168 protein-coding genes, 3 pseudogenes and 1 other annotated feature are annotated in these 199803 nt (G+C 30.7%); of the genes and pseudogenes, 25 read left to right on the top strand and 146 right to left on the bottom strand.

All coding sequences use genetic code 11. From position 1 onward, the window contains the following. Positions 1 to 283: 283 nt before the first annotated feature. The 3 genes from EG57_RS0201930 to EG57_RS0201920 all read right to left on the bottom strand — a co-directional run bounded on the left by EG57_RS0201930 (position 284) and on the right by EG57_RS0201920 (position 3705). Positions 284 to 1216 carry a metal ABC transporter substrate-binding protein gene (locus EG57_RS0201930; protein WP_242859789.1) on the bottom strand — a complete coding sequence of 311 codons (933 nt, stop codon included), beginning with the start codon at positions 1214 to 1216 and terminating at the stop codon, positions 284 to 286. Positions 1217 to 1334: 118 nt separating this feature from the next. Continuing rightward, positions 1335 to 2732 carry a sigma-54-dependent Fis family transcriptional regulator gene (locus EG57_RS0201925; protein ID WP_052037714.1) on the bottom strand — a complete coding sequence of 466 codons (1398 nt, stop codon included), beginning with the start codon at positions 2730 to 2732 and terminating at the stop codon, positions 1335 to 1337. Between the two features lie 148 nt (positions 2733 to 2880). Beyond that, on the bottom strand, positions 2881 to 3705 hold the full coding sequence (locus EG57_RS0201920; RefSeq protein WP_032075609.1) for a class I SAM-dependent methyltransferase: 825 nt from the start codon (positions 3703 to 3705) through the stop codon (positions 2881 to 2883). A 164-nt stretch (positions 3706 to 3869) separates the two neighbouring features. On the opposite strand from EG57_RS0201920, the gene EG57_RS0201915 reads away from it, so the two are divergent. From EG57_RS0201915 to EG57_RS0201895, 5 genes are read left to right on the top strand one after another with little or no spacing between them, the layout of a single operon-like run. Then, a complete protein-coding gene (locus tag EG57_RS0201915; RefSeq protein WP_032075608.1) occupies positions 3870 to 5120 on the top strand; it encodes an HD-GYP domain-containing protein in 1251 nt (416 codons plus the stop codon). Between the two features lie 59 nt (positions 5121 to 5179). Beyond that, positions 5180 to 5635, top strand: a complete 456-nt coding sequence (gene tsaE, locus EG57_RS0201910) for a tRNA (adenosine(37)-N6)-threonylcarbamoyltransferase complex ATPase subunit type 1 TsaE (protein WP_032075607.1) — start codon at positions 5180 to 5182, stop codon at positions 5633 to 5635. A gap of 3 nt (positions 5636 to 5638) precedes the next feature. Further along, a complete protein-coding gene (gene tsaB, locus EG57_RS0201905) occupies positions 5639 to 6352 on the top strand; it encodes a tRNA (adenosine(37)-N6)-threonylcarbamoyltransferase complex dimerization subunit type 1 TsaB (protein ID WP_032075606.1) in 714 nt (237 codons plus the stop codon). Then, the gene (gene rimI / locus EG57_RS0201900) at positions 6345 to 6794 is read left to right on the top strand and encodes a ribosomal protein S18-alanine N-acetyltransferase (protein ID WP_032075605.1); all 450 of its coding nucleotides are present in this window, start codon (positions 6345 to 6347) and stop codon (positions 6792 to 6794) included. Before tsaB ends, rimI begins: the two co-directional genes overlap by 8 nt. Before the next feature lie 41 nt (positions 6795 to 6835). After that, positions 6836 to 7102 carry a metal-sensing transcriptional repressor gene (locus EG57_RS0201895; RefSeq protein ID WP_032075604.1) on the top strand — a complete coding sequence of 89 codons (267 nt, stop codon included), beginning with the start codon at positions 6836 to 6838 and terminating at the stop codon, positions 7100 to 7102. 82 nt (positions 7103 to 7184) lie between these two features. On the opposite strand, the gene tyrS is transcribed toward EG57_RS0201895, so the two are convergent. The 3 genes from tyrS to EG57_RS0201880 form a co-directional block, all read right to left on the bottom strand. Then, the gene (gene tyrS / locus EG57_RS0201890) at positions 7185 to 8405 is read right to left on the bottom strand and encodes a tyrosine--tRNA ligase (RefSeq protein ID WP_032075603.1); all 1221 of its coding nucleotides are present in this window, start codon (positions 8403 to 8405) and stop codon (positions 7185 to 7187) included. A 182-nt stretch (positions 8406 to 8587) separates the two neighbouring features. Next, positions 8588 to 8995 (bottom strand): hypothetical protein, encoded by a 408-nt coding sequence (locus tag EG57_RS0201885; RefSeq protein ID WP_029159496.1) that lies wholly within the window; start codon positions 8993 to 8995, stop codon positions 8588 to 8590. 156 nt (positions 8996 to 9151) lie between these two features. Further along, positions 9152 to 10297, bottom strand: coding sequence for an AlbA family DNA-binding domain-containing protein (locus tag EG57_RS0201880; RefSeq protein ID WP_032075602.1), 1146 nt, complete (start codon positions 10295 to 10297; stop codon positions 9152 to 9154). A gap of 465 nt (positions 10298 to 10762) precedes the next feature. Here EG57_RS0201880 and EG57_RS0201875 point away from each other — a divergent pair, with 465 nt between their 5' ends. Further along, entirely contained in the window at positions 10763 to 10927 is a 165-nt protein-coding gene (locus EG57_RS0201875) for a zinc-ribbon domain-containing protein (RefSeq protein WP_029159494.1), read from the top strand. Between the two features lie 45 nt (positions 10928 to 10972). Here EG57_RS0201875 and EG57_RS0201870 read toward each other — a convergent pair whose 3' ends face one another. After that, the gene (locus EG57_RS0201870) at positions 10973 to 11536 is read right to left on the bottom strand and encodes an ECF transporter S component (protein ID WP_032075601.1); all 564 of its coding nucleotides are present in this window, start codon (positions 11534 to 11536) and stop codon (positions 10973 to 10975) included. A gap of 237 nt (positions 11537 to 11773) precedes the next feature. Between EG57_RS0201870 and EG57_RS26690 the strand changes: the two genes are divergently transcribed. Both EG57_RS26690 and EG57_RS0201865 read left to right on the top strand, forming a co-directional pair. Beyond that, positions 11774 to 11929, top strand: coding sequence for a DUF5670 family protein (locus EG57_RS26690; protein WP_200880520.1), 156 nt, complete (start codon positions 11774 to 11776; stop codon positions 11927 to 11929). Positions 11930 to 12053: 124 nt separating this feature from the next. Continuing rightward, a complete protein-coding gene (locus EG57_RS0201865; protein WP_032075600.1) occupies positions 12054 to 13034 on the top strand; it encodes a phosphatase PAP2 family protein in 981 nt (326 codons plus the stop codon). A gap of 77 nt (positions 13035 to 13111) precedes the next feature. On the opposite strand, the gene EG57_RS0201860 is transcribed toward EG57_RS0201865, so the two are convergent. Next, positions 13112 to 14704, bottom strand: a complete 1593-nt coding sequence (locus tag EG57_RS0201860; protein WP_032075599.1) for a peptide chain release factor 3 — start codon at positions 14702 to 14704, stop codon at positions 13112 to 13114. A gap of 268 nt (positions 14705 to 14972) precedes the next feature. On the opposite strand from EG57_RS0201860, the gene yidA reads away from it, so the two are divergent. Then, entirely contained in the window at positions 14973 to 15788 is an 816-nt protein-coding gene (gene yidA, locus EG57_RS0201855; RefSeq protein ID WP_032075598.1) for a sugar-phosphatase, read from the top strand. Positions 15789 to 15857: 69 nt separating this feature from the next. Here the strand turns inward: yidA and clcA are convergent, their stop codons facing one another. The 13 genes from clcA to EG57_RS0201790 form a co-directional block, all read right to left on the bottom strand. Further along, on the bottom strand, positions 15858 to 17420 hold the full coding sequence (gene clcA, locus EG57_RS0201850; RefSeq protein WP_032075597.1) for a H(+)/Cl(-) exchange transporter ClcA: 1563 nt from the start codon (positions 17418 to 17420) through the stop codon (positions 15858 to 15860). Positions 17421 to 17506: 86 nt separating this feature from the next. Further along, positions 17507 to 18514: a tryptophan--tRNA ligase gene (trpS, locus tag EG57_RS0201845; RefSeq protein WP_032075596.1), complete on the bottom strand. Its 1008-nt coding sequence runs from the start codon at positions 18512 to 18514 to the stop codon at positions 17507 to 17509. A 356-nt stretch (positions 18515 to 18870) separates the two neighbouring features. Continuing rightward, the gene (locus EG57_RS0201840; RefSeq protein ID WP_007059319.1) at positions 18871 to 19245 is read right to left on the bottom strand and encodes a desulfoferrodoxin; all 375 of its coding nucleotides are present in this window, start codon (positions 19243 to 19245) and stop codon (positions 18871 to 18873) included. Between the two features lie 244 nt (positions 19246 to 19489). Next, positions 19490 to 28135, bottom strand: a complete 8646-nt coding sequence (locus EG57_RS0201835; protein WP_032075595.1) for a GH36-type glycosyl hydrolase domain-containing protein — start codon at positions 28133 to 28135, stop codon at positions 19490 to 19492. A 184-nt stretch (positions 28136 to 28319) separates the two neighbouring features. After that, a complete protein-coding gene (locus EG57_RS0201830; RefSeq protein ID WP_032075594.1) occupies positions 28320 to 29495 on the bottom strand; it encodes an acetyl-CoA C-acetyltransferase in 1176 nt (391 codons plus the stop codon). An 89-nt stretch (positions 29496 to 29584) separates the two neighbouring features. Further along, positions 29585 to 30244: a 3-oxoacid CoA-transferase subunit B gene (locus EG57_RS0201825; protein WP_032075593.1), complete on the bottom strand. Its 660-nt coding sequence runs from the start codon at positions 30242 to 30244 to the stop codon at positions 29585 to 29587. Continuing rightward, complete coding sequence (atoD, locus tag EG57_RS0201820) at positions 30244 to 30900, bottom strand: acetate CoA-transferase subunit alpha (protein WP_029159484.1); 657 nt, start codon at positions 30898 to 30900, stop codon at positions 30244 to 30246. The genes EG57_RS0201825 and atoD overlap by 1 nt, the downstream gene beginning before the upstream one ends. A 138-nt stretch (positions 30901 to 31038) precedes the next feature. Beyond that, positions 31039 to 31338, bottom strand: coding sequence for an AtuA-related protein (locus tag EG57_RS0201815; protein ID WP_029159483.1), 300 nt, complete (start codon positions 31336 to 31338; stop codon positions 31039 to 31041). 3 nt (positions 31339 to 31341) lie between these two features. Continuing rightward, positions 31342 to 32697 (bottom strand): acyclic terpene utilization AtuA family protein, encoded by a 1356-nt coding sequence (locus EG57_RS0201810; protein WP_032075592.1) that lies wholly within the window; start codon positions 32695 to 32697, stop codon positions 31342 to 31344. A gap of 399 nt (positions 32698 to 33096) precedes the next feature. Then, a complete protein-coding gene (locus EG57_RS0201805) occupies positions 33097 to 34395 on the bottom strand; it encodes a CitMHS family transporter (RefSeq protein WP_029159481.1) in 1299 nt (432 codons plus the stop codon). A gap of 544 nt (positions 34396 to 34939) precedes the next feature. Next, positions 34940 to 36943, bottom strand: a complete 2004-nt coding sequence (locus tag EG57_RS25320) for a methyl-accepting chemotaxis protein (RefSeq protein ID WP_052037713.1) — start codon at positions 36941 to 36943, stop codon at positions 34940 to 34942. A 162-nt stretch (positions 36944 to 37105) separates the two neighbouring features. Continuing rightward, the gene (locus EG57_RS0201795) at positions 37106 to 38830 is read right to left on the bottom strand and encodes a sigma 54-interacting transcriptional regulator (RefSeq protein WP_242859788.1); all 1725 of its coding nucleotides are present in this window, start codon (positions 38828 to 38830) and stop codon (positions 37106 to 37108) included. 73 nt (positions 38831 to 38903) lie between these two features. Next, positions 38904 to 40205, bottom strand: a complete 1302-nt coding sequence (locus EG57_RS0201790) for a M18 family aminopeptidase (protein WP_032075591.1) — start codon at positions 40203 to 40205, stop codon at positions 38904 to 38906. A gap of 207 nt (positions 40206 to 40412) precedes the next feature. On the opposite strand from EG57_RS0201790, the gene EG57_RS0201785 reads away from it, so the two are divergent. Next, positions 40413 to 41486, top strand: coding sequence for a PRK06851 family protein (locus EG57_RS0201785; RefSeq protein WP_032075590.1), 1074 nt, complete (start codon positions 40413 to 40415; stop codon positions 41484 to 41486). An 82-nt stretch (positions 41487 to 41568) separates the two neighbouring features. On the opposite strand, the gene eutM is transcribed toward EG57_RS0201785, so the two are convergent. The 31 genes from eutM to EG57_RS0201630 all read right to left on the bottom strand — a co-directional run bounded on the left by eutM (position 41569) and on the right by EG57_RS0201630 (position 76314). Continuing rightward, complete coding sequence (gene eutM / locus EG57_RS0201780; protein WP_029159476.1) at positions 41569 to 41862, bottom strand: ethanolamine utilization microcompartment protein EutM; 294 nt, start codon at positions 41860 to 41862, stop codon at positions 41569 to 41571. A gap of 70 nt (positions 41863 to 41932) precedes the next feature. After that, a complete protein-coding gene (locus tag EG57_RS0201775) occupies positions 41933 to 42583 on the bottom strand; it encodes a phosphate propanoyltransferase (protein ID WP_032075589.1) in 651 nt (216 codons plus the stop codon). After that, complete coding sequence (locus tag EG57_RS0201770; protein ID WP_032075588.1) at positions 42583 to 44187, bottom strand: acetaldehyde dehydrogenase (acetylating); 1605 nt, start codon at positions 44185 to 44187, stop codon at positions 42583 to 42585. Before EG57_RS0201770 ends, EG57_RS0201775 begins: the two co-directional genes overlap by 1 nt. A gap of 34 nt (positions 44188 to 44221) precedes the next feature. Next, positions 44222 to 44878, bottom strand: coding sequence for a BMC domain-containing protein (locus EG57_RS0201765; protein WP_032075587.1), 657 nt, complete (start codon positions 44876 to 44878; stop codon positions 44222 to 44224). 20 nt (positions 44879 to 44898) lie between these two features. After that, positions 44899 to 45582 carry a cupin domain-containing protein gene (locus EG57_RS0201760; protein ID WP_032075586.1) on the bottom strand — a complete coding sequence of 228 codons (684 nt, stop codon included), beginning with the start codon at positions 45580 to 45582 and terminating at the stop codon, positions 44899 to 44901. A 70-nt stretch (positions 45583 to 45652) separates the two neighbouring features. Beyond that, positions 45653 to 46201 (bottom strand): BMC domain-containing protein, encoded by a 549-nt coding sequence (locus EG57_RS0201755; RefSeq protein WP_032075585.1) that lies wholly within the window; start codon positions 46199 to 46201, stop codon positions 45653 to 45655. Between the two features lies 1 nt (position 46202). Continuing rightward, complete coding sequence (locus EG57_RS0201750) at positions 46203 to 47531, bottom strand: 4Fe-4S dicluster domain-containing protein (RefSeq protein ID WP_032075584.1); 1329 nt, start codon at positions 47529 to 47531, stop codon at positions 46203 to 46205. A 62-nt stretch (positions 47532 to 47593) separates the two neighbouring features. Beyond that, positions 47594 to 47857 carry a EutN/CcmL family microcompartment protein gene (locus EG57_RS0201745; RefSeq protein ID WP_029159469.1) on the bottom strand — a complete coding sequence of 88 codons (264 nt, stop codon included), beginning with the start codon at positions 47855 to 47857 and terminating at the stop codon, positions 47594 to 47596. Continuing rightward, a complete protein-coding gene (locus tag EG57_RS0201740) occupies positions 47854 to 48156 on the bottom strand; it encodes a BMC domain-containing protein (RefSeq protein ID WP_029159468.1) in 303 nt (100 codons plus the stop codon). Before EG57_RS0201740 ends, EG57_RS0201745 begins: the two co-directional genes overlap by 4 nt. 18 nt (positions 48157 to 48174) lie before the next feature. Beyond that, entirely contained in the window at positions 48175 to 49020 is an 846-nt protein-coding gene (gene eutJ, locus EG57_RS0201735; protein WP_032075583.1) for an ethanolamine utilization protein EutJ, read from the bottom strand. Beyond that, positions 49002 to 49703 (bottom strand): ATP--cob(I)alamin adenosyltransferase, encoded by a 702-nt coding sequence (locus EG57_RS0201730; RefSeq protein WP_032075582.1) that lies wholly within the window; start codon positions 49701 to 49703, stop codon positions 49002 to 49004. Before EG57_RS0201730 ends, eutJ begins: the two co-directional genes overlap by 19 nt. A 6-nt stretch (positions 49704 to 49709) precedes the next feature. Continuing rightward, entirely contained in the window at positions 49710 to 50156 is a 447-nt protein-coding gene (locus EG57_RS0201725) for a EutP/PduV family microcompartment system protein (protein WP_032075581.1), read from the bottom strand. Then, a complete protein-coding gene (locus EG57_RS0201720; protein WP_029159464.1) occupies positions 50153 to 50506 on the bottom strand; it encodes a BMC domain-containing protein in 354 nt (117 codons plus the stop codon). The genes EG57_RS0201725 and EG57_RS0201720 overlap by 4 nt, the downstream gene beginning before the upstream one ends. A gap of 40 nt (positions 50507 to 50546) precedes the next feature. Next, positions 50547 to 51500 carry a choline TMA-lyase-activating enzyme gene (gene cutD, locus EG57_RS0201715; RefSeq protein ID WP_032075580.1) on the bottom strand — a complete coding sequence of 318 codons (954 nt, stop codon included), beginning with the start codon at positions 51498 to 51500 and terminating at the stop codon, positions 50547 to 50549. A gap of 179 nt (positions 51501 to 51679) precedes the next feature. Then, positions 51680 to 54220: a choline trimethylamine-lyase gene (gene cutC / locus EG57_RS0201710; protein WP_032075579.1), complete on the bottom strand. Its 2541-nt coding sequence runs from the start codon at positions 54218 to 54220 to the stop codon at positions 51680 to 51682. A gap of 49 nt (positions 54221 to 54269) precedes the next feature. Next, positions 54270 to 55739, bottom strand: coding sequence for an aldehyde dehydrogenase family protein (locus EG57_RS0201705; RefSeq protein WP_032075578.1), 1470 nt, complete (start codon positions 55737 to 55739; stop codon positions 54270 to 54272). A gap of 27 nt (positions 55740 to 55766) precedes the next feature. Next, positions 55767 to 56069, bottom strand: a complete 303-nt coding sequence (locus tag EG57_RS0201700; RefSeq protein ID WP_007059297.1) for a BMC domain-containing protein — start codon at positions 56067 to 56069, stop codon at positions 55767 to 55769. A 27-nt stretch (positions 56070 to 56096) separates the two neighbouring features. Then, positions 56097 to 56393, bottom strand: coding sequence for a BMC domain-containing protein (locus EG57_RS0201695; RefSeq protein ID WP_029159460.1), 297 nt, complete (start codon positions 56391 to 56393; stop codon positions 56097 to 56099). 68 nt (positions 56394 to 56461) lie between these two features. Continuing rightward, a complete protein-coding gene (locus EG57_RS0201690; protein WP_032075577.1) occupies positions 56462 to 56728 on the bottom strand; it encodes a hypothetical protein in 267 nt (88 codons plus the stop codon). Continuing rightward, positions 56715 to 57821 carry a membrane protein gene (locus tag EG57_RS0201685; RefSeq protein WP_032075576.1) on the bottom strand — a complete coding sequence of 369 codons (1107 nt, stop codon included), beginning with the start codon at positions 57819 to 57821 and terminating at the stop codon, positions 56715 to 56717. Before EG57_RS0201685 ends, EG57_RS0201690 begins: the two co-directional genes overlap by 14 nt. A 96-nt stretch (positions 57822 to 57917) precedes the next feature. Next, complete coding sequence (locus tag EG57_RS0201680; protein WP_032075575.1) at positions 57918 to 59012, bottom strand: membrane protein; 1095 nt, start codon at positions 59010 to 59012, stop codon at positions 57918 to 57920. 469 nt (positions 59013 to 59481) lie between these two features. Next, complete coding sequence (locus EG57_RS0201675; protein WP_032075574.1) at positions 59482 to 60306, bottom strand: MerR family transcriptional regulator; 825 nt, start codon at positions 60304 to 60306, stop codon at positions 59482 to 59484. Positions 60307 to 60432: 126 nt separating this feature from the next. Next, complete coding sequence (locus EG57_RS0201670; RefSeq protein ID WP_032075573.1) at positions 60433 to 61575, bottom strand: 1-propanol dehydrogenase PduQ; 1143 nt, start codon at positions 61573 to 61575, stop codon at positions 60433 to 60435. Between the two features lie 184 nt (positions 61576 to 61759). Next, positions 61760 to 63238, bottom strand: a complete 1479-nt coding sequence (gene malQ / locus EG57_RS0201665) for a 4-alpha-glucanotransferase (RefSeq protein WP_032075572.1) — start codon at positions 63236 to 63238, stop codon at positions 61760 to 61762. Between the two features lie 88 nt (positions 63239 to 63326). Continuing rightward, positions 63327 to 64367: a [FeFe] hydrogenase H-cluster radical SAM maturase HydE gene (gene hydE, locus EG57_RS0201660; RefSeq protein WP_032075571.1), complete on the bottom strand. Its 1041-nt coding sequence runs from the start codon at positions 64365 to 64367 to the stop codon at positions 63327 to 63329. Positions 64368 to 64483: 116 nt separating this feature from the next. Beyond that, positions 64484 to 66616, bottom strand: a complete 2133-nt coding sequence (locus EG57_RS0201655; protein ID WP_032075570.1) for a HelD family protein — start codon at positions 66614 to 66616, stop codon at positions 64484 to 64486. A gap of 17 nt (positions 66617 to 66633) precedes the next feature. Next, positions 66634 to 68475, bottom strand: a complete 1842-nt coding sequence (ftsH, locus tag EG57_RS0201650) for an ATP-dependent zinc metalloprotease FtsH (RefSeq protein WP_032075569.1) — start codon at positions 68473 to 68475, stop codon at positions 66634 to 66636. A gap of 95 nt (positions 68476 to 68570) precedes the next feature. Further along, a complete protein-coding gene (locus EG57_RS0201645) occupies positions 68571 to 69755 on the bottom strand; it encodes a M20 metallopeptidase family protein (RefSeq protein WP_032075568.1) in 1185 nt (394 codons plus the stop codon). Positions 69756 to 70034: 279 nt separating this feature from the next. After that, entirely contained in the window at positions 70035 to 71471 is a 1437-nt protein-coding gene (gene proS / locus EG57_RS0201640; protein WP_032075567.1) for a proline--tRNA ligase, read from the bottom strand. Positions 71472 to 71639: 168 nt separating this feature from the next. After that, positions 71640 to 71860: a binding site (T-box leader), on the bottom strand. 83 nt (positions 71861 to 71943) lie between these two features. Beyond that, positions 71944 to 73950 carry a sensor histidine kinase gene (locus EG57_RS0201635; RefSeq protein ID WP_032075566.1) on the bottom strand — a complete coding sequence of 669 codons (2007 nt, stop codon included), beginning with the start codon at positions 73948 to 73950 and terminating at the stop codon, positions 71944 to 71946. 369 nt (positions 73951 to 74319) lie between these two features. Next, positions 74320 to 76314 (bottom strand): oxidoreductase, encoded by a 1995-nt coding sequence (locus EG57_RS0201630; protein WP_032075565.1) that lies wholly within the window; start codon positions 76312 to 76314, stop codon positions 74320 to 74322. A gap of 216 nt (positions 76315 to 76530) precedes the next feature. Between EG57_RS0201630 and EG57_RS0201625 the strand changes: the two genes are divergently transcribed. Continuing rightward, positions 76531 to 77091 carry a PadR family transcriptional regulator gene (locus tag EG57_RS0201625; protein WP_032075564.1) on the top strand — a complete coding sequence of 187 codons (561 nt, stop codon included), beginning with the start codon at positions 76531 to 76533 and terminating at the stop codon, positions 77089 to 77091. 162 nt (positions 77092 to 77253) lie between these two features. Here EG57_RS0201625 and EG57_RS0201620 read toward each other — a convergent pair whose 3' ends face one another. Next, positions 77254 to 78003, bottom strand: a complete 750-nt coding sequence (locus EG57_RS0201620) for an IclR family transcriptional regulator (protein WP_032075563.1) — start codon at positions 78001 to 78003, stop codon at positions 77254 to 77256. Positions 78004 to 78410: 407 nt separating this feature from the next. Here EG57_RS0201620 and EG57_RS0201615 point away from each other — a divergent pair, with 407 nt between their 5' ends. From EG57_RS0201615 to EG57_RS0201605, 3 genes are all read left to right on the top strand, one after another. Further along, positions 78411 to 79316: a dihydrodipicolinate synthase family protein gene (locus tag EG57_RS0201615; RefSeq protein ID WP_032075562.1), complete on the top strand. Its 906-nt coding sequence runs from the start codon at positions 78411 to 78413 to the stop codon at positions 79314 to 79316. 64 nt (positions 79317 to 79380) lie between these two features. Continuing rightward, positions 79381 to 81354, top strand: a complete 1974-nt coding sequence (locus EG57_RS0201610) for a YjhG/YagF family D-xylonate dehydratase (RefSeq protein ID WP_032075561.1) — start codon at positions 79381 to 79383, stop codon at positions 81352 to 81354. Between the two features lie 45 nt (positions 81355 to 81399). After that, positions 81400 to 82749 (top strand): gluconate:H+ symporter, encoded by a 1350-nt coding sequence (locus EG57_RS0201605; RefSeq protein WP_032075560.1) that lies wholly within the window; start codon positions 81400 to 81402, stop codon positions 82747 to 82749. A 173-nt stretch (positions 82750 to 82922) separates the two neighbouring features. Here EG57_RS0201605 and EG57_RS0201600 read toward each other — a convergent pair whose 3' ends face one another. From EG57_RS0201600 to EG57_RS0201535, 14 genes are all read right to left on the bottom strand, one after another. Next, positions 82923 to 83366 carry a CGGC domain-containing protein gene (locus EG57_RS0201600; RefSeq protein ID WP_052037712.1) on the bottom strand — a complete coding sequence of 148 codons (444 nt, stop codon included), beginning with the start codon at positions 83364 to 83366 and terminating at the stop codon, positions 82923 to 82925. Positions 83367 to 83511: 145 nt separating this feature from the next. After that, a complete protein-coding gene (locus EG57_RS25120; RefSeq protein WP_052037711.1) occupies positions 83512 to 84372 on the bottom strand; it encodes an MBL fold metallo-hydrolase in 861 nt (286 codons plus the stop codon). A gap of 90 nt (positions 84373 to 84462) precedes the next feature. After that, positions 84463 to 84813, bottom strand: a complete 351-nt coding sequence (locus EG57_RS0201590) for an ArsR/SmtB family transcription factor (protein WP_052037710.1) — start codon at positions 84811 to 84813, stop codon at positions 84463 to 84465. Positions 84814 to 84965: 152 nt separating this feature from the next. Continuing rightward, complete coding sequence (locus EG57_RS0201585; RefSeq protein WP_032075559.1) at positions 84966 to 86366, bottom strand: amidohydrolase; 1401 nt, start codon at positions 86364 to 86366, stop codon at positions 84966 to 84968. 133 nt (positions 86367 to 86499) lie between these two features. Further along, entirely contained in the window at positions 86500 to 87483 is a 984-nt protein-coding gene (locus EG57_RS0201580; protein WP_242859787.1) for an amidohydrolase family protein, read from the bottom strand. Between the two features lie 100 nt (positions 87484 to 87583). Beyond that, the gene (locus EG57_RS0201575; RefSeq protein ID WP_032075557.1) at positions 87584 to 88516 is read right to left on the bottom strand and encodes an alpha/beta hydrolase; all 933 of its coding nucleotides are present in this window, start codon (positions 88514 to 88516) and stop codon (positions 87584 to 87586) included. A gap of 2 nt (positions 88517 to 88518) precedes the next feature. Next, complete coding sequence (locus tag EG57_RS0201570) at positions 88519 to 88977, bottom strand: MarR family winged helix-turn-helix transcriptional regulator (protein WP_032075556.1); 459 nt, start codon at positions 88975 to 88977, stop codon at positions 88519 to 88521. 76 nt (positions 88978 to 89053) lie between these two features. Beyond that, positions 89054 to 90049, bottom strand: coding sequence for an AraC family transcriptional regulator (locus EG57_RS0201565; RefSeq protein ID WP_032075555.1), 996 nt, complete (start codon positions 90047 to 90049; stop codon positions 89054 to 89056). 353 nt (positions 90050 to 90402) lie between these two features. Then, a complete protein-coding gene (locus EG57_RS0201560) occupies positions 90403 to 91665 on the bottom strand; it encodes an MFS transporter (RefSeq protein ID WP_032075554.1) in 1263 nt (420 codons plus the stop codon). 17 nt (positions 91666 to 91682) lie between these two features. After that, complete coding sequence (rhaM, locus tag EG57_RS0201555) at positions 91683 to 91997, bottom strand: L-rhamnose mutarotase (RefSeq protein WP_032075553.1); 315 nt, start codon at positions 91995 to 91997, stop codon at positions 91683 to 91685. 78 nt (positions 91998 to 92075) lie between these two features. Next, positions 92076 to 92897 carry a rhamnulose-1-phosphate aldolase gene (gene rhaD, locus EG57_RS0201550; protein WP_032075552.1) on the bottom strand — a complete coding sequence of 274 codons (822 nt, stop codon included), beginning with the start codon at positions 92895 to 92897 and terminating at the stop codon, positions 92076 to 92078. Between the two features lie 8 nt (positions 92898 to 92905). Continuing rightward, complete coding sequence (rhaA, locus tag EG57_RS0201545; protein ID WP_032075551.1) at positions 92906 to 94162, bottom strand: L-rhamnose isomerase; 1257 nt, start codon at positions 94160 to 94162, stop codon at positions 92906 to 92908. Continuing rightward, a complete protein-coding gene (gene rhaB / locus EG57_RS0201540; RefSeq protein ID WP_032075550.1) occupies positions 94163 to 95578 on the bottom strand; it encodes a rhamnulokinase in 1416 nt (471 codons plus the stop codon). A gap of 315 nt (positions 95579 to 95893) precedes the next feature. After that, complete coding sequence (locus tag EG57_RS0201535; RefSeq protein WP_341350097.1) at positions 95894 to 96376, bottom strand: LysR substrate-binding domain-containing protein; 483 nt, start codon at positions 96374 to 96376, stop codon at positions 95894 to 95896. Positions 96377 to 96674: 298 nt separating this feature from the next. Here EG57_RS0201535 and EG57_RS0201530 point away from each other — a divergent pair, with 298 nt between their 5' ends. Next, the gene (locus EG57_RS0201530) at positions 96675 to 97622 is read left to right on the top strand and encodes an NAD(P)-dependent oxidoreductase (protein WP_032075549.1); all 948 of its coding nucleotides are present in this window, start codon (positions 96675 to 96677) and stop codon (positions 97620 to 97622) included. A 190-nt stretch (positions 97623 to 97812) separates the two neighbouring features. Here EG57_RS0201530 and EG57_RS0201525 read toward each other — a convergent pair whose 3' ends face one another. From EG57_RS0201525 to EG57_RS0201495, 7 genes are all read right to left on the bottom strand, one after another. Next, positions 97813 to 99783 carry a methyl-accepting chemotaxis protein gene (locus EG57_RS0201525; RefSeq protein WP_032075548.1) on the bottom strand — a complete coding sequence of 657 codons (1971 nt, stop codon included), beginning with the start codon at positions 99781 to 99783 and terminating at the stop codon, positions 97813 to 97815. Positions 99784 to 99995: 212 nt separating this feature from the next. Continuing rightward, a complete protein-coding gene (locus EG57_RS0201520) occupies positions 99996 to 101294 on the bottom strand; it encodes an MFS transporter (RefSeq protein WP_032075547.1) in 1299 nt (432 codons plus the stop codon). Positions 101295 to 101509: 215 nt separating this feature from the next. Next, a complete protein-coding gene (locus EG57_RS0201515; RefSeq protein WP_032075546.1) occupies positions 101510 to 102460 on the bottom strand; it encodes a phosphoglycerate dehydrogenase in 951 nt (316 codons plus the stop codon). Between the two features lie 78 nt (positions 102461 to 102538). Further along, positions 102539 to 103546 carry a 4-hydroxythreonine-4-phosphate dehydrogenase PdxA gene (pdxA, locus tag EG57_RS0201510; RefSeq protein ID WP_032075545.1) on the bottom strand — a complete coding sequence of 336 codons (1008 nt, stop codon included), beginning with the start codon at positions 103544 to 103546 and terminating at the stop codon, positions 102539 to 102541. 23 nt (positions 103547 to 103569) lie between these two features. Continuing rightward, positions 103570 to 104469, bottom strand: coding sequence for a 4-hydroxy-tetrahydrodipicolinate synthase (gene dapA, locus EG57_RS0201505; RefSeq protein ID WP_032075544.1), 900 nt, complete (start codon positions 104467 to 104469; stop codon positions 103570 to 103572). Positions 104470 to 104518: 49 nt separating this feature from the next. Beyond that, entirely contained in the window at positions 104519 to 105679 is a 1161-nt protein-coding gene (locus tag EG57_RS0201500) for an iron-containing alcohol dehydrogenase (RefSeq protein WP_032075543.1), read from the bottom strand. Further along, positions 105673 to 106953: a four-carbon acid sugar kinase family protein gene (locus EG57_RS0201495; RefSeq protein ID WP_032075542.1), complete on the bottom strand. Its 1281-nt coding sequence runs from the start codon at positions 106951 to 106953 to the stop codon at positions 105673 to 105675. The genes EG57_RS0201500 and EG57_RS0201495 overlap by 7 nt, the downstream gene beginning before the upstream one ends. A gap of 261 nt (positions 106954 to 107214) precedes the next feature. On the opposite strand from EG57_RS0201495, the gene EG57_RS0201490 reads away from it, so the two are divergent. Beyond that, a complete protein-coding gene (locus tag EG57_RS0201490; RefSeq protein ID WP_032075541.1) occupies positions 107215 to 109002 on the top strand; it encodes a sigma-54-dependent transcriptional regulator in 1788 nt (595 codons plus the stop codon). A 510-nt stretch (positions 109003 to 109512) separates the two neighbouring features. Beyond that, the gene (locus tag EG57_RS0201485) at positions 109513 to 110388 is read left to right on the top strand and encodes a LysR family transcriptional regulator (protein WP_032075540.1); all 876 of its coding nucleotides are present in this window, start codon (positions 109513 to 109515) and stop codon (positions 110386 to 110388) included. A gap of 90 nt (positions 110389 to 110478) precedes the next feature. Here EG57_RS0201485 and EG57_RS0201480 read toward each other — a convergent pair whose 3' ends face one another. The 18 genes and pseudogenes from EG57_RS0201480 to EG57_RS26960 form a co-directional block, all read right to left on the bottom strand. After that, a complete protein-coding gene (locus tag EG57_RS0201480) occupies positions 110479 to 111573 on the bottom strand; it encodes an NAD(P)-dependent alcohol dehydrogenase (RefSeq protein ID WP_032075539.1) in 1095 nt (364 codons plus the stop codon). A gap of 80 nt (positions 111574 to 111653) precedes the next feature. Next, positions 111654 to 112019, bottom strand: a complete 366-nt coding sequence (locus EG57_RS0201475) for a SpoVA/SpoVAEb family sporulation membrane protein (RefSeq protein ID WP_052037708.1) — start codon at positions 112017 to 112019, stop codon at positions 111654 to 111656. Positions 112020 to 112053: 34 nt separating this feature from the next. Continuing rightward, positions 112054 to 112509 carry a SpoVA/SpoVAEb family sporulation membrane protein gene (locus EG57_RS0201470; protein WP_032075538.1) on the bottom strand — a complete coding sequence of 152 codons (456 nt, stop codon included), beginning with the start codon at positions 112507 to 112509 and terminating at the stop codon, positions 112054 to 112056. 33 nt (positions 112510 to 112542) lie between these two features. After that, positions 112543 to 114531 (bottom strand): oxidoreductase, encoded by a 1989-nt coding sequence (locus tag EG57_RS0201465; protein ID WP_242859785.1) that lies wholly within the window; start codon positions 114529 to 114531, stop codon positions 112543 to 112545. Positions 114532 to 114936: 405 nt separating this feature from the next. Further along, positions 114937 to 115095 (bottom strand): annotated as a pseudogene (locus EG57_RS0201460) (DMT family transporter); the annotation flags it as partial. Between the two features lie 101 nt (positions 115096 to 115196). Next, positions 115197 to 116405 carry an alpha/beta hydrolase family protein gene (locus tag EG57_RS0201455; protein ID WP_032075536.1) on the bottom strand — a complete coding sequence of 403 codons (1209 nt, stop codon included), beginning with the start codon at positions 116403 to 116405 and terminating at the stop codon, positions 115197 to 115199. Between the two features lie 120 nt (positions 116406 to 116525). Further along, positions 116526 to 117161, bottom strand: a complete 636-nt coding sequence (locus EG57_RS0201450) for a TetR/AcrR family transcriptional regulator (protein WP_032075535.1) — start codon at positions 117159 to 117161, stop codon at positions 116526 to 116528. Positions 117162 to 117308: 147 nt separating this feature from the next. Then, complete coding sequence (locus tag EG57_RS0201445; RefSeq protein WP_052037707.1) at positions 117309 to 117737, bottom strand: hypothetical protein; 429 nt, start codon at positions 117735 to 117737, stop codon at positions 117309 to 117311. Beyond that, entirely contained in the window at positions 117722 to 117946 is a 225-nt protein-coding gene (locus EG57_RS27425) for a hypothetical protein (RefSeq protein ID WP_414629337.1), read from the bottom strand. The genes EG57_RS0201445 and EG57_RS27425 overlap by 16 nt, the downstream gene beginning before the upstream one ends. 32 nt (positions 117947 to 117978) lie before the next feature. Beyond that, the gene (locus EG57_RS0201440) at positions 117979 to 118200 is read right to left on the bottom strand and encodes a YdbC family protein (RefSeq protein WP_032075534.1); all 222 of its coding nucleotides are present in this window, start codon (positions 118198 to 118200) and stop codon (positions 117979 to 117981) included. 152 nt (positions 118201 to 118352) lie between these two features. Then, a complete protein-coding gene (locus EG57_RS27420) occupies positions 118353 to 118562 on the bottom strand; it encodes a helix-turn-helix domain-containing protein (protein WP_161782693.1) in 210 nt (69 codons plus the stop codon). A 148-nt stretch (positions 118563 to 118710) separates the two neighbouring features. Beyond that, positions 118711 to 119583 carry a hypothetical protein gene (locus tag EG57_RS0201435; RefSeq protein WP_032075533.1) on the bottom strand — a complete coding sequence of 291 codons (873 nt, stop codon included), beginning with the start codon at positions 119581 to 119583 and terminating at the stop codon, positions 118711 to 118713. Further along, entirely contained in the window at positions 119552 to 120370 is an 819-nt protein-coding gene (locus EG57_RS0201430; RefSeq protein WP_032075532.1) for an ImmA/IrrE family metallo-endopeptidase, read from the bottom strand. The genes EG57_RS0201435 and EG57_RS0201430 overlap by 32 nt, the downstream gene beginning before the upstream one ends. A gap of 10 nt (positions 120371 to 120380) precedes the next feature. Then, complete coding sequence (locus tag EG57_RS0201425) at positions 120381 to 120785, bottom strand: helix-turn-helix domain-containing protein (protein ID WP_052037706.1); 405 nt, start codon at positions 120783 to 120785, stop codon at positions 120381 to 120383. 141 nt (positions 120786 to 120926) lie between these two features. Next, positions 120927 to 121148 carry a YdbC family protein gene (locus EG57_RS0201420; protein ID WP_032075531.1) on the bottom strand — a complete coding sequence of 74 codons (222 nt, stop codon included), beginning with the start codon at positions 121146 to 121148 and terminating at the stop codon, positions 120927 to 120929. Positions 121149 to 121281: 133 nt separating this feature from the next. Further along, positions 121282 to 122832 carry a type I restriction enzyme subunit R domain-containing protein gene (locus EG57_RS26970; protein ID WP_242859791.1) on the bottom strand — a complete coding sequence of 517 codons (1551 nt, stop codon included), beginning with the start codon at positions 122830 to 122832 and terminating at the stop codon, positions 121282 to 121284. Between the two features lie 225 nt (positions 122833 to 123057). Further along, a pseudogene (locus EG57_RS26965) lies at positions 123058 to 123723 on the bottom strand (DEAD/DEAH box helicase family protein); the annotation flags it as partial. A 126-nt stretch (positions 123724 to 123849) separates the two neighbouring features. Beyond that, the gene (locus EG57_RS26960; protein ID WP_242859784.1) at positions 123850 to 124014 is read right to left on the bottom strand and encodes a hypothetical protein; all 165 of its coding nucleotides are present in this window, start codon (positions 124012 to 124014) and stop codon (positions 123850 to 123852) included. A 145-nt stretch (positions 124015 to 124159) separates the two neighbouring features. On the opposite strand from EG57_RS26960, the gene EG57_RS0201410 reads away from it, so the two are divergent. The 4 genes from EG57_RS0201410 (at position 124160) to EG57_RS0201390 (ending at position 127497) form a co-directional block, all read left to right on the top strand. Beyond that, positions 124160 to 125062: a helix-turn-helix transcriptional regulator gene (locus tag EG57_RS0201410; RefSeq protein ID WP_032075530.1), complete on the top strand. Its 903-nt coding sequence runs from the start codon at positions 124160 to 124162 to the stop codon at positions 125060 to 125062. Between the two features lie 84 nt (positions 125063 to 125146). Further along, positions 125147 to 125950 (top strand): SDR family oxidoreductase, encoded by an 804-nt coding sequence (locus tag EG57_RS0201405; RefSeq protein WP_032075529.1) that lies wholly within the window; start codon positions 125147 to 125149, stop codon positions 125948 to 125950. A 15-nt stretch (positions 125951 to 125965) separates the two neighbouring features. After that, positions 125966 to 126664 (top strand): nuclear transport factor 2 family protein, encoded by a 699-nt coding sequence (locus EG57_RS26465; RefSeq protein WP_108849529.1) that lies wholly within the window; start codon positions 125966 to 125968, stop codon positions 126662 to 126664. Positions 126665 to 126666: 2 nt separating this feature from the next. Beyond that, positions 126667 to 127497, top strand: a complete 831-nt coding sequence (locus tag EG57_RS0201390; RefSeq protein WP_032075528.1) for a nitroreductase family protein — start codon at positions 126667 to 126669, stop codon at positions 127495 to 127497. Positions 127498 to 127833: 336 nt separating this feature from the next. On the opposite strand, the gene rlmD is transcribed toward EG57_RS0201390, so the two are convergent. Beyond that, positions 127834 to 129216 carry a 23S rRNA (uracil(1939)-C(5))-methyltransferase RlmD gene (rlmD, locus tag EG57_RS0201385; protein WP_032075614.1) on the bottom strand — a complete coding sequence of 461 codons (1383 nt, stop codon included), beginning with the start codon at positions 129214 to 129216 and terminating at the stop codon, positions 127834 to 127836. Between the two features lie 229 nt (positions 129217 to 129445). On the opposite strand from rlmD, the gene EG57_RS0201380 reads away from it, so the two are divergent. Then, complete coding sequence (locus EG57_RS0201380; RefSeq protein WP_032075527.1) at positions 129446 to 130912, top strand: aminotransferase-like domain-containing protein; 1467 nt, start codon at positions 129446 to 129448, stop codon at positions 130910 to 130912. Positions 130913 to 131106: 194 nt separating this feature from the next. Further along, complete coding sequence (locus tag EG57_RS0201375) at positions 131107 to 131724, top strand: LysE/ArgO family amino acid transporter (protein ID WP_032075526.1); 618 nt, start codon at positions 131107 to 131109, stop codon at positions 131722 to 131724. Between the two features lie 28 nt (positions 131725 to 131752). Here EG57_RS0201375 and EG57_RS0201370 read toward each other — a convergent pair whose 3' ends face one another. The 50 genes from EG57_RS0201370 to EG57_RS0201125 form a co-directional block, all read right to left on the bottom strand. Further along, on the bottom strand, positions 131753 to 132115 hold the full coding sequence (locus EG57_RS0201370; RefSeq protein WP_032075525.1) for a DUF1540 domain-containing protein: 363 nt from the start codon (positions 132113 to 132115) through the stop codon (positions 131753 to 131755). A gap of 210 nt (positions 132116 to 132325) precedes the next feature. Further along, a complete protein-coding gene (locus EG57_RS0201365; RefSeq protein ID WP_032075524.1) occupies positions 132326 to 133336 on the bottom strand; it encodes an aldo/keto reductase in 1011 nt (336 codons plus the stop codon). A 200-nt stretch (positions 133337 to 133536) separates the two neighbouring features. Next, on the bottom strand, positions 133537 to 133905 hold the full coding sequence (locus tag EG57_RS0201360; protein ID WP_242859783.1) for a hypothetical protein: 369 nt from the start codon (positions 133903 to 133905) through the stop codon (positions 133537 to 133539). After that, on the bottom strand, positions 133892 to 134110 hold the full coding sequence (locus EG57_RS25110; protein WP_242859782.1) for a DUF4176 domain-containing protein: 219 nt from the start codon (positions 134108 to 134110) through the stop codon (positions 133892 to 133894). The genes EG57_RS0201360 and EG57_RS25110 overlap by 14 nt, the downstream gene beginning before the upstream one ends. 522 nt (positions 134111 to 134632) lie before the next feature. After that, complete coding sequence (locus EG57_RS0201350; protein ID WP_032075522.1) at positions 134633 to 135016, bottom strand: hypothetical protein; 384 nt, start codon at positions 135014 to 135016, stop codon at positions 134633 to 134635. A gap of 15 nt (positions 135017 to 135031) precedes the next feature. Then, positions 135032 to 136822 carry a hypothetical protein gene (locus EG57_RS0201345; protein WP_032075521.1) on the bottom strand — a complete coding sequence of 597 codons (1791 nt, stop codon included), beginning with the start codon at positions 136820 to 136822 and terminating at the stop codon, positions 135032 to 135034. 26 nt (positions 136823 to 136848) lie between these two features. After that, on the bottom strand, positions 136849 to 137169 hold the full coding sequence (locus tag EG57_RS0201340; RefSeq protein ID WP_032075520.1) for a hypothetical protein: 321 nt from the start codon (positions 137167 to 137169) through the stop codon (positions 136849 to 136851). 89 nt (positions 137170 to 137258) lie between these two features. Then, complete coding sequence (locus EG57_RS0201335) at positions 137259 to 137624, bottom strand: hypothetical protein (protein WP_032075519.1); 366 nt, start codon at positions 137622 to 137624, stop codon at positions 137259 to 137261. A gap of 219 nt (positions 137625 to 137843) precedes the next feature. Then, positions 137844 to 140207 (bottom strand): YhgE/Pip domain-containing protein, encoded by a 2364-nt coding sequence (locus EG57_RS0201330; RefSeq protein WP_032075518.1) that lies wholly within the window; start codon positions 140205 to 140207, stop codon positions 137844 to 137846. Between the two features lie 39 nt (positions 140208 to 140246). Further along, positions 140247 to 144674, bottom strand: a complete 4428-nt coding sequence (gene essC / locus EG57_RS0201325; protein WP_032075517.1) for a type VII secretion protein EssC — start codon at positions 144672 to 144674, stop codon at positions 140247 to 140249. Positions 144675 to 144682: 8 nt separating this feature from the next. After that, on the bottom strand, positions 144683 to 145903 hold the full coding sequence (locus EG57_RS0201320; RefSeq protein ID WP_032075516.1) for a type VII secretion protein EssB/YukC: 1221 nt from the start codon (positions 145901 to 145903) through the stop codon (positions 144683 to 144685). Between the two features lie 13 nt (positions 145904 to 145916). Further along, entirely contained in the window at positions 145917 to 146147 is a 231-nt protein-coding gene (locus tag EG57_RS0201315; RefSeq protein WP_242859790.1) for a hypothetical protein, read from the bottom strand. Then, positions 146128 to 146631 (bottom strand): type VII secretion EssA family protein, encoded by a 504-nt coding sequence (locus tag EG57_RS0201310; protein ID WP_032075514.1) that lies wholly within the window; start codon positions 146629 to 146631, stop codon positions 146128 to 146130. The genes EG57_RS0201315 and EG57_RS0201310 overlap by 20 nt, the downstream gene beginning before the upstream one ends. Positions 146632 to 146767: 136 nt before the next feature. Continuing rightward, positions 146768 to 147064 (bottom strand): WXG100 family type VII secretion target, encoded by a 297-nt coding sequence (locus EG57_RS0201305; protein ID WP_029159405.1) that lies wholly within the window; start codon positions 147062 to 147064, stop codon positions 146768 to 146770. A gap of 206 nt (positions 147065 to 147270) precedes the next feature. Continuing rightward, positions 147271 to 149025 carry a pyruvate kinase gene (pyk, locus tag EG57_RS0201300; RefSeq protein WP_032075513.1) on the bottom strand — a complete coding sequence of 585 codons (1755 nt, stop codon included), beginning with the start codon at positions 149023 to 149025 and terminating at the stop codon, positions 147271 to 147273. A gap of 42 nt (positions 149026 to 149067) precedes the next feature. Next, entirely contained in the window at positions 149068 to 150027 is a 960-nt protein-coding gene (gene pfkA, locus EG57_RS0201295; protein ID WP_029159403.1) for a 6-phosphofructokinase, read from the bottom strand. 247 nt (positions 150028 to 150274) lie between these two features. Beyond that, complete coding sequence (locus EG57_RS0201290) at positions 150275 to 153820, bottom strand: DNA polymerase III subunit alpha (protein ID WP_032075512.1); 3546 nt, start codon at positions 153818 to 153820, stop codon at positions 150275 to 150277. A 146-nt stretch (positions 153821 to 153966) separates the two neighbouring features. Continuing rightward, a complete protein-coding gene (locus EG57_RS0201285; RefSeq protein WP_032075511.1) occupies positions 153967 to 154257 on the bottom strand; it encodes a Dabb family protein in 291 nt (96 codons plus the stop codon). Between the two features lie 40 nt (positions 154258 to 154297). Further along, positions 154298 to 155599, bottom strand: coding sequence for a DRTGG domain-containing protein (locus tag EG57_RS0201280; protein ID WP_032075510.1), 1302 nt, complete (start codon positions 155597 to 155599; stop codon positions 154298 to 154300). Positions 155600 to 155608: 9 nt separating this feature from the next. Then, positions 155609 to 156562, bottom strand: coding sequence for a DNA-binding protein WhiA (gene whiA / locus EG57_RS0201275; RefSeq protein ID WP_032075509.1), 954 nt, complete (start codon positions 156560 to 156562; stop codon positions 155609 to 155611). A 10-nt stretch (positions 156563 to 156572) separates the two neighbouring features. Continuing rightward, a complete protein-coding gene (locus EG57_RS0201270) occupies positions 156573 to 157907 on the bottom strand; it encodes a gluconeogenesis factor YvcK family protein (RefSeq protein ID WP_032075508.1) in 1335 nt (444 codons plus the stop codon). Continuing rightward, entirely contained in the window at positions 157904 to 158788 is an 885-nt protein-coding gene (gene rapZ / locus EG57_RS0201265) for an RNase adapter RapZ (RefSeq protein ID WP_029159397.1), read from the bottom strand. The genes EG57_RS0201270 and rapZ overlap by 4 nt, the downstream gene beginning before the upstream one ends. Positions 158789 to 158979: 191 nt before the next feature. Then, on the bottom strand, positions 158980 to 159894 hold the full coding sequence (gene murB / locus EG57_RS0201260) for a UDP-N-acetylmuramate dehydrogenase (protein ID WP_032075507.1): 915 nt from the start codon (positions 159892 to 159894) through the stop codon (positions 158980 to 158982). Between the two features lie 107 nt (positions 159895 to 160001). Further along, positions 160002 to 161870 (bottom strand): excinuclease ABC subunit UvrC, encoded by a 1869-nt coding sequence (gene uvrC / locus EG57_RS0201255; protein WP_032075506.1) that lies wholly within the window; start codon positions 161868 to 161870, stop codon positions 160002 to 160004. A 46-nt stretch (positions 161871 to 161916) separates the two neighbouring features. Next, the gene (locus EG57_RS0201250; protein WP_032075505.1) at positions 161917 to 162525 is read right to left on the bottom strand and encodes a metal-dependent hydrolase; all 609 of its coding nucleotides are present in this window, start codon (positions 162523 to 162525) and stop codon (positions 161917 to 161919) included. A 486-nt stretch (positions 162526 to 163011) separates the two neighbouring features. Beyond that, the gene (locus EG57_RS0201245; RefSeq protein WP_032075613.1) at positions 163012 to 163908 is read right to left on the bottom strand and encodes an HD domain-containing protein; all 897 of its coding nucleotides are present in this window, start codon (positions 163906 to 163908) and stop codon (positions 163012 to 163014) included. 22 nt (positions 163909 to 163930) lie between these two features. Next, entirely contained in the window at positions 163931 to 165358 is a 1428-nt protein-coding gene (locus EG57_RS0201240; protein WP_032075504.1) for a peptidoglycan D,D-transpeptidase FtsI family protein, read from the bottom strand. Between the two features lie 3 nt (positions 165359 to 165361). After that, a complete protein-coding gene (locus tag EG57_RS0201235; protein WP_032075503.1) occupies positions 165362 to 166564 on the bottom strand; it encodes an FtsW/RodA/SpoVE family cell cycle protein in 1203 nt (400 codons plus the stop codon). 38 nt (positions 166565 to 166602) lie between these two features. Continuing rightward, positions 166603 to 167040, bottom strand: coding sequence for an FHA domain-containing protein (locus tag EG57_RS0201230; protein WP_032075502.1), 438 nt, complete (start codon positions 167038 to 167040; stop codon positions 166603 to 166605). A gap of 105 nt (positions 167041 to 167145) precedes the next feature. Beyond that, entirely contained in the window at positions 167146 to 169968 is a 2823-nt protein-coding gene (gene uvrA, locus EG57_RS0201225; protein WP_032075501.1) for an excinuclease ABC subunit UvrA, read from the bottom strand. A gap of 69 nt (positions 169969 to 170037) precedes the next feature. Beyond that, on the bottom strand, positions 170038 to 172023 hold the full coding sequence (gene uvrB / locus EG57_RS0201220) for an excinuclease ABC subunit UvrB (protein ID WP_032075500.1): 1986 nt from the start codon (positions 172021 to 172023) through the stop codon (positions 170038 to 170040). 3 nt (positions 172024 to 172026) lie between these two features. Continuing rightward, positions 172027 to 173319, bottom strand: coding sequence for a PDZ domain-containing protein (locus tag EG57_RS0201215; protein WP_032075499.1), 1293 nt, complete (start codon positions 173317 to 173319; stop codon positions 172027 to 172029). 114 nt (positions 173320 to 173433) lie between these two features. After that, entirely contained in the window at positions 173434 to 174600 is a 1167-nt protein-coding gene (locus EG57_RS0201210; protein ID WP_032075498.1) for a S41 family peptidase, read from the bottom strand. A gap of 135 nt (positions 174601 to 174735) precedes the next feature. Then, a complete protein-coding gene (gene ftsX, locus EG57_RS0201205) occupies positions 174736 to 175626 on the bottom strand; it encodes a permease-like cell division protein FtsX (RefSeq protein ID WP_032075497.1) in 891 nt (296 codons plus the stop codon). Further along, complete coding sequence (gene ftsE, locus EG57_RS0201200; protein ID WP_032075496.1) at positions 175616 to 176302, bottom strand: cell division ATP-binding protein FtsE; 687 nt, start codon at positions 176300 to 176302, stop codon at positions 175616 to 175618. Before ftsE ends, ftsX begins: the two co-directional genes overlap by 11 nt. Positions 176303 to 176512: 210 nt before the next feature. Next, positions 176513 to 177454 (bottom strand): transketolase family protein, encoded by a 942-nt coding sequence (locus tag EG57_RS0201195; RefSeq protein ID WP_032075495.1) that lies wholly within the window; start codon positions 177452 to 177454, stop codon positions 176513 to 176515. Continuing rightward, positions 177454 to 178278, bottom strand: coding sequence for a transketolase (locus EG57_RS0201190; protein WP_032075494.1), 825 nt, complete (start codon positions 178276 to 178278; stop codon positions 177454 to 177456). Before EG57_RS0201190 ends, EG57_RS0201195 begins: the two co-directional genes overlap by 1 nt. A gap of 112 nt (positions 178279 to 178390) precedes the next feature. After that, positions 178391 to 178738 carry a type II toxin-antitoxin system PemK/MazF family toxin gene (locus tag EG57_RS0201185; RefSeq protein WP_007059241.1) on the bottom strand — a complete coding sequence of 116 codons (348 nt, stop codon included), beginning with the start codon at positions 178736 to 178738 and terminating at the stop codon, positions 178391 to 178393. Next, positions 178698 to 179015 (bottom strand): CopG family ribbon-helix-helix protein, encoded by a 318-nt coding sequence (locus tag EG57_RS0201180; protein ID WP_007059240.1) that lies wholly within the window; start codon positions 179013 to 179015, stop codon positions 178698 to 178700. Before EG57_RS0201180 ends, EG57_RS0201185 begins: the two co-directional genes overlap by 41 nt. Before the next feature lie 475 nt (positions 179016 to 179490). Continuing rightward, the gene (alr, locus tag EG57_RS0201175) at positions 179491 to 180651 is read right to left on the bottom strand and encodes an alanine racemase (RefSeq protein WP_032075493.1); all 1161 of its coding nucleotides are present in this window, start codon (positions 180649 to 180651) and stop codon (positions 179491 to 179493) included. Between the two features lie 160 nt (positions 180652 to 180811). Then, positions 180812 to 181420 (bottom strand): germination lipoprotein GerS-related protein, encoded by a 609-nt coding sequence (locus EG57_RS0201170; protein WP_242859780.1) that lies wholly within the window; start codon positions 181418 to 181420, stop codon positions 180812 to 180814. A gap of 96 nt (positions 181421 to 181516) precedes the next feature. After that, positions 181517 to 183016 carry a bifunctional ADP-dependent NAD(P)H-hydrate dehydratase/NAD(P)H-hydrate epimerase gene (locus EG57_RS0201165; RefSeq protein WP_032075492.1) on the bottom strand — a complete coding sequence of 500 codons (1500 nt, stop codon included), beginning with the start codon at positions 183014 to 183016 and terminating at the stop codon, positions 181517 to 181519. Continuing rightward, positions 182976 to 183392 carry a holo-ACP synthase gene (acpS, locus tag EG57_RS0201160; RefSeq protein ID WP_032075491.1) on the bottom strand — a complete coding sequence of 139 codons (417 nt, stop codon included), beginning with the start codon at positions 183390 to 183392 and terminating at the stop codon, positions 182976 to 182978. The genes EG57_RS0201165 and acpS overlap by 41 nt, the downstream gene beginning before the upstream one ends. A gap of 146 nt (positions 183393 to 183538) precedes the next feature. After that, on the bottom strand, positions 183539 to 183886 hold the full coding sequence (locus EG57_RS0201155; RefSeq protein WP_032075490.1) for a DUF6514 family protein: 348 nt from the start codon (positions 183884 to 183886) through the stop codon (positions 183539 to 183541). A gap of 209 nt (positions 183887 to 184095) precedes the next feature. Continuing rightward, complete coding sequence (locus EG57_RS0201150; RefSeq protein WP_032075489.1) at positions 184096 to 184683, bottom strand: hypothetical protein; 588 nt, start codon at positions 184681 to 184683, stop codon at positions 184096 to 184098. Between the two features lie 161 nt (positions 184684 to 184844). Continuing rightward, a complete protein-coding gene (locus EG57_RS0201145) occupies positions 184845 to 185693 on the bottom strand; it encodes a YihY/virulence factor BrkB family protein (RefSeq protein ID WP_032075488.1) in 849 nt (282 codons plus the stop codon). 568 nt (positions 185694 to 186261) lie between these two features. After that, positions 186262 to 187185, bottom strand: coding sequence for a ribonuclease Z (locus EG57_RS0201140; protein ID WP_032075487.1), 924 nt, complete (start codon positions 187183 to 187185; stop codon positions 186262 to 186264). A 277-nt stretch (positions 187186 to 187462) separates the two neighbouring features. Further along, complete coding sequence (locus EG57_RS0201135; protein WP_032075486.1) at positions 187463 to 188890, bottom strand: APC family permease; 1428 nt, start codon at positions 188888 to 188890, stop codon at positions 187463 to 187465. A gap of 274 nt (positions 188891 to 189164) precedes the next feature. Then, the gene (locus EG57_RS0201130) at positions 189165 to 189995 is read right to left on the bottom strand and encodes a DNA-binding domain-containing protein (RefSeq protein WP_032075485.1); all 831 of its coding nucleotides are present in this window, start codon (positions 189993 to 189995) and stop codon (positions 189165 to 189167) included. A gap of 5 nt (positions 189996 to 190000) precedes the next feature. After that, positions 190001 to 191257: an ATP-binding protein gene (locus EG57_RS0201125; protein WP_032075484.1), complete on the bottom strand. Its 1257-nt coding sequence runs from the start codon at positions 191255 to 191257 to the stop codon at positions 190001 to 190003. Positions 191258 to 191715: 458 nt separating this feature from the next. Between EG57_RS0201125 and EG57_RS0201120 the strand changes: the two genes are divergently transcribed. Continuing rightward, positions 191716 to 193068, top strand: coding sequence for an APC family permease (locus tag EG57_RS0201120; protein ID WP_032075483.1), 1353 nt, complete (start codon positions 191716 to 191718; stop codon positions 193066 to 193068). A gap of 122 nt (positions 193069 to 193190) precedes the next feature. Here the strand turns inward: EG57_RS0201120 and EG57_RS0201115 are convergent, their stop codons facing one another. From EG57_RS0201115 to EG57_RS0201105, 3 genes and pseudogenes are all read right to left on the bottom strand, one after another. Beyond that, positions 193191 to 194942 (bottom strand): GGDEF domain-containing protein, encoded by a 1752-nt coding sequence (locus tag EG57_RS0201115; protein ID WP_032075482.1) that lies wholly within the window; start codon positions 194940 to 194942, stop codon positions 193191 to 193193. Between the two features lie 202 nt (positions 194943 to 195144). Next, a pseudogene (locus tag EG57_RS25105) lies at positions 195145 to 197279 on the bottom strand (RNA degradosome polyphosphate kinase). 20 nt (positions 197280 to 197299) lie between these two features. Further along, positions 197300 to 198838, bottom strand: coding sequence for a Ppx/GppA phosphatase family protein (locus EG57_RS0201105; protein ID WP_032075481.1), 1539 nt, complete (start codon positions 198836 to 198838; stop codon positions 197300 to 197302). Between the two features lie 324 nt (positions 198839 to 199162). On the opposite strand from EG57_RS0201105, the gene EG57_RS0201100 reads away from it, so the two are divergent. Then, complete coding sequence (locus EG57_RS0201100) at positions 199163 to 199759, top strand: Ppx/GppA phosphatase family protein (protein WP_052037704.1); 597 nt, start codon at positions 199163 to 199165, stop codon at positions 199757 to 199759. Positions 199760 to 199803: the final 44 nt, after the last annotated feature.

Raw genomic sequence — 199803 nt, 5'->3', positions numbered from 1 at the left:
AAGATTTACAATAGAAGATGATTGGAATAATCCACTATTCATAAAAACATAAATTTAAAATAAAAACTGGAAACTTTGCATTAAGATTTTTGGGGGTAGGGGTATGTTTAACAATTTTTACGACCTACCGGTCTAAGGGCTTACCATCCCTTTAAATAAGTGTAAAAAAATACAATTCCAGTAAAAATAAAATTTTTACTGGAATTTATGTGCTAAATCTCTGTAATTATTAGTTTATTATATATTTTGATATTAAATTCTAATTAAAATTTAATGATTAATATTACTTTCTTATATTTTCACTTTCATAAAGCTTTTTCAAAGCCTCTATATTATACTTTAAAATATCCTCATAATTAATTTCGCCATTATATATTTTTATATTTACAGTCTTAATATTATACTTTTTTAGCATATCTGCATTTTCCTGTAAAATAACTGGATCATTATATAAAAATACAAGATTTTTTGAATCCTTAACTTTAGATTCTAAATCCCACTTTCCATTAGAATCTTTTACAGTATATATTGACTTAAAGCCATTATATTTTATAAAATAATTCATTTCATCTTCCGCAAATACAAAATTACAATCCGTTAATTTACTTACAACAGCTTTTAAATCTTTTTCATGTATTTCAATATTTTTTACTGCCTCTGAAAAATTTTTTTGGTATAAATCTCTGTTTTTAGGATCTTTATCTTGTATTGAATTTTTAATATTTAACAAAGCTATCTTATAATTATCAATATTCATTAAGTAGTAGCAATTGTCTTTTAATACAGTGTTTTTGTATTTTACTTCTTTATTATACGATAAAAGCTTTACACCTCTAGAAACATTTATTACTCCAACCTTACTTTTATTTAATTTATCTATAAAATCATCAATCCAAGGTTCAAATCCTGCCCCCATATAAATAAACAAATCTTTTTTGGCTATATTGTTTAAACTATCAGAAGTAAATTGAAAATTTTCTTCATCTACTCTACTTTTAAAAATATAGTCTACAGAATGCATGTCTTTAGATATACTTTTAATCATATTACATAATAATTTATCTGTAGTAATAATATTTAATTCTATATCTTTTCTCATTTCCATTTTAACTTCAGTATTATCCGATTCTACTGATTGATTTTGCATTTTATAGCCACAACTACTTAATAATATTGCACACAAAAACAATAATATTGCGTTTCTCAAATTATTCACCTCGTATTAAGTACATGAAGAAATATTGTTAAATACACTTCATATGAATCTTAAAGTAACCCTATAAATTTAGAAATACATTTATATTTTACATAATGCCTTTTAACAATGCAAATAATTATATTTTTTTTATTTTGTATTCATCAATTTTATGATATAGAGTTCCTCTAGGTATATTGAGTAGCTTAGCTGCTTTTGATTTATTATTTTTAGTGATTTTTAAAGCTTTTTTTATATTCTCTATTTCTAATTCCCTGATAGCTCTTGTTAAGTCCAATGGGTACTCTTTAAAAAATTCATTTTCTTTCATATGTAAAAGTATATACTCTGGAATGGAATTCTTTTGTATTATTCCATTTTTGTTTGTAACAACAATATGTTCTATTACATTCATTAACTCTCTAATATTACCAGGCCATTTATATTGATTTAATATATTCATTACTTCTCCATGTATTTTTATTATATTTTTTGAATTCTTTGCTGAAAATTCTTTTATAAAATGATCTATAAATAACGGAATATCTTCTTTTCTATCTCTCAATGGTGGCAGATTAATTTCAACTACATTTAGTCTATAATATAAATCTTCTCTAAATTTATTTATTTTAACCATTTCTTGCAAGGATTTATTTGTTGCTGATATTACTCTCAAATTTAACTTAATACTTTTTTCGCCACCTACTCTTACAATTTCTCTTTCTTGCAAAACTCTAAGTAGCTTTGCTTGCATACTTAAAGGCATGTCCCCTATTTCATCAAGAAATACAGTTCCTTCATTTGCTAATTCAAATATACCAATTTTTCCCTTTCTATTAGCTCCAGTAAAGGCTCCTGAACAATATCCAAAAAATTCACTTTCAAAAAGTTCTGAAGGAATTGCACTACAATTTACTGGAACAAAAAGGCCTTTTCTTCCACTTAATTCATGGATTCCTTTTGCAAAAACTTCTTTTCCTGTTCCACTTTCTCCAGTAATCATAACACTAGAATTTGTTGGTGCTATCTGTCTTGCCATATCAATCTTTTTTACAATACTAGAACTTTTCCCAATTATATTCCCAAATATACCCAAATTTTTCTTTACTTGATTTTCCAGAAAAATTAGCTTTGAATTTGCATTTTCTAATTCACTATAGAGTCTACTCAATTCTTCAAAATCTCTGTCTGTGGAAACTGCTCCCCTAAAAACATTTTCTATATATAAAGGCATTGAATTGGCTAAAACAGGATGGTTTTTTAAGGGACAATGATATTTATTTTCAATAGGCACTCCTGTTTTTCTAACATTATTCACCATTGCATCATCAAAAAAATTTTCTATATTTCGTCCTATAATTTTTTCATAAGCTATATTATATAATTTTTCTGCACTTTTATTCCAAACTATTACAATTCCATGCTCATCTATAACACAAACTGCCTCATAAATACAATCAGTAATAGATTTTAACATCATATAACCTATGTTGTTAAATTTTTCTTTAATATATAATTCTTTATGTCCATCCTCCATACTTTTCCTCCATATTTTATAAATATTATTAAAAAAGTAAATATTTATATCTTTTCATATTACAGTAAATTCAGAAAGATTTCAATATATAGCTAATTAGACTACTGGGAAATTCATCAATGACTTTATAAACAACATTATTTTATATTTACTTATCTATTCTCCAAATCATCCATGCAACTTTTGCATTAACGCTATCCTTAACCTTTCCATTATCACTTATACTCTCTAAATAGCTCTTTATAATATCTCTAGAATTTTCAATTTCTAAATCTTCAAACTGTAATGTATAAACCTCTATGGCCTTACTTAAATCCCATTCTTTATTCCACTGTACACTTTTATATTGAATTTCCGCATGTATTCCCATGTTCCATAAAATATTAAAGGCATAATAAATATTATTTTCAAATTTCTTGTTATAAATTTCATTTTTTCCTAGTATTTTTTCTCTAAGTTGATTCTTAATATTATCATTTCTATATACAAATCCACTCATAAAACAATATCTTTTTGACGCTTCAATCATTTTTAATAGAGTATCTTTACTATTTATCGCTGGAGTCATAGATGCAAATACAAGATCAAACTTTTTTGTCCAATTATAGTCATCCAATTTCAAGCTTTGCCACGCTGCAACCTTATATTCAATGTTATCGATACTCATATTCTTCATATTTTGTGTGGCATATTCAATCATTTTAGATGATATGTCAATACCAATAATATTCTTTACATGTTTAGAAAATTGTAAAGAATACTTACCAGCACCACAGCCAATATCTAATATAGAACATTCATTATTAAGAATATGTTTTGAATGAAGAAACTTTACTAAATCTATGTTTTCTTCTTTACTATCATTTATAATTTTATTAAATTCCTCAGCTCTTAGATCCCAAAATTTTTTAGATATTGACAAATCTTTTCTTTCACATTCATTCCACATTTTCTCAAACATTAAACTATCCATATTAAACCAACTCCATACATTTTTTATGATAACCTGAAATATTTTTTACTATTATTGAATTATTCTATATTTGCAATAAATTTTCCTTTATATAAAACATGTTTTATATATAAAATATCTGTGTTAAAATTAAATAAGATTATTATTATTTAGTGAGGTTCTATATGAAAATAAGCATGGATAGGGTAATAAGAGCTATGTCCATAGCTCTAGATTTATCCCAAATTAGTTCAGAATATGATGCACCAGTTATAGAAAATATTTCAAATGTTGATTATACAAATCATAAATTTAAACACCATTCTATTAGAACTACATATTTAGCTTTAGAAATAGCAAATTTTATAAAACTAAATGAGGAACAAAAAAAGCAATTATATATTGCTTCTCTTTTACATGATATTGGTGCTGCTAACTATTTAACAAAAAGTCATTCATCAAATTCTTTTATAAAAAAACATTGTGAAATTGGTGCAGAAATAACTAAATCTTTTCCTATTTTCAACAAAATTTCTAGCATAATATTAAATCATCATGAAAACTTTAATGGTAGTGGTGCTATGGGGTTAATTGGAAATAGTATTCAAATAGAAAGTCAAATTATAAGAATCTGTGATTTAATAGAGATTTTATATAATGAAACTATACCAGCTTTTAAACAAAGAAATAGTATTATATCATGGATCAAAAAAAATGAGAATGTAATTTTTTCTAAGAATTTAGTAGATGCATTCTTACAAGTTTCATCTAAGGACTTTTTTTGGTTCAATATAGAAAACATATCATTTATGGAGTTTATATTAAATACTGTATCTCCAAATATAGATGAATGTTTAAATTTAGAACAATTTCAAGATATCGCATACATATTTTCAAATATAATAGATAATAAAAGTAAATTTACTGCGACTCATTCCAGAGGAATTTCAGAACTTGCTTATACAGTTTCAAAATTCATCGGCTACCCTGAAGATAAGTGTATAAAGATGAAAATTTCAGGTTTACTCCACGATATAGGGAAACTTGCCATTCCATCAAGTATACTTGATAAAAATGATTCATTATCTGCAGAAGAATTTGCTATTATTAAATCTCATGTATATTATACAAAGGTAATATTGGATAGAATTGTTGATATAAGCGATATAAGCGATTGGGCTTCTAACCATCACGAAAAACTTAATGGAAATGGTTACCCTCGATCATTAGTTGGTGAGCAATTATCAGAGGAATGTCGTATTATAGGTGTTTGTGATATTTATCAAGCTCTAACAGAAAACAGACCTTACAGAAAGGGATTTGATAAAGAAAGAGCTTTTTCCATAATGAATAATATGGTTAATGAAAATTTTATTTGTGGAAAAGCACTCCAATACCTAAAGGAAGCATTAACTTGTGCTAATGTTGCTAAATAAGCAGCATAGCTTTTCTTTTTGCACTGTTTTGGTTAAAATATCTTATGAGGTGAATTTTAATGAATTTTATTGTAGATAATGTAGAGTCAACTATAAATTTAGGAACTAAATTAGGAAGTATGCTAAAACCTGGCGATATAATATGTCTTAATGGAGAAATGGGAACTGGTAAAACCCATTTTACTAAAGGTATAGCAAAAGCTCTTGAGATAACGGACCCTATAACTAGCCCAACCTTTACTATTGTTAACGAATATAAAGGATGTTTAAAATTATATCATTTTGATGTTTATAGAGTTAATGACCCTGATGAAATTGAAGCTATTGGCTTCGATGAATATATCTTTAGTGACGCTGTTAGCATTGTAGAATGGTCAAATTACATAGAAGACTTAATCCCCAAAGAACATATATCTGTAAAAATTGAAAAAATACCTGAAAAGGGTATAGATTTTAGAAAAATTACAATAGAATATTACGGAAAAAGATACGATTATATAAAGGAGTTAAAATAGACTATGAAAATTTTAAGTTTAGATTCAGCTACAGAAGCTGCTACATGTGCTGTTATAGAAGATAATAGATTGCTTGGTGAAATAACCTTTAATTATAAAAAACAACATTCCATTTTAATGATGCCGATGATAGATAAGCTATTAAAAAATTTAAAAATTGATATAAATTCTTTAGACGGATTTGTAGTTTCAAAAGGACCTGGTTCTTTTACAGGACTCAGGATAGGTGTTTCAACAATAAAAGGATTAAGCCAAGGTACTGACAAACCTTTTGTGAGTGTTTCTTCATTAGATGCACTTGCTTATAATTTAGCTTATACAGGTGGAACTATATGTCCTATTATAGACGCATTGCGCAATAATGTTTACACTGCATTATATAACTTTGTTGACAACAAGCTACAACGAGTTAGTGATTACATGATTATTTCCATTGATGATTTAATTAGTACTATGAATGAACAAAACGTTAAAGTTTGTTTTATAGGAGATGCTATTTATAAATTTAAGGAAAAGCTAACAAATAACATAAAAAATGTTAATTTTGCTCCTGCACACCTTAATGTGGTAAAAGCCTCTTCATTAGGTGAAATAGGTTTAAACCTTTTGAATTCAGGAATCAAAGATGACTTATATACATTTTCACCCTTGTATATTAGGAAATCTCAAGCCGAAAGAGAATATGAGAAAAAAATGGAGTCCTTGGCAAGTGAATAACATTGAAATACTATCTTTAAAGCATGAACATATTGATAGTGTACTTGCAATAGACGTTCTAAGTTTTCCAACGCCTTGGAGCAGAACTTCTTTTGAGAATGAAATCTCAAATAATAAATTCGCAAGATATGTAGTTGCTAAAAAAGATAATGTTATAATAGGATATGCTGGTATGTGGTTAATTCTCGATGAAGGACATATAACTAATGTAGCAGTTCATCCTGAATATAGAGGTATAGGTGCAGGAAACCTTTTACTAGAGGCTCTAATGGAAATATGTAAAATTGAATTTGCACATAATATGACTTTAGAAGTAAGAAAATCCAACATAGTAGCTCAGAGCCTTTATAAAAAGTATGGCTTTGTAGAAGAAGGGTTAAGAAAAGGATATTATGCTGACAATAAAGAAGATGCCTTAATAATGTGGAATCATAATGTATAAATGTATGATGTAACTCAAAATAGAGAGGGGTTATAAAGTAAGTGAATGAAGAGAAGAAAAAAGCTATACAATGTTTAAAAACCTCAAAAGGACAAATAGAAGGAATAATTAAAATGATTGAGGAAGGAAGATATTGCATTGATGTATCTAACCAAATAGTTGCTGCTCAATCACTTCTAAAGAAATCCAATTTATTAATTCTAAAACAACACCTTAATCATTGCGTAAAAGATGCTTTTCTAAATAATACTGGAGATAAAAAGGTAGATGAAATAATAGACTTACTTTCCAAATTATTGAAAGATTAATATGTTATTTTCCATAAATAATAGAAAAACACTGTTTTTAAAGCCATTTAATTTACTAGACTTTAAAAACAGTGTTTTATTTTTATTTAATTACTATTCTGTTATAATTTTTCTTTCCTCTTCTAATAAGCATAGACTTATCATTAAAGCTTGCTTTTGTTATTACCAAATTAGTATCTGTCACCTTTTCATCATTTATTGTCAGGCCACCTTGCTGTATAAGTCTTCTTGCTTCACTTTTAGATGGAAGTATTTTTGTGTTTACAATTAAGTCTATTATAGTACATCCAAGTTCATCTTCTGTTATTTCTACTGTTGGAACATTTTCCATGCTAGCTCCCCCAGCAAATAATGCTTCTGCTGCAGTTTTTGCTTTTTCTGCCTCTTCTTTACCATGAACAATCTTAGTAACCTCATAGGCAAGAACCTTCTTAGCTTCGTTTATTTCAGCACCTTGAAGTGCTCCTAATCTTTTAACTTCATCCATAGGTAAGAAAGTTAAAAGCGCTAAGCATTTTTCTACATCTGAATCTGCTACATTTCTCCAGTACTGATAAAACTCATATGGTGAAGTTTTTTCTTTATTTAACCATAATGCACCATTCTCTGTTTTACCCATTTTTTTACCTTCACTATTAGTTAAAAGCGCAAAGGTCATTCCATACGCAGGTTTACTTTCTTTTCTTCTTATCAAATCTGCTCCTGCTATTATATTTGACCATTGATCATCTCCACCTAATTGCAATGTACAACCATATCTTCTGTTAAGTTCAAGAAAGTCATATCCCTGCATTAACATATAATTGAATTCAAGGAAAGACAATCCTTTCTCTAATCTTTGTTTAAAACATTCTGCTGTAAGCATTCTATTTACAGAAAAGTGTACTCCTACTTCTCTCAAAAAATCCACATAATTAAGATTTAATAACCAATCAGCATTATTAGCCATTATGGCCTTATCATCATCAAAATCCACAAGAACTGAAAATTGATTTTTAAAACATTCTGCATTATGTTGTATTTGTTCTTTTGTTAACATTTTTCTCATATCTGTCTTACCTGAAGGATCACCAACCATAGCTGTACCCCCTCCAAGCAATGCTATAGGTCTATGTCCTGCTCTTTGCATGTGAGCCATAACCATCATTTGTAAAAAATGACCAACATGAAGACTATCTGCAGTTGGATCAAATCCTATGTAAAATGTAACTTTCTCCTTACCTAATAAATCTCTTACTTCTTCTTCATGAGTAACTTGTTTTATGTATCCACGCTCCATTAATGTATCATAAACATTAGCCACTTCAATCACTACCTTTCTACATATTCTTATATTTGCCTTTTTCTATAGTTTCTAGTATATATTTAAAATATTTTTTTATCAACATTTTAATACTTATTACTTTTTTAGTATAAAATTTAAGACTGGATTTTACATCCAGTCTCTTATTTTAATATTAATTTATTTTCTATTTTAAATTCTAGTTAAGCCACATATTTTTTTATAAAATCTGGCATCTCCTTATCCCCATTTATATTAATATAAATGTCAACATCATTACTCTCCATTAATTTTTCTAATAAATAAAATAAATGTGCTGCATCATGAAGATTTCCTTCTACAATATTAAACAATCCATCAATAAAAATTGTATCAATATCATAATCTTCTGAAAGTATGCCGCACAAAAAACCGTAAAAACTTTCCTGATTTTTTAAGTAAAATTCGTTAGTAGCAATAAATCTTATTCGTCTATCCAACTCTAGTAGTGGTCTTCTATCATCATCGATATACACAATGTGTCCCTTGTTTGTTAAAACCTTTTCATTAGCAAGATTAATTAATGCCTTTGTTTTGCCTGAACCTCTCTTGTTGCAGAATACATGAATCATGGTTACCACCCCTTACTTTAATATTTTATGCCACTCTCTTAAGTAAATTATATAATATTCAGAATTTTTTTTCAACGTTATTTAGAATAACTTTGAAAATATTCTAAAATACTTAAACTTCTTATAGAATATATTAAATGTATTTTTTAATATATTCTATTTAAACTTTTTTATACCAGGATATATAACTTTAAATTCACCATCTTTAATAACATTGATAAGACTTATTCTCCCCTTATTTTTAAAAGCTTTCTGCATTCTATTAAACCCTGTTCCATTTTTTACAAATCTTCCTTTTTTATCTAATGCAATTATTTTTTCATATATCCACATATTTTTTCTCATGTAATTAATAGAATTTTTATTTGTTCTCTTTACTAATATTCCAGGACTAGTTATAACAATACTATTAAAATCTACTATCACTTCTATTTCTTTATAATACATTGTATAATCCCTATATAAAACAGCATTTCTTATTCCTTCATATATTGATTCTATAGGATATGCTTTAGGTAATATTTTCTGTAAAAACTTTTCACTTTCATCCAACATAGAAAGGAGATCCCCTTGAATTATTATAGTTTCATATAAATTTTTGCTAGTTCTATTAATTATTTTTATCATATTATGTGATATATATACATTGTTTTTCTTAGAAAAAATTAAAATTCCTCCTAGGGTAGCCATGTACCTTCCAGAATCCTTATCCATATGTATAATAGAAGCATTCTCCATAAGTTCAACTCTATTTTCATCATTTACTTCTATTCCTTGAGAAAAAAAGTATCTATCCACTATTTCAGTGTCTATACACTTTAAATCACTATGAGGTATTGGGAATAATTCAATATTCAAATTTAAGTTTTCCTGAAGTGAAGAAATTATTTCTTGCTTTCTCATAGTATCATTAGTAGATCCCCTTCTTATATAAAACGCTCCATTATCCTTAATCTGATAAGGTTTTTGAGGTCCATCATATATATTTATAATGGCTACTTTTTTACATTCGTACTCTATAAATTCCAATGATACAGGTATAGGCGGTTCAATTCTTGAACTCACAATTTGCTGTACTTTTTCTTCACTAAAATTAACATTATCAATTCCTAGAACCTTTTTAGTCTTATCTTCTACTCCTATTATTAAATAACCTCTTCCACCTCTGGAATTAGCTATAGCACATATATCCTTTGCAAGCTCTTTTCTACCACTATCAGTTTCTATCTCTATAGCCTGTTTAAAATCTAATTTAGTACCTTCTGATTTTTTAAGCAAGTTTAAAAATTTTTTTCTATCCATAATTAAAACCCTCAAATTCATTATATAAATATTTATATTCAAAAACTCAGTAAATATTTTAATAGATTTATTATACCTCACTTATATAAATATTGCTTAATCTTATTTACAAAAATTTATGGAATTGCTACCATTGCTAATATCCCCACCTTCTTAAAGAATGAGGATAATCACAATGTGGAACAAATTTTTTAAAAGACGATTTTTATCTGAAAAATACTTCATATCATTTAGCAACGAAAAACCAAGCTACACATAGCTTAGCAAAGATAATGCAGAGTAATGGTAAAAACGAAATTTAAATATTGTTTTTTTTTTACAATATGCTATAATACATGTATAGGGTATAAACTCTATCATTTTTTATAAGTAGGTTAATTTTTCCAGGTATTCTATTCTCCTTTTCTTCATAGGAGGTAAGTTATCCAAGAAAATTAGTCCTATGATTTTAAGGAGGTTTTTTTAATGGCAGATAAGACTATCGTATGTAAAGACTGCGGACAAGATTTTGTATTTACTGAAGGCGAACAAGAATTTTACAAGGAAAAAGGATTTGAAAACGATCCTGTAAGATGTCCTGATTGTAGAAGAAAAAGAAAAGCTGAAAAAAATAGAATGAGAAATAGCTAATTAAAAACTATTTTTAAAAAAAGAGGTTTTAAAACCTCTTTTTTATTATTTCTTTACAATATTAGCCTTTTTTAGTACTTTCCCTAAAGGTAACGCTAAAGCCATACCTGCTGCAACTTGAGCTATGTTTCCAGGAATTTCAGCTGCTGATAAAACAAAAGCTTGTGCAAATGCTATTTTAGTTACAAAATGCATTATTACAGCTCCAGTCAAATAATACGCACCTATCATCCATATTCCACTTAAAATAAATGCAAACGCATTATTAAAAATATTGTTACCATCATAATCTTTCCTATAAGCTATTTTGGCTGCTATATATGCCATAACCCCTTTTATAGCAAAAGTGAAAGGTGCCCATATTGCATAGGGTGAAAACAAGTCAAATATACACATTCCTATTGCTGCCGATAGAAAACCTTTTTTCTTACCTAAAAGTATAGCAGCTAAAAATACCATGCTATCACCAAGATGAACTACTCCTTTAATAATTACACCACTAGGTATATTAATTACAGCTGTAGCAATATATGTGATAGCTGCCATTAATGATATTTGAACTATATCATTAATTTTTAATTGACTGCCAGCCAGATTTTTATTTTCCATTTCTAACTACACTCCTCATCCAAAAATTATTTATAACTATTATATTAATATTTTATCTAATTGAAAAATGTATGGGTACACTGAGGAGAATTTACAGAAAATTCAAACTTAACTTGCTGTAATAATTTTTTATGATAATGATAACAATAACATTATTGTGTATATCAATCTAAATTTATTTAAAAAATTTTTTTATTTTCTATAATACTAAATTGTTTTTTACAGGAGGTACTATATATGATGTTTTTACGCTGGTTAGGTGGTTTTATTATATTATTTTGGATAATAGGATTGATCTTTAAAATAGGTGGAGGATTTATAAATCTTCTTTTATTATTTACTGCTTTAGTCTTTATCATTGATACTCTATTAGGTAAAAAAAAGGGTATATGATACTTTTTTACTCTGGTTCCAGATTAGATTGTCGGAATCAGAGCTTTTTTGTTTATTTTGATATGTACTTAATAATACAGTCATGTTATAATTTATTTTGTGTGAGAAGGGGGTTAAAAAAGTTATGTTAAATTTCAATATTAAAAGTACTTCAGGAACAGCACGCAATCTGATTTCTAAAGCACTTGACTTGTTAAATAGATATTATTTTATACTTATAGGCTTGTATCTTTTAAAAAGAGCTGTGGGTGTTGCACTACATTCTAATTCTGGTGTAGATTATAAAACATATCTTTTTCTACTAGCTTTTGCCAGTTTTACAGCATATTCTGAGATAAGAAAAGATGTTAAATGGATTCCATTCCTAATACTGTGTATACCATTTTTGATGTTTATATCCTACATAAATGTCCATGGATATGCATTCTGGGGCAAAATGTTAAGTTGGCAGATAAGTAGAAATATCGTTGTTGATTTAAACCCTATGTTCAGTAAAATACCTTTTAATGATGCTGGTTTTGCGAGAATATACCAACCTGAAACTCTTACTTGGATTTTAAGAATGGTTTATAATAATGGCTTTGTTCTACCTGTTTTGCTTCCTCTTTATAGAGCCGCTATATCTAAAGATTTTAAAAAAATGATTAGATATGCTTTAGGTGGACATGTTTTACAAGTATTTTTAATTACTCCATTTTATTTAACATTCCATCTTCAAGAAGTTTGGTATGTGCTTGGGCATCCTGATGGATTAAATAGACACTTGAGTCCTGAGGCAGCTGCAGGTGTTGCTCTTAATTGTTTCCCATCTATGCATACATCTATAGCTTTTGCTATGTTTTTACTAGTTATGAGAGAGAAAAATAAACTATTCAAGTATTTGTGGGGATTCTTTTGTTTAAGTGTAATATTCTCTACAATGTACCTTGAAATACATTGGGTTATTGATGTCTTAGCCGGATTGCTTCTTGCATATTGCAATGTCAAATTAGTAGATTTTATATTGGACAAAGGTAAATCAATAATATCAACACCTCTTACTTCTATATATTATAAAACTATTCGTTCAACATATTTAACTGACTACAATTTTCGTTCATTATAGTACTAAAATTTAAAGGCTTAAAACTTTAATTGTTAAAATACAATTAAAGTTTTAAGCCTTTTCACAATTTATACTAATTATTCAGATTTACCTATATCAGACAGAATAAGTCCCTTATTATGATCTAAAGTCCAATTTATAGACCATTCACTTTGGAATATAAGTATGTTTCTATCCTTCAAATCTTTTACTAACTTTGTATCACTAGTTAGAACAAGCTTTTCAGGGTTTACTTCTGAATTTTCTATCCATCTTATATTTCTATAAGCAAGCACATCCATTTTAATGTCTACATTATATTCGTTTTTCATTCTATATTCTAAAACTTCAAATTGTAACACACCAACTACTCCTACTATAATTTCTTCTATACCTATATGTAATTCTTTAAAAACTTGAATAGCACCTTCTTGAGAAATTTCTGTTATTCCTTTTATAAATTGCTTTCTTTTCATGGTATCTATAGTTTTTATTCTTGCAAAATGTTCTGGAGCAAATATTGGTATTCCTTCAAACTTAAATTTTTTAGAACTTGAACACAGAGTATCTCCTATTCTAAAAATACCTGGATCAAATACTCCTATTATATCTCCAGCATAGGCTTCCTCTACTATTTCCCTGTCCTGTGCTAAAAATTGTTGTGGTTGAGCTAGCTTTATCTTATTTTTTCCTTGAACATGAAAAACTTCCATTCCCTTTTTAAATTTTCCTGAACATATTCTCATAAAAGCAATTCTATCTCTATGAGCTGGGTTCATATTAGCTTGTATTTTAAATATAAAAGATGAAAAATTTTCCTCAAATACATCTACTTCGCCTTGATCAGATTCTCTTGGTAATGGCGGAGTCGTAAGATGTAAGAATTCTTTTAAAAACGGCTCTACTCCAAAGTTTGTAAGAGCACTTCCAAAGAATACAGGTGTTAGATTTCCTTCTCTTACATTCTTTAAATCAAATTCATCACCAGCAATATCTAGTAATTCTATATCCTCTTTTAATTTTTCATGAAGAGCATCCCCAAGCAAATCTTTAAATACATTGTCATCTACATTACCTTCCATTGCCTCTACTTGAGTTTGACCATGATTTCCTCCATTAAAAACCTCTATAAGCTTTTTATTTCTGTCATAAACTCCCCTAAAATCTGCACCTGATCCAATTGGCCAATTCATAGGATAAGACTTAATTCCCAAAACTTGTTCTATATCTTCCATTAGTTCAAAGGGATCTTTGCTTTCTCTATCCATCTTATTTACAAATGTAAATATAGGTATTCCCCTAAGACTGCATACATGAAATAGCTTCTTAGTTTGTTCCTCAACTCCTTTTGCAGAGTCAATTACCATTACTGCACTATCTGCTGCCATTAACGTTCTATATGTATCTTCACTGAAGTCTTGATGTCCTGGTGTATCCAATATATTTATACAGTAATCATCATAGTTAAATTGCATAACTGAAGATGTAACTGAAATACCTCTTTGCTTTTCTATTTCCATCCAGTCAGATACTGCATGCTTCGAAGCTTTTCTAGCTTTAACTGAACCTGCTAATCTGATTGCGCCTCCATACAACAATAATTTTTCAGTAAGTGTTGTTTTTCCGGCATCCGGATGGGATATTATGGCAAAGGTTCTTCTTCTTTCAATCTCTTTTGTTAAATCTGCCACACTTCTCTCTCCCCTTTATTTTTTTGCTTTCAACAATGATTTTAACTTTATTATTAACCAATGTCAACTTAACTTATTATGGATTCAATTAGCCGTATACAAATGAAATATTTAAAAAATTACTAAACGAAGTTGTCATATATGGTAAACGTTTAATTTTGCTATAGACCTTTTTTTACAGCTAAATATTCTATTTGCACTAAATTTCTTTTAATCATACAAATGTTATAATAATCATGTCAATAAAACTTAATTTTGGAGGTTGAAAATGTACAAGTTATTAGCTCTTGATATGGATGGTACTTTATTAAATAAAAATAAAAATATATCTAAAGAAAACTTTCAAGCTATTGAAAATGCTAAAGAAAAAGGGGTTAAAGTAGTTTTAGCCACTGGAAGACCTTTAAAAGGTATAGAAAAGTATTTAAATCAATTGAATTTAACCACTGAAAATGACTACGCTGTTGCTTTTAATGGTGCTGTAATTCAAAATACCAAAACTGGTAAAGTTTTATCAAAAACTTTAATGACGATAGATGATGTTAAATACCTATACAATTTAAGTCAAAAATTAGATATTAATATTCATATATCTACTCCTACATCTTGTATAACACCAAAACTTAATAAATACACCGAACATGAAGCAACTATGAATGGAATCGACATTGAATTATTAAACTTTGATGATTTAGATCCAAATACAACTATAATAAAAGTAATGTTTATAGATAATGAAAATTTATTAGACAGTGCTATTGAACAGCTTCCTGATGAAGTTTATAGCAAATATACTGTAGTAAGAAGTGCACCTTTTTTCCTTGAGTTTGTAAATAATTCTGTAAATAAAGGTGTTGGTGTTGATATATTAGCTAAAAATCTAGGAATAAAAAGAGAAGAGGTAATATGTATGGGTGATGCAGGTAATGACATCCATATGATAAAATATGCTGGTCTTGGAGTAGCTATGGGTAATGCTTTTCCTGAAATTAAAGAAATTGCAGATTATGTAACAAAAACTAATGAAGAAAATGGAGTAGCACATGTAATAAACAAGTTTATATTAGAGGATAAAGTGTGCTAAATATAATAAAATAAAAATATGATTGATAGGAAAACATATCCATATCAATCATATTTTTTATGAATTATTTCATTTCTCTGCTAACAGGCACAAATGCTCTTTTACATAATCAATGTCTTTTTCATTTGCTAATACGACTAAATAATCGCCTACACAGATCGATGTATTTCCTTTTGGTATAATTTCTTCTGCGCCTCTTTTAACTGATACCAATAAACATTGATCTGGCCATTTAACTTCCTTTATCTTTTTACCATCCAGCGTTGATCCCATACAAACAGCTATTTCTATAATTTCTTTGTTTCCCTCTTCACATTGAAATTCACTAATATTTTTATTTAAAAAATTTTTAAGCAATACCTCATATATTGGCTTTGATTTCATTATATCTGCAGTAACATATGCTGTTAAACATACTAAACTGAGTGAAAGCAAATGAGAAAATGATCCTGTCATTTCAGTAATTAAAACGCATCCTGTTATGGGCGATTTAACCGTTGCAGCAAAATAGCCTGCCATACCTAGTATTATTAGATTATTTATATAGCTTTGGTTAAATCCAAATAAACCCTTTATCAAATCACCATAGCTTATTCCTATTAACCCGCCAATAACTAAAAGCGGAAGAAATATTCCACCTGGTGCTCCACATCCAAAACTTACCATAGTAAAGAAAAATTTAACTATTAATAATATTAATAATACCTTTAATGGAAATGAGTAATTTACAAGAGAACCTATGATCTCATGTCCTCCTCCTAAAACTTCTGGTAAAGTTAATCCAATTACTCCTGATATAAGAAATGCTATTATAGGCCTTGCTTCAGGAGGTAACCACTTCTGTTTAGCATACAATTCCTGACTTTTAAATATACATTTATTAAAAGCCACTCCTAATATTCCCAAAATTACACCTAGTATAATTATATATATATAATTATTCAGCGGTATTGGTTTTAAATTTTTAAAATCAAATACTGGTTTTAATCCAAAAAAGTTTTTACAAACAAAATCTGAAGTTATGGATGCTGCTAATGCTGTTGTCATAACTATAGGTGAAAAATTTTTATGTACTTCTTCTAAGGCGAAAATTACACCTGCCAAGGGCGCATTAAATGCTGCAGCAAGCCCTGCACTAGCCCCACTGGTTATAAGAAATTTTTCTTCTACTTTAATTCTTTTAAAAATCCTTCCGACACCTTGTCCGACAGCTGCTCCCATTTGAACAGAAGGACCTTCTCTCCCCAAAGATAACCCAGCACCTATACAAATAGCACCTCCTAAAAATTTAGCCAATATTACTTTCCACCAGTTCATGGTAAGTTTCCCAGCTACTATTCCTTCAACTTGTGGTATACCACTTCCTGAAGCCATAGGTTCCTTTTTCATAATTATTCCTACAATCCATCCACTTATAATAAGAATTATTGTCCAAATCGGAATCAAGAAGATGTTTTTCAATTGTAATGCATAAACATACTTTGCAAAACTGAGTGCTTTCTCCAATGTATATCTATAGCTTACAATTAATAATCCTGAAAAGAATCCTACTATTATTCCTTCCAAAATAATTTTTAATCTAAAATTATTCCACTTATATAAAATATTTTTAGTGTTATTTATGTTAGTCACTTTCAACCTCCCAACCATGCAATTAAAAAGATGCATATTAAAACGCATCTTTTTTTAGGTTATAAAATTATTTTACCACTTATTCTCTATTTTGCTACAGGAATAAATCCAATTTTCTTCTGCATTTTTCTAAGCATTTTATTAGAAACATAGTAAGCTTTTTCTGCACCTTTTCTATATATATTTTGAAGATATTCCTTATCCTCTGTAAATTCTTTTACCTTTTTCTGTATAGGTTCTAATTCATTTACTATAGCTTCTGCTACATCATTTTTAAATTGAGCATATCCTTGACCTTCATATTTCTTTTCTATATCTTCAACACTTATACCTGTAATAGCATTTAATATTGTAATTAAATTTTTTATACCCGGTTGATCATCTGTATATTTAACTACTCCTATACTGTCTGTAACACATCTGTTTATCTTTTTTCTTATAACTTCTGGCGGATCCATAATTAATATATAGCTATTAGGGTTATCTGAAGACTTTGACATCTTCTTAGTAGGTTCCTGTAAATCCATTATTTTTGCACCTAACTTTGGTATATATCCCTCTGGTAATTTAAAGGTTGGGCTATATAAATTATTAAACCTTTGTGCAATATCTCTTGTAAGCTCAATGTGCTGAGTTTGATCCTTACCTACAGGAACTAAATCTGCATTATATAATAATATATCTGCTGCCATTAATACTGGATAGTTTAAAAGTCCTGCACCTATTGAGTCTCCATATTTCTTTGATTTGTCTTTATATTGAGTCATTCTTCCTAATTCGCCAACATATGTTGCACAACAAGTCAATAACCAGCTTGCTTCACTATGTGTAGGTACATGTGACTGTATAAATATAGTGTTTTTTTCAGGATCAATGCCTGCTGCTAAATATATTGCCAACACTTCTAGTGTTCTTCTTCTCAAATCTTTTGGTTCCTGTCTTACAGTTATAGCATGAAGATCAACTACACAAAAGTAGCAATCATATTCATCTTGAAGTTTAACCCAATTTTTTAAAGCTCCTAGGTAATTTCCTATAGTTAAGTTTCCTGATGGTTGAATTCCACTAAATATTACTTTTTTATTTTCTTCCAATTTTATTACCTCCTAGTATGTTTATATAAAAAAAGCCCTATGATTTCCATTAATCATAGGGCGTGTTAACACTGTGCCACCTAAATTCAAAAAGATATTAAACCTTTTTCTTATTTAAGATACATACATATCCTGCCATTATAACGTATGACTTACGTCAAAAGAGTACTTTTAATTCATCCTGATCCTCCAAGATCCATTCTGTTTAATCATAATTACTGTAATCACAGCCCCTACAGCTCTCTTTGAATCTGTTTTCAAACATACTTGCCTCTTATCAAAGGATTTTTGCATGTATAATTCTTTTAGTTTATATTATTCCTTAAATGTTAAATTGTCAACACATTATTTAAATTTTATTTTTTCCACAATCCATGAACATTACAATACTCTCTAGCAAATAAAATTTCTTCATCTACCTTAAATATAGCTTCTGGCTTTTCTCCTGGTTTTAAATATTTTCTATATACTTTATTTGCAGTATGAACCTCTATCCATTCAATATAATGATTTTCTAGCATAGGATGTTCAACTTCCCCAACTTTTACAACTATACCATCTTGTAATTTTTCTATTACAGGTACATGTTTTTCTACTGCTGCATCCATAGTATTTTCTGAAAGAAGAGTCATAGGTTTTCCACAACACACTAAAGTTCCTCCAGCTTTATGAATAACCTCTACCATATTACCACAAATCTCACATTTATAAACTTGTCTAACATCTGTCATTATTATTCCTCCTTTAACACTATATATTTATTAATAATTCAACAAAATTTGTTAAATTCCTTCTCGTTTTTTAAATTTTCTTGCTTTTTAATCTATTTCTTATTAGTATGACGCATCATAGATTCAACTGAGTACCTTTGAGTTAAAACAAAAATTTTTAAATACTGAACTTTTTCAGAGGACAGATGACAGTGAAGGATGCTTTTCTCTGTCAATTGTCCTCTAAAAAATGCTTCACATTTTTTTAAATTACAACTCTTACCTTATGATTTCCATCTTTAAAAAATGGAATTACTTTATTATCTATTTTATTCTCATCTACCCATACTCCTTTTTCTTCACCTCTTTTTACTTCTATAGAGTACTTACACTCTTTTAAATTATAATAAATATCATAGTTATCCCATTGGTCAGGTATACATGGTTCTATAGTAAATCCATCACCTTTTCTAAATTTTAATCCAAGTATACCTTCTATTCCTGCTCTATACATCCATCCAGCAGCACCAGTATACCAACTCCATCCACCTCTTCCTACATGCGGATCTACAGTATAAACATCTGCAGTCATAACATAAGGTTCTACTTTATAAGTTTGACATTCTAAATATGATTCTGAATGATTTATTGGATTTATCATGTTAAATAGTTTCCATGCCTTATTGTTATACCCCATTTTGGTTAAGGCCAATATTATCCATATAGATCCATGAGTATATTGTCCTCCATTTTCCCTTACTCCTGGCACATATCCTTTAATGTATCCAGGTTCTAAAGAAGACCTATCAAAAGCCGGTGTAAGTAATAATGCTATTCCCTTATCCTCTTTTATTAGGTTTTTCTCTAAAGCATTCATAGCCTCTTTTATTCTAGATTCTTTTCCAGCACCAGATATAACTGCCCAAGATTGTGATAATGAATCTATTTGACATTCATCATTTTTTATAGATCCCAAAGGAGTTCCATCATCAAAATACGCTCTTCTATACCAGCTTCCATCCCAAGCATTCTTTTCAAGGTTTTCTCTTATAAATTCCTTTAATTCATTATATCTACTAACTTTATCAAAATCCGATTTATATTTACATAAAGGAATAAACTTATCCAATATGCTATATAAGAACCATCCAAGCCATACACTTTCTCCTTTTCCCTTATTACCTACAGTACTCATGCCATCATTCCAATCTCCTGATCCCATTAGAGGTATATTGTGTGGTCCAAAATTTAATCCTTTTTCTATAGCTTTTATGCAATGTTCATAAATACTACCCTTTTTATGAGATATTTTAGCTATATTATATCTTTCATCCTCACCCTCTTTTAATGGTTCATCCTCCAAATAACCAGCTTCTTCATCCAAAATGCTGTAATCTCCTGTATTCTGGATATAATCTGTAGTTACATAAGGTAGCCATAGTAAATCATCTGAGAATCTAGTTCTTATTCCACTATTCACTACAGGGTGCCACCAATGCTGTACATCACCTTCTAAATATTGTTTAGAAGCACTATAAATTATATGTTCTCTAGGTATACTATTGTCTACATAATTTACAGCCATTACATCCTGAAGCTGATCTCTAAATCCATAAGCTCCTCCTGATTGATAAAAAGCAGTTCTTGCCCAAAATCTACAAGATATAATCTGATACATGAGCCATCCATTTAACATTATGTCCATAGACTTATCTGGAGTTCTAACTTGTATAGTATTAAGTAGCTTATTCCAGTATTCTTTGGCCTTATTTAATTCCTCTTCTGCCTTAAATTCATTATCATATTTGTTTATAACCTTTTCTAATTCCTCAAAATTTTCTCCTTGCCCCAATAAAATTAGAACCTTTTTTTCTTCTTGACTTTCCAAATCTATTTTCACATTTTCAGCTAGGCAAGGATCGAAACCTGCACCTATAGTATCTGATAATTTATTTAATTTCATAGCTCTAGGTTCAATTATACTTCCACCTCTTCCAAGAAACTCTTTTCTATTACCTGTAAAAGAAATTTCTTTTCCTCCAAAGGTTTTTAGATAGCAAATAAGTGTTCCAAAGTGTTCATTATATGGATTTAAACTATACATATATTCTTTTTCATTATTAAATTCCGTAAAAATGTATTGAGAACTTTGCTCATGCGTTACACCTAAAACTAATTTTGCATAATAGCTTATGGATAGCTGCCTTTTTTCATTTGTATTATTTTTAAGCTTTATACTACATAGCTTAACACTCTCATCCATATCTACAAACATAGTCATTTCTCCTATAATACCATGAACTTCATGTTTGAAATTTGAATAGCCAAAACCATGTTCTATAATATATTCGCCACTATCTCTTATAGGCTTAGGTGATATGCTCCAAAAATCACCTGTGTTTTCATCTCTTATATATATTTGCTCAGCTTCTCCATCTATTACTGGATCATTTGACCAATTAGTTAATTTATTTTCTCTGCTATTTTTGTTCCAAGTATAAGATATTCCACTTTCAGAAACATGAAACCCAAATCTTCCATTTGAAACTACATTTATCCATGGAGCAGGAGTAGTTTCCCAATTCTTAAGTACTATGATATAAGAATTATTTTCATGATGAAATCCTCCTATATCATTAAAATAATATAATTTAGGTATATCAAATTTGTATGGTTTAAATACATATTCTTTAGGCTTAGTTATAAGCATCTCCTCATCTTTTACACTTTCCTCATTATCACTTATTTGAGATACTAAAGCTCCTTTATCACCATCTATAACTAACCTAGATATAGCCATAAGTAAATTTGTATCTTCTTCATTTATAGTAGCTTTACTATGCAAGAAAACTCCACCTGCTTTATTCTGCTTATCCCTTGCATGACTGGAACATATTAGCTCCCTTATGGAATCCTGTAATGGTTGTATATATGAACTATTCTGCAAATTCAATATGACCAAATCTACCTTTAATCCTTTTATACTCCAGTACTCATGAGCATTTAATAATCTTCTAATCATATCTATATTTTTATCGTCTCTCACTATCAACAATACTATAGGCAAATCTCCTGATATTCCATAAGCCCATAAAGCTGACTGACCTTTATTTATATTTTTTATATACTTCTCTCTATCCTTAAAAAGTGTATTTAAAAATAAAATTTTAGATGCCATAAGCTGATAAATGTTGGCTTGTGAAGATTTTATTCCTAGATACTTCATTTCAACCTGTATTCCAGTCCAAGATAGTTCAAATATTCTATTTACATTATGCATATCTTTATACTTTTTAGAAAGTTCAATAGCTTCTTCTCTAGATTCCGTAATTGCTGTTGTAAATGCTATTTTACAAGTTTCACCTTTTTCTATTCTTACTCTTATTCTCATACTTATTATAGGATCTAATACTGCACCACAAGTCATCTTCAACTGTACATTGTTTCTCATGGCTTCAGGATTTGATAAATCTCTTCCTCTTCCTATAAAGTTAACTCTACTAGTTTCATATTGAATTGACCCTATTGATTGACCTTCTAATGCAATAGTTTGCATTATCCAAGGTTGTTTTGAACCTTGAGCTCTAGGCCTCCTATTAGCAATTATACATCCAGCATCATCCACATATTCTGTTTTTATAAATAAGTTTCCAAAGGATGGATGAACCAAATCTGCATTATATGGAGCTAATGTTACTTCACAATAACTAGTAATTTCAATTTCCCTACTATATTCACTTTGATTAGTTATAAAAATTTTTCTTACCTCAGCATTATCCTCATTTGAAACGGTAATATCCGTGTGTGTTTTTATATTGCCATCTTTTCTTTCAAATTCAGCTTTATCCAAAGAAAATGTAACATTATAATCTTCTCCTTCAAACTTACAAGGCTCATATGCAGTACTCCAATATTCATTAGAATTTAGATTTTTTATATAGAAGAACATTCCTGTGTTATCTATTGTTACATCTTCTCTCCATCTATAGACAGTCATATCATCTTTTTTAGCATATCCAGAGCCACTGTTAGTTATCATTAAAGAATAACTTCCATTAGACATAATATGTGTTTCTGGCATTTCAGTTTTTGCTGTAGTATATCTTCTGGTAACTAAATTTTGCTTTTCTGTTATTGTATCTGTACTCTCGTACTGCTGTTCTCTATCATATACAATAGTCTTGGATTTTTTCTCCTGAAGAAGTAACTCTGTAGCCTTTACTTTTGGTATTTTATGAAATCTTTCTTGAAGTACATTATTGTTTAATACATTGTCTAGTGACATTAAACTCATACCTTCATGATGCACCATAAAACATTTAACTATAGCTTCCTTCTTTCCTTTCGGAAGCCTTTCTTTAGTATAATCTATTGATTCATAAAAACCATATAAGCCTTCCATTCCTATATCAATAAGATTTTTTATATTATTAAAAGCATCTTTTAAATTAACTTGCAGTGCCATGATTGTAGAATATGGTGATATTACCAAATCACTCATAAGTCCCCTTTTAAGTCCTATCCCAGGTACTCCAAAAGCTTTATATTGATAATTTGAAGCTACATCAAAATTATAAAAAGCAGACTCAGATATTCCCCACGGTACTTTTCTTTCCTTTCCATACCTTTCCTGACCATCCACTACTGCCCTATAAGTTTCATATAATAAAGTATCAGGATAAGGCTTCATAATTATAAGAGGCATCAAATATTCAAACATAGTTCCTGTCCAAGATACAAGTCCTTTGTCTTTACCGATTGTAGTCAAGGACCTTCCAAGCTTAAACCAATGGCCTTGTTCTATATCTCCTTTAGCTATAGATATAAAACTAGCCTGCCTTGCCTCTGATGCTAATAAGTCATAATAGCAATTACTTATATTATCTTTTTCAATATCATAACCTATAGAAAAAAGCTGTCTTTTTTCATCATATAACATTCTAAAATCTGTATTCTCAGAAATGCTATTCAATCTTTCCTTTAAATCTTTTAATTTTTTTATAATATTTCGTATTTCATTACTGCCAGCTTCCAACATAGAATTCATTTGTTTTATCCACTGCTGTTGATCTTGTAATTTAGGTAAAAGTTTGTTAAGTTTATATTGAACAAACTCTATTTCTTTAGGTAAATTTTGAATTGGTGTCTTTTCCGCCAAATCCATTAATTTCTGTTTTAAAAATTCCATTTCTTTTGGCATTTTTACTAACATATCAACCCAAGGAAAAAAAGTTTCTATTTCTTTTAAACTTTTACTTATACTATGCTTTAATTTATTATTCCAATATATACTGGCACAATCATTAAATTTTTCTATTTCTATAGATTTATCCCTAATTTTACATAATGCATTTTTCCATGATGATATATTAAAATCTTTATTATTGAATTCATGTATTAAATCTATATAAAAATCTTCTATATTTGCAGAATGCTTTATCTCCTGATTAGCAAGCTTTAAATTATCACTAAATGCTAATAATACATGTTTTCTTATTGCAAAATTTGACATATACTCATTTATAGATTCATCTATAAGCCATATATACCCTATTAAATTACCACTATCTACAGTTGATATATATTTAGGATGAAGGGGCATTTTAGTTTTAGTATCATACCAATTATAAAAATGTCCTTTAAACTTTTCCAAAGATTCCATATTAGATATTATTTTATCTACTCTTTGTTCAAATTCAAGTATACCAATATACCCCAAATCATATGCTACTATATTTGATGTTAATCCCATTCCTATATTAGTAGGTGATGTCCTATGAGCTACGCCATTACTAGGGTCCTCTTGATAATTATCTGGTGCCAACCAATTGTTTTCATCATTAACAAAATCCTCAAAATAAGACCAAGTTTCCCTAGTAAGTCTTCTTAATATTCTCTCCTGTTCATCTGTTAATTGCCTTTTTTCTTTTCTTATTTCCTTGCTTACACTATAAGCTATCCATGGACTAACAAACCAAATAACAGCTGATGGCATTATTAACATCCCTGAATCTAAAGAATTTTGAAAAGCTATAAATAATGTAATAGCACTTATAGCACTTCCTATCCACATAAACTTTATAAAATCTGTAAATTCTCTTCCTGAACTTACTTCTGCATCTTCAGCTGTTTGCCATTGAAGAAAGTGTTTCTTGCTTATAGCAAGCCTATATAAAGTTCTAATTATAGCATCTAGCATCAAATATGCTTGATATGGTAAAAAACAGAATATAAGAAATACTTGTTCCAAAACATTTTTTCCACTAATAAGCTTTCCAGAAAGTCCTATGCCTTTAATAGGTGAAATTACAGTTTCAGATACATCGAAAAATATAGGACATAAAAGAGAAATAAATGCTACAGCCAACCATTTATCTGGATTTCTAAACATTAAAAGTGCTGCAATAACAAGTATCATTATAGATGGTGCCAAAAGACTTCTTCTTAAATTATCAAATATCTTCCACCTAGATAGTGTATTTAAAGGGCTTTTTTTAAATAACCATGATATAAGCTGCCAATCTCCTCTCGTCCACCTATGTACCCTTTTACAACTGGCATTATAATATGCAGGATATCCATCTATAAGTTCTACGTCTGTAACTAATGCTGCTCTTATATATGATCCTTCCAACAAATCATGACTTAATACTAAATTTTCAGGAATTTCATCAATAAGTACACTATTAAAAGTATCAACATCATATATACCTTTTCCAGTAAATATTCCTTCATCAAATAAATCTTCATATACATCAGAAACAGCAGTAGTATACATATCTATACCTGCTTCTCCTGAAAATATTTTTGAAAATGCAGTTTTATTTGCGCTTTCAGTACCAACCCCTACTCTAGGCTGCATGAGTCCATGACCTCTTAATACTACTTTATTTTTTAAATCTATATATGGCCTATTTAAAATGTGATACATAGCTCCTACTAACCTTTTTGCATTATCTCTAGGTAATTGAGTATCAGCATCTAATGTTATTACATATTTAATATTATACAAATCTTTTATGTTTCCACTTATAACATCATAACTTGTATTTCTGTCTCCTCTTATTAATTTATTAAATTCTACTAATTTACCACGTTTTCTCTCCCAACCTAACCAAATTCCTTCCTTTTCATTGTACTGTCTATATCTATTAAAAAAATAAAATATATCTTTTCCATCTTTGCTATACTTGCTGTTTAAATCTTTTATTAAATTTAAAGCAGAATTAGTTATATCTTTATCTCCATCTTCTTCTCTCTGAAAACCATCTTTAAAATCACCAAGCAATCCAAAATACAAATTTTGTTCTTTGTTTGCCAAATAATATACTTCCATATCTCCTATTAATTCTTTTACTCTTTTTTCATTATTCAGTAATGTAGGAATAACTACTATTGTACTGGCTTCTGTGGGTATACCTTTTCTAAACTCAATTTTAGGAATAAATCTAGGCTGTACTAGCTTACTTATACTCCAGTTAAGTGTTGACACAACAATTTCACTACAAGGAATTACTATTAAAAATGCTGCCAAAATGTATTGCCATAAAAGAGGATTAGTGTCATTGTAGTAACCTAAAATTAATATTAACCCCATAACTATAACTGTGCCAATTACTATACTTCCTATATATGAATTAACATTATTTCTTATAAATTTGTTTTTTATCCTATGTATACCTCTTTCATTAAATAACATCTTATTCTTTAAAGTTTTAATTCCATTATCTATTATGTAATATCCTACATGTTTTTCATATTCTTTTGAATCGCTATTATCATTTGCATCTATGGAACATTCTATTGCTCTTTTAGCTATAAGAGACTCTGGTGTATTCATATACTTTGCTAACCTTTCTACACTATGCCTATAATAATCTCTAGATTCAAAGTCCATATTCTCATAAATTTTAGAAGGATCTCTTCTTAATATATTTTCAACATAACTTAATTTTTCAAAACTTTCTTTCCAATTTAAAGCTCCTACTTCTCTTATTCCTGTAATAGAATTACCTATAGAAATTTGGTAACCAGATTGTTTTTGATGTTCCACATTTACTATTTTTTCTATATCAGTTTCTTCATTGTCCAATTCCTCATCAATCCATTTATATATAATTCTGTTTTCTATTTCATTATCCCTTAATATCTTCAAAATTCTTTCTACTATGTGTGATGTAAATATTATATCTTCTAAATAAAGTTTTTTAATTTCTTCCTCTAATCTACCATTATTAACTGAATCTATAAGTCTTTCTGCTATTAACTCTCCTTTTCTTCTTTCTTTTTGTGCAAATACAATTCTTTCAATTATTTTACTTATGTTTTGAATAAGAGCTATCCTAACCATTATAGGCAATGCCCAAAGCTCTCCACTTGTGAGTATAGAATTTTTTTGATATGAATTAATAAAAGTTTCTATAGTTTCTTCATCAACTGCCCCATCAGTATGAGAAACCAATTCTATAGCTACATAATAAATTCTAGGATAATCCTTCATTATTCCTTTAGTCATGACTGGCAGGTTTTTATAGTATTCTTCAGGCATATTAGTTTTTATGTCCGAATACTCTCTTTGTATTAAATAAAGATTATCCAAAAGCCACTCTGCTGCCTGTATTACTTCTTTATTGTTTTTAACTTCCTTATCTATGTAGTCATACCCCTTTAATATTTTCTTGTAACTAATATCTAAACTTTTTATAAGTCTCTTTCTATAATTATTTTTCTTTATAACTGATGCATAATTTGATATTTCTACTGCATGCTTTTGCAGTTCTTCTTTATTGGCATTTATTGTAGGAACATCATCCATTATGTTATCTTCATCTTTTCTATTTTTATTAAATAATAAATAAATACCAATAATTAGTAAAATGGCTGCTAAAGCAGCTATTGTATAATAAAGCATAAAAATCATCCTTTCGTCTAAAAAGAATTGGTGCAATGCTTATTATCCCCATGAAATTATAAATTATGAATTTCAATGAAAAATATAAAACTGCTGGATTAGCAATTTGAAAATTGCTAATCCAGCAGTTTTAATTAGGTCCACAGCTTAAATAAGTCCACAGCCTATTAATTATTAAATTTTACTATCTTTCAACTATTATAGCAGTGCCCATTCCACCACCTATACAAAGAGTTGCTAAGCCTCTCTTAACATCTCTTCTTTGCATTTCATATAATAATGTAGTAAGTATTCTTGTTCCAGAACATCCAACAGGATGTCCTATTGCAATAGCTCCTCCATTTACATTAACCTTACTCATATCAAAATTTAAGTCTTTTGCTACTGCTAAACTTTGTGCTGCAAATGCTTCATTTGCTTCTATTAAATCAATTTCTTCTATTGTTAAATTTACTTTTTCTAAAGCCGCTTTTGTTGCATGGAAAGGCCCATAACCCATGATAGCTGGATCTAGTCCCTTTGATCCATAAGAAGTTATTTTAACCATTGGTTTTAATCCAAGCATTTCTGCCTTTTCAGCACTCATAACAACCATAGCTGCTGCTCCATCATTTATTCCTGAAGCATTTCCAGCTGTAACAGTTCCATCTTTCTTAAAAGCTGGCTTTAATTTAGCTAAAGATTCTGCAGTTGTTCCAAATCTAGGGAATTCATCTGTATCAAATACTATTTCACCTTTTCTAGTTTTAATAACCACAGGAACTATTTCATCTTTGAATTTTCCTTCTTTTATAGCTATTTCTGCTTTTTGCTGAGATGCTGCTGAAAATTCATCCTGCATTTCTCTTGTTAACTTCCATCTTTCCGCTATATTTTCTGCAGTCATTCCCATATGATATCCTTGAAACGCATCTGTAAGTGCATCATTTACCATTGTATCTACAATAGTTCCGTTGCCCATCCTTTGTCCCCATCTTGTAGTTGGAAGCACATATGGCGCTGCTGACATGTTTTCCATTCCACCTGCTATTACAACATCTGCATCTCCTGCTTTTATCATTTGAGCCGCCAAACTAATTGCTCTTAAACCTGAACCACAAACTTTATTTATAGTGAATCCCGGAATTTCTTCAGGTAACCCAGCTTTAATTATAGATTGTCTAGTTACATTTTGTCCTAATCCAGCTTGTATAACATTACCCATTATAACTTCATCAACCATTTCTGATTTAACGTTTGCTCTATTAAGTGCCTCTTTAATAACTATAGCTCCTAATTCTGCTGCTGGAACATCCTTTAAAGCTCCACCAAATTTACCAACTGCAGTTCTAACAGCACTTACAATAACTACTTCTTTCATCATTATCCTCCTGAAAATAATTCTATTTATGTTTATTTTTTACAATAAGTTATTCAATTTTGCTATATATAAAATTCTTGGTTACAATTCTATGCTTCCATAACCTTTAAGTTTTCATCAACTACTAAATCTGCCTCAGTAGCTGCTAATATATCTTCAACACTTACTCCCTCATTAATTTCTTTGAGTACAAGACCATCTTTTGTTACTTCCATAACACCCATTTCTGTAACAATAAGGCTAACTTTTCCAGCAGCTGTAAGCGGCAATTTACATTGTTTTAATATTTTAGGATCACCTTTAGCTGTATGCATCATGGCAATAATTACTTTTTTAGCCCCACTAACTAAATCCATGGCTCCACCCATACCTGGAACCATCTTTCCTGGAACCATAAAGTTTGCTAAATTACCTTTTTGATCTACCTCTAAAGCACCTAAAACAGTAGCATCTACATGTCCACCTCTAATAATTCCAAAAGATGTAACACTATCAAAAAATGCTGCTCCTTTTTTTACAGTAACAGGCTGTCCTCCAGCATTTACAATATCCTTATCTTCTTTTCCATCTTCAGGTACTGACCCTAAACCTACAAAACCATTTTCTGATTGTAATACTACATCAATATCTTCTGGTATGTAGTTAGCAACCATTGTAGGAAGACCTATACCTAAGTTAACTACATCTCCATCTTTCAGTTCCTTTGCTATTCTTTTAGCAATAATTTGCTTAGCTATTTTGCTATCCATTAATTTTCACCCCCAACTATATAGTCCACAAATATACCTGGTGTCATTACATGATTTGGATCAACTTCTCCAACCTCTACAATCTTTTCTGCACCTACTATAACCATATCTGCTGCAGTCGCAATTAATGGATTAAAGTTTCTTGTTGATCCATTATAAAAAGTATTTCCTTGTTTATCTACTACAGAACCACCAACTATGGCTATATCTGCTCTTAATGGTAATTCTAAAAGATATTCCTGATCTCCTACTTTAATTTTTTCTTTTCCCTCTTCCACAATTGTCCCTACACCAGTAGCTGTTAAAAAGCCACCTATTCCTGCACCGCCGCATCTTATCTGTTCTGCAAGAGTACCTTGTGGTACTAACTCTACTATTAATTCTTTCTCATTCATTTGTTTGCCAGTTTCTCGATTTAAACCAATATGAGATGCAATAACTTTTTTAGCTTGCTTATTTACAATTAGTTTTCCAACACCTTTATCTGGAAATCCTGTATCATTTGCTATTATAGTTAAATCTTTTACTCCTTTTTCAACCATTGCATCAATAATAATTTCTGGAGTTCCTACTCCCATAAAGCCACCTATCATAATGGTCATTCCATCTTTTATATGTTCCATTATTTTATCAATACTTATTAGTTTATTAGTCATATTATCATTCTCCTTAAATTATTTAGCTACAAGACCAATTTAAATTTAAAAAGTTTTAAACTTAAATTGGTCTTGTAAAAAGCTAATGCCCAAAATGATTTGATTTATTAATATGAGCATTCCTTCTTAAAGCTAATATTATATATCCATATCAAGCAATATAGAACTTAGACTCTTTCCATGCATATCTAAAGATAATGATCTTGTTACTCCTCCACCTAATGCATCATACATAACAAAATTTAGAGCACCAATATTAGGTAGTTCATATCTTAATACTTCTCCATGTACAATATCTTTGAACCATTCTTTAACTTTATTTGTAGTTACTTTATTTTTAATTACTTCATAATCTTCTGCCTTATAAGCTATAAGTGATATATTTGAAATATTTCCTTTATCACCAGTTCTTGAATGTGCAATCTCTCTTAATTTCATTTTTTATACCTCCTCATAAGTTACTTTTATATTTATATCTTCACTTGGTACAAATATAGAAGCTACTGATACTATCTCTTTAACACCTTTTCTTGCTCCACCACCGCCTGCTGGACCATTTGTATAAAGTGCTTCTACTTCATTTCCTATTATTTCAGCATCTTCTTTTGTTAATGTTCTAGCAGCAACTCGTAGTCTTACTTCTCCTAGATCTTTATTTCCATCATTTAGAACATCACTTAAAGAATCCTTATAAAGTGAATTTACTCCAATAAGATCTATTCTTAACTCTTTAATTGGCGCTTTTATATAATCTAATCTCTTTTTAATAATTTCACCAGCAAGTTTTGCTCTTGCATAGGCTCCTGAACCACCATAGCTCATTTCACCTTCTCCAATATAGCAGTCTTTATAACCTACACTAGTTTTAAATAAGCCAGTCTTTTCTTTTCCATTTGCACCTTTCATTAGAACTTTATCTTTTCCCACTTGTGTAACAGTTACCTTTGAAAAATCTGCTATAACATCTGGTGTAAGATAATTTTCTGGATCATGTATTTCATATATTATCTGTTCCTTACAAGTATCCTCAGTAACCATTCCACCTGCATCTTTAAGCTTTGTAATAATTATTTCTCCATCTTCTGATATCTCTGCGATAGGAAATCCTAAATTCCATAATTCAGGCACATCTTTAAATCCTGGATCTGCAAAATATCCTCCTGTTACTTGTCCAGCACATTCTAGTAAATGTCCAGCTAAAGTTCCTTTTCCTAGAAATTCATAGTTTTCAGTGCTCCATCCAAATTCAAACATTAATGGTGCTAAAGTAAGTGAAGGATCTGCAACTCTACCAGTTATTACAATATCAGCTCCACCTTTCAAAGCTTCTATTATTCCTTGTGTTCCAATGTATGCATTAGCAGAAACTATTTGATGCTTTATTGATTCTAACTTTTTACCTGTTTCAAGTATTTTATAGTCTATATATTTATCTATATTATTGAAGATATCATCCCCTATAACTGCCGCAATCTTTAATCCTTTAATTCCTTGCTTTTCTGCAATTTCTTTTACTATCTTAGCTGCTGCTACAGGATTAGCAGATCCCATATTTGTTATTACCTTTATTTTATTTTCTTTACATAGTGGCACCACATGTTTCATTCTATATTCAAGTAATTCATTATATCCTTTACTTGGGTCCTTTAATTTTTTTTCTTGTCCTATTGCTATTGTTCTTTCTGCTAGACATTCAAATATAATATAATCAAGATTTCCTTTTTTCATAAGTTCTACAGCTGGTTCTATTCTGTCTCCAGCATATCCAGCACCTGAACCAATTCTTATTTTTTTCACTTTAATGTCCTCCTTAAATATTAATAATTTTCCACGTATACATATATAACAAGCAATTATTATGCCAAAGCTTAAACTCTTTCAAATTAATATCTTCTACACTAAATAAGAACATTTCTATAGCATAGTTGGCAATAAATTATTATCGGTATTTATAATAAACTTTAATTTTTAAAATTTTAGAAATCAAATTTTAAATTTTTAGGATAGAACCTATAACTTTACTATAATGCCTAACTTTCTAAAATCTTAGAATAGTATCTAATAATTTCTAAAATACTAGATATATTTTTACTTATTAATGTATTATTACTTTTTCTATCATAATATAGTTTAATAAAATTCAAATTATAAAAACTTTCTTGTTCCTAATTCTTCTACAATATTTCTATAGTATATTTAGAATTTGATTACTCCTATAACAACTGCAGTTATTAGCATTACAATTGTTACTGCAAAAGCATATGGTATTGTCTTTTTTTGATGTTCTCCAAGTTCTACTCCTGAAAGTCCTATTAATAGGAAAGTTGATCCTGTAAGCGGACTAACTGGAAATCCTGTTGTCATTTGTCCAAGTAATGCTGCTCTACCAATCTCTATTGGAGGAACTCCAAAACCTTTTGCTGTTTCTGCAAGTACTGGAAGTACTCCAAAATAGAATGAATCTGGATCAAATATTAAACTAGCTGGCATTCCTATTACACCTACAATAACTGCAAGATGTTTTCCAAGTGAATGAGGTATTATGGATATCAATACTGTAGCCATTGATTTAATCATTCCAGAATATTGCATAATTCCTACAAATGCACCTGCTGCAAACAATATACTAGACATTAAAAGAGCTTCCTTTGCATGAGCATCCATTCTTGCTCTCTGCTCTTTTACATTTGGATAGTTAACAATTAAAGTAATAGTAAATGCAACCATGAATACAGCTGTAGGAGTAAACATTCCTTTTATTAATATTGCAATGGCAACTATTATAGTTAATATATTAAACCAAAATAATTTTGGTCTAAAAAGTTTCTGCTTTTCTTCATCAACTGCTAATTCTTCAATATTAATGTTTAAAAGGTTTTCTTTTCCAATTCTTGCTACTTCTTTTTTAGCAAGTCTATAATCTATAAATAATATAAATATAGCTCCCACAAGTATTGGTATAAGCAATGGGTTAAATAATTCTGTAGAAGATGTTTTCAAAGCAGATATGGCTCTTAGAGGAACTCCCCCCCATGGCTCCATATTAACAAGACCTGCAGATAATGCTACCACTGTTGCTAAAGTAGTCCTTTTCATTCCAACTGCATCAAATAGTGGTAACATTGCTGGTATAACTACCAAGAAAGTTACTGCTCCATTACCATCTAAGTGCACACACATAGATAAAATAGCAGTTCCTAAAACAATTTTTACTGGATCTCTTCCAACTAATTTAAATATTTTTCTAATAATTGGATCAAATGTACCTGCATCAGTTAAAACTCCAAAGAATAGAGTGGCAAAAATAAACATAGTTCCTGTAGGTGCTATGGCTATAATACCTTTGATTATAAAATCTCCAGTATGCCTTCCGAATCCACCTATTAGTGCGGCCACTGTTGGTACAGCTATAAGTGCTGTTACAGGCGTTGCCTTGTTTGTCATTATTAGTGCTAGTAGAATAACTATAGTTATAAAACCAAGTATAGCTAACATTAATAAACCTCCTTTATATTTTATTTTCACTTTATTAATTAGCAATAACTGTACCAAAGCAAATTATTTCTACACATAAGTACAATTTTTAAATATATGAAAATCACTCATTATTGCTTTTATCTCATTGATATCATTGACTCATATCCCCTTCAAAAAATAATCATATTACTAAATAATATTTTTCTTTTATATTATCCTATACTGTAAATATAACTCAAATAAGATTATGACATTTTTCTAATTTTTTAGAAAAATTCCTTCAATATTTTTAAAAAAATGGATATTCTGTTTCTGATATGCTCCTACAATGTTAATACATTAACATTGTATAGGTTAACATTTTCAATAAAATTTCCTAACCTCAATATAATAAGTGCATTTTATTCTAAAATACTAGAAATGAAAAATGGCCATTTCTAATATTTTAGAAATGTTTAATCACTAAATGACAAACATTATATGAAATTAAAATAAACTCCATACTTTTAGAGAGTACAGAGTTTATTATATAAATTAAATATTTCTATAATTTTATTACATTTTATATTCTAAACTTCTCAACAATATTTTTCAGTTTCTCTGAACTTTCCTTAGTATCAGCTGTAATTTTATTAACACTTTCAACTTTCTTTAAGACAAAAGAAGCTCTTTCAGCAATACTTTGAGAACCTTCAGCTGATTCAATATTTAAAATTGATATATCATTTATTAGCTTGATGGTGTTTTTTATAGAAGTGTTTAACTCCTGTTCCGCAACACTAAACTTTCCTACTAAATCTTCAATAAATTCAGCATCCTTATAGTACTGTTCTCCAATATCAACCATAGATTTGTAATCTTTTATTACAGTTATATCCATAAATTCTAGCATTTTTTCTGAGTTGATTATTAAATTTTCAACAGATGCAATCACTTCACTTACTACCTTTTGAATTTCATTAATAGCAACCTTTGAATCTTCTGCAAGAGCATTAACTTCATTTGCAACAACAGCGAAACCTTTTCCTGTCTCTCCAGCCCTTGCAGCCTCTATAGCTGCATTTAAAGCTAAAAGATTTGTTTTAGCTGTTATTTCTAAGATAGCATTTGTTAACAGGCTTATTTTTTCAATGGATTTTGATTGTTTTATAGCCTTCCTCAATTCAATATCAACATTACAACGAAGTTCATCTGCAATTTTCTTAGAATTAATGGCACTTATTTTTAAATTTTCTGCTCTTTTTCTTATTTTTTCTGAAGCTTCAGCTCCTTTTTTAGATCTTTCTGCAATAGTATCCACTGTAATCTCAATTTCATTTGAAGTTGCGTTTAATTCCTCCGTTGAAGCTGCAGTCTGCTGCATTGCTGCAGACATTTCCTCAGTTGTAGATGATACTTCTCTAATATATTTATTCAGCTCATTAATGCTATTAGTTGAATTAGCTGCATATTTTCCTATACTTTGAGTTTCATCAACTACATTTTGAATCACAGTTCTTATAGACTTTTGCATTAAATCAGTAGATTTTGCAATTCTACCTACCTCATCTTTTCTGTCAAGTAAACTATTTGATATGTTTTCAGTGAAATCTGCTTGTGAAATTACATCTAAATGCTTAGCTGTCATGACTAAAGGTTTGGTTATAAATCCTGATATTTTAAATATCATTATGTATAATATCAACAAGGCAATAAACATAATCACCACTATGGAAATTAGTAAATTATTCACTTTACTATACAGCTCTTTCTCTGATATAGAGACACCTATAGACCATTGAGGTGTGTTTGGAATAGTATTAAAAATAATCATCTCAGTAATGCCATTAGGCTTGATAATTTTCTGTATGCCATTACTACCTTTGATCATTTTCTTTCCAGCATCATCCAAACCTTTATATCCTATTTGAGAAGATTTCAATATATTTAGTTTCATTGGAATATCTTTATCAGGATGTGACAGAAACATTCCATCCCCATCAATCATAACAGCATAGCCGCTGTTTCCTATCTTTACGTCACTAATAATTGCAGATAGTGTGTCTAATTTAATAGTAGCTGCCACAAGTCCAATTTTTTCATTATTTTTATTTCTTACTTCATGTGCAATTATAAAAATGTTACTCCCTGTAGCTTTAGCAACTACAGGCTTGCTAATAAAATATGCTTTATCTTGTTTTATTATAGCTTGATAATAATCTCTATCTAATATATTTCCTGAAGCTTTTTTAGTAGTGTAGTAATTACCTCTTGTATCAGTAAAATTTATGGATTCAAAGTCTTTATTAATCTTATTTTCCATTGTATCCAAATGTTCCTTTATGACTTGCAAATCCCCATTAACATAAACATCTTCCTTGGATATAGAATTTAGTTCATTCAAATATCCATTCATTAGCTTGCTAACCTCATATGCCCTTGCTTTAACAATTTCTTCACTCATACTCTTAGTCATATCCAAAACTATATTATTTACATTAAGAAATATAATACCTCCTATGAAAATAAATATTATGGTTATTGACAGTCCAAATGCAGTTAACATTTTTTTACGTATAGTATTCATTTTATCCCTTCCTTCTTAGCTATTTTTAATAGTAAATTCCAGTAGATATATTAAAGCAGAATTCATGCCAAAGTAAACTTTTTAACATTTTAAATCTAATTATTATTAACTAAAAACAATAATAACCATTCCTAAGTTTTTAGGAATGGTTATATACAAATTCTATTTCAATTTATTATAAAGTGTGGCTAATGAAATGCCTAAAGCCTCAGCAGCTCTCTTTTTGCCTTGAACAGTATCTCCATAAGTAATCATAGCTTTCTTAATTTCAGAAATTTCAGCATCTTTTATAACTTCTTCAAGATGTTTTAGTTTAATAATATTCTTTTTTATGCCTTCTGATTGGATTATTTTAGGCAGATGCTCTGGTTTAATAATATAATCATCAGTCATATTGGAAGCAAATTCAATAGAATTTTTGAGTTCTCTTATATTCCCTGGCCAATCATAATTGTATAAGATGTTAACTGCATCTTCAGAAATTTCAATATTTCTCTTAATTTTATTTGCCACTTCGTTCATAAACTTTTCTATAAGAATCTTTATATCTTCACGTCTATTCCTTAATGGAGGAATGTTTATTGGAAATATTGCAATTCTATAATACAAATCTTTTCTAAATTTGTTTTCTTCTATCATTTTTTCTAAACTCTTATTTGTAGCTGCTATTATTCTAACATCTATATTTACTTCTTTAAGTCCACCTATTCGTCTAATATTTTTTTCTTGAAGTACCCTTAACAGTTTTGCCTGTAACCCATAGTTCATTTCTGATAATTCATCTAAAAATAATGTTCCTCCATTAGCCAATTCGAAAAGGCCTATCTTTCCACCTTTTTTAGCTCCAGTAAAAGCACCTTCTTCATAACCAAACAATTCACTTTCTAATAAGTTAGCATCAAAAGTAGCACAATTCACTGCTACAAAAGGTCCATTCTGTCTGTTGCTATATGCATGTATAGCATTAGCATAAAGCTCTTTACCAGTTCCACTCTCTCCAGTAATAAGAACATTTGATTCACTTTTTGCTGCCTTCTTGGACAATTTTTTAACTTCTTCAGAGCTTACATCTACACATATTATATCATCAAAGCTATATTTTGACCTTTTCATACTGTTGACCTGTTTTTCAAGTTTCTTAATTATTATATTTGACTTATTTAATTCTTCAGTTAACTTATATATTTCTGTTATTTCATTTAATATAGATATGCCTCCAACAACTTTGTCTTCTTCAACAATTGGAACCATATTTACTATATATTCTGAATCATTAACTTTTCTAGGAATTCTTAATAACTTATTTCCAGTTTTTATTACATTTGGAAGTCTAGAACCTGGTCTCACTTCAGATAATACTCTTCCTACGATCTCTTCGCTACTCATAGCTGTTATCCTTGTGTAAGCAGGATTAACATATCTTACGATACAATCACAATCTGCTATAAGAACACCATCATACAAAGAATTAAATATACTCTTTTCTAAGTTAGTTATATTCACCTTATACACTCCATTCCCAATAATTAGAATATCCAATTCTATATCTAAATTATTTAATACCACAATGATATATCCACCTTCAGTTTTAGAAATCTCTATATCATTTAACAAGATATCTCCAGATTCGCAACATTTACCTGCTACACTTACTCTTTCCATAAATTCACTTTTCGTTTTGCCAGTTACCACACATTCGTACTCCGCATTATAAAGTGCCGGCCTTATATTATCCGTTATTCCTCCATCCATTGATACATATTTTCTTATACCTGGTATTTCTTTTATTGAACCTACTATAAAAAGTACTGTAGCATTACCTATAATAGATCTTCCTGGTTCTATAACAAGCTTTAGAATGCTTATTCTAAATAGCTTCATAAGCATTTTTTAGTAAAATATCTTTAAAATTCCCCTATTAAAAACATAAATATTAATGTTTTTAAGCTATTTTCACACTTTAAAGTGTATAAAATTCTTCAAAGGATTTAATTGCATATATATAATCTTTTACACCAGCCAATTCTCTTACCGAATGCATAGAAAGAATAGCAAGCCCCATATCTACAGAATTTATATTCACATGACTGGAAGATATAGGTCCAATAGTAGATCCCCCCTTTTCATCTGAACGATTTACAAAAATTTGAACTGGTACTTCTGCCTTTGAACATATATTTTTATATACAGCAGAAGATACAGCATCAGATGTGTAACTTTGGCTAGCACTTGATTTTATTATTGGCCCCTTATTAATTATAGGCCTATTTACAGGGTCACTTTTCTCAGCATAATTTGGATGTAGTGCATGCCCTAAGTCACAAGATATTATAAAGGATTTTGCCAAAGCCCTATAATAGTCCTCTCTACTTTTTAGAAGGCTTAAAGCTATTCTCTCCAATATAATGGAAAGCATAGGTGAATCTGCTCCCTGCTTTGTAGTACTGCCAACTTCTTCGTTATCAAAACATACCATAATGTTAGTGCTATTTCCAACCTCTGTGTTTACTAAAGCTTTTATACCTGAATGAACCATAATTAAATCATCTAATCTTGCACTAGATATAAATTCATCATTAAGGCCCATTATACAACCTTTTTCGGTATCATATAAAAATAAATCAAAATCCAATATATCTTCTTCTTTAACTTCAAGTTCTTGAGATATAACTCTTATCATATATTTTCCTTTTTCAAATTTTTCATTTACCATAGAAAGTAGTGGAAGTATATCCTTCTGCCTATTTAATTCTATACCAGAATTTATATTTCTGTTCATATGTATGGCAAGGTTAGGTATTATCAATATAGGCTTTTTTACATTTAAAAGTCTCTCTTCAGGACAGAATGGATTTTTACTTTTAATCATTACTCTTCCAGCTAAAGATAAAGGCCTATCAAGCCAAGTGTTAATAATTGGTCCTCCATAAACTTCTGTATTTAATTTTACATATTCACCCTCTACCTCTATATCAGCATTAGGTTTTATTTTAAATCCTGGTGAATCTGTATGTGCTCCTATTATTTTAAATCCATCTCTTTCTAAATCACCTTTACCCACTACAAAGGCGGTTAATGCAGAATTATTTTTCTGTACAAAATATTTTCCACATTTTTTTAAATTCCAGCTGTCCTCTTCTTTTAGTTCAATAAATCCATAATTTGAAAGCAATTTTTTTAAATTATGAACTACATGAAAAGCGGTTGGACTTTCATATATAAAATCTATAAGCTCCTGTGATTTTTTTAATTCTTCATTCATATTTACTCCTCCAATTTATATCTATATACTAAAGTTTTTTGTGTTCATTTATAAGTATAACTGAATTTAATACTTATATATCAAAAATTTAATATATAACCAATTTTTATTTTTTTATTTAATGAAACATAATTTATGGCAAATATATACACAAAGATATGTTTTTGCATATTATATAATGATTGAAGTAAACGGGAGTGTGTGTTTATGAAAAGTAGTATAAGAAATTTTTTCCCTGGCGGTAATACTTCTTATGGTTTCTATTCCTTTTATCAATACATTATAGATGAAAATATTGCTAAAAGGAAAATATGTATAAAAGGAGGTCCAGGTACTGGTAAATCATCTCTCATGAAAAACATTGGAAATTTCTTTGCAAACAAAGGATATAATATTGAATATCACCATTGTTCATCTGATAACGATTCTCTCGATGGACTAGTTATTAAGGGATTAGAAGTAGCTTTAATTGATGGTACTTCACCTCATATAGTTGATCCATCAAACCCTGGTGCAGTAGATGAAATACTAAATTTAGGTCAACACTGGAATGAAGAAGGGTTTAACCAGTATAAAAAATCTATAATTGAAACTAATAAAGAAATTAAAAATACTTTTGGAAGAGCCTATAACTTTCTAAAAGCCTCAAAACTTATACATGACAGTTGGAGTAATTTAAATAGGAATGCTATTAGTTCTTCTAAACTATTATTATTAGAAGAAGACTTAAAGAGTAAAATTTTTTCAAATTCACCATGCAAAACTCTAGGTAGTGATAGACATATCTTTGCCACAGCTTTTACTCCTAATGGCATTATAACTTTTATAGAAAATCTAACTGAAAACTGTAATAAAATTTACGTATTAAATGGAGGTCCTGGAACAGGTAAAACTCAAGTTCTTAAATTTTTGTATAAAGAAGCTTTACGTAAGGGCTTTTTTATTGAGGTTTATCATGATCCTCTAATTCCTGATAGAATAGAGCACATAATAATACCTGAATTGAAAACTGCTATTATAACCTCCAATGAAATAAATAATCAAAAATTCACAGGAACTCAAATATTTATGGAAAATTTAATGGATTATGGGAAAATAAATAAAACTGAATTGGTGAAATCTAAAGAAACCTTCTACAACCTTCTAAATGAAGGCCTATCGGTTATATCCTCAGCCAAAAATCTTCATGACCAACTTGAAAAATACTATGTTACCAATATGAATTTTAATGAAATTGATGAAGCCTATAAATTATTAGTGGATAGACTCTTAAAATACTAATTTATATGAATTTTTTATATAAAAAGAAACTGTCCCTTACTATGAGACAGCTTCTTTTTATATTGTATCCTTTAATAAAATCTTATTTTGTAGTTTCTTTATTTGATGGAAGAATAACTTCAACTTCTGAATGTGGACGTGGGATAACGTGAACTGATATTAATTCTCCAACACGTTGTGCTGCGGCAGCACCAGCATCTGTAGCAGCTTTAACAGCTCCAACATCTCCTCTAACCATAACAGTTACAAGTCCACCTCCAACATATTCTTTACCTATTAAATATACGTTTGCTGCTTTAACCATAGCGTCAGCTGCTTCTACTGCTCCTACTAATCCTTTAGTTTCTATCATTCCCAATGCATCATATTTTACCATTTTAAAATCCTCCTAAAATATTATTTATTTTTATATTTTAATTTTTAATTATAACTTTTTATTAATTTTCTTATTTTACTATTGTTATTTTTGATTTTGAATTAATACTCATGGCATTAGCTTCTTCGATATCCACATGACATTCAAGACTTGAAGTATCATTAGCTCTAACAGCTACATTACTATATACTCCACCTCTTAAATCGTCAAATTTTATCGATACTACATCTCCATCACAAACTCCTAAATTTTTAGCATCTTCAGGTGTCATGTGGATGTGTCTTTGTGCAACTACTAATCCTTCTTCAATTTGAACAGAACCTTTTGGTCCAACTAGTGTGACTCCTGGTGTTCTGCTTAAATCTCCAGATAATCTTACATGTGGCACTGCTCCAAGCTTAACACAGTCTCCAGCTAATACCTCAACTTGTGTCTTACTTCTTACAGGTCCAAGGATTCTAACTTTCTCAATAGCACCTTTTGGTCCACAAAGCGTTACAACTTCTTTGCACGCATATTGTCCAGGTTGAGATAGATCTTTAAGCTTCACAAGTTGATAGTCTTTGCCAAATAAACACTCTAAATCCTTTTGTGAAAGATGTACATGTCTATTGGAAATACCTACTGGAATTTCAGATAAATTTCCTTGAACCACAGCTTTTTTTTCATTAGCTTTAACTGCTTCCAATAAAAGCTTTAATACTGATTCAAAATTATCCATTAGTTTGCCCCCTTAATAGCAGCAACTATTTGGTTAACTAAATCTAAAAGCCCTTCATCTTTTGCACTTTCATTGTTAGTACAAGTGTTATTAGTGCTAGCAGTTTCAGCACATTCATTAGCTTTATTTAAAGCTGCTGCTGCCGCTGCAATTTGATCTGGACTCATATTCATAAATGCATTTTCAATTTCATTACAGCTTTCAGTAGTTTTTGTACAACAGCTGAAAGTTTTATCCTCAATTGCTAATGTTGTACAATCTTTTATACCATAGGCAACTCTCTTAATGTTTATAAGATGCTCTGGAGTAACATTCTCAGATACTGAGCTTCCACCCCATGTACCACAACCTAAAGTGAAAGAAGGATTAAGACCTGTGCTTGCACCTGTTCCACCTTGAGTTCCACCAGTATTAACAAGAATACGTGAAGCTGGTTTTCTAGCAAACTTCATAACTATATCTCTATCTTCAGTATGAATACTCATTGTATGACCAATTCCATTTTGAAGTAATTCAATACTTAATTCGCATGCTTCATGCCAATCTTTTACTGTGTAGAAACCGAGAACTGTTGTAAGTTTTTCGAAGGATAATGGGTTTCCTTCTCCTACTCCATTTTGTCTTCCTATAAGCACTCTTGTTCCTTCTGGAATTACAATTCCTGCAGCATCAGCAATAACTTGTGGGCTTCTTCCAACAAACTTAGCATTCATAGCATGTCCATTTTTAAATAGCAATTGACAAACTTTATCAGTTTCATCTTTTGTCATGAAGTATCCACCTTGTTTCTTGAATTCTTCAACAACTTTGTCATGATTACATTCTTCACAAATTATTGATTGTTCTGAAGCACAAATTGTACCGTTATCGAATGTTTTACTTGCCATAATGTTTTTAACAGCTTTTTCTACATCAGCAGTTCTTTCGATATATGCTGGAGAGTTTCCTGCACCAACACCAAGAGCTGGTTTTCCTGAACTGTAAGCGGCCTTAACCATTCCTGGACCACCTGTAGCTATTATTATAGAAACTTCTTTACATTTCATTAATTCATTTGTAGCTCCAATTGTTGGAATGCTTACTGCACTTATAATATTCTCTGGAGCGCCAGCTGCAACAGCTGCATCATGCATTAATTTGACTGCCTTAGTTGTACATTTTGCAGCAGATGGATGTGGTGAGAATACTATAGCATTACGAGATTTAATTGAGATCATAGCTTTGAAAATAGCTGTGGATGTTGGATTTGTTGAAGGTACTATACCCATAACTAAACCAACTGGCTCAGCAATCTCTATAAGTTTGTTTATCGTATCTTCTTTAACTATACCTATAGTTTTCATATCTTTTATTGAATTATATAGTATAGTAGATGCCAAATGATTTTTGAAAGTTTTATCTTCAGCTTTACCAAAACCAGTTTCTTCAACCGCCATCTGTGCCAAACAAACAGCATATTCTTCTGCAACTTTAACCATATTGCGTAAAATTTTATCGATTTGCTCTTCAGTATAGTCAGCAATTTTATTAGCTGCTACTTTTCCAAGTCTAGCAAGATTTCTAGCTTCTTGAATTGAGCGTAAATCTTTATCAAAGTTTTCCATTATTTCATACTTCCCCTCTTAGCTTTAACAATAGCTATTTTTTCTCATAATATAGCTTAAATTTACTAATTAATAGATTTTTATTAGCCTTTGAAATTGCTCTGCCTGCGATTACAAAATCTTTGTATTCACGAGCTAGATTTCTCAACTTAACAACCGTTAATTTAGATAGTATAGAAATGGCTTTTTCTATACCACTTTGGTTTACTGACTTATCTATATCATCTTTGTGCAGATTCTCTAGGTTTACCTTATGCATTTTACCTAAGTCTAAAGCATCTTCATTTTCCTCAGCATTCTCTTGAGTTTTTTCTAAATCATTTGCTTCTTCCACAACTTTTGATTTCTCTGTAGATTTTGTTTCTATAACTTCTGCCTTATTTGTATCCTCTACATTAGTTGATTCATCTTTAGGATCATTAGTCCCAATTATATTTTTCACTTCTTCATGAGGACGTGGAATTACATGTTCTGAAACTAAAGCTTGTTCATCAAGTTTTTTAACAGCTGCTGCTCCAGCTTCTATAGCTGATTTTACTGCGCCTACATCACCTGTAATTGAAATTGTAACAAGACCGCCACCTACATAAGTTTTTTCAATAATACTTACATCTGCTGATTTCACCATGGTATCAGCTGCCTCAATAGCTGCAAGTAATCCTTTTGTTTCTATTAAACCAAGCGATTGCATAGGTTTATCCTCCTAGTCTTCTATAAAAGATCTGCCCAATTTGCTGGATATGTTGTATAAAATACCCTAGCTTTATCTGGTGAACCCCAAACTACTTTAGTACCTGATGGTACAAATAATACATCACCAGCATGAGCTGTATATGTCTTTCCATTGATTTCTACTGTTAAAGTTCCTTCAATAACATAGTCAATTTCTTCATAAGTCAATTCCCAATCAAATTTTGAGTTTTCAATGATTAAGAATCCAGCACTCATTTTTGATTCATCTTTGCTTACTAACTCTTGGAAATAAACTTTGTTATCTGGATTTCCGGTATCAAATACATCCATTTTTACTGAACTTCCTCTAACTACCTTAAGCCCACTATCATCAGTATCAGCTTCGAATGGAAGACTTTTGCCTTTTAAGCATTCAAGCATTTGTTGAAGAAGTCCTTTGTCCATCATTACTTTAAAGAAATTAAGCATTTGTTCGCAGTCCATATCTTCTACATTTAATGGCTTTTTAACTTCTTGTTGTTGTACTTTAACTTCTGGCTGCTGCACTTTAACTTCAGGAGCTTCTGTTGAAAATATTATTCCATTATTCTTTGCAAGATCTTGAGCTGATGGGGTGATTATCTCACTGCCATCTATAGAAAATACCTTTTCTCCCTTTAGTATTAATGCTTCAATATCTTTTGTAGATATTAATTTTTTCACTTTATCACATCCTTTTATTTATTACGAAGTCATTATAATATACCTTCATAATCTAGAAGTTCTTAACCTATTAGAATAAAGATTCCACTAATCTGTTAGAAACTGAAGGTATAACTTCAGCATTTACCAACATGCCTTTTTGCTTAGCAACAGCCTTTCCAGCTTCAATGCCAGTTTGGACTGCAGCCACATCTCCGGTAAAAGTGAAGAATGACTTACCACCTAATCCTGTCCCCAATCTAAGTTCTAAAGGCTGTAATTCAGCAGCTTTCAGAATTGCATCAGCAGCAATAACCATTGTTGCTAAGGAGAAAAACTCTATAATTCCAAGAGCCTGAATTCTATCTGGCATTGTTGTGCCTGTTATTGCTGGGAATACTTCAGGGCTAACATTTGGTATAACGATAGAATCAACTAAAAATTCTTCTGCAACACTTTCCCCAACACCAACTGAGTCCTGAACCGCTGCAACATCACCTTGAACAATGGCTATATATTTACCTGGGCAAACAGAGCTAGCTGTTACTATTTCCACATCAGCGGTTTTTACCATTTGATCTGCTGCATATATGCCACGTGCAATACTTGTAAATTCAATCATACCTATTGCTTTTGACATATTAATCCCTCCTTATCGCGATAAAATCATTTTCGCTTTCTACAACTGTTCCTGAAATACTTGCATGAATTGCAGCTCCCAAACTATCTTCAGGAATTTTTCCAATAAGCTGTCCTAATTCCACATGATCTCCAACAGAAACAACTGCTGCTGCTGGCGCTCCTACATGCTGTCTTGTTGCAATATGTATTAGCTCAGGTTTTATTGCAACTTCTGTCATAGGAGCAGACTTGTCGAAATCACGTAGTCCCAATCTAACTATAAGACGTTTACTTGGAACTAATCTATACTCCCGATTTTTGCTTGCAGTGAACTCTGACTTTACTGGCTTATACCTTATATTCTTTTCTGCTAATTTCCCTTTAAAGTAGAGATTCGCAGCTTTAGGATAAAGTCCCGCTGGACATGAAAACAATTCACATAAATTACATTGACAACATAGTTGTGCACTTTTCTGTCCTTCAATATCTTCTAATTTATAATTTAAAGCTCTCATCATCTTGTGGGGCTGTATGTCATGTCCAATAAGATAACGAGGACACATATCTGTACACATACGACACTGTTCACAAGAAGCTCTGTTTACTCTTTTTGCTTGTTCTATATTCATAGATTTTCTACGAATAAGAAAGTGATCTTTTTTAAGGATTACAAATCCCTTATTTTTCTTTGTAATGTAGCCATCTATACTACTCATTACAGGGCCCATCATAGGACCTCCATCAATAACTGCATAGTTATCAAAATTTTCTATTCCACTAAGCTTTAATACATCTATAATAGGTGTTCCTATTGCTACTTTTACAGTCAAACTATTAGGAATATCTCCTGCAACTGTGATGTACTTTTCTGTAACTGCTTCTCCCCTGGAAGCATGGTAAATATTTAATGCTGTCTCTGAATTTACTACTATGCATCCAACCTGGATTGGAATGCCAGCTTCAGGGACAACCCTTCCTGTAAGTTCATAAACTAAAACCTGCTCATCACCTGCTGGATAGATATCTGGAAGTTCTTTTACTTCAACGAAATCGCCTACTTTCAGTACTTCAATTCTTTCTCTTAGAATTGAAATCACTTTTTTGTGCTTCCCTTTAATACCTATAATCGCTTTTCTAGCTTCAACAAACTTTGCTACTGCTTCAAAGCCTTTAATTATTTCATCTGGAAACAACTCCATGAGCTGCTGGTCCACTCTCAGCAAAGGTTCACACTCAGCTCCATTAAGCAATATATATTCTGATTTTGATGTTAACTTTGCATGTGTCGGAAACCCTGCACCACCTGCACCAATAACGCCGGCTTCTCTCACCATTTCAAGAAGATTCATTTCTACCTCCCTTGCAGTTTCCTATGCTTCATAGAAACTGCTAACTCTTATGGATTCTGAACTTATCCAAAATTACAATCTTCATCAATCATCCCAATAACAACTGCATCTACAGGAATATCATCATTTCCTAACATTCTTCGTGCAGATGATCCAGTACTAACTATGACTCTGTCTCCAATACCTGCACCAATGTTATCCACAACAATAAATCTTCTTCCTGCATCTGTTCCTCCGATTTCCTCTGCAAGCATAAATTTAAGTCCATTAAGCGAGTCTGCTTTCCTAGTTGCCCATATATTATCAATAAGCCTTGCTGCTATCATATTGCTTTTACCTCTTTCATTTTAAATTTAATTTCATCCAATGCAGATTGTACAGATGCTGTGTCACCAAAAATTCCGATTAAAACCATATGTTGAGGACACGTTCCTCTTATATCTTCAACGGTAACTCCAACAGCCTTTTCAGCAATATCCGCAGCATAAATCATATCAATAAGCTTACCTTGAACAAGTCCTATTGCATCGCTGTTATCTAAATCTGTCTTACAGTTTCCACCCATTCGTCTTCTTAGAATGTCTTTAGTGCTTTCAGAAGGCGATTTTATTATTCTAAAATCCACTTTTAAACACTCTCCTTATTACTCAATAATATCTTGAGTGCAGCTTAAGGCTATACCAAGTGGTGTCACAAACATAGGATTCTTAGGTTTATGTGTATAAACTCCTGTCTTTTTTTCAATTATTTCTTCCATTCCTGTTAAACAACAAGTACCACCTACTAAAGAAATTTCCTTAACATCATAATTCTTAATATTATAATTAATAATTGATGCTACTTTTTCAACTACCGGTTTTAATACTGGTAAAATTTCTTTATGATTCTTGTTATCTCTTTTGAATTTATCTGCCTCTTTAAAAGCCATTCCATATGCACCCGAAATAACTAATGAAAAATGAGTACCACCTGTAGGTTCATCAACAACATAAATAACTTTTCCATCTTTGAGCACTGATATCCCAGTTGTTCCACCACCAACATCTACAACTGCACCATTTTCAATTTTAAGTAAAGCATTTGCAGCAGTAGGTTCATCTAAAAGGTTTGTCAATTCAAAACCTGCAGCTTGAACTACATTTTTAATTGCTCCACCATCTAAGGAGTCTGTTCCTGGTGGTATTGCTGCTGCAGCATAAAGAAGTTCTATATTAAGTTTTTCTTCAATCTCCTGTTTAAGCTCTTTAACAAGCTTTACTGCTCCAATATAATCCACAACCATGCCATCTCTAACTACATCAGCATATCTATATGCCCCTGCAACAGGCTCATAGTTTTCATCTAAAACTGCTAGCACTACACATGCAGTTCCTAAATCTACACCTGTATAATAAACAGAAGAGTTATTGTGTATTGGTTTTTCTATAACTTCTTCGAATTTTTTAACCATTTGATCACAATATTCAAAAGTTAGATTTTTCTCTGACATTGTTTTCCTCCTACTGCTGAACAAATCAATTGTGACAGCGAATTAATTATTGAATTAACATTATTTATAATTCTGTCTTTTAAATCGTCATCATCATTTTCATAAGCATCAATTATTTCAAAGTGTAGTTCTCTTAAAGCACAACGAAGTACATGGGTTTTTAATATTACATTGCTTTTATCAAGCTGCATATGAAATTCTGTTATTTCAAAACAATCTTCAAGCTCAGTTGTGAAATTTAATGAATTCATGTCAGTGCACTCTTTAAAAAAAACGGGTTCAAGCGTACCTTTTCCTTCCACAACATTTCTTATATTTGATATTTTTCTACCCAAACTTATAACATTTTGTGCTAAACTAATATCTTCTTTTAATATTTCACTGCTAGTAACAAGAAATGTTGCCTCTATAGATCTCAACTTACAACAAAGCTTCTTTTTTAAGCTAAAATTTAAATTCGAATTAATTTTTTCATCTTGCTTTACCGATTCTACCTGTTTCACAGCTTTTATTTGATTATGAGGCTTTTCCTTTGAATCATCAGTAATCAATTTTATTTTTTTATCAGATAAATATTGAGCTGCTCCAGGTGTAAGGCGTTGTCCCTGTTGTAACTTATAGGTATCAAAAGGTTCTTTTCTGTATAAATCTCTTAAATACTCTTCGGTAATAAATTTGATCATAGACCTTTACTCCTTACCTTTTTCAAATAAATACTTCTTTAAGGCATCAATTCCTGTTCCCACTTTGAAACTAATGTAAAAATATGGTTCCAATATTCCTATATTCTTTAGTTGTCTTACACATTTCTCTTTATTTTCAAGCATAAGATCACATTTTGTTATAACTCCAATCACTGGACATCTAAAAGATTTTGCAAATCCAGGGGAGTATATTTCAGTACAATTAGACTGATCAACTACTATAAGCACATAAGCTGCATCCTGAGCTGCTGCAATTATATGTTTATACATCCATGCATTTTCTATATAGGCACCTGGAACATCAATGGTATTTTTACCATAAATCAAATCTGGTGTTCTCCTTAATGGTCCATCATAATCATTTAATGCATTAACTAAAGTAGTTTTACCACATCTTGAGGGACCAATTACCATTATTCGTTTTTTTCTCATGTTCTTGTGATGGGAGCAGGAGTAAATCCAAGCATACTTTTCAGCGTATCATTTACTGCATTAAGTGCTGTTTCCACACTTTGTACATCACCATTTATTACCACAGACCCTGTAAAACGATCTAAAAATCCAATTTCCACATCAGCAGCCTTTGTGGCAATGTCCGCTGCAATAATAGCAGTTTCATAAGGTGAAAGAGTTAAAATACCTATTGCTCCTTTTTCATCAATTCCAAGACGCTCATATATATCATGCATTGGAGATGCAATAACATGTGCTATAGTAATCTGTTTTCCTGGAACAGATTCTTGTATGATACGCTGTATATTCCTATCAGAAAAATCTCCCATAAATCTTACCTTCCATCTTAATTATCTATTTGAAAATTATTTAGTGACGAATTACTTTTGCAGATAAATCGTACTGTTTAATCCATTCTTCTATTCTATTCAAATCCTCATCAGTCAAACTTGGATCATCTTTTATAGGATATTCCATTCCTAATTGTTTATATTTATTTACGCCCATTTTGTGATATGGAAGTAAATCAATTCCTTTAAAGTTTCTGTAATCTTTATATGGCTTTAAAAACTCCATTGTTTTTTGAATATCTTCTCTTTGATCATTTACACCTTTAAGTAATGGCATACGAATTTTAACATTATATTTACGATGAAGTAATTCTTTAAGATTTTCTAAAATCTGTTCATTTCTAACGCCAGTCCATTGAAAATGTTTATCAGAATTAATGTGCTTAATGTCAAATAGGAATAAGTCTGTAAATTCTGCAACTTTAAGTACTGACTCCAGTTTTGCATAACCACAAGTTTCAATTGCAGTATTTATCCCAGATTGCTTACATGCCATTAACAAGCTACTTGCAGCTTCAGGCTGCATTAAAACTTCACCGCCACCTAATGTAACTCCACCACCAGAAACTTCATAAAAAGTTCTATCTTCCTCTACGATTTTTAAAAGTTCAGAGATGGTTTTTACTTCCCCAACTATTGATATAGCAGATTTAATGCAAGCATCCTTACACTTACCGCATCCAATACAATCAATATCATTATTAACTTCATGCTTTAAAGTTACACTATTCATAGTGTGTATGCCTGTAGGGCAAACAGAAACGCAAGCCCCACAATCAACACATAAATTACTTTTAAACATAACTCTATTTTTTTTAATCATTCCTTCAGGATTTGCACACCACTTACATCTAAGAGGGCAACCTTGAAAAAATATTAAAGTTCTTACTCCATCTCCATCATACATATTGTATTTTTGTATATTAAAAATCGTAGCTTTTCGTTCAATTACACCTAAAGTTCCATTACTCATATTTTTCATTCTCCAATTTTATTCATGCTGATTTTTAATATATATTTAATGAAATTCTTTCTTCTTTTAAAGGAAACTCCTTCTCCTTCTAGTCGAATGAGTAAGCGACCATCACAAAATCACAGATTTCGGATGCCTGCTTAACCGATTCACTACAAATCAAAATTTCAGTTCTATACTTAGAAATGTGTAAGCATAGTTCTACTAATAATTTCATCTTGAACATCTTTACATAACTCAACAAAGAATGCGCTGTATCCAGCAACACGAACTATTAAATCACGATACTCTTCTGGGTGCTTTTGTGCTTCAAGTAAAGTATTGTTATCTAAATAGTTAAACTGCATTTCTCCAAGTTGAAGAGCACATGCACTACGTAATAATGTAATAATTCCTTGTTCACCTTCTGGTGTATCAAGAAGACCAGCTATTAGCTTAAAGTTATGAACCATACCTATATTCATATCTTCGCAACTCATCTTTGAAACAGATTTAATTATAGCAGTAGGTCCTTTATAATCTGATCCTTGAGATGGACTTATACCATCTGATAGCGGAGTCCATGCTTTACGTCCATTGGCTCCAGCTCCAGTTAATTGTCCAAATGGAGTATTGTTTGAGATTGATAAAGTACCATGGCTAAGCACTGAATACAATGTCTTATATTTACGGTGCTCTTGCTCAGTAAAGTTGATTAAATCAGCAGCAATTAAATCTGCATAATCATCATCGTTACCATATTTAGGAGCATCTAAGCACTCTTTTCTTAATTTTTCATATCCAACAAAATCAGCCTTTAGAGCTTCATTCATTTCTTGTAATGTATATTTTTTATCATCAAATACTAATTTTTTTATAGCTGCCATGGAATCTGTATAAGTAGCAAGACCGCTCCATACTACTCCAGGTCCGAAGTTATACATAGCTCCACCTGCTTCTACTCCTCTACCATTTTCCATACAACCTTCATACATCATAGACATAAGTGGTTTTGGTGCAAGGTCTCTGTGAACACGTTGAGAAATTACTGTAGCAACACTTGTCCATTTAGTTATATATTTAATTTGCTCTTTAACAGCTGCTTCAAACTGTTCATAAGTTTTGAAATTACCTAAATCCCCCATATCTGGGCATACTTGTTTACCATACCATAATGGTACACCATGGTTAAGAACAAGTTCTATACATATAGGCCATTGAGTATATCCTGTAGAAGTCCATTGATATAATCTTCCTGACTTTTGCGGTTCAACACATCCCATTAAGCAATAATCTCTTGCATCCTCTATAGAAACACCTTTAGCTAACATTATTTTTATATGAACATCATCAAAGTGACATGCTGGGAATCCCATACCTGCACGAATAACATCAACTATTTTCTTAAGATATTTCTGTGGTGAAGCTTTGTGTATACGACATGCTAAAGATGGTTGATATATTTTAACATGACGAACTGCATCCATTAAAAGATAAGTTAAATCATTTGTAGCATCACGGCCTTCTCTAGTAACACCACCTAAACACATATTAACGAATGGCTGATAGCCTGCAAAGAACTTAGAACCACCTTCACTTGTTATCCACATCATTTCAGACATTTTTATAAGCATACAACCTGATAGTTCAAATGCTTCAAAATCAGTCATGCGTCCAGCTTCGATATCAGCCTTATAGTATGGATACATATACTGGTCAACACGTCCTATTGACATACCTGTTTGGTTTTCTTCAACTACAAGTAATGATTCTATAGTCCAAACCGCTTGGATTGCTTCCCAGTAAGTAGTTGGCTTATGTGCTGGAACCCTAGCATTTATTTCAGAAATCTTTTGAAGTTCTGCTTTACGCTTAGGATTGGTTTCCTTTGCAGCAAGCTCTGCTGCATAATCTGACATACGTTTGGCATATATCATAACACCTTCAGCAGTATCAATTAATGATTTATAAAAATAGATTTTATCTATATCTTCTGGCTTTTCATAATTAAGTTTAGCTAATTTTTCTTCTGCTTCTCTTTTTATGTCAAGCATACCTTTTTTCATTAAGACAACGTCATATCCTGGATTAGAGTCTCCTCCACCATTTACTGCATGATACGAACAATCTGAAACAAAGGATTCTCCTGAAAGTTCCCATACTCCAGCTTCACGATACTGATCTTCACAGTATTCATCAACTGATTTACCTTGCCAATATGGGAATAATTCCTCACGCATGACTCTCTTATCTTCTTCTGAGATATAAAATGGGTCTTGTGGACGAGTTCCTATTGTGTCAATTTCATCAACCATCCATCTCCAAGCTATATCAGGAGAAAATGCTCCTGCACGAGGCGCCCCATTTGGTGCTCCAACAATAAGTTCATTGTCTTGAATTACAAGTGGTGCAGTTTCGCAACAATGTTTGAAACACTTACCACGTAAAACTGACTTAGGGATACCAGGGTTTTCTTTAGCTATTTTAGTAATAGCTCTTGCACGATGAGTTGTTATAGTTGGAACATGCTTTAAATAAGTTTCCTTTAACTTAACTAAACGCTCTGTTATTCCATCTGGAATTTTCCCATTATTATTCCCTGCAACATGTATATGAGCTGGTTCTTCTTTTGTTATTTCTTTAGAAACACTTGAAAACATCTTCATTAAACCTGCACGTTCTTCTTCAGACATGCCTTTAGTAGCTTCCATAAACTTATTTGAAAATTCACGAATATCCACTTTAATTACCTCGCATTCTTTAACATATTTCATATTTTAAATATGATTTCTATTTTAAGTTACCTATAATTTTTTTTAAAACATCCTCTAATAACTTGATATTATCTATTTCATTTGAATTTAATTTATTGCCTTCAATATTTACTGTTTTAACAAGTTCATCTACACTTCGAACTCCATATCCAACTTTACGTACATATATTAAGTTCATAGGTGAAACATTATCCGAAGTCATTCCATCCCCTGCAGAACCACTCCCTAAAGTCATTGATGGAAATAGATTGGTAGTTGCTCCCATGCTTCCAAAAGTACCTGGAGTGTTAACAAGCACTCTACCAACAGGTTTTTTTAGTGCAAATTGTCGAATAACTTCTTCATTCTTGGAATGTATAATAAGGGTATGTCCCTGTCTTTCACTAAGCAACAGCTCTATACATTTTTCACAAGCATGCATCCAGTCATCTTCTATATAAAAGGCTAATACAGGACATAACTTTTGCTTTGAGTAAGGATTTTTTGGTGAAACAAACTTTTGCTTACAGATGAGAAGTTTTGTGTCCTTTTGAACATTAAACCCAGCATTTTTCGCTAAATATTGTGGTGATTTACCTATTATGTCTAGGTTTGTACTTCCATCTCTCTCTAAGAAGGTAGCTGCCAATTTTTCGGATTCTTCTTCTGTCATAAAGTATGCACCATTTCTTTGAAGTTCTTCTTTTACTTCAGCTGCAATACAACTATCAACGACAATTGATTGTTCAGCACTGGATACAACTCCATAATCAAAGTTTTTACTATCAATAATATCTTTAACGGCTCTTCCTATATCCGCTGTACGCTCTATAAAGGCTGGACCGTTTCCATTACCACCATAAATTACTGGCTTGCCAGATTTATAAGCTGCATCAAGCATTTCCTGAACTCCCGTATTCATTATAAGAGAAGTATCTTTATGATTCATAAGCTCTAATGAACCACTTGGAGTTACTGTATGCAAATATGCAAGAGCACCTTCTGGAAGTCCTACTCCCTCTGCAGCTCTAATTAAAATATCAATTGTTTTACCAATCGTGTTCTTAGCTCTATGATGAGGTGAAAATATAATCGCGTTTCCTGATTTAATTGCAATTAATGCCTTATATATAGTTGTAGAAACAGGACTTGTAGATGGACAAAAGGCTATAATTACACCCATTGGCACTCCAACTTCTTTTGTCTTTCCTACTTTATCTTCACTAATTATCCCTACACACTTCATGCCTCTAAGTCTATTTTTCAGATATCTGCATACAAAGCAGTTTTTGATATATTTATCTTCCCACTTTCCATATTCAGTTTCTTCATTAGACACTTTAGCAAGTTCCTTTAAATGTTTTTCAATCTCTTCAGCCATACGTTCAACTATCTCATCAAGCTTTTCTTGCGAGAAAGTCGCTAATTTTCTTTGTGCTTCACGAGCATTTTCAACAAGAATTCTCGCTTCTTGCATGGAGAGCAAATCATTATCAATAATTCTCATTTTTCTCTCTCCCTTATCAGTTTTATATTAAGGATTCAAAGTTTCAAGTGAATAGCGTTTTATTATTTTATCAAGATCTTCATGAGGACTTGCAATAACAACTGAACTGTAAACTTCAGACCCCATATCTTCAACGGCTTTTACACCAGTTTCTACAGCTGCTTTACATGCTCCTACGTCTCCACGAACTAGTACTGAAATATAGCCAGAAGCTACATTTTCAAATCCAATTAATTCAACATCTGCAGCTTTGCACATTGCATCTGCTGCCTCCAAAACATAGACTATACCAAACGTTTCTATTAAACCTAAAGCTTTGTATCTGCTCATATATAGTTCCTCTCTCCCAATTTATTTTTATAGATCAACATCATAGATTGAAACAATTTCTCCAATATCCTTAATTGGTCTTGGCATAACATTTTGCGCTGTTAGTTTTCCTATTGCTGAAGCTGCAACAGCTCCTGCTTCTACAGCAGCTTTAACGGCAGCAACATCACCTTTTACCATAATTGTAACAAGTGTAGAACCAACATTTTCATATGATATTAGTTCAACATTAGCTGCCTTTAACATTTTATCTGCAGCCTCAATTGCAGGAACCATACCTAATGTTTCAATAAGGCCTAATGCCTCTTCTCCGTAGTATCTCATTACATATTCTCCTTCCTATTTTGCGATATATATGTTTTAAATTATTTAAACAACTACACTAAATTTTATTAATCTTTAATATATTTATTTATTGTTGCAGCTCCATCTTCATGAGCATGATAATAAACAACTAATTCTCCACTTTCATCTAATTCAAATCTTGTTTCTTCAATAAGGCCATTTGCTTCAGCTGTCATTAACGCATTGATTACAGCCTTCTTTTTTAGAGCTCTAAAATTTCCATATTCTCCTTTTAATGCTTCTATAACATTATCAGCAGAAGCTTCTTCAACTTCAGTAAAGTGTTTCAAAATAGCATAATTAAGCGGCTTCATCTGTTAAACCTCCCATATCATTTTTTTTTCTAAACAAGTCAAGTGGATTCATAGATATTGTAAGGATACCAAACATCATTATTACAGCTCCAATCCAAGCAACTGAAGGTAATGACCATCCATCCTTTCCTCCATAAACGCCTAACAATAGTAGACAGAATAATGGCCCAAAGAAGGAATATGTACCATTACATGCAGTACCAAGTCCTGCTCCACACATACTGTTTCCAGCATACCATGTCATGAAAGTAATAACTGATAAAAGACCACTTAGTATAAACCATCCCATTGCCGAGCCACTTGTAAATGCCTGTGCTGCAAGATTAAAAGAAATACCAGCTTTGCCAGCCATTATTCCTAAAACTGGAACTACAATAAATAAATTAGCTATACCTGAGGTTACTTGACGAATAGCAATACCAATTTCATAATCAATCATTGCTGTACCATACCCAGCTACACAACCCTCAAATCCCCATCCAAGAGCTGCTATAATAGCTATACCGAATCCAATAAAAGTTTTTGTTGAAGCTGCACCACTGGCAAAGCTTGTACTTCCAATTAAGAAACTAGCAAATACACATATTAAAATACCAAAGGCCATACGTTTATCTAATTTCTGTTTGAATAATATTTTGCCAAGTATTGCTGCAATTGCAGGGCATAGTGCTGATATCGGAACGACTATTGAGCCAGCCATCTGAAGAGCTATAACATAAGCTGTACCAGCTACAGGTCCTCCAATTAGAGCTGCTAATATCATGACACGCCCTGGTTTTGTTTTAATACATCTTATAAAGTCTCCAAATTTACCTCTAATTACTGAATATAAAATTGCCCATACAGCACTGACTGAGTCATTTATTGCATTACCAAGTGCTGCAACTAAGTATGCTAATACAAATGCTGATAATCCTGCTGTATTAGCCCCATACCAATCTCCCCATACTCCTTTTGTCATTCCCATGGTTAAGAATGCTGTATACATTCCATAGGTAAGTCCTGAAAATAAAGCTAGGGATATACCTTTCTTGAAGAAATTACTTGTTAATTTCTTCTTTGCAACTATTGCTGCTTTTGAAACTTCATTCATAAAATTAAAACTCCTTTCAATTAACCTTTTTTTATCTTAGTTACTTTTATATATTAAAATTGCAGCATCATCTTCTTCTGCACGATAGTAAACATTTTATGCTGTCTCATTTTTATTAAACAAATCCATTGGATTCATAGCTATTATGAGAATACCAAACATCATTATTACAGCTCCAATCCAAGCTATTGGAGGTAAAGTCCATCCTTGCATGCCACCCATTACTCCAAGAACTATCCAACAACAAAATGGTCCCCAGAAAGAATATGTACCATTACATGCCATACCAAGAGCAGCTCCACACATGCTATTGCCGTTATACCAGCTCATATAGGAAACGAAAGCACAAAGACCACTTAATGCAAACCATATCATTGCAGGCCCACTTGTAAAAGCCTGAATAGTTAAATTTGTAGAGAACTTAATTCCATTTCCAAATACCAAACTAAATAGAGGTACTAATATTAATAAATTTGAAAGTCCAGATACTGCTTGTCGAATTGTAATACCAATTTCTGAATCAATCATTGATGTACCATATCCAGCTACACAGCCTTCAAATCCCCATCCAAGAGCTGCTATAAAAGCAATACAAAGTCCTAAGAACATTCCCTTCGGAGCATCGCCACCAATACTAGTACTACCAATCATAAAGCTAGATAAAACACAAATACCAATACCAACAAGCATACGTTTGTTTAACTTTTGTTTAAATAATATTCTTCCTAGAATTGCACCAATTGCTGGGCAAAGTGCTGTAATCGGAATAACAATAGAACCTGCCATTTGCAAAGCTACTACATAAGCCGTACTTGAGATAGGTCCACCTATAAGAGCCGCTAATATCATCACACCACCTGGCTTAGTCTTAAGACATCTAAAAAAATCTCCAATCTTACCTTTTAAAGTTGCATACCCCACTGCCCAAAGAGCACTGCAGGTATCGTTTACCGCACTACCAAGTGCAGCTAATACGTATGTTATAACAATTGCAGATAAACCTGCTTTATTGCCACCATACCAGTCAGCCCATATTCCTTTCTTCATTCCCATGGTTAAAAATGCTGAATAAAATCCGTACATAAGACCTGAAAAAAGAGCTATTGAAATACCTTTTTTAAGAAAATTAGATTTTAAATTATTTTTTTCAACAATCGTTTCTGAGGACATAGCCTTTGAAACTTTCTCCATAAATAGAACTCCTTTCATATATTTAATTGATACTTTTTATGCTGCCTTCTTTAAATAGAACCTTGTAATGGGAATATTTTATGATTGTCATGATCTGGGATATTTCAAATCTTTAAATTATTAAATAACTCTTCATTCATATCTTTTAATGCTTTTCCTTAATGTAAGTAAATTATATTCCTTTCCCTATAGGGTAAAGTCAATACAAATTTCACAAGAATATTCTAACAAAAACTAAAACTCTATATTTACGCTGTATTTAGCTTTACATTTTAATTTTTTAATCGATTTCAATTACTTTATTATCCACATTATGAAATTTATATAAAGTAATCTTGGTATATTTTTCACAATACCAAGTATATTTCATAAATATACTTTCCCCTACGGTTAATGTTTTTAATATACTAAATAAAAAAATATAAGCAGTAAATAATCATTTAAAATAATTATTTACTGCTTATACCTTCTATCTTTTAATTTTAATCATAATCTCTGTTACATATTTATCAGTATTTTTAGTAGTCCAATAATCTGTTACATATCTTTCATAACATTCCTCGGAACATTTATAACCATGTTCTTCAGTCCACTTTTCTATCTTTTTATATGTTTCATCAATATTCTCGTGAGCTCCTATATGATAGCAAGAAGCTGCCATCCAGCCACCATACTCAATGGTTTCTTCCTCTTTACATTTTAAAATATTTTGCTGCATTATTTTCATCTTATTGCATTTCCCATTCATTTTATCTTTATATGATGGAAAAGCTATTATCACAGGTCCTGTTATTGCATTATTTATTCTATCTATATAATTATTAAACTCTATATTAATTATAGAATCCATATAATCATATTGAAAATCCTGATTTAAAAATACTAATTTTTTGTTATCTATATACTTTATAGCCACATCACAAACATTATTTTCGAGAACCATCTGTGCCTCAACTATAAGATCACGCCAATCCTTGACTGATCTTATTTTTAAGTTTATCTCTCTATCAAGTTCTTCTAATTCATCAATCTTTTTCCTAAAGCTTTTATCAACGAAATCATAAGTTGTTCCCTCTAGAAAAGCCCTCATTTCTTCCAATTTGAACCCACTCTGCTTATAATATCTTATAACAGGTACAGTCAATAAATTTTCCTTGCTGTAATATCTGTAGCCATTTTCATTACTTACTTTATCTGGTGATAATATATTCATTCTGTCATAATATCTTAGCGCCTTTTTTGTTATTTTACAAATTTCTTCAACTTTCCCTATAGAATATAGTTCCCCAGCCATAATTACTCTCCTTTTTTTAAATTTTTTTCACTATTATTTAAATTATATTTTATTTCAAAGATTTTCTCAACACTTTTTTGTATCACAAAAAACCACTCACCAACGAGTGGTTTTAAAAACAATATTTTATTCCAAAATCTTATCTAAAATATTTAACAATTCTTTAGCTGTGGCCTCTCTAGGGTTTGTTGTTGTACATATATCCTTGCAAGCTGCACTGGTAATTTCCTCTTTACATGCATTAGCTAACTTCATATCAACACCATGTTCCTTCAATGTTTTTGGAATCATCAATGTATTTTGAAGATCTACAACACTTCTAATTAAATTGTTAACACCTATACTTACATTTGTAGCATGTAGTTTTAACAATTTAGCAAGTCTTTGGTATTTCTTAGCTGCTAATCCAAATTCAACATTAAAATTACCTTTATTTAAATTAGCATTATATTCAATTACATGAGGAAGTATAATAGCATTGCTTCTGCCATGAGAAACATGTAATTTTCCTCCCACAGCATGAGCTAAACTGTGAGTAATTCCAAGTCCAGCAGCATTAAAAGCTATTCCAGCAAGACATGATGCATTATGAAGTTTTTCTCTTGCTATTAAATCATTTCCATCAGCATAAGCCTGTGGTAAAAATCTAAAAGCTAAAGTAAAAGCTTTTTCTGCAAGAGCATCTGAAAAATCAGTAGCATTCTTTGAAACATAAGCTTCCATAGCATGTGTTATTACATCCATTCCTGTATCAGCAGTTATAGCTTTAGGAACAGATTTTACTAGCTCGGGATCAAGAATCGCTACTGTTGGAAGAAGTGATTTGTCTGCAAGAGCATATTTCAATTGTTCTTGTTTATTTGTAATTACTGCGTATTCTGTTACTTCTGATCCTGTACCACTTGTAGTAGGTATAGCATAAAATTCTTCTATAGAAGAAACTCCTCCAGTAACTTTTTTCGCATATTCTTTTATTGCCTTAGCTCCATCAATTGATGAACCTCCACCAAGAGCTATAATAATTTCAGCATTACAATTTTGTAATTTCTGAATACCACTTGCAATTATTTCTACAGATGGATCAGGTACTATATCACTATATACTGATACTTCACAATCAACAAGTTTTCCTTGCACTTTTGCAGCAATACCTGAAGTTTCCATAAACTTATCACATACAATTAGTACTCTTTTATTTTTAATTTCACTTAGTCTGTCTAAAGAGCCTTCTCCAAAATAAATTTTTGTATTGATACTAAATTCTTTCATATACTTAATCTCCTATTAAAAAATTTAAGATATGAATGAATTAGTTATCCTTTAATTGAAAAATAAAATTATCCCATAATTATAACAATCAAAACAAGTTTATAATAAACTTTGTTAAATATTATACCAATATTATATTAATAATGCAATTCTTTTTAATAATAATCTCTTAACACCCTTAAAACTACCTCCCATACAACATTGTTATATTATTTATCTTTTCAGCCAATTTATCAGTTAACATTTCTCTTTCCACTCTCCATTGCCAGTTTCCACCTATAGTTGATGGAATATTCATCCTAGCTTCATTTCCAAGTCCCAGATAATCTTGAATCTGAATTATTGATAAATTGGCAACGGAACTTAATGCACCTCTTATAAATCCCCAGTTATATCCTTCTTCTTCATCTAATTTGAAGTATTTCTTAGCAAAATCTACATCTTCCTTTTTGGTATTTTCCATCCATCCCATTACAGTTTCATTGTCATGAGTGCCAGTATAAACTATACAGTTTTTATCATAATTATGTGGCAAATAATCGCTTTGCTCCCTAGCATCAAAAGCAAACTCCAATACTTTCATTCCAGGAAACCCTGAAGCATTTCTAAAATCTATAACTTCTTGTGTTATATATCCTAAATCTTCTGCTATAATATCTACTTCTCCTAAATCTTTCTTGACTGCATCAAACATTTTTATTCCTATACCCTTTACCCAGGCACCATTTACTGCTGTCTTTTCTCCATAAGGTACCTCCCAGAAGGATTCAAATCCTCTAAAATGATCTATTCTCGTTAAATCATATAGCATGCTATTGAACTTAATTCTTTCCATCCACCATTTATAATTAACCTTTTCTAACTGAAGCCAATTATATATAGGATTTCCCCACAACTGCCCTGTAATAGAAAAGGCATCGGGAGGACATCCAGAAACTGCTATAGGTTTTTTATTTTCATCAAGCATAAAGATCTCACTATTTGCCCATGTATCGGCACTATCTTCCGCCACATAAATAGGTATATCTCCAATAATTTTAATTCCTTTATCATTGGCATACTTTTTCAAATTAAACCACTGATCGAAGAATAAATACTGTAAAAATATCCAATAGTCTATTTCATCTTTTAATTCTTCTCTATAATTATCTATTGTTTCTTTATTCCTCAACTTAATAGATTTATCCCAATCCTGCCAAGACCTTAATCCAAATTTGCACTTAATAGCCATATATAACGAGTAATCTTCTACCCAAAATTTATTATTTTTTCTAAACTCTCTTACTTCATTTTCATATGTGTATTTACCTTTTTCAAAAGCAAGTCTCAAAATAGGCATTTTATTATTAAATATCTTTTCATAATCCACTATCATACAGTTGCTGCCAAAGTTCATATCTTCGTAATCTTCTCTGCTAAGTAGTCCTTGTTGGGTAAGAAAATCTAAATCTATAAAATAAGGATTACCTGCAAATGCTGAAAATGATTGATAAGGTGAATCACCCTCTCCAGTAATACCTAGAGGCAAAATCTGCCAGTAACTTTGTGATGACTTTTCTAAGAAATCAACAAATTTATAAGCTTCCTTTCCAAAAGTTCCAATTCCATATAATCCTGGTAAAGATGTAATATGCATTAAAATGCCACTACTTCTTTTAATCATTCTCTTACTCCTTTACTTTTTATCAACAAATTTTCTTTTCTAGTATACAAGATTACTATTTCATATTTAACTTTTTCAAATTATTTTACTAAAATGTTCTTTTACTCCTAAATCCCTTTGATTGTGAGATAGTCCTTCCTATTGCTTCTATTTTTCCAGTAATACATCCCCTGCAATGTGCTGGAGTATCTCCTACACATATTTTTCCAGGATATAGTGCATATAATCTCCTGTATTCACCTTCTGTCACATTTGGCATAACTACATTTGCTCCACTTTGAAGAGCTATAATTCTTCCGTTTTTATTTATCGTCTCCATAGCAGTAGTTGCAGGTATATTAGTATCTGGCATAAGAAGCCTGATGATTGCCATAACTTTTAATGTAAGCTCTAACTCTCCACCCTTCTCTTTTGCTAAAGGTGTATCTTCATTAGGAATAAATGGTCCTATTCCTAGCATGTCTGCTCCTATTTCTTTAAAAAACAAAATATCATCTGCTAATGATTCTATAGTTTGACCTGGAAGACCTACAAGACATCCTGTTCCTACTTCATAACCTAAGTTTTTAAGGTCTTTTAAACATCTTTTTCTTTCCTCATGGCTCATACCAGGATCCATATCCTCATATATTTTTTTATCAGTGGTTTCTATTCTTATTAAATACCTATCTGCTCCAGCTTCTTTATAGGATTTATATTCTTCTATAGTTTTCTCACCTATACTTAAAGTAATGGCTACATCTAATTTTTTTATATTGGATATTATATATTTTAATCTTTCCACTGTATAATATTCATCTTCACCTGATTGCATCACTATAGTTTTATAACCATAGTCTTTAGCCTTCTTGGCTAAATCTATTATTTCATCTGGAGTCAATCTGTATCTTTTTATATTTTTATTAGATCTTCTAAGTCCACAATATAAGCAGTCCCTTTTGCATATATTAGAAAATTCTACAAGCCCTCTTAAATGAACTTCATCTCCAACATATTTCTTTCTAACTCTATCTGCTGCATTAAAAAGTTGTTTGTTACACTCATCATCTTTAAGCAATCTTACTATTTCATTTTTGCTTAAATTGTGCTTTTCTTCGGCTTTCATTATCAATTCCAAACTCTTATTCATTAGCTGATCATTTCCTTTCTCATAACTTTTTATACTGTTAATTACACTTTAAACACATAGTTGCTGCTATTTAATGAATATTGTAAAAAAGCTTTCAATAAATATTGAAAGCTTTTTTATTTTATCGAGGAAGTTCTATATACATATAATTCATGCAAGGCTCTTGTTGCCATTACATATTTTAATTTGTCCTCTTTATTATTAAATTTTTCATCATCTATTAATATAACAGCATCAAATTCTAAACCTTTAGCAAAATAAGATGGCAGTATTACTTCTCCTCCAGAATAAATCATATTTTCTTCATTTAATATAGAAATATAAATTTTTTCTTTTATAAGTCTACCCAAAGTTTCCACTGTATCTGAATCTTTGCAAACAACTGCTATACTTTCATATTCTTTCTCCTTTAATTTTACAACATTTTCTACTATTTTGTCTACTAAATCATCTAGGTTATTTACCTGTTTTTCCAGAACTTTCTCACCGTTTCTCACTAAAGGAATAGTTTTATTACTTTTTAAATATTTATTTGCAAAACTCATAATTTCTCTTGTTGACCTATAGCTTTTATTTAAATTAAAATTGTAAATATCAAAATCACTAAATACTTTATTCAATTGAAGCATAGCAATCTCCCCTTCAAAAGGAACTATTCTTTGATTACTATCACCAACTATAGTGAATGATTTACATCCTGTAAGATGCTTTAGCACTTCAAATTGAAGCATTGAATAATCCTGTGCCTCATCTATAACAATATGCTTTACTTCTTTTTTATATTTTAAGCCTTCAAGCTTGATTTTCAAATACAATATAGCTGCTAAATCATCATAAATAAATTGTTCATTCTTGTTAAATTCCTTATAAATCTCAATAACATCCGAAGCGTTAATCCACTTCATTTCATTTTTTGTTTCTATTACATGTCTTATAATATCTCTTATTTTATTTTTTCTTACAAAGCTTAAGTTATTCTGATGAATTTCCAATTCGTCTTTAGATAATTTTTCAATTGATTCCTTGTATTCTTTTTCTACTTTTCTAACTAAAACATTTCTTTCATCCTTAATTTTAGATATTAATATTCTTTTTATTTTTTTATTTCTTCTAAACAAAAGCATATCTTTAAAATAGACACAAAACATTTCTTCAATTTCTTCTTTAGTTGCTATAACCTTATCATAAAATTTAACTTCCTTTATTTTAAAATATTCATAATCTAACCTTTTAATCAAGTTATCAAGCTCTTCAATGTATTTTGTAGACTCTTTATATTTTACATTTTCAATAAAACTTTTATCTTCTTTCAATATTTTTTCCATATATTCTTTAAAATCCATTATATAATTTAAATCTAAAAGCTCCATTGCAAATTCTTTAAAAGTAAACTGTTTTACTCCTACCTCACCCAAACTTGGTAAAACTGTAGAAATATAGTCCATAAATATGCCATTCGGACCAAGTATTAAAACTTTATCTTCTAATATAGTTCTATAATTATATAACAAATATGCAACCCTATGAAGCGCTATAGTAGTTTTACCACTACCAGCTACCCCGTCAACTATTACAGCTCCTTTTCTAGACTGTCTTATTATTTCGTCTTGTTCCTTCTGTATAGTCATTACTATATCTTTTAACTTTTCACCAGCATTTTTGCTCAATACCATTTGTAGTACTTCATCTTTAACATCAATACTAGAATCAAACAATCCTAGTAGTTTAGCTCTCTTTATTATAAACTGTCTCTTAGATAAAATACTAGTTTTTATTTCTCCCATTGGTGCTTTGTAAACTGCTTCTCCCAAAGTTTCTGCATAAAACAAAGCACTTACAGGTGATCTCCAATCCACAATAATTGGTTCATACTCTTCATCTTTATCCATACCAAATCTTCCAATGTATACAGTTTCTATTCCATATTCATCTTCAAAAACTATCTTTCCAAAATAAGGAGAGCTACTAAGAATATTAAGCTCTCTTAGTTTTCTATCTATAAATTTAAATGCCTCTTCTTTTACAAATATTTCATGGTCAAAATACTTTACTATTTCGTCTTCATCATCTTTATATTCTTCAAGTTTCTTTTTTCTAAATCTAACTATATAATCTGAAATATATTTTCTCTTTTGTATAAAGCTTAAAATCTGACTTTTTATTTCTTCAAGAATCTCTTCTAACTTTTCTTTTTCTAAATTTAATTCTATTTCTCTCTTTAATTCTTTTTCAAGTTCATTATTTTCCATAATATTCTCCACCAATTCTACTCTAATGATAATTCATTTAAATTTTTTTCTTCTTCTACCATAGACATAAACTCATCACCCATAAGAGTTTCTTTTTCCATAAGTCTATTTGATATCTTAGTAAGCAATTCTCTGTTATCTGAAAGTATCTTTTTAGATTTTTCATGACTTTCTCTTATTATTTTTAAAGTCTCTTCATCAATTACCGATGCTGTTTCAACACTGCAATTTTGCACAGGTCTTCCATCTAAATATCTATTTTGAATAGATTCAAGTCCCATCATGTCAAATCTTTCACTCATTCCATACATAGTTACCATACTTCTTGCAGATGAAGTTGCTCTTTCAATATCATTAGCTGCACCTGTAGATATTGTATTAAACTCTATTTCTTCTGCAGCTCTTCCACCTAACATTACACATATTTGATCCATCATTTCTTCTTTAGTTGTAAGATACTTTTCGCCTTCTGGTAGCTGCATAGTATATCCTAAAGCTCCCATAGTTCTTGGCACAATAGTTATTTTGTGTACTGGATCAGTATTTTTTAATAAAGCAGCTACAAGTGCGTGACCAACTTCATGAAAAGCAACTGATCTCTTTTCCTTATCTGATAATATTCTATCTTTCTTTTCTTTACCTGCAATGATTACTTCTATTGCCTCTTCTAAATCTTCTTGAATTACTTCTTTTCTATTATTTTTAACTGCTCTAAGTGCTGCTTCATTTATTATGTTAGCCAAATCTGCTCCTACTGCACCTGGAGTACCCTTAGCAACAGAATTCAAGTCAGATTCATTAGCTATTTTAACTCCTTTAGCATGTACTTTTAGTATTTCTTCTCTTCCTTTTAGATCTGGTCTATCTACTATGACCCTTCTATCAAATCTTCCTGGTCTTAAAAGAGCCTTATCTAATATTTCTGGTCTATTAGTAGCTGCTAAAATTACTACTCCTTTGGAAGAATCAAATCCATCCATTTCTGCCAACAATTGATTCAGTGTTTGCTCTCTTTCATCGTTTCCACTAACATTATTGTCCCTGCTCTTACCTATAGCATCAATTTCATCTATAAACACTATACATGGTGCCTTTTGTTGTGCTTGTTCAAATAAATCTCTTACCCTTGAAGCCCCCATACCTACAAACATCTCTACAAAAGCTGAACCCGATATAGAGAAAAATGGCACTTTAGCTTCTCCTGCTACTGCTTTAGCTAGTAATGTTTTACCTGTTCCTGGAGGACCTACTAAAAGAGCACCTTTAGGAAGCCTTGCACCTATATCTGTATATCTCTCAGGTTTATGTAAAAAATCTACTATTTCTATCAAAGATTCTTTAGCTTCCTCCTGTCCAGCCACATCACTAAAGTTTACACCTGTTTGACTTTCTGCATATATTTTAGCCGTGTTCTTTCCAAATGACATAACACCGCTTCCCATTTTCTTATCTAATTTTCCAAATAAAAGTCTTCCTAAAAATATAAAAATTGCAACTGGTAATATCCAATTTATAAAGAAACTCCTTATAGGACTGTTTTCTTGAGGCACTCCACCATATGTAATTTTTGCATTATCTAGTCTTTTTATTAAATCATTATCATCTAATCTTTCTGTGTATAATGTCTTTTTGCTTTCTCCACTTTTAACCTTAGGTATAACTATTAATTTATCCTTTGAAATTTGCACTTCTTCAATTTTATTTGAATTTACATAATTTATAAATTCGCTATATTGAATATGCTGTGTTTTTAAATTCACTACGTAATCATTTAAAATAAATATTACAATAGCTACAACAATGGCATAATAAATACCATACTTTATTTTATTGCCATCGAACTTTTTATTATTAAACATATCTAGCCTCCACTATACAATCTTTTTAACTTTACACTATATATTATATCAATAAATATATTTTATCTATAGTATTTATAAACAATTATTTAATTTTAATCATCTAAATATATGAGTGCAAATTGCGCAAATATGGCAGCAGCTTTGTATATTATATCCTCATCTACATTAAATTCTGGACTATGAAGTGGCTCAGTAATTCCTTTTTCCTTATTAAGATTTCCAACCCAAAAAAATGTTCCAGGAACCTTTTCTTCAAAGCTAGAAAAGTCTTCACCTATCATAGTTGGTTTATCTACTATGATTACATTTTTGGCTCCTACTACTCTACTAGCAGCTTTTCCTAGCATAGTAGTAATTTCATAATCATTTACAACAGGAGCATGATAAGGAGTAAAGTTAAATTCATATTCTGCTCCATTAGCTTCACTTATCCCCTTTATAATAGATTCTATCATTGCTGGCATCTTTTCTCTCACTTCATAAGTTAACGTTCTTATTGTTCCTTCTAATTCTGCCCTATCTGGTATTATATTATGAGCTGAACCAGCATTAAACTTTCCAATACTTATAACAGCTGGCTCTAATGGATCTACTTTTCTACTTATTACAGTTTGCAGTGCCATGTATATTTCGCATGCTACAGCTATAGGGTCTATACATTTTTGCGGCTGACCTCCATGCCCACCTTTTCCATGTATTACTATTTTAAAATTATCTGAAGCTGCCATAAGAGGTCCTGGCTTTATACCTATTTTTCCTGCTGCTATTCCTGGCCATACATGAGCACCTATTACTACATCTACCTTGGGATTTTCTAAAACTCCACTATGTATAGTTTTTTCCGCTCCGCCAGCACCTTCTTCTGCTGGTTGAAACAAGAACTTAACATTTCCACTAAATTCATCTTTAAATTCTGCTAGAATTGAAGCTGCTCCGATAAGCCAAGATATATGAGCATCATGTCCACAAGCATGCATGAATTCAGGATACTGTGACTTATATTTTATATCATTTTCCTCTCTTAATCTAAGGCAATCCATATCTGCCCTTAAAAGTATAGTTTTTCCTGACTCCTTGCCTCTCAATAATCCAACTACTCCTGTACCACCTACATGTTCCTGAACTTCTATTCCAAGTTCTTTTAACTTATCCGCTATTACCTTAGCTGTTCTATTTTCGTGCATACCTATTTCAGGATGAGCGTGTATGTCTCTTCTAATTGTTATGAGTTTATCTTTTAGCTTTTCAGCCTTTTCTAATATTACACTTTTAAACATAAAATTCTCCCTTTAACTTTTATTAGGTATGAGAAAGAAAATAGCAACTAAAACTTAATATACAAAATGCATTTTTCACACACCTTATACTTAAATTATAACGATATTTTACATTATATAAAAGTTTTTTAACATCTAAAAATTAAAATTAAAAAATCATTATTATATGCATCCTATAACTAGACTTTATGTTTAAATTCTGAATCTAAAAAGTCTACTGTTTAATATTTTCAGTAGACTTTTTAATATACATTTTAATTTATAATATTTAAATTATTCTTAGTATGCTCTTCCCCAGTAAACCATTTGATCAGTCTTCTTACCACAGCATACACAAGTACCTGATATCTTTTCTTGCTTAAATGGAATACATCTAGATGTTGCACCAGTTTCTTCCTTAATTTTATCTTCACAAGCTTTGTCTCCACACCACATAGCTTTAACAAATCCTGTTTTATTTTCAACTATGTCTTTAAATTGTTCCATATTTATTGCAGAACTAGTTTTTTCTTCTCTAATCTTTTTAGCAGCTTCAAACATAGAATTGTGTATATCATCTAAAAGTGCTGGTATTTTTGTTTCTATTTCATCTATTGAAACTGTTATCTTTTCTCCATTATCTCTTCTTACAAGTACTACTTGATTTTTTTCAATATCCTTAGGTCCTATTTCTAAACGGATTGGAACACCTTTCATTTCATATTCAGCAAATTTCCAACCTGGCATTTTGTCGCTATCATCAACTTTTACTCTAGCTATCTTAGATATTTTTGACTTTAATTCAACAGCCTTTTCTAAAACGCCTTCCTTATGTTGAGCTATAGGAACTATAATAACTTGAATTGGTGCTATTCTTGGTGGAAGTTTAAGTCCACTGTCATCTCCATGAACCATTATTATTGCACCTATTAAACGTGTAGTTATTCCCCATGATGTCTGATGAACATATTGTAATTTACCATTTTTATCTGTATATTGCATGTTAAAAGCTTCAGCAAAGTTAGTTCCAAAATTATGAGAAGTAGCTGCTTGAAGTGCTTTTCCATCATGCATTAAAGCTTCTATAGTATAAGTTCCTATAGCGCCTGCAAATCTTTCTTTTTCAGTTTTTTCACCTCTTATAACAGGAATTGCAAGCATTTGTTCAACATGGTCCGCATATACATTTAACATTTTAATTGTTTCTTCTTCTGATTCTTCTTGAGTTGCATGTATAGTATGACCTTCATTCCATAGGAATTCTGTAGTTCTAAGGAAAGGACGTGTAGTTTTTTCCCATCTTACAACTGAACACCATTGGTTGTATAATTTTGGTAAATCATTGTATGATTGAACTGTTTTAGCATAGTGCTCACAGAATAATGTTTCTGATGTAGGACGTACGCATAATCTTTCAGTTAATTCTTCATTTCCACCTTGAGTTACCCATGCAACTTCTGGTGCAAAACCTTCAACATGATCTTTTTCCTTTTGAAGTAAACTTTCTGGTATAAACATAGGCATATATACATTTTCATGTCCTGTTTCTTTAAATCTTCTATCTAAATCACCTTGAATATTTTCCCACATTGCATAAGCATAAGGACGTATAATCATGCAGCCCCTAACACTTGAGTAATCAGCAAGTTCTGCTTTTTTTATTATATCTGTATACCATTGTGCAAAATCTTCATCCATTGGTGTAATTTGTTCTACTAATTTCTTATCTTTTTCCATTTTAATACCCTCCTATAAATTGTAACAAATTTATTCAATAACTACTAATTTCTTACTTTAACATCCTTGACAACTAAAATAAAAATAATGCATTATATATTATTTTTTACTTACTAAAAATATGAAAAGCGTTTATAGATTTTTAAACTAAAAAAAGCCTTAATCCCTATAAGGGACCAAGACTATATCGGCGGTACCACCCTGTTTAATATATTTCTATGAAACATATTCTCTCTCAATTATTAACGGTTATTATCCGCTGTATCCTACTATTATTTCAGTACAGAACTCCAAGGTAGGTTCAAAATGATCTTCTAGGAATTTTTCACCAACCATTCCCTCTCTTCAAAAAGATTAACATTTTTACTAATCCTTTTCTTTGTATTTATAATATTTTTACTTTTTAAACTTATTTTATATAATAAAATATAAAGACCTAATTGTCAATAGGATAATGATAATATTTTCAAAATCACATGGAATATATATCAGAAAATTCGATATTTATCATTTCAATTTTACTGTTACATTTATTTTCTGCAACACTTTTTTCATTTTCTATTACTCTTAAAGGAAGTTCTATTTTAAATGTACTTCCCTCACCTAGTTTACTTTCAGCACTTATTTTCCCATCATGTAATTCAACTATTGATTTTACTAAACATAATCCAATTCCGCTTCCCTCGGCATTACGAGTGAAAGACTTATCTACTTGATTGAATCTTTCAAAAATAGCATCTAAATGATTTTTGTCAATTCCTATACCATTATCTTTTACCGATATTTCAACTGTTTCATTTTTGTCGACAACATTTACATAGATTTCATCCCCTGGGTCAGAAAATTTAATTGCATTAGAGATAAGATTAAGTATAACTCTTTCAATTTTATCAGGATCACAAGCAATAATTTTTTCTTCTATATCTGTGTCGAAAATAATACTTAACCCTTTGCTCTCAACATATTCTGATACTGATTGAACAATATCTTCAACTACACTTACTATATTTTCATTAGATAGATTTAGTTTAAAAAACCCAGATTCAATCTTTGACAAATCTATTATATTTCCTATGAGCTTTATAAGCCTGTAGCAGTTCTGTCTTATAAAATAAGTATCTTTAATAATTTTTTCTTTATTCTCTGATATGGATTTATTTTTTAAATATAACTCTAGTAATTGAGCAGAACTAAATATTACATTCAAAGGTGTTTTAAGTTCATGGGATATGTTAGTCAAAAATTGTTCATGCATTTTAAGAGTTTTCTCCATTTTAAGCTTAGCCTCTATCTCTTGAGTTACATCCATAAAAATTACAACTACTTGTGCTAATTCACCATTAAGCCCCAAAACTGGTTGATATAATTTTTTTACAAACACTTCTTCCCCATCTACTACCAACCTTATATATTTTAAATAAGAGGTTTCTTTCTTATTCACTATATCTTTAATATGCTTAAGTAACATATACTTATTAAAATTAGTTATAATATCACAATAATTTTTCCCTTTAAATGAAGATATTGATTTTATCCCTGGCTTTAAACCACTCATAAATTTATAAGCTTTTTGATTGATATGCGTAATTTTTAAATCTGGATAAGACAACGTTATAACAGGCAAATCTAAATTTTCTACCATCCTATTTAACAAACCATATTGAGTTTTTATTAATAGGTCTTCTTCACTTTTTACCTTTTCAGTAATGTCACGGAAACATAGTATACCTGCAACAAAATCACCTTGTTTATTATATACTGGAGTTCCATTTAATTCTACATTGATTCTTTTATTATTAATTTTCATAAAAATTTTATATGCTGATAGCTTTTCCCCTTTTAAGACTCTTTCAGCAGGTAAACTTTCATCTGAAATCAAGTTTCCATACATATCAGTACATTCAACTTGTTCACAAACTTCTTTTACATTATTTAGCACTTTACTATAAAACAAATAATTTCTAGCTGCCTTATTAACTATTGAAAAATCACCATTTCCATCAAAAATTACTAAAGCATCAGATATATTTTCAATAATACTTTCTAGTTCTTGTTTTTGTTCTCTAATAACCCTTTCTTGCTTTTCCATAATATTTCTATTCTTAACTCTTTCTGTTACATCTACACAACTCTGAATTACACATTCTATTTCTCCATTAACATATACTGGTACCATAGATAAATCCCAATAAACTTCCTCTTTAAAATTAAATTCATTAACATAATATGGTTTACCATCTTTAATAACATTTTTAAAAGTCTTTTCTAAAGTGCTTTCCTTATAACTCTCTACTATACTTTCAAGCTTTCTGCCCATAATATTATCAATTTTATTATATGAATTGTTTAAAAAGTTCAAGTAATTCTTGTTTGCTTCTAAAACAATTAAATCTGGGAAACTGAATATGGCAACTGCAGTTTTATTGCTTGAATTAATTTGCTCAACAAACTTAATTCTATCCTTTAAAGTGTATTTCATAGAATACTCCCCCATGTTTTATTAATAAATAAACATTTTTATATCTATTATACATTATTAACCATATTTTATCATAATTATATTTCATTTTAAAACTTTTACTATATTTACAAATATAACAACTATCTTATATTAAAATTATTAACATATATTTTTCATAAATTTACTACAACATGTGAATAAAATATAATTTGTATTTACCATAGTACTCAAGTGATTCTTAGACTTAAGTGGAGGCATTATCAATGCTAAGCATCGGATAAAAAAAGTTAGTATAACTCTTAAAACTGTACTAACCAATTTCTATTTAGAATGGTATAAAATTTAAGTCCCCTATCTATTACTAAGATTGGGGACTTTATTATTTAATTAAATATGATTTGCAACTTCATAAGCATCCCAAATGGCATACATAATATTTGCAACCTTACGAGCATCACCTAAAAGATGAATTTCTGGAACTTGAAATTCTAATTCCTTATATAAAGAATCCTCTTCCTTATATCCAACAGAAAGTATTACTGAATCACATTGTATTTTATCTATTCTATTTTCTGTTTCAACTTCTAAAATTCCATCTTTATATGATTTAACTTTTGAATTTGTTCTTACCTCAATACCATTGTATGGAATAAGTCTTTCAAGCATTTCACTATTTGCAGAACATAAAGGTCCATTTAGTGCAAGTATTTTATTCAACGCTTCTACTATAACTACCTTTTTACCCTTCTTAGCAAGATCAAGTGCAGTTTCGCATCCGACTAAACCACCACCTACTACAACAGTGGTATTTCCACAGTCTTTCTTTCCTGCTAGTACATCTGCTGCTGTAAATACTTTATTATCATCTCCAAGTGAAAATACCTTTGGTGTAGAACCTGTAGCAATTATTATGCTATCTGCAGCAAAATTTAAAACTTGTTCTTTAGTAACTTCACTATTTAAATTTACTTCTACATTCAATTCTTTCAATGTATGTGCATACCAGTTAGCTAAAGCAATATCATCTTCCTTAAACTCTGGAGCTCCACCTGGAATGAGGTTTCCTCCTAATCTATCACTCTTTTCATAAACTACTGCTTCATGTCCTCTAAGAGCTAAAACTCTTGCAGCTTCACAACCTGCTACTCCACCACCAATTATTAAAACTTTCTTCTTTTTTAATATAGGTAAAAGTGCGTTATCTTTCTCTTTACATGCCTGAGGATTTACAGCACAATTAAGCATTGAATAATGCTGAATCCTTCCCATACATCCTTCTTGACATGATATACAAGGTCTAATTGATTTACAATTATTGCTTCTTAGCTTATTTACATAATCAGGATCTGCAAGTAATGGTCTTCCAAGACTTATCATGTCACATGTTCCATTTTCAATAGCTTCAAGTGCCATATCTGGATCATCCATTCTTCCTGCACATATGATAGTAACATCTACAGTATCCTTCATTAATTTAGCATAAGGTCTGTAAAGTCCCTTTTCTTGATACATTGGTGGATGACTCCACCACCATGAATCATATGATCCAACATCTGTATCCAATGAATCATATCCATAGGATACAAGCAACTTAGCAGCTTCAATTCCTTCTTCTAAATCTCTTCCCTTTTCAACAAATTGTTCACCTGGAAGTGCTCCATCTCTTAAATCTTTAATAAAACTCTTTGGTGAATATCTAAGAGCAACTGGGAAATCTTCTCCACATCTATTTTTAATTTCTTCAACTATCTCACGTGCAAAACGAAGTCTATTTTCTAAACTTCCACCATATTCATCTGTTCTGTGGTTAAACAATGAAATAGCAAATTGGTCTATAAGGTATCCTTCATGAACAGCATGAATTTGTACTCCATCAAAACCAGCTCTTTTTGCATTATAAGCTCCATCTCCAAATTTTTTAACTATAGATTTGATTTCATCTATTGTAAGTTCACGACAAGTTTTGTCAAGCCATCTATGTTGAATTGGAGATGGTGCCACTGGCGGAAATTCTCCAAGGTTAGTTGGTATAGTAACTCTACCAAATCCTCCTGACATTTGTAAAAATACTTTAGCATTATAAGCATGTATCCTCTCAGTCATTTCTCTTGCAGTTCTAACAAATTGAACAGGATTATGAGTAGGACATGGACAATTTGGCATACCATGCTCTTCAACTTCATTATCTACAAAAGTAACTCCTGTGATAATTAATCCAGTACCACCTTTTGCTCTTTCAGTATAATAATCTATTCCTCTTTGGTTAAAACCACCTTCACTATCAGCTAATCCAAGAGGTCCCATTGGTGCCAATGCAAAACGATTTTTTATTTCGCACTTTCCAATTTTAATTGGTTCAAACAATTTTTTATACTTATTCATAAAACCACTCCTAATAATACATAGTATAGGTATTAAGACTTTAGTTTATTCACTTACATATTTAAAGACAACCGCGCAGTATTCTTTATATAGATAATTATATATTTGACAATTAATCATGTCAAGGTTTACATGTTTGTTTTTTCATGTTCTATTTTATTTTCCATAAAGTAATGATAAAATAGCTCTATAGAAAGAATGAGGTGTTAACACAATATGAGGACTTTAAAGTATGCAATTTTAGGACTTATTAATAGAAGCCCATTAACTGGATATGATATAACAAAAAAATTTAATGATGCATTAGTAGAATTTTGGTATGCTAAACATAGTCAAATATATCCAGAATTAAAAAAGCTTACAGATGAAGGTCTTATTTCTTATGAAACAGTAATACAAGGAGAAAAATTAGAAAAAAAATTATACACCATTACTGAAAAAGGGAAAAAGGCTTTGCAAAGATGGCTATCAAAAGATGAACCTTTACAGCCAACACCTAAAGATATCTTTAGGCTAAAGGCTTATTTTTGTGATGAAATGGATATTAATACTTTATTAAATCAATTTAAAAGCGAATTAAATAAACATAGTGAACGATTGAATTATCTAGAAACTTCTATGGAAGAACTTTCAAAAGAAAAAGATATATCTAAAGTATCTTCTTCTGATTTTGGCGACTATATTGTTTTAAACGGTGCTATTATGAGAGAAAAAAATTATATAGACTGGCTTAATGATTGCATAAAAAAAATTACAATTGGAATTATGGATAAATAGTCATTGTGTTTTTTTATATTTATACTTTAATAGTTTTGTTAAAGAGAGTAGCAAACTTAAATTTTGCTTCCCTCTTTAAACACTAGGGAATTCAATCTACTAAACGCTGCCTCATTTATTCTGGTGGAAATTTCATTCCTTTTCTTAACCACTCAGCAATATTCAGTCCAAATCAACAGCATCAATTTGTTTCTTTGCTTTTAATAATAATTCAATTGCCAGTTTGTTTTTCTCTTCATTAGCTCGGAAGGTTGGAATACTGATGCTAATTGCTGCATTAATTTTTCCTTTTGAGGCCAATGGAACAGCATAACAACGTAAAAATTCTGTTACCTCCTCAACTTCTGTTGATACATAAGTTTCTTTTATCTCTTTTAATTGATCTTCCAAAATAGAAAAATCCGTTATAGTATTTTTAGTGATTGGTTTCAAACCATCAGGATAAAGTGACTTTATTTCTTCAATACTATATTCACTTAATAGAGCTTTTCCTAAAGCTGTACAGTAAGCAGGTATTCTTTTTCCTATATAAGAAATAAGACGAATATCCATATCTTTTATTGGATCTTCTTTCAATATATAAAGTACATTGTTTCCATCAAGAACTCCCATTTGGCAAGTTTCATCAATATTACTTACAATATTCTTCATTATTTTTTGTATAAAGTCTAACATATATTTATTTCGTGAATAGGACGCACCAATGCAAAAAGCAGAAATCCCAATTGAATATTTTAGAGAATTTTTTTCAAGAGAAACAAAGTTACGTTCAAGCATTGTTTGCATAATAGGATAAAGAGTACTTTTAGGTATATCAATAGCATCAGAAATTTCTGTTAAGGTTAGTCCTTCATGATTAATTGATAAAAGATTCAATATATTTAGTACTCTTTCTGTTGGTTTATGTACCATATTTACACCTGCCATTCAAATTTTATAAAACTTTATTTATATATTAATAATTATAAATATCTTATTCTTCATATTCAACATAGATTTATACATATAAAAAAATTCCATAAATTTTTTCTTAAGTTTTACAAAAATACTTAAATATTATCTTGACATGATAAAAAATTATGATATTATTTAACTATAAGATTCGTATAAACAAATCAATTTCTTATATACGAACAACTTATAAAAAGTAATTTTGTAAATTATTAAAATTCATAAATCTACATTCAAATAAGAAAAAAAGATTTATTTATTTTAATAAAACTACTAAATATTTAATCTAATTATTCATTTAAGAATTATGTAAACAATTACATAATAGGCTTTAATTTGCCTAATTGCTATTAAAGGAGAGAGACTATATGAAAAAAGCTAAATTTTTAACACCTGTCATTACTGCATTTGATGCCGACGGAAACTTAGATGTTCAGGCAAATAAAAATGTTTATGACTATCTCATTAACGCAGGCATTGATGGTCTGCTTATCATGGGCAGTACAGGTGAGTTCTATGCTATGTCTACTGAACAAAGAAAGGAATTAATTGATCTTGTCGTTTCTCATGTAAATAAAAGAACTCAAGTTCTTATTGGAACAGGCTGTATGACAGTAGAAGATACAATTGAACTTTCAAACTATGCTATTAATGCTGGAGTAGATGGTGTTATCATTGTCAGCCCATACTATTTTAATCTAACAGATGAAAGTTTAGAATTCTATTTTGGAAAAATAGCTGAAGCTGTAAAAGGTAATATTTATTTATACAACTTTCCAGACAGAACTGGACATGATTTATCACCAGAATTGACACTTAATTTATTAAGAAAACATAATAATATTGTTGGTTACAAAGATACAGTATCATCAATGGGGCATACTAGAAACTTAATCGAAACAATTAAAAATGAGTTCCCTGATTTCGAAGTATTTTCAGGCTTTGATGAAAATTTCGTTCACAATGTTTTGGCTGGAGGCAGTGGATGTATAAGCGCACTTACCAATATATATCCAGAGATTTTTGTAAGTTGGGTAAAAGCTGTTAATGAAAAAAACATGGAAAAAACAGCTGAAATTCAAAAATATGTTGATAAGCTGTCAGATGTATATGAAATAAGCAAATGTTTTATACCTATTCTAAAAAAGGCAATGATATTAAAAGGTCTTGATATTAAAGACTACTGTAAAACTCCTCTTCTACAGGCTAATGAAGGACAAACTGATTCAATTAAAAAGCTTATGGAAGAATTTGATCACCTAATCTCAAAATAGTCTTTTACATTTTTTAAAATTTTTATATTGTATAAATTTAATATTATAGAGAGGAAGATTAACTATGTCATTAAAATCAATTTATGGTGAAGAAAAATTATCTTTATATAAAATTCAAACTCATGCGGAAGGACCAAAAGGGTCTCTTCCTCTTACTCCAAAATTGTTAAAGGATTCACCTAGTGGCAATATATTCGGAATGACTTTAAATGCTGGTATGGGATGGGAAGCATCTAAACTTTTAGGTGGAGATGTGTTAATACTTAGTACTCAAGGCGGAATTCGCAACAATGATGGTACTCCAATTGCTGTTGGATTACATACAGGGCACTTTGAATTAGGATTACAAATGAGTGCAGCAGCTGAAGAAATCAAAAAACTTGGTGGAGTTCCTTATGCTGCATATGTAACAGATCCATGCGATGGTCGTAGTCAAGGCACAACAGGAATGTTTGACTCTCTACCTTATCGTAATGATGCAGCTGTAGTATTTCGCCGTTTAATTCGTTCATTACCAACACGTCGTGCAGTAATGGGAGTGGCTTCATGTGACAAAGGCCTACCTGCCATGATGATAGCATTAGCATCCATGCATAATTTACCAACTATTATTGTTCCTGGTGGTGCAACACTTCAACCTATAAAAGGAGAAGATGCTGGAACTGTTCAAACTATTGGAGTTAGATTTGCTAACAATGAACTTTCTTTGGAAGACGCTTGTCGTCTTGGATGTAACGCTTGTGCTTCTGCTGGTGGCGGATGTCAATTCTTAGGTACAGCTGGTACTTCTCAAGTTATTGCTGAAGCACTTGGAATAGCATTACCTCACTCTGCATTAGCACCTTCTGGTCAACCAATATGGAAAGAAATTGCTAAACAGTCAGCTAAAGCAGTCTTAGACATGGCTGATAATGGAACAACTACAAAAGATATTATTACAGATAAAGCAATTGAAAATGCCATGGTAATTCATGCTGCTTTTGGAGGATCAACAAATTTACTTCTTCATCTACCAGCAATTGCATATGCTGCTAAATGTAAAGTTCCTACCGTTGAAGACTGGGCAAGAATTAATAAAAAGGTACCCCGTTTAGTAAGTGTTCTTCCTATTGGACCAGCTAATTATCCAACAGTTAGCGCATTCTTAGCCGGAGGAGTTCCTGAGGTTATGCTTCATTTAAGAAAACTTGGACTATTACACGAAGACGTTCTTACTGTTACAGGAGAAACGCTAGGAAATAACCTTGATTGGTGGGAAAAATCCCAAGCACGTACTGAGTGTAGAAAACGTCTACTTGAAATTGATGGAATTAATCCTGATGAAATTATCATGAATCCAACTCAAGCCAAAAATAGAGGACTAACATCAACAGTAACCTTCCCTATGGGAAATATTGCACCTGAAGGTTCAGTGGTAAAATCAACAGCTATTGATCCATCAGTTATAGATGATGATGGAATATTTAGACATACTGGAAAAGCTAAAGTTTTTACATCTGAAAAGGCAGCTATTAAAGCACTTAAAGATAGCGGTAAAATTAAAGCTGGTGACATAATGATTGTAATGGGTGGAGGCCCAATGGGAACAGGAATGGAGGAAACCTACCAATTAACTTCTGCTTTGAAAAAACTACCTTTTGGTAAACATGTTTCTTTAATTACAGATGCACGTTTTTCTGGCGTTTCCACAGGTGCTTGCTTTGGACATATAGGACCTGAAGCATTAGCAGGAGGTCCTATCGGAAAATTAAAGGATGGAGATATTATTGAAATAATAGTTGATACTAATAAACTTGATGGATCAATTAATTTCATTGGAACTGATAATAATGTAATTTCCTATGAAGAAGCAGCTAAAATCTTGGAATCACGTGAATCTCACCCAGATCTTAAACCTGATCCAGATCTTCCAGATGATACAAAATTATGGGCAGCACTTCAATCTGTAAGCGGTGGAACTTGGGGTGGAAGCGTATATGATGTAGATAAAATTATTGAAGTTCTTGAAGCTGGTAAGAGAGCATTAGGTACTAAATAACTATATATCCATATTAAAAAACAAAAGAAAGTGGGGGGAAATATTATGCCTTTATTAATGGTAGCGTTAGGCGTATTATTCTTAATTATATTAATTTCTCGTTTTAAATTAAATACATTTATTTCATTACTAGTTGTTTCATTTACTGTAGCTTTTGGATTAGGAATACCTCTTGGGAAAATTGTTTCAACTATTGAATCTGGTATAGGAGGAACACTTGGTCATATTGCTTTTATATTTGGCCTTGGTGCTATGCTAGGTAAATTAGTTGCTGATTCAGGTGGAGCACACCGTATTGCTATGACTTTAATTAATAAATTTGGTGAAAAACGGATTCAATTGGCTGTTGTAATTGCTTCATTTGTTGTTGGTATAGCAATGTTCTTTGAAGTAGGATTAGTTTTATTAATTCCAATTATATTCTCTATTGCAAGGGAATTAAAAGTTTCTCCAGTCTACTTAGGTATTCCTATGCTTGCTTCTTTATTAGTAACACATGCTTTTCTACCTCCACATCCAGGACCAACAGTAATAGCTGCAGCATATAAAGCAGATATTGGAACTGTTTTATTATATGGTATTATTGTAGCAATACCATGTGTTATTATATCAGGTCCTCTATTTACTATGGTTGCTAAGAAAATTATACCAAGTGCCTTTGAAAAAACTGGCAATATTGAATCTTTGGGTGAACAAAAAACATTTAGAGTAGAAGAAACACCTAGTTTTGGAGTCAGCTTGTTAACAGCAATGTTTCCCGTCATTTTGATGATGATTTCCACAATAATTTCAATGATACAAAAAACGGCAGGAATTAAAGGTAATCCATTTTTTACTACTGTTAGCTTTATTGGTGATCCAGATACTGCAATGCTTATATCTTTAATTCTAGCAATATATACAATGGGAGTAAGAAGGAAAATTCCAATTAAACAAGTTGCAGCTTCTTGCTCATCTGCAGCTTCGTCAATTGGAATGATGCTTTTAATCATTGGTGGTGGTGGTGCTTTTAAACAAGTACTTATAGATGGAGGTGTTGGTAAGTATATTGCTACATTATTCAATGGAACCTCTATATCACCTATACTACTTGCATGGATAGTTGCAGCAATTTTACGTATTTCTTTAGGATCTGCAACTGTAGCAGCTTTATCAACATCAGGTTTAGTTATTCCAATGCTTGCTAACTGTGGTCATGTTAATTTGGCTTTAGTAACACTTGCAACAGGATGTGGAAGTGCTATAGCCTCTCATGTAAACGATGCAGGCTTCTGGATGGTTAAAGAATATTTTGGTTTCAGTATGAAAGAAACATTCTCAACCTGGACTTTATTATCAACCATTTTATCAATAACAGGATTAATATTTATTTTGGCATTAAGTTTGTTTGTATAAATTCAAATTGATATGATGAAATCTATCTAAAAATTACTATTGAAATATATAATACATTTCAATAGTAATTTTTTATCGGCAAGCTCCCTTTTAAAAGTCCCTTAGAAGTTTGTATCTGTACAGAACCTTTTTATACCCCTTTGATAGATTCCCTTCTATAATATTTTTCAATACTAATCTGATGGCATATTTCTTCTAAATTCTTCAGTAATACCGTGACTGTTATTAGTAAGTATGCTTTTCAACATTATCTTCATAGTATCCAGTGACGTAGATTCATCTGTACCCATCACCACTTCTACATGTGGGTATGTTTCATTAATTACACTTTTATACTTTTGCACGAATGGGCAGAGTTTAACCATGCAGCTTGAAAAATGAATAGTATCTGCTTTACTTATTTCAACCAACGGTTTTACTTTAATTAAAATCTTTTCAAAAGCATAGAGTGTTGGACAACCAGCACAAGTGCTGAAGCCTACAATTTGTGATTCTTGATCATCCTTATAACGCTCAAACATTCCCTTGTTCTCATTGAATGATTTGAAACATCCTGCTGCTGCACAACTAAGTTCATTCTTTACATTGTTGCAACTCATAATTGCTATTCTAGCCATAAACTATTCCTCCATTTTTATATTTGATAATTTCAATGTCCAGCTTAAAATACTAATGTAGTACCAACATTGTTCGGTATAAATGCTTTAGGCATTGCTTGTTCAATTTTATGGATAGCAGACCATCCAGTGCAGTGTCCAGGCATCAAATAGGTTGGCCTGATTTTTTTAATTCATCTATTGTTATAGGAATAATTTTTTCAAAAGTTCCACCTGTTAAATGAAAGCCTCCTAATACAGCATAAACTTGTTGACAATTAGTTAATTTTTGAGCATAGTTAATAGTATTAATAAGTCCAGAATGACAACACCCAGTAATAACAACCAGCCCTTTTCCACGGACATTTATAATGACGCACTGATCATCTTTTACTAACGGATCATTTTCCCATCGACCATCACGTTTAGTATAGTGTACAGGGAATCCAGTTTCAAAATCCGTAGTTCGAGCAATTTCACCAGAGACAAGAACCATGTTATCAACTAAAAGGGTTGGATCAGCTTTGGCAACCAAATCAATTTTTTTCTGTTGCAAAACATTTAATTTTGGAGCCGAAACATCCACTTCATAACCACCTGGCATTATCAACTTTCTATCTAAAAAAGCATCAGGATGAAATATAATAGGTACTTGAGATGAGTCTAATTTTTCAATCAAACTAGGTAACCCCATGGTATGGTCAATGTGACCATGACTTAATACAATTGCCTTTATATCATTTACATTAATTCCTAATGTGTCTATATTATGCAATATACCATTTGAACTCACCCCTGTATCCAACAATATAGTTTCTTGTCTTTCCCCACATTTAATCTGGATTATCGCTGAAAACCCATGTTCTGCTATAAGTGTTGAAAAACCATCTTTTGTAGTAAGTGGAGCTTTAGACATATTAAATCTATGCACAATTTCATTACCTGTCATAAATGCATCAATGGTATTATCCATGAGTATAGTTATCTTTACTTCATCAACTTGTAATAATTGATTGTTTTCTTTCATAAGTATCTTCACTTCCTCTCTTCTTTATTTTTACTATATTTTCAAATAAGTCAATAAGCATACACTTATAGTCAAGACAGTATATTGTAATTACTTACATTTGTTATTATATGGGCATTTATCACAAGAAAAATCATATTGACATTTCTCAAAAGCTTTCTTAAACAGGTCATCTATATCCTTCTTGTATTCAATTAACACACCCAAATTAATTGTATAGAATACTCTAAAACCTTTACGATTCTCCTCAAGAATTCCAATATTCTTTAAAACCTTTATATGTTGAGACGCGGCAGGTTGAGAAATTCCCAGTTGTTGGGCTACATCAGAAACACAAAAAATTTCATTAGCATTGGAAGCAAGCATTTTTATTATTTTTAGTCTTTTCTCCTCACCAAGAGATTTGAGAACTTCGGCAGTATTTTTTAAATGATCTTTCATTAATATACCTCTTAATTATAAGTTTATAATTATACTATTATAATATATAGATTGTGTCAAGTAAAAGTTGGCAAATATTTAACTGAAGAAGTTCGATTGATGTTGGACTTCTTCAGTTGACACCTGAACAATTATCCTTCAGATATCATTAATCATCTCAATTTTACTTTATGCGGCACAGAATCGGCTCTAATATTAGCCTTATAATGAAGATCCAGATCCTTAAATTCTTTTTTGACCATTTGCATTAAATCATCATCAGTCATGAGCTCATAACATGCACCTGCTAATGTTTTCGAAGCAAACAGCATACCGTGCATACCTATGCCAGAGCCTGTGCATGCAGTAGCTTGCCATGTGTGAGTAAATACACCAATGGGCCATGTAGCACAGTAAAATGCTCCAAACGGATATACCCAGCTCGGATCCGCATCTCCAGAGATAGGTAATACTTTAGCATCCGATACTGGTACAATCTTATCCAGTAGATCCTTATCATAATATTCAGGTGGAATCTGGAATGCCTGTGCCCCCATAGTTTTATATTCCGGTATAAATTGATCGGTAATTTTTTTAGCAAAAGCGTAATCCTCATCAGTAAAGGATGGCCCATTGAGTTCATTCATATTTTTTACAAATAGATCTGCCAGCGTTTGATTCATGACCATATCATTACCTCCGCCAAGGACCTCAACATTTTCCAATGTAGTTCCAGTCATCATAGCCGCGCCTTTTGCCACATCAACAAGACGTGGAAATGCCTCATCCAGATATGACCGTTTTGGGGCCCTCATCATATACCAAGATTGACATCTGTCAGGTACGGTGTTTGGAGCAATCCCATTGCCAAGTATTGAGTAATGTAACATAACCTCGCGAGGAAGATGCTCACGCAGATAATTTGCACCAACATTCATCAATTCAACTGCATCAAGAGCGCTGCGACCTAAATGCGCCTGCGGTGCATGGGCAGTGAGTCCCTTGAAGCTAAACACTATGGAGGTAGATGCTAAACATGGCACACGCCAAGGGGTGTTGTTTGATGATGGATGCCAATACAGCAGTGCATCACAATTGTCAAAATATCCATCACGCAACATAAATAGTTTTCCTATGAGCTCTTCTTCTGCTGGGCATCCATAATAACGAATAGTACCGTGGATTTCTCCGCGTTCAATTGCTTCCTTGATTGCTATGACAGCACCCACGCCAGCCGTACCAAGCAGGTTATGACCACAGCCATGTCCATGACCGCCTTCTTCACGTACCTTTCTTTCCGGAATGGAATCCTGCGACAAACTTTCAAGCGCATCGTATTCTCCCAAAACGCCAATGACTGGTTTTCCGTTTCCATATTCAGCTATTAGCGCTGTTGGTAATCCATTAAGTCCAAGCGTTACCTTTAATCCAGCATCTTCTAGGACTTTTGCCTGTAAATTTGAAGCATATACTTCCTCAAGTGAGACTTCTGGATTTTCCCAGATATCTCGCGCCATTTTCGTCAGCATTTGGCTATTTCTATCAATGTTTTCCCAAATTTTTTTCTTTGACATAATACCTCTCCTTATTACTATAATATAAAAGTATCACTAAACTTCTAAACAAAAATAACTTTTAGCAAGAGTGTTGCATATACCACATAAATAAAATATTAGTAAATAGTTGGAATATTTATATGCATTAATCCTATAGTAACCTTGGAAATAATCGCAAGGCGTTTCCAAAGTCAATACATTGATGCTGCTCTTCAGTAAGTATTTCTGTTTTATCCAAGGCATCTTTTAATATAGTACATGCAGGTAGGGACGTGTATGGATAATCACTACCATATAGAAAATGATCAGTATCAACTATTTGCATTAAATCAGGCAACTGCCTAGGTAGACAAGCGCCAGCTAGGTCATAGTACAATCCTTTCAGTGCTGAGTAGACATCTATACTGTTATTTTCAATTTCCTCACCAAATACTGAAGGCATTATTTGAAGAGCAGGCGCAATTCTGTCAGCAAGTATAGTCATAAATGCTCCGGCATGTGGTATGATAAATTTAATATCAGCAAAACGCTTCATTATACCTTTCAGTATCATATTAGTGACAGTACGAGTTGTATCGAAGAAAAATTCCATCATTGGAACAGGCAACCCTTCAACAACATTGCTTGGGATGCTACTTGGCTTATTGGGATGAATTAGAACAACGGATTTATATCTGTTTAGTTCTTCAAATATTGGATCTAAACATTTATTTCCAAGATATACACCCCGTGTGTTAGTTGGTAATGCAAATCCATCAACATGTAAAATATCTATAGCATATTGAATTTCCTCTATACTATTTTCAATATCAGGCAGTGGCAAACTAGCAAATAATCCAAAACGTCCTGGGTATTTTGTTACAAGTTCTGCCCCATATTCATTAACTTTCCTGGCCAAGACTTTCGTAGAATTTTTATCTCCAAAGTTAATGTGAGGAGATGACAAAGAAAGCATAGATGTAGTAATGCCAAGACGATCCATAGTCTCCAAATGTTCTTTGGGAGTCCATGCAGGAGTTGGAAATCCATCCGGATTTTTTTCACCGCAATTCAACAGTGCTTCTCTATATGCTTCAGGTATATAATGCACATGAAGATCAATCTTTTTTATATTCTTTTTTTTAATAATATCCACTATATATACCTCCTGATTTTTATTTATTTATCTAAAAATTGTCATAATTGTATCACTATTTTTTCCTATACCGTAACAAAGACTTACCCCTGAAACAAAATTACAAATTAAAGGCTTCTCTTAATTTGGTACATACCAAATTAAGTGCATCACGTGCTTCTGGTAGAGTTCTTTGCATATTAAAAAAGCCGTGAATAATTCCATCATATCTTTTAAGACACACGTCAACACCAGCCTCCGATAAACACTTTGCATAATGCTCACCCTCATCTCGTAAAGGGTCATATTCCGAAGTAATAATACATGCATTAGGAAGATTTTTGAATGTTGCTGTAAATATCGGTGAAGCCATAGGATTCTCAGCCTCACTTAAGTCATTTAAATAATTGGGAACATAGTATTTTTCAATTTCCTCTGTTTCCAATCTATATCCCTTTGCATTTTCTTTCCTGGACAAAGGCTTCGTCTTCCCAAGTAGATCAAACATTGTATTAATCTCTATTTGATAGACAATCGGAAATTCATTCCTATCTCTTGATAACTGGGTAATTACTGCAGCAATAGTTCCTCCTACGCTGTCACCACCTACCGCAATTTTATTAGGTAATATATTCAATTCTTTTGCATTTTCATATACCCATCTAACAACCTGGTAGCACTCTTCCACAGGTTCTGGAAATTTGTGTTCTGGAGAAAGACCATAATCAATTGAAATCACTGTGCATTTCACATTATTTGTTATTTTTCGACAAATCGAATCGTAAACTTCAATACTTCCAAAAATAAATCCACCACCATGTATCCAGATAAATGCAGGATGGTCATCTTCAGTTTCAGGATTATAAATGCGAATTGGAGTGTCTCTTTTGGAAGTCTGAACAGTATGATTAATTACAGATCCAACCTCAATTACATCTCCTTTAAAATCATCCCAACTTTTCAGATAATAATCTCTAAATTCATCAATGCTCATAGAATACATACTGTGAAAGTCTGTTTTTAATAAATCGTTGAATATTGGATTTAGTGGCATTTTTATTCCCTTCTTTCATATTTGGATACTTCAGACAAATTTGCACTTATAGATTTTTCTGCCATAGTATGAAGTCCATTAAAAATTTCATCTTTCATTTCTATGTCCATTCCTTCTGTAGTATACTCCTCCCATCTTTTCAATATTGAATAAAAATACTCTTCATTTTTCTTTGCCATATCTGTTAAAAAAAGTTTTTTTGATCTTCTATCTTCTATTGTCACTTCTCGTAAAATAAAACCTTTTTCTTCCAGAGATTTGATTGATCTTGCTATTGCTGCTTTATCAATAAACATCATAGAAGATACATCCTCTTGATTAATTCCCTCATTATTATACAGATTCATTAAAAGAATGTACTCCGAAAAACTGATATTCATGCTGCTAACCGCTGCTGTAATATATGCCTGTGTTTGCCTATTAAATATACCAACACACCTTGCAAAGGATAATAAATTCACACTATCACCTCCTTAGTTGACTTGATCAACTATATTTTACTTCCAATAGTTGATCGTGTCAACTATAAAAGTTGAATTATAATAAATTTTTTCTATATTTATCAGGGGTCATACCAACATCTTCTTTAAATTGTTTATAAAAATAGCTTAAGTTGGAATATCCCACTTCCCTAATTATTTCTTCTATTGGAAAATTAGAATTTTTTAATAAATATTTTACTTTATCCAATTTTATTTTTTTCTGTAATTCTGTTAAAGTACTGCCAGTAACTTTTTTAATTAATTTTCCCATGTAATCCGTACTATAACTAAAATAATTAGCTAAATCTTTAAGATTTAAATCATTATAATTTTTGTCTATATACTTAACTATTTCTACACATATATTAGACTCCACTTTGTTAATAACACTTGATGGTAAATATTCATTATAACATCTTAAAAGTTCATTAAAAATTAGTACTATATAAGATCTTATAGCTGTCTCCATACCATTTTTATTTTCATAATACTCAATCAATATATTTATCATGAAATCCCACACTCTTCTATTTTTAGAAGTTTTAAAATACAGGAATTGTCTAAACTTGTTTTTATTATACAATGCTTTTACAATAAAATTTGATATTAAATCGTTATCTGCTATTTGATTCATAAATATCCAATTAAAGAATTCTTTTTTTATCAAAACATTTATTGCTATATCATTTTCTTGTGCTTCTTTTATACTATGTTCCACATTCATATCCATAAGAAGTATTTCGCCTTTTTTTATTTCTACATCCGTATTTTCGATAGTTTGCTTTATACTTCCTGAATAAACAAACATCATTTCAAGATAATCATGACTGTGTTTCTTAAATTCAATAAACCTATCATGTTTATGTATCGATATATCTTCTGAATTTTTCATAAGTTTAGAGTTATTAATAACCCAATAATCTTTTAATATTTCATTTGAAAAGCACTTTTCAATTTTTACCTTATCCTTCTTATTTTTTAATAATTTTTTAAGTTTTATTTCGCTGGGACTCAATTCTCTAAGACTTTTATCAAGATCCCTAACATTCAAAATATCACCCCATTAATATAAATTATTAGTCTTTAGCTTAACTTTATTAAAGCTATCTTTTCTATCACTAAAATTTAAATTTATGTCATAGGTCCTCTTGAACTTTTTTGAATTTTAAAACTCTAAATAATAAAAAATCATATAAACTACCACCTTTAAAATTTTAAAAAAATAATTGAATAATCACATAATTTTGATTATAGTTCTATACTATCGTATCTAAAACTATAATAAAAGTTAACCCTTTAATTAAACTCTAGCATATTATATTAATCTTATTATCTTAATAAAATTAACATAATGTACTAGAGCTTTCTACTTAGTTACTCAAAATATAAATTATTAAAAGCTTATTAATAACTGCTTGCATATCTTTGTCTTTCTATTTCTTCAACGCTCATTCCTCTAGTTTCAGGAGTATAAACTAGTCCAATTATTAATTGGATAGCTAAAACGGAAATCAGAAACAATCCAGTTTTTTGAAATCCGAATGCAGTCAACATAGTTGGAAAAACTAATGAAACTATACCAACTCCAGCACGTACTAAGAAAAATATAATTCCTTGCGCTTTTCCTCTATATTGAGTCTTAAACAACTCAACACTCCATAATGCAAAGAAACATTGTGCACTAAATCCTGCTGAAATTCCCCATAAAATATCAAAAATTATTAGTGAAACCCAACCCATAGGTGCAAATACAAGAACAGCCCATGCTAAAACTTCCATAACACATGCAACTGAAAACACCACTTTACGATTCCATTCATCGCCTTTTCTTATAAATACCAAATAAGTAAATAAAATTGTTAAAAACCATATAAGTATATTTAATGCATTTGATTGCAAATTATTTAAGTTGCCTATTTTGCTAAAAATGAATGGTAGGAAGTATCCCTGTAATCCAGCAACCAAATTCCATAAAGTATAAGTACCTGCAGCAAGAATAAATGCTTGCCTATTTGCCTTTATTGTAAATATTTCACTAGTAGGAGCTTTTACGAAATCTGTGGACTTCTCCTTTTCTTTTTGTTCTGTCCAAATTTTTGATTCCTCAATCTGCTGTTGTAAAATCCATGTAATAAGTGCAACTACAAATAATATTCCAAACATAATTCTGTTTCCTAAAAGTCCATGTTTGTTTAAAAAGATAGATAAGATAAATATAGTCATAGGTGCAAATCCCCATGAAAATTGACCCCATCCAATGTTTGCACACCGTTTTCCTGATGGAGCCTGTTCTCCTAAATAACTCCATGATGCAGGAACTACTGCGCCTACTGCTATACCTGTAATAATATATCCAATCAAAAGCATAGGAAAATTCATCGATAAAGTTATAAATAAAACTCCAATCATATATACAATTAAATCATATCTATATATAAATTTCCGTCCATATTTATCTGATAAAGGCCCCCCTATCAATGCTCCAAGTGCTGCGCCAAATCCATTTGCACTAACTGCTCCTAAAAGCCCAAGTGCCATATCATTTAAATGTAAGTAATTCATCCATAATGTTAATCCACTTGCACCTGCTACAATTGCACCTGCATCTAAAAAATTTGACATAGAAACAGTTATTGTTTCCTTAAATTTAGATTTTTCATTAGCCACTTAAATCCCTCCAATTATTAATCCATATGAAATACTTCTTTTAAATCAACCGATACAGGACTGTTATCTGCATTCGTTTTCATTATGTCCTTCATATAAGCCCACCATTTTTGGCATATTTCTGTTTCTGAACTTTTATTCCATTTTTCCTCGTCTTCTATTTCAATATAACCAAATAAAGTGTTAGTTTTTTTATCAAGAAAAATGGAATAGTTCTTTGCACCATATTCATGTATCATGTTAACCATTTCAGGCCAAATTTGACTGTGTCTTCTCTGATATTCTTCATGAAAACCTTCATATACCTTCATTACAATTCCTTTTCTAACCAATTTTATCCCTCCAATTTTTTAATTTCATAATTATTCAATAGCATTCTGCATCAAACTATATGATGCAGAATATAAAAACTACTTATATAGAAATTTTTCAGGTAAAGTTACATCAAATCCTTTTGCAAGATCTCTAAAATCATCTGCAGTTATAGTCTGTTTTTTTCCATCCATTGACAATACTTTTACAAGAATTTCCGCTGATTTTTCCACTGTATCCATAAGTCCGAAGGCAAGATCTAAGGTCTCACCTGCAACAAAAGTTCCATGATGAGCCCATATTACTACGTCAAATTCTTCCATCAGCTTACTGGTTTCTCTTGCAATTGCTGCTCCACCAGGAACCATCCATGGTACCACTCCAACTCCTGAAGGAAATACTACAGGACATTCTGTTGCCATTTCCCAAAGTTCCCTTGTAAACACCTTGCTATCAAGTGGCAAGACAAAAGTAAGTGCAATCAAATTAGTAGTATGAGAATGATATATGACTTTATTTTTTCCGCCTGTAGCTTCTTTCTTTACTGAATGGCTCATAAGATGAGAAGGAAACTCACTTGTAGGTTTTGCACCATTTAAAAGTCCCCAAACTATCTTATAGTTTTCACCTTTATCATCTATCTTTGCTATACCTATATTAGCTTCAGGATCAAGTATTACATTTCTCATATATTTTCCGCTTCCAGTCACAAGAAAATATTCATTGGCCAAATTAGGAACAGATACTCCTATTGGGATAAACTCTGAGTTTTCATTGAGTTGATACTTTACATCTCTTATTTCATCTTCTCCTATTCTATAACTCAAGTTTCCTCCGTTTCGTTCATGCCATCCTTTAAGCCATGCATCATAAGTTATCTTTATATAATCCTTTACAAATTTTACATCTTCAACTTTCATTCTTATCCCTACTTTCTCTTTGACAATTCCTCTTTCTCATAATTTTTAACTTCATCCATCCATGCTTCTTTAACAGGTACATTATTTACCTTACAATAATAATCCCATATATCACCCATTGGATATGTCTTGAATTCTTCCATTAAGGCAAGTCTGTCAGTATAATTTCCTTCATCTTGAAGTTCTTTTAATTTTCTATTTGGAAGAAGCATGGCATTTAAAAGTGCTTTTAGCATATTTCTTGTTCCAATAATCCAAGCAGCTATTCTATTTATGCTTGCATCAAAGAAATCAAGACCTATTATTACTCTATCAAGAGCATCATTTCTTACTACTTCCTTTGCAAGTTCTTTAAGCTCATCATCCAAAACTATAACGTGGTCGCTGTCCCAACGAACCGGTCTACTTACATGAAGAGCAACTTTATCTGAGAATAAAAGCATTGAGGAAATTTTATCTGAAACTACTTCTGTAGGATGATAATGTCCTGTATCCATTAAGCACAACACATCATTTTTAGCTGCAAAGTTCATATAAAATTCACTTGAACCAACTGTATAAGATTCAGCTCCTATTCCAAAAACCTTTGATTCTACAGAATCAAGATTGTATTTTTTATCTATTTTTTCTTTAAATATTTGTTCTAAAGAATCTTTAAGACGCTGTCTTGGCCCAAGTCTGTCACTTGGAATATCTTTATATCCATCTGGTATCCATAGATTTGTCAAAGAAGGTTGTCCAAGTTCTTTTCCAAGGTATTCTCCAATTTTTCTCGAAGCAATACAGTGCCTTATCCAAAAATCACGAATTTCTTTGTTGGGATGAGAAAGTGTAAGACCATCGTCTGCCTTTTCATGAGAAAATATTGTAGGGTTAAAATCAAGTCCCAATCCATTTTTCTTGGCCCATGAAACCCAGTTCTTAAAATGTTCAGGTTTTATCTCATCCCTATCTACAAACTTTCCATCAGTTTCAGCATATATTGCGTGAAGATTGACTTTATGTTTTCCAGGAATAAGACTAAGAGCCTTATCAAGATCTTTTCTAAGTTCTTCTGCATTTCTTGCTTTACCTGGATAATTTCCAGTCGCTGCAATTCCTCCTGACAATTCTTTTTGATTTACTTCAAATCCTGAAATATCATCGCCTTGCCAACAGTGTATTGATATTTTTACTTTTTTAAGATCTTCTAAAGCTTTGTCAACATCTATTCCCCATTTTTCATATTCCTTCTTTGCCAATTCATATTTTTCCTTAATACTCATTTAATTTACCTCCAATTGTTTATTGAATTTTTTTATATCAAAAGATTTTTTTATTAATTGTCTTACTTCACTTAAATTTTTACATATCCCAAGACTTAATACCTGTGCCGAAATATTTCCTATTGCAGTTGCTTCTGATGGTCCTGCAAAAACTTCTTTTCCACTCACCTCTGCAACTAATTCGTTTAGCAGATCATTTTTACAACCTCCACCAAAAATATTTATCCTTTTAAATTTTTTTTCAAATATTTCCTCTAGAGATTCTACTGAAGATTTATAACTGTAAGCCAAACTATTGAAAACACAAAATGCAATTTCACCTATATCCTCTGGAATATCTTGATTTGTCTCAGCACAATAATTCTTTATTTCCTGAATCATATTTTTAGGTTTCAAAAATCTATCATCATCTACATTGATTATTGATTTAAAATTTCTATATTTTCTTGCTATTTCCGCTATTTCTGCAAAGCTGTATTTATTATCAATATTTCGTCTAACCTCTTGAATAATCCAAAGACCCATTATATTCTTCAAGAACCTATATCTATAATCGATTCCACCTTCATTTGTAAAATTGTAATCCATAGCTTGAGGAACACATATAGGGAAATGGTTTTCAACGCCAATAAGTGACCATGTTCCAGAGCTTAAAAATATACTGTCATCATCATTACACACTGAAGCTATAAAAGCTGATCCTGTATCATGTGATGCTGCCAATATAACTTCTGAATCAAAGCCAAACTCTTCAACAAATTCTTTTCTTAGCCCTCCCAATTTTGTTTTAGGAAGCCTTATCTCAGGAAACATATTTTTATTTATTCCAAAGGTATCTAAAATATTGTAATCCCAAGTTTTATCAAAAGAACTCAAAAGCTGAGTTGTAGAAGCATTAGTATACTCTGCCGTTTTTTTACCTGTAAGTAAAAAATTCAAATAATCAGGAATCATTAAAAAGGTCTTTGCTCTCTTAAGATAATCACTATGTTTTTCCTTTATAGAAAGCAATTGATATAGTGTATTAAATCTCTGAAATTGAATTCCAGTATATAAATAGAGCATATCTTTCGGTATTTTTTCAAAAGCTTTTTCCATAAAACCTTCAGTCCTATCATCCCTGTATGATACTGCATTTCCTATTAAGTTATCCTTTTCATCCAGCAATACAAAATCAACACCCCAAGTATCTATTCCTATAGTCTTTGGAATTTCACCAATAGTTCTGCATTTTTTTATTCCATTTTTAACTTCACTGAACAATCTCTCAACGTCCCAGCAATATTCGTCATTTACTTTTTTTATTCCATTTTCAAATCTATATATTTCTTCAATTTGCAATTTCCCTTTTTCTATATGAGATAATATGTGTCTTCCACTGGAAGCACCAATATCTATACCCAAATAATATTCCATAACTTATAACTCCTTATTGAAAATACATAATAAATTTCATTCTCTGAATTCAATTATATCTTCAATTAATCGTTATCACAGTATCATAAAAAGGTTTACTCATTATCAAAATCCGTTCAATATTTATCTTTTTTACGAGTTTAAAAAAGCATAAAAAAAGTACAGCACCGCGGGTGTACTTACTTTTTATGCTTTTTTTGTACATAGATAAAAATTAGGAGAATAAAAAAATGAATGCAAGTGCAGTAATTGAAGTATTACCAAAGGATTGAAGGATAAGAAACCATTGAATATATAGCTAATACTAGTGGGATGCTATGGCGCCTTTTCGGAATTCTCCTCTTTTATTGCGCTGCACAACGTTATAAAACTATTTATATATTCTGTTAAATGTTTGTTTTTATGATAGGAAATATAGAACTTCCTTATGAAACTAGATTCTTTTAAATTTATTTTTGCAATTTTTCCGTTTTTCAACTCATCTTGTATTACATATTGAGATAAAAGCGTTATTCCCTTATTATGCTTTACAGCTTCTTTTATAGAATCAATACTTTTGCAAACCCATGTAACATTAGGAGTAATATGCCATTTATCAAAAACATCTTGAATCATTTTTTGAGTTCTACTTCCATGTTCACGGGCTATTATCGCTTCTGAACACAATTGCTTAATTCTAACTGTTTGTCCAGCGAGGGGATTTTCAGTATGACAAACAAGCATTAGTTTATCATCTAAAAAATCAATATATGTTAACTCACAGTAAGGAGAATCCATTTGAATAATGACTATATCCAAATCATATGATAATATCTTTTGTTCTATGAAGGAGCTTTTTCCTCTGAAGATTATGCGTTTGCCGAAATTAAAGGTATTTATTTAAATACGAAAGACGTACGAACTCACGGCTCCCTTTATGAAAGGGAAATAACTTTAGCAGCAATTAATCCTGCTGCGTCAAAAGAAAAATATCAATTCAATAAAGATATAACTTCAAATCTTTTGCAATTGTTATCTAGGTAGCAGTGTAGTAGAATAGCAATTATCAAATGGATAAATTTTATGAATATATATCGACATGAAAGGTGGTTTATCAATGAAAATTCTCATAGTTGGATATTTTACCGAGACCTCAAAATCACATATTATAAAGCATTTTCCAGAAGACTGGGACATTGTAATTCTCCCACCAGGAAAAGAAATGCTGCATCATATTGAAGATTGCCAGGTAATCATACCTGAACATATTAAAGTGGATAGCAGCCTGCTTTCTATGGCCAAAAAATTAAAATTGGTACAGACTGGTGCTGGATTTGATAATGTAGATATCGATGCCTGCACACAATTTGGTATTTGGGTGGCCAATGCTGCAGGAGTGAATTCACAGGCAGTGGCTGAGCACGTAATGGCACTGATATTCTCTTATTATAAAAACATACCGTTTCTTGATTCTTTTATGAAAAACAAGATGGATGAAAATCAATTGAACTATACAGGGAGTGAATTAAAAGGCAAAACCATTGGAATTATCGGCTTGGGCTCCGTCGGTAAAAAAGTAGCTGAATTTTGCAGGGTTTTTGATATAAATGTGCTGGCTTATACTAGAAATCCTGTTGTACAGTCTGACAGTTTTGTGAAAATGACGAATTTCGATACTCTTGTAAGGGAATCGGATATAGTAAGTGTACATGTGTCTTTAAATCATCAGACCAAAGATCTAATCAACAAAGCAGTATTCAAGAAAATGAAAAATACCGCACTTTTTATCAATACAGCCCGAGGCGGGATTGTCAATGAAAAAGACTTGATAGATGCATTAAAAAAAAGGAGTATTTCAGGCGCATGCCTAGATGTATTTGAATCTGAACCACTTCCAATTGACAGTGAGCTGCGGAATCTTAGCAATGTAATACTTACTCCACATACAGCAGGTATGCCTGACGGCCTGAAATTCCACAAAAAAAGGTATGATTTCTTTGTGAATAATATAAAACGCATAGAAAATGGTGAAGAACCTGAAAGCACCCTCAATCAGTTATTATAGTTTCAGTATAATAGAAATAAGAGTCCTTTATTCTACTTTGTATCTGGATATGATATTTATAAAGGCTATAAAGCATTGATACTTTATAGCTTTTAAGACGTGAAATTCGTATAATCTTCACTAACTACTATTAAATAAAAACAGGCTACATTTAATTCTTTCTCAATTAAATCATATGTCTCTATATTTACTACATAGTCTTAAACATATTAATTAATTTCTCAAGATTTTCTGCCATTTCACCAAAATTTTGAGTCAATGCTGTTATTTCCTCAATTGAAGCCACATGCTCTTCTGTCGCAGCAGATATGCACTGCGTATCTGAACTTAATTCTTCTGAAATTTTGACTATTGTATTTAAATTATTGGATACTTCTTTCCCTTCTTTATTCATAGATTCTATTGAGCTGTTTACTGATTCCATGTTCCCTGAAATTTCCTTAATAGCTTTGAATATTAACTTAAAATAAGTATTTGCCTCATTTATTACTTCTGAACCACAAGTTACTTCATTTACACCTTTATTTATTACAGCAACTATATTCTCCGTTTCTTTATGAATCCCATTTGTTATGTTACTTACTTGTCCAGTAGCAATCTTAGTTTGTTCAGCTAAGTTCCTAACTTCATCTGCAACAACTGCAAAGCCTTTCCCATGCTCACCAGCACGAGCGGCCTCAATAGCAGCATTTAACGCTAATAAATTTGTTTGCTCAGATATATCTTTTATAACTTTCGTAATTTGTTCTATTGCTTTTGCATGTTCTCCTAGTTTATTTATTACTACAGCAGTGTCATTAACTGCATACTGAATATCTTTCATACTTGTGTTTACTTTTAACAATTCATTCCTTCCCTTTTCAGAATAGGCAGATGCATCATTAACTACCTCCGAAACAGCATTAGATTTTTTACTTATATCTATCATTGTTTTATCCAAGTTACTCATATTAGTGCTTATTTTATTTATACTACAATTTACAAGCAACGTCTTTTCTGTAATTCCGCTAACACTATTTGCAGTGTTAGAAGCAACTTTGGTTTGCTGATCGCAAACACTAATCATTTCTTTAGATGATTGCGAAACTCTTAAAGCATATTCTTTAACTTTATCTACTAATTCTTTCAAATTAGTTAACATTTTTTCAAAAGCTTTGCCTAATGTGCCTAACTCATCTTTTGACTTTATGCTTATATCTTTAATCCTTAAATCTCCTTCTGCAATGCCATTTGCTGCAGACACTAGTGCTAGGATTGGTTTAGTTGCCTTACTAGATAACAAGTAAATTACAATACAAGTAATAACTAGTATCACCAAACCTATTAGAGAAGTAGTTATTGAATCTTGTATACTTTTTTGAACCGCTATACTATATGAAATTTCTGCACATATAAGCCACCCAGTTTTATCATCCTTAATATAGCTTACTAATTCACTCTTACCATTAATGGTAACTTTCATTGAACTACTATTCCCTGCTAACCCCTTCTTTACAAATTCGAATCCACTTAAATCTGCACGATCACCTAGATTACCTACTTTTTGTGTAGGATGAGCTATCATCTTACCATACTGGTCCAAAATGTATACTGTAACATCACCTTTCGAGAGCTCTTTAACAAAATTATTTAACATATCAAGTTCAATAGTCCCCTGTAATACACCTATTACATGTCCATTCTCACTATCTCTTATCGGTGTGGCCAGTATAGTTTGAAGTTTTCCTGTAGACTTACTTGCAAGAACATCGGATACAACCTCTTCTCTTCCTTTAATAGCCAATTGAAAAAAATCACGATCCTGTATATTGACAAACGCTGAGGTTTCTGTTTTTACAAATTGTTGACCATTGGGATTAGTGAGTGAAATTGCAAAAAAATCCGGGTATACTTTTTTAGCTTCTAGAATAATTGGTCTTATTTTTTCTATATCACAAGATCTAATAATGGGATTTTTCGCCAAAACCCTTACACCTGATAAATCTTTATCAATTAAATTAAATATCTTTTGCTGAACCACTTGTGCTTTCCTCAAATTTTCTGACATAATACTTTCTGTGATAGTTCTTTGAGAAAAATGTAAACTAATAACAATAAAAATTATAAGCGGAAAAGAACTTGCTAGAAAAAGTGCTGCTGTTAATTTTTTCTTAATACTCATATATTATCCCCCTAGTATCTTTTCATAGTTTTTATCTTAAAACTAAGTGCAATATCACATTGTTTCTTTTTAGACATCCCTTAATATCTTGCTGTAAGTATTAAATTAACATTTACACAATGTTATAATTAAATTCTAAAAATAAAAAGCTTTCCCTAATATACACATAACTAAGAAAAGCTTTTATTGCATGTAAAAATTGTTTATTATAATTAAGCTACAGTATATGCTTGATCTTTAGGTTCAATTCTTTCCACTTTACCTAAAAGGAATACATAATTAATAATTCCAAGTACAATTAAACCAGCTGAGAATAGTAATGCAGGCACAAATGAACCAGTAGCTGTAACAATAAATCCAGTAATGATAGGTCCTACTACTCCTCCCATATTAGAAACTGTATTTTGCATTCCAGCAACTATAGATGTCATATTTTTAGGTGCAACATCTCCAGGTAATGCCCATACTTGAGAAGCCGCTATAGTATTACCCGACTTAGCAATACACAATAATGCAACTGCCAATGCTGCAGAGTGAGTGAACGCTGCTACACCTATAAATGATGCCATAAGTAAACCAATTATTAAGAATAGTTTTCTAGTTGCAGTTAAAGAAAGCATCCCTTTTGAATAAACCTTATCTGATGCCCATCCAGCTGCTACTTCTGCAATCATTGCACATATTAAAGGTAATGATGCTGCAAATCCCATTTGCATTAAATTCATGCCTCTTTCCTTAACTAAATATGTAGGTAACCAAGTAATAAAGAAATATGAATTATAGTTAATCATGAAAAATCCAATACACATTGCCCAAATATTTTTATATTTTAAAAGCTCATACCATTTCATAGGCAGCTCTTTTTTACCTTCTTCTTCCTTATCCATTCCTTCATAAATGTAATTTAATTCAACTTCATTTACGCCTTTATGCTCTTTAGGAGTTTCTTTAAAATATAAAAGCCAGATCACAGTCCATACTATACCAAGTGAACCTATGATTGCAAAAGTCATTTTCCAACCATAACTTACTATAAGCCATGTTATTAGCGGCATAGCAACGGCTCCTCCAAATTTGGAACCACTATCAAAAAGCCCTGAAACTGTAGCACGCTCTTTTTTAGGAAACCACTTTGCTGTAATACCTGCATTACTTGGATATGCTCCTGCTTCCCCCACACCCAAGCCAACACGTAATCCTAACAAAGACTTAAATCCTACTCCTAATCCAGTAGCAGCAGTCATCACTGACCACCAACCAACAGCAAAACCTAAAGTCTTTTTTTGACCAAATTTGTCTGCAAACCATCCAGCTGGGATTTGCAAAAGTGCATATGACCAGAAAAATCCTGACATAAGAATACCCATTTGCGCAGATGTTAAACCATATTGTTTGGTTATTTGTGTAGCTGATGCTGAAAGAACTGTACGATCGATATAGTTAATAGCTATTGCAGCCCACATTAAACCAGCTACAATCCAACGAACATTTGATCTTTTATTATTCTCCATAAATTTCCCTCCTAAATTTAATATTTTAAACCTTTTGTAATCGTATTCTTACATGTTAAAATCTTCCCCATATTCAGCATAGAAAACCGTTCATTTATAATTAGATAAACAACATCTTAACATATATCAACAAGTTTATAAGTTATCACTTTATTGAATATTCTTAATTTTTTTGCTATTTTTCTGCTGAATATGGGGTAAACTGTTTAAAACTATTAAAGGTTATTTACAACAAAATTAGGTTTTTCATTATTTATTAGTACATTAACAATATTTTTTACACAAGTCATTCCAAGTGCATCAGTAGCTCCAGCTGTATATCCTGCGATGTGAGGTGTTGCAATTAAATTAGGTAATTCAAACAATGGATGGGACTTTAAAGGTTCTTCTTCAAATACATCCAAGGCTGCTCCTGAAATTACACTTTCTTTTAATGCTTTATAAAGATCTTCTTCTACAACAATTCCACCTCTTGAGGCATTAACTAAATATGAACTTTTTTTCATCAATTTAAGTTTTTCATAATTAATTAAACCTTTAGTACTATCTAAAAGCGGAATATGAATTGAAACAAAATCGCTTTGCTTTAATAATTCATCTATTGTTACAAATTTAATTCCATTTTCAGCTGCAAACTTTTCGTCTGGATAAGGATCATATGCTACTATGTTCATACTGAATCCCTTTGCTCTAAATGCAACTTCCTTACCTATATTTCCAAGTCCAACAATTCCTAAAGTTTTACCATAAACATCAGTTCCAAATATTCTTGGCCATTCACCTTTCTTTGTTAAATTGTTAGCTTGAGGAATTTGTCTTGCCGAAGCAAGCATAAGTGTAAAAGCAAAATCTGCAACAGCATGTTTATTGGCATTAGGTACATTTGTTACATATATATTTTTCTTTTTCGCTGCTTCTACATCAATGTTGTCAACTCCAACTCCATGTTTACATACAATTTTTAAGTTTGGAGCATTTTTCAATACGTTTTCATTGATTTGAGTAAATGCAACTATTAATGCATCAACATCATGTATTTTTTCTATAAATTCATCCTCAGCAATATCTGCTGGTAAGTAACTTACTTCTATACCATTTTTATTTAACAACTCAATAGGTTCTTTTGAATACTTTGCAAATGAAGGTGATGTAGATATAACTTTCATTTTTTACACGTCCTCTCTTACTTTATCAAATCAGCATGAAATAAATTTTCATACTGATTTGATAATTAATATCATATATCAATTATTATCTTTAGGTACTAATTCAACTGCAGATTTAATTGCCTCTAACATACTCTTGTCATCAGCAATATTCTTTCCTGCTATATCAAAAGCCGTTCCATGGTCAACAGATGTACGTATTACTCCTCCGTTTAAACCAACTGTTACATTTATTCCATCTTCCATTCCAAGAACTTTTATAGGAATATGTCCTTGATCATGATAGCATGCAACTACAATATCAAACTCACCATTTACAGCACGAAGAAATACTGTATCAGGTGGATAGGGACCACTTACTTTTATGCCTTCTTCTTGAGCTTTCTTTATTCCTGGAATTAATTTTTCTTCTTCCTCACCATTTCCAAAAAGTCCATTTTCACCAGCATGTGGATTTATACCAGAAACTGCAATCTTTGGATTCTTGTATCCAGCTCTAGTTAATACATCATTAGCTAATTTAATAACCCTATAAGTTCTTTCAGGATTTATCATTTCAACTGCTTTTACAATACCCACATGTGTTGTAAGATGAATTACCTTTAGTTTTGGTGATGATAACATCATTGAATAATCTTTTGTATTAGTTAATTCTGCTAAAATTTCTGTATGTCCGGCAAATTTATGTCCACCTTTTTGCATTGCTTCCTTGTTTAAAGGTGCGGTACAAATAGCTTGTATTTTATTTTCTTTTGCAAGTTCAACAGCTTTTTTTACAAATTGAAATGCTGCATCTCCGGCAACCGGTGACATCTTTCCAATAGTTAAATCTTCAGGAATTATATCAATATTAAAGCAATCAATTTTACCATATGAAAACTCTGCATCTTTTATATCATTTATTAAATTTAAGCTTACATCAGACTTAGTAATTTCTATTGCTTTTTTTAAAAACTTTGGATCTCCTATTACAACTGGTGCACAAATATCATATACATTTCTATGACTTAATGCCTTTACTATAATTTCAGGACCAATTCCCGCTGCATCACCCATTGTAATACCAATTACAGGTTTTTTAAGCATCTCTTTTCCTCCTTGCTCTAAAATTATCTCATTCCTTTATCTGCATTTTCCTTTAACACTTTCTTTAAAGCTTCAATACCTTCTTGTGGTAATTGATTAAAAGGTGCACGACATTTACCAACATTGTATCCTAATAATGACACTGCTGTTTTAACAACTGTATTTGGATTTCCATATTTGAAGCAACCACGGAAACTAGCTATACTATCTTGATATTCTTTAGCCTTTTTCCAATTACCTTCCACATAAGAATTGTAAATTGATGCCATAGTGTGAGGGTATACATTAGCACATCCTGCAATACCTCCAACACCACCTGCCTTTAAAGCCCAAAGAATTAATTGGTCATTTCCAGATAAAACACTGAAATTATTTTTTTCAGTTGCAGAAATATATCCAAGAATGTTTGTAAAATTACCTGAAGAATCTTTTGCAGCAACAATGTTAGAAATTTCGCTTAATTTACCAACTGTTGCTGGGGTTAAAGCATTACCGGTACGCGCTGGAATATTATATAATATGATTGGCATATCTACTGCTTCTGCTACAGTTTTATAATGATCATATAATTCATTTTGGCTGGCTACTGCAAAGCTAGGTGTAATTATACTTAATGCATCAGCTCCTAAATCCATTGCCATTTTTGATTGCTCAATTGTTTCTTTAGTTGAAACACATCCTGTACCTGCATATACTGGAATACGTCCATTAGTTTCTTCAATTACAGTTTTAAGAACTAACTTCTTTTCTTCTTTATTTAAAATATAACCTTCTCCATTAGTGCCAAAACAGAATATAGCATGTACACCACTTTCAATTTGGCGATTTACTTGTTCTCTAAGTGCAGCAACATTTATAGATTCATCCTCATTCATTGGTGTAATCATTGCTGATATAATTCCTTTAATTTCAACTTGTTTCATTTTTAAACATCCTTTCTATAAAACATCAATTTTGTATGAAAACTTTAATTTAAAGAATTTGTTTATATAATTCACATGCATCTTCTTTGGTAACTTTACGCATATTATTATCTAATAAACGTGTAACCTGCATTCCTGCATCAACTAAAAGATTCAAATCAGATGCTGGTACATCAAAAGTAGATAGACTTGTTGGAATATCCAAATGCTTTACAATTTTTTCAAACTGTTTAATCATAAATTCACTTTTTTCTTCCACAGTAGTGCAAGCTTTTTCTCCATGAACACATCTGTCATATGCTTCAGCAAATTTTGCACGACATACTGGTTCATTAAATCTCATTACAGGCACCAAAAGAATCGCATTAGAAACACCATGCGCAATATGATATTTACCACCAAGTGGGTAACTTAAAGCATGTACAGCTGTTGTTCCTGAAGCTGTTATTGCAACTCCTGCGTAAAAACTTGCAATTTGCATTTTATTTTTAGCACTCATTGCTTCAGCATCATCACAGGCCTTAACAATATTATTAAGAATCATATCCAAAGCTTCTAGAGCAAAAATATCACTGAAAGGATTTGCCTTGTTTCCAGTAAAGCACTCAATAGCATGAGCTAATGCATCTACACCAGTAGCAGCTGCAATTTTTCTAGGTAACTTTTTAATCATAATTGCATCTAAAATAACATAATCCGCAATCATTTCTTCATTTACTATACCTATCTTTAATTCTTTCTCAGGAACTGCCACAATTGCATTAGGTGTAGCTTCAGCTCCAGTTCCAGCTGTTGTAGGTATCATCAAAGTCTTTATACACTTTTTAGCTAATTTAGGTTCATCTAATAATTCATGAACTCCATACTCATCTGTTGCAAGTATACTAGCAAGTTTTGCAGTATCCATAACACTGCCTCCGCCTACTGCCATAATAAAATCGGCTTTACTTGCCTTAAATTCATCTACAAGCTTTTGTACTTGACTATATGTAGGTTCAGGTGGTAGATCATCAAGTATAGTTACTTCAACTCCTGTTGCATTCACAAAGTTCATAGGATAATCTAATAAACCTGCACTTTCAATTCCTTTGTCTGTAAAAACAGCTAACTTACTTACTTTATTTTCTAAAATAATTGTTTTTATATTTTCTAATGAATTTTCGCCACTATATACAACACGCGGCATTTTTAGATTATATTTTTCTAACATTTTATAACTTCCTTCCCCTCATTTAATCTTAAAAGTATTTTTGATAAATCGCTAAATAGAGTTTTTTTACCAAACCCTCCGGATTTTGAAATTACATTTAGCATCTTTCCATTATAATTAAGCTGTGAAAGTACAACTCCACAATCCATTTCACATACAGGAAATATACCCTTAATACCAGCCTCACGTGCAAATCCAACCAGTGAATCTCCCCCCATAATGAAAATGGTGCTATCACATCCTTTGTCAATCAACCGTTTCAGAATCTTTCCCATGCCAGACATAATGTGTATACGCATCTGTTCAGCTGAAATTCCTCTTTTCTGTGCATAAGTAGTTGTGCTTTCAGTGCCTTCCATATCGTTTGTATCAAGAATAACCATATGATTATTTTCACTAGAATCATACAGCTTCTGAATAAATTCATCTGCATCACAGTTTTCTGTCCAATCAGTGTTCAGCTTTTGCTCTGGAGTAAGTCGAAAATATGGTATTCCCTTACACTCTGCATCATTGCATTGAGCAACTGAAACTGGATTAACACTCCCGCATGCTATAAGCATATTGGGTTTTATTTCAGGTACTCGTGGCCTTTCGCTTCCAAGCTGAAGAATCTGTGATAATATAGAAGCTAATCCTGCACAACCAGCTATTAGATGCATTTCATCCTTTTTCATAAGCTTTTCAGCAATATTTTTGATATCCTGATTACAATTTGAATCATATACTATGATTCCATCTGTTGATTCACATGATTCTGAAATATCTGCACCCATAATGTGCACTGGGAGCTCAGACTGAGAATTAATAATTCCTTTTATATCTGAGTAACGGACTGGTTCAAACGGATCCTTACCAAAAATGCTTTGGGCAACGGGAACTCCATTTATATAATGTACACCATTTACAGTAGTGCGACCCATTTTCGGAAATGCAGGAATAAAATGAATGTGTTTTGATCTACTTGCCAGCATTGCCGCCGTGAGCTCTGCACCAATATTTCCACGTAAAGCAGAATCGGTTTTTTTATAAATATATGAAATTCCAATTTCAGTTGCTTGTCTCACAATTGAAAATACTTTTTGATAAGCTTCTGCCTTATCAAGATGGCGAGTCTCTGCATCAATTACTAATACTTCCACATTTGACTCTATTTTAGTGTAATCGATTTGAGAATCAACTATCACATATGTTACAGCACCACTAAGTGTGAACTGTACACCTGTATCTAGTGCTCCTGTAAAGTCATCTGCTATTACCAATAGTTTAACCATGTAATGTAAGGCCTCCTCCAATTAACGTAATGATTTCTATTAATAAAAATAAAATATTTAATAAAGATTTCCTAGACATTATGCCGTGTTCTTTATGCCATTATAATATCAAAACTTATAGTACCATTAAATGAAAACGTCCACATTTTTTGTTTAATTTTAAAACAATATTAAAATTCATTGTATTTATTTATAAAATATTATAATATTATTACATAAGTATTTCATATTTGAACGCATAATTATAAGGAGAGATATAAAATGTCATCTAAAATAAGAATTTTAGCCATTGCACCATATGCCAGTATGGAGCCTTTACTAATTAAGATCTCAGAAGATTATCCCAATATAGATTTGACAATTACGGTGGGAGATTTAAAAAAAGGAGTGGAAATCGCTCAAAATAATTTTCATGGAAACTACGATGTTATTATATCACGAGGCGGTACTGCTAAATTACTTCAACAATCAGTTTCACTGCCTGTAATTGAAATTAACACATCTGTTTATGATATTTTACGCACTCTAAAATTATCAGATGCTGATACAAAAAAAGTCGCAGTAGTTGGTTTCCCAAATATTACAAAAAATCTTTTATCTTTAATGGAATTATTACCATATGAAATTGACATATTTACAATAAATTCTGCAGATGAAGATATTTCAATTCTACAAAATTTAAAAGATACTGGTTACCATGCTATTCTTTGCGATATGATTACCTATACAACTGCTAGAAAATTTGGTATGAATGCATTCTTAATTACATCGGGAATTGAAAGTATTCGTGCTGCATTCGATACTTCTGTTTTTTACTGTAATAACTATACTAATATGAGATCTGAAAATCACTTTTTAAGACAACTTATACATGGAAGAGATGCCAAAACAGTAGTTTTCACAAATGATGGGAAATTATTTTATTCTACACTTTCAGATGGTGATACGGATATTTTAGATACACTTCATAAAAAAATAGATGAAATTCTTCCAACTGGAAAACGCTATTTCTTACATCGTCAAAATAACCTGCTTTATTCTATTCAAGGACAGCGAATTCTCTCTGACGAATTTGAATATATAGCTTTCTATTTTTCTGTTAGTAAGCCTCCACTATCTGGCAACAAATGCGGTATCAATTACAGCAGCAGTAAAGAAGTAGAAAAAGATTATTTCAATAGTGCTTATAGTATAGTTGGTTCAATTGATAAACTTAACAGCACCATTGACCAAGTAAATCAAAATTTTTACCCTGTTATGATTTCTGGTGAAGAGGGTACAGGAAAAAAGCAAATTGCTAAGGCTATCTATTTAAACAGTCCTGCAGTTAAGCAGCCATTTATAGAAATTGATTGTACTCTATTAAGTGATAAAATATGGGATTACATTTTAAATAATCATAATTCACCTTTATGTGATTCTGGTAACACTATCTTTATAAAAAATATAAATGGTTTAAGTCACCAGAAGCAAAAGGAGCTTTTAATTGCCATGACAGATATGGAAATTTGTAAAAGAAATAGAGTTTTACTTTCATGTATAAGTTCTTCTAGTGGAACACTTGATTCAAATATGATGGCATTTATAAATCACCTGCATTGTTTTATCATCACTTTACCAGCATTAAGAGATGATCCATCGCGCATAGATTCAATTGTAAAACTATATCTTAATAAATTAAATATATCTACTGGAAAACAAATTTTAGGAATCACGCCAGATGCAATACAGATGCTTTGCGAATTTTCCTGGCCTTATAACTATACGCAATTTACTCGAGTTATTCAAAATCTCGCTATAATAACTAAAGGTCAATATATTTCTTCTGATGAGGTAAAAGAAGTCTTAAATAAAGAGAAAACTATTTTCTCAACTTCTTTCAATTGTAAATATTCAGCAAAGCTATTAGACCTATCTCGTCCTCTTAGTGAAATTGACAAGAATATTGCACTAAAGGTAATTGAGGTGTGTAATGGCAATCAAACCAAAGCTGCTGAAAGTCTCAAAATCAGTCGAACTACATTATGGCGTCTAATTAAATCTAAATAGATGCTCTTCAAAAGCTCTATTATTGATTCAAGAAAGTCCTTAAAACCCTGTAGTAGAGAAAAGTTCACTATTAACAGGGTTTAAAATTTGATTCTTAACTTTTAGGAAAATCATTGCATTTATTCTTCTCAATAATTACAAAAGCTGTACGGCTGCTTGACCAAAGTATATTCTTTCCTAATAACTCTTCATCCAATATTAAATATCTTATAGCTTTCCATTTATCATCAAATGGAAAATCTCTTCCTCAATGTTAAAAATTAATATATTAAATTTAGCATATCATAAATTTATAGATCTAAAACTTGATATTTTTATATAACCTTCTATCTCTTTTAATACTTCTCTCAAAAACTACATTATACTCTATGATTTTTATGGTATAATAAATTATCAAATTAACCTGTTAAAATTTAAGTGATAACGTTTTTTGCTCTACTAAATATTGAAATTATGGTAAGAGTTATACTGAAAACTTACTATTTTAATGCAAAGGGGTTGTTTAAATTTATGGATATGAAACAGTTAAAATATTTTGTACAAGTTTGTGAAGATAAAAGTTTCACATTAGCATCACAAAGCCTGTTTATAACGCAGCAAGCTCTTAGCAAGACCATCAAAAATTTAGAAAATGAACTTGGTATACAGTTGTTTCATAGAACTCCAAAGGGAATTGAGCTTACTGATGCCGGAAATTTTTTACTTGAAAAAGCGAAATATTTATTAGAGGAATTAGAATCAATAACAAATGAAGTTAAAGATAAATTTAATCTCCAGAAAGGTACCATATCTTTATGCGTTGCCCCCGGAGTATTACGATCTTTATCACCTAATATTCTCATTGATTTTTGTGATACATACGCTGATATTAAAGTTATAAAGCATGAATATTCAGATCTTATATGCGAGCGTCATGTAAAGAGAGGAGTTTTTAATATAGGCTGTAGTCTAATGCCCTCTAATTTAACAAATATAGATTTCATTCCTATTAAGTCAGAAAAACTATACCTCATTGTGAATACTAAAAATCCATTGTCTCGGAAAAAAGAAATCCACATTAAAGATTTAGCAAATGAAAATTTTATTGTATTTGATAAGAATTTTGAACTCCGACACCTTGTAGTTAGTAAATGTAAAGAAGCAGGTTTTATTCCAAAGATAATTTTTGAGTCCTCTGAAGTTGATTTATTAAATAATTTAGTTTATCTTAATAAAGGCATATTTATATGTGTAGAACATGTTGTCAATGAAATAAATGAAAAAAACACCTGCTTTATTCCCTTTAGTGATAAATCCTTCAAATGGAAGATTGGATTTATACTGAGAAAGGACAAGCAGGTTAGTCCTATATTAAAAACTTTCATAAATTATATATTGGAGTATTAATGTTAGTGTAAAGTTTTTTACATTATTACAATATGAATAACTCCCTACAGCTTCTCTTTATCCCATTGCAAGCTTCATTTTTTCAGTCATTTAACCTATTTTTAATACAGCTTTAATAACTTTACCATTGTGAGAGTCTTCAAAAGCTTTATTAATATCTTCAAAATCATAGAATTTAATTAATTTATCAAATGGAAATTTGCCTTCTTTATAGTAGTGAATTAATTGAGGAATAAACAACTTTGGAATAGAATCACCTTCTATAATACCAATTAGAGATTTTGCTTCACCCATTAATTCTTCTTGTACATTAATAGTCAAATCTCCAGTTGCTCCTAACACTACTGCAGTACCTAAGAAACGAACACAAGCAAGAGCTTTCTTTACAAAATCACCAACTCCAGTGGTATCAATTGCATAGTGGCATCCTCCATTTGTGATCTTCTTAATTTCAAAAACTATATCATCAGTTTCTTTTCTGTTTATAGTATGAGTTGCTCCAAGCTCTTTTGCAAGTTCTAAACTGCTTGGATTTCCTCCTACTGCAATAATTTTTGAACATCCTGTAATTTTAGCTGCCATAATAGCACTCATTCCTACAGTTCCACATCCAAATACCGCAATAGTAGAACCAAATTTTGGATTTAATCTATTTAATACAGCACCTGCACCTGTTTGGATGCCACAACCTAGAGGGCCTACCAAAGCAAGATCTATGTCATCCTCAACTTTTATTGCACTGTTTTGATTTACCACTGCATAAGTTGCAAAGGAGGATTGTCCAAAGAATGAAGATATTTCTTTCCCATTTTGTGAAAGTCTCTTTGTACCATCACTCATAACCCCACCAAAATTAATTTTATTAAGATTTTCACATGCATGTTGATGCGCACTTAGACAATTTTCACAATGTCCACAAAATCCAAAGGAAAAACCAACACGGTCACCCTTTTTAAACTCAGTAACACTGCTGCCAACCTCTTCTACAATGCCACAACCTTCATGTCCAAATACTGCTGGTAAAGGTACTGGAATCACTTGTAGTTTTGCAACTTCATCAGTATGACAAACACCACTTGCTACTACTTTTACAAGTATTTCATCTGCCTTTGGTGATGCTAATTCTACCTCTTCAATTTTAAAATCTTGTCCTTTTTCATGAACTACCGCCGCTTTTATTTTCATAATAATCCCCTTTCTCTAATATAGACTTTCTATGTGTTAACTTAAGCCATCCCCAGAAACGCTCTATCAAGTTAATATTATTATTTTTCTTTTATAGTGCTAAAAAACCTTGCTGTAATTATAGAAACAACTACAGCAGTTAGAATAACTATTCCTGCTATTTTATAAAAAGTGTTACTAAACATAAATATTCCCAGTATTCCCTGTTCAGCCATTCCTGTTTTAACTGCATTAGCAAACAAAGATCCCAAACCTGAAATCGGCACTTGCGCACCTTCTCCTCCAAAGGCTACAATGTACTTATATAAATCTAAAGTCTCCAGTAACCCTCCTATAATAATGATTGTTGTCAGCATTTTTGGTGGAGATAATTTAAATTTTGTCAATAAAAGTTGTCCAAGAAAGCATATGGCACCGCCTGTAATAAATACTTTAATAAAATCCATAAGAATCACCTTATCCTTATTTTTTAATAAATAATTATATCTTAACCAATCCCATTACTATACCTGCAACTACACATGTAACCCAACCCCAAAATAAAATTGGCGCAACTGACATAAATCCTTTATAAACGTTTTCAGGAAGAGACTCACCATTTTTTTTAGATTGCATTGCAGTACCTGTTATTGCACCTGCAAGACCAGTTGTGGGAAGCATACCTCCGGCTGGTCCATACTTGTCTAATTTACTATACCATCCAAGAGCTGTAGTAAGAGCACCTATTAATAGAAGTGTAAGAAGAGTCACTACTAAAGAAATATTATCGGGTACTCCTACAGCTGCATATATTATGGATAAAACATGAGCAAGCACAGAAATCAATCCACCAATTAGCCATGAATATATGCAACTCTTGAACCATCCCAATTTTTCATTTCTAGTCTCACCCTCTTTTGGTGAAATATTTGTAGTTTGGATTTTTATATCGCCCATAAATACCACCCTTCAAAATTAATTTATCTACTCTTAAATATCTAGTGCACGATAGTATCCGTTTGTAACTGCCTCAACTACACGACCCGGCTTGATACAGTCACCTGTTTCGAATACACGTGGTGCTGTGTTATAGAAGCTGTCTGCAACTGCACGGTCAGTTTTCATACCTGCTGCTAACAAAATACTGTCAGCCTCAAAAGTAACTTCACCATGGGCTGTCTCACAAACAAGTCCTTCATCTGTAACAGCCTTTGCCTTTGTACTTATGTTAACCTTAATATTGCTGTCACGCATTGCCATTTTCATTGCATTTTTATGCATAAAATAAGAATCAGCTGCCCAGTCATCTCTCATTTCAACTATTGTAACATCTTTTCCTATACCATCCAGATAAATTGCACATTCACATCCAACAAGACCACCGCCAAGTATAACAACCTTCTGTCCAAGTGCAGGAACTTTCTGGTGAAGAGCTTCAATCCCAACAACTTTCTCATTATCAATTCCTGGAATTGGTGGAACAATCGGTTTAGCACCAATGGCTGTAATAACAACATCAGCATTCTCTGCTGCTGCCTGTTCAGCTGTAAGCTCTGTGTTCAAACGAACATCAACGCCTGATTTCTCCAAACGTCCTTTTAATACTTTTACAAAGTTGAACATATCCTGCTTAAAAGGAATATACTGTTCAGAAAGAAGTTGTCCACCAAGCTCGCTATTTTTCTCATAAAGAGTAACAGAATGACCACGATAAGCTGCTGTAATAGCTGCTTCCATACCGCCTGGCCCACCACCAACTACAATAACTTTCTTTGGCGTTGTTGCTGGGAATGCATGCTTGTTTTCCAGTTCGTTACCAATAACTGGGTTAAACGCACAACAGAAGGTTCTATTTGTTAAATAATTGAAGAAACAAGTGTAGCATCGGCAGCAACGATTAATATCATCTGCATTTCCTGAAAATGCTTTCTCTGGAAAATATGGATCAGCCAGTGATTGACGTGCAATCTGTATGATATCTGCTTTTCCTGAAGCAATAATTTCTTCCATCATGTCTGGATCATTTAGTCCACCTAATGTAGCAACCGGTGTCTTAACATGCTTTTTAATCTCAGACGCAAGATATACATTATATCCATGTTCAATAAACATAGATGGGTGAGTAAGTGTAAATACTTCCATGTCTTCATGAATACCAGCAGAAACATGGATAATATCAACCTTCCCATCCAGCATTTTGGCCATCTTGATGCCCTCTTCGATTGTGTATCCGTCTTTTGTATACTCCGCTCCACTCATACGGAATTCAATTGGATAACTGAGTCCAACAGCTTCACGTACTTTTTCTATTACAAGTAGTGGAAAACGCATACGATTCTCCAGACTTCCACCCCATTTATCTGTTCTGTGATTCATTGTTGGAGAGCTGAACTGACCAAGCAGCCATCCATGACCACCGTGGATAAGTACCATGTCAAAGCCAGCTTCTTTCACCAGCTTTGCACCTTCAGCAAAACAATCCGCAACTCTGTAGATATCCTCATCTGTCATACTGCGAACCTGAAGTCCTTCTGGATTTATTTCATCATTAGGTCCAATTAATGTGCCATCAGCATTGCCATGACCACGAGCATTACCATATTTTCCTCCGTGCGCAAGCTCCATTACTGCATTACAATTATGACGATGCATAGCATTTGCAGCTTCCTTAAGTGAAGGTAGAGACATTATGTCATAAAGTTTTATTTCCTTTGTGTGTGTACGACCAATAGCATCTACAATACCAAGACCAATGGCTACACTGGCAAGACCACCCTGTGCACGATTTTCATGAAATGCGATTTCTTCTTTTCTCATATTACAGTCTGCATCTAATTCTGGATTGGACATGGGAGCACCAAAAATTCTGTTTTTAAAAGTAACTCCATTAATATTAATAGGACTTGCAAGATGTGGATAATATTTATTCTTCATATCTTTTTCCTCCTTTTTTATCTGAATTTGATACTTTCTTGACAACTTGAGTATAATTGAATACGTTTTATAATCTAGATTACATATTAATTTTATAATTTTGACAAATATATATCAAACTCATAATATTTGTATTGACTACAACTTTTTTTTGTATTATTAATCAGTCCTATTTAACTTTTTCCTTATATTTTTCTCACCATCTTCTCCTATCTCTATTAACTGCTAATAGTCGCTTACGAAAATTCGCAAGCGACTAAAACAAAACACCTATTATCATATTAATTTTAATTATTTTTTATTCAAAAACAAACCAAAATATTATTAACTTGTATAGAATTATAAAATATGAATATGTTGTACTAAATAACAAAATTATTTAGTACAACAATTTATAAATGATTTGAATGTGCCTAATTAGCTTGAATTATGTAAACACCTAAAATTAATAAAAAATACCAGAGCAAGTCCTAAAGTTCCAACAGCAAAGCTGACAAGGTATGAAAGTATAGGATTTACTATTTTAGAACGAAAGGCTCCATTTATACCAACTTGCAAAGTCAGAGCAAAGCCTGATATTAATGAGAGTAAATAATACAGGAATGTCATAATATAACCTCCAGTGAATTTAATATTATAAAGCTTTCTATGAAAAATCAAATTAAACATAGAAAGCTTTATTAAAAAAGCAATTACAATTAATTTAAGTTTTAATTTAAATAATTTTCAAATATATCATCTAGCCAATCAAACATAACTTGATGAAATAGTGCGTGATTACCTTCTTGACAATGTTCTTCTGCACCTTCATCTATAGTAAAGACACGAACTGTCTTTGGTGCTTTTATTGAATCTAAAAGGGCATTTAATTGATCTTTAGAAACAAAGTGATCTGTTTCTCCCATAGTAAGTAATATAGGACATTTAATCTTTTCAGCAACTCCTTTTAAAGAAGCTTTCTTCATTTCATCAAAGACTTCATATCTGTGTTTCAATCCAAATACCCATTTACCGTTGTTTAGCATCCAACGAAGATTAGAATTATTTTCTTCAGCTTTTGTAAGCATAGCTTCTTTTTGTTCTGCTGGTAAGCTTAATACTTTTTCAAGCTGAGGATTTTGATTTATAGTGGACTCATAAGTATCATAGAATACGTTGAAAGCGATACATGCTTTTATACGTTCATCAAAAGCTGCTGCTCTTGGGGCGAAATAACCACCTAAGCTCATGCCAAGCAAGGCTATTTTATCAATATCGATATCGTTTCTTGTTTCGAGGTAATCTATTGCAGCACCTACTGGAACTTCTGCATCATGACGCATATAAAGGTTATTCTTTCTTAAAGCTTCTCCTTGTCCAGGACATTCAAAGATTAAACAGTTATAACCACGTTTTATTGCAGGAGCAGCTCCACAGAAATAAAGTTCTTGAAGAGTGGAGTCATATCCACCGATAAATAATAAAGTAGGTCTTGATGTGGTAGTAACTTTATCATAGTCTAATGCTCCATAAAAATAACCTTTTAAATGAGTACCTTCATAGGGTATTTCAACTATTTCAAAATGTGAATCTATAAGCTTCATTGCTGCTTCAAAAGTCTCAACACTCTTTTCAAAGTTTTCACTGCGTCTTGGGTCAGTTCCTTGTAAAAAGAATTCTGCAGTCCTATAATAATTATGTGCTCTAAGGAAAGCCTCTCTAGCACTTATTTTATGTCTCTTATTTAAGCAATCAATACCTATTTGTTCGACTCTTTTAGCTGTATTTTTCCATTCTTCATACCAGCTGTCAAAGTCACCTTCTTTAATTTTTGCAGCTGTTGCTAAGGCTTCACCTATTTCTGCTCCTTGATATCCTGAATAAGTTGCAGCTCTTAATAATTCAAATGAAAATGCTTGGTCTTGAAAATGTAGTTTCATAGTTAATTCCTCCTATATCGTATAATAATATTTTAATTTATGGTTAATGAATATATTTACATAATTTTTAATTGAACGTTCAGTGAACCAAATGCATAAAATTTCACAAAGAAATTTTTTTTATTTTTTCCAAGTCATTTGAGTATAATTTATAATTTGTTCTAAATACACCTCTTTACTTATTGAATATAAATTTTTTTCTCCAAAAAGTGTATTTTGCAATATATATGTGTAAATAGCACTCCAAAATTGATTTGCCATCATAAAAAAGTCAAAGGCTTTTATTTCATTTTTTTCAGCTTTATCTTTTAAAATCAACTCTGTTTTATGAATTACTTTCTTTATATGGTTATTAAAAGTATTTGTATATTCTTCTGATAATATATTTTGCTCACGTAATAATATAACTAATATATTTTTATCATTACCAATATATTTAAATATTATGTTTCCTAATTTAAAAAGAATTTCTTGAATTGGTATATCAGAAGTAACTTCAGATATTTCTTTTTCTAACTGAATCCATCTTTCATCAATAAATTCTTTAATAATTATATCTAAAATCTGTTTTTTTCCTTCTGGAAAATAGTGATAAATTAGTCCATCTGCCATACCAATATTCTTTGTTATTTGTCTAGTTGTAGTTGCATGGTAACCATTAGATGCAAAAAGTTCTTTTGCTGATTCCAAAAGCTGATTACGTCTTTCTATTGCTTGAAGATCTCTATTTGTAAGTTTAATATCATTGTTTTTCATTTTATTCACCGCCTGTTCAATGAAATTATAAATCATATTTTAATATTATGCAATAGGTTTTAAGATAATATTTTATTCCAGATACTATAACTAATTATGTTATTATCAAGGATTCCAATTTTTTTAGGAGTGCTGGAATTCAGAACTTCAATCAACTTTGCTGCTTGAATTACTTCCATTGCTTATTTCTCCTTTCATTAGATCCTTGAGCTTGTTTAAAAACTTCAGATTATCCATATGATAGTCAACATCTGATTCCTTCTCTGATAATAATTTTATTTTTTTATCTAAACCACCAAAGCTTATTATATTAGAAGGTTTAACTAAGTCAGTATCTAATTCCAGTTTTTCAAATAATCCAATTAAATCCTTAGGCTTTTTATCAAAGTTTTCAACTATTAGCTTTTTAATTCCCATGTCATTAAATACTTCTACAGCATCATCATATAATTCAATTAATATAGCTCCACCCCAATACTTATCATCTATTGGTAATTGTATTAAACTATAATTTTTCTTTAATACTTCAAAAGCTAATCTATCAGATCCTACTATATCATTTAAGAAATCAAACATTTTTTAGCTTTGGCACTTACTTCATATTCCTCTGGTGAATTATCAGATGCAACCATTTTATCATTGTTTTCTAATTCTAAGTGCTTATAATTTATTAATTGTTCAAAATCTATATTAAAAGTTGTAACTATCTTATCTATATGACTTTTGAGTGTTTTACTGTTATCTATTTCACCTTTAATTAATTTATCAATAGTTGGCCTTGAAATACCAATAAGATAATCTTATTTACCTAATTATTCTATAGTTCCATATCATTCAGAATATCCCTTAATTTTTTCAATTCATCATTTGTTAAAGTTACTCCCTTACCCATCTTTTCATGTTCAAGTGACCAATCTCTAATATCAAATTTAGGTTCTTTATCATTCCAGCTTATTAAATTTAATTCTTTCTTCCAGCCTTTTGATGATTCTGAAAGAGCTCCTATAGTTTCTTTTATTTCATATTTTATATTTGCCATGCTAATGCCTCCATAATCTATTAAATATTTTTTTAATCTTTTTCTTAAATTCTATTAAGTTTATAATTTCTTTTTTATCATCTTCTGAAAGATTTGAAAATGCTCTTGCAAACATCTTTATATTAAAATTTTCATTTGTACCATAAATTAATTCATCTAAAGTGACACAGTAAAATTCCGAAAAAAAACTTTAATTCTTCAGAAGTTACTTTTCTAGTACCAAGTTCTATTGCAGTGATGGTAGTTCTATGAATGCCTAACTGCTTTGCAACATATTCCTGGAATAAAGCAATCTTCTTTCTGCCTTCTTTTAATAATATATAGTTTTCATGAAATCTTCTCCTGAATATTACTATATACAAAATTGATATTTTTTTATAGCAAATAATATTTGAATTTTGGGCACTATTTTAAACGTTATAAAATCAATACTTCATACATCTTCAAATTTTATTTAATAAATTTAATATAAAAAAAGACTAACTTATATGAGTTTAAACTTTTTCTATACTAAAATATAATATTAAAAGTTTTATCCTGTAAACTTTCTATAAAAGCTTCATTACTTAATATCTCATCATGCTCCTCTATAGAGTTATCTAGTGCACTTTTTGTAAATTTAACTCTCTTCTCATCTCTAAATTCTATAATAGAATAAATATCTTGCTCTGCAGTTATAAAATCATTTATGTAAATTTCTTTAATCAAGAAATCATTAGATTTAAATGTTATTACACTACTTTCTAATTTTTCAAATGTCTTATCATTTACCAGTTTTAACTTTGCTTGCTTAACAAAATCATATGTCCCCCTATCATTGGACATCACTGTTATGGTGTGATTCCTTTCAAAATAAATATATGACATAACTAGGGCTAAAACACTTATTGAAATCTCTCCAGCATTCTTCTTTTTTGTTCTTCCATTAATAAGTGTTTTACCCTCAAATCCATTCTCATACAATAGCTTTAGCCAATCTTCATAGTTATCCAATTCCTCTAAAGGCTGATTTTTCTCTATATTTCTTTTTATAAAACTTTTTAATTCTCCAATCATAAAAGAAGAATATAAGAAAAACTTATAGAGCCATCCTGCCTTATATTCTGACAACTCTTCATAATCATTTTCATTAATTATATAAACATGTACGTTTTTATTAAAAATACTTTCTATATAATTCACTCTTTCCTCTGAATCTTTTACCTCTTCATAGACCCAATTAGGTATTAATAATAAATCATAATTCATTAATATATTATCTACATAAGTGTACTTACTAATCTTTGATAGAAAACTAATCGTATTATTATCAAGGATTCCAATTTTTTTAGGAGTGCTGGAATTCAGAACTTCAATCAACTTTGCTGCTTGAATTACTTCCATTGCTTATTTCTCCTTTCATTAGATCCTTGAGCTTGTTTAAAAACTTTAGATTATCCATATGATAGTCAACATCTGATTCCTTCTCTGATAACAATTCTATTTTTTTATCTAAACCACCAAAGCTTATTATATTAGAAGGTTTAACTAGGTCATTATCTAGTTCCAGTTTTTCAAATAATGCAATTAAATCCTTAGGCTTTTTATCAAAGTTTTCAACTATTAGCTTTTTAATTCCCATGTCATTAAATACTTCTACAGCATCATCATATAATTGAATTAATATGGCCTTATAAGGTGCTTTAAATACATCCATACATCTAGCAATTTTGTTTATAAATTCATCATCCTCTAGTGAATAATAATATTTATAAACATCACCTAACAGCATCTTTGCAGCAAAATAATCTGCTTTTCTTTCATTTAACTCCATTTCTTCAGCCTGTATATTATGTTGTCCTTTAATTATAGAAGGATCATAAAGTAAATGAAATAACTCATGCCATGCAACAAAGAATTGATAAACTCTTGGCTGTGCTGAATTGATAACCGGTATCTTTAGATTGCCTCTAATAAATATAGCTCCACCCCAATACTTATCATCTATTGGTAATTGTATTAAACTATAATTTTTCTTTAATACTTCAAAGACTAATCTATCAGATCCTACTATTCCAATTTTGTTATAATTAATAAAGAAATTACTCTTTAAGTTATCTATTTCATTTTTTATTTTCTTATTTGCTTCTATCACTTCATTCAAGTTATCAGATGTTATATATTTAGACATACTTATCACCTTACCTATCGCTGTAGACTTCATAAAGGTCTACTATATCATTTAAGAAATCAAACATTTTTTTAGCTTTGTCACTTACTTCATATTCCTCTGGTGAATTATCAGATGCAACCATTCTATCAATGTTTTCTAATTCTAAGTGATTATAATTTATTAACTGTTCAAGATCTATATTAAAAGTTGTAACTATCTTATCTATATGGCTTTTAAGTGTTGTATTATTATCTATTTCACCTTTAATTAATTTATCAATAGTTGGCCTTGAAATACCAGTTAGTTTTGAAACTGATGATTTTGTATACCCATTATCTTTAATAAAGTTGAGAAGATTTGAACCTATTTTATATCTGTTGTCATAAATATAGGCTTTTATTTTATTTTCATTATATTTTTCTACTAATTCCATATTAACACCTCCCTATAATTATATTATATACTGATATTGTAAAAAAAAATACATATGTAAAAATTATTTTTACATATGTATAATTAGTATATTATTTTGCTATTTTTTACCCAATAACATAATCTTATTTACCTAATTATTCTATAATTTCATATCAATTAAAATATCTCTTAACTTTTTTAATTCATCATTTATTAAAGTTACTCCCTTACCCATCTTTTCATGTTCAGGGGACCAATCTCTAATATCAAATTTAGGTTCTTTATCATTCCAACTTATAAGATTTAATTCTTTCTTCCATCCTTTTGATGATTCTGAAAGAGCTCCTATAGTTTCTTTTATTTCATATTTTATATTTGCCATATTCACACCTCCAAGTTCATTAAATACATCTATTCATTAATCTAAAAACGCTCTTATTATCTGATCTTTTTTCATATTGTATTGTATCTTTGTTACTCTGTACCTCGCTTAAAACCCTTAAACATTTAATATCTTACTTTCTACTTCTCAAGTCTTTATATGCTTCCCTTGCAATCTCTTCCATTACCGATTGATAGAAATTCTTATCCTCAAACAATTTGGAAAAAGAAGTCATTGATTCTGTATAACAATCTTGTGCAATCTTTTTAAATATTTCAGAAAAAATGCTTTGCTCAAATACTTCTGAATCGTTCTTTTTAGCATACTGAGTAAGTTTCTTATTGCCTTTTACACATTTCTTATAAATAGTTTCTACAATAACCTTATCACCATCTGTGAATATACCTTTGAATCTATCATTAACTTTTCTTATGATATTTTCCAAAAGCTCATCTTCATCCTCTGGTTTGCCACCTATATCAATACTTTTAGGGTTTATAAGGGTTTCATCCTCTATTGTTGGATTTAATGAAATATCACCTTTAAATGTTTTTTCTAACTTATAGAACTCAAGTTTTAATTTACCTTCCAAGTCTATATCTCTTCCATTCGCCTTAGGAAGTAATTTTTCAAGGTAAGCTGTAAAAACATATTCTTTGTGTAAATCCTTATCAAACATTCTTGCAATTTGAATGATATATGAATACCATTTATTGAAGTTACGAACAGTTTTCTTAAATTCAAATTTCTTATCTTCATTAAGGTCTGAATATCTATCAACTATTGGTTTTAAAAGGCTTGTCATTTTGCCTAAGTCTGTAGAATTTTGATTTCCTTTTTTATAATAAACTTTAACAAATTTCTCAATATCATCATCATTGTAAAGTTTGTAATTTCTTAGCATTGTCTTTGTATCATAAATAAGATTGACATTAATCTCTTCATCTAAAATAGTTGATTCATAATAAGGTTTGAAGGCTTCTTCTATTTCCTCTTTTGTGTTAACAAAATCAAGAATGAACGTGTCTTCTTTATCCACACAAATTCTATTTACTCGTGAAAGAGTTTGAACTGCTTTAACTCCACTTAGTTTCTTATCAATAAACATTGAATGTAATAAAGGTTCATCGAATCCTGTTTGATACTTTTCAGCTACAATTAACATATTAAAATCATCTTTATGGAAATCCGCTTTTAATTGGTCTTCCTTAATAGTAGAACCATCTTTACGCTTGTTCATACCTTCTTCTGTAAATTCTTTATCATCTTTGACTACACCTGAGAAAGCAATCAAAATATCTAAATCATCATAACCCCTTTTTTCAATATAGCGTTTAAACTCATGGTAATAACGAACTGCATGAAGTCTAGAAGCTGTAACTACCATAGCTTTAGCTCTACCACCAATTTTATTTTTAGTTATCTCTCTAAATTGCTCAATGATAATAGCTGTTTTTTGCTGCAAATTATGAGGATGTAATGATTCGTAACGTCTTATAGTTTTTATTGCTTTAGAAGTTGGTACTTCTGGATTATCTGATGTATTCTTAGCAATTTTATAACAAACCTTATAAGTCATATAATTCTTTAATACATCAAGAATAAATCCTTCTTGGATAGCCTGTTTCATACTATAAATATGGTATGGGTGAAAAGAACCATCTGAATGTTTTGTACCAAACATTTCCAAAGTCTTTTGTTTTGGTGTAGCAGTAAAGGCAAAGAAAGAAAGATTTTTATGTTTACCATGTGCTAATAGCTCATTTACAAGTTTATCTTCATCATCTATTATTTCTGATTCAGCCTTGCCTTCAATTTCTGCATACTCTCTTAATGCTTCTTCTTTATCTGCAAGAGCTGACTTTAATTTTCTTGCACTATTTCCCGTCTGGCTTGAATGAGCTTCATCTACAATAATTGCAAAATTTCTCCCCTTATTGTCGTCAATTTCCTCATAGATTACAGGAAACTTTTGAAGGGTAGTAATGATAATTTTCTTTCCATCATTGATTGCATCTCTAAGATCTTTAGATTTCTTACCTTTTCCAATTGTTTCAACTATACCCTTTGTATGATCAAAGCCTGAGATTGTACCTTACAACTGACTATCAAGAACTCTTCTATCTGTAACTACAATAATAGAAGTAAAAATATTTTCATTATCTTTGTTGTGTATACTTGATAATCCATAAGCTAACCATGCAATAGAATTACTTTTTCCAGAACCTGCACTATGCTGAATTAAGTAGTTATCACCACTACCATTAACTTTTACATCTGCAAGAATTTTTGTAACTACATCAAGCTGGTGGTATCTTGGAAATATAATTTTCTTACATACTTTCTTAACTTCTTTACCTTCCTTTACTATTTTTGTTTCTTCAACACTTAAATGAATATATCTTTGAAGAATATCCATAAATACATCTTTAGTTAGAACTGATTCCCAAAGGTAAGAAGTTGCATAACCTTCTTTGTTCTCTGGATTACCTGCGCCTCCAACATTACCTGGTCCATTTGAACCTTGATTAAAAAGTAAGAAAAAAGTGTTCTTGCCTTTTAACTCTGTTGTCATAACAATTTCATATAAATCTACTGCAAAATATACAAGGAATCTTTTATTGAATTGGAAACATAATTCCTTAGGATTTCTATCATACATAAACTGGGTTTTTGCATTTTCCACTGACTGCCCTGTGATTTAATTCTTGAATTCAAGTGCTGCCATTGGAATATCATTTAAGGATAAAACCATATCAGTAGCTTTTTCCCTGCTGTAAGTTGTTAAATCTCCTTTTGTGTAGCCACCTTTTGAAAGAAAATAGGTTTCTATATCTTCTTCAAAGCGTTTCTCTTTATCATCCAAGTTATTTCACCTCTCTTTTTCCTGTTACACACTCGTAGATAAGTGATTTTTTAACAAATTACTATATATTTGGTTCATTGACGTATAACTTGACATACTATTGTCAGGTTATTGTGTTATAATATAATAGAACTGGAGTGATCATATGCAGATTAACAGACTTTTTGAAATCATATACATTTTGCTCAATAAAAAATCCATAACTGCCACTGAATTGGCGGAACACTTTGAAGTATCCGTGAGAACGATCTACCGGGATATTGACACGTTGTCTTCCTCAGGGATACCAATTTATGCAAGCCAAGGCAAGGGCGGTGGCATCTCTTTGCTTGACGATTATATCCTTGATAAATCTCTTCTTTCAGAAAAGGAACAAAACGAAATATTATACGCACTTCAAAGCCTTTCAGTCGTAAAGGCGCCCGAGTCAGATGACGTTCTTGAGAGGCTAAGTCGTCTGTTCAATAAAAATAAAACGAGCTGGATTGAAGTGGATTTTAGTCCATGGGGCAGCGATAAAAAAAGGGCATTTCAATTTACTATCATAAAGGACGCCATTTTAAGCCGCCGGATCATTGAATTCAATTACATTAGTTCCTCTGGTAAGAAAAGTGCGCGGAGAGTGGAACCGGTTAAGCTCATTTTCAAAGTAAATGCCTGGTACCTGCAAGGGTTCTGCCTTACCAGAAACGCCTATCGAACCTTTAAAATCTCAAGAATGTCGGAGCTTCTGATGACGCAGGAGGTTTTTACTGAGAAGGTCTTGAGTGAATTACCAAATGAAAGCCAGACGGATAATACGCAGAAATGGATTCAAGTATGCTTAAAGATATCTGCCGAGGGGGCATATCGGGTATATGATGAGTTTGATGAAAAAGATGTCACGAGGAATTGGGACGGCTCATTTACTGTTACTGCCTCCTTACCTGAAAATCAATGGCTGATTCGTTACATCCTGTCTTTTGGTGCCGATGTTGAAGTGTTAAGTCCAAATAATATATGTGATATGCTACGGGATGAATTAAATAGAATTTCCAGCAAATATTAATGATAACCTGACATGATGCTGTCAGGTTATCATTGTTACAATGGGAATGTAAAATAAATTTAATCATAGTAAAGGAGACTATTCATGAATAATTACAACCATATAGAAATTGACCCAAAGGAGCTTGCCGGAAAACGTGTTCTTGTAACTGGCGGAACTAAGGGCGGAATGGGAGAAGCAATTGTAAAACGCCTTACAAAAGCTGGTGCTACCGTCATCACAACAGCACGAACCACCCCGGATGAATTAAAAAACACAGAATTATTTATACAGGCTGATATTAGCACCGTCGATGGCACAGTAAAGATTGTGGACTATATACTTGAACGCTTTGGCGGTGTCGATATTCTTGTCAATAATGTTGGAAGCTCTTCAACCCCCACCGGAGGCGTTCTTAAGCAAACTGACGCAGACTGGCAGCGGACCTTTGATACCAATTTGTTCGCGGCGGTCCGGCTGGATCGAGGCTTAATTCCTCCGATGCTGAAACAAGGTTATGGCGTTATTATTCATATTACATCCATTCAGCGCCGCTTTCCGGGAGAAAACACCATGGCATACTCGGCAGCCAAAGCAGCGCTTGCAAATTACAGCAAAGCACTTGCAACTGAGCTTGCGCCGAAGGGAATCCGTGTTAACAGTATTGCGCCCGGGTTCACGGAAACGAAAGCCGCAGAAAGACTCATCGAGCGGATGGCCCAGGAACGTGGATGCACCTATGATGCCGCCAGACAGTCTTTGATGGACTCACTGGGCGGCATTCCGATCGGCCGCACAGCGCGCCCGGAGGAAGTCGCGGAGATGGTGGCTTTTCTGGTATCTGACCGCGCTTCTTACATTGTCGGCGCTGAACATACCATTGACGGCGGGATTGTCCGAACACTGTAAAGGAGAGTGAAAATTATGTCAAACAATCAATTTCAATTACCAAAACCGGTTGAGGTACATTTTCAGGCAACAAACACGGATGACCCCGTGACCTTCCTTTCCGCTTTTGCTGAGGACGCCGTCGTCATAGACGCCGGTAAGGAATATCACGGAAAAGCCGCTATTAAAGAGTGGAGCGACCTCGATTATTTCAGTATACATTTGAGGCTGGAAGTCACAAACGCCGTTCTGGATGCGGGAGAACTCGTCGTCACCGCAAAATCAGACGGAGATTATGACAAGACCGGCCTTCCAGACCCTCTATATCTTGATTTTCACTTTACGCTGGATGGGGATAAAATCACACGGCTTTGCAATGTTCTTTCCTCTAATAGCAGGGCAATTCCATTGCCGCAGTCGATTGCTGCCTTTTATCATGCCTCCGATGTGTATGACGATGCGCTGCTTGCGGGTTGCTTTGCGGCTGATGCCGTGTTGGCTGACGAGGGAATGGAGTATCATGGCCCCGAAGCCGTCAGCGAGCATATTCTGGAGGCAAACCGAGACGCTAAAGTCATGACCGAAATTACCCACTGTACAGAGAAAAACGGTGAAACGGTTGTCACCGCTACGCTTTCTGGCAACTTCGAGAGAAGCCCGATTCCGCTGGATTTCCATTTTAGCCTTGAAAAAGGAAAAATCAAAGCCTTAAATATCGTACTGGCTGGTAAGTGAGCATGACTGCGGAGAATTTGATTCAGATAAATCAGGACAAATGCACACAATGTGGACTTTGCGTAAAGGTCTGCCGGGGCACGCTTGACATGGGAGAGCACGGCCCCGAGGTCATCGATGATTTCTGTATTGCCTGTGGGCATTGTGTAGCGGCTTGTCCAAACGGCGCATTGGATCACAGACAGGCCCCGCTTGAAAAACAAGTCTTACTCAAAGAAATGCCGATACAGGACGCCAATACGGCAGCCCGTTTTCTCCGGTCACGTCGGTCTGTTCGATCTTTTCAAAAAAAGCGTGTGCCGCGTGAGACCATCCACGAGCTTCTGGATATTGCACATTTTGCGCCAACAGCCTGCAATTCACAGGGAGTATCCTATCTTGTTGTGGATGATGCTGTGACCTTAAAAGAAATCGCAGCTGCGGTTGCGGATTGGGCGGAGGAAGATTTAAGATACGGTGCTTTAGGAAAATCCCCATGGTCAAAAAACACCGCCAATACCATACGCTGTTACCATGAAAATGGCAGGGACACAATTCTGAGGGATGCGCCATGTTTGATCATTGCCATGGCACAGAAAGAGCGTTTCGCTCTCGGTCGGGACAATACTCATTTTGCACTTACCTATGCCCAACTTTATGCTCCGGCACTCGCTCTTGGCACCTGCTGGTCAGGGCTGTTTGAATACTGCGCAGCGGCGGGATATGAACCCCTGCTGCAGCTTCTCCAGCTTCCCCAAAGCAAGAGCGTCACAGGTGCGTTGCTCGTTGGATATCCCAGCTATACTTTTAAACGATTAGTGGACAGGGAACCCTTGCAGGTTTCATGGCAATAATGTGAGAGTATAACATATGATAAAGCAAGGCACTTTACGAAATTGATGTAGATGCCTTGCTTTTTATTATGAGTAAACTTTTCTGCTCAAATCAGATATGTTCCCACGCACACGCAATAATCCAAAAAACATCTATCCTGTCCTCTCACCAAGCCCCAAAAATGCAAAACATCTATTCTGTCCTATCGTGAAAGCCTGTTATCAATCCTGTTCTCTCGTGAACGGAATCCGACCCGATAGACTGATTCCCTTGCACAAGTAAAATCACGTTTTGAGCGTACAGTTTGAAAACCGCAAAATCACAGAAATGGCTTATTTACTGGGTTTCCTGTACATTCAGTCTTTTACCCTTGACATCAATACGACCGTCTCAACGTGAGCAGTTTGTGGAAACATATCTACAGGTTGAATTTCAGTAGCCTTATACCCTAATTCATCCAGTATGCTCAAATCTCTAGCTAAAGTTCCTGGATCACAAGAAACATATACTATCCTTTCAGGAGACATTTGTGCTATAGCCTCTAAAAGACTCTTTTCACATCCCCTTCTTGGTGGATCTACAACTACTACATCTGCTTTTACTCCATTTTTTATTAGTTCAGGAATGACTTTTTCAGATTCTCCTACTATAAATTCTGCGTTATCAATATTATTTTGCTTTGCATTTATCTTGGCATTTTCTATAGCCTGTGGAACTATTTCAATTCCATATACTTTTTTAGCCTTTTGAGATAAAAATAAAGATATAGTACCTGTACCACAATATGCATCAAATACAGTTTCATTCCCAGTCAATGAAGCATATTCCAATGCATTATTATATAATACTTCTGTTTGTACTGGATTAACTTGAAAGAAAGATAATGGAGATATATTAAATTTGAAATCACCTATATAATCACTTATATTATCTTTTCCCCACAAAGTTATACATTCTATTCCTAAAATTACATTAGTTTTTTTACTATTTACATTTTGTATAATACTAACAATGTTCTCTTTACTTTCTATCAGCATTTCTATAAGCTCTTCTTTATGAGGTAATTCATTACTTCTAGTAACTACAACAACCATAACCTCATTTGTTTTAAATGCCTTTCTAACCATTATGTGTCTTATGCTTCCACTATGTAATTGCTCATTATAAGCTTCTATTTTATATTTTTTCATCCAACTTTTTATCAGTTTCAATACTTTGTCTGCTGCTTCATGCTGTATATTACAGATATCCATATTTATTATTTCGTGAGTTCTCTGAGCATAAAATCCTATATTAACTTCTCCATTTTTTTCTCCCACAGGCAGCTGAACTTTGTTTCTATATCTATAAGGGTCATCCATACCAATAGTGTCATTTAAAATTACTTCTGAAGTTTTTAATTTTCCTATTCTTTCTATACAATCTTTAACTCTCTGCTTTTTAAAATCCAATTGTGCCCTGTAAGAATAATGCTGAAGCTGACATCCTCCACATCTTTTATATATATTACAAGCTGGTTCAGTTCTGTATTCAGAAGCTTCCATAACATCTATAAGCTTTGCAAAAGCAAAATTCTTATTTACTTTAACTATTTTTACTTTAACCTTCTCGTTTAATAAAGCACCAGGTACAAAGACTGTAAAATCATTTATTTTACCTACTCCTTCACCTTCATACCCCATTCCTGTTATATTCATATCATATTCTTCATTTTTATTTATAGAAATGTTTTTATTCATTATTTCACCTACCATATTAAATCTTCTTTCACTATTCTACAGTTTAGTATTAAATTTGTCTATTAAGTTTTTTTATTTTGTTTTTATCAAGATTAACTATTAAAATATAACTTAGAGGATATCTTATTCTTATATGATGTAATTCTCAATATATTGAAATCACAAATTACAACTTATTACACATTTTGTTAATAAATAAAAGCTATATATACAGGAGGTGCATTGTTTTTTGATAAACATTAACTGGAAACCAGAAAAAAATAGTTCTAACCCTTTATACAAACAAATTGTAGATTATATAATAAATGAAATATCCACTGAAAATTGGGTTGTAGGTACTAAGCTTCCTTCACAAAGACAATTAGCTGGAGACTTCAAAGTAAATAGAAGTACTATAGTAGAAGCCTTTGATGAATTAAAAAGTAAGGGTTTTATTGAAGGAAACAGTGGTGGTGGTACTAGAATAGTAAATAGTACTTGGTCTTTGCTTTCATCAAGATCTAAATTAAACTGGCAAAATTACATAGAAGGAAGTATACACAAACCCAATCTTCATACTATTCAAATGGTTAATAAGCTGGAATATAAAAAAGGCATTATACGATTAGGCACTGGTGAACCTGGACCTCAATTGTTTCCTAAAAATATTATGGATAAAGTATTAAACAGGTGCTCCAACAAAATTACATCCTTAGGCTATCTTGAAGGTAAAGGTCTTTTAGAACTAAGAATTATTTTAAGTGAATATCTTAAAATTTATGGGATAAATGTTAAACCATCTTCCATACTTATTGTTTCTGGAGCACTTCAAGCCTTACAATTAATAGCTTTATCAATTTTGCCTTTAGGTTCTAAAATCCTCATAGAAAAACCATCTTATTTAAAATCCCTTCACATATTTCAATCTATGGGTATGAATATGATTGGAACAAAGATGGATGACAAAGGTATTATTCCTAATGAAATATCCAAGGAAATTAATAGTAAAGTTAATACTTTATTATATACAATTCCTACTTTCCATAATCCTACAGGAACTGTAATGACTAAAGACAGACGTATGGAAATATTAAATTTATGTCAAAAACATAGAATTCCTATTATTGAAGATGATGTATATAGAGAATTATGGTTAGATGAATTGCCTCCCCTTCCATTAAAATCTTGTGACAAAAATGGGAATATACTTTATCTTGGAAGTGTGTCAAAATCTCTTGCACCAGGTTTTAGAATTGGATGGCTTATTGGTCCTGAACCAGTAGTTGAAAGATTAGCTGATATAAAAATGCAAACGGACTATGGTTCTAGTTCATTATCTCAACTAATATTGGCAGAATGGATAAGTAGTGGACTTTATAGCGAGCATCTTAACAATGTAAGATCTAAATTAAGAATTCAAAGAGATAATGCCTTAAAAACCTTAAATGAAAATTTTTCTGATATTGCTACTTGGAATATTCCTAAAGGTGGTTTTTATATATGGTTAAAGCTAAATTCTCCTATATCAATGAATAGGTTATTCTCCGAAGCAGCAAAAGAAAATATACTTATTAATCCAGGAAGTATATACGACTCTCTTAATAGTGAAAATTTAAGAATATCTTATTCTTATGCTTCATTAGAAGAAATGAAAATTGGTTTAGAAAAATTATCTCGTATAGTTAGAAGTTTTATCAAAACATCAAGTTATTCCTAGACTCAGAGATAGAGCTTACTTTTGAGAAATACCTTTCTACATCTAAGTCTTAGAAGAACTTATCTAGGCGCGTGTCAATATTTACCGCTTACTTTTCTTTGGTTGGTAAAACTTTTATCATTTTGGTTGGAGATATTATCCTTAACTAAAGCTATAATTTACATTAGGAATCTTAGTTCAGGAGGATAATATATATGATAAAATATTTAATTCAAGGATTTGTTTTAGGTCTCAGCTATGTTGCACCTATTGGAATGCAAAATCTATATGTAATAAACTCATCCATATCTATGAGTAAAAAAAGAGCTTATGAAGTGGCCTTTATAACTATATTTTTTGATATAAGTTTATCCCTTTCAAGTTTTTTTGGTATAGGTTTGCTTATAAATAAGTTTAACTTTCTCAAGTTAACAATATTGTTATTGGGAAGCATTATTATTTTATACATTGGAATATGCCTTATACGATCTAAGCCCAATTTATCAACTCAAACTTCTACAGATCCAAATATACCAATATCAAAAATAGCCCTTGCATGCTTTACTGTAACTTGGCTTAACCCTCAAGCTATATTAGATGGTACACTATTATTAGGTAGTTTTAGAGCATCCCTTCCACTAAATACTTATAACTTTTTTATTGGTGGAGTGTGTACTGCTTCTATAGTGTGGTTTACCTTTTTAGCTACAATTTTTTCTATATTTAAAAACACCCTTACCGAAAAATTTCTTAAAAAAATAAACATACTTTGTGGCTGTATAGTTATGTTTTATGGAATAAAATTATTATATTCATTTTTAAAAGCCATATAATTAAAATAAGCGGATAAATCCGCTTATTTTAGTGATCTTTAAAAGTTTCACATTCAGTTTCCCTACTAGTTCTTGCCTCAGAACCATATACTTGAACATTACTTGCTGTGCATAATTCATTTACATTATAAATACAATTTTCAGCTTCACACTTTATTTCTGGACTCATCTCTATAGACTCTGTACTAAATAACTGTTTAAACTGTCCAACCAAGTTCATATTTGTAAAATTAGACATAGCATTTATAACACCTTTTGGAGAGAAAGTTTCACATCCAGTTTCTCTACTGCTGTGAGATGCCTCTCCTGTTATATGTATATTATTAGCAGAACAAAGACCATTTATATTATTTACACACTTTTCTGCATTACAGCTTAATTTTCCACTCATTAAATATCCCTCCAAATTATTAATAAATTTATTATATGTTTTGTTAATTGGAGGAATTTTATACCTAAAAAAAGTGCACCTTTTAAACAAAGGTGCTAGGAATAGAATCAGTTACCTCTTATTTCCCTATCATGTTATTTTAACCATAAATCATTTTATTATACATAATTTCATATAAATTTTCAAGAAAAACTTTTATAAAAATTTATTTTATTTTTCAAAAGTCTTCTTAACATCTTTTAACATCTTTATTATTGGCAAATTATATGGACATCTAGACTCACACTTTCCACATTCTATACAATCTTTTGCAGTCACCTTTAAAGCTTCATATCTGTCTTCCGCCCATTTTTTTAAGTTATATCTTTCTTTATATCCTTGTAATAAAAATATACCTGGTATATCTATTCCCTTTGTACATGGTGCACAATATCCACATCGTCTACAAAATTCAGTACCTAACTCATCTGATATTTTCTTAATTTCTAGTTTCTCATCTTCTGTTAATTTGATATCATTTAAAGCAACTGCAGCATTTTCTTCTACCTCTTCTATTTTTCCCATTCCTGGTATAGCACAGGTTACACTTTCATTTTGTAATATATATTTCAATGCTAATGTTCCATTATTTATAGCTCCACCTGCCATTGGCTTCATAGCTATTATTCCTATGTTTAATTCTTTTGCTCTTTTAAAAAGCTTTTCTGCTTGATCCTCTACTATATTATATGGATACATTATTGTTTCAAACTTTCCGCTTTCAATAGCAAGTTCTAAAATTTCAAGACTATGAGAAGTTATTCCTATGTGCTTTATTTTTCCTTCCTGTTTAAATTTTAATAAAGCTTCATACGCTCCATCTTCACTTAAAACTTTATTGTAATCTTCCATAGTTTTTACATTATGTAATTGATAAAGATCTATATAATCAGTTTTTAGATTAGCTAAACTTTTATTTACATCATTACTCATAGATTGCTTGTCTCTAGCCATGGATTTAGTAGCAATAATCCATTTATCTCTTCTTCCTAATAATGCCTCACCTATGTATTCTTCAGATACAGAATAACCTCTGGCTGTATCTATAAAATTTATTCCTTTTTCTTCTGCCGCTATTATAACTTCTTTAGCACTTTCATTATCTATTCTTTGTATAGGAATTCCTCCAAAGCCTATTACTGAAACTTTTAATCCTGAATTAACTAAATTTCTATAATTCATATCACTTACCCCTTATCAATTTAATAATTTACTTAATGGGATTTTACTATTACATTTAGATAATGTCAATAAAGGTGACTTTAAATCAGCAATTTAGGTGAATAGACATTTATATTTCAAAATTTTAAAAGTAAGATCGCCCTTCTTTGTTTTTTTATTTGTTTACACCACGAGGTGTGTGGTGAAACGTAGTAAACCTGCTATTTTCCATTTGTTTGACTTAATGTTTCAAACATACCTGCAAAAGGGTCATGGTTCGTAATTATACCACAATTGAATAAAACTGTAGATATACTCGCTGTTATAGCTATAAATATTATTAATATTACCGCTGGAAGAAGTGCATACGAACGTGCATCATTTCCAGTTATACTGTAATGATGGATATTCCATAATGTACCTATAATCGCACCTATTACTAACACATCTACCTTAATAGGCATTAAATATATTAAACTAGGAACACCACTAACACACAAGGATATAACATAACCAATTACATAATAAATTAATTTGTATTTATACTTCTTTTTATTTAACCTTGTTTCATTTTCATCAACAATCTTCATTTTCATCTTTCTCTAATCCTTGCAAAAATTTATTAAACCCTACTTCTTCCTCATCTTGATAACCAGTAAAAAATATTGTATCAATTTGTTCATGATTAAACAAATAATTATGATTTAAGTCAATATTTCCTTCTGGATAGATGCATGCTACATAATCCCACTCCTTCTTTGTTTGACTATCTATTTGTTTTCTTCCATATATCATTACTTTTTTGTCCACCTTTTAAAAGTACTATAGATCCTATTGATAAATACTTTTCCATTAAACTACTCTCCTTCTATTATATTTTTTATCCTTTATCTTGCTTTAGTTAAAAACACTCATAAGTATATTTTTTTTATTTTTAAAGCTCATTAAAACTCATTTTTTATACTTTAGTAAGGGAATCATATATAAATAGACCAGCTATTAATAGTATTAATAGCCCTATGCATATAAAAAACTTTATCACATTTTTCTTAACCTTTTCAATTGCTTCTGTATCTCCTGATTTAACAGCAGTTCTATATAGAAAAATAAAAATTGAAATAAAAAGAAGTAACATTGGTTTTTTAGCATTAATTGTCCTAATTTATTCTTATCTACTTGTCCATCTTTCCAAATACTGAACATATATTGTTTTCTATATCTCTTACGCCACTACAATATTTATTAAAACTTAGTATTCATAAAAGTCGTGGTTGAGCCATAACTTTTCCAAATTTAGTATATTTTTTTATTTATTATTTATTTTTCACATCCAAACATACCTAAAAATGGTCTTATATCTGTAATTATATTATATTTTAGTAGTATTTGAAGTAATATTACTACTACTACTAATAATACTAGAGATATAATTCCATAAACGACACCGTTCCAACGTATTTCTATATCAGTTTTGTTTGGCTTTTTGGGTACTTTTGATAAAGATGTTATAAGTATAGATATACACATAGCATCTACTTTTATAGGAATTAAATAAGTAAGTTTAGGTATCCCTGTAATACATAAAGATATAATGTAACCTATAATATACCCTATTAAGATAATTCTCCAGTTTATATTTCTCTTGTTTGGTTTTTTAATATAATTTTGACTCCAATTAGTGATTTTCTTTTTTTTACTCATAATATCTATCCTCTTTTAATCTTCATTTGGTAATAAACTTGATTGGACTGATTGTGCTGTACCTTTAGTATTTCTTAAATCTACTCCTGTGTAAAATGAATTTTTAGTAAAATCCCATGTATTGAGTAAAAGGTGTTCTGTTATAGTACGTTGTAAAATCATAGGTGTTTTAGTAGATTGATCAATTACTTGTATTGTATCTACTGTTTTCTTAGTTGTTCCATTAATTGTTTTTGTCGTTATAGTTTCTATAGGTAACTTTAATCGTTCTGCTTTTGCTATATTTTGAGGTCTTGGTACTACTTTAATACTATCTTCTCCTATTATCTTTGATATACTTTGAACATCACCAGCTATACAAATTCCTCCACATATTAAAGAAGCTCTATTATAATACATTTCTCCATTTTCATCGCCAAAAGATTTTTTATAAACCCAGTCTCTTAATGGATTTATTGTGTTAAATTTTTTACCTGTTAAAGCATTAACTACTTTAGTTCCACCTTCAGTCATTGCACTACTACCATCTGCCATTAAATACCCTCCTACTGGTATAGCAATTGGTGCAGCTAATCCTTCTGTAAGAGCTGACCCCCCTGTTGCTACAGTAAATCCTAAGTCTGTTTCTGTATAACCGCCTATAAACTCCAAAGTTCCATCCAAACCCATATATACTCTATCTTTTATTTCTTGTTTTTTAGCATACTCACCACTCTTTATCTCCGATAATGTCTTAGCTAATTCACCTTCAAAATATTGTCTACTATAGACTTTCCAAAACATCCAACTACCTTCATCATCACTCAATTCATTTTCCTTAAGCCAATTTAGTTTATCAGCTAAATAATTTATACGATGTAAGGTTTTTTTATCAACATTTTGTAACCCAATCACATTTCCTGTTTCTGGGTCTATAATATAAGCTATAGATGATGGAACATAACTACCGGTCAGATTCATTAATTGAGCTAAATCCTTCTCTTCCTTTATTGCTTGTTCTTTCAATTCGGCATATCTCTTTTCACCTAATACTTTTTCTAAATATGCTAACATTTCTTTTTCCTCATTAGTTAATCCACTAGGATTCTTTAACATTAATTGTTTTACTTTATTCTTATCCACTTGTCCACTTTCTGAGATAATGGACATACCTCTAATTTGAGATATTCCTTCAGTTATTCCTGATATTTTCGAAAACACTGAGCATATATTTTCTTCCATGTCTCTTACACCGCTGCAATATGTATTAAATGAAGTATCAAACTCTGTCAAACTTGTTGTTTGATTTCTAAGCGAAGTTTCTGCACTTTCAACATTTCCTGTTATAGGAAATGTTGTAAAGGTCAAGCTGTTTACCAAACTTAGTATTTCTACAAATTTGGAATTCATATTTCTATAATAATCGTTTGTACATTCATTAACATTGTTGTTTATTGGAAATTGCCCTCCATATTGAAGTGAAATAATCCCTGTATCGTCATTTGTAAGTGATGCTCCTCCAGCACTTCTTTTTATACAATCTTCAAAGCCCTCACATCTTTTCTTTAATTGAATTGCTCTTGGTTTTTCTTCATTTTCTAAAGCATTTTTCTCATATTTTATGTCTTCTATTAACTTTGTATAAAACTCCTGCTTTTTAATATGATTTTCCATAAATTTATCTTTTGCTTCACCTGACCATCCTAAGTCAGCAAGTACTTTAATTGCTTTGTTTATGTTTTCTTTTTGCTCTTCTAAATCTTTTATTACATTTTCATATTCCCTTATTGTTGCAGTTAACTCACCTATATCTAAACTAAAGTCCATTTCAGGTCCTCCTATTTCTTGTGGTATTAGTCATCTTTGCTATGATACTCAATATCCTCTGTTATCATTGCACTTTTTTGAGCTTCTAATTGTTGAATTTTATCTTCACACTTTTTAACTAATTTAGGTAGTGACTCTGTCATATCTTTATTCAACTTTTTTTCTTCAGACATCAATCCTCCCATATTAACACAAGAAAATGTTGTCATACAATTTACTGCTAATTTTTGTAACTCTATTGATACAGAGAAATTTGTGTTATTTGCATTAGAAAATAAGTTTTTCATTTCATTTATTTTGGATATATCACTTGTACATCTTGAAATATCATTACATCTACATCCCATGTTTCTGCTTCCTCTCTACATGTTGTTTCTGTTTTTACTTAACATTGTAATTTAAACTAGAACCTTATATTATATTAGTTGTTATTCACTTATTTGGTTTGTTTATCAGCCATACTTGCAGCTACTTCAATTCCTCCTACACCTGGTCCCAAAATAGCTTCTGTTATACTATGCGCTAAACTAGAATCCAAACCAAACATAGAAATTTTTGCACTTGTTAAATCATTAATCTCTTCCTGCAATTCTTGTGTCATTTTCAGAAAATTTGCCTTAAGTACATTAGCACTAAGTATAAATGCAGTTCCTCCATCTCCTAACCACTTTCCCTTCAAATTAGCATTTGTTTTATTAAAATTATTGTTTGTTGCAACTAAGTTACTTTTATAATTTGTTAATTTTGAAATTGCATTATCAAAAATTTGTTCATTTAACTTAATTTCTTTGCCTTCAGCCATTTTCCTATTTTCCTCCTTACTAACTTTAACCATAATTTCAATTGAAACTTAATTATATTGAGAATATAAATTGAAAGATTCGCATCCAATTAACAACAAATCCTATATAAGTAATACATTTTTACCATGTCTCTTATATAGGATTTATTAATCTACTTATTCAAGTTAGGTTTTATACCATCACTCCGTTGCTAATCCCCTCATGGTGGATAAGCATTTCTACGCTCCTGGATAAGCTCTTCTTTTACGCACAAACATTGCAATTCTTAACATGCTATATGCAACTAAAATTGAAATTGCTATTCCTTTAACTTCATTAGTATCATTTTGCTGTTGTTTAACTATATTCCCTTCTAGCGATTTATTTTGAGTTACCAATACAGGATTTGTAATAAATCTATACAAATTTGAATTTTCTACAGTTCCTAATCTTGAATTTCCCAATACACTTACTAAGGAATCCAATCTTTCTTTATTAGAATCTGCTGTTTTTTTCTTCATTGTCTTGGCATTCTGTAATCCACCTGCCAATTTACCTTTAGATTCTTCAATTCCTCTATTTAAGTCACCCATCATTGCAGTAACATGGTCATTGGATTGCTTTCTAACTTCATCTTCAACTTTATTGTATTCATCTATCTTTTTTGTCACTTTATCGTTCAGATCTTCATTAGATTTATCATATTTTCCTAAAAGCTCAAATATTTCTTTATCATCTTCTACTTTAGCAGGTGTTTTCTCAAGACTATCTGCATGGGTTATGATGTTATTAAATTGGGCCATATAGTCTTTATCAAATACATCTACTACATCTTTAACCGTAATTGGTCCAGCATTTTCCACAACTTTTTCTGCTTCTTTTTGTATTTTCCCTTTTATACTGTTTACACTTTTTTCATTATTAGTTTTAATTGTAGAAATCAATTGCTTTTTATTTGATCCATCTACTGAATCTTTTATTTGATTGATAAGAGTGTCTTTTATCTTCAAGCTTTCACTTAATGTTTTATCTTTATTTTCACTAAAGATATCTTGAAGATATTTATAGTCATCATCATTCATAATATATTTTGCTGATGATGCTATTTTATCTGAATCAGTATTAGCTTTATTTAAATTACTAATTATGTCACTTATACTCTTAACATTTGCATCATTTTCATCAACATTTTTATAATTACTGCTTCTTGATGTTATGAAATTCCCACTTTTGTTATCAATTCCTTTAACTATATATTCTTTTAATTCATCAGAATCTTTAAATGAATTATCATTTTTTGAATTAGCTAATGGATCTTTTAATATTTTACTATAGTCAATATCGTTATTCTTCACCACTTGATTATACACATCATCAAAAGCTTCTGGATGGATTTCTTTCAATTTACTTATCATTTGCCCATATAATATATATTCTTCATTAAGTGATTGTGTTTTAGGAGGATTCTCACTTTTTATATCTTTTTTCAAATTCTCCAAACCACTTATAGCATTATTTTTTATAATGTCAGAATTTGAGTCTGCTTTTTCTTGTATGTCTTTAAGTTTCTCATCAGATTTTTTAATAGCATTGTTTCCTTTTTCATTTACCTTTAATAAGGTTTGATCTTCATACTTATCTACTAGACCATCTATTTTACCCTTATCTTTGGTTAAATCATCTAAATATGAATTAACATCAGATATATTTACATCATAATTATTTGTTATCCCACTGTAGTTATACTTATATCTACCAGAAAATTTGTCAGCTATCTGATCTTGATCCATTTTTTTTAATCTATCTGAGAAGGTTTTAACTCCTGCATTTTTATTAATCAAGACATCAACAAGTTCCTTTTTAATACCATCTAACTCTGCTTCTTTAGGTATCATTTTAGTTCTATATTTTTTATCAACTTCATCTATTACTTTTCTATTTTCATCAAAATCCTTATTTAAATCTAAATTACTAAATTTAATATCTTTGCTTTCTAAAGGAGTCAACTTAATTGACGCCAGTATGTCTGAATCATTTATTGAATTAAGTGCCTCTAAATCAGTAGTATCATCTTTTAATATGTCTGATGCATAATCTTGCCCATTATGTAATTCAGCAAATATACCTGATAAATACATATAACTTAACTTACTGTTTAAATTTTTTTCAAAGTCACTTATTCTCCCTGACACTACGAGTTTGTTTTCCTTAGTTAATTTATCATTTGTCTGGTAGTAAATTTTAACCTTTGATGGTGTAACTTCATTTATTGATGTTATATTTTTGGAAAAGTTCCCTGGAATTACAATCATAGCTCCATATTTACCACTTTCTATTCCTTTTTGGGCTCCTTCTCTATCTGTTATTTCATATCCACTATCTAAAGACTTAAAAAAATCTAATGTATAATTGACTTTTTTATCCTTATAACTTGTTCCTTGATCCTGATTTACCACTGCAATTTTAGTTGATTCTTTACTTTGTTGTTGTTTCTCAGTAAAAAAAGTCTTTTGTTGTACCTGCCTTCCAACATAAAATGAAGTGGTAGATGTCGCAATTATAGCACTCATAATAATAAGTGCTGGTAGTACCTTTCCTTTCAAATTTTCTATTCCCCTCCTCCAATTTATTTATTATATTATTTATTTCACTTTAGGCATTTTAATCAACTGCATTTTGCCTTTGCTATACATATACCCTAAGTCTGAAGCTATTTGTGGACTTTTAGTATAATTTGCAATTACAGTTTGATCATTTGGATTGCCTAAAATAATTGCATCTATAGATTTTTTAAATATTTTAGTTACATCATCATATCCTTTAAGACCATTTCCTTGAACACTGGCTATAAACGTTATACCTATACTACTTGCCTCTTCTATTATTTCTTTTACAGGCAAATCTTTGATTAAGTTTATTTCTAATGTGAAATTGTCACAATCATCTATTAATACCATAATAGGATTTAATGAAGCATAGTATATTTTTGGCATCAATCCTGGTTCTTCTGCTCTACGTTTATCAAATTCAGATTTTCTCTCATCAATTATTTTCTTGATCTTATACAAAAATTCTCTTTGTTCATCTTGTGATGTAACATATTTATTAACTTCATTTTTATATGGATAAAGCTCTCCACTTTTAGAATCAAACACATAGGTTTCAGTATTTTTTCTTAATGAAAGCATTATTTTTAGAACATTTGTCTTACCAGTTTGAGCCCCTCCTATTACTAATTTAAATCCTCCATCTAATTCAATAAATTGAGTTCCTACATTTTCTGCATCTAGTCCTACTGGAATTTTATTTTTATATTTCTTTTCATCTGCAAATTCTTTAAGTTTGCTGATTGTAAGAATTTCCGGCAACATTCTTATACCTTCTACTTTGTCACCAGTATATAGAGCTTTCATTTTTTCTACCATTGTTAATATTTTATTTGCATATTCTAGCTCATTTTGAAAATCAACTCCACAGTAGACCTGCATTATATTAATATTTTCCAGTTTAACCATAGCTCTTCCTGGTATATCCGGTAATGTATAATTGCCCTTTCCTATAATAGTTCTAGCTTCAGTTTCATCAAACAGATAGTGTGTCATTTTATTTTTAAAGTTATTTAGCACTGCAAATTTAATCGCATTCTGACGAGAAGCTGTTACTATGGTGAATATTCCTATACCAGCGCCATCTCTTGTTATTTTCATAATGAAGTCTTCTGCTTCTATTCCAAACTCCTTTATTACATCATAATTATCTATTATGATAAATAAAGCTGGTAATTTTTCATCACTTACCTCATTATACATAGTAAAATTGGCCACACTTTCTTCACCTAAAAGCCTTTTTCTCTTCTTTGCTTCCTGGTCTATTATCTTGCACATTTTTTGGAATTTAACAAAATCATCAAATTTGATATAATCTCTCGTATGAGGCAACTCTTTCATTGGTATTAGTCCTGAATTACCAAAGTCCAAAACAAAAAATTGCAGATTTTGTGGTGAATTTTTAACTGCCAGTGATAACATAATTGTTGTCAATGTTGTAGTTTTTCCAAATCCAGCTGATGAAAATATAACAAAATTTCCTTCTTTTGAAAAATTTAATTTATATTCATCTTGTGATTGATTTTCTGGTATATCTACAATACCAATACTGACATTAGTATCTAGTTTTTTAAATTCTGCTACATCAACTATATTATCTTCATTAATATGAGGCGAAGTAATTTTAGTTTCTAATGGTGGTAGCCATGGTTTTTTTACCACTGGCAATTGTAATCTGTTGAATAATTTATTTATATAATCAACAGTTACATCTAGTTCTGTTGCTTTAAGATTTAAATCTTCAGCACCGCTGCTTAAATCATTATTAAGAAGTTGGCCTTGTCCTATATGATTAATGAGATATACTCTATCATCTATTGAATCATCATCTTCGTGATTTTCATATGTTGCTCCACTCCAAGCTGATTGAAATAATTCATAAATTTCATTATTTCCAACCTGTAAGTATGCTCGTCCAGGTTCAGTTATTTTTGCTGCATCTGGTGTTTTTATGATTTCATTACTATCTGATTCATTCTGAACTTTTAATGCCAATTTAAACTTTGAGTTACTCCATATTTGGTCATCAACTACACCTGATGGCTTTTGTGTTGCAAGTATTAAATGAATTCCTAAACTTCTTCCGATACGAGCAGCACTAACTAATTCCCTCATAAAATCGGGTTGTTCCTTTTTTAATTCTGCAAATTCATCTGAAATTAAAAACAAATGAGGCATTGGTTCTTCAGCTTCACCATTTTTAAATAGCTTATTGTATTGATTAATATGATTTACTTCATATCTATTAAATATCTGCTGTCTTCTTGCTAATTCACTCTTTATAGATGCCATAGCTCTCATACTTTCAGATCCATCTAAGTTCGTAATTGTACCTAACAAATGAGGTAAATTTTTAAATAAACTAGCCATACCTCCACCCTTATAATCAATTAATAAAAATCCAACCTCATAAGGGTGAAAATTTACCGCTAAGGATAAAATATATGACTGTACTATTTCACTTTTTCCTGATCCTGTAGTACCTGCTATAAGCCCATGAGGTCCATGAGCCTTTTCATGAAGATTTAAATATACATAATCTTTTTTACCTCTTACACCTAAAGGTACTGCTAAAGTTTTATATGCTTGATTCTTTATCCATAAATTTTCTATTCCTAGCTCCTTAGGACTATTAACATTGTACATTTCAAAGAATGTTATGCTCTCTGGAATTTGATTTCTCATTCCTTTAACATGTTTTAAACAAGCTAATCTTCTAGATAAATTCTCTAACTTTACATCTACATGATTGAGTTTAACTTTTTTATTTACTAGAATTCCTTTATCTATTACAAGAGTTCCAGATTCATAATTGTCAATTTTTAATATTGTTCTAATGTTTTCAGGTAAATTAGCCTTAAACTGGCTTGTATATATTATTGAAAAATCTAATTTAGAATCATATTTTTGTAAATGTTCCATTATAGAATGATTTAATATTAAACTTGGTTCATCAATAACAAATAGATAATATGGTGTAAATCTTATTTTGTCCTGATTTTCAGTACTTTTTATTTCTCTATCCTTTAATATTTTAGAAACACTACTAAGTACTTGATCCCTCACTACCTCTGTATCTATAAGCCCTCTAACATTTATGGCTCTTATTTTAAAATGAGGATACCATCTTAACCACTCAAAGTTTTCCCTATATTTTTCGTTATGTATTAATATTATTTCCAAATCATTATAGCTCTGAAATACTGTAAGCTCCGCAAATATAAGGTTTAGTTGCTCATGTACATATTTCTTCTCTCCAACTAATCCAAAGTGGGCCTTTTTTAAATCAATAGCAACCGGCATATCTCTCACTATGCTAAACTCATTGTAAACTTCATTGGCTTCATCTAATAATTCATCTTTTTCAAGTTGTATAGATTCATTAGAAAACTTCATCTCATAGCTTGCTTCTATATCAGTATTTCCTATTGCTATACTTAAAAAGTCCTCATCGGTATATGTACGTTCATATATTCTGCTGCTATAGAATTCTATCATCTTTTCTATTTGCTTTAATGTAGGATTATGATAATTTAAAGCTTCCATTTGTTCTTTTCTTAAGCTGTCTAATTTTTTTCTAAGGTTTAACAAATATTTATCATATACTTCTTTTCTAAGCTTATTTTTTCTTTTCTCCTCTTCTTTATCACTTATATAAGAGATTATGGAAAACACAGCACTCATTCCCATTGCAGCAACGCTCATGATAATGTATATCCCTCTAGGACTCACTATGCTTATAATAACAGTTATTATTAACATTACTATTGGCGGTACTATAATTCTCGCCAGCTGTCCTTTTCTTCTTTCCCCTTTGCTTGGTGGATTTTTAAAGCCTACTGTTTCAGTTGGACATTCTTTAATTATTCTAGGTGATCGCTTATATTCAGGAAAACCTTCAAATTTTGTTTCTTCTAAATCCACAGTATGAAGAGAAGTTTCATATGAAGCTGAATCTCCTTCAATGCATAACACATCTTCATGATATGCAATCTTAATTCTACCAATTAAGATTAGATCATCTTCCCTCAAAATAATTAGATTTTCTTTTACTAACTTTCCATTCACATAAATCTCTTGTTCTGTAAGTCTATATAATCTGTTTTTTTCTAATCTTAACTTTAATTCTCTAGTTGTTTTTAAATAGATGATATCGTCTTTTGAGTTTCCAATGGTAATAAAACCCTTTCTTTTTATTGATACTTTCTTTCTATCATTTATAAAATAAACAATTGATAAATTTTTTCTATATTCACACATATATCTTTCATAGGGTTTTAATTTTATCTGGTTTTCTCCAATATTCAATATGGCTATATTATTTTCATTACAGCAAGCTATATTTCCAATGTTTTCTTCTTTAGTTCCTATTTTAAACTGTTCTGAAATATATATTTTTTTATCACATGGAATCTCCCTTACTATATCATCCTCAAAAAATAATACACTGTTTCGATAATACATTTTTCCTCCTACTTACCTGGAGCTAAATTTATTCCGCTTCCTGATTCATTTGATTTATCTCCGCCTGCAGCTTTATCTTTAGCTGCATCAGTAGTAGTTGAATCTTTTGCTTTATTTTTTTTAGCCTCTTCTCCTATATTTAGTTTTTTAGTCAATTTTTCTATTTGAGATTGTAAGCCATCTTGTGCTTTTTGTTTTTCTTCTCCAGTCATCTTATTATTATCTTGTATATACTTTTGTTTATTTAAAAGAGCATATAAAAGCAATTCATCATCCTGTACTTTTTTAGCCGAATCTATTGCATCATCATATTTTAATTTTCCTATGGCAATCCAATAATCTAAAATACTTTCATCACTCTTATCATTTAATGTAGCTATTATATTCTTCTTTTTATTTTCTGCGAGATTTTGTGACATTACATATGAATATGCAAGCTTATATTTTGATTCATTGTTAAGTTTTAAGCCTCTTGTGTTTTCAAAACATTTTATTACACCTTCATAATCTTGTTTCATATAATAGCTATTAGCCTTAATTACCTTTCTTTCAAAGGGAACTAAAAATACTGCTGAATAAACTGTATAAGCCATTAATCCAGCTATTATTACACTCATTGCCCATATACTATATTTTCTTATCTTATGATTCCTTAATTTTATTTCTATGTATTTTTCTTTATCTTCTTTTTCTTGTATTTTTAAATCTTCTAAAAGTTCATTTTTAATTTCTTCAATACTTTCAAAGGACACGTACTTCTTAATTTTTTTATTATTTTTCATCAAATCCATGCCGCCATTATAAAAGTCCTTATATGAATATTTTTTATTAAGTACATCTGCAATTAAACTTTTATATTGTAAAACTAAATCTTTATAATCTATAACCTCAGCCTCTAACCTTATATCTCTATCCTTGATTTTAGGAATATAGTTATAATCATAATAGATGTTATCTGTTTCTAATTTAAATGAATATTCCTCTGCTATTTCTAAAATACCACTGACATTTATTAAAAATCTCAACTTTTCAACAGTTCTTCTATTTTTTATTTCACTAAACGGCTTCAATTCGTTTAAATCATATGTAAACTTTACCTCTTCGCCTTCAACCTTTGCTTTGCATGGAATTAAATATGTGTTTTCATAAGTTAGCTTATTAATTTCACTATCTCTTTTAGCATTAATCTCTGATAATTTAACTACTTTTTCAAATTCATTTTCTTTCATAATCATTTATCCTCTATAATAATTCTAATTTATCTCCTGTGTATATATTATTTTCTTCAAAAGTGCTGTATATAGAAATTATTCTCTTCTCTCTACTGGATTTACAATAATTCACCTTTTGTAAATCTAGATTTAACCCTAAGCTATCATTAACTATCTTTATAGCTTCTTCTATAACTTGTTCACTATTTAAAGATATATCAAATTCACCTTTCTTCTGCACTCTAAAATCCAGCGTAATCATTATATTCACTGCGTTTTTCTTCTCCTCTTTGTTTCTTAATATAATACAGCCTTGTTACTATGCCTGTTAGTATGCATAAAATCACAATTAATGAAATAGTTATAATATTACTATTACTATCCTCTTTTTCATATTCAATTTTTTTCTGCATGCTTTGTTCATCAAACAAGCTATATGTTTCCATATTTTGAGAAAATTTTTTATCTCTAATAGATTTTGCATTAACTGTTGTTAAGAAAATGCTATTATATAAATCTTTTCTATTACTCTTCTGTTTATTACTTATTTCTTGTTTTGTTTTTGTAATCTTATCTGTAAACAAATCAATACCATATATGTCTGGTACTGACATGTATGCTTCATTTTGACTACTTTTTAAAGAGTCATGCTCTATATCTAATTCATTACTTGCGCTAACTTTATATATATTAAATGTAAATATAATTAGAATTACTAATATACTTACAATTGTATTCTTTTTCATTTCTTAACTCCTAAAATGGGCTGTCTCACTAAAAATAAACTTACTAAAATATCATGTTTGTCATTGGTATACAAATCAATATATTGTATGTAATTTTCTTAATGCGGCAGCCCTTTTAATTCAATTATTAACTATATTATTTAACTCCAAATTGTGAAGCTATCTCTTGATCTCTTTCTTGCATTGCTGATCCAGTTTGTTGTAATTGATGTGAAATAGTTTCTACAAGATCATGCATATTTACAAAACTTGGTCTTAATTCATTAAATTGATTGGCAAAGCTTGCACTTGCTTGTCCTTCCCATTCAGTTTGTAATTCTGATATTAATGAAGTCATTCTATTAATTACCTCATTAATTTTTTCTGCTTCTTGATGATAGTCCCTTGATCTTTCTATCATACGTTCTGGTGAAATTCTAATTTGATCTGACATTTTGATTTTCCTCCTTTTTTTAAACTGCATTCCCTATTATATCATTATAATCATATTTCTTCCACTATTGTATTTTAATTATGAAAATCAAGCAAAAATTTACAAATATTTTATTCATTTTATTAATTATTTTATATATATCATTAACTATTTTATAAATATATATAAAATAAAAGACTGCCATAAAATTATGACAGTCTTTTGATTTACATTACATTAGTTCTTCCATTATAAACAATTCCTCTTACAACATCCATTGTAATAAAAGCTCCTGTTTTTAATACTTCAGTTGCACCACCTGCATTACATATAATAGGTATTTCACTTGATATACATTCTATAGCTAGATGTGAAGTCAATCCACCTTCTTCTCCTATTACACCAGCAACTCTATTAAGTACAGATATATATTCTCTATCTAAACTCTTTACAACAAGAATATCACCTTTTTCAATAATTTCATCTGCTTCTTTAGCTGATTTAACTATTTTTACATTACCATAACCTGGTTTAGCACCTGCACCTCTACCTTGAACTAGTATATCTCCAACTATATGAACCTTAAGCATATTTGTAGTTCCTGAATAACTTACAGGTATGCCTGCTGCTATAACAACTAAGTCTCCCTTTTTAACATATCCAGTTTTTAGAGACATTTCTACAGATTTCTCTATTAGTTCATCTGTAGAATTCATTTTTTGTGCACATATTGGAAATACTCCCCAGTTTAAAGCTAACCCTCTGGCAACTCTATCACTTGGAGTTACTGCTATAATAGGACTTGCTGTTCTATATTTAGAAACCATTCTTGCTGTATATCCACTTTGGGTAGCTGTTATTATAGCTGATGCATTCAATTCTGATGCAGTTGTACAAGTAGCTAAACTTATAGCATTTGCCACAGTATAAATATGAGAATCTTTCATTTTATTTAATGTTTCTTTATATTTTATTGTGGACTCAGCTTCTTTAGCTATTCTAGACATTGTTTGAGCAGCTTCCACAGGCCACTTTCCATTTGCTGACTCTCCACTTAACATTACAGCATCAGTACCATCTAATATTGCATTAGCTACATCTGAAGCTTCTGCCCTAGTTGGCCTAGGATTTCTTTCCATTGAATCTAACATTTGTGTAGCTGTTACAACAAACTTACCAGCCTTATTACATTTTTCAATTATCATTTTTTGAGCTGATGGGACTCTTTCTATTGGAATTTCTGATCCCATATCTCCTCTGGCAACCATTATACCATCTGAGAATTTAATTATCTCATCGATGTTATCAACACCTTCTTGATTTTCTATCTTGGAGATTATTTGTATATCATGTCCACCAAATTGTTCCAATAATTTTCTTATAGCTAAAACATCGGCTGCTTTTCTTATGAAAGATGCTGCTACATAATCAACACCCATTTCACAACCAAATTTTAAATCCTCAACATCCTTTTCTGTAAAAGAAGGAAGGTTAGTTTTTACATTTGGTACATTGGCATTTTTTTTAGTAGTTATCATTCCACTGTTTCTTATAATACAATGTATATCAGTTCCTTTAACTTCTTGAACCTCCATACCAATTAAACCATCAGCCATTAATATCATATCTCCTGGTTTAACATCTTTATATAATTCACGATAACTTAAATTACATCTTGTAGCATCTCCATTTACATCTTCACCACAAACTATTGTATAATTTGTACCTTCAACTAATTCTACTTTCTCTGGAAAATATCCTGTTCTTATTTCAGGTCCTTTAGTATCAAGTATTATTCCTATTTGCTTATTATATTTTTTTCTCAACTTTTTTACTAACTCTATTCTTTCTCCATGTTCTTGATGATCACCATGGGAAAAATTATGTCTTGAAGCACTCATTCCAGCTTCAATTAACTTTGACAAAACCTCTTCTGTGTCACTTGCTGGTCCAATTGTAAAAATCATTTTAGTCTTTTGCATAGCTTTATTCTCCTTAATATATATTTAAAATTTACTTATATCTTAATATGATAATATTTTCGCGATGTCATAAAGCCTCTCATCAAAATTTCTTGGAATTGCTAATGCTTCATCTATATCCATATCTTCTATCTTACCGCCAATTACTCCAACTACTCTAGAAGACTTTCCTTCTGCTAATAATTCAACAGCTTTAAATCCCATTCTAGAAGCCAATACTCTATCTGCACAAGTAGGACTTCCACCTCTTTGTATATGTCCAAGTTTAGTAGCTCTTGCTTCTATACCTGTAATTTCTTCTACTTTTTCAGCTAACTGATCTGCTCCACCAATACCTTCTGCAAGTATTATTAGATTATGCATTTTTCCTCTTAATTTACCTTCTAATATAGTTCTACATAATTCATCTTGCTTATATCCCTTTTCAGGAACGATTATGCTTTCAGCACCACCTGCAAGTCCTGCATAAAGTGCTATATCACCACAATTTCTTCCCATAACTTCAACAATACTTACTCTTTCATGAGATGTTGAGGTATCTCTTAGTTTATTTATAGCATCTAAAACTGTGTTTACAGCAGTATCAAAACCTATTGTATAATCTGTATATGGTAAGTCATTGTCTATAGTTCCTGGTAATCCTACTGTTGCTATTCCTAATTTTGATAATAATTGAGCTCCATGGAAAGATCCATCTCCTCCAATTACTACCAACCCATCTATACCAAAAGTCTTTAATATATTCGCACCTTTTTTTCTTCCTGCTTCTGTTTTAAATTCTTCGCAACGTGCAGTCCTTAGCATAGTTCCACCACGTTGTATAATATCAGCTACACTATGTCTATCCATTGGGAAAATTTCACCACTTAGTAATCCACTATAACCCCTTTGTATACCCATTACTTTTAAGCCTTTATCTAGGCCTGCCCTTACTACTGCTCTTATAGCAGCATTCATTCCTGGCGCATCCCCACCACTTGTTAGCACAGCTATTGTTTTCATACATATACCTCCTATGACCGCTGGGACATTTTATGTCCCACGAACATTATACAATATTTATTCTCTTTTTACATTATAACACATAATCATGTCGGCTTCAGTATTCTATATTAATAATTTTAATCGAAATCCATAAAATATTCAATAATTTCTATAAAATATAATATATTTTTTTAATATATAGAGAGGTATCTTAATCTTCCTCTCTATATATTTTGTTTATTAAAAAAAAATATACTTAATAATTTTAAATTACTTTAACATTTTTATCTCCAAACATTTTTTTAAGATTAGATAAAAGTTCTATGTCACTATTTATCCATAGCTCTTTATCCAATCTAAATTTTTTTCTTTCTTTTTTAGTACAAAAATATACAGGTACATTTCCTTTAAAATCTAAAAATAAAGATTTAGTTTCATAAAGCGCATTTTTTAAGCTACTTTCATCTTCTATTTGTATATATAATTTTTCAGTATTTTCCTTTATTACAGGTTCTAAGCTTTCACATAATATTTTAGGCTGTTCATCTTCTCTTACACTCACTCTTCCCTTTACTATTACTATACCATCTTCATCTATTAAACTTCTATATTTTTGAAATACCTTTGGAAATATTATAATTTCTATTACTCCATACAAATCCTCTAATTTTATAAAAGCCATCATATCATTGTTTCTAGTCACTTTTTTTGTTACTGAATTTATAATGCCACCTACAATTACTTTATCTCTATCTTTTAATTTAGACTGCTGTCCAACTGTTCCATCTTCTAAAGCTTCATCACCTATTATGTCTGATATTTTAGCACTGGTTTGTAATGATAAGCTTTTTTCATATTCTTCTAAAGGATGTCCTGATAAATAAAGTCCTGTCATTTCTTTTTCCATGGCTAAAATGTGTCTTTTTTCAAATTCCTTTATTTCAGGATATTCTATATTAACTTCTATCTTTTTAAAATCTGTAAAAAGACTCATTTGTCCATCTATATTTTTTTTTCTAGAATTACTTACTCCATCCAATACCTTTTCATAAACTGCAAGTAATTTTGATCTATATACCTTAAAACAATCAAACCCTCCTGCTTTTATAAGACTTTCCACTACTCTTTTGTTTATGCATGAAGCATCTATTTTATTACAAAAATCAACTAAGTTTAAAAATACCCCTTTACTTTCCCTTGATTTTACTATACTATCTATTACATTTTCACCTACATTTTTAATAGCCGAAAGTCCAAATCTTATTTTATCATCCTTAACTGTAAACTTAGCATAACTTTCATTTATATTTGGAGTTAAAACTTGAATTCCAATTTCATCCGCGAATCTAGTATAATATGCAACCTTTTCATTATCACCTTTTACACTATTTAACATGGCGGCAATATATTCAGTTGGATAATAATGTATCATATAAGCTGTTTGAAATGCCACTATCGCATAACAAGCAGCATGACTTTTATTAAATGCATAACTTGCAAAATCCATCATAGAATCAAATATCTTATCAGCTGCATTTTCAGATATTCCATTCTTTATACATCCTGAAACCTTTTCTATTCCTTCTTCATCTACTATTCCATATATGAAATTATGTCTTTCCTCTTCCATTACATGATGTTTTTTCTTAGACATAGCACGTCTTACTAAATCACTTCTACCCATAGAATATCCAGCAAGCTTTCTAACTATCTCCATAACCTGCTCTTGATATACCATACATCCATAGGTTACACCCAATATGGATTCTAATTCAGGTGTTAAATACTCAATACCCTCAGGATCATTTTTATTGCTAATATATTTAGGTATTTCTGCCATAGGACCTGGTCTGTAAAGACTGATTCCCGCTATGATATCCTCCAAAGAATCCGGCCTTAATTCTTTCATGAAAGATGTCATTCCTGCAGATTCCAACTGAAACACGCCTACAGTTTTACCTTCTCCTATCATACTGTATACACGCTTATCATCATAATCTATTTTATCTAAGTCTACGCTTATCCCTTTATTGTCCTTAACCATGTTTACTGCATCTCTAAGCACTGTTAGAGTTCTTAATCCTAAAAAGTCCATCTTTAGAAGTCCCAACTCTTCTAGTGTTCCCATGGTAAATTGAGTTACTATATTATCTTCATTTTTTTGCATAGGCACATAGTTAACTAAAGGCTGAGATGCTATAACTACACCTGCTGCATGAGTAGACGTATGTCTTGGAAGTCCTTCCAAAGCTTTAGCTATATCTATTAATGCCTTTGTTCTCTCTTCACTTTCATAGGCTTCCTTCAATTCAGAATTTAACTCTAGTGCCTTATCAATAGTTATGTTTAGTACTGTAGGTATCATTTTAGCTATTCTATCCACTTCAGCATAAGGGTAATTCATAGCTCTTCCCACATCTCTTATACACGCTCTAGCAGCCATAGTTCCAAAGGTTATAATTTGAGATACACTATTCTCTCCATATTTCCTTACAACATAGTCTATTACCTCTCCACGCCTTTCATAGCAAAAATCTGAATCTATATCTGGCATAGATACACGTTCAGGATTTAAAAACCTTTCAAACAATAAGCTGTATTTAATTGGATCTATTTTAGTTATTCCCAATGTATATGCAATTATAGATCCTGCTGCTGATCCTCTTCCTGGACCTGTCATTATCCCATTCTTCACAGAAAAATTAATAAAATCCCATACTATTAGAAAATAATCTACATATCCCATCTGCTTTATGATAGAAAGTTCGTATTCTAGTCTTTCTACAAGTTTTTTAGCTTCATCATTACTATTTACTAATTCATTTACATTTTCTATGTTAAATGGAATTTCTATGAGTTTTTCAAATACTTTATACCTTTGTATCAACCCTTTGTAACATAAATCCTTTAAATATTCATAAGGCTCCACATCATCTGGCAATGGGAATTTAGGAAGTTTAGATTTATGAAATTCATAATCAAAATTACACTGCTCAGCTATTTTTACTGTATTTTCTAAAGCTTCAGGCACTCTAGAAAATATCTTGTACATTTCTTCTGGTGACTTTAAATAGAATTCATCTGATGGATATCTCATTCTATCTTCTTCATCTACAACTTTTCCTGTCTGGATGCACAGTAAAACATCATGAGCCTTATAATCTTCTTTTTTTATATAATGTACATCATTTGTAGCAACCAAAGGTATATCCAATTCTTTGGACATTTTTATTAATTCCTCATTAACCTTTTCTTGTTCCTCCATACCATGATATTGAAGTTCAAGATAAAATCCATCTTTAAATATATCTTTATATAAAAGAGCTATTTCTTTTGCTTTGCTCAAATTTTCTTTTAAAATATAAGATTGAATTTCTCCTCCTAAACAAGCGCTTAGTGATATCAATCCTTCACTATGTTTTTTTAAATAATCATGATCCGTTCTAGGCTTATAATAAAATCCTTCTACAGACGCCTTAGAAACTATTTTCATAAGATTTTTATATCCTGTTTCATTTTTTACAAGCAGCACAAGATGATAATTTTCATTTGCTTTATCATTCTGCTTTATGTGCATAGACTTTCCTGCAACATACACTTCACAGCCTATTATAGGTTTTATCCCTTGTTCTTTAGCCTCTTTATAAAAATCAACACATCCATACATTACTCCATGATCTGTTATAGCTATACTCTTCATTCCAAGCTCTTTAGCCTTACTTATAAGTTCTGGAATTTTAGCTGAAGAATCTAGCAGAGAATATCCTGTATGTTGATGCAAACTTACCCACTCATATGTCTTCTCTTCCAACTACCCTCACCTTCTTTCTTTTCATCATCTTAATTATCGTCAACTAACAACTAAATTATATCATTATGTACAAAAAATAGTAGCTGCCCCATACTGTGGCAGTCACTATCATAATAGGTCTATTTTTTATTAATGTACTTAATTCTTTATTCTTCAAAATCTATAGCTGCTGATGATTCTAACATTGGCTTTAATTTTGCCAACACTTGATTTACATGGAACGGACACACTTGATATTCATCCATTTCCTCATGAGAATTAAACTTTGTAATAATTCCAACATCAAATGATCTACCTGAATGTACCACATCTTTTCCAACAGTTAATTCTTTTAACTGAGGTATTTGTCCTTCCATGGCTCTTAAAATATTTGCAGCCTTTTCTACATTCTCTAGACTTTTGTCCTTTAATTTAAAAAATACTATGTGCGTAAACATTAATACATTCCCCCTGGTTTATTTAATGGTTATTTTTTATTTATCTTCTTAATATCTTTGCAGATAAAAATGTCTTAGCTATAAGCTCTCTTTTGTTATCAAACATATCTATTTGTACTTTACAAAAATTTCTTCCTGTATCTATTATACTCGTATATATATGTATTTTGCTATCCATTTGAACAGGTTTCATAAAATAAGTATTTATACTATCGACTAAAACATTAATGTTATTTTTTTGCCTCAATGTCATAATACCCATAGTAGACACTAGCATATTTAATGAACTCCAAGAAGCAGTTCCTATAGGGTCCAACATTTCAGGAGTTATTTTACCTGAAAAATATGCTTTATCATTGTCAAATTTAAACTCAAAATTCTTAAGTACTAAATCCTCCAATGTTTCTGCCGCCTGTGGCTGTCTATCCATAAATTGAAGAGCTTTAATAACATCTCTTCTTGTTATTACACCAATCAAAGTTTTTCCTTTAACTACTGGAAACATTTCTATGCCTTCCCAAGCCATTATGTGTGCCGCATATGCTACTGTAGTCTTTGGAGTGACTGTTATAGGTTCCTTATGCATTATTCTACCTACAAGATCAGAATCATCATTATTAGATAACTCCTTAAGCGTAACTATGCCTATAAGCTTTCCTTCTTCATCCACCACGGGATACCTTTGATGTTTAGTTTCCAGCATAATCTTTTTCCATTCGCCCACAGTATTACTGCACTTAAGGAAGTATGGACTAGTTTCCATAATGTCTTCAACTAAAACTATATCCTTCTTTATAAGATTTTCAGATATAGCCTTGTTAATCATACTGGCAACAGTAAATGTATCATAAGTAGTAGATATTATAGGAAGACATCTTTCATTAGCTAACTTTTTAATTTCATCACTACATGTAAATCCTCCTGTTATAAGAACTCCACATTGATTCATTAAAGCTAATTTTTGAGCTTCTTCCCTATTTCCAACTATAAGAAGGCAATCTGCTATTAAATATTTTTCCATAGCGTCAATAGTCATAGCACCTATAACAAATCTATGAAGAGTCTTATATACACCGTTTTTTCCTCCCAATAGAGTTCCATCAACGATATTTATTACTTCACCATACGTTAACATTTCAATATTCTTTTTCTCTACTTTTTCTATCCTTACAGTTCCAACTCTAGGTATAGTGGTAACTATACCTAGAGCATCTGAATCTTTTATTGCTCTATATGCAGTCCCATCGCTAACACCTAAATCATTGGCTATACTTCTAACAGAAATTTTTGTTCCAACTTCAAGTGAAAGTATATACTTTATTATATCTTCATGCTTTGACACGGTCCCATCCTACCTTCCTTCTCTTCTAACTTCCTCTGCTATTTTTTCTATTCTTCTAAGTCTATGGTTAACTCCTGATTTTCCTACTGGTGGATTTAACATTTCTCCTAATTCTTTTAGCGATTCATCAGGGTAATTTAATCTAAGTTCTGCAATTTCCTGTAAGTTTTTAGGAAGCCTAGTAAGACCAATCTCTTTTTGAATAATTCTTATACTTTCAACTTGCCTTACAGCCGCATTAACTGTTTTGCTTAAATTAGCGGTTTCACAATTTACTAACCTATTTACATTATTCCTCATTTCCTTCATTATTCTTACATTCTCTAACTCCAAAAGAGATGAATGAGCACTTATTATATTTAACAAATCTACTATTTGTTCACCTTCTTTGATGTAAACTATAAAACTGCTTTTTCTTTGTATTACTTTTGAATTTAAGCCATATTGATTTATAAGTGAACTTAAATCATCAGCATATTCATTATCATGAGTAACAAATTCCAAGTGATAAGTTTTTTCAGGATTGCTTACACTTCCTCCTCCTAGAAAAGCTCCTCTTATATAAGCTCTTTTACAATTTTCATCATCTAATATATCTTCAGGTATACTATAATCTAATGCAAATATATTTTCCTTTTCTTTTAGTAATCCTACTTCTTTTAGAAGGTTTTTTACCCCCATTTCTTCTGTAATTAAAATCATATATACATTGTTTTTTTTCAATGAATTACTTTTCTTCACCATTATTTTTGTATGAATACTAAAATGATCCTTTAATAACTTAAATACAAACCTTGCAATAGCGGGATTTTCTGTAGTAACTTTGAAACTAAATTGTTTATTTCCACCAAGTAATAGCGTACCACTAACTTTCATTATTGCAGATAGTTCAGCTATTGCTTGTGATTTATCCATTTCTACATATCTGCAAACTTCATTTTTTACTTTCAATGAAAATGACATTTTTATTCTCCTATTTATTCTTATTTTGCTTTAATCTTTCTGATAAATAGAAATACTCAATAATCTTTCTTCTATCAAATAGAAGTTTTTTCTCCATAATAGTTTCTATCAATATTGAAGCAAGTTTTTCAGAGTTGTGTCTTATAAGTCCGTTTTTAATTTTTATAAAATCCCCCTCTATAACATTTACATTAAGTTTTTTCAATTCCTCAATGCTATCTATTTTAACTAGATGTGAAGTTTCTTCTTTATATCTATCTTCCAATTCATCATCTATCCTGCCTATATTTATAACAACATAATCTATTATTTCTCCACCTGCATGTTTAAATATAGCCTTTATATGATCTTCAACACCAAAACCATCTGTTTCTCCTCGCTGCGTCATTATATTTGATACATACAACTTTATGGCATTAGTTTTTTTAACAGCTTCAGCTATATCCTTAACTAGAAGATTAGGTATAACACTGGTATAAAGACTTCCTGGTCCAAGTATTATCGCATCTGCCTCCATTATAGCATCTATAGCTTCTTTAAGTGGTTTTGCATTTTTAGGTTCTATAAATATTTTATCAATAGACGTATTTTGTTTTATAGCTTCATTTGGAATATTAGATTCACCTGCTACAATGGTTCCATTTTTTAATTTTGCTTTTAATATTACGTTATCTAAAGTAACTGGCATAACTTTCCCAGTTACAGCAAGAACAGAGCTCATTTTATGAACAGCTTCTTCAAAATTATTGGATATTCCATCCATAGCCGCTAAAAATAAGTTACCAAAGCTCTGATTTTTTAATCTTCCATCTTTGAATCTATACTGAAGTAAATCTTCCATTAATGGCTCAGTATCTGCCAATGCAAGAATACAGTTTCTTATATCACCTGGAGGAAGCATTCCAAGGTCTTCTCTTAAATCTCCAGATCCTCCTCCATCATCTGCTACTGTAACTATAGCTGTTATGTTAGAAGTATAATATTTTAAACCTCTAAGCATAGTAGATAACCCTGTTCCTCCACCTATAACTACAATTTTAGGTCCTTTTACTAACAGTCTTTTTTCATATATAAGATTTTCAAGTTTTCTAGAATCTATGGATACATTCAAATACCCTTTATTTATCAATGCAATTATTGAACGCATACCTTGCATTATAGATACATATAAAACAAACACACCTGATGCAATTAAGAATAAATAAAATGATATATAATACATACTGTAAAGCCTTCTATTTACAAATTCCAGTACACCGAATACAATGAATAATATTCCCATACTACCAAGCATAACCCATCTTTTAACCTTTATGCCTGGCCTAAGCCAATCTACTATTTTCATAGTTTCTTACCACCTTTGTTAACATCTTCTTCTATATCTCTATGATCTATGTTAACTTTGTGTCCATCCTTTTTTAATTTTTCGTAAATAGAATTAGCAATAGTCACAGATCTGTGTCGTCCACCTGTACATCCAATAGATACTATTAGTTGTCTTTTGCCTTCTTTTAAATAATTTGGAATTAAGAATTCAAGCATATCCTCTAATTTATCTATAAAATTTCGAGTTTCCTTAAAATTCATAACATAATCACTAACTGGCTTATCATTACCAGAATATTTTTTTAACTCTGGTATATAATATGGGTTTGGTAGAAATCTTACATCAAACACCAAATCAGAATCTACAGGTATACCATATTTAAAACCAAATGAAAGTACCGTTATCATAAGCTGAGTTTCTAATTGACCTTCTTCTGCATATATTTCTGTAATTTTTTCTCTAAGTTCCCTTGTAGCAAGATTTGAAGTATCTATAATATTATCAGCTCTATCCTTTACTTCCCTTAATCTATTTCTTTCCATTAGTATTCCATTTAATATTCTTCCATCAGGAGCTAATGGATGTTTTCTTCTTGATTCTTTAAACCTTTTTATAAGTACTTCATCGGAAGCATCTAAAAATAAAATTTCATATTTATATCCTTGCTCTTTTAGGCATTTCAGACTTTGAAATAAATCATCAAAAAACTTTCCGCCTCTTATATCTATAACTAAAGCTATTTTATCTATTTTACCATCAGTCTGGTAACAAGCTTCTGCAAATTTAGGTATTAATGTAGGTGGAAGATTATCTACACAAAAATATCCTAAGTCTTCTAAATTCCTTATAGCTTGAGTTTTACCTGCACCTGACAGTCCTGTTACTATAACAAACCTCATAGCTAAACCTCCAATAAGTAGTAAATTATATGAGTTAAATTTAACCATTACATAAGTGAATTTTTTCTTTATAATTATAACACAACAATTTTAAAGAAGGAATAGAATATAAAATGGAGAATTTAACATAGATTTTACTGTTAAATTCTCCATTTTCCATACTAACATTTTTAAAAGTAAATAAACTTTTACTATTCTTCTCCTAATATTCTAACTTCAGTTAAAAGTTCTACATCAAATTTTTCTTTAACTTTTTGTTGCACAATAGATATCAAATCTAAAATGTCCTTTGCTGTAGCATTTCCTCTATTTATTATAAATCCAGAATGCTTTTTAGAAACTTCTGCATCACCAACACTTATGCCTTTTAATCCACTATCCTCTATAAGTTTTGCAGCAAAATAACCTTCTGGTCTCTTAAATGTGCTCCCTGCTGAAGCATATTCTAATGGCTGCTTTTCACTTCTTCTTCTATTTAGATCGCCTATTCTATCTTTTATTTTACTGCAATCACCTTTATCTAGCTTAAGAGTTACTTCAAGTACTGTATATCCATACTTTAATATAGAACTCATTCTATATCCAAGTTCTAAATCTTTTTTATATAAATCTTTTATGTTTCCATCTTGATCTATAATTTTAGCACTTTCTATTACATTTACAATTTCACCATTATATGCACCAGCATTCATGGCAACTGCTCCACCAATACTTCCTGGGATGCCACATGCAAACTCAAATCCTGTTAAACAATTTTCCATTGCAATATCTGATATTTCTTTTAAAGTTACACCACTTTCAGCAATTATCTTGTCTCCTTCTACTCTTACTGCATCTAACCTACAAAGCTTAATAACCACACCTCTTATTCCGCCATCTTTTACTAATAAATTTGACCCATTACCTATTATATAATATGGTATTTCTTCTTCCTTACAAAAGCCTATAACACCTACAACCTGTTTGAAATTTTCAGGAGTAACAAGTATATCTACTGGCCCTCCAACTTTAAACGATGTATGATTTTTCATAGGTTCATCTATTTCTATATCTCTTAGATCTACTATTTTAGCTAAATTTGTACTAAAGTTTTTAAATTTATTCATTACATATTCTCCTTGAAAATTAAAATTATGTATCATATTTAGTATAATGTATGTATTATGCTTAATCAAGATTTATCTGATCAAGCTTATAATTTTATTTAACTCTCTTACCTGTCATTGCCTCTGAAGTATTCTATTATACTTTCTGCTGCTTTTCTATCAATAGAAGACACTTTTATAAGGTCTTCATATTTTGCAACTTTTATATTTTCTATGCTCCCGAAACTTTTTAAAAGTTCCTTTCTTCTTTTTTCCCCCACATTTGGTATGTCCTCTAATATAGAATGCAAAATCCTTTTATTTCTTAAGCTCCTATGATATGTTATTGCAAACCTATGAACTTCATCTTGTATTCTAGTAACAAGTTTCATAACATTAGAATGCGAATCTATCAAAATTTCTTCATTATTGTATATGATTCCTCTTGTATTATGTTTATAATCTTTGACCATTCCACACACAGGTATACTTATGTCAAATTTTTTTAATACTTCAAGTGCTATATTGATTTGACCTTTTCCTCCATCCATAAGGATTAAATCAGGGAATATACAAAACTTTCCTGCACTTAGTTGCAATTTTGTTTTTTGTATTTTTTCTATTTCATCCAACCCATGCTGAAATCTTCTGGTTAAAATTTCACGCATGCTTTCATAATCATTAGCACCTTTTACTGTATTTATTTTAAACCTTCTATAGTCACTATTTTTAGGTCTTCCTTCTTCAAAAACTACCATAGTTCCTACTGAATCTACACCTTGAATGTTTGATATATCATAAGCTTCTATTCTATGAGCAATATCCTCTAAGTTCAATATACTGGATAAATCTTTTAATGATTCACCATACAGCTTTCTATCTTGAATAAATTTCAATTTAAAATTCTCTAAAGTCATTTTTGCATTCTTTTGTACTAAATTTAAAGTATCCTTCTTACTTCCTTTTTGAGGTATTTTCACATTTACCTTAGAACCTCTTTTTATTGCTAGCCACTGTTCCAATAATATTTGATCTTCTACTTCAGGAACATACATCGTTTTAGGTATATATGCAGTTCCTCCATAAAATCCTTTTATAAAATCAGCAATTATCTCTTCATTGTTAGTGCCTTCTGTATTTTCTATTATAAAATGCTCTCTTCCTGTTATTTTACCATTTCTTAAAAAAAACACTTGAATACAGCTGTCCTTTTCATCACTATAAACATTAATAAAATCTTCATCTTCAAAATTTCCTGTTATTATTTTTTGTTTTTCTGTAATTTTTCTAACAGCCATAATTTTATCTCTCAATGCTGCTGCCTTTTCGAACTCCAAGTTTTCTGAAGCTTCTTCCATATCACTTGTTAATGAATTTATTATAACTTTATCTTTACCAGATAACAATTCTATAATATTCCCTACCATTTTATTATATTCATTTTTAGTTATATGTCCATCACAAGGTGCTTTACATAATCCAATATGATAATTTAAGCAAGGTCTTATTTTTTCACTACTCTCTTTTATCAATTTTCTACAAGTTCTAATAGGAAATATCTTCTTTAAAAGTTCTATAGTTTCATATACTGCAGAAGAATCCGTATATGGTCCAAAATATTTTCCACCATCTTTAGCTAAAATTCTAGTTACAAATATTCTTGGAAAGTCTTCATTAGTAGTAATTTTTATAAAAGGATAATGCTTGTCATCCTTTAATAATATATTATACCTTGGTGTATATTTTTTTATTAAGTTGCACTCCAAAATTAAAGCTTCCATTTCAGAATCTGTAACTATATATTCAAATTCAGCAATATTTTTTACCATTGCTTTTACTTTTTCAGAATGGTTTCGTGAATTTTGAAAATACTGTTTTACTCTATTTTTTAGAACTTTTGCTTTACCAACATATATTGTTTCGCCTAAACTATTTTTCATTAAGTATACACCTGGTTTATTCGGTAAAACTTTTAAATGGTATTCAAAATCAAACACATAATCACTCCTAAAATAATTAAATATTACTTAATCTTCACAACAGTTACTTCATAAAAATTTGTGGAAGTTTATATATTATAAATAAAAGTCCAAATATCATAAGCAATTCTTCTATGGAATTACCCATTTTGGAATTAGTTTTATAAGTAATGGGTAACTTTACCTTTTTGTTTCTAAAAGGATATAAAAGTGGTACCCCTCTATTAGTTGCCATGTCGCATAGCAGATGCATACCATAACCTATCATAAAATAGTAAACAAGATAATGAATATTATACATATTTCCTATATAACCTGCTATAAAAGAAAATATAATCATACCTGTTAAACTATGAGTTAATCCATTTCTGTGGGATGACATAGCTATTACCATAAAAGAAACTCCTAGTGCTTTGAATACAGGTTGCTTTGTATATAAATAATCATACCATAAAATTATTATACCCAAACACATGTACAAAGTAACTTTTGTTGCTTTATTTCTAAATGGTAATATATATTTATTTATTATACTTTTAGGATGGTCTATATCCGGCAAAACTGATGCCAAAATAACTACCATCATACCAATATAGTTAAACTTTTCCGGTATACTATTATAAACTGATAAAAAAGTAACTATCCCAAGGCCGGCATGAGTTTTCCCCTTCATATTTTCTCCCTTTATACCACAAAAGCAAATTTTTATATATTTTTATGGTATTTAAACAACCCCATTATTGACTATATTATATCATTAAAACAGTGATAATTTTACTTTTTGCAACAAAATTTCCCGGGAAAATATGAAATTGAAGATTCATGTAGAACTCCGCTATTTGTACGCAAAAAACTTACCTTTAAGATAAATTTTTACACAATATTTTTTTAAGAGGACATTTGACAATTGACAGAGGACAGTGAAGGATGATTTTTCTCCGCTGCGCTGCTAAAAATCTTTAATCAAATTTCTGAAGACTCGTTTCACTAAAGCGAAACATTGTTAATTTATATAAATTTAAAGCTTATTTTGCGTTAGCAAAATAAGCTTTTAAAAATCTCAGATAAATTAGTTTTCTGACGTAAGGAGGAAAACTCACCTTCATTGTCCTCTGTACTCTGTCAATTGTCCTCTCAAAAAAGTTGTGTCGCAATGTACTTATATTTTATTTTCTATAGCATTCACAATTTGACTATCTACTATATCTGCTATATTTAATAAAATGTCTTCTACCCCTTTAGGTTCGAACTTTCCAAACTCACCATGATGTGAAAGTATAGAATAACATATATCATCTAACTCTTCTTCCGAAAGGACATTGCCTACTTCCTTATTTATTTCTGATACATACGCTGCACCCATTACTATATGATCTAATTTTATAGGCTTTCTTTTTATTACACCATTATATTGATATTCCTTTATTTTCATAATATCATGTATCACAGCTTTTAATATAAGTCTATCCTTATTTATTACATTACTTGCATTCATATAAAAAGGATTATCTATATAATTATTAAGCACACTTTCCATAGTTTTCATCACACCTACAGTATGTATAAAAAGTCCGCCTCTTTTGTTACCATGAAATTTTTCTGCTGCAACACAATTCAAAAATGCATTCCATCTTTCATTATTGTATCCTATGGCTCCAGTAGCAGCTACAGCTATTTTCTTATATTTATCTTCTAATTTATTTATAGTTTTAATAAAGTATTCAATAAGCTCCTTAGGTACATCATAAAATGGCACAAAATCCGAATAATTTACATCTTGTTGAAGTACTTGTATTACAGGGTTTTTTATTTGCATATTCCCATTAAAACTTCCTGCAAATCCCTTTACATGTACAATGCTTCCTTCTTGCATTGAATTATTCAACTTATCATAATGATCCCATACTGGAAATGATAACGATCCTGTATTATCTTGCATTATCATGATTATATAGGGACTTCCGTCCTTCTTATATCCTGTTCTTTTGTCATTTACCATTGCCAAAACTTCAATGGCATCTCCATTATTTGCATTAGCAATATCTTCAATTTTCAACATTAGGCACCACCTTTATATTCTACTTTTTTAAGGATGTTCTAATCACTTCTGATGCTATTCCAGCTGCAGCCTTACCACCTTGTCCTCCATCCTCTACAATTACTGCTACCGCTATCTGTGGATTATCATAAGGAGCGAACCCTATGAACCAAGAATGTGGTGTAGCATCTTTCCCATTTACTTGATGATCAGCCGTTCCAGTTTTACCACACACGTCTACTCCTTCAACAGATGCATTTACACCAGTTCCTTCTTGCACAACAGATTTCATAAAATCTCTCATTGTATTTGCAGTGCTTGTAGATATAATTTGCCCTAATGATTCTGGTTGTACTGATTTAACAAGTACTCCTTTACTTGTTTGCACTTCCTTTACCAATTGAGGTTTCATCATTGTTCCACCATTTGCTATAGTAGCTGAAACTAATGCCATTTGAAGTGGACTTGCTAAATCACTACTCTGTCCAATAGCAGTTTGAGCAATACTTCCTTTTTCATAATTTTTCAAAGTAGGAAACTTACTCTGCTCTACTGGTATTCCATCTGCTGGTATGTATTTGTTAAAATAAAACTTTTCTGCTGTTTCCTTTAACTTATCATTCCCAAGTTCTAATCCCAATGTACCAAATACTACATTACTTGAATGAACATAAGCATTTTTAAAATCTATATTACCGAATGTCTCACCTTCATAATTATGAAGAGAATATTTATCACTTATTCTCAACTCTCCATTGTCTTGAAATGTTCTATTTCTAATACCTGGAATATTCTCTAATGCACTTACTGCTGTAACTGTTTTAAAAGTTGAACCTGGAGGATACAATCCAGCTGTAGCTCTATTTAAAAGAGGTATATTTTTATCAGCATTTATGGATTGCCATATTTCTTGTAAATTATTAGGATTAAAAGATGGCTTTGAAACCATTGCCAGAACTTCTCCTGTTTTAGGATTTAGAGCTACTACAGCTCCTTTGTTATCTCCTAAAAGATCATAAGCTTTACTTTGAACATCATAGTCTAATGTAGTTTTTAAGCTATCACCTATTTTTTCTTGTTCTTTACCTTTATTTTTTATTAAGCTTTTAATATTATCTTCAATATCAGTATCCATTAGCTCTTTATCATATTTTTTTTCCAAGCCAGTAATACCATATTTTATATCCACATATCCTAGTGCATGAGCAAATATTTCTCCGCCTGTGTACTCTCTCTTTTGGGTTTCTTGATTAACTCTAGAGCTTTTCGTTAAAGGTTTGCCATTTCTATCGTAAATAGTTCCTCTCAAAACTTCATTTCTCTTGACCCACAATCTTCTATTGTACGTATTGTTTACTATTTTAGGCCCCTCAACCATTTCAAAATAAGTTATATATGAAATTAATCCTATAAAACATATGAGGAAAATCATAAGAACCTTTTTTATGTTATTTGATATATCATTCATACTCTACCTACCCTCTTCTGATATCTTCTGAATTATACCCAAAGAAAAAAACGTAATAAGCATAGAACTTCCTCCATAACTTACTAAAGGTAATGTTATACCCGTAAGAGGAATAGCATTCATAACTCCCCCTACTATAACCAAAACTTGTGATGCAATCATGGCAGCATATCCTACTGCTAAAAGCCTTGAAAAATTATCTCGTTCATATACTGCTGCTCTCATACACCTATAAAAAAGTAGAAAATACAATATTATTATTGCAAATCCTATAAGTATACCCAATTCCTCACACAAAGCTGCAAATATAAAATCTGTAGTGTTAACAGGAACATATTCTGGATGTCCAAGCCCAAGTCCTGACCCTGTAAGTCCTCCTGAGGCAATAGAAAACATAGATTGTACTACCTGATAACTTTTATTTGTGGCATATGGCCAAGGATTTTGCCATATTAACACTCTTGTTCTTACATGATCAAAGAGTCTGTAACTTGCAACAGCTCCTATGCTCGATAAAGCAAAGCATGCAATTACATATTTAAATTTAGATGTAGCTATGTACAACATAGTTACAGATATTCCAAAAAATATTAAAGCAGATCCTAAATCTTTTTGCAACACCATAAACCCTAAGCATGCCATTACTACTATGCCTGGCTCTATAAGATTTTTAAAATCTTTATAGTCTTTTAGGGCAGAAGCCAAATATGCAACTAAAAACAGTTTACCAAATTCCGAGGGTTGAAATCCATAACTTCCTATGAAAATCCAGTTCTTAGAACCATTAACTTCTCTTCCAAACAATGTAGCAACACCCATAAACATTATAGTAATTACTAAATATCCATATCTATAATTACTGAACCTTCTTAAGTCTGGAAGCACTACCACTATCAGTATAAAACCTGTTACTCCTATAGCAAACCATATAATTTGCTTTATGGAACTAGCCATGTTTAACCTATATATCATAACAATGCCTATAACAGATAATATACTCGAAAATATAAATATATATTTATCTCCATCAGAAAAAAACTTTCTTATTATAAAATAAGAATATCCTATAAGCAAGCATGTAACCACAGCCATAACCATAGCATTCTTATCTAATGGCTGTTTAAGTATGGCCAGATTGGCAAAACACACTAAGCACAGAAGATATGTATATCTTAAGAGCTTTTTTTCATCTCTACTAGTATCCAAATTCACTCACCACCAATTTTTAATTGAAAATCTAATTTTTACCCTATTACCTTAAATGATGTGTTTCCTATTACAATTTCATCACCAGAATTTAAATACTTTCTGCCATTTACTCTATTTCCATTTAATAGCGTACCATTTGTACTATTTAAATCTTCTAATATACAATCGTTATTTTTTAAAAATATTCTTGCATGATATCCTGATGCATATGGGTCGTCCAATACAATAAAATTTCCACTTTTTCTTCCTATATTTATTTCTCCATGAATAGGTATAACAGCACCCTTTCTCAAATTCGAATTATTACCAGCGTTAATAATTTCTAATCCCAAAGATTTTCTATGTCTTCTTCTATCTTTCTTATCTCCACCCTTTATATCTTTATACATTATTCTAAGAGCTAAAGAAATTATGATATAGACTATAGCTATTATTATGATTTTAAAAACTAAGCTTAACTTATTCAGATCCATATAATCACCTTCTTGTACTCATACTTTTTGATAATCTTATTCCACAACACCTTTTACACATTAAAAGACTAGCATTAGGGTAGATTAGTTGCTAGTCTTATTAAATTATAACATCTTTTTCAAATATTGTCCTGTATAAGACCTTTGGTTTTCTACTATTTGTTCTGGTTTTCCAGTAAAAATAACTTCTCCACCCTTTTCTCCACCTTCTGGGCCAAGATCTATAATATAATCTGCACATTTTATAACATCTAAGTTGTGTTCTATAACAATCACTGTATTTCCTGTATCCACAATTCTCTGAAGTATACTTATTAGTTTACTTACATCATCTATATGCAGTCCAGTAGTTGGCTCATCTAAAATGTATAATGTTTTTCCAGTACTTCTTTTAGATAACTCATATGCTAGTTTTATTCTTTGAGCCTCTCCTCCTGATAACTGAGTAGATGGTTGACCCAATCTTACATATCCAAGTCCTACATCCATGAGGGTTTGTAGTTTGTTTTTTATTCTAGGTATATTTTCAAAGAACTGTAATGCTTCTTCTACTGTCATATTTAAAATATCATCAATGTTTTTCCCTTTATATTTTACTTGTAAAGTTTCTCTATTATACCTCTTTCCTTTACAAACATCACATGGTACATAAACATCAGATAAAAACTGCATTTCTATCTTTATTATTCCATCACCGCTGCAGGCTTCACATCTTCCTCCTTTAACATTAAAACTAAACCTACCTGGTTTATAACCACGCATTTTAGATTCTGAAGTACTAGCAAAAACCTCTCTTATAATGTCAAATACTCCAGTATATGTAGCTGGATTAGATCTTGGCGTCCTTCCTATAGGACTCTGATCTATATTTATAATTTTATCTATATTTTCTACTCCACTTATATCCTTATGAATTCCAGGATTATTTTTAGAGTTATTTATTTTTTTATGAAGTCCTTTATATAGTATTTCATTAACTAGTGTGCTTTTTCCTGATCCTGAAACTCCTGTAACACAAGTAAAAATTCCTAATGGAAATTTTACATCTATATTTTTTAAATTATTTTGTCTAGCACCTTTTACTATTATACATTTTTCATTACCAAGCCGCCTGCTTTCAGGAACAAGTATTTTCTTTTTTCCACTTAAATACTGGCCAGTTATAGACTTTTCATTATTAATTATTTTATCAATAGTTCCTGCCTCTATTATTTCTCCCCCATGTTCTCCTGCTCCTGGACCTATATCCACAATAAAATCTGCTTCCTTCATTGTATCTTCATCATGTTCTACTACTACTAATGTATTACCTAAATCCCTTAGATGTTTTAGAGTACCAATTAATCTATCATTATCTCTTTGATGCAATCCTATACTTGGTTCATCAAGAATATACAATACTCCAACTAAACCTGATCCAACTTGAGTTGCAAGCCTTATTCTTTGAGATTCTCCTCCTGATAAAGTTCCAGCCATTCTTGCCAAATTTAAGTAATCAAGTCCCACATCTATTAAAAACTTTAGTCTTCCCTTTATTTCTTTTAATATTTGCTCACTAATTATTTTATTTTTTTCAGATAGCTTAATTTCATCTAAAAACTTTAATTCATCTTTTACTGACATTTCACAAAACTGAGCTATATTCTTTTCCCCAACAGTAACAGCTAAAGCTTCACTTTTAAGTCTAGTTCCACCACATTTAGAACAAAGAGCATCACTCATATATGCTTCAATTTGACTTTTTATATAATCAGAATTAGTTTCTAAATACCTTCTTTTTAGATTATTAATAAAACCTTCAAAAGCATGGTCAAATTCCATTAACCCATTTTCACTTCTATATTTTCCTTTTATCTTTCTTCCTTTTGTACCATAAAATATAATATTTATTATTTCTGGATCTAATTTTTCTACTGGTGTATTCAATGAAAATTTGTATTCTTTAGCAAGTGCCTTTAGTATACTAAATGTCCAAGAATCTTCCTTTAAACTTCCGCTACCCATAGTTTCTATGGCTCCATCTGCAATACTTTTACTCTTGTCAGGTATTACTAAATCTTCATCTATTTCCATAAGTGTACCCAGACCATCACAACATTCACATTTTCCAAAAGGTGAATTAAAAGAAAATGTCCTAGGTGCTATTTCTCCTATGCTTATACCACAATCTACACAAGCAAATTTCTCACTGAATAAAATATCTTTTTCTCCAATAACATTTATAATAACAACACCTTCTGATAATTTTAATGCAGTTTCAATTGAATCAGCTAATCTACTTCTTATATCCTCTTTAATAATTAATCTATCTATTATTACTTCAATAGTATGTTTTATATTTTTCTGAAGTTTAATATCTTCTTCTTCTAATTCTACAATATTTCCATCTATTCTTGCTCTTACATACCCATTTTTCCTTATGTTTTCTAATACTTTTACATGCTCACCTTTTCTTCCCTTTATTACAGGTGCCAATACTTGAATTTTTGTTCTCTCCTCCATGGACATTATTCTATCTACCATTTGATCTACTGTTTGCTGCTTTATTTCTTTTCCACACTTAGGGCAATGAGGTATTCCTATCTTTGCATATAAAAGCCTTAAATAATCATATATTTCAGTAACAGTTCCCACAGTGGAACGTGGATTTCTACTTGTTGTCTTTTGATCTATGGATATTGCTGGAGATAACCCTTCTATATATTCCACATCTGGTTTGTTCATCTGGCCTAAAAATTGTCTTGCATAAGCAGATAACGATTCAACATATCGTCTTTGTCCTTCTGCATACAAAGTATCAAATGCTAAAGATGATTTTCCTGAACCAGATAATCCTGTAAATACAATTAACTTATCTCTTGGAATTTCTAAATCTACATTCTTTAAATTATGAACTTTTGCACCTTTTATTACTATTTTATCCTTCATTACTTTTGTTTACACTCCTCATTTTCTCATAGTACAATATATCTCAACAAGCTTTGTTTCTATCCGTCGCTAGTTTTTCTTTTTTTGTTTTTTTAATTTTAATATTTTATCTCTTAAATCTGCTGCTAATTCAAACTGAAGCTCTTTTGCTGCTTGTTTCATTTCTTTTTCATATTTTGAAATTAATAAATCTATATTTTCATTATTAGCTTCCATAGCTTCTTCTAAACTACCATACTGTGCTTTTTCTTCTAAAACCTTAGTAGCTTCAATTACTTCTCTAATTTCTTTATCAATGGTTTTAGGTATTATATTATGTTTCTCATTATACTCCATTTGTATTTTTCTTCTTCTATTAGTCTCCGATATTGCTTTTCCCATAGAATCGGTTATTCTATCTGCATACATAATAACTTTACTTTCTGAGTTTCTTGCAGCTCTTCCTATAGTTTGAATCAAAGAACGTTCAGACCTTAAAAATCCTTCTTTATCAGCATCAAGTATAGCTACTAAAGCAACCTCAGGTATATCAAGACCTTCCCTTAAAAGATTTATTCCAATTAATACATCAAATTCACCTTTTCTCAAATCTCTTATTATTTCCATTCTCTGTATAGTATCTATACCGGAATGTAAGTAATTTGCCTTGATATTCATTTCTTTAAAGTAATCTGATAAATCCTCTGCCATTTTTTTCGTAAGAGTTGTTACAAGAATTCTATATCCTCTTTTTATAGTTTCTACTATATTTTTATACAAATCGTCTATCTGACCTTTAATAGGTTTAACTTCGATTTCAGGGTCCAATAGTCCTGTAGGCCTTATTATTTGTTCTGCCACATTTGTAGAATGTTCTAATTCATAATTTGCAGGGGTTGCACTTACAAAAACTACTTGATTTAACTTACCTTCAAATTCATTAAATGTAAGTGGTCTATTATCAAATGCTGAAGGTAATCTGAATCCATAATCAACCAAAGATTCTTTTCTGGACCTATCTCCAGCGTACATAGCTTTTACTTGAGGCATAGTAACATGACTTTCATCTATAAAAAGTAAATAATCTTCAGGAAAGTAATCTATAAGAGTTTGCGGAGGAGTTCCTTTTGCTCTTCCATCTAATATCCTTGAATAATTTTCAATACCACTGCAATATCCTACTTCTCTCATCATCTCTATATCAAAGTTTGTTCTCTGCTTTATTCTTTGAGCCTCCAAAAGCTTATCTTGAGATGTGAGCTCTCTTACTCTTTCTTCTAATTCTGATTCTATATTTTTTATAGCTATTTCCAGCCTTTCCTTAGAAGTAGCAAAATGGGATGCTGGAAATATAGATGCATGCTTCATAGTTCCTATAGTTTCACCCGTTAATGCATCAAATTCTTTTATTCTATCTATTTCATCACCAAAAAATTCTATTCTTATAGCTTTTCCACTAGATGCGGCTGGAAATATGTCAAGTACATCTCCTTTTACCCTAAATGTACCTCTTACAAAATTTATCTCATTTCTCTCATACTGTATTTCTACAAGCTTTTTCAGAACTTCATCCCTATCCTTAATCATTCCTTCTCTTAAGGATAAAGTAAGTTTTTTATATTCTTCTGGATTTCCTAAACCATATATGCATGATACTGATGCTACTACAATTACATCTCTTCCCTCTAACAAAGCAGACGTAGCTGAATGTCTTAGCTTATCTATCTCATCATTTATGGATGCATCTTTTTCTATATAAGTATCCGTTTGAGCAACATAGGCTTCAGGTTGATAATAATCATAGTAAGATACAAAATACTCTACACAATTTTCCGGAAAAAATTCTCTAAATTCTGAACATAACTGAGCTGCCAAAGTTTTATTATGAGCTAAAACTAAAGTTGGCTTTTTTACACGTTCAATTATATTTGCCATAGTAAAAGTTTTACCTGACCCTGTAACTCCTAAAAGAGTTTGAAATTTCTCTTTATTATTTATACTTTTTACTACACTGTCTATAGCTTGCGGTTGATCTCCTGTAGGCTTAAATTTTGAATGTATTTTAAATTCTTTCATTCTCTATTCATCCCTATCCTTATTTTTGATTTTTTGTAATATCTCCTCAAACTTGTTTTCATCAAACTTTACTACCATACTATCCTTTGGAACTCCTTTTGGTACAAATACTATTCCCAATCTTTTTGAATTGTTCATTTTGTTATAGCTTACCTCTTCAAATTTTCCAGTAACCTTTTTTACTTTAAACCAAATAAAATTTGAAGTTTCTCTAATAATTTCACTTATCTTTTCTTCATTCTCAACTTTTTCACTGTTAATTTCTACCAGTAAATCCCCTGTAGAAATTCCCATTTCATTAGCAGGAGAATTAGGTGCAACTTCTAAAACCATAATTCCTTCTTCATCACTTGTATATTTGGGAGTGCCCTTTAACTCTAATCGCCTTTGAAAAATTATCATTCCTTCGTGCGCAACTGGTGCAAATACAAGTACTAAAATTTTTAGGAATATATTTAAAGCAGCCAATTGTGCCAATGCAAATAAAGCTAAACTGTATATTATAGTTAATCCCCCAGACATTAAGGTTTTCTCTTTCTTGTCTCTTGTAAAAGTTATGCTGTTATAACCTATCACTCCATAAAAAGGAATCAAAGCTACTAGTGCATTTTTCAATACATTTGAAGGCATGGAATTATTTACTAAAGGCCACCAGTTTGGTGTAGGTATCTGCCATGATAAGCCTGGATTAGATACACTATGCAAAATAAAAAACATTGCTACTGGAAGTGTCCAATATCTTTGAAGCGCAAACCCTCCTACTATCCTGCCATTTCTATTTGTAAATACAGGTATATATCCTGTATCACCATCTAAAATTATTAAAAATCCTTCTATAAAGTGCAATACTGCAACCATACTCATTAGAGATACTATATCTATTTTTAAAATATCTAAATTAGGCATTTTTAGACTAACTGAAAGGAAACTTAGTGCTATACTCACAATTCCAAGAACTGCTCCTGAATAAGAAAAGCATATAAATCTCTGATTAAAAAACATGAAAACTATGGATAGTAAAAATACTAAATCTACAGCTGAATTTTCATCAAATACAATACCTAAATAAGACATCATAACACTAGCAATAGTACCTGCAAAAATGCCTATAACAATTTGAGATATAGTTAATTCAAAAGGAGAATTTATCCTTTCTCCTATTATCATTTTCTGCATAATAGAAGTCTTCTTATTTCTTCTATAAAGTACAAATGCTAAAATAATCAAAAACGCAACTAAGTATGGTTCCGTTAATGCAAAAGCTACTGATTTTAAAGTATATAATAAAATACTCATTAATCTACTTTCCCCTCTCCATAAATGAAGTTAGACAGAAATTTCTGCCTAACTTAAAACCCATAAATATATTATATCTTTATATTTATTCTTAATCAAAATAACAAATATCTACTATTTAACTTTAGTTTTTGCTATTTCAAGTGCTTTACTAAACTGAGGATCTAAACTTCTATCATAGGCTTTCTTTCTAAGTTCTTCTGGATAAGTTACTGGTACATCTGGCTTTATACCAACATGATGTATGTTCTCTCCATTTGGAGTATAATATTTCGAAACTGTGACCTTTAGTGCAGTTCCATCTCCTGTATCCAGCATAGTTTGAACAACACCTTTTCCAAAAGTTTTTTCACCAACCAAGGTTCCAATTTTATAATCCCTTATAGCACCCGAAAATATCTCAGACGCACTAGCTGATCCACCGTTTGTAAGTACTGTAAGAGGTAATCCTACAAAGTTTCCTCCACTTGATTTATATTCTTTTTTATTCTTATATTTATCTATGGTAGAAACAATCACTTTATCCTTTGGTAAAAAGTTAGAAACCATATCTACACACTCATTTAGAAGTCCACCAGGGTTTCCTCTTAAATCTATTATAAGTGATTTCATTCCTTTTCCCTGAAGCTCACTTAATTTACTTTGGAGATTCTTAGCTGTATTTTCATCAAACATAGAAATTTGTATGTAACCTATATTTTTATCTAGCATTTCTCCTTTTACTGTAACTAAGTTTATTTTTGATCTCTTTAATTTTACATCAAAAACGCCTTTACCTACTCTATTCATAGTTAAAGTCACTTCTGTTCCTTCTTTGCCCTTCATTAAAGTAACTGCCCTATCAAGATCTTTTCCTGTTACATCAGTATTATTTACTTTCTCTATTTCATCCTTAGGAAGTAATCCTGCTTTCTTAGCTGGTGAATCTTCAAATACATCAGCTATGATAATTTTATCGTCCTTAGCTTGAACTTGTAATCCTACACCGCTATAGTTTCCCTCTGTTTGAGTATTAAATTCATCAAATTCTTTTTTATTCATAAATACTGTATAAGGATCTTTTAGTGCATCTGTCATTCCTTTAATAGCTCCTTCTACTAAATCTGATTCATTTATATTACCATCATAATACTTATGCAATGCACTCTCTACTTGAAATAATTTATAAAACTTACTTACATTACTATTGTTTTGAATATATGATTTTGTTCCAAATAAAGTAATTGTATTCGTTACAAGTACAGCTACTATGGTTAGTGATATCCACTTTTTTTTATTCAATTTTTCCACCTCTTTGATTTAAAGCTTATATACCTATATTATTTATATAAATCTTAAATAATTATAACATTAAAAAAAATAAATTTGCACAAGTATTTATAAAAAATTAGCATGCAGTATTAAACTGCATGCTTATTAGACATCTAAAAACTTTCTTATAGAAGAAATACTGCCTGCTGCTCCTATAATCATACCTACTAATATGAATAAGCCAAGAATGTTAGTTAAAACATATTGAGGTTCAACTAATTGAATCATAACTAACCCTGATGAAACTTTTGTATAAGCCATTCTGTAAGCATAATATAAAATTATATCTGCTACTATACCGCCTGCAACTCCGATTATCATACCTTCAATTATAAATGGCCATCTTATAAACCAATCTGTAGCCCCTATATATTTCATTATACCTATTTCTCTTCTTCTTGAATATACTGTAAGCTTTATAGTATTTCCTATTAAGAATAATGAAACTCCCATTAATATTACAAACATTACACTTCCAACCCATTTTATAGTTCTTGTTATTGTTATAATCTTATTTACAATATCTCTGCCATCTTTTATTTCATCTATACCTGGCATACTTTTTATTGCACTTACAACATTAGATACTACTTCTGGCTTTTGGACCTTTATTATGTATGAATTGGGCATAGGATTGTCCTTATCCAATCCGTCCAGTAATCCTTTATTTTGTTCCCCTAATTGCTTTCTAAACTTTTCTATAGCCTGAGCTTTAGTTTCATAGCTAACATCTTCTACTCCATCTACATCTTTTATCTTCTTTTCTATATCTCTTTGCTGTAACATAGTTATATTATCTTTCAATATAACTTTTACCTCTACTCTTGACTCTACTTCAAGTATTCCTTGATTAACATTTTGTATAGTAAGCCAGAAAACTCCCAATATGAAAAGAGTTGCTGCAACCGTTGCTGCTGCTGCACTACTTATAGTTTTGTTTCTCTTTAAGCTTTTTAAAGCATCTACTATAGAGAACTTAATTGTACTAATCCTCATATCCGTATGCACCCCTTTTCTCGTCTCTTACTATAACTCCTTTTTCTATGGCTATAACCCTTTTTCTCATACTGTCTACTATGTCCTTAGCATGAGTGGCCATAACAACAGTAGTTCCTGCACGACTTATATCATTTAAAGTTTCCATAATATCCATTGAAGTTTCGGGATCCAAATTTCCTGTAGGTTCATCAGCAATTAATATTGATGGACTATTTACTATAGCTCTTGCTAATGATATTCTCTGTTGTTCTCCACCTGATAACTCATGTGGAAAAGCCTTATACTTATTAGCTAGTCCAACAAGAGATAAAACCACTGGTACTTTTTTTCTTATATCTTTTAGAGGTGCTTCTACTACCCTCATTGCAAATGCTACATTTTCATAAACATTTAATGTAGGAATTAATCTAAAATCCTGAAAAACAACTCCTATTTTCCTTCTATAATATGGTATTGATTTTCTCTTTAAATTTGTTATATCTGTATTATTTACTATTATGCTTCCATTAGTTACGTCAACCTCTTTTAGCAAAATTTTTATAAAGGTAGATTTTCCTGCTCCACTTGGTCCTACTAAAAATACGAATTCCCCTTTTTCTATATTTACATTCACATTAGATAAGGCAAATATATTATTATTATAAACTTTGCTTACATTATTAAACTGTATCATTCAAACATCTCCTTACATGCATATTAAGTTTACATAGCTTTTCTGCATTGCTAAAAATATTATAACATAATACGACATTAAATAAAAAACTATTATGCTAATTTTTTGTTAATAAAATGATACATATATGGCAAGCTAATCCTCAGATTTCAATTTATTTAAATTAAAAATGGCGGCATTTGTAATAAACACCACCATTTACATAATATTCTATTTCAAGCTTAATCCTTTTTTAACTGCTTTTACTATATCATCCGAAGTTAATCCATAAGCTTTTAAAAGCTCCGCAGGCTTTCCGCTTTCTCCAAAAGTATCCTTTATTCCTACTCTTACTACTGGGGTAGGAAGATTTTCACTTAACACTTCACATACAGCAGAACCTAATCCACCTATTATGCTGTGCTCTTCAGCAGTTATTACAACTCCTGTTTCTCTTGCTGAATTTATTATAGCATCTTTATCTATAGGTTTTATTGTATGTATGTTTACAATTTTAACCTTTATTCCTTCTTCTGAAAGAGTATTATATGCTTCTAATGCTGCATCTACCATTATACCTGTAGCAATTATAGTTGCTTCTTTTCCTTCTCTCAATGTTACAGCTTTTCCTAGCTCAAATTTATAATCAGGTCTATCATTTATAACTGGAACACCTGATCTTCCAAGTCTAACATAGCAAGGTCCATTAAGTTCACTTACAGCTTTAATTACAGCTTCTGCTTCTACTGCATCACTTGGGCATATTACTGTCATATTAGGTATACTTCTCATTAATGAAATATCTTCAACAGATTGGTGAGATGCTCCATCTTCTCCAACTGTTATTCCTGCATGAGTTGCACATATTTTTACATTTAATTTTGGGTAGCATATAGAATTTCTTATCTGTTCAAAAGCTCTTCCTGCAGCAAACATAGCAAAACTGCTTACAAAAGGTATTTTTCCACAAGTTGACATTCCCGCTGCTACTGCCATCATGTTACCTTCTGCAATTCCCATGTTTATGAATCTTTCAGGACAAACTTTTTTAAATTCTGCAGTTTTAGTTGATTTCGATAAATCTGCATCAAGTACAACTATATTTTCATTTTCCTGACCTATTTTTGCTAAAGCTTTTCCATAAGCTTCTCTTGTTGCTATTTTATTGGACATTATTCTTCACCTCCAATTTCCTTTAAAGCCTGCTCACATTGTTCCATACTTGGAGCATTTCCATGCCAGCCTACTTGATTTTCCATAAAGGATACGCCTTTACCTTTTACAGTTTTACATACTATCATTGTTGGTTTTCCTTTTACAGTTTTAGCTTTTCCTATAGCATCAATTAATTCTTCAAAACTATGTCCATCTACTTCTAATACATTCCATCCAAAAGCTACAAATTTATCAGCAATAGGTTCTGCTGACATTACATCTTTACATGGTCCATCTATCTGAAGTCCATTATAATCAACAAAAGCAGTAAGATTATCTAACTTATATTGAGCTGCTGCCATTGATGCTTCCCAAACTTCTCCTTCTTCTAATTCTCCATCTCCAAGTAATGTATATACTCTGTAATCCTTTTTATCCAATTTTCCAGCTATAGCCATACCAACTGCTGCAGATACTCCCTGTCCTAATGATCCTGTAGACATATCTACTCCTGGTACTTCATTCATATTAGGGTGACCTTGAAGAATTGATCCAATTTTTCTAAGTTTTTTTAATTCTTCAACATCAAAATATCCCTTTCTTGCAAGCACACTATACAATACAGGTGCCGCATGACCCTTAGAAAGAACAAATCTATCTCTATCTAAATCTCTTCCTTTTTCAGGACTTACATTCATTTCATCGAAATACAATGTTGTTAAAATTTCTACTGCAGATAAAGAACCTCCTGGATGTCCTGAACCTGATTCAGTTAGCATCATTACAATATCTTTTCTAACCTGCTGCGCTACTTTTTTAAGTTCTTCTATATTTTTTTTCACACTCTCAACCTCCTAATAAGCAAACAATTGCAATCTACTTATTATTTTATCACAAAACACCATTTTTATATACACAAAAAAATAGGGATTTAAAATCCCTATTTCAAGCTTATTACAAGCCCACACTTACTAAAAGTGCATCATCTACTTTTTTCATATCTATATCTGTCATATGACCTATTTTTTCTTTCAATCTTCTTTTATCTAAAGTTCTTATCTGTTCAAGCAATACTACCGAATCTTTATTAAGTCCATAGGCTTCTGATGAAATTTCCACATGAGTTGGAAGTTTTGCCTTATTTATCTGGGAAGTAATTGCTGCTACTATTACCGTAGGACTGTATTTATTACCAACATCATTTTGAATAATGATTACTGGTCTTATTCCTCCTTGTTCTGACCCCACTACAGGGCTTAAATCAGCATAAAATATATCTCCTCTTTTTACTATTGTTGTCATCAGCTAAATCACTCTCCGAAAGCTTTGCTTCATATTCTTTAAAATCTTTCATGTCATTTGCAAAGCCCATTTCTGCAAATTCTAGATTAAGTTGTGCCATCTCCTTATAACCTTTTTCCATCGCTGATATATTTGATCTCTTTTTCTCTTTAATATATAATATGATAGCTTCTCGAATAAATTCACTGCTTTTTTTGCAATCTTCTTGAAGTACTTTATTCAATTCATTATAAAGTGTTTCTGAGAGGTTTACCACTAATCTCTTTGAATTTGACATATAAAAATCAATACCTCCTATTAACTTAAGCGAAATATATACATATAAATTATAGTCCTAAAGCTATTAATGTGTCAAAGAAATTATCTGTATTTTCCCCATTTTTCTACTTGTATTTTTTACAAATAATCTCTTATTATTGCAAATATATTGTACTATTATGTATTATAAACATACAATTTTAATTTAATATGTACTACGATAAATTAATAAAAAGTGATTTAATATATATCTCCATAAAGTATTATGCCCAAATATAGCTATATTTAATATATTGTAAAAAATAAATTTATCTGCATAGCTATCAATTATTCAATTTAAATAAATTAGTTGCTGAATATTTTAACAAGCATAATTAAAATTTTCATAGAGACTGCACACTTAATTTAAATATATGTAATTTTTGTTGGATTTATAATTGTTATCAGACAGTAAAGGTATTTTTCCTTTACTGTCCTGTGAAAACTATTAGAAACTATATATAGTTTCTAACCTTGGTAATTTTTCCATCTTTAATATAAACTCTAGGAACCCTTTTACTTATCATGCACAATAATTCATAATTAATAGTTCCTAACATTGGTGCCATGTCATCAGCATCAAATTTAAGTGTCCCATCACTTCCCATAAGTATTACTTCGTCTCCTACTTTTATATCTTCTATTTCAGTAATATCTATCATACATTGATCCATACATATGTTCCCTACTACTGGTGCAAACTTTCCATTAACTATAACTTTTGCTTTTCCAGATAGCATTCTAGTATATCCATCTGCATATCCTAATGGCAATGTAGCAATAACACTTTTTCTTTCAGTTCTAAATTTTCTTCCATATCCTATATATTCACCCTTTTCAAGAGTTTTTATGTGCATTATATTCGCTTTCCATGTCATAACTGGTTTTATATCTAACATTTTCTTATCAACTTCTGTTGATGGATAGTATCCATAAAGTATTATTCCAGGTCTTGTCCCTTCATAATGTGTTTCTGGCAATTCCATTATTGCCGCACTATTAGCTATATCTCTCATATTCATTTTTACACCTTTTTCTTGCAGCTTTTCATAGAATGAATTGTACTTTTCAAACTGTTTATGAGAATAATCCTTGTCCATTTCATCAGCAGTGCAAAAATGTGAGAATAGACTTTCTATTTCAATATTAGGAAGTCTGCTTATTTTGCATACCTCTTCTATGCTATTTTCATTAGGTAAAAATCCAATCCTACCCATACCAGTATCTAATGCAACATGTATTTTAGCAACTTTATCTTTAGCTTGTGCCGCTTTAGATAACTCACTAGCATACTCATAAGAAGTTACTGCAGGTTCTATATCATATTCTAATAAATCATCCATTAGTGTATTTGGTGTAAGTCCCAATATCATTATATGACAGGAGATTCCACTTTTCCTCAATTCAATACCTTCACTTAATACAGCTACAGCTAGTCTTGTAGCGCCATTTTCTAAAAGTATTGGGGCTACTTCTAAAGCACCATGACCATAAGCATCAGCTTTTACGACACCTATCAGTTCTTTGCTTTTCGATTTTTTTCTAATGCTTTTCATGTTATATGTAAGATTATCCAAGTCAACCTCTACCCATGTAGGTCTAAAATTTTTAAACATAAATATCTCACCCTTCTAAAATAAAGTAAAAATTATAATATGCTTCCATACATATTAATTATACAATATTTTTAATACATATATCATTCAAATTGTTTAAAAAATTAAATTTATTTCAATTTTAATAAGTTGACCTTGCAAAATCCATATAAACATATTTCTATTCTATAACAAATAAATTCTTATTCAATTCCTTGTTGAAATCAAATTTAGAATATTGTACTTTAATTTTTTCAGTATCTCTCCAATCATATATACTTAAATATTCTGGTTTTTCATTATCCGCATCTATATATAAGTTAGCTTTATTAATATTTTTGTTATTACCTGGAATATCCAAAGATATAACTTCATACTTTTTATTATCTATAGTTTTTGAAGAAACTTTTATTTTTTCATTAGTATAAACGAGCCCTACATACTCACCTATAAAGCTCAATTTAAATACACTATCAAAATTTTTATCTGTACTATACTTAAATCCACTTTTCAAATCTTTTACGAATATATTATTATCTTTGTATACCATTACTCTATTATTTTCAAGTTCAAATCTATATCCATATCTTTTATCATAAAATTGTTTTCCTTTATAACTCACAGTTTGTTTATCATTTTGTATTTTCATATCCACATCACAGCTATAACTATCTAGATTTTTAAAATTTCCAATAATTTTTTCTGATTTGTCCTCATTGTTCTTACATCCTGATAATAACAAAAAAAATAAAAAGAACATAATAGTTATTATTAATAGTTTACGTCTCATTTTATTCCCCCTAAAAAACACTTATAATAGAGAGTATTAATCCATTATTAATAATATTCCTATATGTTCCTTTATAATAGTCTTAAATATTATTCTCTATTCTTGTAATTCTTTAATTATAAATGGTAAGTTATTTAATATATGTGTAGCATTTACACAAAACATTTCTTTTGACAATACCTCCCCACAATATCCATGAATAAACGCTGATATGCAAGTCGAATCCATGCTATTATATCCTTGGCCTATGAATGAAGCTATCATGCCTGTAAGACAATCCCCCATTCCTCCTGAAGCCATAGAACTATTTCCTGTAGGATTAATTATGGTACTATCCCCATCTGTAATTATAGTGTTATATCCTTTCAAAAGTATTACAACTTTATTCTTTTTAGCAAAAGCTTGAGACACCTCTAATCTGTGTTCTTTTATATAATCTACAGACAAACCAGTTATTCTTGACATTTCTCCTAAGTGAGGAGTTAAAATGACTTCACAGTTTCTATGTACTAAAATATCCAAATTATCTTTAAGTACATTTATAGCATCTGCATCTATAACCACTGTATTTTTAGCTCTGTTTAAAATATTTTTCAATATATTAAGAGTATTTTTATTATTTCCCATTCCTGGACCTATGGCTATACCATCGCTTTTATCTATAAGCTCTTCAATTCTACTTTCTTCTTCAAAAGAAACAGTCATAGCTTCTACTAACTTAGAGCTTAGTATAGGTTGAATTTCTTTATGACAACATAGTGTTACAAGACCCGCTCCACTTCTCACAGCACCTTCTGAACAAATATATGCTGCTCCAGTAAATCCTTTTGATCCTGCAAATATAGTAACTTTTCCATAATCACCCTTGTAACAATACTTATCCCTTTTTACCAAGTTATTCTTTATCATATTTCTATCCATAATAAATTCATTATTATGAAATTTATTTATAGCACTCTCTGGTATTCCTATTTTCTCTATAATTATTTTCCCTGTCACTTTGTCTGTTCCATAGTTTAAAAACCCTCTTTTATATAGTTCAAAAGATACAGTTTCATTAGCCCTTATACATTTACCTAATATTTCCCCTGTATTGCTATCAAAACCCGATGGAACATCTACTGAAATAATGTACTTGCTATTTTCGTTAATTATAGATATAACCGACTCAAATATCCCTTCCACATTCCTCGATAATCCTGTTCCAAAAATGGCATCTATAGTTACTTGATTTCTTTCTATACAATCTCTTAACTCATTAATGTCTTCTAAATTATCTACCTTATCAATATGAATCCCCATATTCTTCAATATATCATAATTAATTTTACAGTCAGGTTTCATATTTTCCTTTCCACCTACTAAAAATATCTCTGCACTTTTGCCCAAAATGTGTAAATGTCTTGCTATAGCAAATCCATCTCCACCATTATTCCCTTTAGTACACACTATGCAAAAACTATCATACTTATCTAAATCTATATTCTTTACAACTTTTAAAGCTGCATTTTCCATTAAAACAATTCCAGGCATATGTAATTCATTTATGCAATAGCTATCTATCATCCTCATTATTTCTGACGTTGCAATCTTCAAATTTATCTACCTCCATTGTAGCATAAGCTATGGCATTATCTAAGCTATGGGATATACTTACATGAATTTTATAATTACCACACTTTTGTGCTATCATTTTTGCTTTACCTCTCAATACAACTATAGGCTTTCCAGAAGCTGTTCTATCTATTTCAATGTCTTTAATTTCAAATCCACTGAAACCAGTACCCATAGCTTTAACTACAGCTTCTTTTGCAGCAAACCTTCCAGCAACAAATTCAGGTCTTAAATTCCTCACCTTAAAATACTCTATCTCATTCTTACTAAATAATCTATTTATAAAATTTGCATGTTTCTCCATAGCTTCCTTAATTCTTCTTATCTCAACTATGTCTATACCAACACCTAAAATCAAAACATCACCCCCATGTGTTTTATTAAATATTAGCCTTACTTAATATAATAAAGTAAAATTATTGATTTTAAAAGTATAAACTGTTATCTTTAATTACTACTACAAAGAAAAAAAGAGGATTTTTTCCTCTTCATTTTGTAAATATTTTAATAAGCAATATATTTTATTTCTTTATCAAAATCAACTATATAGTCGTCAATGTTTTCACCTAACACTTCAATTAAATGTATAGGTGATACACAATTATCATATAACAATTTTAATAAATTATGAACCTTATACCTTTGAGTACTTATACTTTTAACACAGTCTCTTTCTATATTTACTAACTTATCCTCTAAAAAGTCCTGTCTTTCAACTTCAATGCCATATGCCTGTACCTCTATGGTATCTATTCCATACGTTATTGAAAGTTTGCTTTTTAGCAACCTGTATAAATAATTATACCTCATTTTTTCCGTCTTTTGAGTTCTAACCAGATTTTCTACTATCATGATTTTGCCCCCCCATAATCAACTTCAACACTATATTAGCACATACTTTAAAAAAAATATGTCATTTCATGATAATGTTAATTATAACTTATCCCTCTTATATGACATCAAAAAGCTTCTAATACCAAATCTAACAACTTTGAAATTCCTTAAATGTAATAATTTTCATATTTTAACGTTTAGTATTGTCGAAACTACAAATACTTTGACTACATTTTATTTAAATAACAATTAATAGCTTCTATTAAAATTTCTTGCTCAATTCTTGTAAATTTACATATATCTTCCAATACAAGTATTGCTGTAATTAATACTAAACACTGATTCTCTTCATACTTTTCCAAATTGTAGAATTGTTTATACTTATCTGCTATTTCTTTTTTACATTTTATATCACTATACATACTTTTTAATGTGTTATTTAATTCACTAAAAGATAATATTAAAAAGTCTTTTTTAGATTTTTTATTACCGTTTACTATGTATTTAACTATTTTATTCAAAGAATCTTGTTTATAATGTCGTTCCATGTAAACTTTGTAACTGTTAGCTAAATGCCTTCCTACTATGTAACTATCTATTAAGGCTATTTCACCTTTTGTACTAAATATTATAGTTGCTTCTATATTAGATTTTCCTTCATCTTCTATTTCTTTAATCACTTCACTTATTTTCGTATTAAAAAAAGTAGTAAATTTAGAATCTAAAATAAAATATTCTAATTCTTTACTAGAACATTCCGTTATAAAATCATAAAAATTTTTATAAATTTTTCTCATATAGTCTTTATGGTTCAATTTATCACCCTCTAGAATAAGTTTTTAGTTCAGACATACATTTTATATTATTACTAATTTTTTTTTTTATATACTATAAAATTAATTATCAATCTTAATTAAAAAAAGCCATGGAATATAGGTTCACAACCTTAGTTCCATAGCTTTTTTCATATATTATACTAAGAAATATTTTTATGATTTTTTTTCTTTCCCTCTCTATCGAAAGCTAACGTTGCATTTAGCTCGCCTCCCATGACCACAGTAATTGATATAAAAAACAGCCAAGTTAATAATATTATTACAGCACCAATACTTCCATATATTTTAGAATAATTACCAAAATTATTTACATAAAAGGCAAAACCAATTGATACTGATATCAATCCAATTGTAGCAAATATTGCGCCATAACTTACCTCTTTCCATGTAAGTCTTCTACATGGAGTATAATGATATAACGCTGCCAATACAAAAACAGTTAATGTAATAATAATAATATATCTTACTACATTCCAAAGGATTTTAAATTCTTCTGAAAGCCCTAAATTGAATGCCATTGAATTTCCAATTATTTGACCAAAAACCAATAAAAAGATCATAGCAAATATTGCAATTACTAATCCTATAGTACACAATACAGAAGTGAATTGAACTTTTAAGAAACTTCTATGTTCCAACTCATCATAGGCTTTATTCAATCCTTTAATAACAGCATTAAAGCCACTTGAAGCTGACCATATTGTAAAGATTAAGCTAAAAGACATTAGATGAGGATTTTTATAATCTACCACTTCTATTATAGTATTCTTAATTAGCTCCAAGGCACTTCGTGGAATAATCCTATTTAATCCCACTAAAATATCTTGGCTATCAATAGAACTATATCCTAGAACAGTCATGAGAAATATTAAGAATGGAAAAAAGGCAAATATTAAACTGTATGCAAGTTGAGAAGATAATGCCAATACATCATCTTCATTGAATCTAAACATTAAATTTTTAATATCTTTAATCACTTGTTGCCTCATAACATAATCGCTCCTTTAATCCTCCCATTGTTTATTAAAAATTAAAAATAATTATTTTATTCAGAATATTGACTTTTGTCAATGAATATAGTATTATCTAATTAATCAATAGACAACCTCTAGACACAAGAACATATCTATTGATAATAAATAGGATCGAGGTGATACCGCCAGAAACTTAAAGTTTTATTCAATATTTTAATCTGTAGAAAGAAGAGGAATATACCAATGGGCATTTAATATTTTTTATATTATGTCTAGTAGGTTCTAATTCAAATAATATATTCCCTTAAATTTAATCTTTCTATTCTAATTTTTATAAGTATGTTTTTTAATATACTAAGTTAAAGTATTGAATGTATTGTTAAGTTAAATCGAGATCAATAAAAGTAAATTTTTCTATGTACCTGTTATGGTTATTCAGGATTTTAGATGATTACTATAGAAAGGATGGTTGTTAGAATTCAAATAGTTGAAAATGAGTTTATTGAATTAGGATCTACTTAGCAGCTGCTATGTATATGATAAGGGCATATACGAACCAGCTGCTATATATTTTTTCTTAATGTTACTCAAAATTTAAAGTTGATATTTTTCTATCTTCTCCTAAGAAAGTATTTTCAAATATATTTTTTGTATTTAAAATATAATCTTCAGGATTTGCAAGTGATGGACTAAAATGAGTAAGCCACAATTCTTTCACTTCAGCTTCTCTTGCAATTAGAGCAGCTTCCGAAAAAAGCATATGTCTATTTTCCAATGCTTTGGGAAGTTTTTCATCGTCTCCATACATTCCTTCACATACAAATAAATCTGATTTTTTTACAAATGAAACAAGTTCTTTTGTAGGTCTTGTATCTGTACAATAGCTTAATTTTAATCCTCTTCGTTCTTCACCCAATACCATATCTGGCGTGTATACTTTTCCATCTTTTTTTATAAGCTCTCCCTTTTGAAGTAAATTCCATAAACTTAGAGGTACATTATTAATCTTTGCTTTTTCAACATTAAATTTTCTACTTCTATTTACGTTTACGCTGTAAGCAAGACAAGGCATAGTATGGTATACAGGTTGTGCATATAATCCCATATTGCCAATTTGAATTATTTTATCTTCAAAATAATTTTCATCATTAGTTGGAAGTTCTATTAAATCTACATAATAAGGAAGCACTGGAGATACTACTGTAAGTCCTTTTACAACTCTACTTAACCCTTCCGGTCCAACTATATATAAAGGTTCTTTGCGTCCAGAATTTGCTATAGTAAGCAAAAGTCCAGGAAGTCCAATTACATGATCAGCATGATAATGAGTGAAACAAATTACACTTATATCTTTAAATCCCCAACCTAAAATTTTCATAGATACTTGAGTTCCTTCTCCACAATCTATTAAAATTTTTTCACCTTTATAGGATATTAAGAGTGAAGTTAGATTTCTATTAGGTGTAGGCACATTCCCACCACACCCAAGCAAGCAAATATCGACCATAACGTACCTCTTTTCTTAAAATTACTTATTTTTATCATATCGTTTTTACATAATTTAATTGTATCATGCGCTACCTTTATATGTAAAATACCTATATGGAATTTTCTAATATAAATATTGATAATAACTAATCAAAATAATAAAAATGACTCTAGCATATATTTTCAAGCTAAAGTCATTTTTTTTAATAATTTATTGATTTGTAAAAGTCTGTCTTTTCCATCTTTTAAATTGCATTTATAAATAATTTTATTTTTTTACATAGTTATTAAAATAATTAAGCACCTTTTCTTTCTGTTTCTCCTGCTTTACTAAAGCTGCCATCGCCTTCTTGCAATAAACTATGCTTGTGTGAATACGTTGCATAAACAATTATACCTAATGCAACTGATACACCGAAGTATACCCATGTTGTTTTTGATAAGCTAAGCATAAGGAATACACAACATACTACTGCAATTAAAGGTAGAACTGGAACTAAAGGTACTGTAAATTTTCTTTCTAATTTTGGATGAGTTTTTCTAAGCACAATTATAGATATAGCCACAAGCGAGAATGCTGCTAGAAGAATCATGTTTGTCAAATCTGCTAATTGTTTTATATCCGCAACACCAGCTAATATAGCACCTAAACATCCTACTACCCAAGTTGAAAATACAGGAACATTTGTTTCTTTATTTACACTAGAAAACTTTCCTGGAAGCAATTTATCACGACTCATTGAGAATAATATACGTGATGCTCCGTAAACGTATGCAAGTACTACAGCCAAAATCCCTATAACCGCACCTACTGAAAGTAAAGAAGCTGCCCAGCTTTGACCTGTAGAACTTAATGCATAAGCCATAGCATCACCAACATTTAAATTTCTATAATCAACCATTCCAGTTAAAACTAAACTAACTATAACATATATAAATGCACATCCTAGCATTGAACCAATAATACCTCTTGGTAGGTTCTTTTGAGGATCTTTTACTTCCTCAGCAGAAGTTGAAACTGCATCAAAACCAGCAAAAGCAAGGAATACAGATGCTGCACCAGCAAATACACCTTTAAAACCAAACGGCATAAATGGCTGCCATCTTACTGGCTTTATAAAAAATGCACCTACAATTATAAATAAAGCTATAACAGCAAGTTTTGTGAATACCATAAAATTATTTATTTTTTTACTTTCCTTTGTTCCTCTGGATAATAAGAAAGCAATAATTAGCACTACAACAACTGCTGGAATATTCATTATTCCACCTTGACTTGGAATGCTTGAAAAGGCAGCTGGCAACTTAATTCCAAATTCTTTTAATAAACTAATAAAATATGATGACCAACCACTGGCTACAGTTGCTGCGAGCACCGTATATCCAATAAAGAGTGTCCAGCCAACTAAATGAGCAATAAATTCACCTAAAGATACATAGATATAAGCATATGCGCTTCCTGATGTTGGAATTGACGATGCAAATTCAGAATAACATAAAGCTACAAGTGTACAAGCAATTGCAGATGCAATAAATGATAAAACTACAGCAGGACCTGCATCTCTTGCAGCTACAACACCTGCTAATACCATTACTCCAGTTCCAATTGTTGCGCCAATACTCATTATAGTTACATCAAATGCACTTAAAGTTCGCTCTACAGAGCTACTCTTATTATTGTCTAAAATAGAGTTTACGTCTTTTTTTCTAGCAAATAATTTCATATGATGACCTCCCTTAATAAAATATAAATAAAAAATTTATTTGAGTAATTAGTTTTTCAATTAGATAAATTGCAATTAAATTTATTAGTAATTGCATAATTGATTATAATAGATTGACTACAAAATACTTCAAATGGCTTCAAATGGCTTCAAAATACTTAACAAAAAAATAAAATACTTTTAAAAATTTAGAATTTTTAAAAGTATTTTATTGAATATTATGTGATTATGACCATAATCTGTAATCATTATCATCCAATATTTAACAACTTTTCTAGTACTCTTCACACTGAAGTAATAATCCTTCAAAGAATTTATTTATTATTACCTTTCCACCAGTTTTGTTTTTTCCCTTTATATAATCCATTTCAGCTTTAACACTTGCAAAATCGAACATACCCTTCGAGTAATCTTGAAAACTTTCATTATAATAGTCTTCTATTCCTATATATGCAAGATTAGTTAGCCCAGTCTTAATTGCTCTTCTTATTCTTTGTTGTATTGTTTTAGGATTGTCTCCAAGCATAGAACTTAATTCATTAAAATTACATTCATCAAATGATTTTTTGGTTTCCAATAAATAAATGCAAATTTTTATAATATCATTTGTTCCTTTTTCACCTAACATTCCAAATCTACTTAAAACATGTTTGATTATCTTAATATTATTATCTTGTGACTTTTTTTGAGGACTAACATCTTTAAATACTTTTTTTATATTATTAAGCATATTTTCAATTTCAATTCTTTCGGCTACCTTACTTGTAACCTTTTCAACTTCAATTTTATTAATAGGTTTATTAATAAAAAACTCAATACCAGAATTATAGGAATCTGCTACCAATTTTACATCTGATACCTGTGAAATCATTATAAATTTAATTTTCGGTTTCAATAACTTTACTTCTCTTACTAAACTATTGCCATCTAGCTTAGGCAAAAGCAAATCAACCAATACAATATCCGGATTACAAACTAATATTTCTCTAAGAGCTGTTTCCCCATCATTGGAACTTCCTATCACTTCACCTGACCCATTTTCTTCAAGTAAATTAGTCAATATCTTAACAATGCTCACGTCATCATCAATAATATAATATTGCATTATACTTACCCCCTAAATGAACTTGTTGGTATTTTTACTGTGAAGGTTGTACCTTCATTTTCTACAGACTCAACATATATACTCCCTTTAAAAATATCTTGAACTAAATCCTTTACTAATGTAAGACCTATTCCTCTACATATACTGCCACTTTTATCGTACTTTGTAGAAAAACCAGGATTAAATATAAAATCTAAGTTCCCATCATTTATACCTGTCCCATTATCAGTTACAATAAAAATATATTCACATTCTTGCTTTTCAATTCGCAATTTAATTAATCCCTTTTCTTTATTATCTATAGCTTCTATACCATTAAAAATAAGATTTCTTATTATTGATACCAAATAAAAATGCTGAGAAACATAAAAATTACATTCCACTTTAAAATCAAGTTCTATATTTAATTTTTTTACAACTATATAATCTTTCGTATATATTTCTAAAATACTTATAACATCCTTTATTTTCATATGCTCAACATCTATTTTTTCATTAGACATCTCTTCAAGTCCTCTCATAACTCTAATGTAATCTTTTTTAATCTCATGAATATCTTTAGCAATATCAAGCGTGAGATTTTTCAGTTCTCCAGGATAATTATTTTTAGAAACAATTTCATATGCTGAAAATGACTTTTTCATTACATCTTCTATTTCAGCTGCATTTTTATTCATAAAATATATTTCACTCTTAAAACTTGAAGTTAACAATATCAATTTTCTGTAACGTTCCTCATGTTCTTCTTTTACAAGAAATGATTTATAATATTTCATTAACATTAATATAATCAAAGTCACTAGAGTTCTTACACAAGCTACTATTAAAAGAGCTTTAATCATATTACTGTTTTCTCCATTGGTTCTAGTTCTAATACTTATTTCAACAACATTTGAAATAAAATCACACCAAAATACTGAAAGTATAAATTTAGTTAAATCTTTATTTTTACTCCTATAGTATAAGAAGTAAAATAGACACCCAAAAGTAGCATAAAACATTATTTCTGGTGTAGTTATTTTAATGGTTTTCATAATATCCATGTTGCTACAATAAATCCATACTGACCTATAAAGTGTTGTAGAAACTCCTGTAACTATTGCTGTTACTATTGGATTCAATTCAGTATAATTATAAAGAAATACAGAAAATATAATTGCTGAAAGAGCTATAGTAAAATCTTGAATTAAAAATCCAAAATAAATCTGAGATGCTACAACTACACCAATTACAACTGTTAAAGTGCGTTTTAATTTTTTCATATTATACATTTTCCTTTCATTTTTTCGAGAAATTTAATGGTTCAAAAGCCACTAATAGGTGCAGCAAATATTGCAACTCCATATACAAAAATTTCCGAATACTTTTATACGGTATTTTAATATAACAAAAAGAATACATTATAAATTTATGTATGTCAAGGCTTGGAAAGAGTTGTGTTAATGCCTATTATAAAACTATCATTACTTTTGTATTATATGCTTATTTAAACATATCAAATAAATCAATGACATCTAAATTTTAATCTATTTATTGCAATAACTCTTTTTAGTGAAGTACAAAAATTCTTTTGCCAATTTACAAAAACATACATTCTTAATCCTTAATAATATTATTACAATTAATTTACATATTCTATTAATTTAAGAGTCTTGATTTTATGACTGCAAAGGTTTAAAGTATAATAAAATATGAAATTTGGAAAAGAGGTGGTTTATTTATGGAAACAAAATTAGAAAAAAGATACGGTCTTATCACAGCTATAGCTATGGTAATTGGCATAGTTATAGGAAGTGGTGTCTTTTTTAAAGCAGAAAAGGTTTTAAATGCAACTGGAGGAAGCCTTACACTAGGTATCCTGGCTTGGATTATAGGTGGTATTATTATGATTTCTTGTGCTTATACTTTTGCTGTAATGGCGACTAAATATCAATATGTAAATGGTGTAGTAGACTATGCGCAAGCTACTTTAGGCAAAAAATATGCATATTATGTTGGATGGTTTATGGCACTAATTTATTATCCAACATTAACATCAGTATTAGCATGGGTTTCTGCTCGATATACTTGTGTATTATTTGGATTTCCAATTACAGGTGGAGAATGTATGACTATTGCATGTTTATATTTAATAGCAAGCTTTGCATTAAATGCATTATCTCCTATCTTAGCAGGCAAATTTCAGGTTAGTACAACCGTCATAAAACTTATTCCATTAATTTTAATGGCCATAATTGGTACAATAGCAGGTATGGGCAATGGTATGATTAAATATAACTTTACAACTGTAGTAAAGCAAGTCAATCCTTCTACTGGACTTTTTACCGCTGTTGTTGCTACAGCATTTGCTTATGAGGGATGGATTATCGCTACAAGCATCAATGCTGAACTAAAAGATGCAAAGAGAAATCTTCCAATAGCTCTTGTTGGTGGAACTTTTATAACTATGGCAATCTATATACTTTACTATATTGGGTTATCTGGTGCAGTAGCAAATAAAGTTATGATGGCAGGTGGTGAATCAGGAGCTAAACTAGCATTCCAAACAATCTTTTCATCGCTAGGCGGTTCTTTACTATTTGTATTTGTTATCATTTCTTGTCTTGGAACTTTAAATGGATTAATGCTTGGATGTACTCGTGGTATTTATTCATTAGCAGCAAGAGGTCTTGGTCCAAAGCCAAATATATTTAAACAAGTTGATAGTATCACAAATATGCCAGCAAACTCGTCTATATTTGGATTGCTCCTTTGTGGTATATGGTTATTATATTTCTATGGTGCTAATTTAACCAAGCCTTGGTTCGGCTTTTTTTCTTTTGATTCTTCAGAATTACCTATAGTAACTATTTATGCAATGTATATTCCTATTTTTTTAATGATGATGAAAAAAGAAAAAGATTTAAGTTGTTTCAAAAGATTTATAGCACCTACTGTTTCTCTAGTAGGATGTATTTTTATGATAATTGCCGCTTGTTTTTCTCATAAAATTGCAGTTGTTGCATATCTGATTATATTTGCAATTATAATGATTTTTGGCAGCATATTTTCTAATAAAAAAACTGTGGACTAGATTTAATAAATATTATAATAAACATAATGTATCAAGAGAGTTAGTATGCTTTTAACTCCTTGATACATTTTATTTTCCATGTATCATAGACTTTTTTGCTTTATGATTACAAGTCATATTTATTATTTCAACATATTTATTCTATAATTGCTATGTCTTAATCCTTTTACTATTTTTTTTATTGATGATGTATTTTTAGCTATATCATTAGAATTAGCAAAAGAATAAAAATCACCATATATACCTGCGATAGATATTGATGTAATATCAAATATATCTTTCTGCCCTTTCCTATCAGTTGCAATTATATATGAATTTTCTTTATCCTTATCATTAAAAAAATCTAAAATCTTTTTATCAAATTCCTCTATTATACTTTCACATAAATTTTTGCAATCATCATAAGCTTCATCTATAATAGCAATAAAATCATCCCCACCAATATGTCCTACAAAATTATTATAATTACTACTATAGTTCACATACTTTTGTATAAGGTTAGCTGTAAATTTAATTATTTTATCACCATTTTCAAACCCATAATTATCGTTATATACTTTAAAGTTATCTAAATCAAAATATAATACACAAAAATTACCCTTACATGATAATATATCCTTAAGCCTGTTTTCTATTAATATATTCCCTGGAAGTCCTGTAAGCGGATTAAGTTCCTTAGCATAATTTCTCTCCAATGTAGTTGTAAATTGAAGCAATTTTTTTACTGTTACAATACCAAAATACTTTGAATCTTTGGTAACAATAATATAATCATATAAATTTTTATCTTGCCTTTCCATGGCTGCATTAGATACATCACTTACAGGCGTATTATAATCTACAATTAATGGATTTTGGTCCATAACTAAAGTAACTGAACGTTTTAGAAATATTGATAATCCATATTGTGTTGCCAACATAGAGTCTAAAGAATGCTTCATTATAAGTCCCACTGGAATGTAATTATCAACTATACACACTCCTGTAATAGATGTAGTATCAAAAAGTTCCTTTAATTTGAAACAAGGAGTATTCATATTAAAAGCAGCATCTTTTCTGACAATTTGACCTATAAAATTATTAAAATGTAAGTTATTTTTATACTGTTTATGATATTTCAATATTGTGTTTTTAACACCTTCTTTAATGTCAATTAATAAATCAGATGGACGTTGAATAAAATATCCTTGTCCAATATTAACTCCTAATTCTATTAGTTTGGCAAGTTCTTCTTCTATTTCTATTCCTTCTGCTATTAATTTTATATTCGTATTATCTGCTAACTCAACAAGCATTTTTATTAAATGCTGTTTAAAAGAATCTTTATGAATATCTCTTATTAAATATATATCAATTTTTATATAATGAGGTTTTGTTTCCGAAATCATCTTTAATCCAGAATATCCAGCGCCAGCATCGTCAATTGCTATCTTATAACCTTCTTCTACATAGTTGTCAAGTGCTGCTCTAAAACTTTTGTAATCCTTAATACATGTTCTCTCTGTAAGTTCAAATATTATTGATTCTGGACACATATTATATTTATGCAAAAATTTTTTTGTAAACCCTTTTCTAAATTTTTCATCCTTAAGAATCAATGGATCAACATTAAGAAATAATAATTTATTTGTATCAATATTACAAGCTTTTTCTATAGCCTTACTTCTACATAAACATTCTAAATCCCAAAGTTTATTAAGAGCCTCTGCAGCAGTAAATAACTTTTCAGGATTAGATAATGGTGAATCTTTAGGGCCTCTTGTTAAAGCTTCATATCCAACTATAGTACCATCTTTCAGTGAAACAATAGGTTGAAATACAATAGTTATGTCTTTATTATCTAAAATCTTTTTAAGTTCTTGAGACATATCCATAAAGTTTTCTCCTCTTCAAAAATTTAAATATAAACTTGAATTAAGAATAACATTTTTATGTTACCAAAATATTAATATAATACAGAAAAAATTACTACAACATTTTTATTGCAGTAATTAAAATTTAAATCAGTTATATTTATTTTTCACCAATCCATATAAAAACTGCTATTTATATGACTATAGCTCTTTTTACATTTTATTACACAGAATTAGCAAATCTAGGCTCAAATCCATTTTCAATCCAACGTTCTTTATTACAATGTAATTTTATTTGTTTATTAAAATCACCTTCAACTGCAGCATTTAAAAAAACTTTTTGACTATTTACATTTTCTTTTCCTCTTCTATCAATTCTAGTATAATATCCATCTGTATTTAAAATTCTAGCTTTTACTGTGTCAGATAAAGAAATGTCTAAAATTTGTTTTATCTTAAATACAGCATTTCTATCTTCAACTGGAAACAACAGTTCTACTCTTCTATCTAAATTTCTAGTCATCAAATCAGCACTGGATAAATAAATTGTCTCATCACCATTATTATAAAAATAATAAATACGACTATGTTCTAAAAATCTTCCCACAATACTTCTTACAGATATATTTTCACTTACTCCTGGAATTCCAGGTCTTAGGCAACAAACTCCACGTACGATCAAATCAATATTTACTCCAGCATTTGATGCATTGTATAAAGCTTCAATAATCTGTGTATCTACTAAAGAATTCATTTTTGCAATAATTTTAGCTCTTTTTCCCATTTTTGCATTTTCAGTCTCTTCTCCTATAAGATAAAGAAATCGCTCTCTTAAATTTAAAGGAGCTAGACTTAATTTATATAAATCAGTTGGCTGAGAGTGACCTGATAACATATTAAATATGGTAGATGCATCTGAACCTATATAAGGGTTTACAGTAAATAATCCCAAGTCTGTATACAATTTAGCTGTAACATCATTGTAATTACCAGTACCCAAATGAACATAACGGTTAATTCCAGCATCTTCTTTACGAACAACAATTAATATCTTACAATGAGTTTTAAGTCCAACTAATCCATAAATCACATGACACCCTGCTTTTTCCAAGCTTTTTGCCCAAATAATATTATTTTTCTCATCAAATCTTGCCTTTAGTTCAACTAAAACTGTAACCTGTTTGCCTTGTTCTGCGGCATTAATTAAAGCCTTTATAATAGGAGAATTTCCGCTTACACGATATAGAGTTTGCTTTATTGCTAAAACATTTGGATCTGCGGCTGCTTGCTTTACAAAATCAATAACTGGTTCAAAGAATCATAAGGATGATGTAATAAAATATCGTTTTTAGAAATTGATTCAAATATATTATTAGTTTTTAAAAACTCATCAGAAACTTGAGGTTTCATATGAGAATATAGAAGATTATTATATCCTATTTTTTTGATAAACTTCATCAAAAAAGTTAAATCAATAGGCCCGTTAATTTCATATTCTTGCTCCTTAGAAATTTCTAATTCTTCTTCAAGAATATGAAGTAACCTTTTATCCATACCAATTTCAAGTTCTACCCTTACTACATTTCCCCATTTACGTTGCTTTAATGATTCTTCAATAGCATCTAGTAAATCTTCTGCTCCTTCCTCATCTAAAGTTAAATCCGCATTACGAGTAATACGATAGCAGCTTGAAGCTATAATCTTGTGACTATTAAATAGTGAACTCAAATTCATCTTAATAATATCTTCTAAAAAAACAAAAGCTTTTCCATTATCATAAGGAACTTCTATAATCCTTTCTAATACTGATGGTACTTGTATAGTAGCAAAAATCTGCTCATCAGAAGCCTCACCTTTTTGTAATAACAAACCAATATTTAAGCTTCGATTTAAAATTAATGGAAATGGACTACTAGTATCAACTACCATAGGTGTTATTACTGGATAAATGTCTTTGAAATAATACTCTTTAATATATTGACATTGTTCTTCATTGAGATCTTTAGGTTTTAAGAAAAAAATTTTTTCTTTTCTTAAAGCTAATTTCAAAGAACGATTATAACAATTTAATTGATCATAAACTAATTTATGAACACGTATAGATATCTTTTCCATTTGACATACTGGTGTTAATCCTGCAGCATCTGGCTTATTAAACCCAGCAGTAATCTGATCGCATAAGGAACCTACACGAATCATAAAAAACTCATCTAAATTAGAACTGACAATAGACTTAAATTTTAATCTTTCAAAAAGTGGATTACTAGTATCTTGAGCTTCTTCTAACACTCTTTGATTGAATTCTATCCAACTTAATTCTCTATTTATGAAATTTTCAGGTGAATAATAAACATTCATTTTTTTCTTCCTTTCTCAGATTATATCATTGGTTTTATACCTAATACTTCTTCAAAAAAATCCGAATTATTTATAAAATTCCATTCTTCTAAAATAATATCTTCATCAGCAGATAAATTAAAGTAAAGTATATCTTTATCCTGAATTAGTCTTAATTCACTTATTTTTTGAAGATGAGATATGTCTAAAGCTTCTGATAACCTTAAAACAGCAGCTAAAATAGAAACTGTCATTTTATCTTTATCAGATAAAACAGAGTAATTTTTATGTGATTGTTTAGGAGTTTGTTCTGAATGATATCTTGCTATATTAGCTATCAACTGCAAATCTCTATCAGAAAGGCCAATAATGTTTTGACTACGAATAATATTATAGGATTGAATATAATGATTAGATGCATCTATAAAGATTCCCACATCATGAAGAATAGAAGCTATCTGTAAATAAAGCCTTTCTTTTTCTCCAAGTTTATGAAGTTTTTTAGTTTGATCAAATATAGATAAAGCAATATTTTCAACAAAAGCTACATGTTTTTTATTAATTCTATACTTTTCACCAATATACCATACAGAACTAATAATATGATTTTCAGATTCTTTTCTCCTATCAATTTGAAGCAATTCCTCTGATAAATCATACAAAACACCTTCCCTCAAGGATACTGTTGAAATCTGTACATTTTTACTATTAGTTATCTTTAAAAAACAATAAAAAATTAGAATTGAAGGTAAAAGCAGCTCAGCAATCTTATATGAAATACCATATGTAAATCTTATTTGATCATTTGTCATATTCTGAATATTCTTATATAATTGTATGAACTCTTCTCTTTCTATAAAATACCCTTTTTTCATAAAACCTTTTTTATTCTTTGTATCTATAATCTTTAAAATTGTTTTAAGCTCTCCTCCTGCACCTATTAAACATTCAAAATTAAGATTCTCTATGGATGATTTTATAGAATAAAGCTTATTTTCAATAAATTGTTCCATTATTTCAGGAAAATCCATTGTTTTTGTTTCTAATTCTCCTAAAGTTTCTCTAAGACGCAAAGATCCTATCTTAGATTGTTCACTAAACTTTAATTGCCCTTCCTCATAAATTGATGCTTCAACAGCACCAGAAGTAATATTTACAACTAATATTCGTTTTAGAGCACTTAAATTAGAATTATAACTAATTGCTTTTAACATATAGAAACGTTCTTCCGCTGAATTAATACATTGAACATTCAACCCTGTTCTAAGTCGAATCTGTTCTAAAATATACTGTTTATTTTCCGATTCTCTAATTCCGCTAGTAGAAATAGCTTTATAAAATTTTGTTTTATAATCCTTTAATAATTGAGCAAACCCTTTTAAATCATTACACGTTTCATGCATAGTTTGTACAGAAATTCTTTTAAAGTTAAAAGTATCTTTACCTATATTAGTTGGTTTAACTGCATCTTCCAAAATTTTTATAGTTTTATTAACATTAATTTCTGCTATACTTATTCTTAAATAATTAGATCCTATATCAATGACAGCAATAATATCTCCTACTTTAATTTTTGTCATAAAGTCTCACCTTCTTAATACGTATTAAAATATTACATATTTGTTATAATGATTTTCTCATATTATTGATTTAATTATAGTATATTTCTAAATGAAAATTGTCCAAAATTACATTTTTAATTTACACTTAACATAGAATTAACATAACAATAACAAAAGATTGTTATTTGCAATAACTTAATTAAATTATTGCAAATATCATAGATATTCAATAAAATTAGAAATAAGTTTATTAATATTTCATGTTTATTATTAAATATAATAGTGGCTGTGTACTCAAAAATAATTAAGGTGTTTTCTGGAAGCACAGGAAAGGGAGATAATATGGAACGAATAGCAATTATTGATATAGGCTCTAATTCAATACGATTAGTACTTGTACAGATTAATAAAAACAATTGTTTCAGCATAATAGATGAAGTAAAGGAAACCGTACGACTTGGAAAAGATATGACTATTTATGGGGAGTTAAATCCTTTAAGAATTGAAAAAGCTATTAAAACATTATCATTTTTCAAATATTTATGTGAAACCCAGAATGTAACAAAAATTATCGCAGTAGCAACAGAAGCAGTACGTAAGGCATCAAATCAAGTGGATTTCATGAACATGGTTAAATCAGAATTAGATATAGAAATTCAAATATTACCAGGTACATCGGAAGCTTACTATGATTACTTTGGTAATATAAATAGTATGGATATTACAGATGCACTTCTATTGGATATTGGTGGCAGTAGTACGGAACTTATTTGGGTAGAAAAAAGAAAACTTAAAGCCTCAATAAGCCTACCTTTTGGTGCAATAAACTTGACAGAAAGATTTTCTTTGCATAAAGCTATGAATGAAAAAACAGAAAAAGATTTAAAAGAATTTGTACTTTCCTTCTATAAAGATATACCTTGGTTCACTAGTGTTTAATTTTTAGAAAATATTTCAATTGACATCTTTATTATAATCGTTTT

It is taken from the genome of Clostridium drakei (assembly GCF_000633595.2).
GTDB lineage: Bacteria > Bacillota > Clostridia > Clostridiales > Clostridiaceae > Clostridium_AM > Clostridium_AM drakei.
The sequence above is the reverse complement of the archived record's forward strand: the minus strand, read 5'-3'. Positions and strand labels throughout refer to the sequence as shown.

What these genes read in the sequence shown, in the direction of transcription:
- EG57_RS0201310 (WP_032075514.1), bottom strand. Translation starts at nt 146,631, where the DNA reads ATGAAAAAGAATACAATTGTAAGTATATTAGTAATTCTAATTATATTT.
- EG57_RS0201720 (WP_029159464.1), bottom strand. Translation starts at nt 50,506, where the DNA reads ATGGGAGATTTTTCTGATAGGAATATACAGCGTATCATACAAGAATCT.
- EG57_RS0201730 (WP_032075582.1), bottom strand. Translation starts at nt 49,703, where the DNA reads ATGATCAAATTTATTACCGAAGAGTATTTAAGAGATTTATACAGAAAA.
- rhaA (WP_032075551.1), bottom strand. Translation starts at nt 94,162, where the DNA reads ATGAGTATTAAGGAAAAATATGAATTGGCAAAGAAGGAATATGAAAAA.
- EG57_RS0201605 (WP_032075560.1), top strand. Translation starts at nt 81,400, where the DNA reads ATGCCTTTATTAATGGTAGCGTTAGGCGTATTATTCTTAATTATATTA.
- malQ (WP_032075572.1), bottom strand. Translation starts at nt 63,238, where the DNA reads ATGATTAAAAGAAGTAGTGGCATTTTAATGCATATTACATCTTTACCA.
- EG57_RS0201765 (WP_032075587.1), bottom strand. Translation starts at nt 44,878, where the DNA reads ATGCAATCGCTTGGTTTAATAGAAACAAAAGGATTACTTGCAGCTATT.
- EG57_RS0201140 (WP_032075487.1), bottom strand. Translation starts at nt 187,185, where the DNA reads ATGGTCGATATTTGCTTGCTTGGGTGTGGTGGGAATGTGCCTACACCT.
- EG57_RS0201500 (WP_032075543.1), bottom strand. Translation starts at nt 105,679, where the DNA reads ATGTTAGAAAAATATAATCTAAAAATGCCGCGTGTTGTATATAGTGGC.
- EG57_RS0201870 (WP_032075601.1), bottom strand. Translation starts at nt 11,536, where the DNA reads ATGGAAAATAAAAATCTGGCTGGCAGTCAATTAAAAATTAATGATATA.
- EG57_RS0201610 (WP_032075561.1), top strand. Translation starts at nt 79,381, where the DNA reads ATGTCATTAAAATCAATTTATGGTGAAGAAAAATTATCTTTATATAAA.
- yidA (WP_032075598.1), top strand. Translation starts at nt 14,973, where the DNA reads ATGTACAAGTTATTAGCTCTTGATATGGATGGTACTTTATTAAATAAA.
- EG57_RS0201685 (WP_032075576.1), bottom strand. Translation starts at nt 57,821, where the DNA reads ATGAATGAAGTTTCAAAAGCAGCAATAGTTGCAAAGAAGAAATTAACA.
- EG57_RS0201750 (WP_032075584.1), bottom strand. Translation starts at nt 47,531, where the DNA reads ATGAATCTTCTTGAAATGGTGAGAGAAGCCGGCGTTATTGGTGCAGGT.
- EG57_RS0201915 (WP_032075608.1), top strand. Translation starts at nt 3,870, where the DNA reads ATGAAAATAAGCATGGATAGGGTAATAAGAGCTATGTCCATAGCTCTA.
- uvrA (WP_032075501.1), bottom strand. Translation starts at nt 169,968, where the DNA reads ATGAAGGATAAAATAGTAATAAAAGGTGCAAAAGTTCATAATTTAAAG.
- EG57_RS0201695 (WP_029159460.1), bottom strand. Translation starts at nt 56,393, where the DNA reads ATGAGATACTACGGAGAAGAGGCATTAGGCCTTATTGAAACATTAGGT.
- EG57_RS0201155 (WP_032075490.1), bottom strand. Translation starts at nt 183,886, where the DNA reads ATGATAGTAGAAAATCTGGTTAGAACTCAAAAGACGGAAAAAATGAGG.
- EG57_RS0201350 (WP_032075522.1), bottom strand. Translation starts at nt 135,016, where the DNA reads ATGAGTAAAAAAAAGAAAATCACTAATTGGAGTCAAAATTATATTAAA.
- EG57_RS0201195 (WP_032075495.1), bottom strand. Translation starts at nt 177,454, where the DNA reads ATGTCCAATAAAATAGCAACAAGAGAAGCTTATGGAAAAGCTTTAGCA.
- EG57_RS0201145 (WP_032075488.1), bottom strand. Translation starts at nt 185,693, where the DNA reads ATGAGGCAACAAGTGATTAAAGATATTAAAAATTTAATGTTTAGATTC.
- EG57_RS0201690 (WP_032075577.1), bottom strand. Translation starts at nt 56,728, where the DNA reads ATGAAGCCGCTTAATTATGCTATTTTGAAACACTTTACTGAAGTTGAA.
- murB (WP_032075507.1), bottom strand. Translation starts at nt 159,894, where the DNA reads ATGAATAAATTTAAAAACTTTAGTACAAATTTAGCTAAAATAGTAGAT.
- EG57_RS0201520 (WP_032075547.1), bottom strand. Translation starts at nt 101,294, where the DNA reads ATGGAGAATAATAAAAGATCAAATGTTCGTTGGATTGTAGCTGGTTTA.
- EG57_RS26465 (WP_108849529.1), top strand. Translation starts at nt 125,966, where the DNA reads ATGTCAAACAATCAATTTCAATTACCAAAACCGGTTGAGGTACATTTT.
- rhaD (WP_032075552.1), bottom strand. Translation starts at nt 92,897, where the DNA reads ATGAAAGTTGAAGATGTAAAATTTGTAAAGGATTATATAAAGATAACT.
- EG57_RS0201440 (WP_032075534.1), bottom strand. Translation starts at nt 118,200, where the DNA reads ATGGCAAATATAAAATATGAAATAAAAGAAACTATAGGAGCTCTTTCA.
- EG57_RS26690 (WP_200880520.1), top strand. Translation starts at nt 11,774, where the DNA reads ATGATGTTTTTACGCTGGTTAGGTGGTTTTATTATATTATTTTGGATA.
- ftsH (WP_032075569.1), bottom strand. Translation starts at nt 68,475, where the DNA reads ATGTTTAATAATAAAAAGTTCGATGGCAATAAAATAAAGTATGGTATT.
- EG57_RS0201805 (WP_029159481.1), bottom strand. Translation starts at nt 34,395, where the DNA reads ATGTTAGCTATACTTGGTTTTATAACTATAGTTATTCTACTAGCACTA.
- EG57_RS0201120 (WP_032075483.1), top strand. Translation starts at nt 191,716, where the DNA reads ATGGAAACAAAATTAGAAAAAAGATACGGTCTTATCACAGCTATAGCT.
- EG57_RS0201250 (WP_032075505.1), bottom strand. Translation starts at nt 162,525, where the DNA reads ATGAAGGGGAAAACTCATGCCGGCCTTGGGATAGTTACTTTTTTATCA.
- rlmD (WP_032075614.1), bottom strand. Translation starts at nt 129,216, where the DNA reads ATGAATAAAAACATTTCTATAAATAAAAATGAAGAATATGATATGAAT.
- EG57_RS0201230 (WP_032075502.1), bottom strand. Translation starts at nt 167,040, where the DNA reads ATGGATCTGAATAAGTTAAGCTTAGTTTTTAAAATCATAATAATAGCT.
- EG57_RS0201655 (WP_032075570.1), bottom strand. Translation starts at nt 66,616, where the DNA reads ATGGAAAATAATGAACTTGAAAAAGAATTAAAGAGAGAAATAGAATTA.
- EG57_RS0201620 (WP_032075563.1), bottom strand. Translation starts at nt 78,003, where the DNA reads ATGGTACATAAACCAACAGAAAGAGTACTAAATATATTGAATCTTTTA.
- EG57_RS0201835 (WP_032075595.1), bottom strand. Translation starts at nt 28,135, where the DNA reads ATGCTTTATTATACAATAGCTGCTTTAGCAGCCATTTTACTAATTATT.
- EG57_RS0201125 (WP_032075484.1), bottom strand. Translation starts at nt 191,257, where the DNA reads ATGAAAAAATTAAAACGCACTTTAACAGTTGTAATTGGTGTAGTTGTA.
- EG57_RS0201105 (WP_032075481.1), bottom strand. Translation starts at nt 198,838, where the DNA reads ATGACAAAAATTAAAGTAGGAGATATTATTGCTGTCATTGATATAGGA.
- EG57_RS0201675 (WP_032075574.1), bottom strand. Translation starts at nt 60,306, where the DNA reads ATGGCTGGGGAACTATATTCTATAGGGAAAGTTGAAGAAATTTGTAAA.
- EG57_RS0201755 (WP_032075585.1), bottom strand. Translation starts at nt 46,201, where the DNA reads ATGTCAAAAGCAATAGGTATGATTGAATTTACAAGTATTGCACGTGGC.
- EG57_RS0201100 (WP_052037704.1), top strand. Translation starts at nt 199,163, where the DNA reads ATGGAACGAATAGCAATTATTGATATAGGCTCTAATTCAATACGATTA.
- EG57_RS0201775 (WP_032075589.1), bottom strand. Translation starts at nt 42,583, where the DNA reads ATGGATAATTTTGAATCAGTATTAAAGCTTTTATTGGAAGCAGTTAAA.
- EG57_RS0201270 (WP_032075508.1), bottom strand. Translation starts at nt 157,907, where the DNA reads ATGAAAATAGTAGATTGGCTTAGGCCAGGCATAAAGGTTAAAAGATGG.
- EG57_RS0201585 (WP_032075559.1), bottom strand. Translation starts at nt 86,366, where the DNA reads ATGTCAAAGAAAAAAATTTGGGAAAACATTGATAGAAATAGCCAAATG.
- EG57_RS0201530 (WP_032075549.1), top strand. Translation starts at nt 96,675, where the DNA reads ATGAAAATTCTCATAGTTGGATATTTTACCGAGACCTCAAAATCACAT.
- eutJ (WP_032075583.1), bottom strand. Translation starts at nt 49,020, where the DNA reads ATGTCAGAGAAAAATCTAACTTTTGAATATTGTGATCAAATGGTTAAA.
- EG57_RS0201925 (WP_052037714.1), bottom strand. Translation starts at nt 2,732, where the DNA reads ATGGAGGATGGACATAAAGAATTATATATTAAAGAAAAATTTAACAAC.
- EG57_RS0201180 (WP_007059240.1), bottom strand. Translation starts at nt 179,015, where the DNA reads ATGTCAAATTCAAAGAGATTAGTGGTAAACCTCTCAGAAACACTTTAT.
- EG57_RS0201575 (WP_032075557.1), bottom strand. Translation starts at nt 88,516, where the DNA reads ATGCCACTAAATCCAATATTCAACGATTTATTAAAAACAGACTTTCAC.
- EG57_RS0201480 (WP_032075539.1), bottom strand. Translation starts at nt 111,573, where the DNA reads ATGAAAATAAAAGCGGCGGTAGTTCATGAAAAAGGACAAGATTTTAAA.
- tsaB (WP_032075606.1), top strand. Translation starts at nt 5,639, where the DNA reads ATGAAAATTTTAAGTTTAGATTCAGCTACAGAAGCTGCTACATGTGCT.
- EG57_RS25110 (WP_242859782.1), bottom strand. Translation starts at nt 134,110, where the DNA reads ATGATATATGGAAGAAAACAAATAGATAGTCAAACAAAGAAGGAGTGG.
- EG57_RS0201420 (WP_032075531.1), bottom strand. Translation starts at nt 121,148, where the DNA reads ATGGCAAATATAAAATATGAAATAAAAGAAACTATAGGAGCTCTTTCA.
- EG57_RS0201770 (WP_032075588.1), bottom strand. Translation starts at nt 44,187, where the DNA reads ATGGAAAACTTTGATAAAGATTTACGCTCAATTCAAGAAGCTAGAAAT.
- EG57_RS0201920 (WP_032075609.1), bottom strand. Translation starts at nt 3,705, where the DNA reads ATGGATAGTTTAATGTTTGAGAAAATGTGGAATGAATGTGAAAGAAAA.
- proS (WP_032075567.1), bottom strand. Translation starts at nt 71,471, where the DNA reads ATGGAAAAAGATAAGAAATTAGTAGAACAAATTACACCAATGGATGAA.
- EG57_RS0201285 (WP_032075511.1), bottom strand. Translation starts at nt 154,257, where the DNA reads ATGTTTACGCACATAGTATTTTTTAAATTAAAGGACAAAAGTCTAGAG.
- EG57_RS0201365 (WP_032075524.1), bottom strand. Translation starts at nt 133,336, where the DNA reads ATGAATTATAGAAATTTAGTTAATTCAGGATTAAAAGTTTCAGTAATA.
- EG57_RS0201825 (WP_032075593.1), bottom strand. Translation starts at nt 30,244, where the DNA reads ATGGATAGCAAAATAGCTAAGCAAATTATTGCTAAAAGAATAGCAAAG.
- EG57_RS0201425 (WP_052037706.1), bottom strand. Translation starts at nt 120,785, where the DNA reads ATGGAATTAGTAGAAAAATATAATGAAAATAAAATAAAAGCCTATATT.
- EG57_RS0201525 (WP_032075548.1), bottom strand. Translation starts at nt 99,783, where the DNA reads ATGAGTATTAAGAAAAAATTAACAGCAGCACTTTTTCTAGCAAGTTCT.
- EG57_RS0201705 (WP_032075578.1), bottom strand. Translation starts at nt 55,739, where the DNA reads ATGAGAATTATTGATAATGATTTGCTCTCCATGCAAGAAGCGAGAATT.
- rhaB (WP_032075550.1), bottom strand. Translation starts at nt 95,578, where the DNA reads ATGGAATATTATTTGGGTATAGATATTGGTGCTTCCAGTGGAAGACAC.
- EG57_RS0201345 (WP_032075521.1), bottom strand. Translation starts at nt 136,822, where the DNA reads ATGGACTTTAGTTTAGATATAGGTGAGTTAACTGCAACAATAAGGGAA.
- EG57_RS0201645 (WP_032075568.1), bottom strand. Translation starts at nt 69,755, where the DNA reads ATGTTTAAAAGTGTAATATTAGAAAAGGCTGAAAAGCTAAAAGATAAA.
- cutD (WP_032075580.1), bottom strand. Translation starts at nt 51,500, where the DNA reads ATGAGTAATGGAACTTTAGGTGTAATTGAACGAAAAGCTACGATTTTT.
- ftsE (WP_032075496.1), bottom strand. Translation starts at nt 176,302, where the DNA reads ATGATACAGTTTAATAATGTAAGCAAAGTTTATAATAATAATATATTT.
- EG57_RS0201785 (WP_032075590.1), top strand. Translation starts at nt 40,413, where the DNA reads ATGAAAAGTAGTATAAGAAATTTTTTCCCTGGCGGTAATACTTCTTAT.
- EG57_RS0201485 (WP_032075540.1), top strand. Translation starts at nt 109,513, where the DNA reads ATGGATATGAAACAGTTAAAATATTTTGTACAAGTTTGTGAAGATAAA.
- EG57_RS0201130 (WP_032075485.1), bottom strand. Translation starts at nt 189,995, where the DNA reads ATGCAATATTATATTATTGATGATGACGTGAGCATTGTTAAGATATTG.
- tsaE (WP_032075607.1), top strand. Translation starts at nt 5,180, where the DNA reads ATGAATTTTATTGTAGATAATGTAGAGTCAACTATAAATTTAGGAACT.
- EG57_RS0201445 (WP_052037707.1), bottom strand. Translation starts at nt 117,737, where the DNA reads ATGTTTGATTTCTTAAATGATATAGTAGGATCTGATAGATTAGCTTTT.
- hydE (WP_032075571.1), bottom strand. Translation starts at nt 64,367, where the DNA reads ATGAATAAGAGTTTGGAATTGATAATGAAAGCCGAAGAAAAGCACAAT.
- EG57_RS0201790 (WP_032075591.1), bottom strand. Translation starts at nt 40,205, where the DNA reads ATGAATGAAGAATTAAAAAAATCACAGGAGCTTATAGATTTTATATAT.
- EG57_RS0201320 (WP_032075516.1), bottom strand. Translation starts at nt 145,903, where the DNA reads ATGAAAGAAAATGAATTTGAAAAAGTAGTTAAATTATCAGAGATTAAT.
- EG57_RS0201455 (WP_032075536.1), bottom strand. Translation starts at nt 116,405, where the DNA reads ATGAAACTACATTTTCAAGACCAAGCATTTTCATTTGAATTATTAAGA.
- EG57_RS0201450 (WP_032075535.1), bottom strand. Translation starts at nt 117,161, where the DNA reads ATGAAAAACAATGATATTAAACTTACAAATAGAGATCTTCAAGCAATA.
- EG57_RS0201370 (WP_032075525.1), bottom strand. Translation starts at nt 132,115, where the DNA reads ATGAGTGGAAAATTAAGCTGTAATGCAGAAAAGTGTGTAAATAATATA.
- EG57_RS0201390 (WP_032075528.1), top strand. Translation starts at nt 126,667, where the DNA reads ATGACTGCGGAGAATTTGATTCAGATAAATCAGGACAAATGCACACAA.
- EG57_RS0201840 (WP_007059319.1), bottom strand. Translation starts at nt 19,245, where the DNA reads ATGACAGATGTTAGACAAGTTTATAAATGTGAGATTTGTGGTAATATG.
- EG57_RS0201725 (WP_032075581.1), bottom strand. Translation starts at nt 50,156, where the DNA reads ATGAGAAAAAAACGAATAATGGTAATTGGTCCCTCAAGATGTGGTAAA.
- EG57_RS0201875 (WP_029159494.1), top strand. Translation starts at nt 10,763, where the DNA reads ATGGCAGATAAGACTATCGTATGTAAAGACTGCGGACAAGATTTTGTA.
- EG57_RS0201515 (WP_032075546.1), bottom strand. Translation starts at nt 102,460, where the DNA reads ATGAAAGTTATATCTACATCACCTTCATTTGCAAAGTATTCAAAAGAA.
- EG57_RS0201315 (WP_242859790.1), bottom strand. Translation starts at nt 146,147, where the DNA reads ATGATTACGCTGGATTTTAGAGTGCAGAAGAAAGGTGAATTTGATATA.
- EG57_RS0201475 (WP_052037708.1), bottom strand. Translation starts at nt 112,019, where the DNA reads ATGGATTTTATTAAAGTATTTATTACAGGCGGTGCCATATGCTTTCTT.
- EG57_RS0201470 (WP_032075538.1), bottom strand. Translation starts at nt 112,509, where the DNA reads ATGGGCGATATAAAAATCCAAACTACAAATATTTCACCAAAAGAGGGT.
- EG57_RS0201340 (WP_032075520.1), bottom strand. Translation starts at nt 137,169, where the DNA reads ATGGGATGTAGATGTAATGATATTTCAAGATGTACAAGTGATATATCC.
- EG57_RS0201430 (WP_032075532.1), bottom strand. Translation starts at nt 120,370, where the DNA reads ATGTCTAAATATATAACATCTGATAACTTGAATGAAGTGATAGAAGCA.
- EG57_RS0201405 (WP_032075529.1), top strand. Translation starts at nt 125,147, where the DNA reads ATGAATAATTACAACCATATAGAAATTGACCCAAAGGAGCTTGCCGGA.
- pyk (WP_032075513.1), bottom strand. Translation starts at nt 149,025, where the DNA reads ATGCAAAAGACTAAAATGATTTTTACAATTGGACCAGCAAGTGACACA.
- EG57_RS0201115 (WP_032075482.1), bottom strand. Translation starts at nt 194,942, where the DNA reads ATGGATATGTCTCAAGAACTTAAAAAGATTTTAGATAATAAAGACATA.
- EG57_RS0201170 (WP_242859780.1), bottom strand. Translation starts at nt 181,420, where the DNA reads ATGAGACGTAAACTATTAATAATAACTATTATGTTCTTTTTATTTTTT.
- uvrB (WP_032075500.1), bottom strand. Translation starts at nt 172,023, where the DNA reads ATGAAAGAATTTAAAATACATTCAAAATTTAAGCCTACAGGAGATCAA.
- rapZ (WP_029159397.1), bottom strand. Translation starts at nt 158,788, where the DNA reads ATGAGGTTTGTTATAGTAACAGGACTGTCAGGTGCAGGTAAAACTCAA.
- ftsX (WP_032075497.1), bottom strand. Translation starts at nt 175,626, where the DNA reads ATGAGGATTAGTACAATTAAGTTCTCTATAGTAGATGCTTTAAAAAGC.
- EG57_RS0201885 (WP_029159496.1), bottom strand. Translation starts at nt 8,995, where the DNA reads ATGATTCATGTATTCTGCAACAAGAGAGGTTCAGGCAAAACAAAGGCA.
- EG57_RS0201305 (WP_029159405.1), bottom strand. Translation starts at nt 147,064, where the DNA reads ATGTCAGATCAAATTAGAATTTCACCAGAACGTATGATAGAAAGATCA.
- EG57_RS0201830 (WP_032075594.1), bottom strand. Translation starts at nt 29,495, where the DNA reads ATGAAAGAAGTAGTTATTGTAAGTGCTGTTAGAACTGCAGTTGGTAAA.
- EG57_RS0201630 (WP_032075565.1), bottom strand. Translation starts at nt 76,314, where the DNA reads ATGAATAAGTATAAAAAATTGTTTGAACCAATTAAAATTGGAAAGTGC.
- EG57_RS0201615 (WP_032075562.1), top strand. Translation starts at nt 78,411, where the DNA reads ATGAAAAAAGCTAAATTTTTAACACCTGTCATTACTGCATTTGATGCC.
- alr (WP_032075493.1), bottom strand. Translation starts at nt 180,651, where the DNA reads ATGTTTAAAAATTTTAGACCTACATGGGTAGAGGTTGACTTGGATAAT.
- EG57_RS0201435 (WP_032075533.1), bottom strand. Translation starts at nt 119,583, where the DNA reads ATGGAAGTAATTCAAGCAGCAAAGTTGATTGAAGTTCTGAATTCCAGC.
- pfkA (WP_029159403.1), bottom strand. Translation starts at nt 150,027, where the DNA reads ATGAAAACAATAGCTGTGCTAACAAGTGGTGGGGATGCGCCAGGAATG.
- EG57_RS0201360 (WP_242859783.1), bottom strand. Translation starts at nt 133,905, where the DNA reads ATGAAGATTGTTGATGAAAATGAAACAAGGTTAAATAAAAAGAAGTAT.
- EG57_RS0201375 (WP_032075526.1), top strand. Translation starts at nt 131,107, where the DNA reads ATGATAAAATATTTAATTCAAGGATTTGTTTTAGGTCTCAGCTATGTT.
- pdxA (WP_032075545.1), bottom strand. Translation starts at nt 103,546, where the DNA reads ATGCTTAAAAAACCTGTAATTGGTATTACAATGGGTGATGCAGCGGGA.
- EG57_RS0201600 (WP_052037712.1), bottom strand. Translation starts at nt 83,366, where the DNA reads ATGGCTAGAATAGCAATTATGAGTTGCAACAATGTAAAGAATGAACTT.
- essC (WP_032075517.1), bottom strand. Translation starts at nt 144,674, where the DNA reads ATGTATTATCGAAACAGTGTATTATTTTTTGAGGATGATATAGTAAGG.
- EG57_RS0201700 (WP_007059297.1), bottom strand. Translation starts at nt 56,069, where the DNA reads ATGAGCAGATACAAAGCTTTAGGTTTAATAGAAACGTTTGGTATAGTC.
- EG57_RS0201795 (WP_242859788.1), bottom strand. Translation starts at nt 38,830, where the DNA reads ATGCTTATGAAGCTATTTAGAATAAGCATTCTAAAGCTTGTTATAGAA.
- EG57_RS0201880 (WP_032075602.1), bottom strand. Translation starts at nt 10,297, where the DNA reads ATGGATAGAAAAAAATTTTTAAACTTGCTTAAAAAATCAGAAGGTACT.
- EG57_RS25120 (WP_052037711.1), bottom strand. Translation starts at nt 84,372, where the DNA reads ATGAAAGAAAACAATCAATTATTACAAGTTGATGAAGTAAAGATAACT.
- EG57_RS0201185 (WP_007059241.1), bottom strand. Translation starts at nt 178,738, where the DNA reads ATGACAACAATAGTAAAAAGAGGAGATATATTTTATGCTGATTTAAGC.
- atoD (WP_029159484.1), bottom strand. Translation starts at nt 30,900, where the DNA reads ATGACTAATAAACTAATAAGTATTGATAAAATAATGGAACATATAAAA.
- dapA (WP_032075544.1), bottom strand. Translation starts at nt 104,469, where the DNA reads ATGAAACAAGTTGAAATTAAAGGAATTATATCAGCAATGATTACACCA.
- EG57_RS0201865 (WP_032075600.1), top strand. Translation starts at nt 12,054, where the DNA reads ATGTTAAATTTCAATATTAAAAGTACTTCAGGAACAGCACGCAATCTG.
- EG57_RS25320 (WP_052037713.1), bottom strand. Translation starts at nt 36,943, where the DNA reads ATGAATACTATACGTAAAAAAATGTTAACTGCATTTGGACTGTCAATA.
- EG57_RS0201495 (WP_032075542.1), bottom strand. Translation starts at nt 106,953, where the DNA reads ATGGTTAAACTATTGGTAATAGCAGATGACTTTACAGGAGCACTAGAT.
- EG57_RS0201590 (WP_052037710.1), bottom strand. Translation starts at nt 84,813, where the DNA reads ATGAAAGATCATTTAAAAAATACTGCCGAAGTTCTCAAATCTCTTGGT.
- EG57_RS0201215 (WP_032075499.1), bottom strand. Translation starts at nt 173,319, where the DNA reads ATGAGTATTTTATTATATACTTTAAAATCAGTAGCTTTTGCATTAACG.
- EG57_RS26970 (WP_242859791.1), bottom strand. Translation starts at nt 122,832, where the DNA reads ATGTTTGGTACAAAACATTCAGATGGTTCTTTTCACCCATACCATATT.
- EG57_RS0201135 (WP_032075486.1), bottom strand. Translation starts at nt 188,890, where the DNA reads ATGAAATTATTTGCTAGAAAAAAAGACGTAAACTCTATTTTAGACAAT.
- EG57_RS0201490 (WP_032075541.1), top strand. Translation starts at nt 107,215, where the DNA reads ATGTCATCTAAAATAAGAATTTTAGCCATTGCACCATATGCCAGTATG.
- EG57_RS0201680 (WP_032075575.1), bottom strand. Translation starts at nt 59,012, where the DNA reads ATGGAGAAAGTTTCAAAGGCTATGTCCTCAGAAACGATTGTTGAAAAA.
- whiA (WP_032075509.1), bottom strand. Translation starts at nt 156,562, where the DNA reads ATGTCATTTTCATTGAAAGTAAAAAATGAAGTTTGCAGATATGTAGAA.
- eutM (WP_029159476.1), bottom strand. Translation starts at nt 41,862, where the DNA reads ATGGTAAAATATGATGCATTGGGAATGATAGAAACTAAAGGATTAGTA.
- EG57_RS0201815 (WP_029159483.1), bottom strand. Translation starts at nt 31,338, where the DNA reads ATGAAATTAAGAGAGATTGCACATTCAAGAACTGGTGATAAAGGAAAT.
- EG57_RS0201670 (WP_032075573.1), bottom strand. Translation starts at nt 61,575, where the DNA reads ATGAAAGAATTTAGTATCAATACAAAAATTTATTTTGGAGAAGGCTCT.
- EG57_RS0201625 (WP_032075564.1), top strand. Translation starts at nt 76,531, where the DNA reads ATGAGGACTTTAAAGTATGCAATTTTAGGACTTATTAATAGAAGCCCA.
- EG57_RS0201410 (WP_032075530.1), top strand. Translation starts at nt 124,160, where the DNA reads ATGCAGATTAACAGACTTTTTGAAATCATATACATTTTGCTCAATAAA.
- EG57_RS0201335 (WP_032075519.1), bottom strand. Translation starts at nt 137,624, where the DNA reads ATGGCTGAAGGCAAAGAAATTAAGTTAAATGAACAAATTTTTGATAAT.
- EG57_RS0201745 (WP_029159469.1), bottom strand. Translation starts at nt 47,857, where the DNA reads ATGATAGCAGCAAGGCTTATTGATAATATATGGGCAACTAGGAAAGCA.
- EG57_RS0201635 (WP_032075566.1), bottom strand. Translation starts at nt 73,950, where the DNA reads ATGAAATACACTTTAAAGGATAGAATTAAGTTTGTTGAGCAAATTAAT.
- EG57_RS0201240 (WP_032075504.1), bottom strand. Translation starts at nt 165,358, where the DNA reads ATGAATGATATATCAAATAACATAAAAAAGGTTCTTATGATTTTCCTC.